183 protein-coding genes, 2 pseudogenes and 1 riboswitch (2 of these 186 running past the window's edge) are annotated in these 230686 nt (G+C 67.4%); of the genes and pseudogenes, 125 read left to right on the plus strand and 60 right to left on the minus strand.

The genetic code is table 11. The annotated features are described in order from the left end of the window. A protein-coding gene (locus tag TFU_RS03210) for a DUF3105 domain-containing protein (protein WP_011291087.1) crosses the window boundary here: on the plus strand, positions 1–506 show its 3' portion. It extends 175 nt beyond the left edge of the window; 506 of the gene's 681 nt are visible here — the last part of the coding sequence; the start codon falls outside the window, past its left edge; it ends in the stop codon at positions 504–506. Positions 507–564: 58 nt separating this feature from the next. Here the strand turns inward: TFU_RS03210 and TFU_RS03215 are convergent, their stop codons facing one another. Continuing rightward, positions 565–1035 carry a DUF3515 domain-containing protein gene (locus TFU_RS03215; protein WP_011291088.1) on the minus strand — a complete coding sequence of 157 codons (471 nt, stop codon included), beginning with the start codon at positions 1033–1035 and terminating at the stop codon, positions 565–567. A 24-nt stretch (positions 1036–1059) separates the two neighbouring features. Continuing rightward, a complete protein-coding gene (locus TFU_RS03220; RefSeq protein WP_011291089.1) occupies positions 1060–1299 on the minus strand; it encodes an Lrp/AsnC family transcriptional regulator in 240 nt (79 codons plus the stop codon). Between the two features lie 139 nt (positions 1300–1438). Here TFU_RS03220 and TFU_RS03225 point away from each other — a divergent pair, with 139 nt between their 5' ends. Next, a complete protein-coding gene (locus TFU_RS03225) occupies positions 1439–2428 on the plus strand; it encodes a thiamine-phosphate kinase (RefSeq protein ID WP_011291090.1) in 990 nt (329 codons plus the stop codon). A 135-nt stretch (positions 2429–2563) separates the two neighbouring features. Beyond that, the gene (locus tag TFU_RS03230) at positions 2564–3337 is read left to right on the plus strand and encodes a cellulose binding domain-containing protein (protein ID WP_104612521.1); all 774 of its coding nucleotides are present in this window, start codon (positions 2564–2566) and stop codon (positions 3335–3337) included. A 134-nt stretch (positions 3338–3471) separates the two neighbouring features. Here the strand turns inward: TFU_RS03230 and rpmB are convergent, their stop codons facing one another. Continuing rightward, positions 3472–3660: a 50S ribosomal protein L28 gene (rpmB, locus tag TFU_RS03235; RefSeq protein ID WP_011291092.1), complete on the minus strand. Its 189-nt coding sequence runs from the start codon at positions 3658–3660 to the stop codon at positions 3472–3474. A gap of 323 nt (positions 3661–3983) precedes the next feature. Here rpmB and recG point away from each other — a divergent pair, with 323 nt between their 5' ends. The 29 genes from recG to TFU_RS03370 all read left to right on the plus strand — a co-directional run bounded on the left by recG (position 3984) and on the right by TFU_RS03370 (position 34449). Then, a complete protein-coding gene (recG, locus tag TFU_RS03240; RefSeq protein ID WP_011291093.1) occupies positions 3984–6185 on the plus strand; it encodes an ATP-dependent DNA helicase RecG in 2202 nt (733 codons plus the stop codon). Between the two features lie 106 nt (positions 6186–6291). Then, entirely contained in the window at positions 6292–6873 is a 582-nt protein-coding gene (gene rsmD / locus TFU_RS03245; RefSeq protein ID WP_011291094.1) for a 16S rRNA (guanine(966)-N(2))-methyltransferase RsmD, read from the plus strand. Positions 6874–6939: 66 nt separating this feature from the next. After that, entirely contained in the window at positions 6940–7434 is a 495-nt protein-coding gene (gene coaD, locus TFU_RS03250) for a pantetheine-phosphate adenylyltransferase (RefSeq protein ID WP_011291095.1), read from the plus strand. Between the two features lie 215 nt (positions 7435–7649). After that, entirely contained in the window at positions 7650–8195 is a 546-nt protein-coding gene (locus TFU_RS03255; protein ID WP_041427685.1) for a YceD family protein, read from the plus strand. 152 nt (positions 8196–8347) lie between these two features. After that, positions 8348–8524, plus strand: coding sequence for a 50S ribosomal protein L32 (gene rpmF / locus TFU_RS15715; protein ID WP_011291097.1), 177 nt, complete (start codon positions 8348–8350; stop codon positions 8522–8524). Positions 8525–8798: 274 nt separating this feature from the next. Beyond that, positions 8799–9521, plus strand: coding sequence for a ribonuclease III (rnc, locus tag TFU_RS03260; protein ID WP_011291098.1), 723 nt, complete (start codon positions 8799–8801; stop codon positions 9519–9521). A 4-nt stretch (positions 9522–9525) separates the two neighbouring features. Next, complete coding sequence (gene mutM, locus TFU_RS03265) at positions 9526–10416, plus strand: bifunctional DNA-formamidopyrimidine glycosylase/DNA-(apurinic or apyrimidinic site) lyase (protein ID WP_011291099.1); 891 nt, start codon at positions 9526–9528, stop codon at positions 10414–10416. Between the two features lie 46 nt (positions 10417–10462). Further along, positions 10463–10738 (plus strand): acylphosphatase, encoded by a 276-nt coding sequence (locus TFU_RS15720; protein ID WP_011291100.1) that lies wholly within the window; start codon positions 10463–10465, stop codon positions 10736–10738. A gap of 340 nt (positions 10739–11078) precedes the next feature. Then, on the plus strand, positions 11079–11270 hold the full coding sequence (locus tag TFU_RS03270; protein WP_038043324.1) for a hypothetical protein: 192 nt from the start codon (positions 11079–11081) through the stop codon (positions 11268–11270). 519 nt (positions 11271–11789) lie between these two features. Next, positions 11790–15341 carry a chromosome segregation protein SMC gene (gene smc / locus TFU_RS03275; RefSeq protein WP_011291102.1) on the plus strand — a complete coding sequence of 1184 codons (3552 nt, stop codon included), beginning with the start codon at positions 11790–11792 and terminating at the stop codon, positions 15339–15341. A 142-nt stretch (positions 15342–15483) separates the two neighbouring features. Beyond that, a riboswitch (cobalamin riboswitch) is annotated at positions 15484–15624 on the plus strand. A gap of 76 nt (positions 15625–15700) precedes the next feature. Then, positions 15701–16627, plus strand: coding sequence for an ABC transporter substrate-binding protein (locus TFU_RS03280; RefSeq protein ID WP_011291103.1), 927 nt, complete (start codon positions 15701–15703; stop codon positions 16625–16627). A 41-nt stretch (positions 16628–16668) separates the two neighbouring features. Next, positions 16669–17709 carry a FecCD family ABC transporter permease gene (locus TFU_RS03285; RefSeq protein WP_011291104.1) on the plus strand — a complete coding sequence of 347 codons (1041 nt, stop codon included), beginning with the start codon at positions 16669–16671 and terminating at the stop codon, positions 17707–17709. 78 nt (positions 17710–17787) lie between these two features. Then, positions 17788–18969 carry a signal recognition particle-docking protein FtsY gene (gene ftsY / locus TFU_RS03290; protein WP_011291105.1) on the plus strand — a complete coding sequence of 394 codons (1182 nt, stop codon included), beginning with the start codon at positions 17788–17790 and terminating at the stop codon, positions 18967–18969. 368 nt (positions 18970–19337) lie between these two features. Continuing rightward, positions 19338–20657 (plus strand): ammonium transporter, encoded by a 1320-nt coding sequence (locus tag TFU_RS03295; RefSeq protein ID WP_011291106.1) that lies wholly within the window; start codon positions 19338–19340, stop codon positions 20655–20657. A 453-nt stretch (positions 20658–21110) separates the two neighbouring features. Beyond that, positions 21111–22202: a hypothetical protein gene (locus TFU_RS03300; RefSeq protein WP_152436221.1), complete on the plus strand. Its 1092-nt coding sequence runs from the start codon at positions 21111–21113 to the stop codon at positions 22200–22202. A 120-nt stretch (positions 22203–22322) separates the two neighbouring features. Further along, the gene (gene ffh, locus TFU_RS03305) at positions 22323–23930 is read left to right on the plus strand and encodes a signal recognition particle protein (protein ID WP_011291108.1); all 1608 of its coding nucleotides are present in this window, start codon (positions 22323–22325) and stop codon (positions 23928–23930) included. A 247-nt stretch (positions 23931–24177) separates the two neighbouring features. Then, positions 24178–24618 carry a 30S ribosomal protein S16 gene (gene rpsP, locus TFU_RS03310; RefSeq protein ID WP_011291109.1) on the plus strand — a complete coding sequence of 147 codons (441 nt, stop codon included), beginning with the start codon at positions 24178–24180 and terminating at the stop codon, positions 24616–24618. A 1-nt stretch (position 24619) separates the two neighbouring features. Next, positions 24620–24862: an RNA-binding protein gene (locus tag TFU_RS03315; RefSeq protein ID WP_011291110.1), complete on the plus strand. Its 243-nt coding sequence runs from the start codon at positions 24620–24622 to the stop codon at positions 24860–24862. 167 nt (positions 24863–25029) lie between these two features. Next, the gene (gene rimM, locus TFU_RS03320; RefSeq protein WP_011291111.1) at positions 25030–25542 is read left to right on the plus strand and encodes a ribosome maturation factor RimM; all 513 of its coding nucleotides are present in this window, start codon (positions 25030–25032) and stop codon (positions 25540–25542) included. A 174-nt stretch (positions 25543–25716) separates the two neighbouring features. After that, entirely contained in the window at positions 25717–26505 is a 789-nt protein-coding gene (gene trmD / locus TFU_RS03325) for a tRNA (guanosine(37)-N1)-methyltransferase TrmD (protein ID WP_011291112.1), read from the plus strand. A 163-nt stretch (positions 26506–26668) separates the two neighbouring features. Continuing rightward, entirely contained in the window at positions 26669–27013 is a 345-nt protein-coding gene (gene rplS / locus TFU_RS03330; protein ID WP_011291113.1) for a 50S ribosomal protein L19, read from the plus strand. Between the two features lie 284 nt (positions 27014–27297). Continuing rightward, a complete protein-coding gene (lepB, locus tag TFU_RS03335) occupies positions 27298–28128 on the plus strand; it encodes a signal peptidase I (RefSeq protein WP_370492426.1) in 831 nt (276 codons plus the stop codon). 145 nt (positions 28129–28273) lie between these two features. Continuing rightward, positions 28274–28597, plus strand: coding sequence for a DUF2469 domain-containing protein (locus TFU_RS03340; RefSeq protein WP_011291115.1), 324 nt, complete (start codon positions 28274–28276; stop codon positions 28595–28597). A 293-nt stretch (positions 28598–28890) separates the two neighbouring features. After that, a complete protein-coding gene (locus TFU_RS03345; RefSeq protein WP_011291116.1) occupies positions 28891–29265 on the plus strand; it encodes a YraN family protein in 375 nt (124 codons plus the stop codon). 2 nt (positions 29266–29267) lie between these two features. Next, positions 29268–30812 carry a YifB family Mg chelatase-like AAA ATPase gene (locus TFU_RS03350; protein WP_011291117.1) on the plus strand — a complete coding sequence of 515 codons (1545 nt, stop codon included), beginning with the start codon at positions 29268–29270 and terminating at the stop codon, positions 30810–30812. After that, positions 30809–31993, plus strand: coding sequence for a DNA-processing protein DprA (dprA, locus tag TFU_RS03355; protein WP_011291118.1), 1185 nt, complete (start codon positions 30809–30811; stop codon positions 31991–31993). The genes TFU_RS03350 and dprA overlap by 4 nt, the downstream gene beginning before the upstream one ends. Positions 31994–32151: 158 nt before the next feature. After that, on the plus strand, positions 32152–32865 hold the full coding sequence (locus TFU_RS03360; protein ID WP_011291119.1) for a hypothetical protein: 714 nt from the start codon (positions 32152–32154) through the stop codon (positions 32863–32865). 226 nt (positions 32866–33091) lie between these two features. Further along, positions 33092–33466 (plus strand): RidA family protein, encoded by a 375-nt coding sequence (locus tag TFU_RS03365; protein WP_011291120.1) that lies wholly within the window; start codon positions 33092–33094, stop codon positions 33464–33466. Positions 33467–33537: 71 nt separating this feature from the next. Next, a complete protein-coding gene (locus TFU_RS03370) occupies positions 33538–34449 on the plus strand; it encodes a tyrosine recombinase XerC (protein WP_011291121.1) in 912 nt (303 codons plus the stop codon). Between the two features lie 114 nt (positions 34450–34563). Here the strand turns inward: TFU_RS03370 and TFU_RS15725 are convergent. Beyond that, positions 34564–34953 (minus strand): annotated as a pseudogene (locus TFU_RS15725) (peptidoglycan DD-metalloendopeptidase family protein); the annotation flags it as partial. A 289-nt stretch (positions 34954–35242) separates the two neighbouring features. Between TFU_RS15725 and rpsB the strand changes: the two are divergent. The 5 genes from rpsB to TFU_RS03400 all read left to right on the plus strand — a co-directional run bounded on the left by rpsB (position 35243) and on the right by TFU_RS03400 (position 39479). Further along, on the plus strand, positions 35243–36121 hold the full coding sequence (gene rpsB / locus TFU_RS03380; protein ID WP_011291123.1) for a 30S ribosomal protein S2: 879 nt from the start codon (positions 35243–35245) through the stop codon (positions 36119–36121). Positions 36122–36174: 53 nt separating this feature from the next. Further along, positions 36175–37011, plus strand: a complete 837-nt coding sequence (gene tsf / locus TFU_RS03385; RefSeq protein WP_011291124.1) for a translation elongation factor Ts — start codon at positions 36175–36177, stop codon at positions 37009–37011. A 136-nt stretch (positions 37012–37147) separates the two neighbouring features. Further along, complete coding sequence (pyrH, locus tag TFU_RS03390; protein ID WP_011291125.1) at positions 37148–37906, plus strand: UMP kinase; 759 nt, start codon at positions 37148–37150, stop codon at positions 37904–37906. Positions 37907–37961: 55 nt separating this feature from the next. Continuing rightward, complete coding sequence (frr, locus tag TFU_RS03395) at positions 37962–38519, plus strand: ribosome recycling factor (RefSeq protein ID WP_011291126.1); 558 nt, start codon at positions 37962–37964, stop codon at positions 38517–38519. 33 nt (positions 38520–38552) lie between these two features. Further along, positions 38553–39479, plus strand: a complete 927-nt coding sequence (locus tag TFU_RS03400; RefSeq protein WP_011291127.1) for a phosphatidate cytidylyltransferase — start codon at positions 38553–38555, stop codon at positions 39477–39479. A 70-nt stretch (positions 39480–39549) separates the two neighbouring features. Here TFU_RS03400 and TFU_RS03405 read toward each other — a convergent pair whose 3' ends face one another. Next, positions 39550–39906 carry a hypothetical protein gene (locus tag TFU_RS03405; RefSeq protein ID WP_011291128.1) on the minus strand — a complete coding sequence of 119 codons (357 nt, stop codon included), beginning with the start codon at positions 39904–39906 and terminating at the stop codon, positions 39550–39552. Positions 39907–39960: 54 nt separating this feature from the next. Beyond that, a complete protein-coding gene (locus TFU_RS03410) occupies positions 39961–41034 on the minus strand; it encodes a suppressor of fused domain protein (RefSeq protein WP_011291129.1) in 1074 nt (357 codons plus the stop codon). Positions 41035–41227: 193 nt separating this feature from the next. Here TFU_RS03410 and rlmN point away from each other — a divergent pair, with 193 nt between their 5' ends. Then, the gene (gene rlmN / locus TFU_RS03415) at positions 41228–42325 is read left to right on the plus strand and encodes a 23S rRNA (adenine(2503)-C(2))-methyltransferase RlmN (RefSeq protein ID WP_011291130.1); all 1098 of its coding nucleotides are present in this window, start codon (positions 41228–41230) and stop codon (positions 42323–42325) included. A 462-nt stretch (positions 42326–42787) separates the two neighbouring features. Here the strand turns inward: rlmN and TFU_RS03420 are convergent, their stop codons facing one another. Continuing rightward, a complete protein-coding gene (locus TFU_RS03420) occupies positions 42788–43282 on the minus strand; it encodes an Lrp/AsnC family transcriptional regulator (protein ID WP_011291131.1) in 495 nt (164 codons plus the stop codon). A 114-nt stretch (positions 43283–43396) separates the two neighbouring features. Continuing rightward, entirely contained in the window at positions 43397–45037 is a 1641-nt protein-coding gene (locus tag TFU_RS03425; protein WP_011291132.1) for a PucR family transcriptional regulator, read from the minus strand. An 83-nt stretch (positions 45038–45120) separates the two neighbouring features. Between TFU_RS03425 and TFU_RS03430 the strand changes: the two genes are divergently transcribed. Both TFU_RS03430 and TFU_RS03435 read left to right on the plus strand, forming a co-directional pair. Continuing rightward, complete coding sequence (locus TFU_RS03430) at positions 45121–46410, plus strand: aspartate aminotransferase family protein (RefSeq protein WP_011291133.1); 1290 nt, start codon at positions 45121–45123, stop codon at positions 46408–46410. Positions 46411–46497: 87 nt separating this feature from the next. After that, positions 46498–48000, plus strand: a complete 1503-nt coding sequence (locus tag TFU_RS03435; protein ID WP_011291134.1) for a CoA-acylating methylmalonate-semialdehyde dehydrogenase — start codon at positions 46498–46500, stop codon at positions 47998–48000. A gap of 268 nt (positions 48001–48268) precedes the next feature. Here TFU_RS03435 and TFU_RS03440 read toward each other — a convergent pair whose 3' ends face one another. The 3 genes from TFU_RS03440 to gabT all read right to left on the minus strand — a co-directional run bounded on the left by TFU_RS03440 (position 48269) and on the right by gabT (position 51028). Then, a complete protein-coding gene (locus tag TFU_RS03440) occupies positions 48269–48511 on the minus strand; it encodes a hypothetical protein (protein WP_011291135.1) in 243 nt (80 codons plus the stop codon). 227 nt (positions 48512–48738) lie between these two features. Continuing rightward, positions 48739–49545, minus strand: coding sequence for a carbon-nitrogen hydrolase family protein (locus TFU_RS03445; RefSeq protein ID WP_011291136.1), 807 nt, complete (start codon positions 49543–49545; stop codon positions 48739–48741). A gap of 136 nt (positions 49546–49681) precedes the next feature. Then, a complete protein-coding gene (gabT, locus tag TFU_RS03450) occupies positions 49682–51028 on the minus strand; it encodes a 4-aminobutyrate--2-oxoglutarate transaminase (RefSeq protein ID WP_011291137.1) in 1347 nt (448 codons plus the stop codon). Between the two features lie 173 nt (positions 51029–51201). On the opposite strand from gabT, the gene TFU_RS03455 reads away from it, so the two are divergent. From TFU_RS03455 to TFU_RS03470, 4 genes are all read left to right on the plus strand, one after another. Further along, complete coding sequence (locus tag TFU_RS03455; protein ID WP_011291138.1) at positions 51202–52662, plus strand: PucR family transcriptional regulator; 1461 nt, start codon at positions 51202–51204, stop codon at positions 52660–52662. Positions 52663–52863: 201 nt separating this feature from the next. Then, the gene (locus TFU_RS03460) at positions 52864–53958 is read left to right on the plus strand and encodes a hypothetical protein (RefSeq protein ID WP_011291139.1); all 1095 of its coding nucleotides are present in this window, start codon (positions 52864–52866) and stop codon (positions 53956–53958) included. A gap of 844 nt (positions 53959–54802) precedes the next feature. Further along, entirely contained in the window at positions 54803–57607 is a 2805-nt protein-coding gene (locus TFU_RS03465) for a DEAD/DEAH box helicase (RefSeq protein WP_011291140.1), read from the plus strand. Positions 57608–57717: 110 nt separating this feature from the next. Beyond that, positions 57718–58596, plus strand: coding sequence for an Fpg/Nei family DNA glycosylase (locus TFU_RS03470; protein ID WP_011291141.1), 879 nt, complete (start codon positions 57718–57720; stop codon positions 58594–58596). A gap of 9 nt (positions 58597–58605) precedes the next feature. On the opposite strand, the gene TFU_RS03475 is transcribed toward TFU_RS03470, so the two are convergent. Beyond that, positions 58606–59073 (minus strand): hypothetical protein, encoded by a 468-nt coding sequence (locus TFU_RS03475; protein WP_011291142.1) that lies wholly within the window; start codon positions 59071–59073, stop codon positions 58606–58608. Between the two features lie 186 nt (positions 59074–59259). Next, complete coding sequence (gene pfkB, locus TFU_RS03480) at positions 59260–60246, minus strand: 1-phosphofructokinase (protein ID WP_011291143.1); 987 nt, start codon at positions 60244–60246, stop codon at positions 59260–59262. A gap of 405 nt (positions 60247–60651) precedes the next feature. Between pfkB and TFU_RS03485 the strand changes: the two genes are divergently transcribed. Continuing rightward, on the plus strand, positions 60652–61077 hold the full coding sequence (locus TFU_RS03485; protein ID WP_011291144.1) for an OsmC family protein: 426 nt from the start codon (positions 60652–60654) through the stop codon (positions 61075–61077). A 252-nt stretch (positions 61078–61329) separates the two neighbouring features. Here the strand turns inward: TFU_RS03485 and TFU_RS03490 are convergent, their stop codons facing one another. From TFU_RS03490 to TFU_RS15730, 3 genes are all read right to left on the minus strand, one after another. Continuing rightward, positions 61330–62076, minus strand: coding sequence for a hypothetical protein (locus tag TFU_RS03490; protein WP_011291145.1), 747 nt, complete (start codon positions 62074–62076; stop codon positions 61330–61332). Between the two features lie 247 nt (positions 62077–62323). Further along, a complete protein-coding gene (locus tag TFU_RS03495) occupies positions 62324–63244 on the minus strand; it encodes a helix-turn-helix transcriptional regulator (RefSeq protein WP_011291146.1) in 921 nt (306 codons plus the stop codon). 89 nt (positions 63245–63333) lie between these two features. Continuing rightward, on the minus strand, positions 63334–63615 hold the full coding sequence (locus tag TFU_RS15730) for a hypothetical protein (protein ID WP_081430390.1): 282 nt from the start codon (positions 63613–63615) through the stop codon (positions 63334–63336). A gap of 322 nt (positions 63616–63937) precedes the next feature. Here TFU_RS15730 and TFU_RS03500 point away from each other — a divergent pair, with 322 nt between their 5' ends. Together TFU_RS03500 and pglW are read left to right on the plus strand one after the other, a co-directional pair. Beyond that, positions 63938–65125, plus strand: coding sequence for a 3'-5' exonuclease (locus TFU_RS03500; RefSeq protein WP_016188295.1), 1188 nt, complete (start codon positions 63938–63940; stop codon positions 65123–65125). 256 nt (positions 65126–65381) lie between these two features. Beyond that, positions 65382–69647, plus strand: a complete 4266-nt coding sequence (gene pglW / locus TFU_RS03505) for a BREX system serine/threonine kinase PglW (protein WP_011291148.1) — start codon at positions 65382–65384, stop codon at positions 69645–69647. A gap of 181 nt (positions 69648–69828) precedes the next feature. Here pglW and TFU_RS16155 read toward each other — a convergent pair whose 3' ends face one another. Further along, complete coding sequence (locus TFU_RS16155; RefSeq protein WP_011291149.1) at positions 69829–69999, minus strand: hypothetical protein; 171 nt, start codon at positions 69997–69999, stop codon at positions 69829–69831. A gap of 283 nt (positions 70000–70282) precedes the next feature. Between TFU_RS16155 and TFU_RS03510 the strand changes: the two genes are divergently transcribed. Continuing rightward, positions 70283–71389, plus strand: coding sequence for an RNA-guided endonuclease InsQ/TnpB family protein (locus TFU_RS03510; RefSeq protein WP_011291150.1), 1107 nt, complete (start codon positions 70283–70285; stop codon positions 71387–71389). A 484-nt stretch (positions 71390–71873) separates the two neighbouring features. Here the strand turns inward: TFU_RS03510 and TFU_RS03515 are convergent, their stop codons facing one another. Both TFU_RS03515 and TFU_RS03520 read right to left on the minus strand, forming a co-directional pair. Next, a complete protein-coding gene (locus TFU_RS03515; protein ID WP_011291151.1) occupies positions 71874–72404 on the minus strand; it encodes an ATP-binding protein in 531 nt (176 codons plus the stop codon). After that, the gene (locus tag TFU_RS03520; RefSeq protein WP_049754919.1) at positions 72404–72751 is read right to left on the minus strand and encodes a hypothetical protein; all 348 of its coding nucleotides are present in this window, start codon (positions 72749–72751) and stop codon (positions 72404–72406) included. Before TFU_RS03520 ends, TFU_RS03515 begins: the two co-directional genes overlap by 1 nt. A 262-nt stretch (positions 72752–73013) precedes the next feature. Between TFU_RS03520 and TFU_RS16265 the strand changes: the two genes are divergently transcribed. From TFU_RS16265 to TFU_RS03550, 8 genes are all read left to right on the plus strand, one after another. Beyond that, the gene (locus TFU_RS16265; protein ID WP_370492646.1) at positions 73014–73337 is read left to right on the plus strand and encodes a helix-turn-helix domain-containing protein; all 324 of its coding nucleotides are present in this window, start codon (positions 73014–73016) and stop codon (positions 73335–73337) included. Further along, positions 73292–73783: a DUF5753 domain-containing protein gene (locus TFU_RS16270; RefSeq protein WP_370492647.1), complete on the plus strand. Its 492-nt coding sequence runs from the start codon at positions 73292–73294 to the stop codon at positions 73781–73783. The genes TFU_RS16265 and TFU_RS16270 overlap by 46 nt, the downstream gene beginning before the upstream one ends. Next, the gene (locus tag TFU_RS03530) at positions 73780–73974 is read left to right on the plus strand and encodes a DUF397 domain-containing protein (protein ID WP_011291155.1); all 195 of its coding nucleotides are present in this window, start codon (positions 73780–73782) and stop codon (positions 73972–73974) included. Before TFU_RS16270 ends, TFU_RS03530 begins: the two co-directional genes overlap by 4 nt. 368 nt (positions 73975–74342) lie before the next feature. Next, positions 74343–74537 (plus strand): DUF397 domain-containing protein, encoded by a 195-nt coding sequence (locus TFU_RS15735; protein WP_081430391.1) that lies wholly within the window; start codon positions 74343–74345, stop codon positions 74535–74537. Positions 74538–75662: 1125 nt separating this feature from the next. Then, positions 75663–79448 carry a hypothetical protein gene (locus TFU_RS03535; protein WP_011291156.1) on the plus strand — a complete coding sequence of 1262 codons (3786 nt, stop codon included), beginning with the start codon at positions 75663–75665 and terminating at the stop codon, positions 79446–79448. Then, complete coding sequence (gene pglZ, locus TFU_RS03540) at positions 79445–82189, plus strand: BREX-2 system phosphatase PglZ (RefSeq protein ID WP_011291157.1); 2745 nt, start codon at positions 79445–79447, stop codon at positions 82187–82189. The genes TFU_RS03535 and pglZ overlap by 4 nt, the downstream gene beginning before the upstream one ends. Next, positions 82190–83515, plus strand: a complete 1326-nt coding sequence (brxD, locus tag TFU_RS03545) for a BREX system ATP-binding protein BrxD (protein ID WP_011291158.1) — start codon at positions 82190–82192, stop codon at positions 83513–83515. Continuing rightward, positions 83512–85647 (plus strand): DEAD/DEAH box helicase, encoded by a 2136-nt coding sequence (locus TFU_RS03550; protein ID WP_011291159.1) that lies wholly within the window; start codon positions 83512–83514, stop codon positions 85645–85647. Before brxD ends, TFU_RS03550 begins: the two co-directional genes overlap by 4 nt. A gap of 152 nt (positions 85648–85799) precedes the next feature. Here the strand turns inward: TFU_RS03550 and TFU_RS03555 are convergent, their stop codons facing one another. Next, positions 85800–86393, minus strand: coding sequence for a hypothetical protein (locus TFU_RS03555; protein WP_152436222.1), 594 nt, complete (start codon positions 86391–86393; stop codon positions 85800–85802). A gap of 1245 nt (positions 86394–87638) precedes the next feature. Here TFU_RS03555 and TFU_RS03560 point away from each other — a divergent pair. The 8 genes from TFU_RS03560 (at position 87639) to TFU_RS15750 (ending at position 101461) form a co-directional block, all read left to right on the plus strand. Next, complete coding sequence (locus TFU_RS03560; protein ID WP_011291161.1) at positions 87639–89189, plus strand: exonuclease domain-containing protein; 1551 nt, start codon at positions 87639–87641, stop codon at positions 89187–89189. A gap of 271 nt (positions 89190–89460) precedes the next feature. Continuing rightward, positions 89461–90384 carry a DNA-processing protein DprA gene (locus TFU_RS03565; protein ID WP_016188304.1) on the plus strand — a complete coding sequence of 308 codons (924 nt, stop codon included), beginning with the start codon at positions 89461–89463 and terminating at the stop codon, positions 90382–90384. A 623-nt stretch (positions 90385–91007) separates the two neighbouring features. After that, complete coding sequence (locus tag TFU_RS03570) at positions 91008–91952, plus strand: ABC-three component system protein (protein ID WP_234351641.1); 945 nt, start codon at positions 91008–91010, stop codon at positions 91950–91952. Further along, complete coding sequence (locus TFU_RS03575; protein WP_011291164.1) at positions 91949–92209, plus strand: ABC-three component system middle component 6; 261 nt, start codon at positions 91949–91951, stop codon at positions 92207–92209. Before TFU_RS03570 ends, TFU_RS03575 begins: the two co-directional genes overlap by 4 nt. Continuing rightward, on the plus strand, positions 92199–93935 hold the full coding sequence (locus TFU_RS03580) for an ABC-three component system protein (RefSeq protein WP_011291165.1): 1737 nt from the start codon (positions 92199–92201) through the stop codon (positions 93933–93935). Before TFU_RS03575 ends, TFU_RS03580 begins: the two co-directional genes overlap by 11 nt. Positions 93936–94538: 603 nt before the next feature. Then, entirely contained in the window at positions 94539–99011 is a 4473-nt protein-coding gene (locus TFU_RS03590; RefSeq protein WP_011291167.1) for an AAA domain-containing protein, read from the plus strand. A gap of 973 nt (positions 99012–99984) precedes the next feature. Next, on the plus strand, positions 99985–100578 hold the full coding sequence (locus TFU_RS03595) for a DUF6879 family protein (RefSeq protein WP_011291169.1): 594 nt from the start codon (positions 99985–99987) through the stop codon (positions 100576–100578). A 481-nt stretch (positions 100579–101059) separates the two neighbouring features. After that, positions 101060–101461 carry an excalibur calcium-binding domain-containing protein gene (locus tag TFU_RS15750; RefSeq protein WP_370492440.1) on the plus strand — a complete coding sequence of 134 codons (402 nt, stop codon included), beginning with the start codon at positions 101060–101062 and terminating at the stop codon, positions 101459–101461. Positions 101462–101571: 110 nt separating this feature from the next. Here the strand turns inward: TFU_RS15750 and TFU_RS03605 are convergent, their stop codons facing one another. Together TFU_RS03605 and TFU_RS03610 are read right to left on the minus strand one after the other, a co-directional pair. Beyond that, on the minus strand, positions 101572–105528 hold the full coding sequence (locus TFU_RS03605) for an Eco57I restriction-modification methylase domain-containing protein (RefSeq protein WP_152436224.1): 3957 nt from the start codon (positions 105526–105528) through the stop codon (positions 101572–101574). Between the two features lie 5 nt (positions 105529–105533). After that, a complete protein-coding gene (locus TFU_RS03610; RefSeq protein WP_011291172.1) occupies positions 105534–108383 on the minus strand; it encodes a helicase-related protein in 2850 nt (949 codons plus the stop codon). Between the two features lie 569 nt (positions 108384–108952). Here TFU_RS03610 and TFU_RS03615 point away from each other — a divergent pair. Next, a complete protein-coding gene (locus TFU_RS03615) occupies positions 108953–109663 on the plus strand; it encodes a hypothetical protein (RefSeq protein WP_011291173.1) in 711 nt (236 codons plus the stop codon). A gap of 336 nt (positions 109664–109999) precedes the next feature. Here TFU_RS03615 and TFU_RS03620 read toward each other — a convergent pair whose 3' ends face one another. Beyond that, positions 110000–110593, minus strand: a complete 594-nt coding sequence (locus tag TFU_RS03620) for a protoglobin domain-containing protein (RefSeq protein ID WP_011291174.1) — start codon at positions 110591–110593, stop codon at positions 110000–110002. 1057 nt (positions 110594–111650) lie between these two features. Between TFU_RS03620 and TFU_RS03625 the strand changes: the two genes are divergently transcribed. From TFU_RS03625 to TFU_RS03635, 3 genes are read left to right on the plus strand one after another with little or no spacing between them, the layout of a single operon-like run. Beyond that, positions 111651–112418, plus strand: a complete 768-nt coding sequence (locus TFU_RS03625) for a toll/interleukin-1 receptor domain-containing protein (RefSeq protein ID WP_011291175.1) — start codon at positions 111651–111653, stop codon at positions 112416–112418. 2 nt (positions 112419–112420) lie between these two features. Then, complete coding sequence (locus TFU_RS03630; RefSeq protein WP_156482481.1) at positions 112421–114583, plus strand: hypothetical protein; 2163 nt, start codon at positions 112421–112423, stop codon at positions 114581–114583. Beyond that, positions 114580–115707 carry a hypothetical protein gene (locus tag TFU_RS03635; RefSeq protein ID WP_011291177.1) on the plus strand — a complete coding sequence of 376 codons (1128 nt, stop codon included), beginning with the start codon at positions 114580–114582 and terminating at the stop codon, positions 115705–115707. The genes TFU_RS03630 and TFU_RS03635 overlap by 4 nt, the downstream gene beginning before the upstream one ends. On the opposite strand, the gene TFU_RS03640 is transcribed toward TFU_RS03635, so the two are convergent. Beyond that, positions 115664–116920, minus strand: coding sequence for a helix-turn-helix domain-containing protein (locus TFU_RS03640; protein WP_011291178.1), 1257 nt, complete (start codon positions 116918–116920; stop codon positions 115664–115666). The genes TFU_RS03635 and TFU_RS03640 overlap by 44 nt on opposite strands. Positions 116921–117484: 564 nt before the next feature. On the opposite strand from TFU_RS03640, the gene TFU_RS16160 reads away from it, so the two are divergent. Further along, on the plus strand, positions 117485–117640 hold the full coding sequence (locus tag TFU_RS16160; RefSeq protein WP_016188313.1) for a hypothetical protein: 156 nt from the start codon (positions 117485–117487) through the stop codon (positions 117638–117640). Between the two features lie 114 nt (positions 117641–117754). After that, positions 117755–118140: pseudogene (locus tag TFU_RS16165) on the plus strand (lytic polysaccharide monooxygenase). Positions 118141–118290: 150 nt separating this feature from the next. Here TFU_RS16165 and TFU_RS03655 read toward each other — a convergent pair. Further along, positions 118291–118755 carry a MerR family transcriptional regulator gene (locus TFU_RS03655; protein WP_011291181.1) on the minus strand — a complete coding sequence of 155 codons (465 nt, stop codon included), beginning with the start codon at positions 118753–118755 and terminating at the stop codon, positions 118291–118293. Between the two features lie 65 nt (positions 118756–118820). Here TFU_RS03655 and TFU_RS03660 point away from each other — a divergent pair, with 65 nt between their 5' ends. The 6 genes from TFU_RS03660 to TFU_RS03685 all read left to right on the plus strand — a co-directional run bounded on the left by TFU_RS03660 (position 118821) and on the right by TFU_RS03685 (position 125666). Continuing rightward, positions 118821–119459 (plus strand): class I SAM-dependent methyltransferase, encoded by a 639-nt coding sequence (locus TFU_RS03660; RefSeq protein WP_011291182.1) that lies wholly within the window; start codon positions 118821–118823, stop codon positions 119457–119459. A 261-nt stretch (positions 119460–119720) separates the two neighbouring features. Then, complete coding sequence (locus tag TFU_RS03665) at positions 119721–120749, plus strand: STM4015 family protein (RefSeq protein ID WP_011291183.1); 1029 nt, start codon at positions 119721–119723, stop codon at positions 120747–120749. A 570-nt stretch (positions 120750–121319) separates the two neighbouring features. Continuing rightward, entirely contained in the window at positions 121320–122477 is a 1158-nt protein-coding gene (locus TFU_RS03670; protein ID WP_011291184.1) for an STM4014 family protein, read from the plus strand. 71 nt (positions 122478–122548) lie between these two features. Further along, positions 122549–123367 carry an STM4013/SEN3800 family hydrolase gene (locus tag TFU_RS03675; protein WP_011291185.1) on the plus strand — a complete coding sequence of 273 codons (819 nt, stop codon included), beginning with the start codon at positions 122549–122551 and terminating at the stop codon, positions 123365–123367. A gap of 50 nt (positions 123368–123417) precedes the next feature. Continuing rightward, the gene (locus TFU_RS03680) at positions 123418–124761 is read left to right on the plus strand and encodes an STM4012 family radical SAM protein (RefSeq protein WP_011291186.1); all 1344 of its coding nucleotides are present in this window, start codon (positions 123418–123420) and stop codon (positions 124759–124761) included. After that, positions 124758–125666 carry an STM4011 family radical SAM protein gene (locus tag TFU_RS03685; protein WP_011291187.1) on the plus strand — a complete coding sequence of 303 codons (909 nt, stop codon included), beginning with the start codon at positions 124758–124760 and terminating at the stop codon, positions 125664–125666. The genes TFU_RS03680 and TFU_RS03685 overlap by 4 nt, the downstream gene beginning before the upstream one ends. Positions 125667–126198: 532 nt before the next feature. On the opposite strand, the gene TFU_RS03690 is transcribed toward TFU_RS03685, so the two are convergent. Beyond that, entirely contained in the window at positions 126199–127131 is a 933-nt protein-coding gene (locus TFU_RS03690; protein ID WP_011291188.1) for a hypothetical protein, read from the minus strand. A 313-nt stretch (positions 127132–127444) separates the two neighbouring features. Between TFU_RS03690 and TFU_RS03695 the strand changes: the two genes are divergently transcribed. Continuing rightward, entirely contained in the window at positions 127445–128215 is a 771-nt protein-coding gene (locus TFU_RS03695) for an OmpA family protein (RefSeq protein ID WP_016188317.1), read from the plus strand. 178 nt (positions 128216–128393) lie between these two features. On the opposite strand, the gene TFU_RS03700 is transcribed toward TFU_RS03695, so the two are convergent. Then, positions 128394–130178, minus strand: a complete 1785-nt coding sequence (locus TFU_RS03700; RefSeq protein ID WP_011291190.1) for a hypothetical protein — start codon at positions 130176–130178, stop codon at positions 128394–128396. A gap of 297 nt (positions 130179–130475) precedes the next feature. On the opposite strand from TFU_RS03700, the gene TFU_RS03705 reads away from it, so the two are divergent. Further along, the gene (locus TFU_RS03705; protein WP_016188319.1) at positions 130476–131897 is read left to right on the plus strand and encodes an aldehyde dehydrogenase family protein; all 1422 of its coding nucleotides are present in this window, start codon (positions 130476–130478) and stop codon (positions 131895–131897) included. Positions 131898–132183: 286 nt separating this feature from the next. Here the strand turns inward: TFU_RS03705 and TFU_RS03710 are convergent, their stop codons facing one another. Both TFU_RS03710 and TFU_RS03715 read right to left on the minus strand, forming a co-directional pair. Further along, positions 132184–133179: a trypsin-like serine peptidase gene (locus TFU_RS03710; protein WP_041427714.1), complete on the minus strand. Its 996-nt coding sequence runs from the start codon at positions 133177–133179 to the stop codon at positions 132184–132186. A 134-nt stretch (positions 133180–133313) separates the two neighbouring features. After that, complete coding sequence (locus TFU_RS03715; RefSeq protein ID WP_011291193.1) at positions 133314–134912, minus strand: CocE/NonD family hydrolase; 1599 nt, start codon at positions 134910–134912, stop codon at positions 133314–133316. A gap of 347 nt (positions 134913–135259) precedes the next feature. On the opposite strand from TFU_RS03715, the gene dxr reads away from it, so the two are divergent. The 7 genes from dxr to TFU_RS03750 all read left to right on the plus strand — a co-directional run bounded on the left by dxr (position 135260) and on the right by TFU_RS03750 (position 145812). Then, the gene (gene dxr / locus TFU_RS03720) at positions 135260–136474 is read left to right on the plus strand and encodes a 1-deoxy-D-xylulose-5-phosphate reductoisomerase (protein WP_011291194.1); all 1215 of its coding nucleotides are present in this window, start codon (positions 135260–135262) and stop codon (positions 136472–136474) included. Between the two features lie 10 nt (positions 136475–136484). After that, positions 136485–137837, plus strand: a complete 1353-nt coding sequence (locus tag TFU_RS03725) for a M50 family metallopeptidase (RefSeq protein WP_011291195.1) — start codon at positions 136485–136487, stop codon at positions 137835–137837. A gap of 267 nt (positions 137838–138104) precedes the next feature. Beyond that, a complete protein-coding gene (gene ispG / locus TFU_RS03730) occupies positions 138105–139262 on the plus strand; it encodes a flavodoxin-dependent (E)-4-hydroxy-3-methylbut-2-enyl-diphosphate synthase (RefSeq protein ID WP_011291196.1) in 1158 nt (385 codons plus the stop codon). 177 nt (positions 139263–139439) lie between these two features. Beyond that, positions 139440–141005, plus strand: a complete 1566-nt coding sequence (locus TFU_RS03735) for an alpha/beta fold hydrolase (RefSeq protein WP_011291197.1) — start codon at positions 139440–139442, stop codon at positions 141003–141005. 144 nt (positions 141006–141149) lie between these two features. Continuing rightward, on the plus strand, positions 141150–141992 hold the full coding sequence (locus tag TFU_RS03740) for a GNAT family N-acetyltransferase (protein ID WP_011291198.1): 843 nt from the start codon (positions 141150–141152) through the stop codon (positions 141990–141992). Positions 141993–142402: 410 nt separating this feature from the next. Next, on the plus strand, positions 142403–144439 hold the full coding sequence (locus TFU_RS03745) for a vWA domain-containing protein (RefSeq protein WP_011291199.1): 2037 nt from the start codon (positions 142403–142405) through the stop codon (positions 144437–144439). 8 nt (positions 144440–144447) lie between these two features. Continuing rightward, positions 144448–145812, plus strand: coding sequence for an extracellular solute-binding protein (locus tag TFU_RS03750; protein ID WP_011291200.1), 1365 nt, complete (start codon positions 144448–144450; stop codon positions 145810–145812). On the opposite strand, the gene TFU_RS03755 is transcribed toward TFU_RS03750, so the two are convergent. Continuing rightward, on the minus strand, positions 145813–146787 hold the full coding sequence (locus tag TFU_RS03755) for an ATP-binding protein (protein ID WP_011291201.1): 975 nt from the start codon (positions 146785–146787) through the stop codon (positions 145813–145815). A 383-nt stretch (positions 146788–147170) separates the two neighbouring features. Between TFU_RS03755 and TFU_RS03760 the strand changes: the two genes are divergently transcribed. Further along, on the plus strand, positions 147171–147665 hold the full coding sequence (locus tag TFU_RS03760; RefSeq protein ID WP_011291202.1) for an ATP-binding protein: 495 nt from the start codon (positions 147171–147173) through the stop codon (positions 147663–147665). Positions 147666–147716: 51 nt separating this feature from the next. Here TFU_RS03760 and TFU_RS03765 read toward each other — a convergent pair whose 3' ends face one another. The 4 genes from TFU_RS03765 to hisS all read right to left on the minus strand — a co-directional run bounded on the left by TFU_RS03765 (position 147717) and on the right by hisS (position 155636). Beyond that, positions 147717–148577, minus strand: coding sequence for an AMP-binding protein (locus TFU_RS03765; protein ID WP_011291203.1), 861 nt, complete (start codon positions 148575–148577; stop codon positions 147717–147719). A gap of 492 nt (positions 148578–149069) precedes the next feature. Beyond that, positions 149070–151469, minus strand: coding sequence for a tetratricopeptide repeat protein (locus TFU_RS03770; protein ID WP_011291204.1), 2400 nt, complete (start codon positions 151467–151469; stop codon positions 149070–149072). A gap of 189 nt (positions 151470–151658) precedes the next feature. Continuing rightward, positions 151659–154142, minus strand: coding sequence for an ATP-binding protein (locus TFU_RS03775; protein WP_011291205.1), 2484 nt, complete (start codon positions 154140–154142; stop codon positions 151659–151661). Between the two features lie 177 nt (positions 154143–154319). Then, positions 154320–155636, minus strand: a complete 1317-nt coding sequence (gene hisS / locus TFU_RS03780) for a histidine--tRNA ligase (protein WP_011291206.1) — start codon at positions 155634–155636, stop codon at positions 154320–154322. Positions 155637–156595: 959 nt separating this feature from the next. On the opposite strand from hisS, the gene TFU_RS03785 reads away from it, so the two are divergent. The 5 genes from TFU_RS03785 (at position 156596) to TFU_RS03805 (ending at position 161725) form a co-directional block, all read left to right on the plus strand. Then, positions 156596–157186, plus strand: coding sequence for a GTP-binding protein (locus TFU_RS03785; RefSeq protein WP_011291207.1), 591 nt, complete (start codon positions 156596–156598; stop codon positions 157184–157186). A 209-nt stretch (positions 157187–157395) separates the two neighbouring features. Beyond that, complete coding sequence (secA2, locus tag TFU_RS03790; protein WP_038043394.1) at positions 157396–159696, plus strand: accessory Sec system translocase SecA2; 2301 nt, start codon at positions 157396–157398, stop codon at positions 159694–159696. A gap of 213 nt (positions 159697–159909) precedes the next feature. Then, a complete protein-coding gene (locus tag TFU_RS03795) occupies positions 159910–160173 on the plus strand; it encodes a DUF6406 domain-containing protein (protein WP_011291209.1) in 264 nt (87 codons plus the stop codon). A 53-nt stretch (positions 160174–160226) separates the two neighbouring features. After that, complete coding sequence (locus TFU_RS03800; protein WP_011291210.1) at positions 160227–160520, plus strand: Dabb family protein; 294 nt, start codon at positions 160227–160229, stop codon at positions 160518–160520. Between the two features lie 239 nt (positions 160521–160759). After that, the gene (locus tag TFU_RS03805; RefSeq protein ID WP_011291211.1) at positions 160760–161725 is read left to right on the plus strand and encodes an FkbM family methyltransferase; all 966 of its coding nucleotides are present in this window, start codon (positions 160760–160762) and stop codon (positions 161723–161725) included. Between the two features lie 371 nt (positions 161726–162096). Here the strand turns inward: TFU_RS03805 and TFU_RS03810 are convergent, their stop codons facing one another. The 5 genes from TFU_RS03810 to TFU_RS03830 form a co-directional block, all read right to left on the minus strand. Next, positions 162097–163002, minus strand: a complete 906-nt coding sequence (locus tag TFU_RS03810; RefSeq protein WP_370492453.1) for a cytochrome d ubiquinol oxidase subunit II — start codon at positions 163000–163002, stop codon at positions 162097–162099. Between the two features lie 39 nt (positions 163003–163041). Continuing rightward, positions 163042–164280, minus strand: coding sequence for a cytochrome ubiquinol oxidase subunit I (locus TFU_RS03815; RefSeq protein WP_011291213.1), 1239 nt, complete (start codon positions 164278–164280; stop codon positions 163042–163044). Between the two features lie 231 nt (positions 164281–164511). Then, positions 164512–165177, minus strand: coding sequence for a response regulator (locus TFU_RS03820; RefSeq protein ID WP_011291214.1), 666 nt, complete (start codon positions 165175–165177; stop codon positions 164512–164514). Positions 165178–165216: 39 nt separating this feature from the next. Next, positions 165217–166368, minus strand: a complete 1152-nt coding sequence (locus TFU_RS03825; protein WP_234351622.1) for a sensor histidine kinase — start codon at positions 166366–166368, stop codon at positions 165217–165219. Positions 166369–166465: 97 nt separating this feature from the next. Further along, entirely contained in the window at positions 166466–167386 is a 921-nt protein-coding gene (locus TFU_RS03830; RefSeq protein ID WP_011291216.1) for a DMT family transporter, read from the minus strand. A gap of 195 nt (positions 167387–167581) precedes the next feature. On the opposite strand from TFU_RS03830, the gene TFU_RS03835 reads away from it, so the two are divergent. Beyond that, complete coding sequence (locus tag TFU_RS03835) at positions 167582–168268, plus strand: hypothetical protein (RefSeq protein ID WP_016188336.1); 687 nt, start codon at positions 167582–167584, stop codon at positions 168266–168268. A 14-nt stretch (positions 168269–168282) separates the two neighbouring features. Here TFU_RS03835 and TFU_RS03840 read toward each other — a convergent pair whose 3' ends face one another. Beyond that, the gene (locus tag TFU_RS03840; protein WP_011291218.1) at positions 168283–169113 is read right to left on the minus strand and encodes a spermidine synthase; all 831 of its coding nucleotides are present in this window, start codon (positions 169111–169113) and stop codon (positions 168283–168285) included. Positions 169114–169348: 235 nt separating this feature from the next. Between TFU_RS03840 and TFU_RS03845 the strand changes: the two genes are divergently transcribed. Then, a complete protein-coding gene (locus TFU_RS03845; protein WP_011291219.1) occupies positions 169349–171097 on the plus strand; it encodes a proline--tRNA ligase in 1749 nt (582 codons plus the stop codon). 50 nt (positions 171098–171147) lie between these two features. Here the strand turns inward: TFU_RS03845 and TFU_RS03850 are convergent, their stop codons facing one another. Together TFU_RS03850 and TFU_RS03855 are read right to left on the minus strand one after the other, a co-directional pair. Continuing rightward, the gene (locus TFU_RS03850) at positions 171148–171603 is read right to left on the minus strand and encodes a ferritin-like domain-containing protein (RefSeq protein ID WP_011291220.1); all 456 of its coding nucleotides are present in this window, start codon (positions 171601–171603) and stop codon (positions 171148–171150) included. Continuing rightward, complete coding sequence (locus tag TFU_RS03855) at positions 171604–172092, minus strand: hypothetical protein (protein WP_011291221.1); 489 nt, start codon at positions 172090–172092, stop codon at positions 171604–171606. 272 nt (positions 172093–172364) lie between these two features. Between TFU_RS03855 and rimP the strand changes: the two genes are divergently transcribed. The 12 genes from rimP to dapB all read left to right on the plus strand — a co-directional run bounded on the left by rimP (position 172365) and on the right by dapB (position 185665). Next, positions 172365–172838 carry a ribosome maturation factor RimP gene (gene rimP, locus TFU_RS03860; RefSeq protein ID WP_011291222.1) on the plus strand — a complete coding sequence of 158 codons (474 nt, stop codon included), beginning with the start codon at positions 172365–172367 and terminating at the stop codon, positions 172836–172838. 24 nt (positions 172839–172862) lie between these two features. Then, positions 172863–173840, plus strand: coding sequence for a transcription termination factor NusA (gene nusA, locus TFU_RS03865; RefSeq protein WP_016188338.1), 978 nt, complete (start codon positions 172863–172865; stop codon positions 173838–173840). A gap of 48 nt (positions 173841–173888) precedes the next feature. Continuing rightward, a complete protein-coding gene (locus TFU_RS15755; RefSeq protein ID WP_227481007.1) occupies positions 173889–174152 on the plus strand; it encodes a YlxR family protein in 264 nt (87 codons plus the stop codon). A 249-nt stretch (positions 174153–174401) separates the two neighbouring features. Further along, positions 174402–177269: a translation initiation factor IF-2 gene (gene infB, locus TFU_RS03870; protein ID WP_011291225.1), complete on the plus strand. Its 2868-nt coding sequence runs from the start codon at positions 174402–174404 to the stop codon at positions 177267–177269. 120 nt (positions 177270–177389) lie between these two features. Further along, positions 177390–177683 (plus strand): DUF503 domain-containing protein, encoded by a 294-nt coding sequence (locus TFU_RS03875; RefSeq protein ID WP_011291226.1) that lies wholly within the window; start codon positions 177390–177392, stop codon positions 177681–177683. A gap of 4 nt (positions 177684–177687) precedes the next feature. After that, the gene (gene rbfA / locus TFU_RS03880; RefSeq protein WP_011291227.1) at positions 177688–178143 is read left to right on the plus strand and encodes a 30S ribosome-binding factor RbfA; all 456 of its coding nucleotides are present in this window, start codon (positions 177688–177690) and stop codon (positions 178141–178143) included. A 3-nt stretch (positions 178144–178146) separates the two neighbouring features. Continuing rightward, positions 178147–179028 (plus strand): tRNA pseudouridine(55) synthase TruB, encoded by an 882-nt coding sequence (gene truB / locus TFU_RS03885; RefSeq protein WP_011291228.1) that lies wholly within the window; start codon positions 178147–178149, stop codon positions 179026–179028. Between the two features lie 142 nt (positions 179029–179170). Continuing rightward, positions 179171–180118 carry a bifunctional riboflavin kinase/FMN adenylyltransferase gene (locus tag TFU_RS03890; RefSeq protein WP_041428207.1) on the plus strand — a complete coding sequence of 316 codons (948 nt, stop codon included), beginning with the start codon at positions 179171–179173 and terminating at the stop codon, positions 180116–180118. Positions 180119–180349: 231 nt separating this feature from the next. Beyond that, on the plus strand, positions 180350–180619 hold the full coding sequence (rpsO, locus tag TFU_RS03895) for a 30S ribosomal protein S15 (RefSeq protein WP_011291230.1): 270 nt from the start codon (positions 180350–180352) through the stop codon (positions 180617–180619). Positions 180620–181033: 414 nt separating this feature from the next. Continuing rightward, positions 181034–183337 carry a polyribonucleotide nucleotidyltransferase gene (locus TFU_RS03900; protein WP_011291231.1) on the plus strand — a complete coding sequence of 768 codons (2304 nt, stop codon included), beginning with the start codon at positions 181034–181036 and terminating at the stop codon, positions 183335–183337. Between the two features lie 142 nt (positions 183338–183479). Then, positions 183480–184817 carry a M16 family metallopeptidase gene (locus TFU_RS03905; RefSeq protein WP_016188344.1) on the plus strand — a complete coding sequence of 446 codons (1338 nt, stop codon included), beginning with the start codon at positions 183480–183482 and terminating at the stop codon, positions 184815–184817. Between the two features lie 107 nt (positions 184818–184924). Then, the gene (gene dapB / locus TFU_RS03910) at positions 184925–185665 is read left to right on the plus strand and encodes a 4-hydroxy-tetrahydrodipicolinate reductase (RefSeq protein WP_011291233.1); all 741 of its coding nucleotides are present in this window, start codon (positions 184925–184927) and stop codon (positions 185663–185665) included. Positions 185666–185927: 262 nt separating this feature from the next. Here dapB and glpK read toward each other — a convergent pair whose 3' ends face one another. The 3 genes from glpK to TFU_RS03925 all read right to left on the minus strand — a co-directional run bounded on the left by glpK (position 185928) and on the right by TFU_RS03925 (position 189059). Continuing rightward, positions 185928–187430 carry a glycerol kinase GlpK gene (gene glpK / locus TFU_RS03915; protein ID WP_011291234.1) on the minus strand — a complete coding sequence of 501 codons (1503 nt, stop codon included), beginning with the start codon at positions 187428–187430 and terminating at the stop codon, positions 185928–185930. 122 nt (positions 187431–187552) lie between these two features. Then, a complete protein-coding gene (locus tag TFU_RS03920) occupies positions 187553–188422 on the minus strand; it encodes a 1,4-dihydroxy-2-naphthoate polyprenyltransferase (RefSeq protein ID WP_011291235.1) in 870 nt (289 codons plus the stop codon). A 97-nt stretch (positions 188423–188519) separates the two neighbouring features. Beyond that, a complete protein-coding gene (locus tag TFU_RS03925; protein ID WP_016188347.1) occupies positions 188520–189059 on the minus strand; it encodes a GNAT family N-acetyltransferase in 540 nt (179 codons plus the stop codon). Between the two features lie 160 nt (positions 189060–189219). Here TFU_RS03925 and TFU_RS03930 point away from each other — a divergent pair, with 160 nt between their 5' ends. The 10 genes from TFU_RS03930 to TFU_RS03975 all read left to right on the plus strand — a co-directional run bounded on the left by TFU_RS03930 (position 189220) and on the right by TFU_RS03975 (position 199580). Continuing rightward, positions 189220–189597: a phage holin family protein gene (locus TFU_RS03930; protein WP_011291237.1), complete on the plus strand. Its 378-nt coding sequence runs from the start codon at positions 189220–189222 to the stop codon at positions 189595–189597. A gap of 94 nt (positions 189598–189691) precedes the next feature. Next, positions 189692–190669 carry a 4-hydroxy-tetrahydrodipicolinate synthase gene (gene dapA, locus TFU_RS03935; protein ID WP_011291238.1) on the plus strand — a complete coding sequence of 326 codons (978 nt, stop codon included), beginning with the start codon at positions 189692–189694 and terminating at the stop codon, positions 190667–190669. Further along, positions 190666–192351, plus strand: a complete 1686-nt coding sequence (locus TFU_RS03940; protein ID WP_011291239.1) for a ribonuclease J — start codon at positions 190666–190668, stop codon at positions 192349–192351. Before dapA ends, TFU_RS03940 begins: the two co-directional genes overlap by 4 nt. Before the next feature lie 74 nt (positions 192352–192425). After that, positions 192426–194927, plus strand: a complete 2502-nt coding sequence (locus TFU_RS03945; RefSeq protein WP_011291240.1) for a DNA translocase FtsK — start codon at positions 192426–192428, stop codon at positions 194925–194927. Positions 194928–195041: 114 nt separating this feature from the next. Further along, positions 195042–195782 carry a helix-turn-helix domain-containing protein gene (locus tag TFU_RS03950; RefSeq protein WP_011291241.1) on the plus strand — a complete coding sequence of 247 codons (741 nt, stop codon included), beginning with the start codon at positions 195042–195044 and terminating at the stop codon, positions 195780–195782. An 86-nt stretch (positions 195783–195868) separates the two neighbouring features. After that, entirely contained in the window at positions 195869–197320 is a 1452-nt protein-coding gene (gene rimO, locus TFU_RS03955) for a 30S ribosomal protein S12 methylthiotransferase RimO (protein ID WP_011291242.1), read from the plus strand. Next, positions 197317–197931 (plus strand): CDP-diacylglycerol--glycerol-3-phosphate 3-phosphatidyltransferase, encoded by a 615-nt coding sequence (gene pgsA / locus TFU_RS03960; protein ID WP_011291243.1) that lies wholly within the window; start codon positions 197317–197319, stop codon positions 197929–197931. The genes rimO and pgsA overlap by 4 nt, the downstream gene beginning before the upstream one ends. A gap of 3 nt (positions 197932–197934) precedes the next feature. Further along, positions 197935–198441 (plus strand): CinA family protein, encoded by a 507-nt coding sequence (locus tag TFU_RS03965; RefSeq protein WP_011291244.1) that lies wholly within the window; start codon positions 197935–197937, stop codon positions 198439–198441. A 158-nt stretch (positions 198442–198599) separates the two neighbouring features. Continuing rightward, entirely contained in the window at positions 198600–198959 is a 360-nt protein-coding gene (locus TFU_RS03970) for a helix-turn-helix domain-containing protein (protein ID WP_011291245.1), read from the plus strand. A gap of 153 nt (positions 198960–199112) precedes the next feature. Continuing rightward, the gene (locus TFU_RS03975) at positions 199113–199580 is read left to right on the plus strand and encodes a Dps family protein (protein WP_011291246.1); all 468 of its coding nucleotides are present in this window, start codon (positions 199113–199115) and stop codon (positions 199578–199580) included. Between the two features lie 64 nt (positions 199581–199644). On the opposite strand, the gene TFU_RS03980 is transcribed toward TFU_RS03975, so the two are convergent. Together TFU_RS03980 and TFU_RS03985 are read right to left on the minus strand one after the other, a co-directional pair. After that, positions 199645–200097, minus strand: a complete 453-nt coding sequence (locus tag TFU_RS03980) for an RrF2 family transcriptional regulator (protein WP_011291247.1) — start codon at positions 200095–200097, stop codon at positions 199645–199647. A gap of 186 nt (positions 200098–200283) precedes the next feature. Further along, on the minus strand, positions 200284–200799 hold the full coding sequence (locus TFU_RS03985) for a GNAT family N-acetyltransferase (protein WP_011291248.1): 516 nt from the start codon (positions 200797–200799) through the stop codon (positions 200284–200286). Positions 200800–201156: 357 nt separating this feature from the next. Here TFU_RS03985 and TFU_RS03990 point away from each other — a divergent pair, with 357 nt between their 5' ends. The 4 genes from TFU_RS03990 to rny all read left to right on the plus strand — a co-directional run bounded on the left by TFU_RS03990 (position 201157) and on the right by rny (position 207290). Further along, positions 201157–201351 carry a DUF3046 domain-containing protein gene (locus TFU_RS03990; protein WP_016188351.1) on the plus strand — a complete coding sequence of 65 codons (195 nt, stop codon included), beginning with the start codon at positions 201157–201159 and terminating at the stop codon, positions 201349–201351. A gap of 155 nt (positions 201352–201506) precedes the next feature. After that, positions 201507–205040, plus strand: coding sequence for an intein-containing recombinase RecA (recA, locus tag TFU_RS03995; protein WP_011291250.1), 3534 nt, complete (start codon positions 201507–201509; stop codon positions 205038–205040). Beyond that, a complete protein-coding gene (gene recX, locus TFU_RS04000) occupies positions 205033–205590 on the plus strand; it encodes a recombination regulator RecX (RefSeq protein ID WP_011291251.1) in 558 nt (185 codons plus the stop codon). Before recA ends, recX begins: the two co-directional genes overlap by 8 nt. A 194-nt stretch (positions 205591–205784) precedes the next feature. After that, entirely contained in the window at positions 205785–207290 is a 1506-nt protein-coding gene (gene rny, locus TFU_RS04005) for a ribonuclease Y (protein ID WP_011291252.1), read from the plus strand. 42 nt (positions 207291–207332) lie between these two features. Here rny and TFU_RS04010 read toward each other — a convergent pair whose 3' ends face one another. From TFU_RS04010 to TFU_RS04030, 5 genes are all read right to left on the minus strand, one after another. Next, positions 207333–209318, minus strand: coding sequence for a S9 family peptidase (locus tag TFU_RS04010; protein ID WP_011291253.1), 1986 nt, complete (start codon positions 209316–209318; stop codon positions 207333–207335). A gap of 133 nt (positions 209319–209451) precedes the next feature. Next, a complete protein-coding gene (locus TFU_RS04015) occupies positions 209452–210435 on the minus strand; it encodes an amino acid ABC transporter permease (protein ID WP_011291254.1) in 984 nt (327 codons plus the stop codon). Further along, entirely contained in the window at positions 210432–211106 is a 675-nt protein-coding gene (locus tag TFU_RS04020) for an amino acid ABC transporter permease (RefSeq protein WP_011291255.1), read from the minus strand. Before TFU_RS04020 ends, TFU_RS04015 begins: the two co-directional genes overlap by 4 nt. A gap of 66 nt (positions 211107–211172) precedes the next feature. Beyond that, complete coding sequence (locus TFU_RS04025) at positions 211173–212030, minus strand: glutamate ABC transporter substrate-binding protein (RefSeq protein WP_011291256.1); 858 nt, start codon at positions 212028–212030, stop codon at positions 211173–211175. A gap of 50 nt (positions 212031–212080) precedes the next feature. Beyond that, positions 212081–212824, minus strand: a complete 744-nt coding sequence (locus tag TFU_RS04030) for an amino acid ABC transporter ATP-binding protein (protein WP_011291257.1) — start codon at positions 212822–212824, stop codon at positions 212081–212083. 255 nt (positions 212825–213079) lie between these two features. On the opposite strand from TFU_RS04030, the gene miaB reads away from it, so the two are divergent. Beyond that, the gene (miaB, locus tag TFU_RS04035) at positions 213080–214540 is read left to right on the plus strand and encodes a tRNA (N6-isopentenyl adenosine(37)-C2)-methylthiotransferase MiaB (RefSeq protein WP_016188355.1); all 1461 of its coding nucleotides are present in this window, start codon (positions 213080–213082) and stop codon (positions 214538–214540) included. Positions 214541–214602: 62 nt separating this feature from the next. Here miaB and TFU_RS04040 read toward each other — a convergent pair whose 3' ends face one another. The 4 genes from TFU_RS04040 to miaA all read right to left on the minus strand — a co-directional run bounded on the left by TFU_RS04040 (position 214603) and on the right by miaA (position 219622). Next, on the minus strand, positions 214603–215232 hold the full coding sequence (locus tag TFU_RS04040; protein WP_011291259.1) for an ATP-binding cassette domain-containing protein: 630 nt from the start codon (positions 215230–215232) through the stop codon (positions 214603–214605). Between the two features lie 15 nt (positions 215233–215247). Continuing rightward, positions 215248–217338, minus strand: a complete 2091-nt coding sequence (locus TFU_RS04045; protein ID WP_011291260.1) for a bacteriocin-associated integral membrane family protein — start codon at positions 217336–217338, stop codon at positions 215248–215250. An 83-nt stretch (positions 217339–217421) separates the two neighbouring features. Continuing rightward, positions 217422–217712 carry a lactococcin 972 family bacteriocin gene (locus tag TFU_RS04050; protein WP_011291261.1) on the minus strand — a complete coding sequence of 97 codons (291 nt, stop codon included), beginning with the start codon at positions 217710–217712 and terminating at the stop codon, positions 217422–217424. A gap of 950 nt (positions 217713–218662) precedes the next feature. Further along, positions 218663–219622, minus strand: a complete 960-nt coding sequence (miaA, locus tag TFU_RS04055; protein ID WP_011291262.1) for a tRNA (adenosine(37)-N6)-dimethylallyltransferase MiaA — start codon at positions 219620–219622, stop codon at positions 218663–218665. Positions 219623–219712: 90 nt separating this feature from the next. Here miaA and dapF point away from each other — a divergent pair, with 90 nt between their 5' ends. The 3 genes from dapF (at position 219713) to TFU_RS04070 (ending at position 223414) form a co-directional block, all read left to right on the plus strand. Beyond that, positions 219713–220537, plus strand: coding sequence for a diaminopimelate epimerase (dapF, locus tag TFU_RS04060; RefSeq protein WP_011291263.1), 825 nt, complete (start codon positions 219713–219715; stop codon positions 220535–220537). Then, a complete protein-coding gene (locus tag TFU_RS04065) occupies positions 220534–221544 on the plus strand; it encodes an ABC transporter permease (protein ID WP_011291264.1) in 1011 nt (336 codons plus the stop codon). Before dapF ends, TFU_RS04065 begins: the two co-directional genes overlap by 4 nt. A gap of 205 nt (positions 221545–221749) precedes the next feature. Further along, positions 221750–223414, plus strand: coding sequence for an ABC transporter family substrate-binding protein (locus TFU_RS04070; protein WP_255266134.1), 1665 nt, complete (start codon positions 221750–221752; stop codon positions 223412–223414). Positions 223415–223474: 60 nt separating this feature from the next. Here the strand turns inward: TFU_RS04070 and aceB are convergent, their stop codons facing one another. Next, entirely contained in the window at positions 223475–225073 is a 1599-nt protein-coding gene (gene aceB / locus TFU_RS04075) for a malate synthase A (RefSeq protein ID WP_011291266.1), read from the minus strand. A gap of 303 nt (positions 225074–225376) precedes the next feature. Here aceB and hflX point away from each other — a divergent pair, with 303 nt between their 5' ends. Beyond that, the gene (gene hflX / locus TFU_RS04080; RefSeq protein ID WP_016188359.1) at positions 225377–226852 is read left to right on the plus strand and encodes a GTPase HflX; all 1476 of its coding nucleotides are present in this window, start codon (positions 225377–225379) and stop codon (positions 226850–226852) included. Between the two features lie 273 nt (positions 226853–227125). Further along, on the plus strand, positions 227126–228331 hold the full coding sequence (locus TFU_RS04085; protein WP_011291268.1) for an imidazolonepropionase: 1206 nt from the start codon (positions 227126–227128) through the stop codon (positions 228329–228331). Positions 228332–228376: 45 nt separating this feature from the next. Here the strand turns inward: TFU_RS04085 and TFU_RS04090 are convergent, their stop codons facing one another. The 3 genes from TFU_RS04090 to TFU_RS04100 all read right to left on the minus strand — a co-directional run. Continuing rightward, complete coding sequence (locus TFU_RS04090) at positions 228377–228922, minus strand: phosphotransferase (protein WP_199850770.1); 546 nt, start codon at positions 228920–228922, stop codon at positions 228377–228379. Between the two features lie 272 nt (positions 228923–229194). Continuing rightward, positions 229195–230163: a DNA polymerase III subunit delta gene (gene holA, locus TFU_RS04095; protein ID WP_038043404.1), complete on the minus strand. Its 969-nt coding sequence runs from the start codon at positions 230161–230163 to the stop codon at positions 229195–229197. 68 nt (positions 230164–230231) lie between these two features. Further along, on the minus strand, positions 230232–230686 hold the 3' portion of the coding sequence (locus TFU_RS04100) for an oxygenase MpaB family protein (RefSeq protein WP_011291271.1). It continues 391 nt past the right edge of the window; the window shows 455 of its 846 coding nt (coding positions 392–846); the start codon falls outside the window, past its right edge; its stop codon occupies positions 230232–230234.

Raw genomic sequence — 230686 nt, forward strand, 5'->3', positions numbered from 1 at the left:
TCGAAGGGCTCAAGGAGTACACCGGACTGACCCGGAAGCACGTCACCGAAGACGTCGACTACGAGCAGAGCCCGCCCGTGGGCGGCGACCACCACGCGGCCTGGCAGAACTGCGGCGTCTACGACGCCCCGCTGCGCGACCTCCACGCCGTCCACTCTCTGGAACACGGCGCGGTCTGGATCACCTACCGGCCCGACCTGCCCGAAGACGAAGTCAAGAAACTCGCGGAGTTCTACACCCCAGGCAGCTACGTCCTGGTCAGCCCGTACGAGGGCGACATGCCCGCGCCCATCGTGGCCTCCGCCTGGGGCCTGCAACTGGGCGTGGAGAGCGCCGACGACCCCCGACTGCCCCGCTTCCTGCGTGCCTACGAGCGCGGCCCCCAGACCCCGGAACCCGGGGCTGCCTGCCACGGCGCGGTCGGTCTGACCACCGCCGACTCGGACGAAGAGTGGGAAGCCCTGCTCGGAGAAGTCCAGACCATGGAGCAGAGCGAAGACCAGTAGCTCCCCAGCCGTGTCCCACGGTACGGCGGCGGTCAAGCGGGGCGCCAAGGCGCCCCGCTCACAGTTCTCCCGGGGGTAGGGCCGGAATCTCCTGGTCGATCAGTGCGCTGAGCGTCGTCAGCGCTTCGGCGGCAGGGGAGTATGTCGCCGGCAGGGTCAGCTCCACGTACGCTTCGCGGCCCACCGCAGTGAACAGGGTCGGCGCATCCGCGGGCTCGGGAAGCCACGCGATGTCGTTGACCGACAGCAGTTGCGAGTCGGGACGCAGCCCCGCGGGACGCTCCACCCCGCACCGCACCGCGATGGTCGGCGACCCCCAGGCCGCCACCAACTCGGAGTCAGGCTCGACTCGGATGCGTTCCTGCTCATAAAGCGTGTCGGGCAGCCGTGCCATCATCGATCGGCACAGTTTCGCGGTGTGCGCATCCGGAGTGGGGGGCTCCATCCGGACCACACCGCACCCGGTGGCCGCAGCCAACAGCACGACCAGCAGCGAAACGCCGCGGACCGCACGAGACGCAGGGTGCATCAGAGATCGACTCCACACACGGGACTAGGACTCCACATTCACAACCGGGCACGTCAAAGTGCGGGTGATGCCGTCGAGCCGCTGGATGCGCGCGATCACCAGGCGCCCCAGGGCATCGATGTCTTCGGCCTGTGCGCGCACGATCACATCGTAGGGTCCGGTGACGTCGTCCACCTGGGTGACTCCTTCTACCGTGGAGATCGCCGACGCTACCTGGGCTGCCCTGCCGACCTCGGTCTGGATCAAAATGTACGCCTGCACCATGGGTGAGCCTCCGCGACTCTGCGTTGGAGCGTCTGTCGTGTGGGGACCCGCACGGACCGCACCGCCGGCAATCCCGCGTCCGGAACGGGGCACGGGTCTAGACCACTGTGACCGGAAGGGTCACCGTACCCTGGAGACCGTGTCAAGCACTATCGGAAATCTCGGTGAATTCGGGTTGATTGCTCGGGTCACCGCCCGTTTCCCCGCCACCGAGAACGTTTTGCTCGGCCCCGGCGACGACGCAGCCGTCGTCCGGGCCGCTGACGGCCGCGTCGTTGCCACCACCGACCTGCTCGTGGAGGGAAGGCACTTCCGCCGGGACTGGTCCAGTGCGCGCGACGTCGGCCACAAAGCCGCCGCGCAGAACCTCGCCGACATCGCCGCCATGGGGGCCTACCCTACCGCGCTCCTCGTCGGCTTCGCAGCCCCCGCCGACCTCCCCACCGCCTGGGCCGACGAGTTCAGCGTCGGGCTGCGCGACGAGTGCGCCGCTGCCGGAGCCGCGGTCGTGGGAGGGGACGTCGTCAGCTCCGACACCCTCACCATCGCCATCACCGCGCTCGGCGACCTGCGCGGCGCTGCCCCCGTCCGCCGGGACGGGGCCCGGCCTGGCGACCTCGTCGCCGTCACCGGTAATCTCGGACTCGCCGCAGCAGGCCTCGCCCTTCTCCACGCCGGTCAGGCTGAAGGGCACCCTGACTGCCTGACCGCACACCGCCGCCCTGCACCCCCCTATCCAGCGGGGCCGGAAGCGGCGCGGCTGGGCGCCACCGCCATGATCGACATCAGCGATGGACTGCTCCAAGACCTCGGCCATATCGCTGCGGCCTCCGGGGTGGGAATCGCGGTACGCAGCGCTGACCTGCACCCGCCTGCCGGGCTGGTCGAGGCGGTTGAGACACTGATCCGCGGCGGAAACGCCGTACGCTCGCCGCTCGACTACATGCTCGCTGGCGGAGAGGACCACGCGCTCGCCGCCACCTTCCCTCCCCGCACGTCACTGCCCCGCCAGTGGACCGTGATCGGCACCGTGGTCGACGGCGACGGGGTCACGGTCGATGGGGCAATCCCGAAACTTTCCGGATGGGACCATTTCCGAAGAACGCCAGACAACAGTGATCGGTCATGAGTAAGTCACCCAGAGGCAAGATTCCGGTTTTGGGTGACTGGCCGCGCTAAGCTCTGGCGACCGACGGCTTGTCCGTTACCGGAAACGCCCAGGGCACGGATCCGGTCGACAGGAGTGCGGAAAGGCGCGGAAGCTATGCGGAGGCACGGACGGGGACGGGGGCGACGCGGCGCCCACCGCGCAGAGCCCACCGGCAGCGGCCCACTGGCCACAGTGGGCCATGTGCTGGGCAGCACCGTTCCCAAACGCGTATCCCCACCGCGGCCGCTGCGCGTCGCGGTGGTCTCCGGAGCGATCGTCGGCGCGTTGCTGTTCAGCTACAGCACCACCCAGATCTACCTGCGTTTTACCGAACCTGACCAGACGCCGCCGGCACCGAGCGTCACCACGTCGGCAGCCCCGCCGACGGACGGACACGGCAGCCCGCAGGCAGCGATCTCCACGCAAGTGGAGATCACCGTGGGGGCCGAGGAGAGCAGCGCCCCCTCCCCGTCACAGGACGCACCCGACGGAACGGAGCGCACGGCACCGGTTCCAGATCCCGGAGAAACGGCCCCGCCCGGCGGACACCAGTCTTTCCCCGTCCCGCAGAGCGCGCCCGGAACCCCGCGGGTTTCCTACCAGAAAATCGCCTACGACGAGACCCATTTCATGGGGCATGTGACGATCACCAATGCCAGCGATGCCGTGGTGGAGAACTGGGAACTGCGAGTGAAGTTCAGCGACGCCCGCATCGTCTCCGCCTGGGGCACCGAATGGGAACCGGTCCCCGGCGGGTTCATCGCCCGCCAGCCGCACTGGTCCAACGGTATTCCCCCGGGGCAGTCCATCACCATCAGCTTCACGGCGCGGGGCACCAGTCACACCCCGGAAAGCTGCTCGTTCAACGGCGTGCCCTGCTCCCTGTGAGCGGCAAGCCGTCTGTCTCCCGGCCCGGGGAACTCCCTTGCCGCACACTGCCCAGAAAAACGATCGAGCGCCACGACAGTTCGTCTGTGACGCTCGACGATGGTGCGCACGCGGAGTGCGCGCTGAAAGGGCATTCAGAAACGATCGACTTTGCCCGCCTTGATGCAGGAGGTGCACACGTTCAGCCGCTTCGGCGTACCCCCCACCCGGGTACGGACAGTCTGGATGTTCGGGTTCCAGCGGCGGCGGGTACGGCGGTGCGAGTGCGAGATACGGTTCCCGAACCCCGGTCCCTTGCTGCAGATGTCACAGACGGAAGCCACGGTAACTCCATTCACGCGCTCGGGCCGGCTGTGCTCGCACGCACGTCGATGACCCGAGAAAGGTCTGATGGGCAAGCAGGTCGACGCGGAACGCCAACCGTGGAAGCGTACCCGAAGACAGGACAAGACCCCACACCAGGGATCCATGTCTCCGGACGAGCGCCGGATCACCAACCGGAAGGGAGAATCCGGCTCAGGAAGTCCCCCGCTGAGGAGCCGTCCCAAGACACAACGCTTCCCCAAGTATAGCCCTGCGACGATCCGTAAGATGCCACAGTGGCGGGCCGCACGGCCAGGGAACGAGGCTGGGAAGGCGGGGGACCATGACCGACTTGACCGAGTCGCTGCGCGTCGTCGGGGACCGCACCGCGAAGGTCCTGGCTTCCGCACTGGGCTTGCACACCGTGGGAGACCTGCTGCGCCACTACCCCCGGCGCTACGACCGCCGCGGCGAGCTCACCGACCTGGACGGGCTGGTCGAAGGGGAACAGGTCACTGTCCTTGCCGAAGTCCTCACCTGCACGGTCCGCCCGATGCGCCAGCGGCGCGGCTCCATCCTCGAAGTCGTCGTCACCGACGGCCGCGGCCGGCTCTCCCTGCTCTTCTTCCACCGGGTCGGCTGGCACCGCGACCGGCTCCTGCCGGGCCGGCGCGGGCTGTTCGCCGGAAAAGTCTCCGTCTACCGGGGGCGCCGCCAACTCGCCCACCCCGAATACGAGCTGTTCGAGTCCGACGACGCGATCCAGGAACGGGCCCGCACCTACGCGGACACGCTCATCCCCATCTATCCGGCGACCGAAAAGATCACTTCGTGGAAGATCGCCAAAGCCGTGGCCACGGTCCTCGACATCCTGGGGGACCTCCCCGACCCGCTGCCCGCCGACCTCCGCGCCCGGCACGGCCTGGTGAGCCTGTCCGAGGCCTACCGGCTCATCCACACCCCGAAAGACTGGGATGATGTGCGCGCGGCACGGAAGCGGCTGAAATGGGACGAGGCGTTCGTCATCCAGGTGGCGCTCGCCCAGCGGCGGCGTACCGCCCAGCGGCAGCCCGCCCAGCCCCGCCCCCGCATCTCCGGCGGGATCCTCGACGCCTTCGACGCGAACCTGCCGTTCACGCTCACCGACGGACAGCGCGAGGTGGGCGAGGTGATCTCCGCCGACCTCGCTTCCGACCACCCCATGCACCGCCTGCTCCAAGGCGATGTCGGCGCAGGCAAGACCCTGGTCGCCCTGCGCGCCATGCTCCAAGTGGTGGATGCGGGCGGGCAGGCGGCTCTCCTCGCCCCCACCGAGGTGCTGGCCCAGCAGCACCACCGCTCGATCACTGAGATGCTCGGCCCCCTGGCCCGGGCTGGCCAGCTCGACGGCGCGGAACAGGCGACCCGCGTCGCCCTGCTCACCGGCTCGCTCGGCGCGGCCGCCCGCCGGGAAGCGCTGCTGGACGCAGCCTCCGGCCGGGCCGGCATCGTCATCGGCACCCACGCCCTGCTCCAAGAACAGGTCACGTTTGCCGACCTCGGCCTGGTCGTGATCGACGAGCAGCACCGTTTCGGCGTAGAACAGCGCGACGCGCTGCGCGACAAGTCCACCCGTGGCCGGCCGCACGTGCTCGTCATGACCGCGACCCCGATTCCGCGCACCGTGGCGATGACGGTCTACGGCGACCTCGACGTGGTGGCGCTCCGGCAGCTCCCCGCCGGGCGGTCCCCGATCGCTACCCACGTGGTCCCGTCCCGCGACAAACCGCACTACCTGGCCCGGGCCTGGGAGCGCATCCGCGAAGAAGTCGCGCAGGGCCGCCAGGCCTATATCGTCTGCCCCCGGATCGGCGGGGAAGCCGAAGACCCCGAGGAGAACGGACGGCTCTTCGCCGAACCGGACGGCGGGGAGACCGCGGGGCGGCGCGCCCCGCTCGCCGTTGTCGACCTGCTCGCCGAAGTCGAGCAGGGGCCGCTTGCAGGCCTGCGGCTGGCCGCGCTGCACGGCCGGCTGGCCCCTGACGAGAAGGACAAGGTCATGCGGGCCTTCGCCGCGGGCGAAATCGACGTGCTCGTGGCGACCACCGTGGTCGAAGTCGGCGTGAATGTGCCCAACGCCACTGTGATGATGATCATGGACGCGGACCGGTTCGGGGTCTCCCAACTGCACCAGTTGCGCGGCCGGGTCGGCCGGGGCAGCCTGCCCGGACTGTGTCTGCTGGTCACCGAGGCTGAAGAGGGCAGCCCGGCCCGGCGGCGCCTGGACGCGGTGGCGTCCACCACCGACGGGTTCGCCCTGTCCCGGCTGGACTTGGAGCAGCGCCGCGAAGGCGACATCCTCGGCGTGGCCCAGTCCGGCCGCAGCGGCACCCTGCGGCTGCTCACCATCACCCACGAGCAGGACGAGGAGCTGATCGGCCAGGCCCGTGCGGAGGCCACCGCCCTGGTGGACGCCGACCCGGAGCTGTCCGACCACCCCGTGCTGGCCCAGGCCCTCACCGAACTGCTCGGCGACGACCGCGCAGAGTACCTAGAGAAAGCCTGAGGGGAGCCGCCGCAGTGCGGCACCGCGCTGCGGCCCGTCCCGGCGCCTGCGGGACCCGGTCTAGGGTGGGCGGAAAACAGCGCACAGACGAGGGAGCACACCACCGATGACCCGCATCATCGCCGGTACTGCGGGAGGCCGTCGCCTGGCTGTCCCCCGAGGCCGGACCACCCGGCCCACCAGCGACCGGGTACGCGAAGCCCTGTTCGCCTCGGTGCTGTCGGAACTGGGCACGCTCGCGGGACTGCGGGTGCTCGACCTCTATGCGGGCTCCGGCGCAATCGGGCTGGAAGCGCTCTCCCGGGGAGCCGCGCACGCCCTGCTCGTGGAGGCCGACCGGCGCGCGGCCGCGGTCATTGACCGCAATATCGCCCAGCTCGGACTGCCCGGGGCGCGGCTGGTCGTCGACCGGGTGGAACGCGTCCTGTCCCGCGGCCCGGACGGCGGCCCCTACGACTTCGTGTTCGCTGACCCGCCCTACGCGATTGAAGACCGCGAGGTCACCGCGGTATTGGAGGCACTCCGCGACCACGGCTGGCTGACCGCGGGCACTCTCATCGTTGTGGAACGCTCATCTCGAAAGGAACCCATGGGATGGCCTGACGGTTACCAAAAAGGCAAGGTCCGTCAATACGGCGAAACGTCCCTTTGGTACGGTCACGCCGCGAGCCTCCCTGATCGGGACTGACCTGGTGGGCAGAATCCTGTGATACCGGCTCGCTGATCCGCAAACCAGTCAGAGAGGAGCGGTCCCGTGCGCCGTGTCGTCTGCCCTGGATCTTTCGATCCCGTCACCAATGGCCATATCGACATCATCCGCCGAGCGGCGAAACAGAACGAAGAAGTCATTGTCGCGGTGCTGGTGAACGTCAATAAACGTGGGCTTTTCACGGCGGACGAGAAGCTCGAGATGCTCCGGGAAGCGACCAAGGAGTTCGACAACGTCACCGTCGCCAAGTTCGACGGGCTGCTCGTCGACTTCTGCCGGGCCCACGACGTCTCCGCGATCGTGCGGAGCCTCCGCTCGGTCAGCGACTTCGACTACGAGCTGCAGATCGCCCAAATGAACTACCAGCTCTCGGGGATCGACACGCTGTTTTTGACCGCGAATCCCAAGTATTCGTTCCTCAGCTCCAGCCTGGTGCGGGAGATCGCCCAGTACAACGGGGACGTGAGCGCGCTGGTCCCGCCCTATGTGGAGGAGCGCCTGCGCGCCAAGTACGCCGAGCTGGCCAAGAAGAACGGCTAGGGCTAGAGTCCTCAGGTTCCGCGGTTTGGGACGGAAGGACCCCGCAGGTAGAATCGGTGACTGGCTGGTTCCGGGGCAAAGTGTGCCCGCGGGACAGCCATCCGGCGCCGGTCTCCGGCTGCCGGTCCGGTTAGTCCCTGTTCCCACCGCGTGTGGGACCCGTCTCAACCGAAAGCGCGATCACTCTGTCTCGTCTAGACTCCGAATCTCCGCTTGTGGTCGACACCCGACCGCTCGGCAGGCAGCCCGGTTCGATGCGGAAGGAAACCCGTGTCGTCCCCGCGCCTCCGCCGATGGCTGTCGGCATGGCCGAGGTGCCCGCGGGCAGCGACATCGAGCTGGATCTGCGGCTCGAAGCTGTCATGGAGGGCGTGCTCGTGACGGGTGAGGCGCGGACCCGGTACGCCGCCGAGTGCGCGCGCTGCCTGGATCCGCTGTCCAGGGAGCTGGAGGTCGACTTCCAGGAGCTGTTCCGCTATCCGCTCGACGACGACCACCCTCTCGTAGACGAGGTGGACGTCGTCGATGAGGATGAGGACTACTATCTTGAGGACGATCTGCTCGACCTCGAACCGGTGATCCGCGATGCGGTAGTGCTTGCACTGCCGCAGTCGCCGCTGTGTCGGGACGACTGCCCTGGCCTGTGCGTGGAGTGCGGCGTCAAACTAGCTGACGTTGGCCCGGAGCACAGCCACGGCGAGAGTTTCGACCCCCGGTGGGAGGCGTTGCGTCAACTGCGCGAGGAGTCCGGAGGGAGCTGAGCGTGCCACCGACGGGCGCCGGGCGGGTTGGCCGGCGAAGCCCGGTAACTCCGTGCTCTTCGTACCGGGACCTCTCCTGCGCCGCGGGCGGGCAGGTCATCGAGGAGCACACGCACCCCCGCGAAAGCGGGCCATGACCCAGGAGGATTGAAGTGGCCGTCCCGAAGCGGAAGATGTCGCGGAGCAACACGCGTGTCCGCCGTTCTCAGTGGAAGGCAGCGCGCCCGCTGCTGACCAGTTGCCCGCGCTGCCGTGACCCGAAGCTCCCGCACGTCGCCTGCCCTACGTGCGGTACCTACAGCAACCGCCAGGTCATCAACCCGGCGTGACAGCACGAAGGCGGGTCCGCAGATGGTCGGGCCCGCCGTTCCGTACCTCCGCCAGCGCGCTGCCGGTGCGTGCTGTCTTTTTCCGACATGGTTCGGGAATCCCCGAAGCCGTGGTGGTTGCCGTGCGCGCCCCACGACGTCCACCTCGTCTTCGAGCGTTCTCGACCGGATCGGAGTCTCCCGGTCCTGCAGCCGGTGCCAACGGTCAGTTCATCCTGCGGCGGTTCCTGCCTCAGGCGGGAGCTCCGCATGATCCGTAAGGATGTGAAGGTCGATGGGAACGCAGCTTTCCCCTGCCGAAGTCCGTGAGTTCCAGGAGACTGTCGGGGTCGAGATCGCTCCCGACATTCTCACCCGCGCCCTCACCCACCGCTCCTACGCCTACGAGAACGGCGGTCTTCCCACCAACGAGCGGTTGGAGTTCCTGGGCGACTCAGTGCTCGGCCTCGTGGTCACCGACACCCTCTACCGCACCCACCCGGACCTGTCCGAAGGGCAACTGGCCAAGCTGCGCGCCGCGGTGGTCAACATGCGGGCGCTGGCCGATGTGGCCCGCGAACTGGGGATCGGCCGCTATGTGCGACTGGGACGCGGCGAGGAGGCCACGGGCGGCCGCGACAAGTCGTCGATCCTCGCCGACACGTTGGAAGCCTTGATCGGGGCCGTCTACCTGGACCGCGGACTGGACGAGGCGTCTGAGCTGGTCCACCGGCTGTTCGACCCGCTGATCGCCCGGGCTTCCGGCTTGGGCGCGGGACTGGACTGGAAGACGTCCCTGCAGGAGCTCACCGCGGCTGAACTGCTCGGTGTTCCCGAATACGTGGTGGAAGAGAGCGGCCCGGACCACCAGAAGACGTTCCGCGCCACGGTGCGGGTCGCCGGGCAGACCTACGGCTCGGGAGAGGGCCGCAGCAAGAAGGAAGCAGAGCAGCAGGCCGCGGAATCCGCGTGGAAGGCGATCCGCGCCGCCACCGAGAAAGCCAAGCAGGAGAGCTGAGGGCATGCCGGAGCTGCCTGAAGTCGAGGTGGTGCGGCGCGGCCTGGAAAAGTGGGTGGTCGGCGCGTCGTTCGGCGAGGTCGAGGTCCTGCATCCGCGTGCGGTCCGGCGCCACGCGCCGGGTGCGGCGGATTTCGCCGCGCGCGTCAGCGGGTGCGGGGTCACGGAGGCGCGCCGCCGCGGCAAGTACCTCTGGTTGACCTTGGACTCCGGGGAGGCGCTCCTCGCCCACCTGGGGATGAGCGGCCAATTGCTGGTCCAGCCGCGCCATGCCGCAGCCGAACGGCATCTGCGGGTCCGCCTGCCCCTGACGGCGCGTCAAGGCCACGACCCGGAGGCCCCGCAAGAGCTGCGTTTCGTCGACCAGCGCACGTTCGGCCACCTGCTCGTGGACCGGCTGGTGGATGACGGCACCGGTACCGGGCTGCCTTCGGTGATCTCCCACATTGCGCGCGACCCCCTGGACCCTGCTTTCGACGAGGACGCGTTCGCCGCGGCGCTGTGCCGCAAACGCACTGAGCTGAAACGCGCCCTCCTCGACCAGTCCCTCATCAGCGGGATCGGCAACATCTACGCCGATGAAGCGCTGTGGATGTCCCAACTGCACTGGGCGACCCCTACCGAGGCCCTGTCGCGCTCCCAGGTCGCCACGCTGCTGGCCGCGGTCCGCGAGGTGATGGTCGCGGCCCTGGCCCAGGGCGGGACCTCGTTCGACAGCCTTTATGTGAACGTCAACGGGGAGAGCGGCTATTTTGCGCGCAGTCTCAACGCCTACGGCCGGAACGACCAGCCGTGTGCACGCTGCGGCACGCCGATCCAACGGGAGACGTTCATGAACCGCTCGTCGTACAGTTGTCCGCGGTGCCAGCCGAGACCGCGGCACGCGCGAGCGTGAGCGCTTGTTTTCCCGGGTAAGCGCACCGAGAGTCACCAGGGGAGTCATGGAGAAGGTTCGTCTGACCGCATGGGTGCGCGGGCACGTCCAGGGCGTAGGTTTCCGGTGGTGGACGCGAGCACGCGCATTGGAGCTCGGACTTACCGGAGCCGCGACCAATCTGGATGACGGCAGAGTGGAAGTGGTCGCGGAAGGGGATCGCACGGCCTGTGAACGGCTCCTCGAGTTGCTGCGCAGCGGCCAGACACCGGGGCGTGTGGATTCCGTCGTTGAGCGTTGGACAAACCATAGGGGTTCTTTCACCGGATTCGAGGAGCGGTGAGTATCCTGGATATGGGGACGCGATTCGTGTGAGAACCCGGAACGCGACACGGGACTGCTGAGAGGGCTCTCACCCCGCCCCGGGGATAGAGCACCACCCACCCGGGGGATCACCGACGAATCGCGTGACCTCGCATGCCCAATAACGGTGTACAGACACAGTTGTCGCCGGCTTTTTCGTCCAATTCTTGACCGACGGCGCGCACGGTGAGACGCTGGAAGGTACATAATGCGCTTATCCACCTTCACGCCAGGCTGACTCAGGCATTTCTCCTACCTGGCCGTGGCGTCATTTCCGTGTGCGATTCCCGTTGGTCACTCAGTGTGGAGGACCCGTAATCATGGCAAAAGCTCTGTTTGGTCACGTCGGAGGTCCGGACCCTCGTATGGTCCAGGAACTGCGGCGTTTGCAGAAGCGCGTACGCGACCTCGAAAACGAGGTCATGAGGCTCCAGGCCCAAAACGACCGGCTTTCCGAGACGATCACGGATCTCACCGTCTCCACCTCCGATCGCGAGCCGGCTCTGGCCTGATCCAACCCCACCAGCGCTGCGCGGATCCCAGTCGACGAAGGGCGCCTGCACCTCAAATCTCCTGGCGCCCTCGAAAACGCGGGAAACCGCAGAGCACTGTGAAGATCTTTCTTTCCCTTGGAATTAACCAGGTTTTACCCGGAAATCCTTTTCCGTAATCCTGAAAGATCATATTCCTCCCGACGTTGCCAACACACCAGGTCCGGGCAGCGCTCCGTATGATCCCAGTGGCGGCCATCCCGGTGTGTCGCAGCGGGAGAAGAGGCCGTTTCCGGTCGCCTCTTCGTCTTCCGACCCGGTTCTGACGCCCCGCACCGCGCCGCGTTATAGGGGCCAGAACAGACTTTCCGCCACGCAGGGTTCTCCGCTGTCGTGGGTCGACCGACATCCTGTCGCATACCGCGCCCTGCCCCATGAAAGGCAAGGCCACAGCGTCCCGAAAGCGTGCCATGCACTCGCCAAGGCATGGCACGCTTGACAGCGACAAAGTCGGGAGACCGCGGAGGTGAACGCGCAACCGTGTACTTGAAGACCCTCACCTTGCGCGGATTCAAATCCTTCGCGTCGGCCACCACACTCCGCTTCGAACCCGGGATCACCTGTGTGGTCGGACCTAACGGGTCGGGAAAGTCCAATGTGGTTGACGCCCTGGCGTGGGTCATGGGGGAACAGGGCGCGAAGACGCTGCGCGGCGGCAAGATGGAGGACGTGATCTTCGCGGGAACGTCGTCCCGCCCTCCGCTCGGCCGAGCCGAAGTCAGCCTCACTATCGACAACACCGACGGTGCGCTGCCCATCGACTACTCCGAAGTCACCATCAAGCGGACCATGTTCCGCAACGGCGGCTCAGAGTACGCCATCAACGGCGACCCCTGCCGCCTCCTCGACATCCAAGAACTGCTCAGCGACTCCGGTATCGGCCGGGAGATGCACGTCATCGTCGGCCAAGGGCAGCTCGACACGGTGCTGCACGCCGGACCGGAGGAGCGCCGTGCGCTCATTGAAGAAGCCGCGGGCATCCTCAAACACCGCAAACGCAAAGAGAAAGCGCTGCGGAAACTCTCCGCGATGCAGAGCAACCTCGACCGGGTGAGTGACCTGGTCGCGGAGCTGCGCCGCCAGCTCAAACCGCTCGGCCGCCAAGCGGAACTGGCCCGCCGCGCCACGGTCATCCAAGCGGAACTGCGGGACGCCCGGCTCCGGCTGCTCGCCGACGACATCGTCACCCTGCGGGAAGCCCTCGCCAAGGAGGAAGCCGACGAGGCCGAGGTCCGCGCCCGCCGCGCCGCTGTCGAAGCAGAGCTCACCCAAGCCCAGGAGCGCGAAAACCAGTTGGAGCAGGCCGCAGCCGAAGCCGCTCCGCTGCTCGCCCGCGCCCAAGAGGCCTACCACGCCCTGCAGCGGCTCAAAGAGCGGCTCAGCGCGGTCGCCAGCCTCGCCACGGAACGCCACCGCAACCTCAGCGCCGCCAGCAGGGAAGAGCACCGCGGCCGCGACCCGGAAGAGCTGGAAGCGGAAGCCGCGGAGATCCGCGCCGAGGAGGAAGAGCTCCGCGCCCAACTGGAAGAGGCGCGCCTCCGGCTGGAAGAGGTCGTCGTGGAGCGGGCCGAAGCCGAGGCGGCGCTGCGCGACGAAGAGCAGCGGGTGGCCGCGGCCGTGCGTGCCGCCGCCGACCGCCGGGAAGGCCTGGCCCGGCTCCACGAACGCGCCGCAGCGCTGCGCCGCACCCTGGAAGCGCAGGACGCTGAGATTGAACGCCTCACCCAGGCTGCCGCGGAAGCCCGGGAACGCGCCGCCCAAGCCCAAGAGGAGTTCGCGGACGCCCGCGCCGACGCGGAAAGCCTGGACCTCGGGGACAGCGAACTCGACGAAGCCTACGAGCAGGCCCGCGAAGAGCTCGCCGCCGCGGAGGCCCGCCTGGCTGAGCTGCGCGACGCAGAACGGAACGCGGAGCGGGAACGTGCCGCCTTGGAGGCCCGGCGGGACGCCCTGCAGATGGGGCTGGAGCGCCGGGACGGTGCTGCCGCCCTCCTCACCGCGGACGGGGACGCGCTCGGCCTGATCGGCGCCCTCACCTCCCTCATCGACGTGGCCGCGGGCGACGAGAGCGCGATCGCCGCGGCGTTGGGCGCGGCCGCGGACGCAGTGGTCGTCGGCACGCACGACGCCGCCCGCAGCGCCCTGGACCTCCTCAAACAGCGTGACGCCGGCCGAGCCGGGATCGTGGTCGCCGACAGCGCTGAGGTCCAGCCGCGGGAGCAGTGGCCCGACCCGCCCGCGGGCGCCCGCTACGCGGTGGACTCCGTCACCGTCCCCCCGCGGCTCCGCTCCGCCGTCACTGCGCTGCTCGCCGATACCGTGCTGGTCCCCGACATGGCGACGGCTGCCCGTGTCATCGCGGAACGTCCCGCCCTGCGCGCTGTCACCCCGGAAGGGGACGTGTTCACTTCCGCGTTTGTGCACGGCGGCGCCGCCACCGGGCCCAGTCAACTGGAAGTGCGCGCTGCCATCGACGAAACAGCCAGCCAGTTGGCCGCGGCCGAGGAGGTCTGCAAGCGGATCACCGAGGACCTCGGTGACGCCCAGCTCGAACGGGAGCGGGCGGCGGCAGCCGTGGACGCGATCACCGCCCGCCGCCGGGAGGCGGACCGGCGCCGCAGCGAGATTGCGCAGCGCGTGGGCCGTCTCGGCGCTCAAGTCCGCTCAGCCACCCAGGAAGCCGAACGGTACACCGCTGCCGTGGAGAAGGCCGTCCGTGAACGCGAAGCCACCCGGGCAGCCCTTGCGGAACTCGAGGAACGGGTCGCCCAGGCGGAGAGCGAACCCGTGGACGAAAGCGAGCCGGACACGGCCCGCCGTGACCAGTGGGCCGCGGAAGCCGCTCGGCTGCGGTCCGTGGAAATGGAGGCGCGCCTGGCCGTGCGCACCGCTGAAGAGCGGGTCCGCGCGATCACTGGGCGGGCAGAAGGGCTCCTGCGGGCCGCAGCCGCGGAACGCCGGGCCCGGGAGGAGGCGGCCCGTCGCCGACAGCGCCGCGCCGCCCAAGCCAAGGTCGCCCAGGCGGTCGCGGAAGGCGCCTCCCAGGCGCTGGCACGGATCACCGTCTCCCTCGCCGAAGCCGACGGGGAGCGTCGGCTCGCCGAGGAGCAGCGCGACGCCCGGGAAGCCGAACTCAAAACGGTTCGGGTGCGGATCCGGGAACTTTCCACGGAACTGGAGAAGCTGCGCTCCGCCGTGCACAGCGGGGAGATGGCCCGCGCCGAGCGCCGCCTGCGGCTGGAACAGTTGGAGACGCGCGCCCGTGAAGAGTGGGGCATGGAAGTGGAGACGCTCGTGGCCGAGTACGGCCCGCACGTGCCCGTGCCCCCGCCCCCCGGCACCCCGGAGGACGAGGCTGTCCCGGTGCCGTATGTGCGCGCAGTGCAGGAGAAGCGCGCGAAGACCGCGGAACGCCAGCTCAACCAGCTCGGCAAGATCAACCCGCTGGCGTTGGAAGAGTTCGCTGCCCTGGAGGAGCGGCACAACTTCCTCAACGCCCAGTTGGAGGACTTGAAGAAGACCCGCCGCGACCTGATGACCGTGGTCAAAGAGGTCGACGACCGGGTTCAGGAGATCTTCTCCGCCGCCTACGCCGACGTGGCACGGGAGTTCTCCCGCGTCTTCGCGCGCCTCTTCCCCGGAGGGGAGGGGCGGCTCGTCCTCACCGACCCCGACGACATGCTCACCACCGGGGTCGAAGTGGAGGCCCGCCCGCCCGGGAAGAAGGTGAAGCGCCTCTCCCTGCTCTCCGGTGGGGAGCGGTCACTGACCGCGGTCGCTTTCCTCGTCGCGATCTTCAAAGCCCGGCCGTCCCCGTTCTACGTGATGGACGAGGTGGAGGCCGCGCTGGACGACATCAACCTGCAGCGGCTGCTCGTGGTCTTCGAAGAGCTGCGGGCCACGTCCCAGCTCATCGTCATCACCCACCAGAAGCGCACCATGGAGATCGCTGACGCCCTGTACGGCGTGACGATGCAGGGCGACGGGATCTCCCAGGTGATCAGCCAGAAGCTGGAGCGGAAAGCGAGCTGACCTGGCCTGCATTGCTTCGGGGCGACAGCGAGGAGACCACGGCAGACCCCAGGGGAAAGCCCTTTTTGCCCTTTTGGTCCACCCTTCCTGGCGGACAAGATCAGCGGCGGCCTAAGATGGCCTGGTCGCGTCGTACTACGGCGGAAACGCACAGGTACGAGGCGATGGCACCACGTAAGCGAAGTCCGGTCTGAAACCGGCGCTGTCCCCGCAACTGTGACACTCCGCTCCCGCCCCGGCGGGAACGGAGTGGAGCCAGGTCGCCTTGCGTGGTCGCCGACGTTCACTGTTCTCGTGGGAAGAGCGGTCCGTCATTGCTGCGGGCTCTATTCCCCTGACGTGTGCCTAAGGAGCCCCAAGTGCGTGTTGCACGTCGCTTCACCGCGCTGTCGCTTCCTCTCCTGCTTGCCCTCGCCGCCTGCGGCTCCCCCGCTGAAGAACCCGCCGCGGACCAGTCGTCCAGCACAGGAGAGTTCCCCGTGACCGTCGCCGACGCGCGCGGTGACGTCACCATCGAAGAAAAGCCCACCCGCATCATCTCGCTGTCCCCGTCCCTGACCGAGATCCTGTTCGAGGTGGGAGCCGGCGACCAGGTCGTCGCCGTCGACGAATACTCCAACTACCCGCCGGAAGCCCCCACCACCGACCTGTCCGGGTTCACCCCCAACGTGGAGGCGATCGCCGACTACGAACCCGATTTGGTGGTGCTCTCCGACGACAGCAGCGACATCACCGAACAGTTGGAGAAGCTCCACATCCCGGTCCTGCTGCTGCCCGCCGCCGAGAAACTGGAAGACACCTTCGCCCAGATGGAACTGCTGGGCGAAGCCACCGGCAACGCCGACGAAGGCATCGACGCAGCCGAAGAACTGCGGGAACGCATGGACGCCATCGTCGCGGAGGTCGTCGACGACGGCGCAGCCGGGCTGAGCTACTACCACGAGATCGACGCCCAACTGTACTCGGTGACCTCCGACACCTTCATCGGGCAGATCTACGACCTGTTCGGCCTGGTCAACATCGCCGACGAAGCAGAAGACCCCGCGGGCGGCTACCCGCAACTGTCCGCGGAGTTCATCGTCGAACAAGACCCCGACCTCATCTTCGTCTCCTACCCGGGCGGCGTGGACGACGTCCTGGGCCGTCCCGCGTTCGCCACGGTGACCGCGGTGCAGCAGAAGAACGTGGTCGAAGTGGACGCCGACATCTCCTCCCGGTGGGGGCCGCGGGTCGCCGACTTCGTCGAGGAAGTGGCTGAGGCCATCGAAACGGCGCGCAGCGAATGATCAGTGAGCCCTTCCGAGCTGGCCCCCAGGCAGGGCTTCGGATGGGCGTCGGACGCCGGGACCTACTCGGCCCGCTCTGGCTCGGGGTGGGGCTGGTCGCCCTGTGCAGCGCGATGGTCCTGGGGATCAGCGCGGGCGCGGCCTCCCTCACCCCGGCCGAGATCGTCCGGGAGTTCCTGAGCCGCATCCCGTTCCTCGACGTGGAGTCCACGCTCAACGACCGGCAGCGGGCCGTGCTCGACCAACTGCGGGTGCCCCGGGTCGTCCTCGGTGCCCTGGTGGGCGGGCTGCTGGCCAGCGCCGGCGCCGCCTATCAGGGAGTGTTCCGTAACCCGCTGGCCGACCCCTACCTGCTGGGCGCGGCCAGCGGGGCCGGGCTAGGCGCGACCCTGGTCATCGTGGGCGGCGGATTCCTGCCGAGCGGGCCGCAGCTCATCCCGGTCGCCGCGTTCCTCGGGGCCCTGGTCGGGGTGATGTCCGCCTACCTGCTGGGACGCACGGCAGGGGGCGGAGGCACGGCATCCCTGCTGCTCGCCGGGGTCGCAGTGTCGTCCTTCCTCACCGCCACCCAGACGTTCATCCAGCAGGCGCGGATCGACGAGCTGCGGCGCGTCTACGCCTGGATGCTCGGCGGTCTGGGATACAGCGGCTGGGAAGGCCTGGGGCTGGTCGTGCCGTATGCGGCCGTGGCCATAGCGGTCCTGCTCGGCAGCGGATTCCTCCTCGACCTGCTCGCCCTCGGCGACGAGAAAGCCGTCAGCCTGGGAGTGCGGCCCGGCCTCGTCCGGATTGTCGTGATCTTCGCGGCGTCCCTGGCCACCGCCTCAGCCGTCGCGGTCAGCGGCCTGATCGGCTTCGTGGGCCTCGTCGTCCCGCACATCGTGCGCCGCCTGGCCGGCCCCGGCTACCGGCGCATCCTCCCAGTGTCGCTGCTGTTCGGCGGAGCCTTCCTCGTCGTCGCGGACATCGCGGCCCGTACCCTGCTCGCCCCGGCCGAGCTTCCCCTCGGCGTGGTGACCGCGTTCGTCGGCGCCCCCTTCTTCGTGCTCGTCCTGCGCGCCACCCGGTCGCGGGCCAGGTAGCTGCCCCGCAGCACCGCGAAGACGCCACGACGAGGGGATACCGGCACATGACCCGCGGTCTGGAAGACTGAAGGCGCTATGGACTACACGATTGTTGTCATCGCGATCGCCATCGTGGCACTGGTGGCGGTCGGGGGCGCGCTGCTGATCGTTCCGCGCCGCCGGGTGGGGAAAGCGGAGCAGAAACCCGAACTCGACCAGCCGGAAGGCCGTTCGGGTGCGGGGGCCACCGCGGTGCTCGAACCGGAAGAGACCGAGGGGGCCACCGCGGTCGCCGAACCCGAAGCCCCTCCGGTGCCGGCACCTCCCCCGGCACCGGAGATCGAACTCCCGCCGCCCTCGGCCGGGCGGATGGTGCGGCTGCGCGCCCGTCTCGCCAAGTCGCAGAACGTCTTCGGCCGCGGCCTGCTGAACCTGCTGGCCAGCGACAAACTGGACGAGGACACCTGGGAGGAGATCGAGGACACCCTCATCACCGCCGACGTCGGTGTCACCTCGGCCACGCAGATCACCGAAGGGCTGCGCACCCGGGTGCGTGTGCTCGGCACCCGCAGTGTCGACGAAGTCCGTGCCCTGCTGCGAGAAGAACTGCTCGCCCACATCAACCCGAAGCTGGACCGTACCGTCCGCACCAAAGGGCCGGGGGAGCGTCCCGCCGTGATCATGGTGGTGGGCGTGAACGGGGTCGGTAAGACCACCACCGCGGGCAAACTGGCTCGGGTCGTGATCGGCGACGGCGGCAGCGTCGTCCTGGGCGCTGCGGACACGTTCCGGGCAGCCGCCGCAGACCAGTTGCAGACCTGGGGAGAGCGCGTCGGCGCAACCGTGGTGCGCAAACACGAAGGCGCGGACCCGGCCAGCGTGGCCTTCGACGCGGTCTCTCAAGGCATCGAGCAGGGGGCCGACACCGTCATCATCGACACCGCGGGACGGTTGCACACCAAGACCGGCCTCATGGACGAGCTGGGCAAAGTCAAACGCGTCGTGGAGAAGAAAGCCCAGGTCGACGAGGTCCTGCTGGTGCTGGACGCCACCACTGGGCAGAACGGCCTGCGGCAGGCGCGCGTGTTCGCCGAGGTCGTCAACGTCACCGGCATCGTGCTGACCAAAATGGACGGCACGGCCAAGGGCGGCATCATCATCCAAGTGCAGCGGGAGCTCGGGGTGCCGGTCAAACTCGTCGGGCTCGGTGAAGGCCCCGACGACCTGGCGCCGTTCGACCCGGAAACCTTCGTCGACGCCATCTTGGAGACCTCCTGAACCACCGCGGCGCGGGGCGACCCGCGCCGCGCCGAACAGCCCCACGGGCACACCGCGGGCAGCCAGCAGACAGCAGACCGGTGGGAGCCGCATCCCGCACGGTCTTTTTCTTTATCCCGTCCCGCTCCCGCCCGTCCCCACCCCACACTGGCCGCAGCCGGCGGAAGCCCGGCAGGGTCCAGCACGTTTCACACGCCTGTAACGCACCGCTTCAGGTCTTCACGTGCGCGCAACAGTCCGCAGCACACCGTGTAACACGCCCGGCGGAAGCTTTCAGGGCAAGGGCGGAACGCGCTTGAGGGCACACCCGAGCGAAAACCCAAGCCCTGGACCCCAACCATCCCCGCGCGCACCATCATGGAGGCAACGTGCTCGATACCGGTACCACTGCCTGGCTGTTAATGAGCGCCGCACTCGTCATGCTCATGACCCCCGGCCTCGCCTTCTTCTACGGGGGCATGGCGCGGGCCAAGAGCGTCCTCAACATGATGCTGATGAGCTTCACCAGCATCGCCATCGTGAGCGTCCTGTGGGTGCTGGTCGGCTACTCGCTGACCTACAGCCCGGGCTACGGCCCGCTCACCCACCTCATCGGCGGTCTCGGTGACTTCGGCTCCAGCGGTTTCGTCAACGCTGTCGACGAGGAAGGCGGCTACCCGCTCCTGGTCGACGTCGGCTTCCAGATGATGTTCGCCATCATCACCGTCGCCCTGATCAGCGGTGCCATCGCCGACCGCGCCAAGTTCGGCGCCTGGCTCCTCTTCGTCCCGCTCTGGTCCCTGTTCGTGTACTTCCCTGTGGCCCGCTGGGTGTGGGGCGGCGGCTGGTTCGACCAGTTGGCTGACTGGTTCGGTGCCAGCGTCGTCGACTTCGCTGGCGGGACCGCGGTGCACATCAACGCGGGTGCTGCCGCGCTCGCCCTCACCTTCGTCCTCGGCCGCCGCAAAGGGTTCGGCTCCGAGTCCATGCGCCCGCACAACCTGCCGTTCGTTCTGCTCGGCGCGGCACTGCTGTGGTTTGGCTGGTTCGGATTCAACGCCGGATCCGCCTACGGCGCCAACGAGACCGCCAGCCTGGCCCTGGTCAACACCCAGGTGTGCACCGCCGCAGCGACCGCCGCGTGGATGCTGGTGGAACGCGTCCGCTACGGCAAGGTGACCGCGCTCGGATTCGCCTCGGGGGCCGTCGCCGGGCTGGTCGCGATCACCCCGGCCGCCGCCAACCTCACTCCTGTCTGGGCAGTGGTGCTGGGCCTGGTCGCCGGAGCGGTCTGCGCCTACGCGATCAGCTGGAAGTTCAAGTTCAAGTACGACGACGCCCTCGACGTGGTGGGCATCCACATGGTCGGCGGCATCATCGGTTCGCTGGCGCTGGGCGTGTTCGCCTCCGCCACCGTGGGGGAGGGCGCACCCGACGGCATCCTCTTCGGCGGCAGCCCGATGTTCCTCCTCGTGCAGTTCATCGCCGTGGCGGCCACGACCCTCTACTCTTTCGCGGTCACGTGGCTCATCGCCAAGGCCATCGACATGGCGATGGGCTTCCGCCTGCCGGAGCACGTGGAGACCAACGGGCTGGACACCGAGCTTCACGCTCAGTCCGCCTACGCCTTCGACGAACTCGACACCGTGGAACTCTCCTCGTCGCTGCCTCCGGGCGAGGAGAAGCCCTCAGCGCAGGTGCGGGTCTAGCGTCCCCAACGGAGAGGACGCAGCCTAAGCCGTAGGCGATGGGGACGGCAGGCCGGTGAGGAAAACCCTCACCGGCCTCGCTGTCGTCTGCGACCATAATTCTTCGGCCGGGACGCGACCGGGGGTCGTCCAACCGCTGCGAGAACCCTGGTGAGGTTGGATAGGCTCAGAACCCGACTCGACGCCGTGCCGGTCGGAACTTAGTCCCCGCGCGTGGTGGACGGGAGGCACACGGCACGATCGCGATCCTCCGGGTTTCTCGGTTCCCGCAGAACCAGAGCAGACCCCGGTACGTCCAAAAACTTCGAGTACACCCCCATCCCCCTTCAGTGAAGGCCAGGAGGCACTATGGCGCGGGCGATTCGCATGCCTTGGCGATCAGTGAGAACGACAATCCCCGTCGCGGGGGTCGCGGTGTTCGCACTCAGCACCACCGGATGTGGGTTGCTCGGCATGGGACCAGGAGAAGGGCCGGAGCCGTCGCCCTCCCCGACTCCGGTGAGCGCGGGGCCGCTCTTCGAAGAGGCGGTGGCCGCGTTAGAAGAAGCCGCCGCGATCCAGATCCAGGGACAGTTCTCCGACCCCGACGACACCAGTGACGTGGTGAGCACTTCGGTGACGGTCACCAACACCGGGGCGGCACTCGGCACTTTCCAGGCCCGTTCGGGCAGTGAAGCCGACTACTTCGAAGCCGACGGCAAGCTCTTCCTCAAAGCCGACTCCGACTACTGGCTGACCCACGACGTGTTCAACCCGGACGGGGACGCCTACCCCGACCACTGGGTGCGGGTCACCCAAGAACAGTTCGGGCTCGACCCGGGAGGCGTGCTGGCACCGCCGAAGCTCGCCGAGAGCCTGCGCGCCCAGGCCCCCAGCGACAACGCCGAAGCCGTCGAGGAGAAGCTGGACGGGGTTGTCGTCTACCGCGTCGACTTGGCGGGCGGCACGGCGTGGATCACCTCGGAAGCCCCGCACACGCTGGTCCGCATGCAGATCGAGGAGCTCGCCCCGGCAGACGGGGAAGGGGTGGCCAGCCGGATCGACGCGAGCTTCGCCGAGGTGGACACCGCCACCGTGGAACAGCTCTACGACGATCTCGTCGCCTACGCCGAAGAGGAGCTGGGATCTGCGCGGGATGCCCGTTTGGAGGTAGCCTGGGCAGAAGAGGAGCTCGGTGGTGACTGCCAGACCGGCGGCGCGTGCACCATGATCGGCAAGGTCAAGGAGATCAGCGGGGCAACCGAGGGCTCCATCCTGGTGCGCATGGACGGCTCCTTCACCAACGACGAGCTGGGAGAGAAGACGTGCAACACGACCGGCAGCCTGAAGGCCGGCGGCACGCTCGAACTCTCGTGCTCGATCGACTACGCGTTGGCGCCGAGCCCGGACCCGGTCACCTACCAGATCGAGTTCAAAGCCAAACTGTCCACCCGTGCACTCTCTGGGGATGCCCGCGAGGAGCTGGTCGCCGCGCTCAAGGAGCAGCGGGAGGCCACCCTGTCCGGTGACGCCGGGGAGGACGCGGACGAGGGGGAGGAAGCCTGACCCGGCACGGCTGGCGCCACTGCAAGGGCTTCTCACACCGTCACCACAGCCGGCGCGGCCCTCGCCCCCCGGCGGGTACCCTGAGGGTCTAACCCGAGAGACGAAGGACAGAGCTCACCCGTGTTCGAGACGCTTTCCGACCGCCTGACCACGGTCTTCTCCTCGCTGCGCGGCAAAGGCCGTCTCTCTGAGGAGGACATCAACACCACCGCACGCGAGATCCGTGTCGCCTTGCTGGAGGCCGACGTCGCGCTGCCCGTCGTGCGCGAGTTCATCGCACGGGTCAAGGAGCGGGCCCGCGGTGCGGAGGTTTCCAAGGCGCTGAACCCGGCCCAGCAGGTCATCAAGATCGTCCACGAGGAGCTCATCGAGGTCCTCGGCGGGGAGACGCGGACGATCCGGTTCGCGAAGACCCCGCCGACGGTCATCATGCTGGCGGGTCTGCAAGGTGCCGGTAAGACGACCTTGGCCGGCAAGCTCGCCAAGTGGCTGGCCGACCAGCGCAACACTCCGCTGCTGGTCGCAGCCGACTTGCAGCGCCCCAACGCGGTCACCCAGCTCCAGGTGCTGGGGGAGCGGGCGAATGTCGCGGTGTACGCGCCTGAACCGGGCAACGGCGTGGGCGACCCGGTCGAGGTGGCCCGTTCGTCGATCGACTATGCGCGGCGCAACAACTACAACGTCGTCATCATCGACACCGCGGGCCGCCTGGGCATCGACGAGGAGATGATGCAGCAGGCCGCCGACATCCGCGACGCGGTCTCCCCGGACGAGATCCTCTTCGTCGTCGACGCGATGATCGGTCAGGACGCGGTGACGACGGCGCAGGCGTTCCTGGAAGGTGTCGGCTACGACGCGGTCGCGCTGACCAAGTTGGACGGCGACGCGCGGGGCGGTGCCGCGCTGTCGATCCGGCACCTCACCGGTCGGCCGATCATGTTCGCGTCCACGGGGGAGAAGCTCGAGGACTTCGACCTTTTCCACCCCGACCGCATGGCGTCGCGCATCCTCGACATGGGTGACGTGCTCACCCTGATCGAGCAGGCGCAGCGGACGTTCGAGGAAGAAGAAGTCGCGAAGATGGCCAGCACGCTGGCCTCGGACGAGGACTTCACTCTGGAAGACTTCCTCGAGCAGATGATGATGATCCGCAAGCTCGGCCCCATCGGCAAACTGCTGCAGATGATGCCGGGGATGGGGCAGATGCGGGAGCAGATCGAGAACATCGACGAGCGCGAGCTGGACCGGGTGGCGGCCATCATCCGGTCGATGACCCCGGAAGAGCGAGCCAACCCCAAGATCATCAACGGCTCCCGCCGCCTGCGGATCGCCAAGGGTTCGGGAACCCAGGTCAGCGACGTCAGCGGCCTGGTCACGCGCTTCTTCGAAGCGCAGAAGATGCTCCGCCAGCTCAAGCAGGGCGGGCTCCCGGGCATGCCCGGGATGCCCGGCTTCCCCGGCATGCCCGGCATGGGGCCCGGCCGGAAGAAGGCGGCCAAGGCAGCGGGGAAGAAGGGCAAGAAGAACAAGCAGCGCAGCGGCAACCCGCTGAAAGCCCGGCAGCAGGAGGCCGAGCGCGCCGCACAGCGCGAACGGAAGCGGGCCGAGGAGCCCGCTCCCCCCACCCTGCCGCCGGGGCTGGGCGCCGGAATGCCCCAGTTGCCTCCCGCGTTCGGGGGCGGGCTTCCGGACCTGTCCGCTCTCAAACCGCCGAAGAAGAAAAAGTAGGACCGAACACCCTGGCTGCCGGAGTGGCAGCGTTGTGCCGCTCCGGGCCGCGGAAACGGCCGCGCCACGGTTTGGGAGCCTGCACAACCCGCGTCCGATTATCTGGCACAATTGGGTGGTGACTAACGGCGTGCGGAGTCAGCCCTCTATCTCACTCCTCACGCCCACGTCCCACCCGACGCGGCACCGCAGCCCCACGCGGTGTGTCGGCCAGGGTGTTTCCGCTTAACCGGGAGAGACCACACCAGTGGCTGTCAAGATCAAGCTCAAGCGTATGGGGAAGGTCCGTACGCCCCAGTACCGGATCGTCGTGGCCGACGCGCGTGCCAAGCGTGACGGGAAGGCGATCGAGGAGATCGGCAAGTACCACCCGAAAGAGGAGCCGAGCCTCATCGAGGTGAACTCCGAGCGGGTGCAGTACTGGTTGTCCGTGGGGGCTCAGCCCACCGACCCGGTGCGGCACATCCTCAAGCTCACCGGTGACTGGCAGAAGTTCAAAGGGCTGCCCGCACCGACCAAGCCGCTCAAGGTCGCCGAGCCCAAGGACAAGGAGGCTCAGGAGGCCGCCTTCCAGGCTGTGCTGAAGGAGCTCGTCCTGCCGGGCAGCGAGAACAAGGGCGGAAAGTCCAAGAAGGCCGAGGAGAAGTCGGCCGAGAAGACCGCGGAGAAGTCCGAGGGCGAGGCCTGACGTGCTGGAAGAGGCGCTTGAGCACCTCGTCAAGGGGATCGTAGAGAATCCCGACGACGTTCACGTGCGGTCCCGCAGGATTCGTAAGGGCAAGGTACTCGAAGTCCGGGTCCACCCTGACGATCTCGGGAAGGTCATTGGTCGCAACGGCCGTACCGCCAAGTCGCTGCGGACCGTTATTGGTTCTCTGGCAGGCAACCGGTACGTCCGGGTCGACCTGCTCGACCTGAACGAGGTGCACTGACTCGCGCCCACGACGCCGGAACGAGCGGCGTCCCCATACTTGTGATGCGAGCGCGAGGACAGGGGACTGCTCTGTCCGCGCGCTCGCTTTGCCGTCTGTTCCTCCACTGGCGTGTTCTGCGGCATCGGCTGTGACGCGCAACCACACGTTGCCCGGGAGACAAGAGAGTGCGTCTCGTCGTTGGACGAATCGGCCGCCCGCACGGGGTCAAAGGCGAAGTGACCGTTGAGGTGCGGACCGACTCACCCGAGGAACGCTTCGTGGTGGGCAAGGCACTGGAGACCGACCCCGCTGACGTCGGACCGTTGACGATCACCGCGCAGCGGTGGCACAAGGACCGGCTGCTGGTGCGTTTCGAGGAAGTTCCCGACCGCACCGCGGCTGAACAGTTGCGCGGCGTCTTCCTGGTCGTGGACTCTGCCGAGCTGCCCCCGTTGGACGACCCCGACGAGTTCCACGACCACGAGCTCATCGGCTTGCGGGTGGAGACGGTCGACGGCGAAGCGGTCGGAGAAGTCGTGGACGTCCTGCACCACGCCCAGGACATGCTGGTGGTCAGCGGGGAGAAAGGCTCGGAGGTCCTCGTGCCGTTCGTCCGCGAGCTGGTCCCCGACGTCGACACCGCGGCAGGCCGTGTCGTCATCGACCCGCCCCCCGGCCTGCTGGAACTCGGTCGCTGACCGTGCCCTGCGGGCCTTCCGCCGGGGAGCGTTGCTGTCTGCTGCCCGGGGAGCAGTGTCGGGACGCAGAGCCCGGCCGGGGGCGAGAGAGATTAGGATGCGGGCCTGGTCCGCGTGTGCTGCCGCAGCGCGCTACCGGATCGGCCCGGGAGCCGGAAAGGCCGCCCTGAGCCTATGCGCATCGATATCATCACGATCTTCCCCGACTACTTCACCCCGCTCGACCTGTCCCTGATCGGCAAGGCACGCCGTTCCGGGCTGATCGACGTGCGCCTCCACGACCTGCGGCGGTGGACCTACGACCGGCACCACACCGTGGACGACACCCCGTACGGGGGCGGGCCCGGCATGGTGATGAAACCGGAGCCGTGGGGGGAGGCGCTGGATGAGATCACCGCTGACGCGGACGCGGGGACTCCCCGGCTGATCCTGCCGACGCCGAGCGGACTGCCTTTCACCCAGCAGGACGCGGTCCGGTTGGCGAAGGAGCCTTGGCTGATTTTCGCGTGCGGGCGCTACGAGGGTATTGACGCGCGGGTGGCGGTGGATGCGGCCCAGCGCATGCCGGTCGAGGAGCTCAGCATCGGCGACTATGTGCTCAACGGGGGCGAGGTCGCGACGCTGGTGATCGTGGAGGCGATCTCCCGGCTGCTGCCCGGCGTCCTCGGCAATGTGGAGTCCATCACGCAGGACTCGTTCGCGCCGGGGACGATGGACAATCTGGTAGAGGGACCGGTCTACACTAAGCCTCCGGTCTGGCGCGGCCACGAGGTGCCGCCGATACTGCTGTCCGGGCACCACGCGGCGATCGACCGCTGGCGGCGCGACGAGGCCCTGCGTAAGACCGCCCGCAACCGTCCCGACCTGATCAGGCGCCTGGACCCGGAGAGCCTTGACAAGCGGGACCGCGAGGTCCTTGCAGAGGTGGGGTTACAGGAGACCTCGGAACCTGTGGCAGACTAGGAAGGGTTGTCCCTGACAGCCGATCTGTGTCGGCGTTCCGTGAGCCCTAGGGTTTCCTCACAGGGATCGGGCTCGGGTAGCAGGGGCGACATTTCCACCCAGCAATCCGCCCGCGCGAGCGCAACCCGTCGGCGCGGCGCGCTGTCGATGAGGAACCGCTGAGATGCACACCGCCATTCAGGAGCTTGAGAAAGCCCAGTTGCGCTCCGACGTGCCCGACTTCCGTCCGGGCGACACGCTGAACGTCCACGTTCGGGTCACTGAGGGCAACCGGACTCGGATCCAGGTCTTCAAGGGTGTGGTGATCCGGCGGCAGGGGTCGGGGATCCGCGAGACCTTTACCGTCCGCAAGATCAGCTACGCCGTGGGCGTGGAGCGGACGTTCCCGGTGCACAGCCCGGTGATTGAGAAGATCGAGGTTGTCTCCCGCGGCCGGGTCCGCCGTGCCAAGCTCTACTACCTGCGCAACCTGCGCGGTAAGGCCGCCCGGATCCGCGAGCGCCGCTAGTCGGTCCGTGCGGTGCCGCGACAGCGGCGGGGTGGTGCCCGCGAGTCACGGCATCGCTAGCGGCGGAAGTCGTTGCGCTCGGCTAGGCTTCAGATTCGATGAGCAACGACGAACGGTCTGGCCCAGCCAGGAACGACGACACAAACGACGCTGTCGGCCGTCCCGCTGCAGGTGATCCGGTCGACACCCCGGGCTCCCCCGTGCCTGCGCACGGGGGAGCCGACGTGCTTTCCGAAAGGGCAGCCGCAGGGCGCGACGACACCGCAAAGAATTCGGATGACACCATGAACGCGAAAAAGAAGGGCGAAGAGAACCAGGGATCCTTCTGGAAGGAACTCCCCATCTTGATCGTGATCGCCCTAGTGTTGGCGTTCGTCATCCAAAGGTGGGTAGTCCAGCCCTTCCACATCCCGTCCCGGTCGATGGAAGAGACGCTCATGGTGGGCGACCGGGTGCTGGTGAACAAGCTGGTCTACCAGTTCCGCGACATCGAGCGCGGCGACGTCATTGTCTTCAACGGCGGTGGAAGCTGGGACGAGGGCAGCGACGTTGTCGTTCCTTCAGGCGGCAACCCGATTTCGCGGTTCTTCACCTGGGTCGGCCAGCAGATGGGGGCCGCTCCCACCGGCAAGGACTACATCAAACGGGTGATCGGTCTGCCCGGCGACACCGTGGAATGCTGCGATGAGCAGAACCGGCTCATGGTCAACGGGGTGCCGCTGGACGAGGACTACCTCTACCCGGACAGTCTCGCTACGCACCAGGAGTTCGGCCCGGTCACGGTTCCGGAAGGCCACCTGTGGGTGATGGGCGACCACCGCGCCATCTCCTACGACTCCCGTATGCACCAGAGCGACAACGGGGGCGGCAGCATCCCCGAGGAGTCGGTGGTCGGCCACGCGTTCGTCATCGTCTGGCCGCCGGAGAACATCGGGCTGCTTTCGTCGCCGGACACGTTCGCTGAGCTCAACGAGAACAGCAAAGTCGCAGACCAGGCTGCAGCAGCGCTCCCCTTGGCACTGGGGCTCGCCGGTGCAGTCCCCGTGCACCTGCTGGGACGGGGTGTGATCCGCAGGTGGCGGAGCGGCGGAGCAGACGGGCATTGCCAGAACTAGCTGCGGGTAGTTGACATGTGCCTCACTATGGTGCTGTGGGTGTATTTCCGTTCACCGCAGTGATGAGGCATATGCGTCCCGCGGCGTGACCGATAAGGGGGTCGGGTCACCGTACCGGAACGGCACAACGAAAGCGAGCTGTGTGATGAGTTCTGAGGACCTGGAAAAATACGAAGCCGAGATGGAGCTCCAGCTCTACCGCGAGTACCGGGACGTCGTCGGACTGTTCAGCTACGTGGTGGAGACTGAGCGCCGCTTCTACCTGACCAACCACGTGGACCTGCAGCCGCGTTCCGCCGAGAACGGCGAAATGTACTTTGAGGTCACCATGCGGGACGCCTGGGTTTGGGACATGTATCGGCCGGCCAGGTTCGTCAAGAACGTCCGGGTGGTGACCTTCAAGGACGTCAACATCGAAGAGATCACCAAGACCGACTTGGAGATCCCGCCGCACCATCCCGGGGACTGAGCTGGCGTTCGCGGTTGCCCCCCCTCTTCCGCGAAACCGTGGACATGACCGCCGTCGTGCGGCCTCCTGGGCAGGCAGCAAGGACGCATCACCTCGGAATTGCTCCGATGATGGGAAGACCCCCTCACCAGGTCGGGAACGGCGACACCCCGTGAGGACCTGCAGCGGGGCTGTGCGGCGCACGGCACGCCTACCCCGCCTGGTCACTGGTACGTGACGGTTGTCCACAGCTGAAGAAAGCTCACGCTACGCCCCGTGCTCGTCCACCACCGTAGCTGGGGGAGGTGGTGCGGGTGCGCACACGAGCACGGTTGGCGGACCAACGCCGTACATTGGGCCAGCGCGGCGAGGAGCTTGCCGCGCGCTATCTGACCCGGCACGGGATGCGCGTCCTCCAGCGCAACTGGCGGTGCCGTGACGGCGAGATCGACATTCTCGCCCGCCAGGACCGCACTCTCGTGGTGGTGGAAGTGAAGACCCGGGCGGGGAGACGCTTCGGTACCCCGCTCGAAGCAGTGGACGAGACGAAACGCGCCCGGCTGCGCGCTCTGGGATACCGCTGGGCGCGGGACCACGGCTGCTCCGCCCGGATCCGGGTGGACGTGGTGGGGATCCTCGTACTCCCCGGCAACCAGTGGTTCCTCCGCCACCAGCGGGGGGTGGCGTAGCGATGGCGCTCGCCCGCACCCGTTCTGTAGCCCTGCTCGGGGTGGAAGGCTACGGCATCGACGTTGAAGCCCACATTGGGACCGGCAAACCCGGGCTGACACTCGTGGGCCTGCCGGATGCCGCGCTACGGGAGGCCCGCGACCGGATCAGGGCCGCGATCGTCAACAGCGGCGAGCACTGGCCGGAAACCCACATCACGGTCAGCCTGTCCCCCGCCAGCCTGCCGAAACGCGGCAGCGGCTTCGATTTGAGCATCGCGGTGGCGATCCTCGCGGCCAGCGGCGTCGTCCCCGCAGCAAAGGTCCAAAAGACCGTGTTCCTGGCGGAGTTGAGCCTGGACGGGCGGACCCGCCCTATCCACGGGATCCTCCCCATGGTGCTGGCCGAGACCGTGCACGGCTGCCGCACGTTCGTGGTGGCGCGGGCCAACGCAGCGGAGGCCCGGCTAGTAGGTGAAGCCGACGTCCACGCCCTGGGGTCGCTCGCCGAAGTCGTCCAGTGGCTCCGAGGCGAACCCGTCGAGGCCACCGAGCCAGCCGACACCGAGGAGCAGGCCAGTGCCCTACCAGAGTCCCGGGAGGGCACGGCCGGGCCGCGCCCCGACCTCGCCGACGTGCTAGGCCAGCCCGTGGCCCGCAAAGCAGCGGAGATCGCCGCGGCCGGGGGACACAACCTTTTCCTGCTGGGGCCGCCGGGCAGCGGCAAAAGCCTGCTCGCGGAACGCATTCCCACGATCATGCCCCGTTTGGAACGCGAGGAGGCGCTCGAAGTCACCGCGATCCACTCGGTAGCGGGCAGCCTGCCCCCGGACAAGCCGCTGATCACCCGGCCGCCGTTCTGCGCCCCGCACCACACGGCGACCCGCGCCGCCATCATCGGCGGCGGCAGCAGCATGCTGCGGCCGGGCGCGGTGAGCCTCGCCCATCGTGGACTGCTGTTCTTGGACGAGGCCCCCGAATTCGCCCGGGGAGTGTTGGACTGCCTGCGCCAGCCGTTGGAGAACGGGGAGGTGACGGTGGCGCGCGCCGCCGCCACCGCCCGGTTTCCCGCCCGTTTTCTGCTGGTCATGGCGGCGAATCCGTGCCCGTGCGGCACGTCGGGCCCCCGGTGCGTGTGCCCGTCGGCGGCCCGTCGCCGCTATCTCGGCCGCCTGTCGGGGCCGCTGCTGGACCGGGTCGATCTCAAAGTGGAGCTGCACCCGGTGTCCCGCGCCGAGCTGCTCGCCGACCAGGCGTTCGTGGAGTCTTCCGCCATGGTTGCCGAGCGGGTCGCCCAAGCCCGGGAGCGGGCAGCGTCCCGCCTGCAGGGAACCCCGTGGTCGTGCAACGCGGTAGTGCCGGGGACGGAACTGCGCCGCCGCTTCCCGCCGCAGCCGGAAGCGCTGCGCGTGCTCGGCGAAGCCATGGACCGGGGCACGTTGAGCGCCCGCGGCGCCGACCGGGTCCTCAAACTGGCGTGGACGATCGCCGACCTGGCAGACAAAGACCGGCCCACTGCCGAAGAGGTCGGGTATGCGCTCGCCTTGTGGACGGGGAGCGCCCAGTGACCCCGGCGGAACAGCCGCAAGCAGCATGCTCGGCGGGGGAGGCGGCAGCCCGGGCCGGGTGGAGCGCAGTCGCTGAACCGGGGGATCCGGTGCTTGACGCGCTGCTGCGCACGTATTCTGCCGCACAGGCATGGGAGGCGGTGTGTGCAGGAACACCGCTCCCGCTGCCCGGCACGGCGGTGAGCACGACGGCCTACCGCCGATGGGAACGGTGGCAGGCCTGCGCCCGTGACACCGACGTCGATGGGATGCTCACCCGCGCCGGGGAGCTCGGTATCCGCCTGGTCGTGCCGGGGGATCCCGAGTGGCCGAGCCAGCTCGACTTGCTCGCGGAACGCCGCCCGTACGCGCTGTGGGTTCGCGGTACGCACGACTTGCGGAACGCGTGCCTGCGCTCGGTGTCCATCGTAGGGTCGCGGGCCGCGTCCGCCTACGGGCTCCACGTGGCGGTGGAGATGGCTGCGACACTGGCCCACCACGGCTGGTGTGTGGTGTCGGGCGGAGCGTACGGCATTGACGGGGCAGCCCACCGGGGCGCGCTGAGCGGGGACGCGGCCACGGTGGCTGTCTTAGCGTGCGGGGTGGACCTGGCCTATCCGAAAGGGCACGAGCAGCTTTTCGCGGAGGTCGTCAACCACGGGGTGGTGGTGAGCGAGTATCCCCCGGGTACTGCGCCGACCCGTCACGCTTTCCTGGTGCGTAACCGGCTGATTGCCGCGCTCACCCCGGGAACGGTGGTGGTCGAGGCCGGGCAGCGCAGCGGGGCGATGAACACGGCCGCGCACGCCCAGGAGCTGGGCCGCACGCTGATGGCGGTGCCCGGACCGGTCACTTCGGCGCTGTCAGCGGGATGCCACCGCCTGCTCCGCGACTACCAGGCGGTGTGCGTGACCGGTGCCCGCGACGTCATGGAACAGCTCAGTCCGCTGGGCGCAGCGGAGGGCGACAGCAGCGGGGGAGTCCAGGTGAGTGCCGACCTGCTTGACGACACTGCACAACGCGTGCTGGGCGCGTTGCCGGAGCGGGGCAGCGCGGGCGTGGCGCGGATCGCGGCAGCCAGCGGGCTGGGCCCGGACGCGGCGCTGCGGCAGCTCGGCCTGCTCGCCGCCGCGGGGCATGTGGAACGTACCCCCACAGGGTGGCGGCGACGAATCCCCGGTGCACGTCGGCCCCGCGGATAGCGCACCGGGGCAGCCAGGAATCTCCGCGTACCTTTCTCCCCCTGGTGCTGCTCTCCTGTTGTTCCGCCATTCCGCAGCGGCCTGTCTTCGGGTTATTTCCTCAGCGGGAGGGGAGCCGGGTGAGTAAAAGCCGGGAAAGGTGAGGATATGCGCTCGGCATGCAGGTATTCTCTGGAGCTTTTGTTCTGCCCTATGGCAAAATTTCAGTCATGTCGTGGAAGCAGATCAGAAAACGCCAAGAGACCGAACGTCTCGGGCCGCTCAGAATCTACCGGGATGACCTGGAAGCTATCGCTAAGACATTGGATGAATTCGGTGACTTGGAGATCACCGTCAACGGAGAAGTGCGGTGCAGCGATCCCGGGGGATTCGCTGAACTCGGCAACCAGCTCCCCGAACGGCTCGAGAGCGTGGTGATGGAGGCCGCTGCAGGTGAGGCCATGGTCAGAGTCGAGCTGGGCCAAGGGGCAAAGATAGAGGTCATCGAGCCTGGGCTGGCAGCTCGAGGGGCGCAGGCAAGGATCAAGGAGATCTGTGCTCCTCGTGTTGTCCGGCGCGGGTGGAGGATTTTCCTCTATTTCTTGCTCTTCGTGGTATTCGCCTTGTTGAGTCCTCTGCTTAAAGAGCAGCTAAGCTCTTCTCAGTGGACCGTGCTGTTTTCTGTTGTTCTCGCTATTTTTGCGTTTTTCTCTCTGGCTGATATAGCCATCATGGAGAAGAACAAGCTTGAGGACGTCATCCTCAATGTGCCCAGATCGGAACGCCCTCCCTTCATAGAGCGGCTTTTCGCTGACCGCGGCGTGTCTGCTTTCTGGACGCTGGTCGGCGGGGTGATCGGCTACCTCGCCAATCAGATTCCGGGATGGGGATAGGGCACGCGACGGGTGTTCTTTCCCACGGCAGAATTCCCTCGCCTGACCGCGGCTGCTGTGCCGCGCACGTTGGCTTTCCACTGGCCCAGCCTGCGCAGCCACGGGCGGTTCTCCGGCTTTGCTGCCGCACCCTCTCCACGGTCGAGGCTTACTCCACCACCGAAGAACAGGCGCCCTGCTGACGGAATCCCCGGTTGGCGCCGTCCTCGTGGGTAGGGTGCTGAGCGTGAGCAGGTATTCCAGTCCCGTCCGGCTCGCCGAAGGACCGCTGATTTTCGTCTCCGGGCAGGTGCCCGAGGCTGCGGACGGCAGTGTGGCCGAAGGCGATGCGATCGCGCAGACCCGGCAAGTCTTCGCGAACCTCAAAGCCGCCTTGGCCCCGTACGGCGCGGACCTGCGCCACGTCGTCAAACTCACCTACTATCTGCGCCACATCGCCGACTTGCCCGCGCTGCACCTCGTTTTAGACGAAGAACTGGTCTACGAACCCCGCCCCGCGGGAACCCTGGTGGAGAGCAGCGGACTGGTGGATCCCCGCTACCTGGTGGAAATCGACGCGGTGGCGGTCCAACCGGCCCCGTCCACGGACACCGCGTCCTAACGCCCCTGGCCGCGCAACAGACCGGCGAAGACCCGGTTTCCTCCCGCAGTGCAGCCGGAAAGCTGGTGGTGATGACCGACTCTCCCACGACAGCGGACACCGCGCGCATCCTCGCCGAATTCGACCGGCATCTGCGCGTGGAACGCGGCTGTTCGCCACACACGGTGCGCGCCTATCTCACCGACGTGCGCAGCCTGCTGGACTATCTCGCGGACACGGGCGCAGGCGGCCTGGAGGACCTCGATCTGGCAACGCTCCGCGGCTGGCTAGGGACACTCCACGACGCGGGGGCGAGCCGGGCCACGATGGCGCGGCGCACCGCCGCGGCACGGGTCTTCACCGCCTACCTGCACCGCAGTGGACGGCTCGCCACCGACCCAGGGCTGCGGCTGGCCACGCCGCGGCGGCACCGCCGCCTGCCCGCCGTCCTCGACGAGGACCAAGCCGCCCGCGTGTGCGCAGCCGCCCGTGACGGGGAGGAATCACCGCTCGTGCTGCGCCGCAGCGCCGTGGTGGAAGTCCTCTACAGCACTGCGATCCGGGTTGCGGAACTGTGCGGGCTGGACCTTGACGACGTGGACTGGGAACGGCACACCCTGCGGGTGCTCGGCAAAGGCGGCCGGGAACGAGTGGTGCCCATCGGGGTTCCCGCGCTCGACGCTGTCGACCGGTGGCTGCGGGACGGCCGCCCCCAGTGGGCGACCGCGCACAGCGGTCGCGCCCTTTTTCTGGGGGCCCGCGGCGGCAGGCTGGGGGAGCGCACCGCCCGCCGCGACGTCTACGCCGCCACCGCGGCGGTGGCGCGCACCGGTCCGCACGGGCTGCGGCACAGCGCCGCCACCCATCTGCTCAACGGGGGTGCTGACCTGCGCAGCGTGCAGGAGATCCTCGGCCATGCGTCGCTGGCGAGCACCCAGATCTACACGCACGTCTCTATCGGGCGGCTGGCCAGCGTCTACCAGCAGGCCCATCCGCGGGCGTGATAGGTCGCCGGTGAGGGGGAGCAGCCGCACAGCCGCTTCCCCGAGCAGGGAGAGCGGGTCCATGTAGTCGCGGCCGAGCAGCAGCCCCCAGTGCAGGCAGGGCCGCGGAGCGCAGTGGCGGGGATGCTCGGCCAGGTGTCCGATCGGCTGCCCGGCGTGGACTTCCTCACCTTTGCGGACGAGTGGCGCCACCGGAAGATACGTGGTGCGCAGCGTGCCGTGGACGACGGTCACTACCGGGACCCCGCCCACGGTTCCGGCGAAACCCACCCGGCCCGCTCCCGCGGCGAGCACGGGATCCCCCGGCTCCGCGGCGAGGTCGACCCCGCGGTGGCCAGCAAGCCAGCGCTGCGCGGGCGGGTCGAAGGCTCGCAGCACTACGGGGGTGCCGGACAGCGGCCACGTCCACGGGCCGGTGTCGGCCGCGGCATGGCGAGCCGGGACGGCTGCGACCGCTAGAGGCAGCAGAACAGTGGGCACGAGCACGCGGAGCAGTACAGACATGGCTCCAGCGTGGGGGATCGTTTCGGGACGGCGAGCAGTGGACTGCGCGCCTGTGGACAGACGCGGAGGCGCGCCATGCAGCAACGCGCCCGGCCCGACGGAGGGCTAGAATCCGTTAAGTGGCCCGTTCACGGGCCGCCTATCACGCACGTCCTTTAACCTCCCCTAGGTGGAGGGATCGGACTTACGGTCCGTGTCCTACCTCAGGGTGGCGCGGCGGTCCGGTCGGGGCGTCAGGAGTAACCGGAGGCGGACGGCATGTCCGCCGCACAAGAAAGGGCCGAAGCTCATGGCCACAGTGGTGACCATTCGCCAGTTGCTGGAGAGCGGCGTTCACTTCGGGCACCAGACCCGGCGCTGGAACCCGAAGATGAAGCGCTTCATCTTCACTGAGCGCAACGGCATCTACATCATCGACCTGCAGAAGTCGCTGTCCTACATCGACCGCGCCTACGAGTTTGTCAAGGAGACGGTCGCGCACGGCGGCACCATCCTGTTCGTCGGTACCAAGAAGCAGGCTCAGGAAGCCATCTACGAGCAGGCGCGCCGCGTCGGCATGCCGTATGTGAACCAGCGCTGGCTGGGCGGCATGCTCACCAACTTCTCCACCGTGCACAAGCGCCTGCAGCGCCTCAAGGAGCTGGAGGAGATCGACTTCGACGACGTCGCTTCCTCCGGCCTGACGAAGAAGGAGCTCCTCGGGCTGCGCCGGGAGAAGGAGAAGCTGGAGCGCACCCTGGGCGGTATCCGCGACATGAACCGCGTGCCGAGCGCGGTGTGGATCGTGGACACCAAGAAGGAGCACATCGCGATCAGCGAGGCCCGCAAGCTCAACATCCCGGTGGTGGCGATCCTCGACACCAACTGCGACCCGGACGAGGTCGACTACCCGATTCCGGGCAACGACGACGCGATCCGCAGCGTCAGCCTGCTGACCCGCGTGGTCGCGGACGCTGTCGCCGAGGGTCTGATGATCCGCTCCGGCGGTGCCCCGGGTTCGGAGAAGGGCGCTGGGGAGCCGCTGGCCGAGTGGGAACGCGAGCTCCTGGAAGGCAAGACCGAGGCTGCGGGCGAGGAAGCGACTCCCGCCGCTGAGGCTCCGGCTAAGGAAGAGAAGGCCCAGGCCCCGGAGGAAAAAAAAGAAGCCGGGAGCGGCGAGGAAGCCTAGGATCCTCCACAGTCCTTTCCCGATCCACACCTAGCGGATAGAGAAACGAAGCTATGGCGAACTACACCGCCGCCGATGTGAAGAGGCTGCGCGAGCTGACTGGCGCTGGCATGATGGCCTGCAAGAAGGCCCTGGAGGAGTCCGGCGGCGACTTCGACAAGGCGATCGAGGCCCTGCGGATCAAGGGCGCCAAGGACGTCGGCAAGCGCGCCGAGCGTACTGCGGCCAACGGTCTGATCGCGCTGGCCCAGGACGGCGACACCTCCGCCGTGCTGCTGGAGCTGAACTGCGAGACCGACTTTGTCGCGAAGAACGACAAGTTCCAGGAACTCGCCGCCGAGCTGGCCGGGTTCGTGGCGCGCACCAGCCCGAGCGACGTGCCGTCGCTGCTCAGCGCCGACTACGCCGACGGCAAGACGGTCTCCCAGGTGATCGAGGAGCTCAGCGCGGTCATCGGGGAGAAGATCGAGCTCCGGCGCTTTGCCAAGGTCGAGGGCGCCTACGTGGCCAGCTACATGCACAAGTCCGACCCTGACCTGCCGCCCACGCTCGGTGTGCTGGTCGAGCTGGACAAGCCGAACGCCGAGGTCGCCAAGGACCTGGCGCAGCAGATCGCCGCGCTGGCGCCGAAGTACATCAGCCGGGACGACGTGCCGGCCGACGTCGTCGAGAACGAGCGCCGTATCGCCAAGGCCACCGCGCGCGAGGAGGGCAAGCCGGAGCAGGCACTGCCCAAGATCGTGGAGGGCCGGCTCAACGGCTTCTTCAAGGACGCGACGCTGCTCGGTCAGCCGTTCGTCAAGGACAACAAGAAGACAATCCAGCAGGTTGTCGACGAAGCGGGCGTAACCGTGCGCCGCTTTGTCCGCTTCAAGGTCGGTCAGGCCTAAAGCTTCTGCGATGATGGAGGTGCCGGGATGAATTTCTCCGGCACCTCCATCAAATCTGGACGGTGTGTGAGCCTCCTGGAAACCCAGCGGGTTCGCGCAGCACAACCACCGGGGAACCAGAAGGGGGCCGATCTCCGTGCCGGACAACGAGGGACAGCACAGTGTGGCCAGGCGCGACGGTGGATGGAAGCGCGTGGTGCTCAAGCTGTCGGGGGAGGCGTTCGCAGGCGAAGAACAACTGGGCATCTCTCCCAAGGTTGTCGGCTATATCGCCCAAGCGATCGCTGAAGCTGTCGCCAAGGGCATTCAGGTAGCTGTCGTCATCGGCGGCGGCAACATGTTCCGAGGTGCCGAACTGTCCCAGGGCGGTATGGAACGCAGCCGTGCCGACTACATGGGCATGCTGGGCACCGTGATCAACTGTCTCGCGCTCCAGGACTTCTTGGAGCGGCTGGGGATTGAGACTCGGGTCCAGACCGCGATCCACATGAGCCAGGTCGCCGAGGCTTACATCCCGCGTCGCGCGATCCGACACTTGGAGAAGGGCCGCGTCGTTATTTTCGGGGCGGGACTTGGAGCGCCCTTCTTCTCCACTGACACCGCCGCCGCACAGCGGGCGTTGGAGATTGGCGCGCAGGCCGTGCTCAAGGGCACCCAGGTCGACGGCGTCTACGACTCTGATCCGCGCAAGAACCCTGCGGCGGTCCGATTCGACCGTCTTGACTACAACGAAGTGCTCACCCGCGGATTGAAGGTCATGGATGCCACAGCGGTGAGTCTCTGCATGGACAACGGTCTGCCGATCGTGGTCTTTGACCTCATGGGCAAGGGCAATATCCTCCGCGCGGTGCAGGGGGAGAAGATCGGCACGATCGTGTGTCCCCCGGATGTCTGACAGGTCTGCCCAGTCCTCGTATTACTCCGGCAAAGCGACACACGGGAGTCCCGAAATGATCGAAGAAACACTCCTCGAAGCAGAGGAGAAAATGGAGAAGGCCGTCCTCGTCACCAAGGAAGACTTCGCCTCGATCCGTACCGGGCGTCCCAGCCCAGCCACGTTCAGCCGGATCACCGTGGAGTACTACGGGGCGATGACCCCGGTCAACCAGTTGGCGTCGTTCCAGGTGCCCGAGCCGCGCATGGTGATCATCTCCCCGTACGACAAAGCGGCGATGCCTGCGATCGAGAAGGCGATCCGGGAAAGCGACCTGGGGGTGAACCCCAGCAACGACGGCAACATCATCCGGGTGGTCTTCCCGGAGCTGTCGGAGGAGCGCCGCAAAGAGTACGTCAAGGTCGCGCGGAACAAGGCTGAGGACGGCAGGACGTCGGTCCGGAACGTGCGCAGGCAGGCCAAGGACGCCATCGACAAGGCGGTCAAGGCCGGCGAGATCGGCGAGGACGAGGGGCACCGCGCCCAGAAGGAGCTGGACGCGCTCACCCAGAAGTACGTCGGCGAGATCGACGAACTGTTGAAGCACAAGGAATCAGAGCTGCTCGAGGTCTGATCCTTGTCCGATTCTGATTCCTTCGAGGGTGCGATGCCGGCGCGGGGCGACTCCCAGGCGCTTCCGTCCCAGGAGGCCGGGACGGGAACGGACCACGCTGCTGACTCCCCGAAGCGTTTCACCCTGCACAAGCCCGGTGGCAAGCCCGTGCGCACCGGACGCAACCTGCCCGTAGCGATCGCGAGCGGGTTGGCGTTGGGCGCGCTCGCTTACGTCACGATCGTGCCGTACCCGCCCCTGTTCGTGATCGTCACCTCGCTCGCGGTGGTGCTGGGGGTGCGGGAGCTGCGGCGGGCGTTCGCTTCGCGGGGCGTGCACCTGGCCGTGGTCCCCCTCCTCGCCGGGGGCGTGGCCATGCAGGTGGCGGCGTTCTTCGGCGGGCCGCTGTGGCTGGTGGGAACGCTGGCAGTGGCAGCGATCCTCAGCCTGGTGTGGCGGCTGCGCGGCGGGGCTGAAGGGTATGTCCAGGATTCCACGGCAACCCTGTTCACACTGGTGTACCTCCCGCTGCTGCTGGGCACGTGGCTGCTGCTGCTCGCCCAGCCGGAAGGCCATCTGCGGATCATCGCGTTCATCGTGGTGACGATCAGCAGCGACATCGGCGGCTATTTCGCGGGCATCCTGTTCGGCCGCCACAAGATGGCACCGGTGATCAGCCCCAACAAGACATGGGAGGGGTTTGCCGGGTCCGTGCTGAGCTGCATGGTCGCCGGAGTGCTCACGGTCTCTCTCATGCTGGACGGCCCGTTGTGGGTCGGGGCGGTGCTCGGGGTTGCGGTGGTGCTTGCCGCAACCGTGGGCGATCTGATCGAGTCGCTGATCAAACGCGACTTCGGCCTCAAAGACATGGGGTCTTTCATGCCAGGTCACGGCGGTGTGCTGGACCGGGTCGATTCGCTGCTGATCGCGGGGCCGGTGGCCTGGATTGTGCTGAGTCTGCTCGTTCCGGTCACGGGCTGACCGTAGAGTTTTGGGGCCGCGGCGTCTCTTGTCGCGGCCCCGCGCATGGAGGCGGGCGCAAGCCCGCTTGTCACGTTTCCGGGGGAAGTTCGTCGAGGAGGCGCTGCCCGCAGATCCGGCAGCGCAGGGCGTGCTTGGGGTTGGGGGCCCGGCATGCGCTGCAGGACACGGTGCCGAGGCCTTCGTCGATAGCGCGGGCCACCGTGCCCAAAGGTTCGTCGGCGAGTGCTGCGTGGGCCGCGCAGAGCCCTTCGCAGAACGGGACGACCTGGTCGGGGGTGAGGGTGAGGGTGCGTCCCGCCCGAGTGGTGATCCGGTAGACGTCGCGTCCTTGATCCTCGTGGAAGGTCAGCAGCCCCTCCTGTTGGGCGAGCCGGAGCAGAGTGCTGAGGTAGGCGTGTGTGCCGCGTTCGAGCAAGGGAAACACCCGATCTTCCTTCCGTCCACGTAGGTCAGGCAGAGACCAGGCTAGACCGCGAGGTCAGCCGAGGATCCAGCTACGTCCCTCCGCGGCGAGTTTGGCGATGAGGGTTTCCGCGTCGTGTTCTTTAGCGAACAGGTGCTCGGGGCGGGTGATGGGGATGACCCAGAGCCAGTTCACCGGATCGCCGTGGAAGGTCAGTCCGGACAGGTCGGGCGGGGGCGGTCCGGCGAGGACACCGGGGTCGGAGACGAGCAGGACCGCGGTGTGGTTGCCGCGGAGCGGGGAGTCTTCGCCGTTGTCCAGCCATTTGACGCTGTGGCCGGGGCCGAACCAGGTGACGGCCCGCCAGGGGAACGTGCCCAGCCAGCGGAAGATCCGCGCCGCCAAGTGGGCGGGGGCCGTGGTGGCGAGGGCGAGTTCGATCCGCGCATAAGCGGACGTGTCCGCCATGTAGCGGTCGAGGGTGGGCATGCGCTGGCCGCACATGCCGACGGTGCTGAGGATCGTGTACGGCCTGGTCGGGGTGGGGGGCCGTTCGGAGACGCGGATGAGCGGGTCGTAGCCGTCGGAGACGTCCCAGTAGTGTCCGGCGGGGCCGAGCGTGCGGAGGTGGTTGAACACGGAACGCTGCACGCTGCGCCAGGCCCCGGGGGCGCACCGCCACGACCAGTATGCTTCGGCGTGGACGACGCGGGGCCACAGTTGGGCGGCGACGTCGTCGAGCGCCCACGCGTAGGCGCTGCGGCCGATCGCGTCACGCGAGTAGCCGGGCAGGCCGCGGTCGGCTTCGGCCCAGCCGGGGATGACGGCGAGCAGCCCTTCCTCGTCGAGCAAGGCTACGCCGTCGCCTTCTTCGAACCACACGGCCCGCAGGGTGGCGGGGTCGAACGGGGCGCGGCCCTGGGGGTGCTTGGTGTGGGCGGCGGGCATCAGCGGGGCTCGGCCTTCGTAGAGTCCCGAGGCGTCACTGGTTTCCGGGGCGATTTCGTGGTTGGCCAGCCACACGGGGACCCGTACTTGGCCGCGCGGGTCTAGGAGATAGGCAGCGGTGGTGCGGGTGTCGTACTCGACGATGACCCGGCGACTGCGGTAGGGACTGGTCTCGTCGAGGAGAACCTGGGTCGGGGCCACACACTCCTCCTCGTCTCTTGTTCACCGCGCGCGGGCCTCCCCGCGCCGCATAGTATGGACGACAGTGCCGGTTGGGGGAACACGCCACCTTTCCCGGGAAAGCGTTGTAGTCGGCTCCAAATTACCGCGCACTGCCCAACCTTCACCGTTGTCGCCGACGACAGACACCCTTTCTCGACTTGGACCTGAATCCATGCCTGCTGAGCTCACGTTTGTAGCGCCGCGCCGGACGCCGCCACCCCGCCACCTCGCTGACTTGGACCCTCAGGAGCGGCGGGACGCGGTTGCGGAACTGGGGGAGAAACCGTTCCGGGCCCGGCAGTTGGCCCAGCACTATTTCGGTCGTCTGGAGGCGGACACGGCCCGGATGACGGACCTGCCGGCCGCGTCCCGGGAACGGCTGGGCGAAGCGCTTCTGCCGCAACTGCTCACCCCGGTCAAGCACGTCACGTGCGACAACGGGATGACCCGCAAGACGCTGTGGCGGGCGTTCGACGGGGTGCTGGTGGAGTCGGTGCTGATGCGCTACCCGGACCGGGTCACCTTGTGCGTGTCCTCCCAAGCCGGGTGCGGTATGAACTGCCCGTTCTGCGCTACCGGCCAGGCGGGGCTGACCCGTAACCTGTCGACCGCGGAGATCGTCGACCAGGTGGTGTCCAGTGCCCGAGACCTGGCGCGCGGCACGGTCGCGGGCGGCCCGGGGCGGATCTCCAACATCGTGTTCATGGGCATGGGGGAGCCGCTGGCCAACTACAAGCGGGTGCTGGCGGCGATCCGACGGATCACCGACCCGGTGCCGGACGGGCTGGGGATTTCCCAGCGCGGGATCACCGTGTCCACGGTGGGCCTGGTTCCGGCGATTGAGAAGCTCACCGCGGAGCGGATGCAGGTGCGGCTCGCCGTGTCGTTGCACGCGCCCGACGACGAGCTGCGCGACGAGCTGGTGCCGGTCAACCACCGGTGGAAGGTTGCCGAGGTGCTGGACGCTGCCTGGCGGTACGCGGACACGACAGGGCGTCGAGTGTCGATCGAGTACGCCCTGATCCGGGACATCAACGACCAGGCGTGGCGGGCGGACCTGCTGGGCCGGCTGGTGGCGGGCCGGCTGGCGCACGTGAACCTGATCCCGTTGAACCCCACGCCGGGGTCCAAGTGGACGGCGTCGCGGCCCGAGGTGGAACGGGAGTTCGTGCGCCGGCTGCGGTCGCACGGGGTTTCTGTGACGGTCCGGGACACCCGGGGGCGGGAGATCGACGGGGCCTGCGGCCAGCTCGCCGCGTCAGGGGCGTAGCGGCGTGAACAGCCCCGGTAGGGAAGCGGTCCCGCCGGCGTCGCACTGGTGTCCGCGGTGCTGCCGTGCCGCACCTCCGAGGCCTCCTCGGCGAGGCGGGCCGCTGGGGTTGTCGCGGTGCGGGGCAGGCCCGGGGGAAGACCGCCTACTCTCCGGCGGGGACGTTCGCGGTTTCCCAGGTGCGGCGCGCCTCCGAGGGGCCAGGACACTGGCGGGCGCGGAGCCCGGGAGCACGACAGGGCCGAGGGGCATCCGGCGTGGCGAGCCGGACTGGTCGCGGTGAGGGCGTCGACCAGTGTTCCCCTGTTCCTGGCGGGCCCGGTGCGGGCGGGGACGGTCCGGATGCCCTTGGCCGTCTGCGTCGCGGTAACCATGGTGACCTGTACACCCGTGTCGCGGTGCTGGTGGGGGCTGCGACCGCGGTGACGGCTCTGCGGTGCGCGGCGGGCCTGACCGGGTCTGCTAGCGGGTGCCCCACGCGTAGGTCTGCTTGCGGAGCTTCAGGTAGAGGAAGATCTCGGTGGAGATGACCGTGGGCACCGAGCGGATCCGGGTGAGGATGTTGAGGAGCTGCTCGTCGTCGGCGGCGACGACTTCCGCCAGGATGTCCAGGGAGCCCGCGGTGATGACGACGTATTCGACGCCGTCGATGTCCGCGATCGCGTCGGCCGCTTCGTTGAGGTCGCCGTTGCAGCGGATCCCAATCATCGCTTGGCGTTTGAAGCCCAGCATCATGGGGTCGGTGACGCCCACGACTTGGACGACACCGTTTTCGAGGAGGCGTTGGACGCGTTGGCGTACCGCGGCTTCCGACAGGCCGACGGCTTTGCCGATCGCGGCATAGGAGCGTCGCCCGTCCTGTTGGAGCTGTTCGATGATCCGCTTGGCGGTGTCGTCGAGGACCACTCCGCCACTGTTGCGGCGCTGCGTGGGCGTGGACTCCGAACCCCCAGTCACCTGTCCCTCCGCTATCAGTGAGTTTTTCTCGTGAAATTTCACGAATTGGTTGTTAAGGATAGACCCTGCAACGGAATCAAAAGGTTCCGTCGGGATGGGAAAGCCGTGGAAACCTTACCGAGAGATTCGGTCGCGTACGGACTCCAGCGCTAAAAGCGCGACGTGGAGAGACAGACAGGTCTCGACCGAGTCCAGATCCGCGCCGAGGATACGGGCAATGCGGTGCAGGCGGCCGTAGAAAGCGGGACGGGACAGGTGGGCACGGGACGCGGCCAGCGCCTTGTTCCGCCCCGCGTCCAAATAGTGCCGCAGGATCGACGTGAGGTCTTCGCCGTGCTGGGCGTCGTAGGCGAGCAGCGGGCCCAGCTCCCGCTCCACATAGGTCTGCAGCCGCTCGTCGTCCCGCAGCAGGTGCAGCAGGCCGCGCAGCCGCAGGTCGAACAGCCGGTGGTAGGGGCGGTCCGCGGCCTGGTGCACGGCAACGTCCGCCACCTGCCGGGCTTCCAGGAACGAGGACCGCACCCGCCGGATGTCGTCAACCGGTGACCCCACGGCGACCACCACTCTGCTGCCGGCGTGCTCGTGGATGAGCGGGGCGAGCCGGTCCAGGCAGCGCTCCACCCGCTGGGTGGCGGGCAGCGCCAGCAGGACGCCTACGCGCAGGTCGTCAAGCGACCCCACCAGGGCGGACAGCCGCAGCTCCCGGCACACCCGGGCCACGTTCTCAGCTGCTTCGGCGAGCCGGGCCTGCGTGGCGAGCCCGGTACCCGCGTCGCGGAGCCGCAGCACCACGACCACCAGGGTGCGGCCGGCCAGCGGCACGCCCACAGCCCGGGCCCGGACCAGTGCTTCTTCCGGGTCCGAGTAGGAGCGGTCGATGATCCCCGCGATGATCGTGCGATGCGTTTGGCGTTCCAGGCTCTCCTGCTGCCGTTCCAGCAGACGGCCCAGCGCGAGCGTGGTCGCCGCCCGCTCCACCAGTGTGGTCTGCGACGGGGTGGGGGAGGCCCCGCAGACGAGGATGAGCCGCCCCCAGTCCTGGCCGCGCGCCCCCACCGTGGTGACCAGCCAGCCGGTCACCGGGTCGTGGAAGGTCCGCCGCGTGGAAGCCACCGACCTGGACCGGTTCTCCCAGGACGCGAGCACCACTCCCGGGTCTTCGCCGTTGAGGTCGTAGGCCAGCACCTGGTGGGCGAGGTTCTCCACCACCACGGGACAACCGGACAGCCGCGCCACCTCCCGCAGGACCCGGTCCCGGGGCGCCCCTTCCAGCGACAGCTCCGTGAACACGGTGTGCATCCGCTCGGAGGCGCGCAACTCCTCTAACTGCTCGGTGAGCACCCGGCTGTGCACGGCCTCGGTGATCTCCACGAACCGGGTCTCCCGTTCCAGACAGATCACGGGAACCCCCGCCCCCCGGGCCGCGTCCACGAGCGCATCCGGCAGCCTCCGCCGGTATTTGCGGCCCAGCTCGACGGCGATCCCGCTGACCCCGGCCTCGGCCAGGTCGGTGACGTACCGGCGCAGCGCTGCTGCGGCGTCGGGAAGCGCGATCCCCGTGGTCAGCACGAGTTCACCGCCGCGCAGCAGATGCGCCAGGTCGGTGACTTCGGCGACGTGCGCCCAGCGCACGGGCGTGTCGAGACGGTCCGCGCCCACCACGACCCGGGGCCGGGCCCGCCGCACCACGGGCAAGTCGAGGACATCAGCGAGGGAGAGCACCACGGCCTGAGTGTACGCCGCACTACCAGGCACGATTGACACCATGTCAAGCAAAGCAGCGAAAGGCGACCACTCTGTCGCTAGTCAAGGGGGCGGCGAGCGGTGAGACTAAAACCATGTCGGATCTGCTCGCCCGCCACCGCGCGGTCATGCCCGCGTGGATGCCCCTGTACTACGAGACGCCTATCGAGATCGTCAGCGGCAAAGGAAACCGGGTCGTCGACGCTGACGGCAACACCTACCTGGACTTTTTCGCTGGAATCGTCACCAACATGATCGGCTACGACGTGGCCGAAGTCCGGGAGGCCGTCGAAGCCCAGCTCGCCCGCGGAGTCGTCCACACCTCGACCCTCTACCTGCTGCGCGGCCAGGTGGAGCTGGCCGAGAAGATCGCCCGCCTCTCCGGGATCCCCGATGCCAAGGTGTTCTTCACCAACTCCGGCACCGAAGCCAACGAGACCGCGCTGCTGCTGGCCACCTATGCGCGCCGCAGCGACGAAGTGCTCGCGCTGCGCAACAGCTACCACGGCCGCTCCTACGGCACGATCGCGGTCACCGGCAACCGCGGGTGGAAGAACTCGTCGCTCTCCCCGCTCACCGTGCACTACCTGCACGGCACCGACCGCTCCCACCCGGCGTTCGCGCACCTGTCGGACCGCGAGTACATCGACGTGTGCGTGGCCGACCTGCGCGACGTGCTCAGCACCACCGCACCGAACGTGGCCTGCCTGATCGCGGAACCCATCCAAGGCGTCGGCGGGTTCGTGATGCCCCCGGACGGCCTGTTCGCCGCCTACAAGGAAGTCCTGGACGAGCAGGGCATCCTGTTCATCTCCGACGAAGTGCAGACCGGCTGGGGCCGTACCGGCACCAGCTTCTGGGGGATCGGCAACCACGGCGTCACCCCCGACATGATGACGTTCGCGAAAGGCCTGGGGAACGGGTTCGCGATCGGCGGGGTGGTGGCCCGCGGAGACCTGATGGACGCCCTCCCGGCCAACGGGGTCTCCACGTTCGGCGGCAATCCGATCTCCACTGCCGCGGCCAACGCCACCCTCGACTACGTCCTCGACCACGACCTGCAAGCCAACGCGGCACGCCTGGGCCCGCTGGTGCTGGAACGGCTTCAACCGTTGGAGCAGCTGCCCACGGTCAGCGCGGTACGCGGCCGGGGCCTCATGTTCGCGATCGACATGGCCGACCCGGCCACGGGCGCGCCCTCCGCGGAACTCGCAGTCGCTGTACTGGAGGAGACCCGCAAGCGCGGCCTCCTCATCGGCAAGGGCGGCTTGCACGGCCAGACCCTGCGCATGGCGCCGCCGCTCACCCTCACCGAGGAGGAAGCAGAAGAAGGGGCGGCCATCCTCGTCGACGCGGTCACCGCGGTCAACGACGCCGTCGCGTAACCAGTTGAACGGGCGCACCCTCACGCCGCACCCGGGGGTGCGCCCCCCACTTGCCCGCACACTCTCGTCACCCGAAGAGGTTGTCCGTTGTCTGTCACGCACGTTTCCCACTGGATCGATGGCAAGCCCTGGCAGGGCCCGGCCGAGCGCCGCGGCGACATCTACAACCCGGCCACCGGGCGCGTGTCGGGAACCGTCGACTTCGCCGGACCGGCTGAAGTCGACGCCGCAGTTGCCGCCGCGAAGCGGGCATTCCCCGCCTGGCGGGACACTTCCCTGTCCCGGCGCACCGAGATCCTGTTCGCGTTCCGGGAACTGGTCCGCGCCCACCGCGACGAACTGGCCCGCATCATCAGCGCCGAGCACGGCAAGGTGGTCTCCGATGCGCTCGGCGAAGTCTCCCGCGGACTGGAGGTCGTCGAGTTCGCCTGCGGGATCCCGCACCTGCTCAAAGGCGGCTATTCGGAGAACGTCTCCACCCGCGTGGACGCCTACTCCATCCTGCAGCCGCTGGGCGTGGTCACCGGGATCACCCCGTTCAACTTTCCCGCGATGGTGCCGATGTGGATGTTCCCCATCGCGATCGCCTGCGGGAACACGTTCGTGCTCAAACCGAGCGAGAAGGACCCGTCCGCCCCGATGCGTCTCGCCGAGCTGTGGGCCGAAGCCGGACTGCCTGACGGCGTGTTCAACGTGGTGCACGGCGGCAAGGAAGCGGTGGACGCGCTGCTCACCCACGAGGACGTCAAAGCGGTCAGTTTTGTCGGCTCCACTCCGATCGCCCGCTACGTCTACGCGACCGCGGCCGCCCACGGCAAACGCGTGCAGGCGCTGGGCGGCGCCAAGAACCACATGGTGGTGCTGCCCGATGCGGACCTGGACTTGGCTGCGGACGCCGCCGTCTCCGCGGGCTTCGGCTCGGCGGGGGAGCGGTGCATGGCGATTTCCGCGGTGGTGGCGGTGGGCGGCATCGCCGACGACCTGGTGGCGCGGATCAAGCAGCGGGTGGCGCAACTGCGTGTCGGCCCCGGCGATGACGAACGCAGCGAAATGGGGCCCTTGGTCACCCGGGAGCACCGCGATCGGGTCGCCTCCTACCTGGAGTCCGGGGTGCGCGAAGGCGCGACCCTGGTCGTGGACGGCCGGATCCACCCGGTGATCGGCGGGGAACGCGACGGTTTCTGGCTGGGTCCGTCGGTGCTCGACCACGTCACCCCCGACATGGCCTGCTACCGCGACGAGATTTTCGGCCCGGTGCTGTCGATCCTGCGCGTCGACACCTACGAGGAGGCGATCGACCTCATCAACGCCAACCCCTACGGCAACGGGACCGCGATTTTCACGAACGACGGCGGGGCGGCACGCCGCTTCCAGAACGAGGTGGAAGTGGGCATGGTCGGTATCAACGTGCCGATTCCGGTGCCGATGGCCTACTACTCGTTCGGCGGGTGGAAGAATTCCCTGTTCGGCGACTCGCACGCACACGGAACCGAAGGCGTGCATTTCTACACCCGCACGAAAGCGGTCACCGTGCGCTGGCAGGACCCCAGCCACGGCGGAGTCAACCTCGGTTTCCCCACCACGAAGTAAGGGCCGATTCCAACGAAACGGTTGTCTCGCGCACGAATTGACAGCGGATTGCCCTACTGATGATCAGTTGCCCACTGTGCGGAGTATCGTGGTTGCCGGTTCGCCACCTCGGGGATGCTGGCCGGTTCACACCCCCCGTCGACGGTGGAAACCGTGAGGATATGCGTCCAATTCCCCTCCCCCCTCCGGAATCGGGCGCACGGTGAAGGGGTACTCCGGACCGTCTCTCCCCCCAGTCCGGAGTACTCCCTACACCTACCCACCCCGCTCAGTGGGTGACCAGCAAGTCGAAATCCGCGGGGGCGCCCATGGCCAGTTGCGCGCACTCGGAGCAGCCGTAGAGACGGGTCCCGTCGGGGAGTACGCCCAGTTGGCGGCGTGGCCTCGGCCAGCGGGCATGGCAGACGACGCAGGCCTCCCCCATGACCTGGGCGTCGCTGAGTCCTTCCGGTGCGACGACGTAGTCGTCGTCATGGTCCGCGGGCGCCCCGCGTTCGCACATAGTGCTCATACCGCTCAACGTCCCTACTCCCCCCGTGGCACAGGACAGTCGCGGATTGATGCAGACAGACAGGTAGATGCCGGTGATTGGATTCAATCAGACCGGATGTGTTCGCTGAATAAAGCAGAATCAAAACTGTGACCTGGAGCTTAGTGTCGTTAACTCTGAGTAGTCAAAACCGGAATTGCATACCGCAATTTTTGGTGTGAAAAAGGGGAGCGCACCGGGAGGCGGGATCACACGGGGTATTTCGGCGCCACGGTGAAACGCCGAAGCTCCAGCACCGGGTTGAGTGCGCGGACTTCCGCGACCCGGGCCGGGTCCACTGCGGCGACCGCGACCCCCTCGTCGTCGGCGAGGGACGCCACCACCACTCCCATGGGGTCGGCCACCATGCTGTGCCCGGACCCCATCGGCGCGGTCTGCCCGGCGGCAGCAACGTAGAGGGTGTTCTCCACGGCCCGGGCGCGCACCAGCAGCTTCCAGTGCTCTTTCTTCTCCGGGCCCGGCACCCATTCCGCGCCGAGCACGACAGCGTGGGCGCCCGCGTCGGCCAGCCTGCGGGTGACTTCGGGGAACCGCAGGTCGTAACAGGTCTGCACGCCGAAGGTGAGCCCGTCGACGGTGAACACCGCAGGATCGGTGATCTCCCCGGGCCGGACCACCGCGGACTCGGTGAAGCCGAAAGCGTCGTACAAGTGCAGTTTGCGGTAGCAGACGAGGAGCGCCCCGTCCGGGCCTACAGCCACGGTCGTGTTGGCGAACCGTTCCGGATCGTCTACCGCCTCGTTGACCCCGGCCACGAGGTACACGCCGCAGTCGCGCGCCAGGTCCCGCAGCCCGGACACGTAGCGGCCGTCCAAGGGTTCCGCAGCGGCCACGAACCGGTGGTCGGTGGCGGGGGCGGTGAACATCGCATACTCGGGGAGCACGACGAGACGCGCCCCCTGGTCGACGGCGGCGCGGACCAGTTCGACAGCCCGGCGCAGGTTCGCCTGCTTGTCCATTCCCGGTGCGAACTGTGCGACGGCCACCCCGACCATGCCTGCTCCCCACTGGTGTGTGCTTCTGGGCTGCGCAGCGCTCCGGCTGCGGACGCACACCACAGTAAAGGGCCGGGACGGGACGAGACGATCCCCCCAGCGTCTGCCCGTACCCGGCCCGGCTTGGAAAGCTCCGCTACAGTTGCGCGAACGCTTCTTCGATGATGGTCAGGCCTTCGTCCAGCAGCGCGTCGCTGATGACGAGCGGCGGCAGCAGCCGGATCACGTTGCCGTAGGTGCCCGCGGTCAGCAGGATCAGGCCTTTGGCGTGGCAGTACTTGACGACGGAGGCGAGCGCTTCAGGGTTGGGGGTCTTGTCGCCCGCACCCGCCACCAGTTCCATGGCGACCATGGCGCCGCGTCCCCGCACGTCGCCGATGATGTCGTAGCGTTCCGCCAGCGCGCGCAGCCGGGACAGCAGCACGTCCCCGATAGCGCGGGCGCGCTCCACCAGGTTGTCCTGTTCGATCGTCTCCAAGGCGGCGAGCGCGGCCGCGCAGGCCACCGGGTTGCCGCCGTAGGTGCCGCCCAAGCCTCCGCCGTGCACGGCGTCCATGAGCTCGGCGCGGCCGGTCACTGCGGCCAGCGGCAGACCGCCGGCGATGCCCTTGGCCGTGGTGATGAGGTCCGGCACGATCCCTTCGTGCTCGCAAGCGAACAGGCGGCCGGTGCGCGCAAACCCGGTCTGGATCTCGTCGGCGATGAACACGATGCCGTGCTTGCGGCAGAACTCGACGAGCGCGGGCAGGAACCCTTCACCGGGCACGATGAAACCACCCTCGCCTTGGATCGGCTCGATGAGCACTGCGGCCACGTTCTCCGGGCCGATCTGGGTGGTGATCAGGTCGATGGCCTGGGCGGCGGCTTCCGGACCGCAGTTGTCCGGCCCGGTCGGCCAGCGGAAGGGGTAGGCCATCGGCATCCGGTACACCTCGCCGGCGAACGGGCCGAAGCCCTGCTTGTACGGCATGTTCCGGGCGGTGAGCGCCATCGTCAGGTTGGTGCGGCCGTGGTAGGCGTGGTCAAACACGACCACTGCCTGGCGTCCGGTGGCGTGCCGCGCGATCTTGACCGCGTTCTCCACCGCCTCAGCACCCGAGTTCACGAGGATGGAGCGTTTCTCGTGGTCGCCGGGGGTGATCCGGTTGAGCGCCTCGCACACGTCCACGTACCCCTCGTAGGGGTTGATCATGAAGCAGGTGTGGGTGAAGCGGGCGAGCTGTTCGCTGGCGCGGGCCACCACCCGGGGGTTGGCGTTACCCACGTTGGTGACGGCGATACCGGAACCGAAGTCGATGAGCCGGTTGCCGTCCACGTCTTCAACGATGCCGCCGCTGGCCCGCACCACGTAGACCGGCAGGGAGCTGCCTACTCCTTGAGCGACGGCCGCGGTCCGGCGCTCCTGCAGCGCACGCGACCGGGGACCGGGGATCTCGGTGACGAGCCGACGTTCCTGGGGGAGATCCGCGTGCTCGCTAGCCATGGTTCCCTGCCCTCCTCCGTGGGTGTGGTTGGCGATCCGTGGTTACCGGATCGACAGTAAGCGAATAACCTCCGAATTTCCTCGCCGGTATGGATAGGCTTTCGGAAGGTTCTTAGACTTTTTGTCGGAAACGTCGTGGTGTGGGCCTGGCCTGGAGCAAGCGAGGAGTGAGCGTGCCGCCTTCTCTCGGAGCAATCCTGCGCACTCCCCGGCTGCAGTTACGGCTGCTCCACGGCACCGACAAACTCGACACCCCGGTGCGCTGGGTGGCGGTCAGCGAACTCACCGACCCCACCCCCTACTTGGAGGGCGGAGAGCTCCTGCTGACCACGGGGATGCGGTGGACGCACGAGATGGTGGACGCCCGCGCCTACGTCCAACGCCTCGTGGACCGCGGGGTCGCGGGCCTGGGGTTCGGAATCGGGGTGGTCCACGAGCAGGTGCCGTCGACCCTGGTGGACGCGGTCGCCGAATACGGGCTGCCGCTGATCGCGGTGCCCCGCCCCACCCCGTTCATCGCCATCGGCAAAGAGGTCTCCCGCATGCTGGCGCGGGAAGAGTACGAAGGGCTGACGAAGGCGTTCGCCGCGCAGCGCCAGTTGACGCGGGCCGCTCTGCAGGGCGCAGAAGCGGTGGTGGACCGGCTCGGCGCGGAGCTGCCCGAAGGGTGGGTGCTGCTGTTGGCCCCGGACGGCTCCCCCCTGCACGCCCGGCCCGCGCAGGCCGCGTCCCATGCGGCCGGACTCGCCGGGGAGCTGCGCCGCCTGCAGGAGCTGCGCCAACCCGCCAGCGTCTCCCTGTCCGCGGATTCCCGGCACATCACTGTCCAACCGCTGGGCGTGGCGGGACGGGTCCGCGGGTTCCTGGCCGTGGGGGCGCCCCGCGCACTCGGCACTGAGGAGCGCACCCTGCTCAACGCGGCCAGCTCCCTGCTGTCGCTGGAATTGGAGCGCGGCGATTCCGCGGTCACCGACCGGCTGCGCGGCGGCCTGCTGCACGCGCTGGTGCGCGGGGCGGTGACCGTGACCGGGCCGGAGGCGGAGGCGTTGCGGGCGGCTCTGCCCGCCGAACCGGTGGTGGTCGTCGCCGCAGACCCGAGCCCGGCCGCCGTGTCGTGGGGGCGCGGCGCCGAGGAAGGCCTGGCCGCTGTGGTGGACGGCCGGTTCACGTTCCTGGGCAGTGCCCGCTCGGATCCGGCGGGCAGCCTGGCCGCGTTCACCGGGGGCCCGGTGGGCGTGAGCGAGGAGGTCGGCTACGACGCGCTTCCCGAAGCGCTGGCCCAGGCGGAGCGGGCCTTGGAGGTCGCGCAGCGCGACGCTGCCGCCCTGGTCCGCCACACCGACCTGCCAGGCGGTTTCCTGGGACTGTTGGACACCCCGGCCGGGACAGGCATGGCCCAGCGGCTGCTCGCCCCGCTGCGCGAGCACCGGGCTAGCGCGGACTTGCTGGCGTCACTGCGCGCCTATCTCGCCGCATCGGGCCGGTGGGATGCCGCAGCCGAGTCGCTGGGGGTCCACCGGCACACGCTGCGCTACCGGATCGCGCGGATCCGCGAACTGCTTCCTGGGGATTTGGACGACCCCGACTACCGGGCAGAGCTGTGGCTGGCGCTGCGGATGACGGAACGGGACTAGGCCGGTTCGGTGCGCCCCGCCGGTTGGTGGATCTTTTGCCGCATCCTGTGCCGAAACTAGCGGGTTCTTCAGGAACAGGCGGGTGGCCTCGTGTTGGGGTGGTGTTTCGACCCCGATGGCGGAATGTCGGATTCGGGGCGCGGGTGCGAGGCCACCCCAGGGCTGTGGGTGGGGACGCGAGGAGCCGAAGCCAGGGGAACGATGGTCAGGCGTGCGCTACGGGCAGTGGCGGCAGGGGTGGGCCTACTGGCGGTGCTGCTGGCGGGCGCCCCGGCGGGGGCGGCAGCGGTCCCGGCGGTGCCGTTGTCCGGTGGTGGCGACTGTTCCTGCCTTGAGGAGGTCCGCAGTGCCTGGGAGCAGTCGGATGTGTACGTCCACCACCGGATCACCGCCATGTTTCCCGAGGTCACTGCGGAAGCTGTGGCGGAGGCGTTGGGGGAGGAGACCGCGGCGCGGGTGGCGGTGGTCCTCCAGCCGCAGACCCCTCCGCCCGAACTTGCCTCCCAGCTTCACGTGGCGCAGGGACGGCAGCCGGTGGCCCTCTACACCTGGCAGGGGGACGCGTTCCGCGCCGATGTGGTGACGGGTGCGGAAGTCCCGCGGACCAAGCGGACTTTGGCGGGGCCGAGCCGCCGGGTCGCCCCCGACGACCTGCTCGTCCACGTGGCAGCCGTGGCGGTGATCCTGCGGGGGGAGGTGCTGTCTACGGCCGCGCAGCAGCTCGCGGAGACGTCGCTGTACGTGTCCCCGGGACTGTCCACGGATCTCACCGACCAGCGGATTCGCGACCTGGCGCAGCGGTTCGCTGGACTGCCGGAGCCGGTGCGGGTGGCGCTCCTGCCCCGGGACGCGGTCGAGTACGAGGGTGGGGTGGTGCGTCGCGGGGCGGGCAATATCGCGGAGCTGGTGCAGGGGCAGCGGGATGTGCCTGCCGTGGTCTACCTGGTGGACGAGAACGGGCGGGTGACCGCGGGGTCGGCGAGCAGCACGGCGGTGGGGCTGCGGTCCCAACTGGACCAGGGCAGCCTGTCCCAGATCGTGACGGGGGCCCGGGACAGCGACAGTGCCACGGCCACGCTCACCGCGCTGGCGGCGCGGCTGGAGGACGCGTCGGAGGGGAACAGTGCCGTCGAACGCCTTATCGACGTCCTGCTGTATGCGCTGCCTTTTCTCATCGTGCTGGGGGTGGGGGCACTGCTCATGATCCCGGTCCGCCAGGAGAAGGAGATCCCGTGGCCGGCCCCGCCGGTGGAGGACGGTGCCGATGCGGCGCAGCCGCACCCGCGGGGCGAGTAAACCGGATGCCATGGGCAGGAACATCATCCGGAAAACCTGTCCCCAGAGCGGGGGAAGGTCCGGCACGCTGGTGGCGGGATTCCTGGAGTGCGGGGCACGGAAATTCGAGAACCGGTGCCCCCGCAAAAATCCCATCAGGGAAATAAGGGAGAAAGTTCGCGATTTGTTCTGAGGTGTCCCCTGCAACGGAGCACAAGAGATTCCCCCGTCGATACCGGTGTAAAGGACGCTAAGTCCACGTCTTTCCTGAAGGAATAAAAACGGCATACCGTGCATTCCTGTCATGAGGTAAATTCGTCAAAGCGGCATACCGGTAATACTGGAAAATCTGACGGGCAGTGGATGTGGAGCACAAACCGCAGCGCACACCTTCCTGAACACGGTCAGACCCGATCTGACCAGGAAAGACGATCCAGAAATAAGGAAATCACCCCTGTGTCGGGGAGTACCGTGAAAGCCCGCGGAGAGGCGAGAATCAAAAGCAGCACACCGCACACTGGCACACCCAGGAGCGGAGACACGGTACGGTGTCGGACACACCCAGAATCGGAACACGGTATGAGATGACTCTGGCCCAGGCGGCGCGAATGCTCCCTACCCGGGATTACCGTTGTGCACGCGTGGTGGTACACCCCGGTTCGGAGAATCCGTCCGGATATTTTTCGCATACGTACCACACATGGGACTATCGATCGCGAGAATGCGATAAGTCGCTTTGAGTGACTCATTCGTCACCTGACAGTCCGGTTTTGGTCGGTCAGTGGGAACAGAGGTGTCACGTGCGGTTATTCCACACATTTCCTCCACCGTTCACGCCGGGGACGGGGCACGGAACGGGACGGCGATGAGGCCTCGGACACGCAGGGCGCTCCTCATCGCAGCCACCGCCCACGGCGACAGGCCCGGGTACGAGGCCACGATCCGGCTGGGCGTGGAAGCGCTGGGCTCGGCACTCACCGACATCGCGTTCGACGAAGTCCGCGCCTTGGACGACCCGGGACGCACCCGCATGGTGGAGGAGCTGCGCTCCTTCTTCTCGGCAGCGGAACCCACCGACGTGCTCCTGCTCTCGCTGCACGGCGTCGTGGTGCGGGACAGCGACGGCCGCCTGTGCTTCCCCGCCGCCCGGGGACGCCGGTTCGTCTCGGGGGCCGTGCTCTTGGACACGGTGAGCGAAGTGATCCAGACCGCCCCGGTCCGGAGCACAGTCATCCTGCTCGACTGCGGCTACAGTGGCTGGTTCGACGACGGGCCGGACGGTTTCACCGCGACAGTCCCCCAACTCGACCTGCGGCGAGCATTCCCCCGCGAAGGCTGCACCGTGCTCGCCGCCCCAGGAGTCGGCTATCCCACGGCCACACCGCTCAGCCTGCACGTGGCCCGCGCCCTGCGCGGGGCCGCACCCGACCGGGACGGCGACGGCTGGATCGACACCGGAGACCTGAGTGAATACCTGAACCGGGCGACGAGCGGGGACGCCCGGCCCGTGCTCATCACCGACGCACCCCCCGTGCCACTGGCCCGCCAGCCCGGCGGCCCGCCCACCCCGAGGCAACAACCCCACGCCAACGGCCAGCACCCCGACCCGCGGTCGCTGCTGACCGACCTGGCCGTGGTCGAAGGCTTGGACGTGGCCCGGTTCGGCGACACCGCGCTCGCCAGCCTCGCCCACGTCCCCGAACCGGGGAGAAGAGGGGACCCCGCGATCCCGATCAGCGCCGCCCCGGTCAGCGAATCCCACCACCGCGCCGTGGAGTCGGCGATGACCCGCCGCCTCACCGTGGTGGCGGCCCCGCCCGGCAACGGCGCACACACCCTGGCGACCGCGGTCGCGCACACCGCTGTCGCCTCCGGGCAGAGCGTGCTCTTCGTCGCCTCCGACACCGCGTCCGCTGACGCGTTCACCGTCGAAGTCCGCACCGAACTGGAAACAGCGCACCTGGTCGCGGGCGGACCAGCAGCGGTGCGCGGCCGCGGCTCGGGGCACGGCACCCTCCAAGAGTGCCGCACCCGTGCCGAGGAGGAGACGGAGGCGCGCACCGCCCTCTACCGAGACTGGGCCGCGGTGTGCGTGGCCCGCGCAGCTATCGATGCGATCGCTCGCATCGAACGCGACCTAGCTCTCCTCGCAGAAGCGCGCGGGCAGATCATCGCGGCCGGCTGGGATCCCAAGGCCTTGTTCCGCACCACCAGTCCACGCGAGTGGCTGCGCTGGGCGGAACAGGCCTCCCAGCGCTTCCCTTTCCGCTCCCGGCAGCGGACCGCGTCGCGGCGGATGGCGGCCGGAACCGATCCGGCCGTGCTCGCCCGGATCAGCCAGATCGCCCGCGTGGAACAGGAGTGGCGTGCCGCTTTGGACGCGCGCCGCCGCGCCACCGCTCTTGACGAGCTGTACGCGGACCTGGTCGCGGCCCTCGAAGCCCACCGCAGGTCCAGCGCCGCCTACCTCGCCGTGCACGCCCGGGCCCGCCACACCCGCAGCAGCAACGGCGCGGAACGGCCCGAGCCCACCACTCCGGTGTGGGCGGTCGCCGTGGGGCAGGACCACGAACTGCCGCCCCGCGCCGGCATGTTCGACCTGGTGATCGTGGACCGGGCGGAACGGTGCGGCATCCGCGAAGTGCTGCCGCTGCTGTACCGGGCCCGCCGCGCCCTCATCATCGGCGACCCGGCAGCAGCCGGGAGCACGCCCCTGCTCGGCAGGCGGGGCCCGGAAACCGTCTCCGCCTACCAGGCGCTGGCCCGCATCCGCACGGAAACCGGGGGCCGGGTGCTGTGGCTGGACGAGCACGACCGGGCCCAGCCTGCGATCGCTGCGCTCGCGGACCGGTGCTGCTACGGCGGCAAGTCCACGGTGCTTACCGACCCGTGGAGCCTGCCCGGGGACCCGGCCCGGCCCGTGCAGTGGCACGACGTGACCGGGGAGTATGAGACGGACGAGGACGGCTCGTATGTGAACCGCGCGGAGGCCCACCGGGTCGCAGCGGTCCTCACCGCGCTCGACCTCCGCCTCCCCGACGAAGCCACTCTCGGCGTGACCAGCCCGTTCGCGGGGCAGCGCGCGCTGCTGCGGCAGTTGACCGGCCGCCGCCGCTATTCGCGGGAGATCCGCGTGGACTCCCCGCAGGCGTTCGGCGCCCAGCCGTGCGACGCGCTCGTGGTCTCCCCCGTGCTGAGCCAGAACACCCCGCACCGCACGGTGGCGCGCACCCTCGCCACCGCCCAGTGGTGGCATCCCATCCTCACCGGCACGATCGCCCAGCTTGTCGTGGTCGGGGACCGCGCCCTGTGGGCAGCGGGCGGCGGAGTGCCCGCCGCAGTCGTGGAAGCCGCGGAGACCGGCACCGGGGAGGCCGCGGACAGCGAAGTGCCGCGCCCTCTGCTGCACGCGCTCAGCGACCTGGCCGCCCAAGTGGAGACGAATGTGGCTGTGGCCGGCTACCGCGTGGACTTGTGCGTGACCACCCCGCTCGGGCAGATGCTGATTCTCGTGGACCGCACCCGGGACGGCCGCGGCCTGCGCCGCCTGCTCGACCGGCAGCAGCGGCTGCGGGAGGTCACCGACCTGCCCGTGCTGCGCGTCCCCTTGTGGCGCTGCCTCCACAACCCCGTGGACTTGGCGAAGGAGATCCTGCTCGGCAAGGCCTGAACCTCCCCACCCCCGCACACCACGCGGATGCCGCACAACGGTCAAGTAGGGTGCAATCGCCAGCACAATCGCGTGAGGTGGCTGCGAGGAGTGGAGGAGGCGACACCACCGTGCCCGAAGGCCACACGCTGCACCGACTAGCGATCCACTTCACGAAGACGTTCGGGGGACAACGGGTACGCGCCGCCAGCCCGCAGGGGCGGTTCGCGGAAGGGGCGCAGCGGATCGACGGCCGGGTGCTGGGGGAGGCGGAAGCCCACGGCAAGCACCTGTTCTTAGGGTTTGACTCCGGCGAATGGGTGCGCGTGCACTTGGGCTTGTACGGGGCGTGGACGTTCGGGGACGCCACTGGGGAGCGCAGCCTGGGCGCGCCGCGCACCGAAGCGGGCACGGAACGGGCCTTGCAGCGGGACGCGGACGGGTTCGTGGTCCCGCCGCCCCCGACCGGGGCGGTGCGGCTGCGGCTGGTCAGCGCGGACGCGTGGGCGGACCTGCGCGGCCCGTCCGCGTGCGAGGTGATCGACCCGGCAGGCAAACAGGCGGTGCAGGCCAGGCTCGGCCCGGACCCGCTGCGCGCGGACGCCGACCCGGCCGCGGCGTGGCAGAAGATCCGCCGGTCCCGCACCGCGATCGCGGTGCTGCTCATGCGCCAGGACGTGATCGCCGGGGTAGGCAACATCTACCGGGCCGAGTCCCTGTTCCGCGCGGGCATCGACCCCTACCGACCGGGCCGCGACCTTACGGAACCCCAGTGGGAGGCGCTGTGGGCGGACCTGGTCCACCTGCTGCGCGACGGGGTGCGCGACGGCCGGATCATCACCACCCGCCCCGAGCACCGCACCCATCCCGGACCGGACATCCCCCGCGAAGAAGCCCACTATGTGGCCTACCGGACCGGGCAGCCGTGCCGGGTCTGCAGCACCCCGATCCGCTCCGCCGAGCTGGCGGGACGCTCCCTCTACTGGTGTCCGGGCTGCCAGACCGGGTGAGCAGACCGCTTAGTAGGGGGAGACTTCGCTGGTGATTTCCCAGGCGATCTCTTCGGCGAGCTCGTCGGTGAGTTCAGCGCCCGCGAGGCGTTCGGCGAGCTTCCGCGCGTGGTAGACGGTGCGCATGCCTTTGACGAGGGCTTCGCCCGCGCTCATCACCGCGTAGTCGTCCCACACGTCCGGGTCGATCGCCAGCACCGCGATGTCGTCGTTGTACGGGATCGCATCCATGTCGTGTGCCTCGTACAGTTCGCGGATGTGGTCGGCCTCCACCACGGGCACGTCCCGTTCCGCGAGGTAGACCTCGGATAACGCGTCGGCCTGCTCCGGTTCCAATGCGGCCGGGTTGTAGCCGAACTCTGCCGCGTACCGGGTCAGCCGTTGGGCGATCGCCACGGTTTGCCGTTTCACCGCTTCCGGGCTGGCCGGACCGTAGCTTGAGTTGCGGATGCGGGCTGCCAGGGTACGGACATCCACCGCTGTGCCCCTCCTTCGAAAGCCGTGCCACCAGGGGCGAAACAAGGCAGTCAGACGCTCATTATTCCTGGCTTCCGCCCGGGCGTTGCGCGTGCCGCCCGCTGCCGTACTGGGGCCCGCGGGGCCGGTCCCGGGCCGCCGCTCCCCGCAACGGGGGACGGCGGCCACGGCGCGGCCCACGGCTGTTCATGGCCTGCTGCGCGCGGCTTCCGAGCCGAGTTTCGCGGGCAGGTCGGTGATGGGCAGGGACAGGTCGGGTTCGGGGACGACCACGACCCCTTCGTCGTTTATGTCCGCGGGACCGGGGATGGTGGTGCCGGGCAGGGCCACTGCTGCGCTGCCCCACGACACGGCGCGCCGCAGCCGTTCTTCCGGGGCACCGTCGTCGAACAGGAAGCCCGCGAGCGTGCTGTCGCCCGCGCCCACGGTGCTGCGCGGCACGATCGGCGGTCCGCCCGCCCACCAGAAGCGGTCCGGTTCCACGAGCAGCGCCCCGTAGCTGCCCAGGGTGACGAGGGCCGCGTCGTTGCCCCAGGACAGCACTTCCCGGGTGGCGTCCACCACGTCGCCGAGGGTGGTGAGTTCCCGGTCGAGGAGTTCCGCGAGCTCGTGGTGGTTGGGTTTGAGCAGGTTGGCTGCCCCGGCCCGCGCAGTCACGGCGAGCGGCTCCCCGGAGGTGTCCACGGCGATCGGCACCCCGTAGCGGCGGGCCAGCACGGACAGCCGCACATAGAAGTCGGTGGGGGTGCCTTGCGGCAGGCTGCCGCCCGCCACGAGCCACTTGGGGTGGTGCCGCAACTGGGATTCGACGGCACGCAGCAGGGCCGCGACTTCGGCTTCGCTCAGCGATGCGCCGGGCACGTTGAGCTGGGTGGTGGTGCCGTCGGTTTCCGCGGTGGTGATGTTGCACCGGGTGACCGCGGCCACGGGAACAGTCACCGCGGCGATACCGTGCTCGCCGAGCAGGGCGGTGAGCTGGGCTCCTTCCGCACCGCCGACGGGAAGCACGGCAACCGTCTGGACACCGTGGTTGCGCAGGGCACGGGAGACGTTGACGCCTTTGCCTCCGGCGTGCGCCATCGCGTTGTGGATGCGAATGACCGCACCGCGCACGTAGGTGTCAATCTCCAGGGTGCGGTCGACACTGGGATTGGGAGTAACTGTGAGGATCATGCGCCCTCTCTTCAGGGTCGGCGGTGGTCGATCCCGGACGCCGCTCTCGCCCGGGAGTCGCGTGCTCCTCACACCTGGGAGCGCTCTCATCGTAGACAAAAAGGTCTAAACCAATCTGGGAGCGGGGATGAACGGTCGGTGCCGTCCCCCCTTTTCCTGCTGCAGGGGTGCGTCAACAGGGGCGCGGCAGGGTAGAGGCGCGCCCGGGGTTGCGTACCGTCACCGTACTGTTACCGGTGTGCGCGCGAAAGTGCGGGGGTGTTCTAGGCCCCTGCCGTACCGCAATCCCCAGAGGATCAGGAATGATCGTTTCCGGTGCATCCGCGGGTGCGCCGGGCCGGGAGTACCGCGCCCCCGGTCGAACAGCCACGTTGGAATACGACAACAGAGATTCAGGAGTCTGCCATGGCGCTCGTCTCTCACGCCCACACTGTGTGGGAGGGGACCCTGTTCGAGGGCAGCGGAACGGTCTTCTTCGACTCGTCCAACCTGCCCCAGCAGAAGGTCACCTGGAAGGCCCGTGCCGAGGAGCACGGCGGCCTCACCAGCCCCGAGGAGCTGATCGCGGCCGCCCACTCGTCCTGCTTCTCCATGGCGTTGAGCAACGCCCTGGCCAAGGCGGGCACCCCGGCGAAGTCGCTGCACACCGAAGCCCAGGTCACCTTCCAGCCGGGTGAGGGCATCAAGGGCATCCACATCGTGGTCCGCGGCGAGGTCCCGGGGATTTCCGCCGACGACTTCGTCAAGGCGGCCGAGGGCGCCAAGGAGAACTGCCCGGTGAGCAAGGCGCTGGCGGCCACTCCCATCACCTTGGACGCGGCCCTGAAGTAACCCGCTTCCCGTTGCGGGGCGGGTGGTCCTTGCCCGTCCCGCAACGCAGCCGCAGCGTTTCAGGCTAGGTGTCTCGGCCCGGTACTGCCCCCGCAGCCGGGCTGGCGCGGCACGGCATTCCGGCCGCGGGCACGAAAAAAGCGGCGCTGCCGCCGCACACACGGGATGGATACCGGCTCCGGCTGGCAGCGCCTGCCCGCGCTGCCGACCGGAGCCGTGTCGACGCCCTGCCCGGAATCGCGGGCAGCGGGGTCAGTTCAACAGCCGGGGCGGGATGACTTCTTTGCGGAGAGCGTGCAGCACGTCGTCCAAGTCCCCCAGGTGGCCGACGTGCTCAGTGCGGTTCCGCACCTCAGCGCGGATCGCTTCGAGCACGGTCGGGCTCTGCAGCGCCTCGGCGAGCGGCGCACCCAGCAGCGCCTTCCGCCATTTGAGCAGCGTGTCCAGCCGTCCGCTCACCACTCCGGCGCGGCTGATGTGGAACAGCGCGTCCACTTTGGCCTTGGGGTCGGCGTCGCCGAGCAGGTCCACCTCGAGGATCCGCATGGGGGAGTCCTCAGCGGTCTCCGCGTAGTAGACCTCCCAGTTGCGGCCGTTGGTGAGCACCAGCCATTGGACGCCTTCCTCCGCAGCGCTGAGCCGGGCGGGGCGCAGGCTGCGCGCGTTGAGGTCTTGGCCGCAGCGTTTCACTTCGACGAGGGCGAAGACGTCGTCCCCCACCTTCAGCCCGTAGTCGACGGACTCGTTCTTGGTGCGGTATTCGGTGGTGACCTCGTCGTACTTGTTGTAGCCCAGCCCGTCGCTGAAGAAGTCGGTGACCAGCAGCCGGGTGTCGCCTTCGTTGGCGTCCCGGTCGATGAGGTCCTGCAAGGGCCCGGTGAACCGCTCCAACGCTGCGTGGAGTTGGCCGCGGACGTCGGCTTCCCACTGCGGGAGAGGGGCTTCGGGGCTGGCGAATTCTCCGGTCCAGGTCAGTACCTGAGTCGCGTCCGGGTCCATTGACGTCTGAAATCCCATTCCGTGCGTTGTCGGGCAGAACGTTAACCGTCGGACCATTATCGGCCACCCCTGCCGCATTCCTCTGCGGGAACGGGGAACCGGGAACCTCACCGGTCACACCAGCCCCAAAGAGTGATGTACATCACAGTAAATGGGGGTGGTGGGGAACGCCATTACCGGAAACGCGCAGAAAAACACCGGGAAAGCAAGCTCGTGCCAGTGGTGCGGCCGACGAGCAGCGGAACGGTCACCGCGACGCGAATTCCAGCGGGTCGCTTTCCCCGATCGCACCCAGGTCGTCGGAGCCGACAGAGAACTCCCGGTCCGGGTACAAGGCGATGAGGCCGATCCAGTCCCGCACCGTCGCCCCCGGCGGCAGCTCCACCGGCGTGCTGCCGGGACGCCGGGACGCACTGATCACCTGGGCGAACACCCCCGTGGTGATAGTGGCGACCACGACGGGACGCCCATAGGCGCGCAACCGGGCGAACACGTCCGCGGCCAGGTGCTCCGGCGAGCACACCACGACCGTGGAGCGGCCGCGGGCATCCCGCACCTGGGGATGCCGCAGCAGGTATTCGATGAACCGGGGAGTCATGCGGGCGTGCTCCACCAGGAGCGCGGCGATGCGCTGCGTGTCCTCCCGCCCAGGCAGCACATCGAAGTCCACGTCGACGTTGACGTGTACCGGCGGCACCCCGTGCCGGAGCAGCCAGTTGATCTCGGTGGCCTCGTCCCGCGTGGGCCGGTCCTCCCCGTCGTCCAAGCCGATACCGCGCAGCCAGGCGTTGACGTCTGACCACAGCCACACCAGGGACCGGCCGACCGTGCCTTCCGGGGCGGGGAAGGGGACACCGTCGCGGCGCTGCCCGTGGATCCACTGGGTGACGTTCTGCCTGCTGCGGCCGGTGCGTTCCGCGATGTCGGACACGCCGACCAGGTCGGGGTCGAGCCGCAGGATCCGCATGCCGGGCACAAGGGCGCGCGCCCGCGCCACTACGGACCCGGCCGCAGTCACCGCGTCGGGCCCGCTGCCCGACACCGTCATGCGGTGCACGCCGTGCGAGCAGGACAGCACGGCGTCGAGTTCGTCAGTGAGAGCGTTGACGGCGGCGTGGTCGTCGAGAGTGATCCCGTCGACCACGAAAATGAATTCGTAGTCGGGCAACAGCGGTCCCTTTCCGAAGGGTGGGCGCAACGGGCGGGGGAAGGCAGACGCCCAGCCATGGTCCAGTCTCGCATCGCTGTTGACAAACGTCAACGCGACGAGGTGGGGGAGCTGTCCGACCGGGGCCGGAGCCGACGCGGATCGTCCTGCGGCAGCGGGCAGCGCCGCGCCTCCCGCAGGATGCGCCGGGCCGCCTGACCCGGATTGCGGGGCGTGCCCGGCACTTGGATAGCGGAACACCCGCACGGGCAGTGCAACCGCCCCCAGTGACCTTCCCCGCGGAGCGTCCACCCGTCCGCCACCAGGGCACGCAGCACGTTGCGGACCTCGCTCTTCTGGTGCGCGGAGGGGCTGAGCTCCTTACCGGTCACCTGTGGGACTCCCGACCTGTCGAAGGGGGTGCGGCCCAGCGGGCGCCGCACCGGTGCAGTTCCCCGTGAAACATCTCGGCCACGGACAGAGTACGGGGAAACCCAGTATTCCAGGAGAAACCCCCTAGAGCCGCACCTAGCGGCCGTACCCGGCAAACCGGCCCCGCATACCTCTAACGACCTGGGGTGACACCGCTGAATGGCTCCGAACCCCACCATTCCCGCCGACACATGGCAATGACCCGAAAATTCCGTTTTCGCTCTCATTAAGGGGGAGAAAGGCGTACGATCCTCGGGGCAGGCCATTCCCCGGAGGTTTTCTATGGTTTTCCACTACGGCCGTCTCACCAGGGACGGAGGAACGGATCCCCGCACACTGGTTTTCGCCTGCCTCGCCGTGCAGACCACCGGCTTGGACGTGACGTGGGGAGCACGACTGTGCGAGGTGGCCGTGGTGCGGATGCGCGGCGACGGCACCGTGCTCGACGAATACGCCACCCTCGTCAACCCGGGAACGCCGCTGGGAAACACGGAACTCCACGGCATCACCGACGCCTGGATGGCGGGCGTGCCCGGATTCGAGCAGATCGCCGGGGACCTGGTCCGCTACCTCAACGACGCGGTCGTCGTCGGCTACGACCTGCCCGCCATCGACAAATTCCTCGCCGCCGAGTTCGACCTGCTCGGCATCCCCGTCACCGGGCTCCCCGGCCTGTGCGCACTGCAGACGTGCCGCACCCACCTGGAACACGCCGACTACCGGTTCGACTCGCTGTGCCGGGCCTTGACCGGCCAGTGGCCGATCGCGGAACGCTACGCCCTCGAGGACGCCCGCCTGCTCGCCGCCATGGTGGCGAGACTCGTCGACACCGCCCCGGAACCGCTCGGCTGGGAAGGACCCGTGTCCGCGGTGCCGCCGATGCTGGCATGCGGGGGCGACATCGCGCCGCGCGCCGCAACTCCGCGCCGCGGCACCCTCGACCACGTGGACCTGCTCGTGGACCGCCTTCCCGCCATGCAGGACGCGCCGCCGCCCCGCGCCGACGGGCTCGCCAACTACCGCATGGCCGTGGAACGGTATGCCGCTCAAGGCACGGTCACCGCGGAAGACGCGGAACATTTAGCGATGCTGGCGGCCCGCGCCGGGCTCACCCAGCACACCGCCCGCGAAGTCCACCAGGAGCTCCGCCACCTGGTCCCCCAGCATGCCGGAGCGGCCGCGGGCATCCCCGCCAGCCCGGTCGCGGCATCACCCGGCAGCGGGCCGAGCGGGATCACGGTGCCGGAGACGCGCGACCTGTGGCGGCTGCGCGAACTCACCCCGGAGGAGTACCGCGCCCGCTACACCGACCTGCACGGGGACATCCCCGAGGACTTGGTCATCGAAGCGTCGGAAGCCGCCGTCCGCAAAAAAGAGGCGAAACCGCGGCGGGGGACGGCAACCGCCCTGTTCGTGGCCGTTCTCGTCGTGCTGGCCGTGGTCTGGCAGGTCATGGTGTGGTCGGTGTAACCGCACCCGCCCGGCGCGGGACGCACCGCACCCCTGCCCCGCCCCACTGTGCGCGGCAGGGCACCGAGGGCTTTGCCGCAGTCCCCGGCACGCATGCGGCCGCACAGCACGACACGACGGCCGTTGCCCCCAGGCTGTGGACGACCCCGAGGTGCCTGCCCACTTCTCTTCCCGGTTGTCCGCTTCGTCTGGGAAACCGTCTGTGCAGGTCGCTATCCTTCGCCAATAACTGGGTCCGTATCAGGGAAGGGCGTCGATGACCGACCGGTGGTGGGGGGAACGCTCCGAACATCCATGGGAGCAGGAAGCTCTCGAACACATCAAAGCGCTCATGCCGCAGCGCGACCCCTACCGGGCCTGGCAGTGCTTCTCGTTCACCGCCGCGTCCGGGCAGATCCGCGAATGCGACCTGTTCATCGTCACCCCAGCCGGGGCGTTCCTCGTCGAAATCAAAAGCCAGCCGGGACGGGCCATCAACCGCGGCAGCACGTGGACGTTCTACGGGGACCGGGTCCGCACCATCGACAACCCGCTCTACCTCACCGACAAGAAAGCCAAAGAGCTCAAAAGCCAACTGGAGTGGGCCGCTAAAAAGCTCGGCATCCGCGACTACCGGTTGCCGTACTTCACCCCCGCCGTCTTCCTCTCCGCCCCCGACCTGCGCTGCGACTTCGACGAAATCCAGCGGCAGCACGTCTACGGCCGCGAAGGACTGGACAAGCAGACCGGGCTGCCCGGGATTTGGAGCGGCCTGCTGAACCGGCGGACCCACCGCAGCCCCGACCCCGTGTTCTTCCGCTCCATCACCCGGCTCATGGAAACGATCGGGGCGAAAGCGATCCGCCGCGACCTGACGGCCGGCTCCTACACTCTCCAGCGCCGGGCGTTCGACAGCGGACCCACGTGGACCGACTACCTGGGCAAGCACACGGTTATCACCAACAAGCACTCCCGGGTGCGGATCTACCACTACCGTCCGGACGCCGACGAGCAGACGAAGAAATCAGTGCTGCGAGCCGCGGAACGCGAATACCGCTCCCTGGTCGGGGTCGCCCACGAAGGCATAGTCAAAGCCGAAGACTTCGTCGAAGTCGAGGGCTACCGTCCCGCGGTCGTGTTCGAACACCGCGAAAGCTGGCAGCGTCTCGACCACTTCATGCAGGAGAAAGGCGCCGACCTCGACGTCTACACCCGCGTGGAGATGGTCCGCCAGCTCGCCGAAGCAGTCAACCACGCCCACCGCAACCGGCTGTTCCACCGGGCGCTCGCGGCCCGCAGCGTCTGGGTGGAACTCGACGGCCACTATCCGCGGCTGCGGATCGCCGACTGGCAGACCGCGGCCCGGCAGGGGATCGGCAGCCTCGGACACACCCAGCACGTCGGGCAGACCACGGTGCACGCCCTCGTCGAACACATTGAGGCCGCCGCCCAGGCCTACCTCGCCCCCGAAGTCAACGCTCCCAACAGCGACCCGCGTGCCTTGGACATGTTCGGCCTGGGGGCGCTCACCTTCCTCATCCTGACAGGGCAGCCGCCGGGCAACGACCGCCGAGAGTTCAACGAACACATCCGGGAGCACGGCGAACTCTCCCCTGCCGCGGTGAGCGACGACATCCACCCGCTGATGGACACCCTGGTGCGGGAAGCGACCCGGCTCATCCCCACCGAACGCACCTCATCCCCCCGCGAGTTCCTGCGCCGTCTCGAAGAAATCGAGGAGCTGCTCACCCGGCCCGAGGTCGTCACCAGCCCGTTGGAGGCCACCAAAGGCCAGGAGATCATCGACGGCTGGAAGGTGGAGAGCGTCCTCGGCAAGGGCGCCACGTCCCGCGCCCTGCTCGTGTCCCGCAACGGCGAACAGCGGGTTTTCAAAGTGGCGGTGAACGACAGTGCCGCCGCCAAGCTCCGCCGGGAAGCGGAACAGCTCCGCAGGCTCCGCGACCGCCGTATTGTCGCGGTGATCGGCGACGACCCGGTCATGACGATCGGCGAGCACACCGTGCTGCAACTGGAACTGGCCGGGGAGGTCACGCTCGCCGACTACCTGCGCCAGGAAGGCAACCTCGGTATCGAGGAGCTGCGCCGATTCGGCATCGACCTGTTCGAGATCGCCGACTATTTGGAAGACCAGAAGGTTTTCCACCGCGACATCAAACCCGCCAACCTGGGCGTGCGGGAACGCACCAAGAAGAGCCGCGAACTGGTGCTGTTCGACTTCTCTCTCGCGGGCACCAGCACCCGGGAAACCCAGGCCGGCACCCCCGGATACCTGGACCCGTTCCTCGCAGAAGGCAACCGCAGCTACGACAGCGCCGCGGAACGCTACGCCATCGCCGTGACCTTGCACGAGATGGCGTCCGGCGACCTGCCGGTGTGGAACGAGGAGGGGGTCGAACCCCACCTGCTGCCGGACAGTGTCGAATACCCGCGACTCAGCGAAGAGGACTTCCCCGACCAGGTGCGCGCCTCACTCACCGAGTTCTTCCGGCGTGCCCTGCACCGCAGACCCGAGCAGCGGTTCGCCACGCTCGCCGACATGCGCGAAGCGTGGGAGCAGGCGTTCCAGAACATCGAAGCCTCCCCGGTCACCACCCCGGACAGCCTGGAGCTGGCTGAGGTGGACGACGAGGCCACGCGGCGGCGCAACGCAGAGAACGCCACCGCGGACACGCCGCTGGTCGTGGCCGGGCTGAGCCCGGACGCGCTGGACGCCGCAACCCGCCTGCTGCGCTGTGAAACCGTCGGCGACCTGTTGAAGAAACCGGTTGCGGAGATCCGCCGCCTGCGCGGCGTGCCGCTGCGGGCCCGCAACGAACTGGCCCGCCAAGCCAACCGGTGGCGCAGGAAGCTGGCGCACGCCGAACCGCTGCCGAAGGTCAGCGCAAAACTGTCCGTGGACGGTGCCAGCGAGGAAGAGAAGGAGCTCGCTCTCGAGAACGCGAGCCTCGACAAGATCATTCGCCAGTTCCTGCCGAAGACCACGGAACGGAACCGCGACTGGGTGCGCACTGTCCGGGAGCTGCTTGGCCTCCCCGAGGACGCTCTCGCCGAACCGGTGTGGCGCACCCAGAAAGAGGTGGCCAGGCGGCTCGGCTTGCAGCAGGCCACCGTGTCCCGGCATTTGGCGGAGGCCCGCCAGTACTGGGTGAAGAACACTCCTTCCCAGCTGCGTACCGCGGTCCGCGACGACATCGTGGAGATCCTGGAACGCCACGGCCGGGTCCGCGAGGTGCGGCAGATCGCAGACGAGCTGCTGAGTAAACGGGGGACGAGCGCAGAAATCCCGGAGACCCGGAAAGCGTATGCGCTGGCCGCGATCCGCGTGGTGACCGAATGCGAAGAGCGAAAGCAAAAAGAGTCGCCCGTGTTTGTGCTGCGCCGCCTCTACACGCACAGCGACACCCCGAAGGTGCTGGTCGCCCAGGTCATCGAGAACGACCCGACCGTTCCCGTCGAGGCCGACCTGCTCGACTATGCGGCGGCCTTGGGTCGGGAAGCCGACCGGATTGTCCGGTTCGACGATGACGCGCCGCTGCCTTCCCCCGCCGAGGTGCGGCAGCGGCTGCGCGGGGTGCCCACCAAACCGGGCATGGCCCCGCTGTCCGACGTGGACTTGGTGACGCTGGCCGCGGCAGCCTCGGAGAACGCGCAGGCCACCGCGCGCCTGGAGTTGTATCCGCGGTCGTTGAGCCTGAAACGGGTGCTGGACATCGTCCAGGTCGCCAGCTATCTCGGCGAGCCCGGCATCACCCCGCAGCAGATCGTCGACCGGGTGCGGGCCCGTTTCCCGCACATGGACCCGCCTGGCGTGCACGTGATCCGTCGGCAGCTGCGCGAAGACTTCCCCAACCTGGAGTCCCGGACGGCCTCGGACGGCACCGAGTACTGGTATCTGCCACGCACCGCGATCACCAGGTCCATCACCTATTCGGCGATCAGTGCGGGCGGCGGATACGAGCCGCCGAGCGAGCATGAGAGTGCCCGCCGCCGCCTCGACCAGGCGGTGGCCCGCGGCGGCTACCTTGCCGTGAAGACGTGGATGTCAGAGGCCGAACGGGTGGCAGAGCTGTTGGCTGCCCGGCCGGATGTGGCGGCGTTCGACGCGTCTGCGGAGTTCGTGCGGGTCGTCACCGAGATGATCAACCAGTACGGCGGCCCGCCATGGGATGTGGTGGTCGCCGCTGACGTGCCCGGCGGCCCGCCCGAGTTCGGGAACATGGTTGCCGAGGCGTGCATGATTCTCGGCGACCGGATCCGCGCCGCGGGACAGGACCGGCCTGTGTTCGTGTACGGGGCGACCCCGCTGGCCCGCTACCCGGCAGGCCGAGACTTGCTGCGCACGCTAGCCCAGCAGGCCCGGGAGAGCGGCACCGCCCCGTACGGCCTGTGGCTGCTGTGCCCGATGGGCAACCCGTACCGTCCGGCCCGGCTCGACGACGAACCGGCGGGCGCGATCACGGATGCGGAACAGTTGCGGCTGCCCCGCGGTTTCGGCGCAGAAGAACCGGTTTTGGTGGGGTGACAGCGGACGCACCCTGGCATGGGGGAGGCCACCGGATGCAGCCGGTGGCCTTTTCCCTGTCTCCGAAACGCGGGGGGAAGCACGGTACGCGGAGTTCCACGGTGTTGGAGCGGCTGTCCGCGCACCACCCTGTAAGCAGGATGCCCACCGGTGTGCCGGCTGGGCGTGGGGAGAGGCTGGTCTAGCGCGGTGTGCTGCGTGCCGAGGCCCACGGGGAGGGGAGCTGGGCGCGGCCCTTCAAGTGGTTGTCCAACGCTATGCACGCCTCCCGGAGCTCCGGCGGGTCCGCCAGGTGATCGCGCAGGCGCTCGACCATGCGGTCGTATATCAGGTCGATCTCCGGGGCGATCACGGTGTGGCTCCTTTCGAAAGCGATCAGGTAGGGGCGGATCAGCGCGGGCGGGTCAACGTTCAGCTCCGGTTCGCGATGCGTGGGAGCAGCGGGCTCGCGGCGCGGGTGAGCGGCTGGGTGTGGCGTGGCCTGGTTTGGGGGAGCGGATTTGGTGCTTCGGCGGGAAGCACAGCAGTTTTCATCGTTCTTCTGGCGCGGAGACCCCGGGCTTCAGCCCTGGGGAGGAAGCGCCATCCTCCCATCGCAGATCGTTCTTAACTGATCTTCTAGTAAAATGTGAGACATGGCGCAGATCGTGAAGCGGGCGTACAAGTACCGCTTCTACCCGACCCCCGAGCAGGCCGAAGAACTGCTCCGGACGTTCGGCTGCGTCCGCTTCGTCTACAACAAGGCGTTGGAGGAGCGGACACGCGCCTACACCCAAGAGGGCCGCCGGGTCTCCTACGTGGAGACCTCCGCGATGCTCACCCAGTGGAAGCGCACTGAGGAGCTGGCGTTCCTCAACGAGGTGTCCTCGGTTCCGCTCCAGCAAGCATTGCGGCACCTGCAAGCGGCGTTCGCGAACTTCTTCGCCAAGCGGGCCAAGTACCCCACGTTCAAGAGCAAGAAGAAGTCCCGGGCGTCGGCCGAATACACCCGCAGCGCGTTCCGCTGGAAGGACGGGCGGCTGTTCCTGGCGAAGATGCGCGAGCCTTTGCGCATCGTGTGGTCGCGGCCCCTTCCCGAGGGTGCGCAGCCGTCCACGGTCACCGTGAGCAGGGACGCGGCCGGGCGGTGGTTCGTGTCCATCCTCGTGGAGGAGAAGATCCGCCCGCTTCCCCCGGTGGAGTCCTCGGTAGGGGTGGACGCTGGTATCAGCGCTTTGGTGACCCTCTCCACCGGGGAGAAGATCACCAACCCCGGGCACGAACGCCGCGACCGGCGCAAGCTCGCCAAGGCGCAGCGAGCCCTGGCCCGCAAGCAGAAGGGCTCGAAAAACCGCGAAAAGGCCCGATTGAAGGTCGCCCGCATCTACGCCCGGATCACCGATCGCCGCCGCGACTTCCTGCACAAGCTGACCACTCGGCTCGTCCGTGAGAACCAAACGGTCGTGATCGAGGACCTGACCGTCCGCAACATGCTCCGCAACCACTCCCTGGCCCGCGCCATCTCGGACGCGAGCTGGCGGGAATTCCGCTCGATGCTGGAGTACAAGTGCGCCTGGTATGGCCGGGAACTGCTGGTCGTGGACCGCTGGTTCCCTTCCTCCAAGTTGTGCTCGGCGTGCGGCACCCTGCAAGAGAAGATGCCGCTGAACGTCCGTACCTGGCAGTGCGCCTGCGGCGCGGCCCATGACCGCGACGTGAACGCCGCACGCAATATCCTCGCCGCCGGGCTGGCGGAGAGGTAAAACGCCTGCGGAGGGCCGGTAAGACCGGCCCCGGAGTCTTCCGGGGAGGCGCGGCCCGATGAAACAGGAAGCCCGACCCAGTGACGGGTTGGAATCCCCCGGCTTCAGCCGTGGGGAGGAAGTCAACAGATATTCCTGGGCGGCGGCGGTAGATGCTCTTGCAGAGCGCTTCCGGGACGGCGCCGAGCCTGGCACCACTCGCGTTCGTTCGCGCGAGGTAAACAGCGCGGGGAGACACGGCTTCCGAGTGCCTGTGTTGCGCTGTTCTCCGCCTCCGTTGTCCTTTGATGAGACGCCCCTCCCACGTCTCTGTGCTGGAGTGCTTGTGGAACGTTGACGAGCATGGAAGCTCCCGTGGTGGGGTGGCTGGAAACAGTTTCGGGTGTGTGGGGCCACCGGCCACGGACCGGTGGCTTTGTTCTGTGCCGTGGTGTGGGCGAGGGGGCGGCACAGCAGCTTGAAGTCCTTGGGGTGGGGATCGGGATCAGAGGTTAGATCCGGGGAGGGGAGGATCGGGTAGTCGGGTGGCTCCCGGCGGGGCGAATAGCGCCCAGACGGTGTAGCCGCCGCTGTCGATGTTCCAATGGCCCCAGTCAGCGGCGAGAGCAGCTACCAGATGCAGCCCACGTCCCCCGAGGGAAAGAAGGCCGGTGTCGGTGCGGGTGTGCGGGATGCTCGGCAGGCGGGTGTGCGGGTCTGCTTTGGGCCCCTGGTCGGCGACGGTGACGAGCACGAGGCCAGTGCGGAGGGCGGAGAGCGTCACCGAGATTTTGCCGCCATCGCCGCTGACGCTGTGGTGGCAGGCGTTGGCGAACAGTTCAGCTACCACCAGTTCGGCGTCGTCAACCGCGTGCGGGTAGTCGGCGAGACTGCGGCGGATGCGGTGCCGCAGCTCGGGACAGAACGCAGGGTCTCCGGGCAGTTCCCAGAACTCCGAGACGGTGAGCCGGCCGGGACCAGAACCAGGTGCGGACAGGTCGGGTTCCTGGTCGTTGGGGTTGGGAGGAGTGTCCATCAAGCTGCCTCCCGCAACGCGGCGCGCCGCGCAGCAACCGGGTTCACCCGGGAACGGGTGACCGCTCGGTCGAGGCCGCACAGTGCGGCAGCGGCGTGGTTGACCTGGGAGACGTGCGCGGTACCGGTGCGGCCCCAGATGAACCACTGGTTACCGACAAGGTCCTCCACCACGACAACGGGGACCAGCCGCGTGCGTGTGCGGACGTAGAGCACCGGGTGACTTGTGGCCGACAGGGCGATGAGGGCAGTGACGCCGAGGGAGCGGATGGCGTCAGCGAGCCGGGAGAGGTGGGCGGTGCGGTCGCTGGTCTGCTCTGTTAAGGGGAAGTGGCCGATTTCAGACATGGGAGAGCTCTTCACGCAGTGGAAGACTCCTGATGCCTTCCGTGAACACAGAGCACTATAGAACCGTTTCGATTGGTGTTTCTTATGTTTCTAGAAACATTTCTTGAGTGGTTGACAGGTTGGGACGGGAGCAACCCGAGCGACTAGGCTCTGTCCCAGCCCTAGACATGAGGAGGTTGCCATGACAGTCAGGCGGCCCACCGTGGCAGGCCGCGACCTCGGAAGCGAGTTGCGTGAGATCCGAGAAGAACGCGGACTGTCCATGCGGGAGGTCGCCCGGCGGCTCGACTGGCCCGCCTCCAAGCTCTCCAAGATCGAAACAGGGAAACAAGGGACGAAACGGGAGGATGTGGCTTCCCTGTTAGCGATCTACGGGATCACCGGGCAGAGACGGGACTACCTGGTGAACAAGGCGGGAAAGGTAGATAAGCCCGGGCACTGGGAGAAATCCGGGCTTGATGGCGGCCTCTCCAGAAAACCAGAACCCTCATACGTCTGGAACGAGACGCAATCCAGATCCAGAGCGTCGAGCCGCTGCTCATACCAGGCCTGCTCCAGCTCCCCGAGTACACCCGCGCCCTTATGAAGGCATGCGGAGTACCGGAGCAAGATATCGAGGTTCGTGTTGCTGCTCGGCTAAGCAGACAGGCGATTCTGAGCCGGGAACCAGGCCCTGCCTTTCAGGCTTTCCTTGATGAGAGTGCCCTCCGACGTCCTGTACTCCCTCCCAAACTGATGGCGCGGCAGTTGCGCCACCTCGTGGAGACAGCCGAACGTCCCAACGTGACTCTTCGCGCTCTTCCATTCTCTTTAGGAGCACACAACGGCTTGGATGGCTCCTTCATGCTTCTCGACCTGCCCGAACAGAAATCCGTAGTGCTCCTGGAACATAAAATCTGTGCTCTCTTCCTGGAAGACGAGGAAGAAATCAAGTTCTTTAGAAAAGAAGTAGAGCGCTTGAACGAAGTAGCTCTCACCCACGTTGATTCCATCAACCTCATTGCACAGATCGCAAAGGAGCTGGAGGAATGAACACCGCAGGTAAGACGCTCGAGTGGCGTAAGAGCAGCTACAGCGGCCGGGACTACAACTGCGTCGAGGTCGCTGACCTCCCCGGTGCCACTGCTGTCCGCGACTCCAAGAACCCGGACGCCGCAGTGCTGGCTTTCCCCACAGCTGAATGGGTCGCGTTCCTGCAGGCAGCCCGGAGCAAGCACCTCTAGAACACCTGGTGAACAGGGTGGAGGAGGGCATGGAGACGCCCCGATCACAGCCCTGTTCGTCGGATAGCCGTTAGCTGCCTTTCCAGTGGTCTGCCGCAGGCCACGCCTACAAAGGCTTCCTGTGCTGAAACCTCAGGCATCCGGTTAGTAAGAGCTGTGATATCGAGGTTTTTCTTTGGAGTCGAAAGATTCATTGTAAACGAATCGGGGAAACCTACATCTAGCTCTCTGGGATGGATAAGTTTCTAGCTCTTTGAAGTAATATAGAGAGGTTTGAGTTTCACCTGTGGCTGTTGTGAAATAAGGAAAGAATCTCTCTTTGTGGGAATGTTTGACCGCGTCACACAGGATGTTCAAAGGTCTAGTGCATGGGCGCAACAGACAAGAAATTGAGGTGGCGTAAAAGCAGCTACAGTGGAATTAATGCGGATTGTGTTGAGGCCGCTGAGCTCCCTGGTGCTATTGCTGTCCGTGACTCTAAGCACCCTGAGGCTGGTGTGTTGTGCTTCTCTTCCGCTGAGTGGGTGGCGTTCCTCCGTATGGCGCAAGAAGAGCGTCACTGAAAGGCGGAATCTGGGCTTAGCAGCAGCCCTCTGAACCACATCGAGAGGTCCGGGTATATCTAGCTCCCGGTGTGGCTAGGAGGCTGGTGTTGCCAGACGTCGCTCAGGAGCCGCGGGACGTGGTGAGAGTCTCGAAGTGCTCTCGAGCAGCTGCTCTCTGAATCATTGACAGACTTCACCAATATGGATAACGCGAGAGAGCCATGGTCACCGACAACATCAGCGTGTCTGTTCAGGCCTGGCACATGTCGACCCTGATCTTGCGTTCAACGGCTTGACGAACACGGCTGGGCGACGATCGGGACAAAATGACTCCGCTGCTGGTCGGGCTGGCTGAACTGCGCCCCTGGGTGCACCAGTAGCACACCACCCCGGATGAGTACGGGCAAAGCCCTGCTGACTACCTGGATGAAGACCTCGCCGAGCTCAAAGACCGCACCGACATCACCGACAGCGACATGCAAGCATGGCGACCTAAAACCACCACCCGCAGCCGTAAGCGAAGAAGAAGTAACGTCCATTGAATGCGGCGTCGAGGGCTGGAGTTAGGCGCTAGCCCTCGACGCCGCTGCTGTTCACGGCCCCGATCTGGCAGACAGGGCGCCCCGTCCGGACTGTTTTCGAGGGCTGAACGTCCTTGGACTCATCTGGAAACGGCAGATGGGCTTTTGAAAAGGCATAAAGCACCGGAAAAGATGGTGTTTCCGCTCTAGGGTCTAGATGACAGTCCACGCAGGAACGGATGGTCTGGGAGACGACTGTTCACATAGTGGGATACTCGCGGGCTCCCACCGGGACAGAGCTCGCAGCTATTGCGTCTCTGGTCCCTGGGGGCAACTTCCGAATTGCCCAGAAGCCGCTGGGTCCGTGTCTCTTGCAGGTACCAGTGTTTGCCGGAACCTCGTGACCGGAGCACCGCCAACAGAGCTATTGATGAAATCGTCGTTAACACATAAACTGGGGTGCGTTTCCGCTTTCGGACTTGTTGACACGGCCACGACAGACCGCGGACACCGCCACCAGTGACAGTCGTACCCTTGAGAGAAGTGCTGAACGGGGTCGGCGGCTCCCACCGGTCACCTGCGGCATACATCCCCTGAAATGCGAGAAGGGTTTCATACGGCGATGACGACATCCCACCCTGCCGCCAGCGGCAAGCGGTTCATCGGCGACCTCATCGAAATCCCCGAAGCGATCCACGACGGCGACCTCGTCTTCAAGGTCTCCGAAGGGACCGGGGGGGTCGACGAGGAGAAACAAGCCCAAGCGATCCGCGACTACGTCGTCACCCCACAGCTCGCCCGCAACTTCGACGAAGCCCTCACCACCATCAAAGGTGCGCTCGCCAAAGGCCAGTCCCGCGCCACCTACCTCAACGGGTCCTTCGGCTCCGGTAAAAGCCACTTCATGGCGGTCCTCCACGCCATCCTCCGCCACGACCCTGTCGCCCGCGGCCTGCCGCGGATGCCCGACATCCTCGCCAAACACGACGACTGGCTGGCAGGCAAGAAATTCCTGCTCGTCGCCAGCCACCTCGTCGACGCCGAATCCATCGAAGCCGCCATCCTCGGCGGATACGTGCGCACCGTGCGCCGCCTCCACCCAGATGCCTCCGTCCCACCCGTCTACCGGGCCGACGGACTGCTCGCCGACGCACGGGAACTCCGCGCCCGACTCGGCGACGAAAAATTCATCGCAGACCTGCCGAACCCTAGAGGAGCCACGGCATCCAGTGGATGGGGCAACACGCCCTGGGCTGCTCACTCGTGGACTTCTGAAAAACTCGACGAAGCCTTCAACGTTCCCGCCGGAACCACCGACCCTGAACAGGCCCGGCTCCGCAACAACCTGATCAGCGCCCTCCTCGGCAGCCACTTCAAACGCTACGCCGACGTCGTCCACGGCAAAGGCGAAGCCTTCGTCACCCTCGACGAAGGCCTGTCCCTCATCAGCCGCCACGCTAAAGAAGAACTCGGCTACGACGCTGTCGTCCTCCTGCTTGACGAGCTGATCCTGCGCTTCACCCGATTCCTCGGCGGCGACGAGGCACGCATCAACGCCGAAGCGCAGAAAATGTCCAAGCTGGTGGAATCCTCCGAGTCCTACCGGCCCGCCCCCATCATCAGCTTCGTGCCCCGCCAGCGTGACCTGCGCGACCTCGTCGGCACCAACGTCACCGGCGCCACCGGCGGCCTGTTCGACACCCTCAAATACTGGGACGGCCGCTTCGGCCACATCAAACTCGACGACAGCAACCTCAGCGAAGTCGTACGGCACCGGCTGCTGCGCCCCAAGAACTCTGAGGCTGCCGCGGAAATCAGCGCCGCCTTCGAGCGCATGGTCAACACCCGCCCCGAAGTGCGCGACACCCTCCTCGACTCGTCCGGCGGGGAAGCCGACACCTGGGACGACTTCCGCGCCCTCTACCCGTTCAGCCCGGCACTGCTGCACGTCATGGTCGACCTGTCCGCGGCCCTGCAACGCCAGCGCAGCGCCCTCAAACTCATGCAGCAGCTGCTCATCGACCACCGCACCACCCTGCCCGTCGGCCAGCTCGTGCCGCTCGGCGCCATCCTCGACGTGCTCGTTGCGGGGGAAGACAAACCCTTCCACGACCGGCTCAGCGTCGAATACGAGAAAATCCGCAACTTCTACCGCGACAAGGTGCGGCCCTGGCTGCTCAGCCGCCACAAACTCACCGAAGAAACCGCAGCCAACCTCGACGTGCGCAACCCGTTCCGCGCCGAAGACCTGCTGGTCAAAACCATGCTGCTGGCGGCCCTCGTGCCCAACGTGCCCGCGCTCAAAGAAATCACCGTCAGCCGGATGATCGCCCTCAACCACGGCATCATCCCCGCGCGACGCACCGGACAAGACATCGCGCGGACCGCCGCGTTCTTCCGGGAACTCAGCGCCCAATTCGGTGAAGTCCGCGTCGGCCCCGGCGACAACCCCACCATCAGCCTCAACCTGCTGCGCGTCGACACCGAATCCCTCATGCGCAGCAGCTACCACGCCGCCAGCGACCAGGCCATGCGGCGGCTGTTCAAACGCCTCCTGTGGGAAGAACTGGGCCTCGAACCGGACGCCACCCGCACCCACATCCTGTGGCGCGGCACCCTGCGCACCGTGGAACTCGACTTCGGCAACGTCAGGTCCGAAGACTCCCTCATGCGTCAGCGGTTCGAACCGGAAGACCCCGCGGCGATCCGGATCGTCATCGACTACCCCTTCGACGAAGGCACCCACAGCCCGGCCGAAGACCGGCAGCGCGTCCAGGTGCTCCGCGAAGAATTCGACAACCCGCCCGCCACCCTCGTCTGGCTGCCGCACTTCCTCTCCGAAAGCCGGCAACAGGACGCGCGACGGCTCCTCATGATGGAATACCTGCTCCAAGACGGCGTTATTGAAGAAAAAGCGCCCGACTGGAGCTCCGACGACCGCCGCGAGGCCTACAACCAGATCGACAACCAGGCCACCCAGCTTCGGGAACGGCTCCGCGGCCTGCTGCGCAGCCTCTACGGGGCCACCGAACCCGACGACACCGAAGTCGGCGAACGGGTCACCCAACACGTTGAAGCGTTCCTGCCCAACGTGGACATCGCCATCGAAGCGGGTAGCCAGCTCCGCGACGCCCTCCAACGCCTCGCCGGGAAACTCCTCGACCACCTCTACCCCGAACACCCCGACTTCACTGCGACCAGCGGGGCCCGGCGGGAAGTGCGCCGCAGCGACCTCAACGCGGTCCTCCACGCTGTGGAGAAAGCCAAAGCCGACAGGTTGCAGCGCTACGAGCCGGAAAACAAAAACGAGATCCAGGCGCTGCGGCGCGTCGCGCAACCGCTGAACCTCGCCACAGTCAGCGAAGTATTCGTGCTCCGCGATACGTGGCTGACCGCGCTCGACGACGCGGCGCGCACCGAATACGCCGACATCACCGACATCAAAGTCCGCGACCTGAAGAAGTGGATCCGCGAACGCGGCGACGGCAAAGGACTCCCCGACGACATCGTCGACCTGCTCGTCCTCGTCTACGCGATCCAATCCGACCGGGCATGGATCCGTGCGGGCAGACGCTACACCCAGGTCGCGATCGGCAGCCTGGAAGGCGACATTGTGCTGCGCCGCCAGCCCTTGCCCTCGGAAGAGGACTTCGCGATCGCCAACCAGCGGGCCAAACTGCTGTTCGGCCTGGAACCCCAGCCTGTCCGCAACGCGCGGGCCGTGCAGCGGCTTGCTGAACAGCTCAAAGAAAAAAGCGTTGACTGGTTTGCCGCTACCGAGAGTCTGCTGAGCCAGCTCCAGCGGCACACCGAGATGCTCGAACTTGACGAAGAAGCCCCGCGGCTGCGCACCGCGAACATCACCTACGACCTGCTAGGACAGATCCGCGGCCAAACCGAAGACAGCACGCTGATCACCGCACTCGCCCGCGCCGACCTGCCCGGAGACGCTGCTGTCTACAAGGTCAGCATGGAAACCGCTGCCAACGTGGCGGCAGCACTCGACGGCGCGCACTGGAAGTTCCTTCGCACCCTGGAGAAAATCGCCAAAGGCGCAGGCGAGCACGCCCCGGAGGCTAGGAGACTACTGCAAGAGCTCAGAACAGTAGCGCGCCACAACGAGCAGCAAAAGAAGCTCGCCACCGCGCTCGACCAGATCACCGGCGAGGCGATCGCGCTTATCGAAAAAAGCGTTGACCCCTCCACTCCCGGCGGTGAAAAGAAGGACGACTTCTCTGGCCCCAGACCGGTCACGCCTCCTCCGCCGCCTTCCTACACCAACGCCGAAACCACCATCCGGGTGTCACCCGGCGAGGACCCGGCCGCGGCCGTCGCTAACCTGCGCAGCAGGCTCAACATCCCTGAAGACACCGAACTTGAGATCATCGTGCGGGTGGTGCGCCGATGACCACTGCCACGACAACCGTTCCGCCCGTCACCGTTGACGCGGTCCGCGGCGCGCTCCGGCGCGCCCTCAAACGCCAGCAGCGGCGCGCAGAACGCGACCCCGCCGCGGCCCACGCCCGCGCGGTCGCCCTGCGTGCCGCCCCCCAATGGGCGGGACCCGACGAAATCACCGTGGACCACGACGGGCGCCACGTGAACGCCCGCGTCGTCCCCGCACCCACCGTGCTGGCGCTGCTCGCCGAACTCAGCCGGCCCCGAGACGCCGAATACCTGGTGCTCCTCACCCCATGCACCACCCAAGAACTCGGCAACACCCTGCTCTCCCGGCTCGTCGGGCAAGAAGTCTTCACCGTCAACAACTGGGAACTAGTCCTCGACCAGCTCGACCTGCGCCACCTCGACCCGCGCCTCTACTCCCGGGAATGGGCGTGGCTCGCCAACGCCCTCTACGACATCAGCCTCGGAACCGAGTGGCGGAAAAGCAGCACCATCCTCAAACTCGACGACGCCCTCCACCGGGTCGCTGCGGCCCGCTTCGGCTACGAGGACGCTGACCGGCTTGACGCGGCCGCACTCCTCGACTGGACCCGCGACCCTGCCCGCATCACCCAATACACGTCCCTGCCCGAAGAAGAACGCGTCGGGCTCCGCCACGCCCTTGAACAGCACATCGGCGCGGTCGCCACCGTCGTCTTCCGCCTCCTCGACCGGCAGCAGATCTCCGACACGCTGCCGCTCGGACTCGTCTTCCGCGAACTCCTCGACCCCGCCAACAGCAGCCTGCCCGGTGTGACCGAGACACGCATCCGCATCGAAGAACGCTTCCTCGGCGCACCCCCGCCCAGCCTCGACGAACTGCGCCGATTCGCAGACAACTGCGAAGCCGCGCTGCTCCGCCTCATGGACGGTGCGGAACACGACACCGCCATCAGCGCCAGCAGGCGGGCCGAAGAAATCCTCGCCGCCGTCGGCGCGGACGCGGTCGCCAACAACAGCCAACTCCTCGCCAGCGGACTCCACGCCCGGCTCGCCACGCTCGGCGAACACATCAGCGAACTCCTCCACCCCGGCAAAGACGATCCGCAACCCCGCGACCTGGGGCACGTCGAAGAAGCATTCACCCGAGTCCGCGACCACCGGCGCTGCGACCCCACCGCCCCCGAATTCGTGGGCGCGCTCAACGCGGTCCGCCTGCTCCGCTGGCTCGCCACCGACCCAGCACCCCCCACCACCGTCGCCGACGGGGTCGCCTCCCACATGGCCGTCACCGCGTGGGTGGACCGTGCCGCCAGCGCCCTATACACCTCCGCCACCGACAACCCGGCGCTCAGCGAGGCCTACCAGCGGCTCTACACGCGCGTCCGGGAACGGCGCGCCCGCATCGACGAAGCATTCGCCCGCCGTGTCGCCGCGTGGACCGAAGTGTCCTCGCACACCGACGAACTGCTCCTCGCCGAAAACCTCCTCAAACGGATCGCTGTCCCCGTCGCGAAACAGCAAGCCCCGCTCATCATCCTGCTCGACGGGATGAGCGCCGAAGTCGCCGTGCAACTCGGGGAAGACATCGCCGCCAGCGGACAATTCATCGAAGTCGCCCGCAGCGACCGGGGACGGGAAGGAGCACTCGCCACCCTGCCGTCCATCACCACCTGCTCGCGGGCCTCCCTGCTGTGCGGCACCCTCACCACCGGCGGGCAGAGCGACGAACGCGCCGGATTCGCCGCCTTCTGGCGGAAAGCCGCCGCCGGAGCCCGCCCCAGCGCCCTCTTCTACCAGCGGGAACTCGCCACCGGCCCCGGGGACCGGCTGCCCGCCGACGTCGAGGCGGCCATCGACGACACCGAACAGGTCGTCGCCGTCGTCCTCAACATCGTCGACGACTCCCTCGCCACCGGCCGGGAAAGCGACACCGCGACCTGGCGGGTCCACCGCATCGGGAAACTCCGCACCCTCCTCGACACCGCGCACCGCGCCCACCGGCCCGTCATCCTCGTCTCCGACCACGGCCACGTGTGGGACCGCGACGAAAACCGCAAAACCAGTGACGGGGAAGCCGCCCGCTACCGCACCGGCACCCCCCACGACGGGGAAATCCTCGTCACCGGCGACCGAGTGCTCGCCGGAGGCGGCAGCATCGTCGTCCCCTGGGACGAACGCATCCGCTACACCTCCCGCCGGGCCGGATACCACGGCGGCATCTCCACCGCCGAAATGGTCATCCCCGTGCTCGTGTTCCTCCCCGACAAAGAACTCCTCCCCGACAGGTGGGAAACCCTGCGGCCCACCCAGCACGAACCCGCCTGGTGGAACCAGTCCATCGCCACCCGCCTTCCCGACGACACCACACCCACCCCGAGACGGGCTACACGCGCCCCCGCCGTCGACGACGACAACGCGCTCATCAGCCGCGCCGAAGTCGTGCGCAGCCTCGGCCAGCGGATCGTCGACACGGCCGTGTTCGCCGACGTCCACCAGCAAATCCCCAAGAGTCCGCCCAAGGAAGAAATCGCGGCCGTCATCGACACACTCGCCGAAGTCGGAGGCGACCGGCCCCGCCTGCCCGTCGAACGCGTCGCTGAAGCCGCTGGGAAAGAACCCTTCCGCGCGGCACGATTCCTGAAAATGGTGGCCAAAGTCCTCAACGTGGAAATGTTCCCGGTGCTCGTCCTCACCGACGCCGACCGAGCCGTGGAACTCAACATCCCGCTGCTTAAAGAACAATTCCCGGAAGGTGCCTCCTAGGTGAAAACCGTCAGCGCCGCCCGCCGCCGCGAAGTCCTCGACGCGCTCCGCCGCGGAACCGTGCCCCAAAACGGCCTCGACCTGTTCGCCGTCGGACTCGACCGGTACGAAACCGTGCTCGACGAGGAACTCGCCGCCGTAGGCGCGGGCAGCGCAAGCTTCAAAGCCGTCCGCGGCGAATACGGTTCCGGAAAAACCTTCTTCTCCCGCTGGCTCGCCGAACGCGCCAAACGCGCCGGCTTCGCCGTCACCGAAATCCAAATCTCCGAAACCGAAACCCCGCTGCACCGGCTCGAAACCGTCTACCGGCGGCTCACCGAACGCCTCGCCACCGCCACCCAGCCGCCCAGCGCCCTCCGAGAAATCGTCGACAACTGGGTCTACACCCTCGAAGAAGACGTCCTCGACCACGGCACTGTGCCCAGCGGCGACGAACACGCCCTCACCCAAGCCGTCGCGGAACTCCTCGAACAACGCCTCGCCGGAGTCGCCCGCAGCAGCCCCGCCGTGGCCCTTGCCCTCCGCGGCTACCACCGCGCCCAAGCCGAAGGGCAGCACGCCATCGCAGACGCGCTCGTCGCCTGGCTCGGCGGACAACCCAACGTGGCCGCCGCCGCGAAACGCTACGCCGGAATCAAAGGCGACCTCGACCACTCCGGGGCCCTCGCTGCCCTCCAAGGCCTCCTCACCCTGCTCCGCGACTGCGGCCACCCTGGGCTCCTCATCGTCCTCGACGAACTCGAAACCCTGCAACGCGCCCGCTCCGACACCCGCGACAAAGCCCTCAACGCGCTCCGCCAACTCATCGACGAAATCACCGCCGGCCGCTTCCCCGGCCTCTACCTCGTCATCACCGGCACCCCCGCCTTCTACGACGGGCCGCAAGGCGTGCAACGCCTCGCCCCCCTCGCCCAACGGCTCGCCACCGACTTCATGCCCGACCCGCGCCACGACAACCTGCGGGCCGTCCAAATCCGCCTCCCCAGCTTCGACCTCGACCGGCTCCACCAGCTCGGCACCACCGTCCGCGACCTGTACGCCAACGGAGCCGAAGCCCCCGACCGGATCCGCGCCCGCGTCGACAACACCTACATCCGCGACCTCGCCCAAGCCGTCGCCGGAGAACTCGGCGGCCGTGTCGGAGTAGCCCCCCGCCTCTTCCTCCGCAAACTCGTCGACGTCATCGACCGGGTCAACGACATCCCCGACTTCGACCCGCGCATCCACTACCAGCTGACCGTGCGCGCCAGCGACCTCACCGAAACCGAACGCAACACCTGGACCCCGCGCGCCGCATCCGCCGATGAGGTAGAACTCAGCCTGTGACCGCCCCCACCAGCTTCGACCTGCTCCACCCCACCCTCGCCTACCACGTCGCCAACACCCTCGGCTGGCCCACGCTGCGCCCCCTCCAGCGGGAAGCCCTCGCCCCCCTCATCAACGGCGACGACGCGGTCCTGCTCGCCCCCACCGCGGGCGGCAAAACCGAAGCCGCTGTGTTCCCCCTGCTCACCGCCATGGCCAACCAGCAGTGGGACCGCGTCTCCGTGCTCTACGTGTGCCCGCTCAAAGCCCTCCTCAACAACCTGCTGCCCCGCCTCCAGGGCTACACCGGCTGGCTCGGCCGCACCGCCGCCCTCTGGCACGGCGACGTCACCGCCGCGGCCCGGCAGCGCATCCTCCGCACCCCGCCCGACGTGCTGCTCACCACCCCCGAATCCATCGAAGCCATGCTGGTGAGCACCACCGTCGACCACCGCGCCCTCCTCGGCAACGTCCGCGCCGTCATCGTCGACGAAGTCCACGCATTCGCCTCCGACGACCGCGGCTGGCACCTGCTCGCCGTCCTCGAACGCCTCACCCGGCTGTCCCAACGGCCCCTGCAACGCGTCGGCCTCTCCGCCACCGTCGGCAACCCGCACGACCTCCTCACCTGGCTGCAAGGCAGCAACGCGGGCAACCGCCCCGGCCGCGTCATCGCCCCCGGTGTGCCCCGGGTCAGCCCAGCCGCAGCGAAAAACGGGCCACCACCCGGCGAAGTCGAACTCGACTACGTGGGCTCCCCCGAGAACGCCGCCACTGTCATCGCCGCCCTCCACCGCGGCGAAAAACGCCTCGTCTTCTGCGACTCGCGGCAACTCGTCGAACGCATCGGCGCGGCCCTCCGCGCCAAAGGCGTCACCGTGTTCCTCTCCCACGCCTCCCTGTCCGTCGACGAACGCCGCCGCGCCGAACAAGCCTTCGCGGAAGCCCGCGACTGCGTCATCGTCGCCACCAGCACCCTCGAACTCGGCATCGACGTCGGCGACCTCGACCGGGTCATCCAAATCAACGCGCCCGCCACCGTCGCATCCTTCCTGCAACGCATCGGCCGCACCGGGCGCCGCCCCGACACCACCCGCAACTGCCTGTTCCTCGCCCTCAACGACATGGGCTTGCTCGGCGCGGCCGGGCTCCTCCACCTGTGGGGACAGCATTGGGTGGAACCCGTGCACCCCACCCCCGAACCCCGGCACATCGTCGCCCAACAACTCCTCGCCCTCAGCCTCCAAGAACCCAAAGTCGGAGAACGGCTGTGGACGGAATGGTGGAACGGGCTCGCACCCTTCACTGAAGGGGAGCCGATCCTCGCCCACCTGCTCCGCGAAGGATTCCTCACCAGCGACAACGGCATGCTCATCGTCGGCCCCGAAGCGGAACGCCGCTTCGGGCACCGGCACTTCGCGGAACTCACCAGCGTGTTTACGGCCCCGCCCGAATTCACCGTGCTGCACGGCCGCACCGAAATCGGCCGCACCAACCCGGCGCTGCTGTCCGCAGCCGAACCCGGGGAAGGGCCGCGGCTGCTCCTGCTCGCCGGCCGCAGCTGGGCTGTGACCGGAGTCGACTGGAAACGGCGCCGCTGCTACGTGGAACCCGCAGACAGCGGGGAAGGACGAGCCCGCTGGGACTCTGGGACTGTGCTCGGCTGGTCGTTCGAACTAGCGCGGGCCGTGCGCGACGTGCTTCTCGGCACGGATCCACCCGTGAAACTGACCCGACGTGCCGTCGACGCTTTAACGCACGCCCGAGACCGGCACGCCGACCACGTGCACCCCGACGGCACCGTCATCACCCGCAGCAACGGGGAACTGCGCTGGTGGACGTGGGCGGGCACGCGCGCCAACCTCACCCTGCGCGCCACCCTCAGCGGGATTGTTGACCCGGGCCAGCAGGTCCGCGACACCCACCTGCGGTTGAGCGGGGACGTGGACCGGACCCGGTGGCGGGCCATCCGCACGGCTGCCGCCGAGCGCATCGTGCTGCCCGAAGTCGACGACAAAGCCCTGCACGGGCTGAAATTCACCGCAGCGCTCCCTCGCCACCTCGCCGAACGCACGCTGGCCGCCCGGCTCGCCGACGTTGCAGGGGCACGGACTGCGCTCACCGAACCCACTCGGTTCGTCGTGGGGGAGTAGGCCCTCAGGCTGTGCGATGGGTCCGTTCTTCGCCCGGCGCGACCAGGGGAGCGAGGGGCCTGCGGCTGTGCTCCTTTTCTCGAGCGTGGGTGGCTGCTGCGGAAGGCGAAGGCCGCAGCGAACCCCGCTGGTCTGGTACCGCGTTGGGGTGATCACTCTTCCTGAGTGAGAAGCTGCGCTGTTTCCGGAGGCCCGTAACGTCCCGTACCGGGATGGAAGACGACGTCGTCGCGGAAACAGTAGTAGAGCTGGTGCCAGTTTTCCAGCTCCCGAGCGTGCTTCTCCCTGTTCTTATGCAAATAGTTTTTTCTTAGCACTACAAAAGCTACGAGAGAGGCTCCTGCCAAGAAGGTGGTGACGCCGTAGAAGGATCCCGCGAAAAGGAACATGATGGCAAGGCCGGAGAGAATGCTGGAGATCCATCCTTTGAGGCTAAAGAGGCTCTTCAAGATGCCTCTTTCCCACTCTTTGGCCATAATAAATATGCATACAACAAGAACGACGGGTACCCCTGTCAAGAATCGGATGAAATCCGGTCCGAAAGCTGCGAGGGCGTAGATGGCCCCTATGAATATGAGGCATCCGGGGGGATCCCAGGGGTGCTCGTAAGAAAGCTGGGAAGCAAGACTGTTCTGAGAGAAATGCCTCACAGAATAGGAGCTGTCCCCCACCCACCCGGTGGTGTACCCCGTCGTGCTTCCTGACCCTACAATCGACGACACTTTTCTTATCTGGTCGTTGTTCAAGCAGACCGGGCATTGGATCACGGCGGTCCTCCGCTGATCACTGCAGGTTGACTCGCGCTCGCAGACTTCTCTCAGAGCACATGATTCACCGCGGGTTTACAGCACCCGGACTCTGCGGATCAGTCCGGAAGGCGAAATAGAACTGAGGGCGCGGAAAATCAAAGAATCAAGCCGCGTATGAGTACTGAGCACGCGTCGACCATGCGAGACCCCCTCATCGCCGAGAGCGGACTGTCCCCCTGTGTCCTGCTGTCGCAGTGCTACCTGCTTTTTACCACACCGAAGACAAGAAATGCACGAGGAGAAAGAGATTGTAGGCCTATGGAAAAGGAAGCTAATGCCAAGTTGCCAACTTTTCTTTTCTGCTTTTCGTGGTGATCGGTAGAGGCCCTCGTGCCGCTGCCGCTGTTCAGGTCAGGGAAATATCCGCTTCGACGGGTTGCGTTCTTTTGTTTCTGGAAAATCCTTTCCTGGCGGGCTGTATGGTGGACACAGAAGGAGCATCCGCTTCGGTGTGCGGCGGGACCGGTGGCGTCTTCCCGCAGCCAGCAGAAGTACGCAGACACTGTCCGCTACGCCACCGCGGGCCCGGCATCCCGCAGGGGCACTCCCAGAGCAGTCAAGCCCGCCTCGAGCGCCAGGAGGAGACGGCCACTTGGGGGAGCAGGCTCGAACAGCGGGCAGCCAGTCGAAGCCTCACGCCACAGACAGCGCAACCAGAAGAAGCGAGGATCGAGGGCGAGTGCACACAGGGGGAAAGGCCGCAAACCCGTCATGGAAACCGGTTAGTCACCCACGACCGCTGCGTTTGATCAACGACTCTCAACAGCGGTGGAAACCCCTGTTCGGAATATAAGAAAAAGCGCAACAACCGTTCCCTGATTCAGTGCGAATTCAGGCCCGAATGCTATCGGGCGCTGCAATCACCGTCCGAAGGCAGAACAGATAATCCGTCATTATTACGCGCCCAGGAAAACAGGAGAAGAACCCCCTATCCCAGGACCTTGCCTGAATCCACAGCCAGCACCCGCTCAAGACCTCGTCCAGCAAACAAGACGAACAGTATCCTGACCGACTCTGCTGCCAGTACTGAAAGCTCACGCTACTGCACGCAGCGCAAAAGGAACAGGCGTTCGGGAATCAAATGCCCGCTCCACAAAATTAGGGAATTTCCGGCACTTCTCTTCAAAAATTCTGCGGTGTGGGACATCGTAGCAAAGGCATACAGTTCTCCGGAGGTTCCCCATGGTGTTCCACTACGGGCGACTCACCCGACGCGGCGGACTCGACCCCCGCACGCTCACCTACGCGGTCCTCGACCTCGAAACCACCGGCCTCAACCCCAAGCGAGGAGCCCGCGTCTGCGAAATCGCCGTCGTACGCATGCGCGGCGACGGCACCGTCCTCGACGAATACTCCACCCTCGTTAACCCTGGATCCTCGATCCGCAACTCGGCATTCCACGGCATCACCGACACCTGGGTGAAAACCGCGCCCAGCTTCGACCAAGTCGCCGGCGACCTCCTCGCCTACCTCGACGGCGCCATCGTTGTCGGCCACAAACTCGACTTCGAAGAAAAATTCCTCGCCGCCGAATTCGCCCGCCTCGGTGTTCCCCTCACCGGCATCCCCGGACTCTGCACCCTCGTCGCCGCCCGCTACCAACTCGACCGCTATGGCTACCGCCTCGCCCACCTCCACCACCTCCTCACCGGCCGGTGGCCCACCGCGGAACACAGCGCACTCGGCGACGCCCGGTCCCTCGCCGCTGTCCTCACCGAACTCATCAACGCCGCTCCCCAACCCCTCCACTGGGACGGACCAACCCCCGCGCCCCTCCCGCAACTACCCCGCACCCGCATCATCGCCCCCCGCGCCGCCGCACTCCGCAAAGGCAGCGAAGGCTGGCTCGCCACCCTCACCGCACGGCTCCCCCTCATGGTCGACTCGCCTCCGCCCCGGTCCGAGGCTCTCGACGACTACCAGGCGATGCTCGCCCACGCCCTCTCCGACGGCCGCGTCGTCGGCGAAGAAGCCGAACAACTCGCCCTGCTCGCCTCCCGCGCCGGACTCACCCAAGAAACCGCGCGCGGCGTCCACGGAGAATTCCTGCTCCGCGCCCGCGACCGGGCTGAAGCCGACGGCGTCGTCACCGCAGCAGAACTCCGCGAACTCCAACGCGCCGCGAAAAACCTCGCAGTCAGCCACCTCATCAGCGACCTCGAAGAAGCCGCTGCAGCCGAAAAAGCACGCCGCAACGGGCCCCTGAAAGGCTGGCGGATCCTCCCCGTCGGCGAAGGCAAAGAACTCACCGACGTCATGGACTACGCGGTTGACCACGGCGCGAAAGTCGCCGCGAACGTCACCAAGACCGTCCGGCTCGTCATCGCCCCCGACGGCGTAGAAACCACCAAAACCGCGCAGGCCAGGGAACGAGGAGTCCCCATCCTCACCCCCAAAGAAGCCTGGACCCTGCTCAGCGCCGAAGTCGAACAGAAGCAGCGCGGGGCAGCACTCGTCGCCGACACGCGGGCTGGGGACGTGGCTGCGCGCATCGCCGCCGAGCAAGCCCACGAACAGGCCGGGGAAACCACCAACGAATGGCACCAGTTCTGGCGCCCCCGCGAACTGACCGACGCCGAATACCGGGTCAAGTTCGTCGACCGGTTCGCCGACGAAACAGCACCGGTCTTCACCTCGAGCAAAACCACGCAAAACGGAGGATGCGCCGGGGCGATCCTGCTCCTCGCAACCCTCGCCGGTGCTGCGGGCACGGTGCCGGGCCTGGTCGGTTGAGCCTGGCTTCACACGTCCTCGCTGGCCGCACGTGGACGGCGTATGCGGCCAGCGAGGACCGCATAGCCGGGGGAGTCAGCGGTTCCGCTCACCGGAACAGCAGCATCAACCAGGCTGCTGGCCCTCCCACAGTGAAGGGAAAACGGCATGTCTCTGGTGGGAGCTATGTTCTCGCTGACATGGCTAGGACCACATTGGCGGAGTAAGCGGATGGGAGGGCGGTTCCGTGCCAGTCTCCGATCCTCAACAGGAACGCTCCCATCGAACCGCTATGCAGCAACGTGAAGAACGGGCCGCCCTGTTCGCTCTGCTCCTCGCCAAGCGCACCGCGTGGTCGAAGATCGTGGAGGAGATCCTCGACGCGGACAGCGTACGGGCCGTCCTAGAGAAGACTTTCCGGACGCGGAACATGCCCTGCGGCACCGAAGACAGTCCACTTGAGCGTGCGATCGCCAAAGCCCGAGCTTTGCTGGACCAGTGTGCCTCGCACGGAGTCGGTGTCCACGCCTTTTGGGAGGACCACTATCCAGCGGCGCTCCGCGAAATCCACGAAATGCCTCCAGTGGTCTTCACCAAAGGCGCAGTCGCCCATGACCGTCGTGCCGTCGCCGTTGTCGGACCGCGCAGACCGTCCCCGCGAGGCCGAGCAATCGTGAGCGGCGTCGCCGAAGCGCTCGTCGAGCGGAACATCACAGTCGTCAGCGGACTGACAGCGGGGGTCGACACGGTGGCGCACACTGCTGTCCTCCGCCGAGGAGGCAGGACTGTGACTGTGCTTGGAACTGGGATCAACCACTACCGCCCGCGGGGCAGCCGGAAGCTCCAGCAGGAAACCGCTGAGCGGGGGATGGTACTCAGCCCATTCCTCCCCGACACCCCTGCCGCACGGGAAAACCTCACACTGCGAACCGCGGTGATGAGCGGTTACGCGGCCGCCACCATTGTTGTAGAGGCTGGAGAACACAGCAGTGCGCGCGCCCAAGCGCACATCGCACTCCGCCACGGGAGGCCGGTGATCTTCACCCAGGAACTCCTGGCCAACCAGTGGGCCCGGGAGCACAGCGAACGTCCCGGAGTGTACGTGGCATCGGGGATAGCGGAACTGGTCGAAGTCGTGGACAGCATCCTCGCAGAGGCCACGATGACCGCCGATGAATTCATCGCTGCGCTGGAGACGTCGACATTTGACTGGTGAAGCTCGGTAATTCCAGATCTCATATGCAACAGGCCAGTTAAAGAAATGTGCATCAGAGTGGATAGAACTCTCTGTAACCTGTTGTCAAAAATCATTTGGATGTTCGGAGCGGGCTACTCCGCTGATCCATGATGCTTGAGAGCACGTGGCAGACTGGAGGCCGTATTTTTGAAGAAGGACATCCTGGACTTGCAGGATCATTAGAGTGCAAGATTTATTCGAAAGTTCTGGGTCGCGAGGTGGCTTTCCAGTTCTTGTGCTCTGATTCAAATATCTGGAACTAGGCCTCTCTCCTGGCGTCATGAGCCGGGGCTCGGAATTAACGAGAGCGAGAACCTTGTTCGCTCTCCTTGTTCCCGAAGGAAAGCACATGACAAACGCCAGGAAGACTTCTGTGCTCCAGAACTTCCCCTTAATTGGTCAATTGTGAGAACCATTCCTCGGGTAACCATCAATAGTAATCATTGGATTGATTCTAGATGAAGGGAGATGGGCCAGTGTACTGGCTTGCCAGGGTGCCCTGCTTCTCCTAAATGCCAAATAGGGCAAACCTATGGCAGCGGTCATAGTGCGCTTGGTAAAAAGGAGCGACAAACTCAGCAAGGCAGAAGTAGAGGACAGCGGTGGAGTCTTGGCAACGGTTTCTCGTGAGACCGATGGTGCGAGCAAAACTCAGCGAACTGCACGGCCAAGAGTTCGAGTCCTTTTTCCATGACTTGATGCAGCTTCGCTATCCCGACTTCGTGCCGGTTCGTACCCAGGGCCGTCTGGGAGACCGCAGCGCAGACGGGCTCACCATCAACGATCGGAAGCTCTACGCGTGCTACGCGCCGGAGACCTACAACGCGTCCGAGATCAGCAGGAAGTTCACCAAGGACCTCACCGGTGCTTTAGAGAAGCGCAGGGACGAGTTCGACACTTTCGTTTTCGTCCACAATGACCTCCGCGGCGTCGGGCCGGTGATCAGCTCAGAGATCAGCAAAGCCCGGAAGGACCACCCTTACCTCAAGTTCGAAGTGTTTGGAGCATGCCGTTTCATCCAGGAGGTCTGCAAACTCGACGTTTCGGACGTAGAGGACTTGCTTGGGCAGAGCCTTCCGGCGAAAGAGGTAGTCGTCGGCGTCGAGATGGAAGACCTCGCCCCGCTTCTCGCTGAACTAGGAAAACGGCGGATACAAGCAAGGCCGTCAGATGTGATCCTTCCCCCGCCGCGCAACAAGCTCGAATACAACGGATTCTCTCCGGACCTGCGGGACGAATTGATAAGCCGGATGAAGTACGTCCCCCTCGTCGAGGCCTACTACCAGCAACGGAACGACCCGTTTGAACGAGACAACACCGCTGCCGCCTTCCACGCCGAGTACCAGCGGATAAGCCAGGAATACTCGGATCCCGACGAGATCCTCTACCAGATGCAACAGTATGTTCTCGGCAATAAAGCTCCGACAAGAGAGGGGTACGTCAACGCACAGGTCATCTTGATGTACTTCTTCGGAGAGTGTGAGATCTTCGAAATCCCGCCGGAGGACTGGCAGCCGTCGAACGAGTACGCGGAGGTAGCAGGGTGATCACCCCGACAAAGGGCATCGCACCACAACGCGCTCTGCTTGCAGTCGGCGCGCAGATCCTGCTAGCCACGGAACACCAGCCCGTCACCGTCACCCAGGCGTGGCGGCGGCTCAAGAAGTGGCGAGCCGAGAACCGGCACACCTCCCCCATTCCCTTCTGGTGGTTCGTCCTGGCCCTCGACGTCCTCTACGCGTTGGGAGTGGTCGAACTCCGCAACGACATCCTTGTGTTCCGGGAGCGCCCCCATGCTGCGTGAACTCGGATCGGACGATCCCCGCTTCCGTACAGTCCGCTTCCGACCAGGGCTCAACCTGATCGTCGCGGATCGGACAGCAACCTCCACCCCTGACCAGAGCCGCAACGCCGTCGGCAAGACGAGCGTGGTGGAACTGCTGCACTTCTTGCTGGGGGCAGACAAAACCGGGATCAAGCTGATGGACGACAAAACCATCAGCCAAGCAACCTTCCGGCTCGACATGGACTGGCCGGGACAGGAAGACCCGATCCGAATCAGGCGGAGCGGCCGCAGCCCGAACGAGATCCTGCTGAACCCGGACATCACACAGGAGTCACACACCCTCTTCGAGGACGAAAAGCCCGTCACACTCAAAGAGTGGCGTGCTGCCATTGAACGAGACCTGTTCGGCATACGTCCCGAGGACAAAGGACTCAGCGGACGCATCCTGCTCAACCTCTACATGCGCCGTGAGGAGAAAGGTGGGTTCAAAGACGCCCTCAAACCTGCAGAGCGGACCTCCGCTCACCTGGTCACCACTAACCTGTCCTACTTGCTCGGAATGGACTGGAGGTTGGCCCGGCGTTACGTTGACCTTTCCGAGCGGGAGGCAACCAGAAGGAAACTCGTCGCTGCGCAGAAAGACCCTGTATGGGGCAAGATTGTCGGTTCGTCAGCGGAGCTGCGAGGACAGATTCGTACAGTCCAGCAGCGGGTCAACGAGCTGGAACAGCAGATCAACGAATTCAAGGTGGTTCCCGAATACGAAGAAATCCAACGGGAAGCCGACGAGGTCAACAGACGCATCCGCAAGCTCCGCAACGAGGAAGCCGTCCACCGCCGCAACCTGGAAGAACTGGAACAGGCCGTCACCGATGTCTACGAACCTGATGATCGCTACCTGGAGAGGGCCTACGCCGAACTCAACGTCATCCTCGGTGACCAGGTACGGGCACGCTTCGACCAGGTTAGGGAATTCCACCAAGCGGTAGTGCGTAACCGTCGGCACTACCTGCAAGAGGAGATCACCCAGCTCCGGGAGCGAATCAGGGCCAGTGAACAGGAGCGCGAAGAATTAGGTCGGCGACAGGCTGAACTCATGAGAATCCTGAACGAGGGCGGTGCTCTGGACACGCTCACCGTTTTGCAGAACGCTCTCGGCCAGGAACGCGCACGTCTTGAAGCGCTGCAACACCGGCTCGCCGCGGCGCAGGCCCTCGAGCAGAGCAAACGAGAGATCGACCGAGAAAAAGACCGGCTCGAAGAGGAGATGCAGATTGACATCGAAGAACGAGCCGAGGTCGAACAGCAGGCCCACGCCCTGTTCAGCTCATTCGTCCAAGAGCTCTACGGGAACGACCGCACGCCCTATCTCGCTTTCAAAGCACGCAAGAGCTCGCTGGACATCATCCTCCAGCTCGACAGTGACAGCAGCAGCGGCATCTCCAACATGAAGACCTTCTGCTTCGACCTGACCTGTGCGATCATCGCGCACCGAGAAGGACGCGGCCCAGACTTCTTGGTCCACGACAGTAAGCTCTACGACGGAGTCGATGAACGCCAGGTGTACCGGGCGTTGACGCTAGCCGCACGACTCATGGAAGACGAAGGCATGCAGTACGTCGTCACCATCAACTCCGACGACCTTGCCAAGGCCGAGAACCTCGGATTTGATCCGGATCCCTACGTCATCAAACCTCGCCTCAATGACACGCCCAGCGGTGGCCTCTTCGGTTTCCGGTTCTAGGGGATCTCCAAGCGGTCGCGGACCTACGACGGAGATCGATACCGCGGTGCATACGGCTGCTCTCTGCCGGGCGGGGCGATCGGACCGGACTCACCTCTGCTATCCGGGGAGCTGGTGTGCGTATCCATGCACGCCCTGCCTTTTGACCACGGACAACCGGTGATCTTCACCCGGGGGTTCCTGGCCAACCAGCGGGTCCGCGACTACAGCAAACTTCCCGAAGTGTTGTGGCATCATCGTGGCCAGCATTCCTGCGGTCCGATGAACGCCGCCGAGTTCATCCTCGTGGGTCAAACCCCCTCAGCGAGCAAAGCGCAATTCCTGCAGCTCCGGGCTCAAACAGGCAGAGTGGTTGATTCCCTGGGTTAGCACTCGGCGAGTGCCGCAGCACAGAAAAACGGGTCGTTGATCTACCGTGCTGTTCTTCCCTGCCGGGGCGGGAGAGCGGCTTCCCGATGCTGTAGCCGATACGACACGCACCGAGTCCGAAAAGTCCCCAAAAGTGATGATTTTTCACCGTTTCTGCTTATTTGGGGCGGTGTCTCGTTACTCTCACCCGACGGAACACACCACGAAACAAACGTGACAGGGTGAGGAGTCTGCATGGGCGCGGAGACTGCGCGACAGGACACCGAAATCGCACGCCGCATCTTCCGTTTCCTCGCGGAAGCAGAACAGACACGGCTCCGTCCGATCAGGACGCTCAGCTCCGCCCATCGAAAACTCTGGTTCAGCGAACTTCCCACAGGCAGCGACTACGTGGCCTCTGGCCTGCTCGATCCAGACCAGAAGGCGTGGCTCCGCATCAAGAGGATCCACCAGCAAGAACCACCAGCAGTCCCTGAGGTGCTCGAACCCTGGATTACCCTCAGTGACCTGTACTGCTACCAGAACACCGAACCGCCGAAACTGCGGGAACGGATCACCGACATCGACCTCGTCGACGACATCGACGACATCGACCTCGAAGCGCCTCGAGAAATCTTCCTTGACGACCACGAGGACCGCGACCAGATCCGGAAAGCCTACGCCTCGTGGAGCGCCCAGTGGATGAAATGGGCGGAACGTGAACGCGAAACCGCGGAAGCCGTCCGGCACTACGAGACTCTCTACCGCATGCGCGAGGAGATGGAAGACCTCGGAGAGTCGTACGAACTCGTGCTCGGCTTCGGCTACCTGACCTGGAAGTCCGACGGGAAACCAGTCGGCCGCCACCTGGTGACCCGGAAAATGGTCATCACCCTCGACGACACCGGCGCCCTCACCCTCGCACCCGACCCGGAAACCCCCGGACTCGTCCTCGAAGAAGACATGCTCGACCCCGACCAGCGGGTCAGCGAAGAAGTCCGGGAAAGCATCACCGCAGAACTCGACCAGGGCGCCGCCTACGAAGGGGTGGAAGGCCTCGAACACCTCCACACCGCCCTCCAAAAATGGAGCATCGAAGCGGCAGCGGACGCCCACTACAGCGACAGCCTCACCCGCCACGCCGACCAAGGCACCGAAGCTCCGCGCATCAGCTTCGCACCCGCCCTCATCCTGCGGGAACGCCCCCGGGACAACCAGCTCAAAGCCCTGCGGGAAATCACCAAGCGCCTAGAAACGTGCGAAGACCTCACCCCGCTGCTGCGGTTCCTCACCGGAGCTGACGACGACCGCAGCAGCCACTCCCTCGCAGACGTCGACGACGAAGACAAGCGCGCTACCCCGGCCCGCGAACCCTACTTCGCGCTTCCCTCCAACCAGGAGCAGCGCTCCATCGCGGAACGACTCGACCAGAGCCACCTCGTCGTCGTCCAAGGACCGCCCGGCACCGGGAAGACCCACACCATCGCCAACCTGGTCACTGACCTGCTCGCCCAGGGAAAGAAAGTGCTGATCACCAGCCACACCGCCCGGGCCCTGCGCGTCCTCAAAGAAAAACTCCCCGAAGAAATCCAAGCCCTGTGCGTGAGCAGGACCGGTGACGGGGTCGAAGCCCAGGAAGAACTCGAAAAATCCGTTCGCGCCATCCTGGAGCGGCGCTCCGACTTCTCCCCGAAACAGTCGAAGAAAGAAATCCGCCGCCTCGAAGAACACTTGGACAAGACACGCCGCGAACGGGCAGAAGTACTGCGGCGGCTCCGCGAAATCCGGGAACAAGAGACCTACCACTTCTCCCCGGAAATCGGCGACTACCAGGGCTCACTCCAAGACATCGCGGAGCGTCTCGCCGCAGAAGAACCCCGATACCGGTGGATCGGCACCGTCAGCCAACCGCAGCCCGCCCTGACCGCCGCCGACGCCCTCGCCCTGCTGCGCGCCGCCCGCAACTACACCCCCGAACAGCGGAAGCGGGCTGCTGACGTGCCTGCAGCCGACCAGCTTCCCACCCCCACCGAATTCCGCGACGCCGTCCACAAGATCACCGAAGCGGAGAAGGCCGCTCAGGCTGCCGAAGGCCTGTGGGAAGGCGAAGCCGACGCCGCCATCCGCAGCCTGTCCCCGGAACGCTGCGCGGACATTACTGCGGCAGTGGAAGCCTTCGTAGCATCCCGCGACATCACGGCACGGCTCAGCGACCGCTGGCAGCAGGCCAGAAACGACGTGCTTGCCGGTCGGGACCGCAGAATCCGGGAACAGCACGCGCAGATCGAACAAGCGATTGCAGCCGCGGAACAGAAAACCGCGGAAGTCGGCGACGCACGCATCACCGGCCTCGACACCTTCCCCCTCGACAAAGCCGCAGAATATGCGGTCCGCCTCCACGACGGGCTCGCCGCAGGCGAGCAATTGCGCGGCCTGTTCGGCATGCGCACCCGGCTCGGCAAAGAAGTCCGGGAATTCGTGGAAACCGTGCGCGTCGACGGCAAAGAACCCACCACCGCTGACACAGCGGCCCTCGTCCGCGCCCGCGTCGAAGCCGAACAACTCCTGGCGGAAACCGAAGAAGAATGGTTGCCCCAGCAGGCGGCCGGCAACGCGTGGAAGAACCCCCGCTCCCGGATCGCGGCCCTCCGCGACGACCTCGACGGGCTCGCCCAGCTCGTGCACCTGGCAGACACCCGCGCACGCGTCGCCACCGAGACCGCGACCGTTCCCGGACTCGCTGTGCTCGACTGGGCTGATCCCACCGCAGTCGACACTGTGCGCCTGCTGCTCACCGCAGCCACCGCGGAACACGCCTCCAGCCCTGCCCGCCAGCTCGTCGACCGCGCCCTCACGGAAATCCAGCACTGGGAAGAACGCGGAGTGGTGTCCGACGACCTCCGGCAGGCCCAGCTCGCCTTGGAAAAACTCGACCCGGACGCCTACGAACACGCCTGCGCGTCCCTCGCCGAGACCCGCGCTGCGGCACAAGCCCGCCAGGCCTACCAGGATGCGTACGCGACCGTTGACGAAGCCCACCCCACGCTGGCACGGGCCATCGCCGAAACCTACGACGACACCGTCTGGGACGAACGGCTCCCCGAACTAGAGAAAGCGTGGGCGTGGTCGGCGTGGAACACACGGCTCGCTGAACTCACCGACCCGGAAGCGGAAGACCGCTGCCGCGCCAAACTCAGCGAAGCCGACAGCGAGATCCGCACCACCATGCGGAGGCTCGCCGCTGCTCTCGCCTGGGACTCGTGCCTGCGGCGCCTCACCCAAGGCCAAGAAGTCGCGCTCCGCTCCTACCAGCAGAGCGTCCGCAAAATCGGCAAAGGAACCGGGAAATACGCTCCCCGCTACCAGCGGCAAGCCCAAGAAAGCCTCCGCGAATGCCGCCCCGCTGTCCCGGCCTGGATCATGCCCATGTACCAGGTCGTCGCCACCATCCCCATGGACACGCCCCGCATCTTCGATGTGGTGATCATCGACGAGGCGAGCCAGTCCGGGCCGGAGGCGATGCTGCTCGCCTGGATCGCCGACCGGATCGTCGTCGTCGGTGACGACAAGCAGGTCAGCCCGGCCAATGTGGGACTCGACCGGGAACAGTTGTTCCGGCTGCAGGAACGGCTGCTCGCCGACTTGTCGCCCTCGCGGCGCAACCTGTTCTCCCCCGACCGGAGCTTCTTCGACATCACCTCCGGGCTTGCGGGCGGCCCCGGGCAGCTCATGCTCAAAGAGCACTTCCGCTGCATGCCCGAAATCATCGGCTTCTCCAACGAACTGTGCTACCAGGGCCAGTTGCAGCCGCTGCGGCAATACGGCGCGGACCGTCTCCCCCCGCTCAAAACCGTCTACGTGCCGGGCGTCGTGGAAGGAAGCGGGCAGCGCCAGATCAACCGGCTCGAAGCGGAACGCCTCGTGGGGCAGATCATCGCCTGCTGCAACGACCCCGCCTACGAGGGGCGCAGCATGGGCGTCATCACCCTGCTCGGTCACGCCCAGCAGACCCTGATCGAAGACCTGCTCGCCGAACGGCTCCCCTTCGACGAACGCAGTGAACGGCGTATCCGCGTCGGCAGCCCGGCCGCGTTCCAAGGCGACGAACGAGACGTGATCTTCATCAGCATGGTCGTCAGCCGGGAAGGCACCGACGGGCCGCGCCGCCTGAGCCACTTCAGCGCGGAAGGGAACAAGCAGGCCATTAACGTCGCGGCGTCGCGGGCCCGAGACCAAGTGTGGGTGTTCCACAGTGTTTCCATCTCCGACCTGGGACAGAACGACCTGCGCCGCGCCTACCTGGAATACCTGAACCGTCCGCTCCACCTGCACGACGGCACCGGGATCGGGGACGTGTCCCCCGACGTCCGCCAAGAACCGTTCGACAGCCTCTTCGAACAGCGCGTGTTCCTCGCCCTGCGCGACCGGGGCTACCGCGTTTACCCCCAATACCAGGTCGGCCGCTACCGCATCGACTTGGTCGTTGAAGGCGGCAGCCGCCGCCTCGCGGTGGAATGCGACGGGGACGCCTACCACAACGAAGAAAACGCGGCTGAAGACGCCGCCCGGCAGCGGGAACTCGAAAGAGTCGGCTGGACTTTCGTGCGGATCCGCGGCAGCCGGTTCTTCCGCGACCCTGAAGCCGCGCTGCAACCCCTGTGGCAGCGGTTGGCGGAACTGGACATCCGGCCCATGACCCTGCCCGCGGAGACAGGCAGCGGAATGTAGCGGCCAGCGATTCTCGAAGCGGAATGTTGGTGGGGGTCGTGGCAGCCGAACACTGCCCGATCCCCACCAAAGATCGTTTTCTGTGTGAAGGTTTTGGGCCGGCTGCTCATGCCAAGAGTGGCACCTAGGCTGCGTTCCGCGTTGATGCAGAAGTCGCTTCTGAGGAATTGAGCCCTCTAGGGCGGGGATAGGGGGCACAAGGTTGGCCCGGGATGTGCACCGGAGATCAATCCCCTTCCGAGAGGTTGTTGCTGCGGTTCCTGGAAGAAGAGCAGAAGAACACTTCTAGGAAAGAACAGATCAGATGCACCGCTGAAAGTTGACCACAGCAATCAGCACCCGCTGCCCAGGTCCCCTTGCCTAAGAGAGAGGACGAGAAATGGGAAAAGTCTGGCAGCAGCCTCTGTGGTCCTACTACCGCTGTCGTGGTCGCAGAATGGTGGCAAGCGGCGCAAGAGCATACTCCGAAGCGTAGTGGTGAGACCTCATAAAGGCGGCTACCTGCGGCGACGTCTCGGTTTGGTCTTGGTGGAGAGGACCAGAGCCCTCCACTCTCCAGGTCTTAATCCTGGTCGACAATGCACTTTCGAGTAAAGATCAGGAATTGGGGTTGAAGATGTAATGATGTATGAAAAGAGGATAGATGAAACTATCGAATTAGATATCTCTTTATATGGAATCTCCTATACTTTGAGTATTTGAAACCGTTGGTTGTGTGATAGGTGGTGATCAAGTGAAGGAAGTTCGGAGGTTGGGGAAACCCCCGAAAGAACTCGGCAACACCATTGGTGTGAGCGGTTCGCCAGATATCTTGGAGCTTGACGACGGGAGCTTTGCGGTTATCGGTGTGGATGTGACCGAGGAGCTCGGCGAAATACCGCTGCCTGACGCCAGGTGTGCGTCAAATGAGCGTATTGTCCGCATACCGCGTAACACCCTACTAGCGGCACGGAACGATATCCCGGAGGAATAGGTGCACCCACCCGGTTGGGCAGTGGACCACGGAGAACGACTCGACCTCGACGCTTTCGCCGCAGCGTTCTCTCAAGCATGGACTCGGCTAGAGAAGAGATTCCTCAGGGTCGAGTGCTGGCAGTCCTACCGGGAAAACGTCAACAGCGCCTCCCAACACGCCTACGAGCGGGGCGAATACGAGCAAACTGTGCGGCTCTTGCGCGAAGAAGCCGAAGCCGATCGCGCGCTGTACGAAGATGTGCGCTCGCGGGGAATCGACTTCGCGCGTATCCGGGTAGTGCGAGAGCCGTGGACCGACTATCTCCGCTACGAGCTCCTGGCCTACCAGATCCGCGCCGACATGGGGGAGACCATCGAAGTGGTCCAGGTTACGCGAGATACCCCGCTCCCCAGCAACGACTACTTCGATTTCCTGCTCTTCGACCGAACTATCGCCCTCGTCCACGACTACGGGTCGGGACCGGTTGGCGAGCAGACCGGTGGGTGGCTGGTCCGCGACGCCGAGCCCCTGCGCCGGTTGGAGGCCAAAGCCCTAGAGCTGCGCAGCAGAGCAGTATCTTTGCGTAGTTTCCTCGCAGAGGCGGGGTTTTGAGTAAGAACTGCAGATGCTATGAAGTTTTCAACGGGAAGTTCGGGTGAAGCGGGAATTTCCGCGAGCTGTCTCGTTGGGCGCCACTAGTCATTCTCCGGACTGCTGCAGAACAAGCAATTTCCGATCTTCCCCGGCTGGTCATCAGCATCAAGGCAAAACAGTTGCCTGAAAGGGATCCCTCTCAGGTTAGCGCGATGCCCTGTTTTTCAGAAGACAAGAGAGAAGGCTTATAGCTCTGCGTTACCGATGTTCATTATCACTGATAGTCAGGATGAGGGATGGGGATGAGGATCTTTTCTTGATCTCGGCGGAAAAGAACTGAGATCGTTACCTCCCCTGTCTAAAGTTCTCTTCGGTTTCCTTGGACTGGTATCCACTCTTTCTAAGGAATAGAAATATTCCAGGATAGAGAGGTCCATTTGTGTTGGGCGAGTTTCAAGGAATTCTTTGAAATATGACTTTGCAAGACAGGGGTTCTTCGGTGAATGAAAAGGTTGGATGTGCCGCTGCAGGATTAGTCTTCTTAGTCATCGTCGCTAGCTGCTTCCCATCGAAGGAAGACAAGGGGGAGCCCTGGGCGGAACCCACGCCTACCGTCACCGTTACCGCAACCGAAACCGTCGAGGTGGAGGCCACCGAGACCGTGGAGGTAGAAGTCACCGTAACCGCCACGGAGACAGTCCAGGAAACGGTCTCTTCAGGGTCAGGCTCCACCAACCGGGAACCTGCTCCGCCTGCGCCGCAGCCCGCACCAGCCGCCGAATACTACGAGAACTGCGCCGCTGCACGGGCCGCTGGAGCTACACCGATCTATGAAGGCCAGCCGGGCTATGGCCGCCACTTGGACCGCGACGGCGACGGTGTGGGATGCGAGTGGGGCTAACCCTCAGATAACTCCGAGAGCGCCGCGGCAATCCGTTCCCCGCGATCCCTGCCATGCTGCGGCGCTCCCACAACGATTCCACTGCGACAGCCAGGAGAGAGGCTGCCGGATCACGTGCAGTGGCGGGATCCTTTGCCCGGCGGCGGGTCGAGAACCGTCTGATAAGGATCATCGGCCTCGATGGCCTTCGCCATCGCGTCGTAAACCTCGAGGATCGTGTCCTTCGTGCGGTAAAAACCGTGCTGCTTGAGGTCCTTCCGCTTCACAAGAGGGAACATTTCCATGATGTAGGAAACGTCGTCGCGCGCGATCCCGTACAGGTGGAAGAAAGCGGCGTCGATCTCGCAGCGGAGGAGAAACCTGCGTTCCTCGTCCCAAACGAAAGGCGCTCCGAAGTCCCCGAGGTCACGCGCGAACAACTCCATGTCCCAGGTGGTGTAGCTGAGCTCCAGGACACGGGGGGTCAACCATTCATGCACGGTGAACCCGAAATCCCACGCTGCTTTCCTGCTGAAATCCTCCGGACTGATGACGGGGAGCTGTTCAAACTGGAAGAAGTTGAGGTTTGTTCCCCCGAGCTTCTGGCGCAGCGTGTAGTCGAGAATAAATGAAGTGATGTTCGCGTAGAGCGAAGACTTCTCTTCCTTGTCGGTGAGGAGGATGTTTCCTGAATCTGCCAGGGCGCGCAGCGGAAAAGCGAAAGAAACCAGCGTCCGCTCGTTGGTCACGTTGGAGATCTTTCGGAAGCCGATCAGCCAGCCGTTCTCCCGCCCTACCCGCTTCTCGACTTCCTGCCGGGGAACCCAGTACCGGGGAAGAGCGAACCCGTGGGGGTTGTTCTTCTCCTCCAGCGGGATGTCCCGGGCCGATCTGCCGGTTTTTCCGTACGTCGCCCACCTGTGGTCGTAGTGGTGCAGCATTTTCGCCTCGTACAAGGGGAGCATCTGCTCCTCCCCGCGGACGAAAATGTTGCCTTCCAGCCGCCAGCCGTCAGAAGCGAGCTCCGCATAGCTTCGGAAAAGCTGGGCGTCGTTCGACATGTCGAACATTCTCGTGAACGACACACCCCACGGATTCTCCGCTTCTTCGCCGTGGGTGACGAGGACAGGAGCCCTGTCGTAGATCTGCAGTGTGATCTCCGCGTCACGGCGGGAACGGAACACGGGGCAGGTCCCGGTGTTCGGGTTGAGTTTCAGGATCTCCTTCGTGCTCAACGTGAACACTTTGTCCGGCTCGTTCAGTTCAGCAGCGCTGTGCAGGAAGAAAGCGAACCTTGCGTGCTCGACAGTGTCCGCGTGGCCGGTCAACGTCACCAAAGAGAACTTGAGGCGGCTGTCAACGTCAGGAAACAGCCTTCTCCGGTTCTCGAAATCGAACACAGAGGCCAGCACCTGGCGTCCCACGACATCTTTGAAGAAATGCTGAGTCGTGGCGTCAGTGATGATGCCCGTCGGAACAATGACACCGAGCCTGCCGTGAGGATGCAGCAGGTCCTTCCCCTGCTCGGTGAACACGGAATACGTGTTGACGTCGCCGCGCCCGTTCAGCGGATACTTCCCTGACTCACGCAGGAAGAGGCTGAGCCCTTCCGACGTGTGCTTAGCCTCCTGGAACTCGCGCAGCAAGTGCGCGCCTTCTTCGCTCCCCGCCAACTCGCTGATCAGCGCCTTGCGTTGAGCTTTGTTCGCCGCTCCAGCGACTTCTGAATGCCGGGATTCGAAAAACTCCCTCTCTTGGAGCTTCACCCGCTCCCACGGCGGATTGCCGAGCACACACGTGAACCCGCCCCGCCAACCGGTCACCGGGTTGAAGTCCTCCGCTGGATCCCCGTCGCACCCGCGAAAAACCTCGGGAAACTCCACATGCCAATGGAAGAACCGGTACTTCCGGGCCAGCCGGTCGATCATCTCCTGCTGGTCTGGCGGCAGAGCCTGCCCCTGGCTGATGCGGAGAAGAGTGGCCGTCGTCACCCCGTCGGGAGCGCCGGGACGTTGCGGCCACACAAACGCGGCACACCACGCGTCAGCGGCACGCTTGCACCGCTGCTTGTCTAGGGGCGCGTCAAAAACCCGCACCTCCTGGGCTTGCCCGCGAACCTCTCTTCCCCTCTCCCGGTGGAGGGCCCGCACCTCCCGCCGGTTCCGGGCTCGCAGCCCCGCCGCGACCTTCCGGTCGTCACCTTTCAACGCTGTGAAAGCCCCGTCCGGGATCCCGGCCTCGAGCAGTCTCGGCGTGGCTCCGAACAGTGCGTTGCCCACTTTGATGTGGTCGTCGAGGAACGCCAGCGGCTTCCCCGGCTCCACAGACGCAAGCCACAGCGACACTTTGGTCAGCTCCACAGCCAGCGGGTTGAGGTCCACCCCGTAGATGCAGTGGCGCACCACCTTCGGCATCGCCCGGCTAATAGCGTCCGGAGTAGGCTCCTCGTCCCCGGCTTCCAAGACCGCGTAGGCGCGGGCGATACGACGGGCCGCAGCAACCAGGAAATGCCCGGAGCCGCACGCCGGATCGCACACCGTGATCTTCAACAGGTCGTCTGGGACCCCACGCTTGGCGTGCTCCTCGATAACCGGGTCGAGTGTGCTGTCCAACAGCGTCTCCACCAGAGAAGACGGTGTGTAATAGGAGCCGGTCGTCTTCCGGTCGTTCCCGGCAGCGCTCCGCAACTCGAAAACCCGGACAGCAGGGTCGGTGTAGGGCACCAAGTTCAGCAGCGACTCGTACACCAAACCCAACTCTTCGGCGTCAAGATGCTGGTAGTCGACCTGCTGCCAGCACCCGCCCTCGTCTTCGACCCGGGTGAGGTGACGCACCGCGGCCAGCAGACGCCGGTTGGACAAAGTGACGTCCCGGCCCCGCAACAGCCCCGGGTGCGAGCCGTCCCCTTCCACCGCGTTGGCCGGGACAAACAAGCCTCCTAAGGCAGGGAGCGCCAGCTCCGGGCAGCCCTCATCCGAGCCGAGCGCGTTGAGCACGATCAGCAGTGTCCGCCACAGGTCGTCGTGGCGGTCGCCTACCCGCTGCACAGCGATACGGCGCAGCCGCTGCGTAGAAAAATAGGTGCGGTACCGGTCCTGGGCAGCCTGGTCCGCATCCGGGGCGAGCAGCGCACCCTTGTCTTCGGCCACAAACAAGAACAGCAACTGGTAGGCCAGCCGGAGCAGCTCGTCACGGAATTCCCGGCGGGACACGTCCCCGCGGCGCAGCTTCTCCCTCAGCTCCGCGTTGCCTTCCAGAAACCCCGTGCCCAGTTCCTCTAGCGCCGCTTTCAACCCGTCGCGGAGCTTCGCGCGGAACCGGATTCCCGCACGGTCGCCCTCAACCCGCCAGCGTTCAATCCAACAGTTCGCCACGCTCGGCTGCTCCGCACTGTTCCCCGGCTTGTCGGAGGTCCGTGCCTCAAACCGGGAAGAATGGGCGAGCGCGAACAGCAGCACAAAGTCGGCGTACAGGGCGCCGTCGAACATCGACTCCAAGTCGAACTCGATGAACGCGGCCTCTGAGAGTGATGCGGCGTCACGCAGCAGGCGGAGCTTCTGCCCGTTGCTGAGCATCCCCCACACATGCTCGTCGCTCGAGTTCAAGAAGTCCTGGAGCATCGACTGGGGGGCACGTTCCCCGTTGGACCGCCGGTCGAGGTCGCGCCCCCACGCCACAAGGTGGATAGGCACATTGCGCCCCAGATGGCTGACCGGAAACGTGCGCCCGGCCACCGTCAACCCTTCGCGCTGGGGGTGGAGCCGACCGAAACCGAGCGCATCGAACAGCGGCAGCAGCCAGCGTTCCCGAGTGAGCGCTGCCCGCGACTCGCCAGAGCTGGCCTGGGTGAGTTGTTGCTGGAACTCCCGGTAGACGCCGAGCAGCTCCTCCCAGTGGCGGCTCGCAAACTCGCCTAGCCGCCGCCCCGGGGCAAGGCCGTAGTCTTCGGAGCGAAGCCCTGGCAACTGCGGGTCGCCGGAACCGATCCGGCCTATGAGGGCAGCGGTGAGCAGCGAGCCCGCTACGCGCACCGACGAGTAGCCGCGCGGGGCGGCAAAAACCGTCGACGATGCAGGTGGAGAAGACACGGCGGTCACGGGGCGTCCCCCAGCGGAAGGTAGACGTACACGCCAACCACGTCGGCACGGCCATGGGGGACGAGTGCCAGTCCTTGGCCACGGGACCCAGCAGACGCGCGGATGCCGTAGTGGGCGTGGCGGAGCTGTTCGGCGCGCACCACCCCCCACTCGGCGAGGTCGCCGCGGATTTCGTCAAGCTCCGCAACGGCGCGCCGAGCGTGGCACTGCACTAGTTCCGGTGGCAGATCAGCGTCAGGGGGAGTGTCTACGAGTGCCGCAGTCTCAGCGTCGGTAAGCCACTCGCGTCCGTGGGCCCCCGCCCGGTAGCCGCGAATACGAGCCTCCTCCACCACCACAGTGCGCGGCCCGTCCACCCCAGGCAGGGTGAGCAGAAACCGGTAGCGCACCAGCAGCAGCACGGTGCGGACAGTTACGCGGCCGGTCCACGTCACCCCGCAGCGTTGCACGACAGGACGCGTTCCCGGATCCGGTTCGAACGCGGTCTCCACCACGTAGCGGGCTAACGCGCGCACCGCTGGATCAGTGCGCACCAGCACGTGCTCGTGCGGCCCGGCAGGCAGGTCACGCCGGAACACCAGATCCTGGTGGGCGGTGTCAGCGACCCCCAGGGCAGCGCGCACCCCCGGCGGCAGCGACTGAGGGGGCACGGTGAGCTTCCCGGCATCGGCGTGGACTGGCACTCCCAGCCTCGTGAACACGCGTGCCACAAAGGAAGCGATATCGCGGGGACGGCCCAGTTCGTCGTCGATGGCGGGGATGAGACGCTCCAGATGTTCCACCACATCCGGGACGTCCCCGGTGGAGGGCGCGAACGTTGCGCCCTGGTGCGGTGCAGGCTCCGACACCAGTTCCCTTTCGCGGTGCAGCACAGCGCTGGCCTCAGCAAGACCGGGGGTGCGGCCGAGCTGGGGGTGTGGACCGCACAGCAGGAGGCTTTCCGCGAGCGCCTGCAGCACCGATTCGCTGGACGTCGGCACCGGGACCGCACCCCCCGCCTGCGCCGTGATTGTGCGGTGCTTCCGGAGCAGCACGTCCCGCACAGGGCCGTCGATACCGTTGTCAGCCCCGTAAAGCGTGACGACGCGCACCCGTTTCGCCCGCTGCCCGAACCGGTCTACCCGGCCTTCCCGCTGCTCGTGCCGGACCGGATTCCACGCCATGTCGTAGTGGACGACCGCGGGGAAAAGCTCGTGCAGGTTGACACCCTCGGACAGGCAGTCCGTGGCCACCAGCACGCGTCGGCGGTCCGTTGCCGCGAGGTGTGCGACACGGTCCTCCCGCTCGCGTGGGGGAAGCTCACTGGTGACCGCCTCCACTGCGCAGTTCTTCGGCAACGCCTGCCGCAACTCTTCAGCGACATAGTGGGCGGTGGGAATGTACCGGCAGAACACGACCGGGTCGCAGCCGTCGGCGAGCAGACCTTTGACCGTGGCGATCAGCGCCCGCAGCTTAGCGTCGTGCTCCACGCCCTGGAGTTTCTCGGCCCGTTCCGCTAGCGCGCGCAGGCGTCTCCGGGTGCTCTCCGGCAAGGTGTCGGGGTCGACTGCCGCGCCGGGGACCGCGTCCCCGCCCTCTGTGGCGGCACTGTCTGCGTCATACACCGACTCGCGGGCGAGCGCGTCGACGTCAGCCGCACTGCGCGCCGCCGAGAATGTTGTCGACCGGGTGCGGAGCGCTGCGGCTGCGGCCGCCGGGGACGAAACCACCGACCGGAGCAGCGCCAACGCCGACCACCAGCGCACCCGCTGCTGCAGCTTGGTGCCGCTGGGGTCAGCAGCCGCTTCCCGCGCATACGCCAGCACTTCGGCGTTGAACTCAGCGTAGGCCGGGCTCCACTCGTACTTTTCGTCCCGGAACTCGCGTCCTTGCGGGAAAACTGTCTCCTGGTCGAGGAACCGCTGGATGTCGCGGCGGTGACGCCGCACACAATGACGGGCCAGGAGTGCCCGCCCTCGCCGGCTTCGACAATCCGCCTCGGCGAGTTCTGGGGTGAGCATGCCCAGCAGGTCGTGGAACGCGTTCTCCCTCCCGCTGTGCGGGGTGGCGGTAACCAGGATCAGATGGCGGTCCTGCTGTGCGGCCACGTTCCGTAGCAGTTCCTGACGCTGCTGGCGCAGCCTCGTGGGCGAAGCATTCACCCACGTGTGCGCCTCGTCCACGATCACCAGGTCAGGGCAGTGGGTGAGGAACTGGGCGCGACGCTGCTCAGAGGTGATGAAGTCGGTGGAGACGATCGTGTACGGGTACGTCTTGAACACCGATTGGTCGGCGCGCAGCGGACGTTCCAGGCAGCGCACAGTCGAGGGGAGAACCAGTTCGGCTTCGATACCGAACTTGTCCCGCAACTCTGCCTGCCACTGTTCGGCCAGCGCCGGGGGACACACCACCGCCATACGCCGTGCCTCCCCCCGCTCCACTAGTTCTTTAGCGATCAGCGCGGCCTCAACCGTTTTCCCGGTCCCGACATCGTCCGCGATGAGCAGCCGAACCGTCTCCATGCGCAACGCCAACAGCAGCGGCACGAACTGGTAGCGGCGCGGCTGCACGCGGATCGACCCTAAACACCGGAGCGGAAGCGCGGGGGACGTGCACCCCACCCGCATCGCGGTGCGCAGCAGAGACGCGGAAACATGGTCCCCGATCTGGGACAGTTCCGTGGACGGGGCGGGAAACTCTGCGGGCGTCACCTCGTCTCGGTACAGCAGCGTGGTGAAAGCCTCGTCCCCGTTGAGGGGACGGACCAGCACAAAGTCCTCCTCGGTAGAGGGCAGCACCACCCATTCCCGTCCGCGTCCTGCCACGAGAGAACCGGGTGCAAAAGCCGCGGCAGCGGCAGGACTCATGCAGCACCACCTCGCAGGGCAGCAGACACACCACACCTCGCAGGGACGGGAACACCACGCCAGCTTAGAAAAATCAGGGCAGCAAGGAGCCGTCCTTGCCCGGCGGGCGGATGGAGCTGGAGCGGAAGGAACGCTAGCCTTCAGCAGCACTATCCACGTGGGAAACAGCAGCCCTGTCGGAACCGAACACTTTCGGGCGGTTCACGGATCCGGTCTCGGAGTTTCTCCTCCTCTTCCTGTTTTCAGAGAGTCCACGGTGGTGGAACACGGATGCGGCTAAACGAACTCGTGCACCCGCGGTGATGGTGGATGAGTCCGCAGTGCACAGAGGAGGCGCCCACCGCCTCAAACCTTGGTGAACCAGGCCGGAAGCCCGTTGTGACCTCGGACAATGTGGGGAAGCCCGGGGAAGCGCAACGGGACAGCAAAAAGAAAAACAGTGCGCAAGTGTTTGCAAAAGGAAAACGTTCGGACAGGGGTCAAGAATTGTTGGTCCGGGCAGTGCCGAGACAGTTGCTACTGTTTCCCGTGGCTGTTTCGGAGATCAGCGGGCGCAGGGAGCGAATTCCGTGTTGCGGGACAGGGAAGCACTCGAAGAGTTCAAAGACCTGAAGAAGCGGCTGAACATCGAATTCGCCGCTCTCGACCAGCGGCTCACCGAGATCTCCCAGCAGATCAGCGAGTATTCGACGCAGATCAGCGACGACCTGGACGACTTCCACTACCCCAGACTCAAACGGTGCATCGGCGGCCTCGCCACCACCGTTCACTGCCTCGACGAAGCTCCGCTGCGGGTCTATGCGGCCCTGTCCCGGGTCGCCAAAGACGTGCTGCTCGACGACCGGGGCACCGACTTTTGGGCAATCCCCGGAAAAATCGGCTACACCCCTAGCGGAGAAATCCCGCGGTGGCAGGAAGAAGGACAAGACCCGCTCACAGCCGAAGACGACCTGGACGACCCCGCGGTCGATGAAGAGGAGGCAGAGGAAGAGCACGCGGCGGAGCTCCTCGACCAGATCTCCCGTACCGCCGACTACATCCGGGCCCTGTGCAGCAGCCTCGCGGAGATCTGGACTGCGGCCCGCTCGGCGGCAGAAATCGGCGACGACTCCGCGCTCACTTTCGAACTCGCTAAACTCCGCGCACTTCCCGCAGCACTCGATTCGGCTCTCGACGAGTGGGCGTACCAAGTCGACCTGCTCTACGAGGTCTCCCCGGAAAGCCTCGGCTACGTCAGAGCTGTGGTGCCACTCACCCCGGGACAATTGGAGCTTTTCTGAGCCTGGCGGCACCCGCCAGCTCAGCAGCAAGCCCATGAGAATCACCGAATCGCCTCGGGGCCCGCTCCGGAGTGCAGGCCCCGAGGCATGTGCCTGGAAAGAGCCGCCCACGGCAATGCGACGGCCAGCAGCACTCGCCGTCTGCTTCCTCACCGGGGCATGGCCCAGCCTTTAAGGGCATGGAGAGCACGGACTATCGGCCCGCTGCGTCTTTCCCGGCCGCCGAAGCACGGCACGCCGACAAGCCTTCCCTGCTTGTCGGGCAGCCCTCGGCTTGGGGAAGCCGATCCGGGTCTCGCGCAGACCATGACCGGTGCGCGAGACCCGGACGCAGGATCACCAGTAGCCGTCGCGCGTGTACGGCTGGGACCACAGCGCGATCTGCATGGTGACCGACTTGAACCAGGCCTGGTACATGGCTTCCACCTGGTCGGCGCTGTGCCCCTTCTTCGCGAGGAAAGGCCGCAGCGTTGCTGTCACCGGATAGATGAACGCGATGACGTAGCGCAGCGGGATGTTGTCCACCGAGTTCGCGTTGTCGGTGACGTTCTTCTTCTCCGGCGTGTGGCGCAGCGCGATCTCCTGCTGGTAGTCGAGCCACTCCTGGTTGTAGGGGCGGCGGCAGGTGTCGAGGATCCACTGGCCGAACCGTTCCCGCACCCGGTCCAGGTACTCCTGGATCGGGTGCCCGTCGGGAGTGGAGAAGTAGGCCAGCAGGTGGGGATGGTCGGCCACGAACCCGTACCACACGTCGAGCACGTCCTCGACCTGGTCTTCAAGAACGTCCCCGGCCATCCGCAGCGCTTCCTCATCGGCGCTGGTGAACATCACCGTGGTTTTGAGCTTGTTCAGGTCTTCCAGCCCGATCGGTGACTTGGCGACCTGTTCGGTGCCGTACGTGTAGCCGGGAATCAGCGTCTTCGTCGCCATTCCTACCCTCCGTGCGGTTGAGGACTGCGCGAGCTGCACCGTACGACTGCCCGAAAAAGCCGGGAGAAGACATGCGCAAGGTCATTGAAAGGTCGATTTCTCCTGGTGGGAGGGGTAAGGACGGGGCTGGGTGCGCTCGGTCCGGGAACTCGTCAGGGCACTGCCTGGCCTCGTCTGCTTCCGTTCCGGTGGTTCGTCGAACGGTTGCGCCGCGGGGAGAGATCCCGCCGGAGGCTGGGGTTGAACGGGTGCCGGGGAAGCACAGTGCCGGGTCGGGAGACCTGGTTGTGCACGCCGCTGCTGGGCTGGTAGCAGCCCACGGGGGCGTACTCCCGGAGATGAAGGGGACAGCGGGCGGCCCAGCAGGGCAGCGAAGGACAGCCCGAGAGGACCGAGGCCGTCCACTAGCGGTGGCTGCGCACCGGTTGAACCTCTGGAATAGAAGCATGCCGTGGAGCGGTCTGCGCCTGGATGCTGCCCTGGAAAGGGAGGCTCGGCACTGTCCGGCAGAAGAAGCGGGAGTAAGGACGGGACCGGTGACACCATTACTAAAAACGTAATCAGTATTCCGGTTCGAAGTGTCGTTTCCTCTTGGTGCTAACAGCAAGCGGAAGGTCGAGCGCCGCAGACAAGGAAATCTGAACACCTTGAGTTTTTATTCGCCTTTGTGGTGTGCCGTGTCAAGAGTGCAAAGAGAATCCGGAAAACGCTCCGGGTAGCGGCACGAAGCATGAGAAACGGCGATGTGTGCAGGTCGCAGGGTGGTCTGTGCTCCCTGATCCCGTCGAGAGGGGATCGTGCAACTCCCATCCACTCAGCTCGGAGTGAAAAGGGAAACCATTGTCTTCTCGCTGGGAAGAAAAGCCGGAAAAGGGGATTTTTGGGACGTTTCCTGTTGTCTGTTGGGTGAGGCAAAGGGAAACTTTCTGGTTTCCGACCCCTTTGAGAGAAGTCTTCGGAAAAATGGCTCCTGTTCCAACTGCCCCTCGCAGAGACAAAAGACCCGGACAACCCGAGGCCGGGGGGTTTGGGTGTCCGGCGCTGGGAGGAGCCCTTCATGCCACTTGTCTTCGTCAACTACCGCAACAATGACGAAGAAGCCACAGCCACCCTGCTCGACCAGCATCTCTCCAAACGGTTCGGCAGCAACGCGGTCTTCAGAGCCAGCAAGTCCATCCAGCCTGGAGACGACTACCGCGAACGCCTGCTCAACGCGGTACGGCGCAGCGAAGTGCTGCTCGCCGTCATCGGCTCCCGCTGGCTGGACGCCACAGCCGAACGAGGCGGACGCAAACTCGACGACCCGCACGACTGGGTCCGCCAAGAGATTCTCGAAGCCCTCGCCTACCAGGTGCGGGTCATCCCCGTACTGGTCGGTGACGTGCGGCCCTTGTCTCCTGCGAGCTTGCCTCAGCCGTTGGAGCCCCTCGCCCACTGCCAGTACCTGAGGTTCAGTCACCGCAACGCGGACGCGGATCTGGCACGCGTTGCTGAGGAGGTCGCCAAAGTGACGGGAAATGCGGCGCAGGCTCAATGGGATTCCCGCTCGCATGGGGATCAGGTGAACAGCACGGTCAGAGACGTGCACCAAGGCAATGTCGTCCAAGGGCGTGACCGGTTCACGCACAACCCCGGCGGGGTGGGGGACGTCGTCGGCGGTGCAGGGACGGTCATCGGTACCGCGTACGGGCCGCTGCACACCGGAAGCGGAGCCCAGTACAACGCGCCCCAGTTCCACGGGGATGCCGTGAACTACGTCGCCGGAGACAACCACGGGAGCCAGCACCAGCGCCACGGCAGCGTTCCGCGGGAGGACGACTCGTGACTGTGGAACTTCCACTGGATGGGGGGAGAAGCGGGAGGAGCGAGTGGGACGAACCGCCCGCTCCTCCCGCGGTAGACGAGCCCGACGCAGTCCTCGACGAGCCTGCTGCCACGGGGGGAGACAGTGTGGACGGGGATTCAGCGGCCCCCGTCCACACCCCTCCCGCCGCTGACACTCCCCGTGAAGAAGACCGCGACCTTCCGGACACGCCCCGCTCCCACACGGAGCTGGGAACCGTTTACGGACTCATCCACACCGGGGACGGGGACCAGCACATCTACCTGTCCAGCGCCGCGTTCACGATCGACGACCGAGGCCGGCTCCACCACCGCGTCCCCCTTCTCGTCGGTGAAGACCAGGTAGCACACCTCCGGAAATGTTTCTTCGCCCCCGACGGCTACCGGGACGCCCTGCAAATGCTCGCCGAACGGCGGACGGTGATCATCACGGGGGAAGCAGGGAGCGGACGGACGACCGCGGCGAAAATCCTGCTCGCTACAGCCGGCGGTGGTGAGATCCGGCTACGGGAGCTTCCCGAGGACGACTATGACGTGGGGGACGGGCCGACCGGCATGCTCCTCCCGGAGCGGTTGAGCCGCGGGGAACAGCTCCTGCTCGACCTGTCCGGCCCCAACCGGGAGCTGCTCGCTCCAGCCCAGGCGGTGCTGGAGGGCTACCGGAACGCGGTACGCGCACACGACTCCTACCTGGTCGTCGTCATCGACCCGGACCAGCGGATCGAGCTGCGCGACGAGTTCCGGGACCTGATCGTCCCGCTCGGCCGCCCCGATGGGGAACAGGTGCTGCGGCGCCACCTCGCAGCACAAGGCATCGCCTGGGAAGGCGAGTTCCCCGACCAGATCAAAGCCTGGATCCCCAAGGCGCGGATGGGGGAGATCGCTGAGCTGGTCCGGATCGCTGGGGAGGGACGCCGCAGCGCCCCCGAGGCAGGACCAGCGGAATGGCTCGCCCAGGCATTGGACGCCCTCACCGCGTACGGGGCCGAGGTCGAAAAACAAGTCGAGGGACTGGACAGTTGGCAGCGGGCACTGCTGTTGACGGTCGCCATGTTCGAAGGGGCCCGCTCCAATGTGGTGGCTGCGGCCGCCGGGATGCTCGCGGAGCAGGTGAAGACACCGGAGCCCGAAGAGCCGCGGCTCCAACGTCCCACGTTCACCTCCCGTCTGAAGGACATTGAGGCACGGCTGGAGCCAGACCACAGTGTCCGGTTCGGACGGGTGGGCTACGCTGCCGCGGTCCGCAACTGGTTCTGGGACAACTATCCCGAGCTGGGCAGGGACCTGTGCGTCTGGATCGACCAGTGTGTGCGGCTGCGCGGGCTGACTGGCCGCGACCGGGACCAGGCTGTTGCGCACTTCACCCGCGAGATGCTGCGGGTCGGCCGGATTGAAGAGCTGTTCGTCTACATCACCCACTGGGCTCGGGGAAGACTCGATCTTTCCGCCCAGATCGCCTATGCCCTGAGCGAAGCCCTAGCCCACGATGGCTTTTCCCGCAAGGTGCGTCGCCAGGTTCTTCTCTGGGCGCGCAACCACAATCTGTCCCCTCGCCTTGCCCGAGTGCTCGTCACCGTGTCCGCCCAGGTCATCGCGGACGCCTGGCCGGATGAGGCGATGGTCCGCCTCCACCAGTTGACCCGTCACACCGCGAGGAAGGTGCAGGAAGAGGCGACGGAGGCGCTGCTTGCGCTGGTGGAGCAGCCGCAGTTGTGCCTCAGGCTGATGCTGCGGATCGCCGACGCGCTGAGCCAGCGGTACAGGGCCACCGATGTGGAGCTGTTGGAGCGGCTCGCCGCCACGGAACCCGGAGCGTCCCTTGTCGACGATCCGCAGGTGCGTCCCGTCCTAGTGCAGGCGTTGGCCACGGTTTGTGCGCAGGAGACCGTGCTCGTCCAGTACGCCTACCGTTGGGCGCTCGCCACGGGGGCGGCGTCATCCTTGGTGGATCTCCTTGTCGAGGCAGCGGAACGCGCCGGGCAGGGGGTGGTGCTCTACGCGGCGGCGCTGCGGTGGGCCATGGGCACGCAGCACGGCGGTTCCGCGGAGAGAGCGCGGCGGGTGCGCGCTGCCAGGTTGGTCACCCGACGGATCGATGAACTCCACGAAGCGTGGCGGCAGCGGCCGGGGCAGGAGGAAGAGGCGTGAAATTCTTCGAGGAGAAGAAAAAGGCCAAGGCCATCCTTGGCGCGGTTGGGGCGGGAACGTTCCTCTGGGTGCTGATTCTCTACCCCGGCCTGTGGTGGGTCCTCGTGCTGCTGGTAGGCGCAGCGCTGGGCCTGGGGTTTTTCCTGGGTGAGGGGTTCCTCCGCCGTGGACTCGCTGAAATCCCGCAGCCCAGCGTCCCAGAGCCCCCTGTCGCGCTGATCCAGAGCGCTGAAGTGGTAGGGGTGGAACTGCCCAGCGCGGAAGAAGGGTATTTGTTCCGTTTCTCCGCGAACGTGCGCTACCAGGGCACGCCGACCGGGCAGCACGGGAACCCCGCCCAGGTGGCGGCGCTCGCGCTCCTGGAACGTGCTCGGGAGCTCACTAGGGACTACCGTCCGGAAGAGCACACGATCGCCCAATACCGGCTCGCTGCTGTCCTCGGGGAACCCGTGGTTGACGCCGCCACAGGGTTGACCGTGTGGGCGAACAACGTCGTCTTGACACTGGTGGAAGAGGACATTCAGCGGCTGCAGCGGCTCTCCTCGTTCCGCAAGGACTTGCGGATATGGGAGCGGGAGCAGGAGGTGGAGCAGGTCCGGCGGGATGCTCTCGGGACGACGCTCTCCTCCCCCGCACAGGCCTTGCTGTGGTGGCTGGCCCGGGACAGCAAGGCACGTCCTCGACCAGAGGAACTGCGGGAGGCCGCCCGGCTGGTGGAGGCTTTCAGCCGCATGTCGGAGACGATCTCCGGACGTGAAGAGGCAGCGTTCTCCCCGTGGTGGATCGGCTCGGACTGGCAGGACCGTGCGGACCGGCCGGATGCGGTCACCGGATCGATCTCCTACCAGCAGGCGTGCGCGCTCGTCGACAGCCTGCCGGAAGGACGCCACGTGTTCGCGGACCGGCTCGCGAACCTGCTCGAATGGCAGGGGCACGAAGACACCGCGCGGTATTTGCGGGAGCGCTACCTTCTTCCGGAACAGGACTGGGACGAGCCGGTTGCCGAGAAAAGGGACGGCTCGGACCCCCAGGAAACGGTGAGCATGTCCGAGCCGTCTCGGCTCAACGGCGCCTCACCGTTCACACCGGGGCCCGACGCAGCGCCAGGACCAGCCGGGGGTTGAGGTTCCGGACTGCCGGGTCGTTGTGCCAGCGGGAGAGGGTGCGCGCGAGTTGGCGGACGTCGTGGGCGACGGTCGCGGAGTCCACGGCGGCGAACTTCTCCAACAGGCCGTGTGCGAGGGTGCAGGCGCGTTCCAGGTTGCCTGCGGCGGCGTGCGCGAGCGCACGCCGCATCCCGAACCGGACCCGGGCGCGCACCGCGGTGTGGGGGATCGCGGAAAGCTCCCGGTCAAGGATCTCGGCCGCCTCAGCAGGGCGGCCGAGATCGTACATGCACCATCCCGTGACGACAGCGAGCCGGTTCGGCACTGTCGAACTCCCCAGAAGGGGACGGTCTGACGGTTCCGCGGTCTCGTGCGCTGCTTCCTTCTCGGCCCGGTCCAGGGCACGGCGGCATTGGTCGTAGTCGCCGGTCAGGGCGTGTCCTTGGGCTTCGCGTTCGCTTGCCATAGCGCGGAGCCGGGGCGAGGGAGCGATCGCGTACGCCTGCTGGGCCAAGGCGACGGTGTGCAGGCCGTCGTGGGCGTACATGGCTACACAGGCCCGGCGGATCAGAGCCTGGGCCCGCATTTCCTGGTCCCCGGCCTGGGCAGCAAGGTCCACGGCGTGTTTGGTCCACCACAGGGCGCCGTGGCTGTTGCCTGCTTCTTGGGCAAGCCAGCCGCCGTATTCGGCGAACCGGGAAGCGAGGAGGAGCGCGGGAACCGCTAGTTTCGGTTTGGCGCCACGGGCCAGCCGGGTGAGTGCGTGGGCTTGCGCGGCCACGGTCGGCAGGACCAGGGTGGGGCCGGTGCGCTGGCCGAGGACCCGAGCCTGGTCGAACATCGAGCGGAACGCGGTGAGCACGTCCGCGGACCCCAGGAAAGCGGGCGGTTCTTTACCGGAAGGCCCTAAACCGAGCAGTGCCCCCGCTCCGAGGGCGAACGCGTGGGGCGGCGACAGGGGAGGGCCTGCGGCGGGCAGCGGCGGCCCCGAGGCACCGGATCGGGTGGTGGGCCGACGTCCGCGGACCAGCGCAGCAAGGCGGCCTTCGGCGCCGAGCGCGGTGTCGCAGGCACGGGCTAGGTCAGCGGAGGGGGATTTGCGGCCCGTCTCCACTTTGGACAGGTGGCTTTTGCTGTAGTGCACTGCTTCCGCGAGGTCCGCGAGGCTCCATCCGGCTTCCGTGCGCAGCCGGCGGAGTTCAGCCCCGAACGAAACGTTCTCCTCGCCCATTCCACTCCTTTTCTGTCAGGAGAACAGCGTTTTTCGGCGCGTCCGAAACAGGGAGTATTGCGTGGGAAATGGAAAGAATGCCCCCTAGTGCGTGAGAAGGGAAAGGGTGCGGGACGCTGCGCCTTCCGTGCCGGACACGGCGGATTCGGTGATCTGGTGAGAAGCCCGGCGCGGTCAGACATCGAGCACTGACCATAATTAATGGTTCGAAAAAACGCCATGGAACGGCTGTTGTCTCCTCGTTGCCTCTTGGGACTGACGTGGGTGAAAGGCTGGGGGAGGACTGTCGAGGAAAAATTTTCCCGACAGGGGAGTCCGTCCGGAGAGAACCGCAACACCCAGGAAAACACGTTTTCCCGGAGGACGGAACACTACGGGCCTAGGAAACGAGAACTCTGAAGAATCCCGTCCTGAACTGGGCGGATTTCGAGGAAACGGCGCGTTGGACCGAGAGAAGTGTGCGGAAAAGGATTTCCGTACCGTTATGTATTGATTGCTCAGAGTTTTCGGGCCTGCCATCCGACCGGGAGCACACCACCGAAACCCCACTTCGGAGGAGGTCCCGTGCGTTCCGCAGCACGTCGCCGTCTCGGGCAGTGCGCGCTCGTCGTAGCCGCAACAGCCGCACCGCTGCTCTCCACCCTCACGGTCGGCACCGCGTCCGCCCACGGCCCCACCATCAACCCGCTCTCCCGCCCCTACAGCTGCTGGGAACAGTGAAGACCCCGTGTGCTGGCAAGCATGGCAAGCCGACACCACCGCCAGGGGAACTGGAACGGGTGATACCGGGGAGCACCTCGCAGACAACCACCAGGCGGCAATCCCGACAGGCAACTGTGCAGCGCGGGCCGCACCGGAAACAGCCGCTACGCCGCCATGGACGTCCCCGGTGAAGGGCACGCCACCGAAGTCAACCACCACTCCACCGTCCACGACCGAGCCCACCACGGAGCCGACGACATCCGCATCGACGCCACCACACAGGACTACAACCCGGTCACCGACCCGCTCCGGTCCGACCTGGAACTCGTCGCCGACACCGGAGTCCTCACCGCCGGTGAAGACCGACCCGACAACCAGTACCCCCTCAACGGAGTGTCCATCGACATCGACGTGCACGCCCCGGACGCCCGGGACGCCACATCGTCTCCATGAACTGGAAGGCCAGCCACGACGACCGGACGTTCTACGCCTGCAGCGACGTGGTCTTCCCCGGCTGATCCAGCAGACCCCGCGCGGTTCCGTTCGGATCCCATCCCCATGGCGAATGGGACCGCGCGGCCTCCCACTCCACAACCATGGCGTCCCGAGCCACGACCATGCTGACAGCCCACGCGGCCGTCAGCGGCTAGCCCTTTGCAAGGCTGCACCTACGGTTCCTGCCTGGCCAGACAGGAAGGCCCGCTGCGCTGCGCTGGATCCGGCACCGCCAACGATTCCGCCACCAGCTCGTCGAGAAGCGCGTGCAGATCAGGGCAGGTGAGGAAGTCGTCAGCAGTGCACTTCAACGTGTGCTCCACCAAGGCCCGAGCCCGCTGCAACTGGGCGATCTTGGCGTCAAGCGCAGCCAAATGGTCGGTCAACAGTGCGCGCCGCGTCTCCCCGTCCGGCGCGACGAGCAAATCCCGCATCTGTTCCAAGCTGAACCCGGCGTCCTTGCCGCGCAAGATCAACGCGACCAGCCCTACATGCTCGGCGGTGTAGCGGCGGCGCCCGTTGACTCGGCGCGCGGGGCGCAGCAGCCCTATCGACTCCCAGTGGCGCAGCACGTGCGGGGCAAGCCCGAACCGAGCGGCGAGCTCCCCGATAGACAATTCCACGGAGCTTGACTTCATGTTGACATTAACTTTCACACTGGGGGCAGAGGTCAACTACGGGTCTACCAACCGCAGGGCGAACAATGAACACACAGATCAGCAGGGAACGCCAAGATCGCGCCGTCGCCCACACCCGACAGATCTGGGACCGCAGGGCCCCCAGATACGACGACGGGGCGTGGCTGGAACGGAAGATCCTCAAAGACACCCGGCAGCGGCTGTGCGCTCAAGCATCCGGCCGGGTCCTCGACGTGGCCGTAGGAACCGGCCGCAACCTTGCCCACTATTCCGCCGACGTGACCGAGGTGGTCGGCATCGACCTGAGCCCCGGCATGCTGAGCCAAGCCCGCACCGCAGCCAGCCGGGCCAGCTTCCCCGTCGAACTGCACGAAGGGGACGCCCGCCACCTGCCGTTCTCCGACGCCGACTTCGACACGGTCGTGTGCTTCCTCGCCTTGTGCGAAATCCCCGGGCAGGCCGCCGCACTCAACGAAATGCGCCGCGTCCTCCGCACCGGCGGCCGACTGCTCCTCCTCGACCACGTCGAATACACGCGCGCACCGATGCGCTGGATCGAACCGCTGCGAGCCCGACGGCGCGGCACCGCACCCCGCCGCCGCCCCGTAGACGTCGCCCGGGACCAAGGATTCGTGATCGACCAGCACCACTCGCTCGCCTGGGGATTCTTCGACGGGGCCGTCGCCCACCGGCCGCACTCTTGACCCACAGTCCCCTCTTCCCCCGCACAGCAGCCCAGAAGAAGGAGACGTCGTACGAAGCCCTTCGGTGCTCCTGCGATATCGCGCACTGCCCGAGCCTTTCACCCCGCACATTACGCCGCAGCCGAAACCGCACCACGCGCGCCCCGCACAGCCATGCACGCAGACAACTGCCGTGTTCGTGGGCGTGGCATCCCGCTATTCGTCGGTGTTCGCTGCTTCACTAAGGGCGGCCCTGGCCTGGTATCGACAGGAATACGATCTATGAGCTTCTACGAACACCTCACCGACTTTGCTGGGCTGCCCGTCGTGGAGTTCCTCTCTCCCGCGATCGAACAGCAGAAGCTCCTCGACGCCCAATGGCGCGCCCGCCGTGCCGAGCAGCCGGTCCCCGACCGCTGGGAGCCGGGGGACATCTACGCGGAGGCGCTCGCCCAGCCGGGCACCGCGGCGTGGCGGCTCCGCGTCGTCGCGGACTCAGACGAGACTTTCGAAGACCACTTCACCCGGTTTATTTCCAGCGTGGACACCACACAGGTCACCGCGCTGATCATCGGCTGCTGGGGTGAAAGCTACGAAATCGCGGGGGACATGCCCCGCGACCTGCTCACCGCCCACGCCGACCGGTTCCCCGCACTGCGCTCCCTGTTTTTCGGCGAATTCATCGTGGAGGAAGCGGAAATCTCCTGGATTGAGCAGACTGACCTGGCGCCGCTGCTCGCCGCCTTCCCCGGTATGGAGGAGCTCGTGGTGCGCGGCGGGAACGGCCTGAGGTTGTCCGCCACCCAACACCGGTCGCTGCGCAAACTCACCGCGCAGACGGGGGGACTGCCGCGGCAGGCCACCGCAGGGATTCTGGCTTCCGAGCTTCCCGCGCTGGAACACCTGGAACTGTGGTTCGGGGTGGAAGGCTACGGCGGCACCACCACCCTGGACGACCTGACCCCGCTGCTCGCTGGGGAACTGTTCCCCTCTTTGCGTTCCCTGGGATTGCGGAACTCAGAGTGGGGCGACGACTTGGTGCGTGCTCTCGCTGAGGCGCCCGTCCTGGAACGGGTGCGTGTCCTCAACCTGTCGGATCATGTGCTGACCGACGCGGGCGGCGAGGTGCTCGCCACCGCCCCCACGTTCCGGACTTTGGAGCGGCTGGTGATCCGCCACCACTTCCTCACCGAGGGGATGCAGGAGCGGGTGCGTGCAGCCCTGGCCGGGGTGGACCTCGAGCTGAGCGACGCCCGCAAACCCGAGGTGTACCAGGGGAAGACCTACTACTACCCGTCTGTCACCGAGTAGCCGTAACAGCAGAGACAGGCTCCCGGCCCCGGGCAGCTCACCTCCCCGGGGCCGCTATCGAAGATTCCTTGGGCGCTGATGCAGGGGGTCGTCCCCGCATGCGCGGGGAGTACGCAGCCTGTCTGTGACCCGAGGGACCACCCAGAGGACCATCCCCGCATACGCGGAAAGCACACTAAACGACCTGCGAGTTTACCAGCGGGTGGCGCTGATTTCATTCACTTCCCAAAAGCGGAAAAGGACTCGTGGGTGGGTCTGGTCCTCGTGTGGGCACTATCGGTGGCTGCCACGCTCTGCGTGGAGCGGATAGGGCAATGCCTCTGACCGGGGTATAGCGCATCCAGCTCTGCTGGGCCATTCTCTTCACCCGTGGTGAGCGCGACCGTTGATGCGACAGCGCTGTTGTGCTCGAGCGGGGAAGGGGAGTTTGCGACCTCTTCGTCTCATGCACAGCAAACTGCAAGGCTTCCCGTGGCCGCATGCCGCGGAGCTGTCTTGACGCGAGGTCGACCACTGTGCCGCCGAACCCGAGGCTGCATCGCGGTCACTGCCCGCTTGTAAGGTCGCCGAGTGGACGTCTCTCCTCTTGCTGTCGTCGCTGTCCCCGGCAGTCGCAGGCTGCACCTGTTCACCCAGGCGGCCCGCGCCGCCGGGCTTCCCGACCCGGTTGTCCTGCCCTGGGCGGAATTAGCTGCCGGGCGGGTGCGGGTGCCGCCCGGGGCCCTGGTCCGGGTTGACTCCCCCGGGGAAGACGCTGAGACAGCACGGCTGCTCCGCGGACTCAGCCGTGCTCCGGACCTCCACCGGGTGGAAGGCAGCGCGGCCTTCCACACGGGTTTGTGTTCTGCGCTAGAGCGGCTCGCCGCGGCTGTGGGCGCTGCTCCCGGGGCCCGGCTGCTCCAAGACCCCGCTGATCTTGTCGTCATGTGCGACAAACGGCGCTGCCATGCCCGCTTGAGTGCCGCCGGAGTCCCGGTTCCGCCTGCCTTGGACCGTCGAGTCACCAGTTACGCGGACCTGCGCGCGCAGCTAGCGGAGCGCGGCTGGGCTCGGGTGTTCGTCAAACCCGTGCACGGCTCCTCCGCGTCCGGGGTGGTGGCGTTGACCGTGCACCGCGACCGGGTCCACGCGGTCACCTCCGCTGACCTGGTGCACGCCAGCACCGGGGTCGCGCTCTACAACAGTCTGCGTATCCGCACCTACACCGATGAGGCCGAAGTGGCGGCCCTCATCGACACGCTGTGCGCTGACGGGGTGCACGTGGAACGCTGGCTGCCGAAAGCGGGACTCCACGGTCGCACTATCGACCTGCGGGTGCTGGTCGTGGCGGGCCGCGCCACCCACGTGGTGGTGCGCTCATCGACCTCGCCCATGACCAACCTGCATTTGGGGAACGCGCGCGGGGACCTGGCCGCGTTGCGCGCCCGGATGGGGGAAGCCGCCTGGCACACCGCGATGCAGACCGCGGAGGCCGCTGCCGCGTGTTTTCCCCGCACGCTGCACGCCGGTGTCGACCTGCTGCTGGCACCCGGCTGGCACCGCAGCGTCGTGTGCGAGGTCAACGCGTTCGGGGACCTCCTCCCCGGGGTCCTGCATGAAGGGCGCGACACCTACGCCGAACAGTTGCACGCTGTGCGCACCGGACGGTTCACCCCGCTGCCGCCCCGGACAGTGCGGGAGCAGTCCAGTGGAAGCGCGGGAAAGGAAACGGTGGTGGCCGCGGACTGAGCCGTGCCTGCGACCCGACACGCCCCAACCGAGACCGGACTTGCCTGGACCCCTCTCTAACGGAGCCGCCGATGGACACCCGCCCCAACATGAACGACGTGGTCGGCACCCACGACATCCTGCTGATCACCTTGGACACGCTGCGCTACGACGTGGCGGACCGTCTCGCCCGGGAGGGACGCACCCCGAACCTCGCTGCCGTGCTCCCCGACGGGAGGTGGGAGCGGCGGCACGCCCCCGCGAGTTTCACCTACGCCTCCCACCTGGCCATGCTCGCCGGGTTCCTGCCCACCCCCGCCGCGCCTGGCCCGCATCCCCGACTGTTTGCTGCCGCTTTTCCCGGGAGTGCCACCACAGACGAGTACACGTGGACTTTTACGGCCCCGGACCTGCCGACCGCGTTAGCTGAAGTCGGCTACCACACGGCGTGCGTGGGCGGCACAGGGTTCTTCAACCGGCGTTCCGCGCTCGGCTCAGTCCTGCCGGACCTGTTCGCGGAAAGCCGCTGGGAGCCGTCGTTCGGGGTGACCGAGCCTGCCTCTTTTGAACACCAGGTGGCGTGCGCGACCGGCATCATCGCGGCCACCCCGGCGCAGCAGCCCCTGTTTCTGCTGGTGAACGTGGCCGCGCTCCACCAGCCCAACTGGTTCTACCTGCCTGGGGCGACCCGAGAGGACGGGGACTCGCCTGCCAGCCACGCCGCCGCCCTTGAATACGTCGACCGGCACATTCCCGCGCTGTTCGAAGCGGCTGCGTCCCGGCGCCCGTGCTTCACCATCATCTGCTCCGACCACGGCACCGCCTACGGCGAGGACGGTTACACCGGGCACAGGATCGGCCACGAAACAGTGTGGACGGTCCCCTACGCCCACTTTGTCCTCGGCCACTGACTCGTGGCGGGCCTGCCCGTATCCGACACCGCAGAAAGACTGGCATCCCTGTGACCACACTGCACAGCTATCCCGTTGCCGCGCCCCCCGCGGACACGCCGTACCGCACCTACGTCTACGGCTATCCGCACAAGACCGCCTACCGTCCGCTCATCCCGGCCCCGCGGCTGGCCGACGTGTGGCGGGACGAGCCCACCGATGCCCTGTTCCTGTACTTCCACATTCCGTTCTGTGAAGTGCGCTGCGGGTTCTGCAACCTGTTCACCCGCGCGGTACCGCCTGCCGAGCAGGTCACTGCCTACCTGGATGCGCTTGCCCGGCAGGCTGAGGCGGTCGCGGACGCGCTCGGCGGCACAGCGCGGTTCGCCCGTGCTGCTTTCGGCGGCGGCACTCCCACCTATCTGACCGCTGACGAACTCCACCGGCTCTACGACCTGGCCGACCGGGTTCTTGGCGTGGATTTGGCGGCCATTCCCACGTCGGTGGAGACTTCTCCGGCAACCGCCACCCCGGAGCGTCTCGATGTGGTGGCGGCCCGCGGGGCCAGCCGGATCAGTATCGGGGTGCAGAGTTTCCTGGACGCCGAGGCGCACGCGGTGGGGCGGCCGCAGCGCCGCGCCGACGTGGACCGGGCGCTTGCCGCGATCCGCAGCCACGCCCCGCGCGCCCGGCTCAACATCGACCTCATCTACGGCATTGCCGGGCAGACCCCGGACAGTTGGCGCTATTCGCTGGACGCTGCCGTGGCGTACCGGCCGGAGGAGATCTACCTGTACCCGCTGTATGTGCGCCCGCTGACCGGGTTGGGGAAGCGCGGCCGGGCGTGGGACGACCAGCGCCGCACCCTCTACCAGCAGGGCCGCGACTATCTGCTGGAGCGCGGCTATCGGCAGGTGTCGATGCGCATGTTCGAGCGGGTTGATGCGCCGTCGGAGACGGGGCCCGCCTACTGCTGTCAGACTGACGGCATGGTCGGTTTGGGCTGCGGGGCCCGCTCCTACACCCGCGGGCTGCACTATTCCTTCGATTACGCGGTCGGTGTGCGTCAGGTGCGGGCGATCCTCGACGACTACATTTCCCGTGGTCCGGGCGGGTTCGACTGTGCCGAAGTGGGGTTCCGGCTTGACGAGGACGAGCGGCGGCGGCGCCACCTGCTGCAGTCGCTGCTGCAAGCCGACGGTCTCGACCTTGACTGGTACCGGTCGCGGTTCGCTTCTGATCCGCGCACCGACTTTCCCGCGGAGTTCGCGGTTTTGACCCAGCGTGGCTGGGTGACGGAAACCTCCCGGGTGGTGCGGCTCACCGACGAAGGGCTCGCCTACTCCGACACGGTGGGTCCGCTGTTCTTCTCACCCAGGGTGACCAGGCTGATGGCGGAGTACGACGCGCGATGACTCTTCCCCACGACATAACCATCTTGTATCGGGGGCCGCTGGCCAGTTGCGACTACGACTGCTCGTACTGTCCGTTCGCTAAGCGGCGCGACACCCCGGAGCAGTTGCGCGCCGACCGTGCCGCCGTGGAACGGTTCGTGGACTGGGTGGCCAGCCAGGCTACGCAAAGCCCGGGAAAACGTATCTCCGTCCTGTTCACCCCGTGGGGGGAAGGACTTGTCCGGTCGTGGTACCGCGCCGCGATGGTGCGGCTCAGCCACCTGCCGCATGTGGAGCGGGTCGCTATCCAGACCAATTTGAGCTGTCGTGTTGAATGGTTGGCCGAATGCGACCGGGAGACCGCGGCGTTGTGGGCGACTTTCCATCCCTCGCAGACCCGGTATGAGCGGTTCCTCGCCAAATGCTTCCGGTTGCGGGAGCTCGGGGTGCGGTTCAGTGTGGGCATTGTCGGGCTGCCGGAGCATTTGGCTGCGGCCTGCCGCCTCCGCGCTGACCTGCCGGACGACGTCTACCTGTGGGTGAATGCTGTGGGAGGCCGCTCGTACACGGATGCCGAGGCAGCACCCTGGCAGGAGATTGATCCGCTGTTCCCCTACAGCCGGGATCCGCATCCCAGTCGGGGGCGGCTGTGCCGGACAGGGAACACGGTGGTCTCCGTGTTCGGGGACGGCACGGTGCGCCGCTGCCATTTCCTGCCCACGGAACTCGGCAACTTGTACGACGGGTCTTTCGTGGCGCGGCTCCGTCCCCGCCCGTGCCCGGCAGCCAGTTGCGACTGCCATATCGGCTACGTCCACTTGGAGTCCCTCGACTTGTATGACGTGTTCCGCGGCGGCGTGCTGGAACGGATTCCCGCGGGTTGGGGGCGCGGGGAGCTCAGCCCGCAGTCGTCGCGGTGCCGGTGAGGCCGGTCGCACTCTGAAAAACGAAGGGGCGGGGACCCCGTGGGGTAGGTCCCCGCCGGTCGTGGAACCCTTCAGGTCAGAGCTTTCCGGCGCCGGTGCGCACGATGCTTGGAGTGCTGCTGGGGGTGTCGAGGGCGGAGGGGAGGGCGCCCACTGCCGTTGGGGCGCTCACTACCAGGGTGCGGACCGCGGTGGTCGCGGCGTCTGCCAGCGCTCCGGGGGTCGTCGAGCCGGAGCGGCCGCTGGGTGCGCTCGCATAGGCAGCCTTTCGTCGGGTGTGCTGCCGGCACCGATGGCGGCCGAGGGGCGGTCCGCCGTGGGGATATCGGTGACGACGGCAGGACGTGAAGGGAAGGCACGGCTTGGGCCGTGCCTTCGATCGGTGGAGGAGCCACCTTGACGGACACCGCGCTGTTAAGAAAGCGCTTTCCGTAAAGGAATTGTTACGGAGGGAATGCGATCGTGTCAATAGTTGACGTTGATTCACGGGTTTCCGCAGGACACGAAGGCTGCCCGTGGTCTGCGAGCAACGCTACGACGCGGCCGCAGGGGAACGCTCCACCCCCAGCATCGCGATCACAGCCAAAAGCCGGTCCCGCAGTACCTGCCCGCGTTCGCTGAACTCCCGCTGCGCCGCGGTGAACTCCGCCTTGCCCTCCGGGGTTTCAATGCACACCGGGGCATACCCGTGGTCGGACAGGTCGTAGGGGGAGGCGCGCATGTCCAGCTCCCGGATGTCCCGCGCCAACGCGAAGCAGTCCAACAGCAGCTCGCCGGGGACCGCGGGGGAGAGCTTGTACGCCCACTTGTAGCAGTCCATGGTGGCGTGCAGGCAGCCCGGCTGGTCGAGGGCGATCTGGCTTTCCCGGGTGGGCTGCAACTGGTTGAGCGGACGCGCCTCGGCCGTGAAGAACCGGAACGCGTCAAAATGCGAGCAGCGGATCCGATGCGACTCCACGACCCGGTCGGTGCCCTCGGCACCGAGCCGCAACGGCAGCGCATGCCGCCGCTCCTCAGGGGACTGCCGGTAGACCATCGCCCACTCGTGCAGGGCGAAACAGCTGAAGTTCGCGCTGCGCGCCCGAACCGCGGACAGCAGGTCGGCGATGAACCGCACCGCTTTGCCCCGGTCGGCGAGGAAAGCCGCGACGTCCAACTCCACACCCGTCACCGGGTCGCCGGAAGGCCCCGGGACCGTGGTCGTGCGGTACCAGCGGCGGAACACGTTCCGCGCGGACTCGCCGAGCAGCACCACTCCCGGTCCGGGATGCCAGCGACGCAATTGGGCGGGACGGTAGCTGTAGTAGGTGAACAGGAAGCTCTCCACCGGCCGCGCCTCCGGGCGCTGGGCGCTGCGGATGAACTCTTCGGCACGCGCGGCATGCCGGGCGGCGCGTTCCTGCCATTCCCGCTCGGTGAGAACGGTGCGGGGGTGAGCTGTCGCGAAAGGGGAAGAGCTGTCCATGACCACTCCAGGGTAGGACGTCGGGCAGGTCGGATGTATCCCGCTTCGTGGCGACGTTACCCGCCTCACAGGCAGAGTGATCTGCGTCACTTATTTCGCGGGAAGTTTTCAGCGGAGAAGTCGGACACGCCTGCCGCGCCCAACCGGGCAAATGGTGAGAAAACCGCGGCTCTGCATCCTGGGAAAGGCGTCGGGAAACCCTTTGCTGTCCTGCACTGAATCCCGTCCTGGACTGGGGTTTTCTACTCTCAGTCGCGTGACGGAACGACACTATGGGCAATGGCGGATCGCAGCGGTCCGGAACACGAGGACCGTGGGCTGGGCTCGAGAGCCACGGAAAGGACCGTGGTCCGGCTACGTCACCCTCCCCCTTGTCGGTGTCCTCGCCCTCGGCTTGTTCGCGTTCTCGGCCGTCCTGTTCCCGCCGGCAGCGCCTGAACAAGACACGATTGCTGTGGACACGCCAGAAGAGTCCGCGAACCCCGCAACGCCCCCGACCACCGCGGAGCCGCAGGAGCGGACCGCGGACGCCGACGTCTCCCCGCCCCAGGAAGACGCGGCACCCCTCCCCGAAGACCACCGGGCGCAGGCAGACGAGAACCACGAGCCCCAGGCAGACCCGCCCCGCACCATTACCGCGGTCGTCCACTTCTCCCACAACGGCACCGAACTCACCTACGAGGGGATCGTGGAACTGCAGCGCTTCGCGGAGGAAGCTGCCGCAGCCGACGCCTCCTGGGTGCGGATCGACGGGTACGGGGACGACACCGGCACCCCGGAAGCCAACCTGCAGGTGTCCTTGCAGCGCTCGGAAGAAGCCGCGGCATTCCTCCAAGAGATGATGCCGGTCGACGGGGTCGCCTTCATCACCGCCGGGCATGGCGCCGCCAACCCGATCGCCGACAACAGCACCGTGGAAGGCCGGGCCCGCAATCGGCGGATCGAGGCGGTCGCGGGCACCGACGCCGACTTCGCCCGCCTCTTCGATGCGGGCAGCACGCCCGCTATGCGGATGACCGAACCCGACAGCGACCCCGAACACGAGCCTGCGGCCGAACAGTCGCCGTTGCATCCAGGCCCCTAACCTGGTTTTCTCCGGGTGCGGCGGCCATGCCAGGCGCCGACAGCGGGCAGTAGAGTGCAGCGCGTGCCGATGCAGTCTTCGGGCCGCGGGCGTCGACCCGCCACGAGAGGCGGCAGCAAAAACAGGCACGGGCCACCGGCCTGTCCCGCGGCCCGAAGACCGGCCCGGCACGCTCCCGTCAATTCGTGCTGTGCACGGGCAGGTGACGGCCGAGATACCCGATGTAGATCCGGTTGGTCCGCCCGGGACCCAAGTCCGGGTAGTAGTACAGGCGCGGGCAGACCCCGTACTCGGTGTCCAGTTTGATGTGCGCGAACATGGGGACCACCCCGTCCGGGTGCACTTCGGTAGGCACCCGGAAGATGCGTTTGCCGCTGAACTTCGCCCGGTTCTGCACGGTGTCGCTCTCGTGGGCGGCCATCCGCTTCACCGGGATGGTGAAGAAGCCGTCAGGCTGGTCCCGCAGATAGTCGTGGAGCGGTTTGCTGTTCTCCGGGTGGGTCAACTGGTAGCGCACGTAGTCGTTGAGGGCCCGCAGCGCCTCCCACGCTTTCGTCACCCACAGCCGTTCTTTCTTGTGGCCGCTGAGCTCCCGCATGTCGTCGAGCGCGTCGTCGATCGTCACCCGCAGATAGGGGAAGGAGGTCTCATCGGTCATCCGCTCCCACAGTTCTTCGAAGTCCTCGGGCGGGACTTCGCTCGGCGGGATCGGAGGGTGGGTGGCAGCCGTCTCGTAGTGGCCGAAGTTGCGGAGCTGGTCGCGCAGCCACGTGTTCTCGTAGCGGGCTTTGCGTAACTGCTCCCGGTACTGGTTGCGTTCCCGCACCGTCTCCCTAAGTTCGGAGCGCAACTGCTCGTAGTCCCGTTCCAGCTCGGCGAGGCGCGCATTGCGCCGTTTCAGTTCGGCGGCCAACGCCAGGGTGCGTTCCCGTTCCGCGTCCGTGGGGTCGGGGGCGGGGGAGCGTGCCGCGGTCGCAGACTCGGTGCGGTAGACGACAGTCGCTTTGGAGACGCGCGGCGCCACAGGGGAGGCGGGAAGGTCCGCTTCCTCCTCGTCCAGCAGCGCGTCCACGTGGAGCAGCGCGTCAGGCAGCGCAAGGTTCAGTGCGGTGGTGTGCAGTGCGGGCATGAGTTTTCTGCCGACCCGGGCGCGGATCATCCTGCCGGTGCGGGACTCGTCCATGCTGCGCGCGCTGAGCATGGGGTGGCGCAGGTGGTCGGTGAGGTCGGTCAACTGCACCCCGGGCAGGAAGGTGCGGACCCCGCCCATGGGGATGCTGAAGTCTTTGGGGAGGCGGGCAGCCACCCGCTGCTGGGCTGCCCGGTCGAGCACATAGCCGGAGTACATGCCGCACGCGAGCTTGAGCACTTGCCCTATCGCGTTCTGCCAGGTGAGGACGGTGAGGTCTGCGGGGACCCCGGTGGCGACCAGCGCGAGCCTGCGGGAGCTGTCGCAGATCGCGGTCAGCAGCGCCTCGACGGCCTGCTCGTCGCGGCCGCGGACGATGACCGGGGTTTCGGTGAGCATGGCCGCGCCGTCGAAGCACCGTGCCGAGTTCAGAAACGACCGCACGAGTTTGGGCCGGACCACTTCGAAGACCCCTTCACCGCCCACACCGATCCTCTCCCGGGGGGATGTCGCGGTCATCTCGATCCAGACGGTGCGATCGGCTTCGCGCCCCGGGTCGGACACGGCAGTCAGCACGGTCTGCCAGACGGTTCCGCTGCGCTCGTGCAAGGACTCGGTTTTGAGCCGGACAAAACGCAGGTTTTCGTCGGGGTTGTCGTGCCGGATGACTTTCACGGTGTAGCGGTGGTCCACCACGTAGTGCCCGGACCGGCTCATGTCCGGGGTCCAGCCGTCGGACTTCTGCGCAAGCCAGGCCGAAAACGTGTCGAGGCTCAGGTCGACGACGTCGCACGGCGGTGGAACGGTGAAAAGAGTGCGGTAAACGAGTGGCAAGCGGTGATCTCCAAATAACGGTTCTCGTCGCGGTCTCCTTGATGCAAGGCTCGGGCAGAAGGATTCCTACCCTGAACACGCGGAACAGCGGGGGAGGACCGTCGCGCGCTCTGACACCAGAGTGGCTGACCGGCATCGGCTGCGCCACCGAATGGAGACAACTGTGCACAACACTCGCACAGGCCCGCGGGAAAGGCGCGGGAACAGTGCAGAAATCGCCAGGATGGAGTGAAGGCCTGCGTTGTTGGGCCCGAATGGATGAGGAAGACGACACTGCGAAGCAGTAGCGTCACGAACATGTCTCAACGTCCGTTCTGGCTGGCCGGGTCAGCAACTACCGGCGACAACGAACTCACTGTCACCAACCCCTACACGGGGCAGACCGTGGCAACGGTCGCCGTCCCCTCCCCGGAACAGGTCGACCAGGCTGTGGCTGCCGCGCACGGTGCCCTCGACGCCACCGCGGCGCTCCCCGCCCACGTGCGCGCTACGGCCCTCGCCCACGTGGCACGGCGGCTCCAGGAGCGCTCCGAAGAGATCGCCCAGCTCATCACTGCGGAGAGCGGGAAGCCGATCTTGTGGGCGCGTGCCGAGGTGGGGCGGGCTGTCTCCGTGTTCACCTGGGCTGCAGAAGAGGTCCGCCGCGACAGCGGGCGGGTGCAGCGCTTGGACACCGACAGTGCGGGGGAGGGTCGGATCGCGTTGATCCGCCGCGTCCCCAAGGGTGCAGTGCTGGCAATCTCCCCGTTCAATTTCCCCCTCAACTTGGTCGCGCACAAGGTCGCTCCGGCGATCGCGGTGGGCGCGCCTATCGTGGTTAAGCCCGCTCCCGCGACGCCTCTTTCTGCATTGGTGCTCGGCGAGATCCTCGCTGAAACCGATCTGCCGGCCGGGGCGTTCTCCGTGCTGCCGATGCCGAACGAACTGGCGCAGCCGCTCATCACCGACGAACGGCTGCCGGTTATCTCGTTCACCGGCGGCCAGTTCGGCTGGGAGCTGCGCAAGATGGCCCCGAACAAGCACGTCACCCTCGAACTGGGTGGGAATGCTGCGGCCGTGGTGCTGGCCGACGCCGACTTGGACTGGGCGGCCCGGCGGATCGCCCTGTTCGGCAACAACCAGGCCGGCCAGGTCTGTATCGGCGTGCAGCGGGTCATCGTGGAGGACGCCGTCTACGACGAGTTCGCCGCGAAGCTGGTCCAGCGGGTCGAAGAGCTGGTGACCGGGGACCCCGCCGACGAGGCCACCCAGGTGGGGCCGCTCATCAACGAGGCTGCCGCGGCCCGCGTCGAGCAGTGGGTGAACGAGGCGGTGGCGGGTGGGGCCACGGTTCTCACCGGCGGCACCCGGGACGGGGTGACCATGGCTCCGACCGTGCTGGCGGACGTCCCCGACGACGCGAAGGTGGTGTGCGAGGAGGTCTTCGGCCCGGTGATGGTGCTGCGCCGGGTCAGCGGCGTGGATGAGGCGTTCGCCGAGGTCAACAACAGCAAGTACGGCTTGCAGGCGGGGGTGTTCACCCGGGATCTGGCGACGGCGTTCCGGGCGCACCGCGAGCTGAAGGTGGGCGGGGTCATCATCGGTGACGTGCCCACGTACCGCGCCGACCAGATGCCCTACGGCGGCGTGAAGAAGTCCGGGGTCGGCAAGGAGGGGGTGCGTTCCGCGATGGACGACCTGACCGACGAACGGGTGATGGTGCTCACCGGGGTGCTGTAACCCGCATGCGAAGCGCGGCCTCGGAGCTGGTCTTCCGGTCCCGGCTCCGGGGCTGCGGGTGGTGCCGCCCGACGCGTGCCCGGGCGGCCGGGGCCGGGCTGGACGCCGCCTCCACGTTACTCGTCCGGCTCGGCCCTTCCCTTGTCTCTACGGGTGGTGGGTGCGGGGCTGTGCTGCGAGTGGGCGGCAGCCGCACGGTCTGCGGCATGCCTGTGTGCCCGGCGGACCCTGCGGGTGGGCCCGCCGGGCGGTGTGTGCAGCCGGCACTCGGGTGCCGGTGGTCCGGTTACAGGATCTGCGCGGCCTCGTAGACGCGCCGGGCTTCGTCGCCGAGCCGGGGACCGTATTGGACAGCGGCGTTGTCGGTGTACTTGAAGCTGGTCAGCGAGGTGATGGTTCCGGTTCCGGTGGTGGTGTCGAAGTCGGCGAACCACGGTCCGCCGCTGGAGCCTTGGGTCATGGCGCAGTCCATGCCAGAGCCTAGGGTGCCCTGCCGGTCGGCGTGGGTGGCGCCCGCGCAGTAGTACAGGTGGCGTCCCGAATAGGGCGGGGACGACGGGTAGCCGAAGGCGTGCACGTAGGGGGCGATGCGTCCGCTGAAGGAGACTTTCTGGGCCCCGGTGCGGTCGGCGACGTGCCGTCCCCGAAGGTCGGTGTTGAGGACGACGAAACCGAAGTCGTAGCTGTCGTCCCCTTGCCGGGACCACTTGGGGGAGACGAGCATGTCGCGGGCGGTGTACCGGCCGTAGGGGGCGCGACCGTCCGCGTAACCGGGGACGAAGATCCAGTTCTCCGCCCACGAGCCGGTCTTGTTCTTCAGGCAGTGCCCTGCGGTGAGGACAGTGTCGCGGTTCTGCGCGTTGATCACCGAGGCAGTGCAGGTGTAGTCCACGCCGTCCAAGGTGAGGTACACCCGTCCGGTGGTGGCGGCGACCAGGCCTCCCCCGGTCCAGCGGCGGACCGAGGAGTCGGACAGGCTAGTCGTGTCGGTGTCGGTGTCGGTGTCGGTGTCGGAGGCGCGGCGGCCGCCGAGGAGGGACAGGGAGACGGGCAGGTCGTCGAGGGCGGAGGGAAGGGGGAGGGCGGCAGCCATGCGGTCGGGGGTCCAGTAGGCCGCGACGGCGCGCTGCTGCTCGGGGGTGGTCGCCGCGGACTGGTGCACCACCTCTGGGGCCGGGTCCAGGGGGACCGGGTGGGAGGGTTCAACAGCCGAGGCGGGGGCTATCCCGGCTGCGACAAGCGTGAGTGAGGCGAGGAACGCATACATGATTGACCGGTTCATGTCCCCGAAGCATGCCACACTCTCCGTGTTCAAGTGACTTCTTTTAGTTATCTTTGCTGGCTGTGCGGGGACGAACCGCGGAAAAGGCACGGCCTCCCCGGCGCGGAGGGAGGCCGTGGTCCAGGGGTCAGCCGTTAGGCCGTGGGAATGCGCAGCCAGGACGGGTCGCCGGCGGGGGAGCTCACCGTGACGGTGCTGCCCACGCCGTTCTCGCTGCCGTAACGCAGGTCCTGGCCGTCGATGACGAGGGCGAGGCGGTGTCCGGAGGGGACGCGCCATACCACGGGTTCCAGGGCGATCTCCACGGTCTGCGCCTGGCCGGGGGTGGCTCCGCGCAGGGTGTAGGGCTTGTGCGTGATGAGCGCTCCCGTGCCCGAGGAGTTCACCGCGTACAGGTAGACGAACAGGCTGGCCTCAGACCGGTTGGGGGTGACCGTCAACCGCAGGCGCGGGGTGCCGCTGACGGTGACGTTGGTGAGGGCCGGACCGGTCCACACCCCCGCGTAGACCCGGCTGACCAGGGGCAGCGCCACCCCGGTGGGGATCTGGGCGAGCTGCTGGATTGCGCCGCTGAGCATGAGGGCTCCGCTGTTGGCGGTGGTGCCCAGCGCGGTGCGGATCTGGTAGTTCCAGCCGGTGGCGGGGTCGGGGGAGAGGCCGCCCGTGCTGAGCCAGTTGGTCCAACTGGCCGCGGGCTTGGTCAGGTGGTAGACGAGCTCCCCGGAGGAGACCGACTCCCAGTCGGGGTATCCGGTCCACGGTCCGCTGCCGCTGTTCGGCTTCACCTGGACGGGGGGTTCGGTGTTGATGCCGTTGTCGATGCCGCGCAGGTGGTGGTCGAACCAGCGGTTCAGCGACTCCCACGTCTCGTTGGGCAGGCCGAACGCGCCGAACGCCTCTTGGGTGGCGTGGTCGCCTGGGGCCAGCATCAGCCGCTTGGGGGTGGTCAGCGCGCTGTAGAAGTCGATGATCTGGCCGGGCGGGAAGATGCCGTCGTTCCAGGCGTGCGCGATCATGACCGCGGTGCCGTGCGCGTTGATGGCGTCGACTTTGGTCGCGGGGGAGCGCACGGGGGCGGCGTCCAGGGCGGGCTGCACGTCGCCTCGGCGGTAGCCCTGCTCCATCTCCTGGAGGGTGGTGCCGGGCCGCCCGGTCAGGTGGGCGGAGGAGAGCAGGAGTTCGACGGCCTGGGTGCTGAAGGTTTCGTTGGGGTAGATGGAGGCGGTGAGGTCAGCCCAGCCGCTCATGGCGCCGACGGCTTTGATCCGCGCGTCTTCGGCGGCGGTGAGCAGGCTGATGCCTGCGCCGTAGGAGATGCCGGCCATGCCGATACGGTCCGGGTCGGCGTCGGTGTTGGCGAGCGCCCAGTCGATGATGGCGCGGGCGTCGGCGACGTCCCGTGGTCCGGCGACTTCGATCCGGCCCCCGGATTCGTGGAAGCCGCGGGAGGTGTAGCTGATCACCTGGTAGCCGGATTCGCGGGCGAGTTTCCAGGCCGCGCCCACGTAGAGCAGTTTGTTCGTGGACCAGGCCGAAGGCATGACGAGGAGGGGGTGGGGGCCTTCGGTGCCGGTCGGGGTGATGACGAGTGCGCTGAGTTCCGTCCCGTCGTCGACGGGGATGCGGACTTTCTGGGTGGTGGACCCGACAGTAGCGTGAGCGGGGGGTGACAGTACTGCTGCGCTGAGTAGCGCAGCAAGGGTGACGCTGATGACTGCGGACAGTCGTTTCATAAGACCTCGTTCCGGAATGAGCGGGAGATACCGACGGCCGCGCCTGCCGTCGCATCCCGGGTGGGCCGTAGGGGGCCTTTGGGGAGGCCCCCGCTACTGTGAAGTAAGTTACTTCGTCGTTAAGTTAAAGCCGGGATAAGTCTTTTGTAAAGGCCTTCTTGTGAAGGCACTCACTCTTCCTGGTGGGGAAGGCCACTGGGCTGCGTGTCTCCTGGCTTCACCGGTACCGCGCCCTCGAAGCCGCCGATCCAGGACAAACGAAGCGGACGCTACGCCACAATGGGGGTGTGACCACTGCTGTTCCACCCCAAGAGGTGTTCGACCCGACCCCCGCACCGGCTGCCCGCATGCCACGCAGAGTCGTCATCCTCGGCTCCACCGGATCGATCGGCACCCAAGCCATCGAGGTGGTCCGGCAAGAACCCCACCGCTTCGACGTAGTCGGACTCGCCGCTGGCGGCGGACGCCTCGACCTGCTCGCCGACCAAGCCTGCGCCCTCGACGTCCAAGCCGTCGCGGTCGCCGACGCCGTCAAAGCCGCTGAACTGCGCGACAAGCTCTCCGCACGGGGCAGTGCCGCCAAAGTCCTAGCCGGACCCGAAGGAGTCGCGGAGCTCGCCGCCTGGGACTGCGACGTGGTGCTCAACGGCATCACCGGGGCGCTCGGCCTGGAATCCACCCTCGCTGCGCTGCGCGCCGGACGGCTGCTCGCCCTTGCCAACAAAGAATCGCTGATCATCGGCGGCCCGCTCGTCCGGGAGCTCGCCGTCCCCGGACAGATCGTGCCCGTGGACTCCGAGCACTACGCGATCGCCCAGTGCTTCCCCCGCCTGCCCGCCGACCAGCTCACCAGCCTGGCGCAAGGCAACCTCGCCGCCCGCCGCGACCACGTGCGCCGCCTCGTCATCACCGCCAGCGGCGGACCGTTCCGCGGCCGCTCCTCCGCCGAGCTCGCCGACGTCACCCCCGAGCAGGCGCTCGCCCACCCCACGTGGCGCATGGGCCCGGTCATCACCATCAACTCCGCGACCCTGGTCAACAAAGGGCTGGAAGTCATCGAAGCGCACCTGCTCTTCGACATCCCCTTCGAACAGATCGAGGTCGTCGTCCACCCGCAGTCGGTCATCCACTCGATGGTGGAGTACGTCGACGGCTCCACCATCGCCCAGGCGAGCCCGCCCAGCATGCGCATCCCCATCGCCTACGGCATCGCCTGGCCGGACCGGGTCCCGGAAGCCGCTCCCGCCATCGACTGGACCCGGGCCCACCAGTGGACCTTCGAACCCCTCGACCACGAGGCGTTCCCCGCCGTGCGGCTGGCCTGCGAAGTCGGATCTGTGGGCGGGACCGCGCCGGCCGTGTACAACGCCGCCAACGAGGAGGCCGTCGCCGCTTTCCTCGCCGGGCGTCTGGCATTTCCGGCGATCCTGGACACCGTGGCGCGGGTAGTCTCAGAACACCGGGGAGAGAGCCGAGGGACTGTGCCGCGGCTCGAAGACGTCTACGAAGCCGACGACTGGGCCCGACAACGGGCCAAGGAGCTCATCTCCCGGCAGGGATGAGGAGACGTACATGGTGGCGTTGCTGACCGTGCTGGGGATCGTCCTCATGATCCTCGGCCTGCTGTTCTCAATCGCCTGGCATGAGCTGGGACACCTGGTACCGGCCAAGCTGTTCGGTATCCGCTGCACCCAGTACATGGTCGGCTTCGGAAAAACGCTGTGGTCGGTCAAACGCGGCGACACCGAGTACGGCCTCAAAGCGATCCCGCTCGGCGGATACGTGCGCATGGTCGGGATGATCCCGCCCGCCGCGCCCGCCGACCCCGACAAGCCCATGTCGCGGTGGCGCGCCATGATCGAGGACGCGCGTGAAGCGTCCTACGTGGAAGTCGAACCCGGCGACGAAGACCGGCAGTTCTACCAGCGGCCGCCGTGGAAACGGCTCATCGTCATGTTCGGCGGGCCGTTCATGAACCTCGTCCTGGCCGTGGTCCTGTTCGCGGTCCTGCTCATGGGGATCGGCGTCTACCAGCCCACCACCGTGGTCGGCGCCGTCCACGAATGCGTGGTGCCCGCCACCGCGGCGACCAGCGAATGCCCGGAGGACGCCGACCCGTCCCCCGCTGCCGCGGCCGGGCTGCAAGTCGGCGACCGGATCGTCGCGGTCAACGGCCAGCCCACCCCCGACTGGGAGGCCGTGCAGTCCGCGATCCGCGCGCACATCGGTCCCGGCACGGTCGACGTGATCCGGGACGGCGAGAAGATCACCCTGCACGCCGACTTCATCGAAAACCAGGTGGTGAAACGGGACGAGGACGGCAACACGGTCGTCCGCCGGGACGCCGACGGCGATCCGATCCTCGACGAGGAAGGACGGCAGATCCCGGAGACGGTCACCGCCGGCTTCCTCGGTTTCGCGCCGCAAGAGCAGCGGCAGACGCTCAGCGCCGCAGAGACCGCTGCGTTCTTCGGTGACACCGTGGTCTCCGTCGGCAAGGCGATCATCACGCTGCCGTCGAAGATCCCCGACGTGTTCGCGGCGGCGTTCCTCGGCGCGGAACGCACCCCCGACTCCCCCGTCGGCGTGGTCGGCGCCTCCCGCATCAGCGGCGAGATCCTCGCGATGCCCGCCCCCGTCCTGGACCGGGTCGCGATGCTGATCAACCTGCTGGCCGGGATCAACCTGTTCCTCTTCGCCTTCAACATGCTGCCGATCCTGCCGCTGGACGGCGGGCATATCGTCGGCGCGCTGTGGGAGTCGGTCCGCCGCTGGACCGCCCGGATCTTCAAACGCCCCGACCCCGGACCTTTCGATGTGGCCCAGCTCATGCCCGTGGCCTACATCATGGTCGCCTGCTTCGTGGGCTTCAGTCTGATGCTGCTGGTCGCCGACATCGTCAACCCGGTCCGCCTGATCTACTAGCAGCCCGGGGAGTACCTTCGGTGATACGTCGGCAACACACAGGTGAACCAGCGGGAATGCCTGGGCGAAGTCCGAGGCGTTCCCAGCCCGACCATGGCAGGGAACGGTGCCCGATCCGGGTAGCCTTGTGACACATCGACTCACGGCGAGGTCTCCATCCCCCGTGCCCTGCCGCGACGCAGGTCTGCGCCGCGGCGACGTTCCCCGGTAACCAAGTAAGTCGAGCGATGCCGTCGGCCACCCCGGCGGCCAGCGAGGTGAAATCGCGTGTCCGTCGATCTCGGAATGCCCGTTGCTCCTCCGCAGCCGCTGGCGCCGCGCCGCAAAACGCGGCAGGTCATGGTCGGCAACGTCCCCGTGGGCGGCGACGCTCCTATCTCGGTGCAGTCGATGACCACCACGGTCACCGCGGACATCAACGCCACGCTGCAGCAGATCGCCGAGCTGACCGCGGCGGGGTGCCAGATCGTGCGGGTCGCGGTGCCGAGCGCCGACGACGCTGAAGCGCTGCCGATCATCGCGAAGAAATCGCAGATCCCGGTGATCGCCGACATCCACTTCCAGCCCAAGTACGTGTTCGCCGCGATCGACGCGGGCTGCGCGGCGGTACGCGTCAACCCGGGCAACATCAAGAAGTTCGACGACAAGGTCGGGGAGATCGCCAAGGCCGCCTCTGAAGCGGGGATCCCGATCCGGATCGGCGTCAACGCCGGGTCGCTGGACAAGCGGCTGCTCGCCAAGTACGGCAAGGCCACGGCCGAAGCGCTCGTGGAATCAGCCCTGTGGGAGTGCTCCCTGTTCGAAGAGCACGGCTTCCACGACATCAAGATCTCGGTCAAGCACCACGACCCGGTCGTCATGATCCGCGCCTACCGGATGCTCGCCGAACGCTGCGACTACCCGCTGCACCTGGGGGTCACCGAAGCGGGCCCGGCCTTCCAAGGCACGATCAAGTCCGCGGTGGCTTTCGGTGCACTGCTGGCCGAAGGTATCGGCGACACGATCCGGGTCTCCCTGTCGGCTCCCCCCGCGGAAGAGGTCAAGGTCGGCATCCAGATCCTGGAGTCGCTCGGGCTGCGGCAGCGCGGCCTGGAGATCGTCTCCTGCCCGAGCTGCGGACGGGCCCAAGTCGACGTCTACACCCTCGCCAACCGGGTCACCGCGGGCCTGGAAGGGCTGGACGTGCCGCTGCGCGTGGCGGTCATGGGATGCGTGGTCAACGGCCCCGGTGAGGCCCGTGAAGCGGACCTGGGCGTGGCCTCCGGCAACGGCAAGGGCCAGATCTTCGTCAAGGGCAAGGTCATCAAGACGGTGCCGGAGTCGCAGATCGTGGAAACCCTGATCGAGGAGGCTCTGCGGATCGCTGAGGAGATGCGCGCCGAAGGCGTGCCCTCGGGCCAGCCCAGCGTGGACGTGGCGGGCTAGACCGCACAGTCTTCGCGCGGGGGCCGGACCGGCCCCCCTTTTTTTGGTGGGACACCGGTCCTGAAACACCGGAGACCCCAGCCCTGCCCGCGGGGAGGGGAGTGTCGTTTCCTGACTCTGCGGCCCCGCCTCGGCAGAATGCCCCCGGAACTGCTGTCACTCACAGAGGCGGGATCAATGCGGTACGTGGTGGCGAAGCTGGTCGGGGCTGTGGTGGCGGGCGTGCTGGCCGCCTCCGGGACGGCTGTGCCCGCGGCAGCGGACGACATCCTGGACTGGTCTGAGTGCGCCGACCTGGAACCCCCCGACGACGAGATCCTGCTGGAGTGCGCGGAACTCAGCGTCCCCCTCGACCACGGGCGCGGCCCGTCCGCTGGCGAGACCGTGGTGCTCGCCCTCTCCCGGGTGCCGGCGAGCGGGCAGCGGCGCGGGGTGCTGGTCGTCAACCCGGGAGGCCCAGGCAGTCCCGGCCGTGCCTGGGCGGGCATTGTCGCTATGCGGCTCCCTGACGACCTGCGCGCCGCCTACGACGTCGTGGGCTTCGACCCGCGGGGGACAGGCGCGTCCCGGCCCGCTGTCGTCTGCGATCCCGCCTACTTCGCCCCGGTGCGCCCCGACACGGTTCCCGCGGACGAGCAGGCCGAGCAAGAGCTCGTGGACCGGGCCGCCGCCTATGCGCGCGCCTGCGCGGAGCATTCAGGGCCCCTCCTGCACCACATGACCACCGTGGACCACGCCACCGACCTGGACGCTCTCCGGCGGGCGCTCGGCGTGGCGCAGATCGACTACCTCGGCTACTCGTACGGCACCTACCTGGGCGCGGTCTATGCCACCCGCTACCCCGAGCGGGTGCGCCGCCTCGTGCTGGACAGCATCGTCCACCCTGGTCGGCCCTGGTATGAGGGGAACGTGGCGCAGAGCCGCTCCCTGGACGCCACTGCCCGCCACTTCTTCGCCTGGGCTGCCCGCCACCACGACACCTACGGGCTGGGAACCACGGGGGACCAGGTCGCCGACCGCTACTTTGCGCTGCGGGACGAACTGGCCCGGCAGCCGCTCGCCGGTCTCCTCGGCCCCACCGAGCTGGAGACCCTCGTCCTCTACGTCGCCTACACCAGCGCGGCCTGGCCGCCGATCGCCCAAGCCCTGTCCGCGCAGGTCGTCCACGACGACAGCACCCTGCTGCTGGACCTCCACGAGAGGTTGGGGGAAGACGCCGCCAGCCACCCCGAGTACGGGGCCTACCTGGCCACCGAGTGCACGGATGCGCCGTGGCCTGCCGACTGGGGGAGGTGGCGGGAGGACGCGGTGAAAACCCACCGCGACGCACCCTTCATCGCGTGGAACAACGTCTGGTACAACGCGCCGTGTCGATTCTGGTCCGCCCCGGCCCGTCCCTGGTTCGACGTGGACGGCACCGCGGTGGACAGCGCCCTGCTCCTGCACGCCACCGCGGACGGGCCGACCCCGGTGGACGGGGCCTATGCGATGCGGGCCCGGTTCCCGCACGGGCGGTTCGTCATCGAAGACGGGGGAGTGGACCACGGTATTTCGCTCAGCGGCAACCCGTGCATCGACGACACGCTCACCGCCTATCTGCGCGACGGTACCCTGCCCGCCGCGCAGGGCGGAGCTGACGGCGCCGACCTGACCTGCGCGGCCCGGCCCTTGCCGGAACCGTCCCCTGTACAGAAGGACAGTGAAGACGCCCGGACAGTCCTCCGATACGCCCAAGAAAGGTGATCTTGCGGTAAATCATGGTCGGCAAACCGTCAAACCGGTAAGAAAAGAGCGCAGCAGTGCGTTTCCCGTACCGGTACCGCGGCTACGATTGCCCTGAGGCGGAAGCCGATCCCGCCCTGGAAACGCGCAGGTGAGGTGATACGGATGCTACGGACCTCGCCGATCCGGGTGCTTGGGGAACGGGACTATCCCGAGGTGTGCGCGCTGCTTGACCGGGATCCGGTCGGGAACGTGTTCGTCGCCTCCCGGCTGCGCGTCGCGGGCCTGGATCCTGCGCGGCTCGGCGCGGAAGTGTGGGGGTACATCGAAGACGAAGCCATTACCGCGCTGTGCTACGCGGGTGCGAACCTGATCCCCGTCAACGCGGGTCCCGAAGCGATCCGACACTTCGCCAACCGCGCTCGCTGGCAGGGGCGGCGCTGCTCGTCGATCGTGGGGCCGATCCCGGCCGTGACCGACCTGTGGCGCAGGCTGCGGCCCTACTGGGGGCCTGCCCGGGCAATCCGGGCCCGGCAACCGGTGATGGCCACCTCCCAGGAGCCTGCGGTGCCCGCCGACCCGCTCGTGCGGCGGGTCCGGCTCGACGAGCTGGGCATCCTGCTGCCTGCCAGTATCGCCATGTTCACCGAAGAAGTCGGGCTGCCCCCGGATGTCGGGGACGGCGGCCTGCTGTATCGGGCCCGGGTGGAGGAACTGATCCGGATGGGCCGCGCATTCGCCCGGATCGAGGACGGCCGGGTGGTGTTCAAAGCGGAGATCGGCGCGGTCACCCCGCGGGCCTGCCAAATACAGGGGGTCTGGGTGCATCCGGAGCTGCGGGGCCGCGGCCACGCGGTGGCCGGGATGGCTGCCGTGGTGCGGTATGCGCTCGCGGAATTCGCCCCTGTCGTCACCCTCTACGTCAACGACTTCAACGCTCCGGCCCGCGCCGTCTACCGCAAAGTGGGTTTTGAAGAGATCGGCGAAGTCATGTCGATCCTGTTCTAGCCGGCCGCCGCCCCCTCGACCGGGGGGCTTTCTGCCACCGCGAATCTCCGTAGACCGGGGTGGAGGCGTGCCCGCGCTCCACTGGCAGGCTGCTGCACGGAATTCGTTCCGATCTGATGAGCGGAATGATTACGACCCATGGTGACGGAATAGCGGTTCTGTATTACGCATCGGAATTCCGTGAAAACAGAGCGTGGTCGAGTGTTTTGGTGGGTCGCGACGACGTTGGAAAATGTCGCGAAAGGTGAAGAGGGTTATGTATGGCCACGTCACGGGTAAAGTCTGACCAATTGGAGCAACCACACATAGGGTGGAAAATGTGATTGACGACGCATATCCTGGAGTGCCTAAAGGAGGTGGCGTAGGCGGTCCCGGCCAGTCACCTTTGTGGCTTTGGAGTCCGCCCTGACATGACCCAGACCGACCAGCGCGGTACGACAAAAAAGTCCAAATCTTTCATATTCGTCGCCGCCACAGTTCTCTCCTCGTTCTTCATCGCCCTGTGGCAGGAGTTCTTGGGGCAGACCCTCGGCGCGCTGCTGGGAGACCTCCTCTGGGTCGGCTCGCTCCTCCTCTTCTCCGGGTCCCTCATCTTGCTCCTCGCGCACGCACAGCGGGACAGCCCGCACGAAGGACTCCGCCTCGTCGCTAAAACGCTGCCTGACTCGCCCGTCACCGGATACGTCCTCACCGTGCTGGCCGGGATCGCCGCGGCCGCTTTCCTCGCCCCCTGGATCTGGCCGATACTGCGGCCCGCGTGCCCGATCCCCACCCAGATCGTCGTCGCCACCGCGACAGACAGTGAAGCGGTGCTGCGAGCCGCCGCCGACAAATACGAGATCATGCGCCGTGACGAAAACGGCGGATGCCGACCGGCAGACGTGGTGGTCTACTCGGCGGGAACGACAGAAGTCGTCCAGAAGACTTTGCAGAACAACTGGCAGCTTCCCACCACCGCGGAACCCGGATCCGGATCAACAGGGCCTAGTTATCTCATCGACCGCTCTTTAGGAGCCAAACCCCATTACTGGATTCCTGAATCCACTGTTGAATACCTCGATTTAGTGAACCCGGTTGATAAGCGGATCATCAAGAGCGCGGAACTCGACCACAACGAAGAGGCAGGAGGGCTCGAATACCTGGGGGCCACGCGGCTGACCCCGCTGGTCTGGGCGGTTCCCACGACATTTCCCCACGACGTGGAACCGGGAATTCCCTACGACGACCCGGACGTGAACTGGGCGCGCCCCGGACTGCGGTGGACCTCGGTGGGACGGCTGCACGGCGCCCACCAGACCCGCCTGCTGGTGGAAGACGACCGGATACTCGACGTGGAAGAAGCCGAGGCCCGTTTCGTTGGGGACGAGGGGGCGGACAGCAGCGCGGCGCTTCTATGCCGCCTCGGCACAGGGTCCGACACGGTCGCGCTGGTCAGTGAAGCGGCCCTGTACCGGGCCTACCACGCCAGCGACAGCGTCTCCCCTGACTGCCCGGAGGGGATCAGAACCGACCTGGTCCCCCGCTACAGTCCGGACCTTCCCTTCCTCGACCATCCGCTCATCCGGGTGAACTGGGAGACGGTAGAGCCCGACGACATCACCAAGGAACGCCGGAAGTTCGAAGACTTCCTCCTCGACCTCGCCGACGACGAGGAGGCGTACCGCAGCTCCGGCGTCTACGCCGGATACCGGTCGGTGACCGGGCAGGGTGCTGCGGCCGCCGAGCTGGCGGCCGGCCACGGCGTCTCGCGGGAAGGGGAAATCCCCCAGTGGGCGGCCCAGTTCGACGCCGTGGAATGGTTCTCCTGGGCGACCCGGGCGAAGACCGCGCACGAGAAAGCCGCCGAACCCGCGACCGTGCTGCTCGCCTTCGACCGTTCCACGTCGATGGCTTCGCTCCCGCAGCAGTTCGACGCTGCCCGCACCGCTGCGACCACGATCATCCGGGACCTGCGGGAACAGGACCGCTTCGGACTGTGGTCCTATCCGGCGGGCGACACCGGGGCAGCCGCGACCACCGCCGCCACCCTCGTGGACATGGTGCACCGCGACGAACTCCCTCAAGGGTTGATCTCCGCAGTGGAAGGGCTCACCCCCATCTACCGGCCCACCCCGCTGCGCGAAGTGATCCGCGACGGGGTGCTCGCCCTGGAAAAAGAGCAGGCCCCCCAAGCGGTCCTCGTGGTCATCACCGACGGGGTGCGCATCCAGGACGACCCCGGGCTGGGCCAGGAGGAACTGGAGCGGGTGCTCGACGAGAGCGACGTACGCGTGCGGATCATCGCGGTCGGCGGGGGAGCCCAGCAGGCCGAGGAGCAGAACGCGTGCGAGGTGGGACTCCTGCCCCAGCTCACCGAGCACCCGAATGTCGAATGCCGCGCCGCTGACGAGGGCAGGGCGGACGAGAGTGCGCGCGGCGTAGCCGAGGAAGCACGTGGCGGGAGGTAGTGCGGGAAGTGCGGAGGATAGCGGCCGCGGCGGCAGCGCTGGCCGTACTGGCGGCGGCCGCATGCGAGGTGGAGGAGGACCGGATCATCTACCTGGCGACCGGCCGGGACGTCAGCGGCAACAACCTCTACCTCAGTCTCATCCAGGAGTGGAACAGAGCCCACCAGAAGGAGGGCTACCGCGCCTACCTCGTGGAACTGCCGGGGAGCGCCGATGAGCAGTACGCGGAGATGGTCCGCGACGCCCAGAGCGGCAGCCCCGAGTACGACATCATCAACATTGACAACCAGTTCATCGCCATGTTCGCCGAGGCCGGGTGGATCAAAGAGATCGGCCCTGGCTGGGCAGAGGCCAACGGGTTCCCTGACGCGGACGGCACCGCCCTGCTGGAAGGGACGTTCCGGGAGAAGCTGATCCGGTCGGTGACCTACGAGGATGAGGCCTACGCGGTCCCCTTCACCGCGGACGTGGGCATGCTCTACTACCGCCGGGACCTGGTCGGCCAGGGGTCGCTGACCGCGGGGCGCACGTTCCACGAGATCCTCGCAGAGCTCGCGGACGCCGCGGAAGGCACCGACGTCGACCACCTCTACATCGGGCAGTTCGCCCAGTACGAGGGGTTCATGGTCAACACGATGGAGATCGTCGCCGGGGAGCAGGGGAGGCTCATCGTCCCCGGTGAGCAGCGCCTCGCCGACATCCACCGCAACGGGGCGGAACACCAGGCGCTCAACCTCATCGCAGCCAGTTTCGAGGACGGCACCTTCCACCCTGCCGCGTTGGACAGCAACGAAGAGGAGGCATACGTCCGCTTCCTCAGCGGGGAGACGGTGGCGATGCGCAACTGGCCGATCTGGTACCGCCGACTGCTCATCGCGTCCACGGAGAACGACTCCGGGCATGCCTCCGAGTACGCGGTGGAGGCCCTGCCCGGAGCGGTCCTAGGCGGGCAGAGTCTCGCGCTGGCAGCGGAAACCCCCCACGAGGAAGCCGCGCTCGACCTCATCCGCTTCCTCACCGGGGAGGAACAGCAGCAGCTTCTGTTCTACTGCGGCGGGTACGCCCCCACCCGCCAGGACATCTACGTGAACAAGCTGTCCCCGGAACAGGCCGCGCAGTTGTGCGCCTCCTACGAGATCACAGGGGAGGACGCCTGGCACAACCAGGCCAACCAGCTCTTGGACACGATCCGACTGGCGATCGACGACGCCCAGCTCCGGCCGGTCACCCCCTACTATTCGCAGTTCAGCGAGGAGGTCTTCTCCGGTCTGCACCCGATGTTCGCGGACGCGCTCCACGGCGCGGTCCCGCTCGATGCCAAGCGGTTGGCGCAGGTGTATACGGCGGCGGACAGGGCGCTTGACGGGAGCTGATCAGCACCACTGCCGGGACGCGGCCAGCGCCTCAGGCCCCATGGTGAACTCGGGGTCCACCTGGGCGGCCAGGTCGACCCCGGTTGCGGCGTTGGCCCATTTCTCAGCGTTGCGCAGGTGGAACTCGACGGTCTGGCGGGTGAACTTCTCCCAGTCCTGTTCGGCCGCGTCCACGAGGTCGCGCATGCGGGCGAGCGCTTTGAGGTTGTCCTCTTCCAGTTCGGCGAGGTCGAGGAACCGTCCTTTCTCCATGGCGCGCACGAAGCCGGAGTGGGTGAGGCAGACGGTGAGGGCGTCGCCGACGTGGTCGCGGAGGAACTCCACGTCGTCCGGTCCGTGCACTTTGTTGCCGATGACGTGCACGGTCACGTCGTAGTCGCGGGCGTAGTCGACGTACTGGCGGTAGACGCCGACTCCGCGCACCGTGGGCTCAGCGACGAGGAAGGTGACGTCGAAGCGGGTGAACAGGCCTGAGGCGAAGGAGTCCGCTCCGGCGGTCATGTCCACGACGACGTACTCGCCGGGGCCGTCCACCAGGTGGTTGAGGTACATCTCGACCGCGCCCACTTTGGAGTGGTAGCAGGAGACGCCCAGGTCGTCTTCGCTGAACGGTCCGGTGAGCATGAGGAGCACTCCGCCGATGTCGCGGCCGAAGCGCTGGTGCACCGGGTTGTCTGCGGAGAGGTCGAGGAGCCGGGAACCCCGCCCGGGCGGGGTGGTTTTCACCATCTGCTCCGCGGAGGCGATCCGCGGGTTGCGGCCGCGGAGGATCTCTTTGAGGTCGGTGAGGTGGCTGCCGAGCGGGGGGATCGTGCTGAGCTCGGCGGGTGAGGCGCCCAGCGCGGTGCCGAGGTGTTGGTTGATGTCGGCGTCGATCGCGACCACGGGGACGCCGCAGTGCGCGAGATAGCGGGAGAAGAGGGCGGACAGGGTGGTTTTCCCGCTGCCGCCTTTGCCGACGAATGCGATCTTCATGCGGACTCCCTCTGCTGGTCTTGAGATGGTGGCGTACCGGCCATCGGTGGTCACCGTGCGTGTCCACCATGCTATTGGAAACGATTATCGTTTTCTTTCCAGAGTAGAGAAAGGATTGAATAACGATTCAGTCGCTTATTGAATAAGGGGTGGTATCGAATCTGTGGAGGGGGTCGCTGTTGCCGGAACGTTGCCGCGCGAAAGGGATATCCATGCCCCTGACGTGGAATTCTTTGTGCTACCTCTGCGGGACACGTGACCGTGTTTTGCGGGGCTGCTGTATCCGGAAAACCGTTGGTGTGCTGTCCTGTTATTGAGTTCCGCCATGACGGCTTCGCGGGCGTGCGATCCTGGCGGTCCCACCGAAGAGCGATGGGAGTGACATGGGGACGACCGATTCACAGGAGGTGCGCACCTTCGCTTCCGCTGATACCTCCAGTGCGCCCGTGGTCGACCCCGTGGAGTACACCGGTTCGACCACTGACCACACGGTGTGGAGCTGCGTCGGCAACCTCACCGCGGTCCGCTCCATCCGATCCCGGGTCCGCGAGTTCCTCGGCCGCACCGGATGCGCTGAGCACGTCCGGGACGACGCCGAGCTCGCGGTCAGTGAACTGGCTACGAACGCCCTGCTGCACTCCCGGTCAGGTCAGATCGGCGGAGTGATGACCCTGTTCATCAGGGTCGATTCCCGGACCGTGCGCGTGGCAGTCGCCGACCAGGGCCGCAAAGACCCCCACGTGAGCGACGTGATCAGTCGGGAAGACCAGAACGAGTACGGGCGGGGCAAGCTCATCGTCGAGAACTGCTCCTCCCGCAGCGGCGAGTACTGGACTGAGGCCACCCATGTCGCCTGGTTCGAGATCGACCTGCGATGAGTGCGGGGACACGGCCGGGGCCGCGGCCAGCCCAACGCGGCCCCGGCCGTGTCATGCGGGGCGGAGGCTCATGCGAGACGGCAGCGGGACTCCCCGGACCACGGCCTGGTGAGCGCGGAGAGCCGTAGCTGCGACCGTCGCGTTCTCATCCGCCAAGGAAAGCACCGAGGCGCCGTTCCACAGCGCGACCGCAGCCAGGATGTACCGGTCGCACTCGGTCATCCCGTTCTCCAGCACCACGGTATCCCCCCGAGAAAGACGCAACCCGGTATTCAGACGCAGGAAGTGGGCGATCAGCTCCCAAGGGGAGTGGCAGACCGTGCGAGGAGAAGCGTCCGGAAGCACCGTGTAGTCCATGAGACCGCTGCCGTGCGGACCGGGCACGGTCCCAGAGCTGCTGTGCCGCGGACCCGGGCGGAGCAGGTCAGCGAAGGGTGTCGTCTCCGGGGCGCCGCCGAACGAGACCACCTGGCGCACCCGGGAGCAGTCCGCCAGCCTGACCGCCAGGGGAGCGAGTTCCCCCGTGGCCAGGATCATCCGGGCATCCGTGTCGACCAGCACCTTGATGAGAATGTCAACGTCTGAGGACGGCTGCAAGGGGAGGGCCACGCACCCCACCGCCAGGGCAGTGCAGACGGAGACGAGCCGGGCGGTGGACACCGGGGCGAGTACGGCAACCACATCTTCCGGGTGGAGCCCGCGACTGCGCAACCCCGCGGCAGCGCGGTAGACCACGCCGGCGAACTCGGCGCCGCTCATCCGCATCCCCTTGTGGTCGGCGACCATGCCGGAGTCCACGCAGTAGCGCAACCGGTCCAGCAGGCCGTGGATGAGCGACCCGTTCTGGAGTCCTCCGCGCGACGGGTGCACGGAGGACTCGCTGCCGGTGCAGGGCCGTCGCTCGACCCTCATGTGCCTCCCCCGGTTTCCCAGTGCTCCTCCCCGGTGGACGCGCCCCGGGTTCGCCACGCCCCCTCCACGTGGCGAACCCGGGGAGTCCCGCGGTCAATGCCGCGGGTCGCTTCCCCTCACAGCAACCCGCGGCGGTCGACGCCCTCAGTAGAGCCACGGCCGTCCTCCCACCGCGTGCCGTGGTCTCCGTAGCGTGCCCAAGGGCGTGATGAGGTGACCGGGGACACCGTGACGGGTGCGCCCCAACGGCGTGCGGGCCGACCGCGGTACTCTGCGCGTCACAACCGCACGGAAGAAAGACTACCCCCACAGAAATCGTCTGCACATGCATTTTCCCGTGCATATGCATATGTAGATTCCGGGTTTGGGGGTATGTAGACAGCTTTTCCGCAGTTCAAAGAAGGGGCCACCGGTGAAGGCATAGCGTACCCGCTGCAGCCGTGCCGCAAAAGAACGCACTCCCTCCGCAGGCCACTCTTCACAAAACGGACATCAACGGTTGATCCACGCAGCGATCTGGTTTCGGGAGGTGAACCCCAGTTTCGTGTTGATATTGGCCACGTGCCGGGCCACTGTTGCCGGACTGATGAACAGCCGTTCCGCAATCGACCGGTTGCTCATCCCCTGGCCAATCAGCTCGGCCACCTCGCGCTCCCGCGGGGTGAGCACCGCCTCGTCCGCGTCGAGCAGCGGAGCAGCATCCGACGCCGCCCCCGCTTCCGCCACCTGCACAGCGGCACAGACCGCCTCGTCAGAGTCCATGCGGCGGCCCTCCTCCCACCGCAGCGTGAACGTCCCGCCCTGCAGCGGCCACTTCTTCCGCGGGGCGGGATGCCCAGAACGCTCCCGGAGCGCATCCGCCGCCCCCGCCAACCGGGTGGCCTCGTCCGCACGCCCCTCGGCCAGCGCCACCTTGGCGATCGCAAGCAGTCCGCGGGCCGTCCCCAGCCGCTGCCCGGTGTTGTGGCAGAGCGTCAGACTCTCCTGCAGGCAGCGGTAGGCTTCCGCGACCTTGCCCTGACTGGCCAAGACCCGGCCCACCCCGGCCAGGCAGCGGGCCAGCTCCGGGGGACCGCCGATCATCCGCTGAATGTCCAAAGCCTCCCGGAAGCACCGCTCTGCCCCGCGGAGATCCCCGCTCGCTTCCGCGACCCGGCCCCGGCCGATGAGCGTGATCCCCACCCCCCACCAGTGGTCGATCGTGCGCAGCAGGGTCAGCGCCTCCTCGTAGCGGTCCCGGGCCTCCTCCCACCGGCCCTGCCGGGCCGCCAACGCCCCCTGGGTGCTGCGGGCAATCCCCTCGTTCCACGGGTCGTCGGTGGCGCGCGTCAACGTGACCGACTCGGCAAGCCGCTGCTCAGCCCGGTCAAACCGTCCCGCGCGGATATCGCTCATCGCCAGAATGTTCAACCCCAGCGCCACCGACCCGTGGTCCCCCGCCTGCTGGCAGAGCCGGAGCCCTTCCTCGCCGATCGTGACCGCGTGAGACGGGTCAGCGCGGTCCCACGCCAGTTCAGCCCGGCGCACCATCGCCTGCCCGCGCAGCGTCTCATCGGCGCAGTCCATGGCCAAGAAACGGTCGGTCCAATAGGCCCCCTCCGCGAGCAGACCGTTGACCATCCAATACGGGCGCAGCGCCACACACAGCCGCAGCCCTTCAACAACGTCCCCGCGCTCCGCCGACCAGGTGAGCGCGGTCCGCACATTGTCGCGCTCCGCGCACACCCGCTGGAACGCGGAGAACCGCTGCTCCCACGAGACGCCGTACCCGGCGACGGCATAGTGCGCCAGCTCTTCAGCGAGCGCCAGGACCTGCTCCCGGTGGCGCAGCCGCAGCCGCGTCTCCTCCCCGCTCTCCGCCAGCCGGGCTAACGCGTACTGCCGGATCGTGTCCAGCATCCGGTACCGCATCCGGCCCTGGACTTCCCCGACCACGGTGACTAAGGAACGGTCCACCAGCGAGACCATCAAGTCCAACAGGCAGTGCGCGGGCAGGCTCTCATCCGCGCAGACCCGTTCAGCCAAGTCCAGATCCCAGTCGGAGAACACGGACAGCCGGCGCAACAGCCGCCGCTCCGGCTCGTCCAGCATGTCGTAGCTCCAGTCGAGGACCGCACGCAGCGTCCGCTGGCGCACCGGAGCATTCCGGTCGCCGTACGTCAGCATGGTGAACCGGTCGCGGAGCCGTTCGGCGATCTGCGCGACCGACAGCAGCCGCACCCGGGCGGCAGCCAGTTCGATCCCCAAGGGGATGCCGTCGAGGCGGCGGCAGATCGTCGCGATCGCCTCCAACCGCTCGGGTGTCACGGTGAAATCGTGGGCATGCGCGCGGGCCCGGTCCACGAACAACTGGACGGATTCCGCTTCGAGCGGGTCCCCGTGGCCGGGGTCAGGCACGGTCAACGGCGGGACCCGCCACAGCGCCTCCCCTTCGATATGCAGCGGTTCCCGGCTGGTCACCAGGAAAGAGACGTTCGGGCAGCGGGGCAGCAGCTGCTCGATCACGGAAGCGACGTGCTGGACCGCGTGCTCGCAGTTGTCCAACACCAGCAGCAGGCGGCGGGAACGCAGCAGGTCGACGAGGACCTGGTCGGGAGCGCACTCGTGGTCGCTCCGCACCCCGAGGACGCACGCAATCCGCGCCGCCACCGCCTCGCGGGTCGTGGTCTCGGACATTTCGCACAGCCACACGCCGTCGGAGAACCGGTCCACTGCCTGCGCCGCGGCCCGCAGAGCCAGCCGAGTCTTTCCGATCCCTCCCATCCCGCACAGGGTGACGACCCGGTGGACCCCCAGCAGACGGAGGATGGCATCGAGGTCGCGGGCACGGCCGACGAAACTGTCGAGTTCCAGGGGAAGGTTCTGCTGCACCTGCGTCGTATTCGTTGCCATGGACTCCGGTGAGATCAGGCGGTGGGGAAACGCGACATTATGCTCAGTCGAGGACGGGTGGGGGGAATGACAGACTGAAACGGAAGAAACGAACGTCACATTCTGTCTTAGTGGTTATTGACTCCCAGTGCAACCAAAACAGATATTTTCACTGTTCGGAATGGTTGTTTTGACAATACGGGTGGAAGATCACGACCGGCACGGGGAAGTGTCCGCCGATTGCGGGTGTCCGTCTGTCTGAGTTTTCCGGAGTGCGGCAAGCCGAGCGGGCAATTCAGCGCGTTTGGAGATGTTCAGTTTGGCGAAGATGTTGGCGATATGCCGCGCCACGGTTGCCTGGCTGATCACCAGCCGGGCTGCGATCTCCCGGTTGGACAGTCCCGAACCCGCGAGTCGGGCGATCTGACGCTCCCGCGGGGTGAGTGTGCGCACATCTCCGAAATGGGGGGCGGCGAGCGCGGCATCCAGCGCTTCTTCGAGGGGCAGGGTGCGGGCCCGGGTCCAGGCTGCGGCTGCGGACGCGTCCCCCCACTGTCGGGCAACGTGCTCGCGCAACCGCTGACTGCCTGGGGAAGGGGCGTGGGCCCACTGGCGCAGCATTTCCGCCTGCGCGCCGAGGAGCACAACCCGGTCGGTCATGTTCTTTGAGGCCGCGAACCAGGCCAGGTCCTCCATTGCGCGGGCCAGAGTCAGCCGCCGCCCCGACAGCCTGCTGCGGCGGACAGCCCCGCTCAAGTGCTCCCAGGCGGTCTGCGACTGCCCGCGCTGCGCGGCGAGACGGCCCAGCGCTGAGAGGCACCGCGCAGCACCCAGCGCCGATCCCAGCTCGGAGAACAGGGTGAGGGCACGGTGCAGGTGCTCTTCAGCCTGCTGAGAGGCGCCTTCCCGGAGCGCCTGGGCGCTCAGCGACTCGTGGCAGTAGGCCAGGGCCCAGCCGCAGCCGGTCTGCTCGCTCAACGCCAAGGTCCGCGACAGCCACTGCTGGGCGTCGTCGACATCGCCTGCCGCCTCAGCCAGGCGGCTCCGCACCCCCATGACGTGGACTTCGAGGAGCCGGTCGCCGAGGCGTCGCGCCAACTCCAGGGATTCCGTGGCGTGGGCGATGCCCGTCGAGAACTCTTCCTGGCGGAGCGCGAGGACCGCCAGGGCAGCCAGGGCGTGGGCGCGGGCAGTGTCGTCGCCGAGCGACTCCGCCAAGCGGAGCCCGGTGGTGAGCCGTTCGTGGACGATCTGGTCGCCGTCGAGGTCCAAGGTCAGTTCGCCGTACAGGACCAGGGCGCGGGTCCGGAGCGGCGTGGGCAGCTGGTCGGGGGCCGCGGCCAGCAGGGCGGACAGGAAGGCGGCGCCTTCCGCGCACCGGTCGAATGCGAGCCAGTAGGACCGCAGGAGGACGCAGACCTGCAGTCCGGGCTCTACGAGGTCGCCAGTGGCGGCCCGGTGCAGGAAGGAGCGCATGTTGTCCAGGTTGCGCTCCACCCGGTTCAGGAGTTTCAGCCGCTCCTGCCAGGGCAGGTCTTCGCCCATCGCGGACGCGAACTCCCCGGCCCAGTGCACCCCCTGTTCGAGGGCGCGCCGCAGATAGTGCTCGGTTTCCCCCGCGGCCTGCAGTTTCTCGGCGGCGTAGACGCGGACGCTGTCGAGGATGCGGTAGTAGGCGATGCCCTCTACCTCGTCTTCCAGCACGATCAGCGACTTGTCCAGCAGCGAGGCGTGCAGTTGCAGCAGGTTGTCCCCGAAGTCGGCGGTAAAGAGGGCCTCCGCCATGTCGAGCGACCAGTTCGTGAAGATCGACAGGCGGCGGAGCAGGGCTTTCTCCGCGTCGGTGAGCAGGGCGTGGCTCCACTCCACCACGGCCCGCATGGTGCGCTGCCGTTCCGGGAGCTGCTGGTCCGTGCTGTTGAGCAGGGTGAAACGGTCGTCGAGGCGTTGCAGGATCTGTTCGACTGACAGCACCTGGACGCGGGCCGCGGCCAGTTCGATAGCGAGGGGCACCCCGTCGAGGATGCGGCAGATCTGCACGACTGTGTCGACGGTTTCGGGGGTGATGGTGAACCCCGGGCGTGCCTGGTGGGCACGCGCGGCGAACAAGCGGACCGCTGGGGAGCGCATCGCTTCGTGGACGCTCAACCGTCCCGGGGAAGGGGGGGACCAAGGGACGCTGACCGGTGCTTTTGGGGGAGCGGGGGGAAGGTCGAGCGGAGGAACCCGCCAGACGTTCTCCCCGGGGATGCGCAGCGGCTCCCGGCTGGTGGCGAGCAGCCGCAGCCGGGGGCAGGTGCGCAGGAGGCTGCGGCAGAGGTCAGCCAGCGGGGCCACGATGCGGTCGCAGGTGTCCAAGACCAGCAGCAGTTCACAGGAGCGGAGGGCCAGCAGCACGGCTTCGTGGAGTGACTGGCCGCGAGCGGTCTCGATGCCCAGAGCCTGGGCGATCGAGTACAGCACGTGGTCGCCGGCGGTGGCCGCACTCAGGTCGACGAAGAGCATTCCGTCGGCGAACCGGCTGCGCTCCTGTTCGGCGACGCGTAGCGCCAGGCGGGTCTTGCCGATACCGCCGGAGCCGGTGAGCGTCACCATGCGCACGGTGTGCAGCAGGCTGATCAGATCGGCGACGTCGCGTTCTCGGCCGATGAACGGGGTGCGGGGAGCGGGCAGGTGCTGTCGTGGCGCTGGCATGGTCTTGTCTCTGCAACCGTGGTGTCGCCCCCTTCCGTCTCCTTCCCCCGACGGATATGTGAGAGATCCGGCGATCCGGGAGAAAACGAGAGGTCGCGGCCTGAGACGCGGCCACCCGCACGGCGTGGGATTGCACCGAGGCCTGCCTTGGCCGGGGCAATCCCACGCCTCGGAGGCTCATCCGTTCCAGGAAGCGGGATCGGCTTCCACCTGCTCCCCAGTGGCCAGGTTCTTGACCTCATGGGGCCGACCGTCGTCGAAGGGCGGGAACCACACGAAGGGAATGTCCTTCTTCACGGCGTATTGGATCTGCTTACCGATTTTGGCTGCCTGGTGGTAGACCTCGGTGTTGAAGCCGCGTTCGCGCAGCTGCGCCGCGACGGCCAAGGCGGCGCTGCGCCGCTCGTCGCTGGGGAGGACGACGAGCACATCGGTGGGGCAGAAGCGGCCGCCGGTGATGCGGCCTTCGGACACGAGTTTGGCGAAGATCCGGGTCAGCCCGATGGAGATCCCCACGCCAGGCAGGGAGCGGCGGATGAACTGTCCGGCAAGGTTCTCGTAGCGGCCTCCCGCGCAGATGCTTCCGTAGCCGGGATCGTCGTTGAACGTCGCCTCGTAGACGGTTCCCGTGTAGTAGTCCAGGCCGCGCGCGATGGACAGGTCCGCGACGACGCTTCCGGAGGGCAGGTCCGACAGTTCGTCCAACACCTCGCCCAGTTCGTCCAGACCGGCGGTGAGCGTGGGGTGGGAGACACCCAGTTTGGCGACCGCGTCGACCACCGTGGTGTCGGAGCCGCGGATTTCCGCCAGCTCCAGGCAGGCCGCTGCCTGGTCGGAGCTGAGGCCGGCCTGGTCGATGAGGATCTCGCGGACCGCGTCAGCGCCGATCTTGTGCAGCTTGTCCACCGCGCGGATCACCGCGAGCGGGTCGGTGATGCCGAGGCCCTCGTAGAAGCCCTGGAGCACCTTGCGGTTGTTGATGTTGAGGGTCCACGCAGGGATGTCCAGGCCGGTGAGGACTTCGTGCACGATGCGCGGCAGTTCGGCGTCGAAGTGCAGCGGGATGCGGTCGACGTTGATGACGTCGATGTCGCACTGGGTGAACTCGCGGAACCGGCCTTCCTGGGGGCGCTCACCGCGCCAGACCCGCTGGATCTGGTAGCGCTTGAACGGGAAGACCAGGTCGTTGAAGTGCTGGGCCACATACCGGGCGAACGGCACGGTCAAGTCGAAGTGCAGGCCGAGCCGTGCGTCACTGCTGTCGTCGGCGTCCGCTTGGAGCCGCTGCAGCGTGTAGATCTCCTGGGAGGTCTCGCCCTTGGACAGCAGGACGTCGAGCACCTCCACCGACGGGGTCTCCACCGAGGAGAACCCGTACCGTTCGAAACCGCGGCGGATATGGTCCAGCCAGCGCAGCTCCACGGACCGGATGCGGGGCGTCCACTCGGGGAATCCGCTGATGGGCGTGGGTCGGATGATGCGCTGTTCGGACATGGGTGCGGTTGGCTCCTTAGCCAGGGACCGTTCGGGTACGGCCTAATCGTAGGCCCTGAAGCGGGGAAGGGCTCACACCTGGGCTCTCGCCGGCCCGGCCGGGCGGGCACGCTGCTGCTGTCCGGTCGGTTGCACGGGCAGCGGGGAGGTGGCCCGGTGCAGCGGTGGCCGTGGACCGGGAGCTGCCGGGTGCGAGCAGGAAAGAAGGAAGAAATACGGGGTGCGGACTGAATTCAGTGATGGATAAGGAGAATTCGGAAAAATCCCCCGCAGGATCGAGAGTTTTGGCATTTTCTTGACCTCGGGTGGTAGAAAGCCTAAGCTTGGTTTTGGAGATGACGAGAGGCGGTGACTGTCCCCCCTCGTGAGGTTTCTCTCCAAAACCCACGGTGTTACCGCCCTTGTCTTCCTGCCCCCGGAGCAGCCGTTCCGGGGGTTTCTTTGTGGCCAGTCCCCGACAGAAAAACGGCAGCGTTTTCTCTGGAGAAAACGCTTCGCATAAATTCTTGAGGAGGTGCCTGGAACGGTGGTGGCGGATCTGTTGCTGCCGATCCAGTCCGCCGTGGAGAAAGGACGAAAACCGCGACGGTTGCGCACTGCGCCGTGCCGAAACAAAGGACTTTCTTCCCTTGCAAACTGGACGGATGTGGGCTAGAAGCTGACCGGTGGCGGCCCGGCGCTGCCCCGGACGCGGAGAATACGCATCCGGGCCCTTCCAGGGAACAGCTCACTTGTCCGGCTGAGACCCCTATACCCCGCGATAGGCGGGCACCGCGGCACGCTACACGGAGCGCCCGCTCCGCCTTCGCCTGCAGAATCGGTGGAGAACGCCGCGGCTACCCCGAGACGGTGCTAGGTTCACCTGTGATGATCATGTCCGTCGGCCGCTCCCACCCCCAGCGGACCTTCCGGAGCGGGGCCGCGCACGCGCTCCCTCAGTGTCTCGAGGTAACGAACCCGTGAACGATTCCCCGAAACTCACCACGAAGATCATCGTCGCCGGGGGCTTCGGCGTCGGAAAGACCACGTTCATCGGCTCGATTTCCGAAATCCCTCCCGTGCGCACCGAGGCGGCGATCACGAATGCCAGTGCCGGGGTGGACGACCTGTCCATGACCCCGGAGAAGCGGAGCACCACGGTGGCCATGGACTTCGGCCGGATCTCCCTCCCCACCGACCTGGTGCTCTACCTGTTCGGCACCCCCGGCCAGCAGCGGTTCTGGTTCATGTGGGATGACCTGGTGCGAGGCGCCCTGGGTGCGGTCATCCTCGTGGACACCCGGCGGCTGGAGGACTGCTTTCCTGCCATCGAGTACTTCGAACAGCAGCACCCCATACCGTTCATCATCGCGGTGAACTCCTTTGAAACCGAGGAGGAGTACTACCACTACCCGGAGGACGAGCTGCGCGAGGCGCTCGCGCTCCCGCCCGACGTGCCGATCGTGACGACGGACGCCCGCAAGCGGGAAGCGGTGCGGGAGACACTGATCAGCCTGGTCAAGCACGCGATGGTGGTGGAGGAGCGGCGGAGCCGCCAGCTCGTCCACTAACCCCCATGGTCGGTACCGCAAGCAGCGGCGCAGCCCCGGCCTGCCGGAGGAACCGCGGTCCACAATCCGTGGTGGACGAGTAACAGCAGGTCAGAAGAGAGGTTCCGGTAGCAGGGTGCCGCGGAGCCGGTCCTACGGCGTGATCTCGCACTTTACGCAGGGAACTCGGACGGTGTGAACAGCGTTACTCTGCTGTGGTGTTCGCACGAATGGCAGAGGGCGTACGACGCCTCCTGGGGAAACCGGGATCGGTGTCACTCCAGCCCTACATCAAGCTGCTCAAGACGATTGAGGAACGCGAAGAGGCGCTGCGTAAGCTGAGCGACGCCGAGCTGACCGAGGTCGCGACCGAACTCGGGAACGCAGAACTGCCCTACGACCGCGACGACCTCGCCGAGCTGTGCGCGCTGGGCCGGGAAGCCGCCCGCCGTACGCTGGGGGAACGCCCCTTCGACACCCAGCTCATCGGCATGATGGCGCTGCTGGACGGGCACGTCGCGGAGATGGCTACAGGTGAGGGCAAGACCCTCACCGGTGCACTTGCCGCTGTCGGATTCGCCTTGCGCGGACAGCGGGTGCATGTGCTCAGCGTCAACGACTACCTGGCTCGACGCGACGCCGAGTGGATGCGGCCGCTGTACACGCTGCTCGGTGTCGAAGTCGGCTGGATCAGCCAGGAGTCCACGACGGAGGAACGGCGCGCCGCTTACGCCGCTGACATCACCTACGCTTCCGTGAGCGAGCTCGGTTTCGACGTGCTGCGGGACCGGCTCGCCACCGACGTGTCCGAACTGGTGGTTCCCGAACCGAACGTGGCGATCATCGACGAGGCCGACTCCGTGCTCGTCGATGAAGCCCGGGTCCCCCTCGTGCTGGCGGGAGCCGCCGAACCGGCCGAATCCGACGCGGCCATGGCCGAGCTGGTGCGCCGGCTGCGTCCCGGCATCGACTACAAGGTCGACGACGACGGGCGCAACGTCCACCTCACCGACACCGGGATCAACGTGGTGGAGAAGGCCCTGGGCGGGGTCGACCTGTTCTCCGCGGAGGACACGACGCTGCTCTCCCGGGTCAACCTGGCGCTCCACGCCCACGCCCTGCTCCACCGCGACGTGCACTACGTGGTGCGGGACGGCAAGGTGCGGCTCATCAACGAGTCGCGCGGCCGTATCGCGCTGCTCCAGCGCTGGCCCGACGGCCTGCAGGCCGCGGTGGAAGCCAAGGAGCACCTGACGCCCAGTGAGACCGGCGAGGTGCTGGACTCCATCACGGTGCAGTCGCTGGTGCTGCGCTATCCGATCCGCTGCGGGATGACCGGTACCGCGATGGCCGTCGCCGAACAGCTCCGCGAGTTCTACGAACTCGAGGTCGCGGTCATCGCGCCCAACAAGCCCAACATCCGCATCGATGAGGAGGACCGGCTCTACGCCACGGCAGAGGAGAAGGAAGAGGCCGTGGTGGAGAAGGTCAAGGAAGTGCACGCCACGGGTCGGCCGATCCTCATCGGCACGCAGGACGTTGCGGAGTCCGAGCGGCTCGCGAAGCGCCTCCGGCGGGCCGGGCTCGAGTGCGTCGTCCTCAACGCGAAGAACGACGCCGAAGAGGCCGCGGTGATCGCGGAGGCCGGAACCTACGGCCGGATCACCGTGTCCACCCAGATGGCGGGCCGGGGCACCGACATCCGCCTGGGCGGCAGCGACATGCGGGACCGGGACCGGGTGGTGAAGACCGGCGGCCTCTATGTCATCGGCTACGGCCGCTACCCCAGCAGCCGGCTCGACGACCAGTTGCGCGGCCGTGCCGGACGCCAAGGGGACCCCGGCGGCTCGGTGTTCTACGTCAGCGTGGAAGACGACCTGATCACCACCAACCTTCCCGAGGCGAAGGGCTACCGGGTCTCCTCGGCTGACGGGGAGATCACCGACCCGGCCTGGAAGGAGATGGTCAACCACGCGCAGCGCATCGCGGAAGGGCAGCTGCTGGAACTCCACCGCAACACCTGGCGGTACAACCAGATCATCGACGTCCAGCGTTCGGTGGTGCTCGAGCAGCGCCGGGCTGTGCTCCACGAGGACCTGGGCAGCCGCCAGCTCGCCGTGGACTGCCCCGAAACCTACCAGCGGCTGGTGGAAGAGGTAGGCGAGGAGGAGGTCGCCCGGGCGGCGCGCCTCGTCACCCTCTACCACCTGGACCGGGGGTGGGCTGACCACAACGCCTTCCTCGCCGACCTGCGTGAGGGCATCCACCTGCGCTTCCTGGGCCGCCGCGACCCGTTGGACGAGTTCAACCGCGACGCGGTCCCCGCGTTCAAGGGCTTCCTGGACGAGGCCCGGGCCCGTGCCGCGGAGATGTTCGAGAAGTTGGAGGTGGTGGACGGTCGGCTCGACGTGGCCGCAGCCGGGGTCAAACGGCCTTCCACCACGTGGACCTACATGGTGCAAGACCAGCCGTTCAGCACGGATTTGGAGAACATTGTCGGCCGGGTGAAGAACCTCATGGGCCGAGACTGACCGACTGGAGCATTCCAGTATCCCCTCCGTGGGCCCGGTGATCTCCCTCACCGGGCCCACCTATTTTTCCGGAATGACGGTTAAAGGGCTTTACGCCTCATGTGGGAACTCTGAGAAGCGAGATAAGGTCACGGAGAATCCCCGCTCACAGCGTGAAAACCGTTGTCGCGTGTGCTATCCGAAAAAGTTTCGCATCAGAGAGGACGTACTACCGTGCCCCACGAAGTCGGCGCTCAAGAGAAGATCACCTACGGCCGCAACGACCGTTTCGCCGGAGGTCCTGTCGGGGGAGGCGCGTTCTGGATTGACGACGAGGGAAGACCCGTAGCCAAACTCGGCGGCCCAGCACAATGGGGAGGGCTCCTCGAAGTCCGGGTCGGAGAAACGTTCACCGTCGACGACCAGGTGTGGCGGGTCGACGAGATCGTCAACCCGGAAACCCCGGACGCCTACCTGCTCGCCACCCGTATCGGCTGACCCCTGCTTCCCCCGGGAGCAACGAGCCCGCACCGGGCACTAGGTTGCTCCGTATGGGAATTCGGCATATCGCACTGTTCCGCTGGAACGACACTGTCACCCCTGACCAGGTCGAGCAGGTCATAACGGCCCTGAGCAAGCTGCCCGCGGCAATCCCGGAGCTGAAAAACTACGCCTTCGGTGCAGACCTCGGGCTTGCAGCAGGGAACTACGACTTCGCAGTCGTCGCCGACCTCGACGGGGAAGACGGCTTCCGGGCCTACCAGGACCATCCTGACCACCGGGCGGCGCTGGCGATCATCGCTCCGATGCTGGCAGACCGCGTCGCGGTGCAGTTCGCCCTCTGACCCGGTTCAGCACGCGCGCTGCCTTACGGAAACGCGGCCCGCCCCGCGAAGCCCGCACGGGGCGGGCCTGCCGCGGCACAGCGATCCCACCCTCATGTGTCAAGAGTGATTCTCTGGTTACATAGGGTAGTGTTTCGTTGATCTGGCGAGACACATCGTCGGCGCAACCTCCCCGCACGGCAGGGCGGACGAGGGCCGGGTGCGCACGCCGAGCAGGGACCACCAGTCGGGACAGTGACATGGCGCGAACACACTCTTCGGTGACCGACTACCGCCGCAGCGCCGCCAGCCGACGACAACGCTGGTACGGGACGAAGAAGCACATCAAAAAAGTGCTGGGCTGGCGGCTGCCCCACGTGGCGATGCGTGCCGCCGTGCGGGTCCTCGCCCCGCAGATCCGCGCCACGGGACGGCTGCCCGCCCCCGCTGCCCTCCCCGAAGTCGTCGGCCGAGTAGACGGCGTCGAATACGTGATGCGGGACCCGGCCCGCTGCGTGATCGCCAAAGAACTGTACTGGGGTGGAGGCCGCCGCCCGCAGCCCGCAGACGACCTCGCGGTCCGCGTCTTCGCCGCCGCGGCCCGCCAGGCCACCACCCTGTTCGACATCGGGGCCTACACCGGCCTGTTCACCCTGGTCGGCACCGCGGTCAACCCGATGCTCCGGGCCCACGCCTTCGAAATCGTGCCCGACGTCTACCAGGCCCTCGTGGACAACTGCGTGCGCAACCGCGTCCTGCACCGCGTCACCCTCCACCACACCGGGGTCGGCGACCCGGCGGCCACCGTCATGATGCCCGCACGCACGGCAGACTCCGCCCTCCCCTGCTTCTACTCCAGCAGGCTCGGCTTCCCCGACGGGGTGCCGGTGGAGATCGTCGCCTTGGACACGTTCACCGACCAGATCCCGCCGAATAGCTCCGTGCTGCTCAAAGTCGACGTGGAAGGCACCGAAACCGCGGTCTTCGAACACGGCCAGAAATTCCTGGCCGCCCACCGCCCCGACATCCTGTGCGAAGTGCTGGCCGACGCCGACACAGAACGACTGGCGGACCTGCTCGACCCGCACGGCTACCGCTACCACCTGGTCGGGGAGCAGGCTCTTGCACCCGCGTCCCGGCTCGTCGCCCATCCGCGGTTCCGGGACTGGTTCTTCACCACCCGCAGCCCCGCGGAACTCGCCGCGCTCGGCATCCCCGTGGGCTAGCAGCGCCGGGACGGCCGTGCATGCCTCCGCGCAGCACAGACTGCGGGCCGCCCCGGTCCGGGACGGCCCGCAGTGGAGAGTGGCGACCACTCCGCGAGAGGAGAAGAACAGGTCAGCAGCTACCGCCGCACGAGCAAGGGCCCCCGTTTTGGCAGCCGCAGCCGCAATTGGGACCGCAACTGCAGCCTCCCCTGGCCTCGGTCCTGAGATCACCCATGGGATCCCTCCTCCGTTTGGCTCGGTGTCCCGGTATCGGGATGTCTTCCGGCAACCACTCTTCCCGGGAAGCCCTGCAGCTCAACCCGTGTGGCCAGTTTCGGCAAATCCCCGCCCAGCAGGTTTAAAAACCGGCAACCGGTGCCATTCCCCTGTTACGCGAAAAATCCCGAACCGACTATCGGGCGGCGCGAAATTCGGTACAGCCACACCTGGCCCGCAACCATGACCGGAACCAGCGGGCCCGCCGCCGCGACCAGCAGCAGCAAAGAGTTCCGCTCGACAGCGGGCGCGGGAAGTTCGGCTCCGACCGCGAGCACCACCGGCAGCACGGCCATGCCCAGCGCCGACAGCACGCGCGCCCACCCTCGACCCGCGTCCACCGCGGCTGCGGCAAGCACCACCTCGGCTCCGGCCACCACGACCGCCGGCGCCGCCCCCGCCGACACCCAGAGCACGCCGGCGGCCACCGGAACCACCACCAGCCCGGCCCGCACGAGCACCCGGAAGGCCCGGGCCGCCCGCTCTCCCGGCTCAGCACCCCCGACACCTTCCGCGGCAGCGAGCCGCTCCGCCCCGAACGCGGCCCCCCGTACCGCAAACAAGAGCACGACCAGTGCCACGCACACGAGGGTGACCCCGGGCCGCAGCGTTCCCCCGCCCAACAGGGCAGCGACGACGAATCCCCACGCCACCGCGAGCAGCCAGCTGCCTGCCGCCACTGCCCCGTCCCACACGGCACGCCACCTCGCGGCGGGCAGCCGCCCGCGCAGCCACAGCCCCGCATCGCGTCCCAGCCACGCGGCGAGCAGGAGCACGAAGACCGGCCACTGCGCGGTCACCACCGCGGCCTCCCACACCGGGACCAGGCCCGCCACCACACCGATGGTGGCCACCAGCCACACTTCGCTCCCCAGAAAGTAGGGGGCGATCACGGCGATGAGACGGCGGCGCTCCGCCGGGGAACGCGCCGCATACGGCAGCAGCATGCCCAGCCCGATGTCGCTGCCCGCGAAGACGAAATAGCCTCCCAGCAGGACGAGCAGCAAGACGACAGCCACGGATTCCACAACGACTCCCTCACCTGGAAACGCCGACAGCTAGTAGGTGTGGACGGGGACGGCGGGCGCGTCGTCCCCCGACGGGGCAGGGGCCAGCGGACCCCCGTGCGGGCCGCGGCGCGCATAGCGGACCAGCAGCCACCATGTGATCCCCGCCAGCACTGCGAACGCCCCGGTGAACACCACGAACGAGGCCACTGCGTGCGGTACTGACAGCGGAGTGATCGCCTCCGCGGTCGTCATGTGGTGCCAAACCGCCCACGGTTGGCGTCCCAGCTCCCGGTAGAGCCAGCCAGCGACCCCGGCGAGCAGCGCCAGCACCGGCATCACCGAGAGCAGCCAATGCAGCCAGCGCCAGCGGTCCAACCTGCGCACCAGCCAGGCCAGCAAGGCCACGGGGAGAACGAGGAAGAACACCGTCCAGCACAGGGTCATCACGCCGTTGCCTACCTCGGCAAGCACCATGGTGGACTCCGGCCGCGCCGCTTCGATCTCTGCGATCTCGGCTGAGCTGAGCGTCAGCCCGCTCGTCGGGGGCGCGCCCGCCAAGGAGTATTGGGCACCCCCGGCCGCCGGGGTCGGGAACAAGGCGAGCGACGCCACCACCACCCCGCGCCGCACCCCGCGGCGGAACATCCCGTCCGGATCGTTGCCGCGGCGCAGGTGGTAGGCGCTCACCCCGGCCATCACCAGGCCGCCCACCAGCAGCGCGCTCGTGGCCACGTGCGCGAAAGCCAGCAGCGCCGCCGGATTGGTGACCAGGGCCACAGGGTCGGTGAGCACGGCCACACCGTCGCGCAGCGCAAAACCCACCGGGTTCTTCAGGAAGCCGTTCGCGACCAGCACCCAGAACGCCGACAGGTAGGCGGTCAAAGTCACCACGCCGAAGCACGCCAAGTGCAGCCAGCGGTTCATGCGGTCCCAGCCGAAGATCCACAGCCCCAAGAACGTGGACTCGGTGAAGAACGCGGCGACCGTCTCCACCGCGAGCGGAGCGCTGAACACGTGGCCGAACACGTCGTTCAACCCGCTCCAGTTCAGCGCCAACTGCAGCTCCATCACCAGGCCGGACAGCACTCCCATGCCGTAGTTCACGACGTAGAGGCCGCCCCAGAACCGCACCGCGGCCAGCCGCGCCTCGTCCCGGCGCAGCAGCGCGCTGCCCTGGGCGACGAGGATGAGCGGCGCCATGCCCAAGGTGAAGGCCACGAACATGTAGTGGACACCTGAGGTCAGCGCGAACTGCAGCCGTGCCCACAGCAACGGATCAGTGAACATGGGAAGGCGAGCTCCTCGACCGGATCGTCCTCGGAACACTCTGATGCTCTCCGGTTGCCAGGGCACGCCACATCCCCCACAGGGAGGCAGTTGCGCTACGCCGTAGCGTGCGGATCAGCGCGGTCAGCCACCACCCCAGGACTACGGGGGTCGTCTGCGGGGAGTACAGGACAACCCTGAGCCGCCGTCGGGGGAAAACCCTTACCCGAAAAGCGGGGCCCTATCCGCCCGTCACTGCATCCACCCCGGAGCCACCAGGCCGGTCTCGTAGGCGACCACCACCAGTTGGGCCCGGTCACGGACCCGCAGTTTGGCCATGGCCCGGCTGACATGGGTTTTCACCGTGGCTGGGCTCAGCACCAGGCGGGCAGCGATCTCCTCGTTGGACAGCCCTTCCCCCACCAGGGCCACCACTTCGCGTTCCCGGTCGGTCAGGTCGCGCAGCCGCCGGTCCGGGGCGGGGCGGCGCGGCCGTCCCGCGTACTCGGCGATGACGCGGCGGGTGACGCTCGGAGACAGCAGCGCCTCGCCCCGGGCCACGACCCGCACCCCGTTGATCAAGTCCTCCGGCTCGGTGTCTTTGACAAGGAATCCGCTCGCCCCCAGGCGGAGCGCCTCAAAGATGTACTCGTCGAGGTCGAACGTGGTGAGGATGACCACCCGGGTCGACGACAGCCGGGGGTCGGCGAGGATGCGTTCCGCGGCAGCCAACCCGTCCAGCTCCGGCATGCGGATGTCCAGCAGGGCGATATCGGGGCGCTCCGCCACGGCCAACCGGACTGCTTCGGCCCCCGTCGCAGCCTCAGCTACCACGCTGATGTCCGGGGCACTGTCGAGCAGGGCCCGGAACCCTGCCCGCACGAGCGCCTGGTCGTCGGCGAGGAGTACGCGGATCACAGATCCTCCCAAGAAGTCGCACCTGAACGGGACGGCCGGTCAGCCGGGCAGCCACGCCTCCACCGTGAACCCGCCCTCCGGATCGGGCCCTGCCCGTAGTTCGCCGCCCAGCGCGGCAGCGCGGTCCCGCATGCCGGCAATTCCGTGCCCGGCTGCCCAATCCGCAGCGGCGCCCTGGCCGTCGTCCGACACCCGGAGGGACACCCCGTCGGGGGTGTATCTGACAGACACGGTGACCGTATCCGCCTGCGCGTGCCGTACCACGTTCGTCAGCGACTCCTGCACGATCCGGTAAGCGGCCGAGTCCACGGCGGCCGACAGGGGACGGGGGCGTCCGGCGACGTCGACGTGCACGTCGACCCCCGAGGACCGCACCCCGGCGACCAGTTCGTCCAAGCGGTCCAGCCCGGGGGCGGGAGAGCGGGGCGCTGTCTCGTCGACCGCGCGGAGCACCCCGAGGATCGCCCGCAGCTCCTGCAGGGTCTCCCGGCTGGCCTGCTTGATCGCGGCAAGCGCCTCGGCGGCCCGCTCCGGTTGGGTGTCGATGAGGTAGAGGGCACTCCCCGCCTGCACGTTAATCAACGAAATATTGTGGGCGATCACATCGTGCACTTCGCGAGCGAACTTCAACCGCTCCTCGGAGATCCGGCGGCGAGTCTCCTCCTCCCGGGTGCGTTCCGCCTCCGCGGAATGCTTGCGCGCCATGTCCAGGTACGCGCGATGCTTGCGTACCACCTCTCCGCTGATGAACACCACGAGCACCCAGGCGAGCATGCCCAGCGCATACACCGTGCGTGGTGCCCCGAAGTACAGCGTCTCCGCGACGTGGACGACAAGGTACTGGGAGAACCCGAGCAGCCAGCCGGTCAGCCGGAACCCGCGGGCGACCAGGGTGAACAGTGCTACCGCACCCGCCAGGATGACGAAGTTGTCGGGATAGCCCAGCGGATAGTAGGCGGTGGTGGCCAGCACGGTCACCACGGCCACGGGAATGGGGAACGCGCTCAGCCACAGCAGCGGCACCACCGCCACCACCAGCAGCGCCAGCCCCCACGGCAGCAGCACCTGCAGGGAGGCGAGGCCGCCAGGGGAGTCCACTGCGGGAAGCACCGTGGACACCGCGGTGATCCCCGCCACGGCCAAGGTAATTCCCGCGTCGAGGAAAGTGATCCGCCACAGCCGTTCTCTCACAGGTCGACCGTACGGCGCAACGACGTCCAGCTCCATAAGCCGCAGGGAGGATCTCTTCGGTCGCGCCTCCACCGTACGGAGCAGGCGAGGGCCCTGGTCACCGGCGGGGCGGGCGGACGTATTCCAGCAGGATCGCCCCGAACAGTAGGACCGCTCCCACCGTTCCCGTCGGGGTGAGCACCTCCCCGAGGAGGAGCAGCGACAGCACGGTCGCAGTCAACGGTTCCAAGATCACGGCGAGGGCCGCGACCGGAGCCGGGGTGGTGCGCATCCCCCCGAAATAGGCCAGGTAGGCCAAGGCTGTGGGCGCCAGACCCAGGTACAGCAGCACCCCCACCGCGGGAAGCGTCGGCGTGAACGTCATCCCCGTGGCCGCGGCGAGTGGCACGAGCAGGGTGCCGCCGAGCAGGCACCCCAAAGCAGTCACCCGCAGCGGGTCCAGGCCCGGAACGGGACGGCGGTTGACCAGCGTCAGCGCAGCGAACGCCGCGCCCGCCCCCAGGGCACAGCCCACGCCGAGCGCCACCCGCCCCGGCGGCACGTCCCCGCCCGGGTCGCCGCTGAGCAGCACCAGGCCCAGCACCCCGCAGCAGACCGCGGCCAGCAGCGTAGGCCGGGGCAGCCGCCGCTCCAGCACCGCCGCGGCGCATGTGACGAACACGGGAACACTGCCGATCGCGATCAGGGTGGCGAGGCTCACCGACGAGACCGCGATCGCCGCAAAATAGCAGGCTTGGAACGCGGCCAGCAGCACCCCCGCCGCTGCGACCCGCCGCAGGACCGCCGGACTGCGGGGCAGCCCGCGCAGCTGCCCGCTGACCCCCAGCGCCACGATCGCCAGTACCCCGCCTGCGAGCAGCCGGTAGCAGGCGGTGGCGATGGGGTGGATTCCTGTCAACTGCTGCAGGAAAGCGCCGGCGAACCCTCCGGTTCCCCACAGCACTCCCGCCAGGGCGAGCAGCAGCGGCCCCCGCCAGCGGGGCAGGGCAGACGGAGGGGAAGAACGGGGCAGAGACACGGTGGAACTCCACACACGGGCAGGGGGCACGCCAGGGGAGCGGAGAACAGGCGTCCGCTGTCCCCTGTATGGGAGGAATCTAGCCCAGCGGCACGGCGGGGCAGCCGCCGCGGGCTGTCAGCGGCCAGCGATACCGTACAGAAGCAGCAGAGACCCGTAGACCGTGGACAAGACCACAAGGAAATACCAGACCCCATGCACTTTCCCCACCCCGGACGCTACTCCACCCCCCAGGACAACCTGCACGAAGAGCTGCTGCGCGTCCCCTTCGACGTGGCGGCCCCGTGGCTGCGCGTCCTGATGATCGGGGACCCTGCCGCGGCAGGTCCCTACGACAAGCTCGCCTACTCCATCAACCCTGAGCTGACGGCGCTCCTGGTGTACCGGACCGACCCCGGCAACTACAGCGGCGTAGTCCTCGACAAACGCCACACCCAGGCCTGGGGGCGCACCAAACAGGACCTGTGGTTCACCGCCTTGGGCAACATGGCCTACGACCAGTACCAGGAGTACACGGTGTCGTCCGGGGGCGACACCGACGTGCACGTGGTGCAGGGGATCGGCTGGGCCGGGTCCGCCCACGTGATGCGGCTCTCCGACGTCATGCAGCAGCCCGCCCCCTACGGCGCCCTGGTGATGCTCCCCGACACCAACGTCCTGGCCTATACGGTGCTGCGGAGCCGCCGCTCCCTCCCGGCGATCTCCACCCTCTACTCCGTGTTCCAGCAGCTCAACGAAGGGAACGCGGTCACCGACCAGATGCTGTGGTGGCGGGACGGCCGCCTCCAGGGCATGGCCACCCGGCCTGCCGGCAACGGCGGAGTTCAGGTCAGGCACTCCCCGGAGTTCGACGCGGTGATCGACCGGGAACTTCCCGCCTGACACCGCGGGACGGGTTAAAACAGGCTCTCCGGCGGTGCGGGGGAGTCCTGCGCTTCGGCGTCGTGCACCACGGCCGCACCCGCAGCCCACCGGCGGAGCTCGTCCCCGGCCAGGACCCGCGCCATCGCCGGATCCCGGTGGGCCCGCCTGGCCAGCTCGTCCACGGGCAGTGCCTCGTGCCCAGCCACCAGCACCAGGTTCCCGAACCGCCGCCCGCGCAGCACTCCCGGCTCCGCGACCAGCGCCACATGCTGGAAGACCTGGGCCACCGTCGCAACCTGGGAGCGGGTGTAGCGCAGCCCGCGGCCGTCGCTCACATTCACCGCGTACATGCCGCTGAGCCGCACCACCCGGGCCGCCTCCGCGGCGAACTCCACGGACGTGAGATGGGCAGGTGTGCGCGCCCCCACGAAAACGTCGCAGATGACGAGGTCGGCACTGGCTGCGCGGCGCGCCGCCAGCCAGGCCCGGGCATCCCCGGTAGCGACCCGCAGATCCGCCCGACGGTCCCAGGGGAGCTGCTGGCGGACCAGCGCCACCAGGTCCGGGTCGATGTCCACGGCCCGCTGCCGGGACCGGGGCCGGGTCGCCGCCACGTAGCGGGCCAGGGTGAGCGCCCCCGCCCCCAGGTGGTAGGCGTCGATCGGGGCGCGCTCCGGTGCGACCAGGTCCACGACGTGGCCGAGGCGGCGCACATATTCGAAGTCGAGATAGGTGGGGTCGGCGAGGTCCACGTGCGACTGCGGGATGCCGTCGACCAGCAGCATCCACGAGTCGGGACGGTCCGCGTCCCGCAGCAGCTCCATCCGCTCCCGTTTCGCCGTCGTCGCCCCGCGCCTGCCCATCCGTCCTCATCTCCTCACGTCACGGTCGTGCCGGTCCTACGGTAGGCGCCCGGAGCCGGGACGGCACACCGCGCCTGGGGTGGAAACCGGGAAGCAGCGCTGTGCAGGAGTCCACGGCGCCCGCCCAATACCGCTAGCCTGGAAACCCCTTCCGGGCGAGGCCACCGACCCGCCCAGTCCAGTGTCCAAAAGTCCCAGCGGAATACCTCCGCGCTCTCACCGAGGAGTGGTGGTCGTGCTACTGCGGATGTCGAACCTGTTCCTGCGCACCCTGCGTGAGGACCCGGCGGACGCCGAGGTACCGAGTCACAAGCTTCTGGTGCGCGGCGGGTTCGTACGCCGTACCGCGCCCGGCGTCTACTCCTGGTTGCCCCTCGGCAAGATCGTGTTAGAGAACGTCGCCGCGGTGGTCCGCGAGGAGATGAACCGCATCGGCGCGCAGGAAGTGCTGCTGCCCGCGCTGCTGCCCCGCGAATACTACGAGGCCACCGGGCGGTGGACCGAGTACGGCGACACCCTGTTCCGACTCAAGGACCGTAAGGGCGCCGACTATCTGCTGGGCCCCACCCACGAAGAACTGTTCACCCTGCTCGTCAAGGGCGAGTACACCTCGTACAAGGACTACCCGGTCATCCTCTACCAGATCCAGGAGAAGTTCCGCGACGAGGCGCGGCCGCGCGCCGGGATCCTGCGGGGCCGGGAGTTCCACATGAAGGACTCCTACTCCTTCGACCTCGACGACGAAGGGCTGCAGCGCTCCTATGAGGCGCACCGCCAGGCCTACATCCGCATCTTCGACCGGCTCGGCCTGGAGTACGTGATCGTCAAGGCCACGTCCGGCGCGATGGGCGGCTCCGCTTCCGAAGAGTTCCTGGCGATCGCCCCCACCGGGGAAGACACGTTCGTGCGCAGCACCGGCTCCGACTACGCCGCCAACGTGGAAGCCGTGGTCACCCCGGCGCCGCCCGAGCGGCCCATCGACGGCCTGCCGGAGGCGCGGGTGCACCACACCCCGAACACCCCCACCATCGAGTCCTTGGTGGAGTTCCTCAACAACGCAGGCCTGGGCCGTACGTTCACCGCCGCCGACACCCTCAAGAACGTCATGGTCAAGACGCGGGCCCCGGGTGAAAAGGAGTGGGAGCTCCTCGGGATCGGCGTTCCCGGCGACCGCGAAGTGGACATGAAGCGCCTGGAAGCCTCGCTGGCCCCGGCGGAAGTGGCCCTGCTGGACGAGGAGGACTTCGCCAAGCACCCCTTCCTGGTGCGGGGCTACATCGGCCCGGGCGCGCTGCAGGCCAACAAGGTCCGCTACCTGGTCGATCCCCGCGTCGTGACTGGCACCGCCTGGGTCACCGGTGCGGACAAGGCCGACCACCACGTGGTGGACCTCGTCTGCGGTCGTGACTTCACCCCCGACGGCACAATCGAGGCCGCGGAGGTCCGCGACGGAGACCCCGCCCCCGACGGCAAGGGCACCCTCTACACGGCGCGCGGTATCGAGATCGGGCACGTCTTCCAGCTCGGCCGCAAGTACACGGACGCGTTCTCCCTGGACGCGCTCGGCCCCGACGGCAAGCCGGTGCGCATCACCATGGGCTCCTACGGCATCGGGGTGTCCCGCGTGGTCGCCGCGATCGTCGAGCAGTCGCACGACGAGCGGGGCATCATCTGGCCGCGGGAAGTCGCCCCCGCGGACGTGCACGTGGTCGGCACCGGCAAGGGCGACCAGGTCGAGGTGGCGCTGCGGATCAGCCAGGAGCTGGTGGACCGCGGGGTGCGGGTGCTCGTGGACGACCGCAAAGGGGTCTCCCCGGGCGTGAAGTTCACCGACGCGGAACTGCTCGGCGTGCCCACCGTGCTCATCGTGGGCCGTGGCCTGGCCAACGGGGTCGTGGAGTTGCGCGACCGTGCCAGCGGGGACCGCAGCGAAGTCTCCGTGGACACCGTGGTCGACACGATCGTCAACCTGGTGCGGGGCTAGTGCCACCCGGTAGGGGCGTTCCGTACGGAATGCCCCTACCGGTTTCGGTGCTAGAGCTCTCCGCCGGGGAAGCCGGGGAACGCGCTCAACTGGCCGCCCAGCGCCAGCATCCGCAGGGTGGCCTCGCCCAGGGCACGGCCCGCCAGGTCGCGCAGCCCCGCATCGGGGACGGCAGCCAACTCCAGGTAGGCCTGCGCGGTAGTCTCCTCAAGCCCTGCGGCGAAGCTCCGCAGCTCTTCAGGCCCGGTGTGCTCCGGCAGCTGGTAGGCGTCCTCCCCGCCCGGCGGCACCGCGTCCCGGGCCACGAGCGCGCTGTGCAGCGTGTCCCGCCACGCGCGGTGCTTTTCCAGATGGGACAGGCACAGGCTGCGCAGGTCCGCGTCAGTGTGGGCAGCGGCGAAACTGTACCCGTACACGGCCGCATGCTCGGCCAGCAGCGCGTCCCGCAGCGCGGCGGTTGCGGCTCCTGCCTCCCCGCTGGGGGTGGGGTCAAGAGTCCCGGTCAACTATGCCTCCGAAAGTAGGTGGACGTGTCCCGCCTCACAGGCGCCGACGCTGGCGAGGAGCTGGGCCAGCGCCGGGTCGGTGACCTCGCTGAGCTGGCGGAGCCGGTTGGCGACGGCCCCTTCCTCCGCCATCCGGAGCCCTGCCCGGTCGGTGGCCGCGGGGGGAGGCGTCTCAGGGAGGGCGGAGACCTCCGGTTCTGGGCCGTCCCGTTCCGGAAGCCGGTCCCGCAGCACCGCCAGGTGGCGTTCGTGGTGGCCGCGCAGCTCCTCGTAGAGCCCGGGGTCGTCGGCGGTGCCGCTGTTGAGCGTCGCCGTGTAGCGCGCCACCAGCCGCTCCTTTTCCGCGATGACCGAGCGCAGCAGATACTCGTCGGGGGTGACTTCGCTGGGGTACCAGTCGGACCCCCGGCAGCCGCTCAGCCCCATCACGGCCGCAGCCAGCGCGCCGCCCGCCAAGACCGCGCGGCGGGAGGGAGCGTGGTGGCGCAACGGTACCTCCTGAAAACGTGACGGAAGGGGAACCGAACGCGCCCTATCTTCGCACGCCGCAGCCGGTCTGCAGAGCCTGGTGCTGCCCGCGTTGACGGGCGGGGAGTAGCGTGCTGCTGGCGCACGCAATGGTCAAACGATGCCGGAGAGGCACAGACTGCGGATACCCTTGAACCTGAAATGGTCGCCGTAAAGGCGATCAGTAACCGAGTGGACAACTGGACCGCCCCGCGACCGTCGGACCGGGACGGGAATCGCCGAGGAGGATCATGATGGGCGCGCAGGCCCGCCGCGAGCGTCTCGCGCAGCTAGTGGCCCCCATTCTGGCCGAGGCGGGACTCGACTTGGAGGGACTGGACATCACCCCGGTGGGGAAGCGCCGTCTGGTCCGGGTGGTGGTGGACTCCGATGACGGTGTCGACCTGGAGCGGATCGGCGAGGTCAGCCAGAAGATTTCCACCGCGCTTGACGAGGTCGACGTCATGGGGCAGTCTCCGTACGTACTGGAGGTGACCTCGCCTGGCGTGGACCGGCCACTCACCGAGCCACGGCACTGGAGGCGCGCCCGGGGACGCCTGGTGCACGCGCCGCTGGTCGCCGGCGGCCAGGTGAAGGGGCGTGTCATTGACGCTGACGAGACGGGCGTCACCTTTGATGTTGACGGTCAAAGCCAGGTGTACGCCTTCTCCGACCTGGGACGAGGCAAGGTCCAGGTGGAATTCCGCCACGACGACGCGGCGGATTAGAGGGGGAGCCCCGTGGATATCGACATGAGTGTCCTGCGCAGTCTGGAACGCGAGAAGGACATCTCGGTGGACCTCGTCGTCAAAGCCATCGAGGACGCGCTCCTGATTGCGTACCGCCGCCAGGAGGGGCCCGACACCAACGCCAGGGTGGAATTGGACCGCGCTACGGGACACGTCACGGTGTGGGCCGAAGAGCGCGACGAAGAGGGGCGGCTGATCCGGGAATACGACGCCACCCCCTCCGGGTTCGGGCGGATCGCCGCGTCCACGGCGAAGCAGGTCATCCTGCAGCGGCTGCGGGACGCCGAGGACGAGATCACCCTGGGCGAGTTCGCCGGGCGGGAGTCCCAGATCGTCTCCGGTGTCGTCCAGCAGGGCAAGGACCCGCGCAACGTGCTGGTCGACCTGGGACGGGTCGAGGCGATCCTGCCGCCGCAAGAGCAGGTACCCACCGAGACCTACACCCACGGTGAGCGGCTGCGGGCCTATGTCGTGCAGGTCCGCCGGGGGCACCGCGGCCCTTCGATCACCCTGTCGCGCACCCATCCCAACTTGGTGCGCAAGCTCTTCGAGCTCGAGGTTCCCGAGATCGCCGACGGCACGGTCGAGATCGCAGCGATCGCGCGGGAAGCGGGCCACCGCACCAAGATGGCGGTCAAGTCCAACAAGCCCGGCGTCAACGCGAAGGGCGCGTGCATCGGACCGCTTGGCAGCCGTGTCCGCAATGTGATGAACGAGCTGCGCGGGGAGAAGATCGACATTGTCGACTACTCGGACGACCCGGCGCAGTTCGTCGCGAACGCCCTGTCGCCGGCCCAGGTGACGCACGTGGAAGTGCTTGACGCTGCGGCGCGGGTGGCGCGGGTCATCGTGCCCGACTACCAGCAGTCGCTGGCGATCGGCAAAGAGGGGCAGAACGCGCGGCTGGCTGCCCGCCTGACCGGGTGGCGCATCGACATCCGCTCGGACACGGAGATGGCCGAACAGCACGGCGAGGAATAGCACGAGCGGAAGAACGGTTCGCATAGGTCGATGAGCCCACGGGGTAGAATGGGTGACAACTCAGCGGCTCCCGTGCGCACGTGCGTGGGCTGCAAGTCAAAAGCAGCCCAGTCAGACCTCATTAGGCTGGCGCTGGACGGAGATGCGGTCGTTTGCGACCACGCCCGGCGGCTGCCGGGGCGGGGAGCCTATCTCCACCCCGACCGACGGTGTTGGGAGGCCGCGCAGCGGCGCCAGGTCTGGCCGCGGGTGTTCCGCGTCAAGCGGGCCCTCGATATCTCACCCGCTGCCGAGTGGTTTGCCGCGGTCTGATTTCGAGTTGGCCGAGGTTCTGGATTAGGGTTGGAATGATCACGCCGCCCGCTCGGTTGTACTAACCGGGTACGCGGCGGGTCTTGTCATGCCGGAAGATCCGGCGTCACCCACCCATTGTTGTGTAGCAAACGAGTCGGAAGCGGGTCGAGATTGCGATGAGCGCTCGATGAGTACGCAGCGATGAGTACGTCAAGCTAGCGACGGTCCGGCACAGGCTCATGTCCCGGACCGAGATAAAGGAGAGCAGTGGCGAAGGTCCGGGTATACGAGCTCGCTAAAGAGTTTGGTGTGGAGAGCAAGGCTGTCCTGGCCAAACTCCAGGAGATGGGCGAATTCGTACGTTCGGCGTCCTCGACGGTAGAGGCGCCTGTGGTACGTCGACTCAAGGAAGCTTTCAGCCAGAGCAGCGAGAGCACTGAGGGCGCGAAGGGCGGACAGGAGAAGAAGAAGCCCAGCCCCAAACCGCAGCCCAGCCCGCAGCAGCAGACTAAGGCCTCGGCCCCGTCGGCCGGTGGTGAGACGCCACGTCCGGCGGTGCCTAAGCCCGGCCCCGGCCTCAAGCCGGGACCGCGTCCGGTGCCCAAGCCGGGACCGCGCCCCGGTCCCCGGCCTGAGGGCGGTGCGGGCAAGGCCGGTCAGCAGCCTTCCGGTGCCCAAGGTCCCGCACGTCCTGAATCTGGGAAGACGCCGCGTCCGGTGCCCAAGCCGGGACCGCGTCCGGGCAACAACCCCTTCAGTTCGACCGCCAGCGGTATGGGCACGCGGCCTACGCCGCGTCCGCCGGCGTCCGGCGGTACGGGTGCGCCTCGTCCGGGGCCGCGTCCGCACCCCGGCATGATGCCGCCCCGCCCCGGTGCGAGTGCAGGCGGGCCGCCGCGTCCCCAGGCACCGCGCCCCCAGGCGCCGCGTCCTGGTCCTGGCACGGCTGGCGGACGTCCCGGCTCGAGCGCAGGCGGGCCGCCGCGCCCTGTCCCGCGTCCCGGTCCGCGGCCCAGCCCGATGAACATGCCTGCGTCGCGGCCCACCCCGCCTGGTGGGGCCCGTCCGAGCACGTCGAGCCGTAGCGGCGGCGGTCGCGGCCGCGGTGGTGGCGGCGGCGCTGGACCGCGCGGTGGCGGAGCGGGCGGCGGCGCGCCGCGCACCGGTTTCGGCGGCCGCCCCGGTGGTGGTCGCGGTCGCGGCGGAACCGCTGGAGCGTTCGGCCGTCCCGGTGGCCGTCCGAGCCGTTCCCGCAAGTCGAAGAAGCAGCGGCGTCAAGAACTCAAGGACATGCAGGCGCCGTCGTTCGGCGGTGTCAAGATCCCCAGCGGTAACGGCAAGGTGATCCGGCTGTCCCGTGGGGCGTCGCTGGCCGACTTCGGTGAGCGCATCGACGTCAACCCGGCCTCGCTGGTGCAGGTCGTCATGACGCAACTGGGCGAGATGGTCACGGCCACCCAGTCGCTGCCGGACGAGACCCTGCAACTGCTGGGCGAGGAGCTCAACTACACGGTTGAGGTCGTCAGCCCCGAGGACGAGGACCGCGAGCTGCTGGAGTCGTTCTCCATCGAGTTCGGTGAGGACATCGGCAGCGAGGAGGACCTCAAGCCGCGTGCGCCCGTGGTGACCGTCATGGGTCACGTCGACCACGGTAAGACCCGGCTGCTTGACGCGATCCGCAACACCAACGTGGCCAGCGGTGAGGCCGGCGGCATCACCCAGCACATCGGCGCCTACCAGGTCACCACCACGGTGGACGGGGAAGAGCGCAAGATCACCTTCATTGACACCCCGGGTCACGAGGCGTTCACCGCGATGCGTGCCCGCGGTGCGCAGGCCACCGACATCGCGGTGCTGGTGGTCGCGGCCGACGACGGTGTCAAGCCGCAGACGGCGGAGGCGATCGACCACGCCAAGGCGGCCGACGTGCCGATCGTGGTGGCGGTCAACAAGATCGACCTGCCTACCGCTGACCCGCAGAAGGTGCGCGCCCAGCTCACCGAGTACGGCCTGGTGGCTGAGGAGTACGGCGGTAACGTCCAGTTCGTGGACATCTCCGCGAAGGAGAACCTCAACATCGACCAGCTCCTCGAGGCCATCATCCTGACGGCGGACGCCGAGCTGGACCTGAAGGCCAACCCGGACATGCCGGCCCAGGGCCTGGCGATCGAGGCCTACCTGGACCGCGGTCGGGGCTCCATGGCCACCGTGCTGGTCCAGCGCGGCACGCTGCGCGTCGGCGACTCGATCGTCTGCGGTGACGCCTACGGCCGGGTCCGCGCGATGCTTGACGAGAACGGCAACCGGGTCAAGGAAGCCGAGCCGTCCCGTCCGGTCCAGGTGCTGGGTCTCACCAACGTGCCCAGCGCGGGCGACAGCTTCCTGGTGGTCAAGGACGACCGGGTGGCGCGCCAGATCGCGCAGCAGCGCGAGGCCCGCGAGCGGTTCGCCCAGCAGGCCAAGGCCAGCCGCCGGGTCACCCTCGACAACTGGCAGAAGACCCTGGAGGAGGGCCAGCGCGAAGAGCTGCTCCTCATCATCAAGGGCGACATGTCTGGTTCTGTCGAGGCGCTTGAGGAGTCCCTCCTCAAGATCGACCCGGGCACCGATGAGGTCGCGATTCGGGTGATCGGCCGCGGTGTCGGTGCGATCACGCAGAACGACATCAACCTGGCTGCCTCGTCCGGCGCGGTCATCATCGGCTTCAACGTCCGGCCCGAGGGCAAGAACAGCGAGCTGGCCGAGCGCATGGGCGTGGACATCCGCTACTACTCGGTCATCTACCAGGCCATCGAAGAGGTCGAGGCTGCCCTCAAGGGCATGCTCAAGCCCGAGTACGAGGAAGTCCAGCTCGGTACCGCGGAGATCCGCGAGATCTTCAAGGTGCCGCGGGTCGGCAACGTCGCCGGTGCGGTGGTCCGCAGCGGTGTCATCAAGCGGAACGCCAAGGCCCGGCTTATCCGCGACGGGGTGGTCGTCTCCGACAACCTCACCGTCGAGTCGCTGCGCCGGTTCAAGGACGACGTCACCGAGGTCCGCGAGGGCTTCGAGTGCGGTATCGGAATCGGCTACAACGACATCCGCGTCGAGGACATCATCGAGACGTTCGAGATGCGGGAGAAGCCGCGCGACTGACCTTCCAGGGCTGCTTTCGGGCCCCGACGCCCTCCGTCGGGGCCCGAAGCCCGGTGGCCACGGTGGGTCGCACCGGGAAATCGGCACCCATAACTCCAAATCCTTCCCCGGGGTGAGTGCGTGTACGTCGGAGCCCTGACGCTGGACCTGCTGTTGGGCGACGTCCGTTCATTGAAGCAGAAGCGTTCCGTTATTCGACCCATCGTGGCCGAACTCCAGCGCAAATACAGCGTCTCGGTTGCGGAGACCGGCAACCACGACCTGTACCGGCGGTGCGAGATCGGAATCGCGGTGGCCGCGTCCACGGCAGCGCACTGCACCGCGTTGATGAACTCCTGTGAACGCCTAGTCGCCGACCGCCCCGAAGTCGAGCTGCTGTCTGCCCGGCAGCGGCTCTTCAACGATGAGGAATAGACCGATGGTTGACGCCGCACGTGCGAGCAAACTCGCCGACCGCATCCAGCGGATCGTGGCCGAGATGCTGGAACGCCGGATCAAGGATCCGCGCCTGGGTTTTGTGACCGTCACCGATGCGCGGCTCACCAATGACCTGCGTGACGCCACCGTCTACTACACGGTGTTCGGCAGTGATGCGGAGAAAGCCGCGACGGCGGCTGCGTTGGAGAGCGCGAAAGGCTTGATCCGCTCCGAGGTCGGCCGCCGCACCGGGCTCCGGCACACTCCCACCATCACGTTCGTCATCGACGAGGTTCCCGACAACGCCCGGCACATCGAAGAGCTGCTCGCCAAAGCCAAGCAGGCCGACGCGGAGGTGGCTCGGGCCGCGGCCAACGCCCGTCCGGCCGGGGACCCCGACCCTTACCGGGAGCCGCGTCCGGCCGATGACGACGACGAGGACGACGAGGACGAGTGATTCATGGCCGACGGCGTTGTCATCGTCGACAAGCCCGCAGGCTGGACTTCCCACGACGTGGTGGCCCGGGTGCGGCGCCTTGCCGGCACTCGTCGGGTCGGCCACGCCGGCACCCTTGACCCGATGGCGACGGGGGTGCTGGTCGTCGGAGTCGGCAAAGCGACCCGGCTGCTGGGGTATCTCGCGTTGACGGAGAAGGTCTACGAGGCGACAATCCGCCTCGGCCAGTCCACCACCACCGACGACGCGGAGGGAGAGCTGCTGGAGCGCCGCCCCGCCGACCACATCGACGAGGCCGCGGTCCACGCGGGGACCCGCGCGCTCACCGGCGTGATCCACCAGGTTCCGCCGCAGGTCAGTGCGGTCAAAGTGCGGGGGCAGCGCGCCTACCGCCGTGCCCGGGCAGGCGAGACGGTGGAACTGAAAGCGCGCGAGGTGACCGTGCACGAGTTCACCGTCACCGGGTTCCGCCGCGTCGACAGCCCGGACGGCGCCTTCGTCGACGTTGACGCCCGCGTGACCTGCTCCAGCGGCACCTACATCCGTTCCCTGGCACGCGACCTGGGGGCGGACCTCGGCGTGGGCGGGCACCTGACCGCGCTGCGCCGCACCCGGGTAGGGCCCTACACCGTGGAGCAGGCCGCCACCCTGGACGAGCTGGCCGCCGAGTTCACCGTGATGCCGCTGGCGGAAGCGGTGGCTGCGGCGTTCCCGGTCCGTCGGCTCAGCGCGGGCGAAGCCCGCCGTGTGGTCCACGGCCACCGGATCTCCCCGAGCGGGCATTCCGGTCCGGTGGGGTTGTTCGCCCCCGACGGCCGGGTGCTGGCCCTGGCGGAGAACCGGTCGGGCAGCAGCCAGCCCGTGGTGGTCTTCGCGGGAAGCTGAGGCGGGCGGGCTCCGCGGCGTGCTGCAGAGGGCTGCGGACCGTCCTTCCCGGAAGCGGAACCGCGGCGAGTACCATGACGCGGGGCGGCCGCTCGGCTGCCGTCCCGTGCTGGTGAGCATGGCGGATGGGAGAACGGTGAGCGTGCGGCTTTGGCGCGGACTCGGCGAGGTACCCGCGGACTGTAAGCGTTCCGCGGTGATAGTCGGCACTTTCGACGGGGTCCACCGCGGCCACCAGAGGCTCCTCCACCAGGCACGGGAGCACGCTGACCGGCTTGGCCTGCCTCTCGTGGCCGTCACCTTCGACCCGCCCCTCGGTCTGGTGGCGGGCACGCTCGACCCCCCTGTGGTGCTCACCGGTGCGGAGTACCGGGCCGGACTGCTCGCCCAGCACGGGGTGGACGCGGTGTGCGTCCTCGAAGCCACCCCGGACCTTGCCGCCCTGCCCAGCCGGGACCTCGCCCACCGCATCCTGGTCGACGGGGTGCCTGCGGCGGTAGCGCTCCTTGCTGAGGAGGACGACGACGGCGTGGTTTTCGACCTCGCGGCCGTGCACGCCCTCGGCAAAGAGCACGACTTCTCCGTGGTGGGCCTGGCTGCGGGCAGCGGCCCCGAGGCGGTGACCGCAGCGCAGGTGCGTTCCCTGGTGCTGGCCGGGGATGTCGCCGGCGCGCACACGGCACTGGGCCGCCCGCACCGGGTCGAAGGGGTCGTGGTCCACGGCGCGGCGCGGGGACGGGAACTGCTGGGTTTTCCCACCGCGAACCTGGACTGCCCGCCGCGCAGCGCGGTGCCCGCCGACGGGGTGTATGCGGGCTGGCTGCTCCGGCTCGACACCCCGCCAGAAGGGACGGAGGCCCGTTGGCCGGCTGCGGTGTCCGTAGGCACCAATCCGACGTTCGACGGCCAGGTGCGCACGGTGGAGGCCTACGCGCTCGACCGGGACGACCTCGAACTCTACGGGCTGCCGATGGCGGTGGAGTTCACCCACCACATCCGACCCATGCTGCGTTTCGACAGCATCGACGAGCTGATCGAGGCGATGCAGCGCGACGTCGACCGGTGCCGGGAACTGCTGGCAGGCCGCTGACCGGGGCGGCTCTGGTCCTGGACGGTGCGCATCGGTAGTAAGCTTTGTTTTCTGGGAGCCGTTCGTGTCTGCTCTGCTGCGCTAGTGATTCCGCGACACGTCCGGCTGGGTATTCCCCTCCGACGACTGTGGGCGCGCACGGTTGTCGGCTTTCGACGGCCCGCTCGGGCCACTGTCTTCGAAAGAATCCCGCAGTACGGTTCGCGCGCCACGTATGGGAAAAGGAGCGTCGTGCCGATCGACACCGCTACCAAGCAGAAGATCATTGCCGAGTACGCCACGAAGGAAGGCGACACCGGTTCTCCCGAGGTGCAGGTCGCGCTGCTGACGCACCGCATCAACCAGCTCACGGAGCACCTCAAGGAGCACAAGCACGACCACCACAGCCGTCGTGGTCTGCTGCTGCTGGTCGGTCGTCGGCGCCGTCTTCTGCAGTACGTCGCGAAGAAGGACATCAACCGCTACCGTCGGCTGATCGAACGCCTCGGTCTGCGGCGCTAGCGGCGTGCTCGAAAAAGGGAGTGGCCTCCGCCGCTCCCTTTTTCTTAGTAGTGTGGACTCGTTACCGGCCGCCGAGACAGGGTAGATACTCTGCCGCGGTGTGTCGGATGACAACTGAACAGTCAGGCATTCCCGCGCTCCCACCCTCGGCCGTCTCTAGCCACGGTGGCATCTTCCGGTAGGCGAGGAGAACACCCTCGCCACGGTGTCGAGAAAGGCCGGTCTTCGGTAGTGGTTCTCCGACACGCCCGCACCAGGGGTCTCGGGGAACTTCGATCGATGGCCGGCCGTCGGGGCCATCGCGGTACGGCTGCGGCGGTCCGCCCGGCCTACCGCGGAGTCCTCACGACTCTCGAGACGGACACCTACGGGGCACGGACGCGGGATCTTCGTTATCCGTGTAGGAGGTCGCCCATGGAGGGCGTGTATTCTGCCGAGGCCGTCATCGACAACGGCCGTTTCGGCACCCGTACGATCCGCTTCGAGACCGGTCGCCTGGCCCGCCAGGCCACAGGGTCGGCTACGGCCTACCTTGACGACGAGACGATGGTCCTGTCGGCGACGACCGTGTCGAAGCGCCCCAAGGAGGCCCTGGACTTCTTCCCGCTCACGGTCGACGTTGAAGAACGCATGTACGCCGCGGGGCGCATCCCCGGCTCGTTCTTCCGCAGGGAGGGGCGTCCCTCGGAGGACGCGATCCTCACCTGCCGGCTCATCGACCGGCCGCTGCGTCCGTCCTTCCAGAAAGGGCTGCGCAACGAGATCCAAATCGTTGCGACCGTGCTGGCCCTGCACCCGGACCATCTCTACGACGTCATCGCGATCAACGCCGCGTCGATGTCCACCCAGCTTGCCGGACTGCCGTTCTCCGGCCCGATCGGCGGCGTGCGGGTGGCCCTGGTCGAAGGCCAGTGGGTGGCGTTTCCCACGCACTCGGAGCTGGCCAACGCCACGTTCGACATGGTCGTGGCCGGCCGGGTGCTGGACAACGGCGACGTCGCGATCATGATGGTGGAGGCCGAGTCCACCCCGCACACCCTGCGACTGGTGGCGGAGGGAGCGATCGGCCCCAACGAGCAGACCGTCGCGGAAGGCTTGGAAGCCGCCAAGCCGTTCATCAAGGTGCTGTGCCGCGCCCAGCAGACCGTGGCTGAGGCCGCGGGCAAGCCGCCCGGCGAGTACCCGATCTTCATCGACTACCAGGACGACGCGTACGCCGCCGTCGAGGAAGCGATCCATGACGAGCTCGCCGCGGCGCTCACGATCGCGGACAAGCAGGAGCGGGAAGCCGAACTCGACCGGGTCAAGGCGCTGGTCGCCGAGAAGCTCGCCGAGGACTTCGAAGGCCGCGAAAAGGAGCTGGCCGCAGCGTTCCGCGCGCTCACCCGGAAGCTGGTGCGGGAGCGGATCGTCAAGGACGGGGTCCGTATCGACGGCCGCGGTGTGAAGGACATCCGGTCTCTCACCGCCGAAGTCAACGTCATTCCGCGCGTGCACGGGTCGGCCTTGTTCGAGCGCGGGGAAACCCAGATCCTGGGGATCACCACGCTGAACATGCTCCGCATGGAGCAGACCATCGACACGCTCAACCCGGAGCGCACCAAGCGCTACATGCACAACTACAACTTCCCGCCGTACTCCACGGGGGAGACCGGGCGGGTCGGCGCGCCGAAGCGCCGCGAGATCGGGCACGGGGCGCTCGCCGAACGCGCTCTCGTCCCGGTGCTGCCGTCGCGGGAAGAGTTCCCCTACGCGATCCGGCAGGTGTCGGAGGCGATCGGCTCCAACGGCTCCACGTCGATGGGGTCGGTGTGCGCCTCCACCATGTCGCTGATGGCGGCGGGTGTGCCGCTCAAGGACATGGTGGCCGGTATCGCCATGGGCTTGATCTACGAGGACGGCAAGTACGTCACCCTTACCGACATCCTCGGTGCGGAAGACGCCTACGGTGACATGGACTTCAAGGTCGCGGGCACGCGCGACCTCATCACCGCGCTGCAGTTGGACACCAAGCTCGACGGGATCCCCGCCGAGGTGCTGGCGTCCGCGCTGCAGCAGGCCCGCGGGGCGCGGCTGGCCATCCTCGACGTCATGTCGGAGGCCATCAACCGGCCCGCTGAGATCAGTCCGCACGCGCCGCGTATCCTTACGGTCAAGGTGCCGATCGACAAGATCGGCGAGGTCATCGGCCCCAAGGGCAAGATGATCAACTCGATCCAGGACGAGACCGGCGCCGAAATCACCATCGAGGACGACGGCACCATCTACATCGGCGCCACCGACGGGCCGTCCGCGGAGGCCGCCCGCGACGCCATCAACAGCATCGCCAACCCGACCATGCCCGAGGTCGGGGAACGCTACCTCGGCACGGTCGTGAAGACCACCGCGTTCGGGGCCTTCGTGTCGCTGCTGCCCGGCAAGGACGGGCTGCTGCACATCTCGCAGATCCGCAAGATGCACGGCGGCCAGCGGATTGAGAACGTCGAAGATGTCATCAGCATCGGGGAGAAAATCCACGTCGAAGTCCGGGACATCGACGAACGGGGCAAGCTCTCCCTGGTGCCCGTCGAAGTCATCGAAGCTGAAGCTGTTGCCGCCCCCAACGGCGGGGAGAGCCCGAACGGGGCGAAGAAGACCGACGCCAGCGGCAACGGCGCCAAGCAGCCGCGCCGCCGTCGCCGCACCCGGTCGTCCAGCCGTTCCAGTGAGAACACCTGACCGGCTCTCCCACCCCGTCTGAGGGCTCCTCGGGAGGGGTGAGAAAACCGTCGGGCGGCCGTACCGTGAAGGGACGGCCGCCCTCCGTTATGTGCTGGGGGGAGGACCCGCAATCGTTTTCGCTTTCGCTGAAGAAGGACCCATGACGACAGTTCCGATCGCGGCCGAGCAGGAAGTCGGCACCACTGTCACCCTCCTCGAACCCGGGGACGGCACTGGCCTGGTGCGCCGTACCGTACTGCCGGGTGGTCTGCGGGTAGTGACCGAGACCATGCAGGGGGTGCGTTCCGTAGCTTTTGGGATTTCGGCGACCACCGGGTCCCGCGATGAGGACGCGGAGCACGCGGGGGCCGCGCACTTCCTGGAACACCTGCTGTTCAAGGGGACGGAACGGCGGAGCGCTCTGGACATCTCCGCGCTGCTCGACGGGGTGGGCGCCGACTACAACGCCTACACCACCAAGGAGCAGACCACGTACTATGCCAAGGTCCTCGACCGCGACCTGCCGTTGGCGATCGACGTCATCAGCGACATGGTCGCCAATTCGGTCCTCGACCCTGCCGAAGTGGAAACTGAGCGCGGGGTGATCCTCGAAGAGATCGCCATGTATGAGGACGAGCCTGCCGACGTGGTCGACGACGTGTTCGCCGCGCACTTTTTCAAAGGCTCGCCCCTGGGCCGCCCCATCCTGGGCACCAACGACACGATCCGCGCGTTGACCCGCGAGCGGATCCTCGAACAGTACCGGAGCGCCTACGTGCCCTCCGAGCTCATCGTCGCCGCCGCGGGCAACCTGGACCATGACACGGTGGTGCGCCAGGTCGCGGAAGCGTTCCGGGACAAGCTCGACGCGGCCGGGGACGCCCGCCCTGCTGCGCCGCGGATCGGCACCGAGCCTCCCGCCACCAATCCGGGAACGGTCCTCGTCAGCCGGGACAGTGAGCAGGCCCACCTGATCCTGGGGCGTGAAGGGGTCAAACGCACCGACCCGCGCTGGTATGCGCTGCGGGTGCTCAGCGCCATCCTCGGCGGGGGCATGTCGTCCCGCCTCTTCCAGGAGGTGCGGGAGAAACGCGGGCTGGCTTACGCCGTCCACGGCTACACGTGCAGCTATTCCGACACGGGACTGTTCCAGGTGTACGTGGGCTGCCTGCCCGACAAGATCGACGAAGTCCTCGACGTCTGCCGCACCGAACTGGAGCGGGCAGCGGCTCACGGGGTGGACGCTGCGGAACTGGCCCGAGCCAAGGGGCAGATCCGCGGCTCCTGGGTGCTGGGTACCGAGGGGACCAATGCGCGGATGAGCCGGCTGACCAGCCACGAACTCGGCTACCGCCGCCACCTGTCACTGAGCGAGGACCTCGCCCTCTTCGACGCGGTCACTTCTGAGGACGTCAGCGAGGTCGCCGCGGAGATCCTCACCCGCCCTGAAGCGCTGGCGGTGGTCGGCCCGTACGAGGAGGGGCGTTCGTTCGTCTGAGCTGTTGAACCAGCCCGGCGTGCTGCGGGGAGGGCCGGCCGGACGCGCCGGTCTCCCGCAGCCGCCGCGCCCTCGGGTGCCGCACGCTTTCCGGTACGGTGAGACCCGTGATTAAGGTAGGAGTGTTCGGCGCTCTCGGGCGCATGGGATCAGAAGTCGTCAAGGCCGTGGAAGCGGCCGACGACACCGAACTGGTAGCCGGAATCGACGTCGGGGACGACCGCGGCAAGGTGCTCGGCGCCGACGTGGTCGTCGATTTCACCCACCCCGATGCGGTGATGGACAACCTGCGCTGGCTCATCGAGCACGGGATCCACGCCGTGGTGGGCACCACCGGGTTCGACGACGCCAGACTCGCCGAAGTCCGCCGCATGCTGGACGCGAAGCCGGGCGTCAACGTGCTCATCGCCCCCAACTTCGGGATCGCCGCCGTACTCATGATGCACTTTGCGGCGAAGGCGGCCCCCTACTTCGAGTCGGCGGAGATCATCGAACTGCACCACCCGAACAAGGCTGACGCGCCCAGCGGAACCGCCTACCGCACCGCCGAACTGATCGGCGCGGCCCGCGCCCACGCTGGTTTGGGCGACGCCCCGGACGCCACCACGTCGGAGCTGCCTGGTGCGCGCGGCGCCCAGGTGGACGGGGTGCGGGTCCACGCGCTGCGGATCACCGGCATGATCGCCCACCAGGAGGTCGTGTTCGGCACCCACGGGGAGACGCTGCGGATCCGCCACGATTCGATGAACCGCGAATCGTTCATGCCGGGCGTGCTCTTGGGGGTCCGCAAGGTCGCGTCCCTGCCGGATCGGCTCACCGTGGGTTTGGAGTCCCTGCTCGGCCTGTAGGAAGGCAGCGGTCGCTGTCCCGCTGCGGCGTACGTGGCGGGAGCCCCGGGCCGAGGAACGCCGGAAGGCCGCGGACGCTGCCGGATGTGCAGCGGGGAGCCGCCCGCGGCCTGTCGGCCAGCCCGCGTCAGGGCCCCGGCCCGGTCCACCGGTCCAGGGCAGGCTGCCGCCGGGGAGGGCCGGGCCCAAGGCAACCGGAAGCCGCAGAAGCGCCGTACCCGCGGCACCGGCTGCGCTCCCGGCGGCCATGCCGGGGCACGCGTCAGGACGCGTCCTCCTCGGATTCCACCCAGCCGAAGGTGCGGCGTACCGCTTTCGTCCAGTTGCGGTATTCGCGGTCCCGCACCTGCGCGTCGATCTGCGGCGTCCACGTGGCGTCGTGCTGCCAGTTGGCGCGCAGACTGTCCAAGTCCGGCCAGTAGCCCACGGCGAGGCCCGCCGCGTAGGCAGCCCCGAGGCAGGTCGTCTCCGCCACTTTGGGCCGCACCACTTCCACGTCCAGCACGTCGGCGAGGATCTGGTTCAGTAGCCGGTTGGCGACCATGCCGCCGTCCACTTTCAGCGAGGCTAGCGGGATCCCTGAGTCGCTGTTCATCGCGTCCACCACTTCGCGGGTCTGCCACGCTGTCGCTTCCAGCACTGCGCGGGCCAGGTGCGCTTTGGTCACATAGGAGGTCAGGCCGGCGATGATGCCGCGGGCGTCGCTCCGCCAGTGCGGCGCGAACAGCCCGGAGAACGCGGGCACGATGTAGCAGCCGCCGTTGTCTGCGACCTGCGAAGCGAGTTCTTCGATCTCCGCGGCGTGCGTGATCATCCCCAGGTTGTCGCGGAGCCACTGCACGAGCGAGCCCGCCATCGCGATCGACCCTTCGAGCGCGTACACCGCGGGCTGGCCGCCGATCTGGTAGCCCACCGTGGTGAGCAGCCCGTTGGTGGAGACGACCGGCTCGGTACCCGTGTTGAGCACCAGGAACGCCCCCGTCCCGTAGGTGCCTTTCACATCGCCGGGGTCGAAGCAGGTCTGCCCGAACAAGGCGGCATGCTGGTCGCCCAGAGCTGCGGCCACGGGCACTCCCGCCAAGGGGCCGGTGGCTGTGCCGTACACCTCCGCACTGGACCGGATCTCCGGGAGCATCGCTGCGGGGATCCCCATCGCGTCCAGGGTTTCGGCATCCCAGTCCAGGGTGCGCAGGTTCATCAGCATGGTACGGCTGGCATTGGTGACGTCGGTGACGTGCCGCCCGGTGAGCTGCCACACCAGCCAGGTGTCCATGGTGCCGAACAGCACTTCGCCGCGCTGCGCCCGCTCCCGCAGCCCGGGGATTTCGTCGAGCAGCCAGCGCAGTTTCGGCCCGGAGAAGTAGGTGGCGAGCGGGAGTCCGCACCGCTGCCGGAACCGGTCCTGGCCTTCCGTCCCGCCCAGGACTCGCAGCAGGCGGTCGGTGCGGGTGTCCTGCCACACGATCGCGTGGTGGACGGGTTGACCGGTCTGCCGGTCCCACACCACGGTCGTCTCCCGCTGGTTGGTGATCCCGACCGCGGCCAACTGGTGGCGGCGCAGCCCGCCCGCGGCGAGCGCCTCCTCCACGACGGCGACGACGTTCGCCCAGATCTCTTCCGCGTCGTGCTCGACCCAGCCCGGGCGGGGGAAGATCTGGCGGTGCTCCCGCTGCCCGAGGGCGACCACGTCGCCGTGGCGGTTGAAGATGATGCAGCGACTCGACGTGGTGCCCTGGTCAATTGCCGCTACGTACTGTTCGGTCACCGGCCCTGCTCCTCTTCGTGTGCCGCGTCTACCGATTTTTCCTGACGTTAGCGGCCCATCCCCCTGTCGTGGGGAGAACAGGAAACCGGTGCCTCCCGCCCCGCCCCGGCGTCTGAAGGCGATTATCCCAGGGCCAGGCCCGCGGTGAACAGGATCCCGAACGCCAACTGCAGCTGCCCGGTCTCCGCCAGTCCGCGGATCAGGCCGGGACCGGTGTCGCCGCCCAGCACCCGGCGGCAGGGGCGCACCGCAAGCGGCGCGGCCAGCAGCACGAGCAGCACCCACCACGACCACGCCACGGCCGCCAGGGCGGCCACGAACGCGCCCGCCACACATCCGGTGAACAGCAGCCGCGCCCCCCGGTCGCCGAGCACCACGGCCAGCGTCCGCTTCCCACTCGCCGCATCAGTGGGCAGGTCGCGCAGATTGTTGATGACCAGCATCGAACACGACAGCAGCCCCACGGCCACGGCTGCCGCCCACCCCTGCCACGGCACCGAACCGGCTTGGACGAACACGGTGCCGGCCACCGCCACCAGGCCGAAGAACACGAACACCGACACTTCGCCGAGCGCCCGGTAGCCGTACGGGTTCTTCCCCCCGGTGTAGAACCAGGCGGCGGCGATCGCCGCCGCACCCACGAGCAGCAGCCACCACGAGGACGTCGCTACCAGCACGAGACCGACGAGCGCAGCCGCCGCAAAGCACACCCACGCGGCGGTGAACACCTGCCGGGGCGCGGCCAACCGGGTCGCGGTCAACCGCACCGGCCCCACCCGGTTGTCGTCGGTGCCGCGGATCCCGTCGCTGTAGTCGTTGGCGTAGTTCACTCCCACCTGCAGCGCTACCGCCACGAGTAGCGCAAGCAGTGCCTTCCACCACACGGCGGCGCCCAGGCCGAAGGCGAGCCCGGTGCCTACCGCCACTGGAACCACCGAATTCGGCAGGGTCCGCGGCCGGGCCCCCGCCACCCACTGGCTCACCGTGGCCACGTGTCGGCCTCACTTCCTCCGTCCCGCCTGCGCGGGCGGGACACGCCTGTCCGGATTCTCCGCTTTTCCACGGTAGCGCTGTCTGCGACCAGCACGGTCAGCGGATCGCTGCGTGCAGCCGCACCATGGGCACGACAGTGCCCGGGTCCAGTTCCCGGCGCGCCCCGTCCGGGGCCCACCCTGCCTGTTCCAGGAACGAGCGCACCGGGTTCGCCTGCTCCAGCGTCCACACGTACACGGCGTGGAAACCGTCGTCGACGAGGTGGTCGACGACGGCGTGCAGGAGGCGGCTGCCGTGCCCCCGCCGGGTCAGCCCTGGGGCGATGTGGAACGCGAAGATCTCCGCGTCCGTGCCGGGCCACCGGTCCGGGTCCTGGGCCGGGCCGAACGCCGCGAACCCTGCCACTGCCCCCTCGTCCACGGCGACCAGCAGCCGGTGCCGGGATGTGGGCGGGGAGGACACCGCGGAACGCCACTGGGCGGTGAACGCTGCCCGGGCCTCAGCGCCCGCCATTTCCGCCAGCACGGGCTCCGGGAGGAGCGCGTGGTACATCTCCTGCCACGCCGCGACTTGCACGTCCACGATCGCTTCGACGTCCTCGGCCCGGGCAGGACGGACAAAACGCTGTGTCGACACGGCAGGGCCCCTCACTCGTTCACCGGCTCCAGATACCGTGCCCATCGTCCCAGGAACACCCGGGCACCGGGAAACCGCGGGTGCGGCCGAACCCCGAAAAACCCCTGAATCGTCCATTGGGGACTGCAAAGAGACCGCTGCGGCGTGGGAGTATCAAGGTGTGAGCATCATTCTGAGAGTCATCGTCAACGCTATCGCGCTCTGGGCCGCGGTGCTCCTCGTTGACGGGATCGAGGTGTCCGCCGACACCACGGTCTCCACGATCGCCACCTACCTCGGTATCGGAGCACTGTTCGGTATCGTCAACGCTGTCATCAAACCGATCGTCAAGACGGTCGGCTGCATCTTCTACTACGTCACCCTGGGGCTTGTCGCTCTCGTCGTCAACGCTCTTCTGCTGTGGCTCACCGCCTGGCTGGCTGGGGTGCTGGGCATCCCCTTCGAGATCGACGGCTTCTGGGCGGCGTTCTGGGGAGCCATCATCGTGGCGATCGTGAGCTGGCTCCTGAGCCTGTTCGTCGGCAAGGACGACGACTGACCGACCGTCCTCGTGCGGATCGGAGCGCGCCACAGACCTTCCCAAACGGGGAGGTTGGCGCGCTCTGTCCAGCTTTCGCGGTACCGTTTGCAACATGGTAGGCAGTACGACGCCGAACGCGCCCTTCGGCCAGATGTTGACCGCGATGATCACCCCCATGCTCGACAATGGGGAGGTGGACTACGACGGGGTGGCCCGCCTCGCGACCTACCTCGTCGATGAGCAGCGCAACGACGGCCTCATCGTCAACGGAACCACCGGAGAGTCCGCCACCACCAGCGATGAGGAGAAGGAGCGCATCCTCCGCACCGTGATCGACGCGGTCGGCGACCGCGCCACCATCGTTGCCGGAGCGGGCAGCAACGACACCAGGCACAGTATTGAACTCGCGCGGACCGCGGAACGCGCCGGAGCAGACGGCCTGCTGCTCGTCACCCCCTACTACAACCGGCCGCCCCAAGAAGGCCTGCTGCGGCACTTCACGGCCATTGCCGACGCCACAGGGCTGCCGATCATGCTCTACGACATTCCTGGCCGCACAGGCACGCCGATCGACTCCGAAACCCTGGTCCGGCTCGCCGAGCACCCCCGCATCGTCGCCAACAAGGACGCCAAAGACGACCTCGGCGCCAGCTCGTGGGTGATGTCCCGCACCGACCTCGCCTACTACAGCGGCAGCGACATGCTCAACCTGCCGCTGCTGTCCATCGGCGCCGCGGGCTTCGTCAGCGTGGTCGGCCATGTCGTCGGCTCCGAACTGCACGACATGATCGACGCCTACCGGGCCGGGGACGTGGCCCGGGCTTTGGACATCCACCGCCGCCTGATCCCCGTCTACCGGGGCATGTTCCGCACCCAGGGAGTCATCACCACTAAGGCGGTGCTCGCCATGTTCGGGCTGCCCGCCGGAGTGGTCCGCGCCCCCCTGCTCGACGCGTCCCCCGAACTCAAAGAGCTGCTCCGCGAAGACCTCGCCATGGCCGGGGTGAAGGGCCCCACTGGCCTTGCCTCCGCTCACGAGGACGCGGCCAGCGGGAGGGAAGCGGAACGACTCACGGAGGGGACCGCATGAGCCACCCGCACCCCGAGCTCGGGCCCCCGCCGCCACTGCCCCGCAACACCCTGCGGATCATCCCCTTGGGCGGGCTGGGTGAGATCGGCCGCAACATGGCCGTCCTCGAATACGAGGGGAAAATGCTCATCATCGACTGCGGTGTGCTCTTTCCCGCGGAAGAGCAGCCCGGAGTCGACCTGATCCTCCCCGACTTCGAATACCTGCGGGGGCGCCTCGACGACGTCGAGGCGATCGTGCTCACGCACGGCCACGAAGACCACATTGGCGGCGTCCCCTTCCTGCTGCGGGAACGCACCGATATCCCGCTGGTAGGCTCCCGCCTCACCCTGGCCCTGCTCACCGCCAAACTCGGGGAACACCGCATCAAACCGACCCTGATCCAGGTCGCCGAAGGCGAACAGCACACCTTCGGCTCCTTCAACCTCGAGTTCTTCGCGGTCAACCACTCCATCCCGGATGCGCTCGCGGTCGGTGTGCGCACCCCGGCCGGCAACGTGCTGCACACCGGCGACTTCAAAATGGACCAGTTGCCGCTGGACAACCGCATCACCGACCTCGGCGGGTTCGCGCGGTTCGGCGCGGAAGGCGTCGACCTGCTGATGTCGGACTCCACCAACGCGGAAGTCCCCGGCTTCGTCACCAGCGAACGCGACATCGCCGGCGTCCTCGACACGGTCTTCGCGAAAGCCGAGAAGCGCATCATCGTCGCCTGTTTTGCGTCCCACATCCACCGGGTCCAGCAGGTCCTCGACGCGTCCCAGGCCCACGGCCGCAAAGTCGCCTTCGTGGGCCGCACCATGATCCGCAACATGAACATCGCCCGGGAGCTCGGCTACCTCAAAGTCCCCGGCGACCTGCTCGTGGACGCGCGCGACCTCGAGGCGCTGCCCTCCGACGAAGTCGTCCTGGTGTGCACCGGCTCCCAGGGCGAGCCCATGGCCGCCCTGAGCCGCATGGCCAACCGGGACCACCAGATCCACATCGAACCCGGGGACACGGTCATCCTGGCTTCCTCGCTCATCCCCGGAAACGAGAACTCCGTCAACCGGGTCATCAACGGCCTGACCCGCTGGGGCGCCAAAGTCGTCCACAAGGGCAACGCCCTGGTCCACGTCTCCGGGCACGCACCCGCGGGAGAGCTGCTGTACGTGCTCAACATGGTGCGGCCGCGGAACTTCATGCCGATCCACGGGGAATGGCGGCACCTGCGCGCCCATGCCCAGCTCGCCATGCTCAGCGGGATCCCCGAGGACCGGGTCGTCATCGCCGAGGACGGCGTCGTCGTCGACCTCCACGACGGCAAGGCCCGCATCAGCGGCGTGGTCCAGGCCGGCTACGTGTACGTGGACGGCACCTCGGTCGGCGACGTCACCGAGGCCGCGCTCAAGGACCGCCGCATCCTCGGGGAGGAAGGCTTCATCTCCGTGGTCATCGTGGTGGAGTCCACCACCGGCAAACTCATCGGGGAACCGCAGATCCACACCCGGGGCGCGGGGATCGACCTGGAAGCCTACGACGACGTCATCCCCAAGATCCAAGAAGTCTTGGAGCAGGCCGCAGCCGAGGGTGTCAACGACCCGGCGCAACTCCGGCAACTGGTCCGGCGCAGCATCGGCCGGTGGGTCAACGAAAGCTACCGGCGACGGCCCATGCTGGTCCCCGTCGTCATCGAGATCTGACCGCACAGGCACCGACCGCGACACACCCGGCCGGTGCCTGAAACCGTTCCGCCACCCTTAGTAGGCTGCTGGGCATGGCCACCCGTGCGCCCAAGTCCTCCCAGCGTTCGGGCGGTGGAACCGGCAGGAAGTCCCCGGCCCGCCGTCCTACCTCTGCGCAGTCTCGCCCCCGCCGCCCCACCGCGAAGCGGAGTCCTCGGCCGCACACTGCTTCCGAAGGGCCGATCGCACTGCTGTTCGTGTGGCTCGGACGCGCGCTGCTGCTGGTGTGGCGGCTGCTCGCGCACACGGTAGGGTTCCTGGTCCGCGCGGCCGGCCGCAGCGCACGCGACCTCGACCCGGACCTGCGCCGCGACGGGTTGGGCATGATCCTGCTCGCCGTGGGCCTCCTCATCGCCGCGGCCGTGTGGTGGGACAGTGAAGGCCCGCTGCTGGACCTCACCCGTACCGTCGTCGTCGGCGCTGTGGGCACCTTCTCCCCGGTCATCCCCCTGCTGTGCCTACCGTTCGCGTGGCGGCTCATGCGTACTCCCGCGGACCGGCCCACCGACAACGGCCGGATCGTCATCGGTTCGGCCGCGCTGCTGACCGGGCTTCTCGGCCTTATCCACATCAGCCACGGCATCCCCTGGCCGGCCGAGGGGATGGAGAAGGTCCAGAAAGCCGGCGGACTCGTCGGGTTCGCCGCTTCCGGTCCGCTCAGCCTGCTCATCACCCCCTGGCTCACCGGGGTCCTGCTGTTCCTCCTCATGGTGTTCGGCCTGCTCGTTGTCACCGCGACCCCGATCAGCCGCATCCCCGACCGGCTCCGGCAGCTCTGGGACAACGTCGTGGTCTCCGAGAACAGCCCGTCGGTCGGCCTCGACATCCTCGACCAGGCCGAGGAGAAGACCCCCCGCCCCAAGCGGCGCACCACCAAGCCCAAACCCAAGCCTGCCCCCGAACCCGAGCCCAAGACCACCCACGCAGGAGACCACGAACGCCCCTACGACACGCCGGTCGTGGACGCTGCGCCGCCGCCCGCAGCAGTCGAACCGGAGCCGGAGCCCGCTCCCGAGCCGGCCCCCACCCTCACCGTGGAGCAGTTGTCCATCCCCACTCGCGTGGTCGACGGCGACTACGAGCTGCCGCCTCCCACCCTCCTCAAACCCGGCACCCCGCCCAAGCAGCGCACCAAAGCCAACGAGGAAGTGGTGCAGGCGCTCACCGGCGTCCTCGACCAGTTCTCCGTGGACGCCCGGGTCACCGGGTTCACCCGCGGGCCCACAGTCACCCGCTACGAGATCGAACTCGGCCCTGCCGTCAAAGTGGAGAAGGTCACCGCACTGACCAAGAACATCTCCCTGGCCGTGAAAAGCGCCGACGTGCGCATCCTTTCGCCGATCCCCGGCAAGTCCGCGATCGGCGTGGAGATCCCTAACACGGACAAAGACCTGGTCAGCCTCGGTGACGTGCTGCGCTCCCCGGCCGCCACCTCAGACGACCACCCCATGCTGGTCGGCCTCGGCAAGGATGTGGAGGGGAACGACGTCGTCGCCAACCTCGCCCGCATGCCGCACGTCCTCATCGCCGGAGCCACCGGCGCGGGCAAGTCCACCTGCATCAACGGGCTCATCACGTCGATCATGATGCGGGCCCTGCCCGACGAGGTCCGCCTCATCCTCATCGACCCGAAACGGGTCGAGCTCACCATGTACGAGGGCATCCCGCACCTCATCACCCCCATCATCACCGACCCCAAGAAGGCCGCGGACGCCCTGCAGTGGGTCGTGGGGGAGATGGACCGCCGGTACGACGACCTGGCCGCCTCCGGGTTCCGGCACATTGACGACTTCAACGCTGCAGTGCGGTCCGGGGAGCTCACCGCGCCCCCGGGCAGCGACCGCAGCTACGAGCCCTACCCCTACCTGCTCGTCGTCGTCGACGAGCTCGCCGACCTCATGATGGTCGCTCCCCGCGACGTGGAGGACGCTATCGTCCGCATCACCCAACTGGCCCGCGCCGCCGGGATCCACCTGGTGCTGGCGACCCAGCGTCCCAGCGTGGACGTGGTCACCGGCCTCATCAAAGCCAACGTGCCCTCCCGGCTCGCTTTCGCCACGTCCAGCCTCTCCGACAGCCGGGTCATCCTCGACCAGCCCGGGGCGGAGAAACTGGTCGGCAAAGGGGACGCCCTGTTCCTGCCCATGGGCTCTTCCAAGCCCATCCGCCTGCAGAACGCGTGGGTGTCGGAGAAGGAGATCCGCGCCGTCGTCGACCACTGCAAGAAGCAGGCCAAGCCCGCCTACCGGGACGACGTGGGGGTGGCGGAAACCAAGAAGAAGCAGATCGACGAGGAGATCGGCGACGACCTCGACCTGCTCCTGCAAGCCGTCGAGCTCGTGGTCACCACCCAGTTCGGCTCCACGTCCATGCTGCAACGCAAGCTCCGCGTCGGCTTCGCTAAGGCGGGGCGTCTCATGGACCTCATGGAAAGTCGCGGCATCGTCGGGCCCAGCGAAGGCTCGAAAGCCCGCGAAGTCCTTGTCAAACCCGACGAGCTGCCCGAGGTCCTTGCCGCGCTGCGTGCCGCGTGAACCATGCCGGACACCCCCTTAAGAGGGCGAGCCACCGTTTTCTGACCTTTTCTTGACACCGGCACAGGCGCGTCTCCGCCCGGTGCGGGGCGCGGCAAGGTCACAGTAGGCAGAGTGCGACAGGAATGCTCCAACGAGGAACAGGACCAGTCGGCGGCCCCCGTCGGGCGGGAGCTCGCGGCCGCCCGGGCCCGCCGCGGTTACACCCTGCGCCAGCTCAGCGAGCTCACCCGCATCCCCGAAAGCGTGCTGCATGCCTGGGAGCACGGCGACACCGCGTGCGGACCTGCCGAGCGGTACCGGGCCCAGGTGCGGACCCTCTGCGCGGTGCTGGACCTCGACCCGGCCGCTCTGCTGTGCCGTGGAGACCCCGGTCAGGCCCCTGTACGGAGGAGAACCGCCCCCAGCCGTGGGGGACAGTGGGGGTGGGCGGCCGTGGTGATCGCTGCCGCCCTCACCCTGGCCGTCCTCGCGTGGCCGGGACGCCCGTTCACCCCCGACCATCCGGAAGCATTTCCCGCCGCCGGGCAGAGCCCTGCTGGCTCACCGAGTGCGCCCGACCCCGCCTCGTCCGCCGCCCCGGCCGTCCCGCCCACGGCCGGGCAGGTCACGCTCCGCGTCACCGCGCACCGCCCCACCTGGGTGAGTGTGACCGACGGCACGGACATGCTCTTCACCGGGGTCCTCGCCGCGGGCCAGACCCGTGATTGGACCGCTGACGAGGTGATCCACCTGCGGCTCGCCGACGCCGGCGGCGTCCACCTGTGGGTCAACGGCCACGCGTACGGCGTCCCCGGAGCAGACGGAGAAGTGACTCATCTCACCTACACTGCGCAGAGCGGTTCTCCGCGCTGACCCGATGCCCGGGCCACCCCGGAGACGACCTACTCTGGGAGCGGACGAAACCACCGCACTCACAAATTCCCCTAACCTTGGAAGCTATGTCACCGCGCCGTACTGTCTCGCTGATCACCCTCGGGTGTGCGCGTAACGAGGTCGACTCCGAAGAGCTCGCCGGACGGCTCGCCGCCGACGGCTGGACCCTCGTCGACGCAGACGACGGAGAGAAAGCCGACGTCGTCATCGTCAACACGTGCGGCTTCATCCAAGCAGCCAAAGAGGACTCCATCGAGACCCTGCTGAACGCGGCCGAGGGCGGCGCCAGAGTGGTCGCTGCGGGCTGCCTCGCGGAACGGTACGGGGCGGAACTGGCCGAGGCTATGCCGGAAGCCCAGGTCATCAGCTTCGACGACTATGCGCACATCAGCGAGCGTCTCGAGGATGTTCTCGCGGGACGCCCCCTCACCCCGCACACCCCGCGGGACCGTCGCACCCTGCTGCCCATCACCCCGGTCGACCGCTCCCAAGCGGCCAAGAACCACGTGCCCGGACACCTCACCTTCGGGGAGGAGATCACCCCGCTGCCGGACGGGGTCGCCCCCGCTTCCGGGCCCACGATTCCGCGCCTGCGGCTCACCGGCGGTCCCGTCGCCAACCTCAAAATCGCCTCGGGGTGCGACCGCCGCTGCTCGTTCTGCGCCATCCCCTCCTTCCGGGGCGCCTACCTCTCCCGCAAGCCTGAGGACGTCCTCCGCGAAGCCGAATGGCTCGCTGGACAGGGCGTCCGCGAACTCTTCCTGGTCAGCGAAAACTCCACCTCCTACGGCAAGGACCTGGGTGATGTGCGGGCATTGGAGAAGCTCCTGCCCCGGCTCGCCGCAATCCCCGGGATCGAACGGGTCCGTGTCAGCTACCTGCAGCCCGCGGAAGTCCGCCCCGGACTCATCGACGTCCTCACCGGCACCCCCGGCGTGGTGCCCTACTTCGACTTGTCCTTCCAGCACGCCAGCGGCCCCCTGCTGCGCCGCATGCGCCGCTTCGGCGACCGCGAACGCTTCCTGGAGCTCGTGGCACGCATCCGCGCCAAAGCCCCCGAAGCGGGCATCCGTTCGAACTTCATCGTGGGATTCCCCGGCGAGACCGACGAGGACTTCGCGGAACTCGTCGCCTTCCTCGAACAGGCCCGCCTGGATGCCATCGGGATCTTCGGCTACTCCGACGAGGACGGCACCGAAGCCGCCGGATTCGATGGCAAACTCCCTGAAGAGACCATCAAGGAGCGGGTTGACCAGCTCAACCAGCTCGCCGAGGAGCTGATGGCCCAGCGGGCCGAAGAGCGCATCGGATCCACGATCGACGTCCTCGTCGAAGACGTGCTGGACGACGGCGCCTACGAAGGACGCGCCGCACACCAGGCTCCCGAAGTGGACGGCAGCACCATCCTCTACGCCGACACCGCGCTGCACGTGGGCGACATTGTGCCCGCTACGGTGCTGACTGCCATGGGAGTCGACCTCGTCGCCGAACACCAGGAAGACGCTGATACCACGTGAGCACCCCGGATCCTGCCGCACCCACCGGTTCCGTTCCGGTGCTGAACATCGCCAACATCCTGACGGTCAGCCGGATCGTCATGGTGCCCCTCTTCATCGTCCTGCTCCTCCAGGACGGCTTCTGGTGGCGCCTGGCGGCCTTCGCGGTCTTTGTCGGCGCCGCAATCACCGACCGGGTCGACGGGGAGCTGGCCCGCCGCCACAACCTCGTCACCGACTTCGGTAAGATCGCGGACCCTATCGCCGACAAGGCCCTGACCGGTGCTGCCCTCATCCTGCTGTCGTGGATCGGGGAACTGTGGTGGTGGGTCACCGCAGTCATCCTCATCCGCGAATGGGGGGTCACCGCGCTGCGGTTCGCCGTCATCAAGTACGGCGTGATCCCCGCCAGCCCGGGCGGCAAACTCAAAACCGCGTTGCAGATCGTGGCCATCTGCGTCTACCTGTTCCCGCTGCCGAGCGAGTGGTATCTGCAACTGCCCGCGCACACCATCATGGCGGCCGCGGTCGCCGTCACCCTGTGGACCGGGGTCGACTACGTGTTCAAAGCGTTCCGGCTCTACCAGCGGGCCCGGCACAAGCAGCCCAGCCGCGAAGGGGGGAGGGACTAGCGCGTGCCCAGTACTGCTGAGCTGGTAGCCCGCGTCCACGCGCTGCTCGCGGAGCGCGGTGCGACGCTCGCTGTGGCCGAGTCCCTCACCGGCGGCATGATCGGTGCTGCTTTCACCGCGCTGCCCGGGGCTTCCGCGGTTTTCCGCGGGGGAGCTGTCGCCTACGCCACAGAGACCAAAAACACGGTTCTGGGCGTTCCCCAGTCCCTGCTCGCCGAGCACGGGGCCGTCCATCCGGAAGTCGCCGTGGCGATGGCCCGCGGCGCCCGCCGGATTTTTGCGGCCACTTTCGGTCTCGCGGTCACCGGGGTCGCCGGACCCCGGCCGCAGGACGGACAGCCCGTCGGAACCGTCTACGCCGCTGTGTCCTGCCCGGAAAACCGTGATAACCTGCGAAAACTTCAGCTCGCGGGGGATCGGGCAGCGATTAGGGAGCAGACTGTCGCCGCGGCGGCGGCCCTCCTGCGCGATACCCTCGTAGACGACGTGGCACAAAACACCGTGAAATAACGTCCGAGGACCCGTTCAAGACCCCGGAGTCGGGGAACAAAACCTCACCAAGATCGTGTTATCCCTCCAGCGAACAAGGAAGCTATGAGGTGCGACGATCGGGCTTCGGGCGGGTACGGTGTTTTTATGAAGGTCGCTACCGGTAGGAGGGAGCGCGAATGATGGTCCTGCTTCGTCACCTGCTCGGTGACGTGCTACGGCAGCTTCGTCAGCGGCAGGGCCGCACTCTCCGCGAGGTGTCGGCCGATGCCCGAGTGTCGTTGGGGTACCTGTCAGAGGTCGAACGCGGACAGAAGGAGGCTTCCTCTGAACTGCTCGCCTCGATCTGTGGCGCGCTGGGAGTCCCCCTCTCCCAGGTTCTTCGAGAGGTTTCCGACCAGCTCGCTCTCGCTGAACTCCAGGAGGCGGCGCTCAGCGGTTCGGTCCCGGCGGATTCCGCTGCCGGTCCCGACAGGCTCGGCATCGACTCCACCATCCCCGATCGCGTTCCGGAGGTTGTCGACATGGTGGGGGTGTAGGCCCGCCCCCGCGAAGCCGAACGGGTCGACCGCGGTGCACACGGTCGACCCGTTCGCGCTCCCTCCCCGGAGTGCTTTTCCTGGGTTTTCCCCGGCAGGTCTGGGGTAGTGGACTCCCCGTTGTCACTGCTATCGCACATCGGGGGTTGAACCATGGCCAAGATCCACAGCGCGCTGAGCGAAGAAGCCCGCAAGTCTGTCGGACAGACGCTCCAAGCCGCGATCGTCGATCTGATCGACCTCACGCTGCTGGGCAAGCAGGCGCACTGGAACGTGATCGGCCGCAACTTCCGTTCCATCCACCTGCAGCTCGACGAGCTCGTGGAAGCGGCACGCAAGCACACGGACACTCTCGCGGAGCGCGCCATCGCGCTCGGGGTGAACCCGGACGGGCGGGTGAGCCGGATCGCCCAGGACACCCGTCTTCCCCAGCTCGACCCCGGCTACATCCAGGACGACAAGGTGGTCGCGTTCGTGGTGGAAGCGCTCAGCGGCGCAGTCGACCGCTTCCGGGAGCACGTCAAAGCCACGGAGGAAACCGACCCGATCACGCAGGACCTGCTCATCGCGGCAGCCCAGGACCTTGAACAGCAGCACTGGATGTTCCAGGCCATGAGCTAGCCCTGGTCGGGCGGCGCTGACTTCCTGTGCTGCAGGGGCCGCAGCGCGGCCGGGGGATGAGGGGTCAGCTCGTCCAGGCCTCGGGGTTCTCGGCCAGTGAGCGGACGGATTCCGGAAGCTGCGAGGTGGCCACGTGCTCGAGGGTCACCGATTCGAGGATGGCCCGCTCACTGGCCCGCAGGGCGATCCACACCTGTTGCAGGCTGCGCGCCGCACCGTCGTATTCGAGGTGCTCGGGGCGTTCTCCACGCACGTTTGCCAGCGGGCCGTCCACGGCGCGGATGATGTCGGCCAGCGAGATCTCCGAGGCCGGGCGTGCCAGCCAGTATCCGCCGACCGGCCCACGCTGACTGCGCACCAGGCCGGCACGGCGCAGTTGCGTCAGGATGTTCTCCAGGAACTTGCCAGGAATGGCTTGGGCACGTGCGAGCTGCTCGGCCGTGACGGGACCGCCACCGACGGCCGCAAGTTCGGCAGCGGCACGGAGTGCGTAATCAACCCGGGCGGAAAGGCGCATGCTGCGATTATGCCTTGGAATCCGAAGAGGTCCGGCCAGTGGGGCGGCCGAGGAGCAGTCGAGGAATGCTGCCGTAGTGTCTCATCCGCTGGTTCTCCTCCAGGGACTGTCCGGTGGGCGCGCCTGCTCCCCGCTGCCGGGAAGTCCCGGCGGGCAAGGCCGCACGTCACACTTGTCCCTTCCAGGCTACCTACCGGTCGCGGTGGTGCGGTCCGGAGTGAGACGGCGCCGCATCACGACGCGGGGGAGGACCGCGATTCCGGCTGCAATCTCTTCGCGCCACTGCCGGGCTAACTGCGGTCCCCACTCCGGTTCCGGGAGCACCGTGAAACCGTGCCGTGCGTACCAGGGCGCGTTCCAGGGCAGGTCGCGGAAGGTCGTCAGGGTAATCCACGGGGAGCCGTGCTCTTGCGCGTACGCGCAGGCTGCCGTGAGCAGGGCGGTTCCGATGCCGCGGCGCCCGTAGTCGGGGTGGACGGAGAGCTGCTCCAGATGGGCGGCGCCGTCGAGGACGGTCAGCGCGGCGAAGCCTACGGGCGGCCTGCCGGCCACGAGCACGGCAGCAGCCTGGTCGAAGAGGTCGTCCGGGTCGTCGTCCGGCAGGTGCACTCCGGCGCGGGCGAACAGTGTGTCGGCGGCCCGGCTCACTTCGACGAGTCGCGGCCGGTCCGCTGCGGTCATGGGGCGTATCGTGTGGTCCATTGCTGTGGATGGGCGCGGTTCTCAGACGGGACGCCGGATGCGGCAGGTGTTCCGGGGCCGTGCGCCAACCTATCCGTTTCAGAAGCGTCGGTGTGCCCGGGGCAGTATCGGCTGGACGGTCTGGAGGATTGTGCAGCGCACCCGTCAGCATTGAATGTGATCTAGTTCATAGAAGCCGGGTGGTGGGGTGGATTCTTCCGGTACCGGGCGGGCGCCCCTGCCAGCACACTCCGCGGCCGTGCGGGGAGCGTTCGCCAGCGGGGCGCGCAGACCGCCCCGCGCCTCCCCGGAGCGCTGGGGGACATGCCGCGGCATGCCGGAGTGGCAGAGCGGAACGGGGCCGATACTGGAGGAGAGATGAGACTGTCCCACTTCTGGCAACGCATGGAAGAACACTTCGGCGCCGCCTACGCCGAAAGCCTCTCCCGCGACTACGTGTTCGAAGAACTCGGCTCCCGGACCATCCGCCAGGCCCTCGACGACGGGTTCGACGCCAAAGAGGTCTGGCACGCCGTCTGTCAGGCTTTCGACCTGCCCGCACACGTCTACTGAGGCGGGCCGCGAGCACCAGTCAATCGAACAAAGGTTCGGGTAGGATGGGGCGCGCCTGAGCCTAGAGTGGCTTCAGAGTGGCCCGCCTTTGGGCGCCGCAGCCGACCGGGGGACGGCCCGGAGGTTGTCCACAGCGGGGGAGCACACGTCGCGGGATGTCACTGGCGCGGCGTAGCGTCACCCCCATCATGAAGAAGAAGGCATCGACCCAACAGGGGTTTCCCGTGGCAGCTTCTGATCGAGACAAGGCTCTTGAAACCGCACTCGCGCAGATCGAGCGCCAGTTCGGCAAGGGCACCATCATGCGCCTCGGCGACGACAACCGCCCGCCCATCGAGTCGATCCCCACCGGGTCTATCTCCCTGGACGTGGCGTTGGGAATCGGGGGCATCCCACGCGGCCGGATCGTCGAGATCTACGGTCCGGAGTCGTCAGGGAAGTGCCTTACCGCAGACACCTACGTCTGGACCGACCGCGGTCTGGAGACGGTGGCCGAGGTCTTCGGCCGAGCCGGGCTGCCGCTCTCCAGCACCAGCCGTGTCACCGACGTCCGGGACCGGGACATCCGGGTCGTCAACGAGAAAGGCGAGCTCGAACAGGTCGCCGCGCTCACCCACAACGGCCGCCAGCCGGTGGTGCGGATCACGGTTGCTTCGGGACGCCAGGTCACGGTCACCCGCAACCACCCGCTGCGCGTCATGAACGACGACGGGTTCATCGTCTGGCGCGAAGCGGGACAGCTCCGCGAAGGAGACGTGCTCGTCTCTGCGGCGTTCGGCGCGGTGCAGGCCGCCAGTGGTGGGGGCCTCAGCGAGGATGAGGCCGTCCTCCTCGGCTACCTGACTGCGGCGGGCTCCCTCGACCCTGCGGGGCACGTCTGCTTCACCACCACCGACATCGAGACCGGTGCGGAGTTCGCTGCTCTCGCCGAATGGCTGCTCGACACCACGGTCACCGCTGTCCCCGGCGACGGCCAGGTTGCCTACGTGCTGTCCGACCCGGCGGCCCGGCACACCCTCGCCGAACGGTACGGCGTCGACTACGCCGCTGCCGCCCGGATCCCGCAGTGCGTGCGGACCGCGGGCGACAAGATGCAGCGTGCATTCCTCGCCGCCCTCTACACGGCCGCTGGCTGGACCGACACCTCGGCGGCTGTCGGACTGCGCACTGCCTCCGCGCCACTGGCCCGTGAAGTCCAGTACCTGCTCTACGGTTTGGGAATCCCCGCCGATCTCGACCGCAGCCACGGGAATGGGCAGCACCCGTGGGCCGTCACCATCAGCCCTGCCGCAGCACCCCGCTTCCACACCGAGGTCGGTTTCCGCACCGCCCAGCAGAGCCCCCAGACTGGGCTGCACGAGCCCACCCCGCAGGTGGAAGCCATCCCGAACCTCACCGGGCTGATCCACGCGCTGCGGGACAGCATCGGCGACCGCGCGGAGAGCACCGACGACCCGTTCCCCGCGGCCAGCGGCGGAGCCTACGACCGGGACCAGGTGCGCCGCGTCATCGACTGGGCGAAGCGCCGCACAGACGAGGCCCCGGCGACTGCCAACGCGATCCTCGGCTACCTCACACAACTGACGGACGCCCGCTACACCTACGAGCCGATCACCGCCGTCGAGGACGCGGGGCAGCAGCCCACCTTCGACCTCATGGTGCCGCGCACCCACAGCTTCCTCGCCAACGGCATCCTGTCGCACAACACCACGGTCGCCCTGCACGCCGTCGCCAACGCGCAGCGGGCCGGCGGGATCGCCGCCTTCATCGACGCCGAACACGCGCTCGACCCCTCGTATGCGGAGAAGATCGGCGTCAACATCGACGACTTGCTGCTGTCCCAGCCGGACACGGGAGAACAGGCGCTGGAGATCGTCGACATGCTCGTCCGCTCCGGCGCGATCTCCATCATCGTCATCGACTCGGTGGCCGCCCTCGTGCCGCGCGCCGAGATCGAAGGCGAGATGGGCGACAGCCACGTCGGCCTGCAGGCCCGCCTCATGTCCCAGGCCCTGCGCAAGATCGCCGGAGCCCTCAACCAGACGAAGACCACCGCGATCTTCATCAACCAGCTCCGCGAGAAGGTCGGCGTGATGTTCGGCTGCATGCACTACGACACCCTGGTCACACTGGCCGACGGTACACAGGAGAAGATCGGCACTATCGTCGACCGCAAACTGGACGTCGAAGTCCTCTCCTACGACCCGGAGACGGACCGGATCGTCCCCCGGCGGGTCGTCAACTGGTTCGACAACGGGGCCGCCGACCACTTCCTGCAGTTCACGGTCGGCCGATCCGGCAAGCCCGGCGGGGCGCAGTTCACGGCCACCCCCAACCACCTGATCCGCACCCCGGGAGGCTGGCGGGAAGCCGGTGAGCTGATCGCCGGGGACCGGGTCCTCGTGCACGAACCGCACTACCTGAACGAGCAGCAGCGCCAGGTTGTCTACGGCTCCCTGATGGGTCGCGGCACCCTCGTGCCGGACCGGCACGGCGGCCCTGGCGTGCACTTCTGCATGGCGCACACCGCCGAGCAGGCGGCCTACCTCGACTGGAAGGTCTCCCTGCTGGGGAACATCGCCCACTCCCGGACCGCCGAGGCGTCGGCCACGGTGGGCGTCGAGTTCACCCCGATGCCGGAACTGAGCGAACTGCACCGGGTCGTCGACTTCGGCGACGGGCACACCCACCTCACCTGGGAGTTCCTCAAGCAGCTCACCCCGCTGGCGCTGGCCGTGTGGTACCTGGACGCCGGCACTCTCACCATCCCGCAGTCCGGGACGGACGACGACGCCCGGGTCCAGATCGACGTTGAGACGCTCAGCCCCGGCTCCCGGCAGCGGCTGGTGGAGTACCTGCGCGACACCCACGAACTGGACGCTGCGGTGGTCCAGCAGGGCGCGGACGCGCGGAGCCTCCTCGAGTTCACGCCTGCGGCCACGGTGCGATTCCTGGAATTGGTCGCCCCCTACGTGCCCGAGTCCATGAGCAGCATGCTGCTCGCCCAGTTCCGCGGACGCTGCTCCGTCACCCCGGAGTACAGCGACCCGGTGCAGCGTCTCGTGGCCGCCCCGGTGCTGGACATCCAGGTCAAGCCCGGAAGCACGCGCAAGTTCGACATCGAAGTCGAGGGGAACCACAACTACTTTGTGGACGGGGTCATGGTGCACAACAGCCCGGAGACTACGTCGGGTGGCCGGGCGTTGAAGTTCTACGCCTCCGTCCGCATGGACGTGCGCCGGATCGAGACCTTGAAGGACGGCACGGAAGCCGTCGGAAACCGGACCCGGGTCAAGGTCGTCAAGAACAAGCTGGCTCCGCCGTTCAAGCAGGCCGAGTTCGACATCCTCTACGGGGTCGGCATCTCTCGGGAAGGCGGCCTGCTCGACCTCGGCGTGGAGCACGGGATCGTGCGCAAGTCGGGAGCCTGGTACACCTACGAAGGCACCCAGCTCGGCCAAGGCAAGGAGAACGCCCGGAACTTCCTGCGGGCCAACCCGGACATGGCCGACGAGATCGAAAAGCGCATCAAGCAGAAGCTGGGCATCCCCACGGGCGACGACAGCGCCCCCGCCGAGGAGGCTGCCAAGGACGAGGCGAAGGCCGCGTCCACGACCAAGCGCACCACCCGCAAGACCACGGCGTCGACCTCCGCGTCGAAGTCGGCGGCGCCGAGCACGGATGCCTGACCGCGCCGCAGACGGCAGGGACGGTCCTCCGGGCGGCTCCGCCGCCCCGGAGGACCTCTACGCCCGGGCCCGTGCCATCTGCTTGCGGCTGCTCACCCGTGCCCCGCGCACCCGGGCGCAGCTCACCGACGCGCTGCGGCGGCGGGAGATCCCCGACGAGGTCATCGAAGCGGTGCTGGACCGGTTCGGGGAAGTCGGGATCGTCGACGACGCGGTTTTCGCTGAAGCGTGGGTGGACTCCCGGCACGCGGGACGCGGGCTGGCGCGTCGGGCGCTCGCCGCGGAGCTCCGGCAGCGCGGCGTGGACGAGGACACGGTGCGCGCGGCGGTCGATGGGCTCAGCCCGGCACAGGAGGAGGCCACGGCACGCCAGTTGGTGCGCCGCAGACTCGCCGCGACCCGGGGGAAACCCACTGAGGTGCGGGTGCGGCGGCTCATGGGCATGCTGGCGCGCCGCGGATACTCCGCTGGTCTGGCCTATCGGCTCGTCCGCGAAGAGCTGGAAGCGGAAGGCGTCGAAGTGGACTTCCCGTCCCCTGAGGAGGGATGAGCCCGCTGCGACGCGTATCGGTGTGATGTCCCCAGGGTCACTGTTCTCTTTAATCTCGTTTGAGCAAGCATTAACCCGAGAGTCCGCGGGGTAACCCCTATCCCGACAGAGGACGCGCACGAGCGCGCGGCAGAACCGTCCAGCCAGCCACGCACAGTGGTCGGACCAGGGCGGAGTGCGGTGGGGGGAGCTCCATGGACGGAGTGGCCGACCTTGTGGTCATCGCACTTCTCGGAGCGTTGACGCTGCTGACCGCGGGTCATGTGCTTGCGCTCCGCTCGCGCAGCCGAGCCGTCGCCGCGCAGGCGCAGCAGTGGGCCGACCGCATCCGGGCCGACGCGGAGAACGCCGCCCGCAGCCACCAGGACCGCCTGCTCGCGGAAGCCGCCGCATACCGGGCAGAACTCGACCGGCGGGAGCAGCGGATCGCCGCCCAGGAGCAGCGCATCGAGAGGGAGCTGCGCCGGTTGGATGCGGCGCGCCGCCAGCTTGACGAGCGGACCGCCCAGCTCGACCAGCGCGCAGCCGAACTGGCCCGCCTAGCAGAAGAACGGCGGGCTGTTTTAGAGCAGGCTGCGGCGCTCACCGCGGAGGAGGCGAAAGCCGCGCTCGTTGCAGACATCGTGGACCAGGCGAAACGGGAAGCCGCTGTCCTCGTCCGCGCGATCGAGCGGGACGCCCGCACGAACGGGGAGGCCCGGGCCCGCAGAATCATCTCCCTGGCGATCCAGCGGCTGGCGGGCGAGCAGACCAGTGAATCGGTGGTCCGCGCCGTGCCCCTGCCCGAGGAGGCGATGAAGGGGCGAATCATCGGCAGGGAAGGGCGGAATATCCGGGCGTTCGAAACAGTGACGGGGGTCGATCTCATCGTCGACGACACCCCGGGGGTGGTGCTGCTGTCGTGCTTTCACCCGCTGCGGCGGGAAACAGCGCGGCTCACCTTGGAGAAACTCGTGGCCGACGGCCGGATCAACCCCCACCGGATCGAAGAAGCCTACGAAGCCAGCCGGCGCGAAGTGGAGCAGCAGTGCGTGCGCGCCGGAGAAGACGCCCTCCTTGAAGTGGGGATCTCCGACATGCACCCGGAGTTGGTGGCGCTGCTCGGACAGTTGCGGTACCGCACCTCGTATGGGCAGAACGTGCTCGCCCACCTTGTGGAAAGCGCCCACTTGGCGGGGATGATGGCCGCTGAACTGGGCGCGGACGTGCCTCTCGCGAAACGGTGCGCGCTCCTCCACGACATCGGCAAGGCGCTCACCCACGAAGTGGAGGGCAGCCACGCGGTGATCGGCGCGCAGCTCGCCCGCCGCTACGGGGAGTGCGAGGAAGTGGCGCACGCGATCGAAGCCCACCACAACGAGGTGGAAGCGCGCACGGTCGAAGCGGTGCTGACCCAGGCCGCGGACGCAATCAGCGGGGGACGGCCGGGGGCGCGGCGCGCCTCCATGGAGTCGTATGTGAAACGGCTGCAGCGGATGGAGGAGATCGCCTACGCCGTCAGTGACGGGGTGGAGAAGGTGTTCGTGATGCAGGCGGGGCGGGAGATCCGGGTGATGGTTCAACCGGAGGCGGTGGACGACGTGCAGGCCCAGGTGATCGCCCGGGACATCGCGAAACGGGTGGAGGAGGAGCTCACCTATCCGGGACAGGTCCGGGTGACGGTGATTCGGGAGTCCCGCGCGGTGGAAACCGCCCGCTGAACGAGGGCGGCCCCGGCCGTCGACCGGCCGGGGCCCGAGAGGCTATTCGGTGGGGGCGGACAGGTCGAGGTCGATCGGGGGCACCCCCGGCGGTGTGAACCCGAAGAACACTTTGCAGTAGAAGGCAAGCTCCTTCTCCAACGCGGTGGCGACAGTGTCGGGCTTGCGGAAACCGTGGCTTTCGTTCTCGAACTCCACGAGGACGTGGGGGACACCGCGTTCCTTGAGGACAGCGGCGAATTCCCGGGCCTGCTCCGGTGGGACGACAGGGTCGTCCGCGCCTTGCAGGAGCAGCACGGGAACGTTGATCTCCGCGACCCGGTTGATCGGGGAGCGCTCCTGGTAGGTGGCGCTGTAACCGGAGAGGACACCGATGAGGGTGTCGAGGTAGCGGGATTCGAAGTCGTGGGTTTCCTGCACGAGCCGAAGCAGGTCGGTGACGCCGTAGTAGGAGACGCCGCAGGCGAACACGTCTTGGGTGAGTGCGAGCAGAGTGGTGAACCCTCCTGCGCTTCCCCCGCGGATCGCCAGCCGGTCGGGGTCGGCGAGGCCCTGGTCGACGAGGCTCTGGGCTGCGGCGACCACGTCTTCCACGTCGACGACCCCCCACTGGCCGTCGAGGCGTTCCCGGTAGGCGCGGCCGTACCCGGTGGATCCGCCGTAGTTGACGTCGATGATGCCGATCCCGCGGCTGGTGAAGTAGGCCTTGTGCAGGTCGAGCCCGGTGGTGGCAGCTCCGGTGGGGCCGCCGTGCACCCAGACGACGTAGGGGGCGGGCCCTTCCCCTTCCATTTCGGGGTTGGTGGGCGGGTAGACGTTGGCGTGCACGGTGGTGCCGTAGCGGCCGGACAGGGACGTGGTACGGGGTTTGGGCAGGTACCCGATGGTGGGGGTTTCGGTGAGCGAGCGGCGGAGCACGGTCGTCGCCCCGTTCTCCGGGTTGAGCCGCACGAGACTGGTCGGCTCGGTGGGGGAGGCGGCGATACCGACCACGGTTTTCCCGTCACTGGCCAGGGTGTGCCAGCTTGTGAACGACGAAGCGAGCGGGGTGAGGTCGGCGGTGTGGGGATCGTAGCGGCCGACCCCCAGGTCCGCGTGGCCGTAGAGCGTGATGAGCTGCCCGTCGTCGAGCACGCAGTAGGGGGTGATCCCCAACTGCCATGGCGGCGGCGTGAACTCGGCTTCGTCCGGGAAGAGCGCCATCGCCTGCCCGTAGAGCCGCGTCTCGTACAGGTTCCACCAGCCGGACCAGTCGGACACGAAGCAGAGGGTCTCGTTGTCCCGCCACTGCGGGTGCAGCACGGACTCTTTCAACCCGCCGCGCAGCGGATGCGAAGTAGTGATCGGCCCGGTCTCCGGAATGTCGGCGACCCGCAACTGGGTGCCCTGCCACGGCATGCGTGGGTGGCTCCAGGAGATCCAGGCGAGTTTGGTCCCGTCCGGTGACGGCACCGGGGAGGCGAAGAAGTCGGCCCCGGTCACCAGGACGCGGACCGCCGACGGGTTGGTGGCGGCCCGCCCCGACAGGGGCACGGAGACGATGGCGCGGGTGACGGTGGTGCCGTCGTGGCTTTCCCGCACACAGATGAGGTGCTTGCGGTCGGGGGAGAGCACGAAGTCGGCGTAGCGGAGCGCACCCGGGCTCTCCGGTTCCGGGGTGAGCGGGCGGGGCTCGCGGGAGCCTTTCTCCAACAGGTAGAGGCGCTGGTCGGAGAAGTTGGCGAAGACGATGCCCCAGCGGGTGATCGCCTTGTCGTCGCGGCGGGGCACAGGCAGGTAGGAGCGGCCTCCATACTCGTGGACCCGGGTCCGCGCATTCCACGGGGCGGGCAGGAGTTCGGTAACGGTGCCGTCAGCAGCGCGGTGCATGACGGTGGTGCGGCCGCCTTCCTCGGGTCGGGATTCCTCCCACCACATCTCATCGGCGACGACAGAGGGGAAACCGAGACGGAGAGCACCTTTGGCGATGTCGGCCGCGGTGATGGGTGAGGACCAGCTCCCGTAGGGCAGGATCACGCGTTCGTTCATAATGCGCTTTCCCTGGCATTGAGTGGGGTGGTGAGGATCAAGAGAGACATTAGCCGCTGGTGAGACGGAATGGGGGAGCCTCACCGCCTGTGCCGGAAGGTGAGGCTCCCCCAGGGGAGTCATGCCAGGTGGGTTACGTGGTTGATCCGGGTGCCCCGAACGTGCCGGAGGCGGCCGTGGTGGGAAGGGCCGTGCCTTTGGTGCCGCCCTTGCTGCTGCGGGCGTTGCGCTTCTCCAGCCAGATCGCCAGACGGCTCAGGGAGATGTTGATGGCGATGTAGATGACCGCGCAGATGAGGGCCGCGGGAATGACGTTGCCGTAGCGGGTGCCGATCAGGGAGAAGCTGCGGAGCAGCTCGGGGAAGGCGATGATGTAGCCGAGCGCGGTGTCCTTGAGCAGGATCACGAGCTGGGCGACGATCGCGGGCATCATGGACCGGACCGCCTGGGGGATGAGGATCCACCACATGACCTGGACCTTGTTCATACCCAGCGAGTAGGCGGCTTCGGACTGGCCTTTGGGCACGGCGTTGATCCCGGCACGGAACACTTCAGCCAGCACCGAGCCGTTGTAGAGGGTGAGCCCGATGACAACGGCGGCGAGCGCGGAGACTTGGAAAGTGCCGGGCTGCAGCGGGGGCAGGCCGAGGAGCGGGCGCACCTGGTTGACGGCCAGCGGCAGCGCCATCGCGAAGAAGATCAGCATGAGCAGCGGGATGCCGCGGAAGAACTCGACGACTGCTCCCGCCGGGATGCGGATCCACGCGTGGTCGGAGAGCCGGGCGATCCCGAACACCAGGCCGAACACGAGGGCGAGCACGGCAGCCCACAGCGCTGCGGTCAGCGTGTTGAGCAGACCCGGGATGACGTAGTCGGTCCACGTGGCCGGGTCGATGAACGGCTGCCAGCGGACTGCCGCCCACTGGCCGTTGGGGTTGACCGCCCACGCCTCAGCGCTGAACAGGGGCGGCGCGCCCTCGCCGAGCGACCGGTTGAACCCCAGGTAGATGATGGCCAGGACGACGAAGAAGCCCACGAGGGTGAGCACAGTGTAGACGGCGTGGCGGATCCGGGCTTTGGGCCCGGGAATGTCGAAGAGAACCTGCTGTGCGCTCACCGGACCACCGCCATTCGCTTGCTCAGCCAGCTAAAGAAGTACCCCACCGGCAGGGTCAGGACGAGGAAACCGATCGCGAAGCCGACGAAGGTCGGCAGGACGGGAGCGATCCCCTGGTCGAACATGAGCTTCATCTGCCGGGATGCTTCTTGGACGCCGAGCCCGGCGACCGACGCGACCGTGGTGTTCTTGATCAGGGCGATGAGGACGCTGCCGAGCGGGCCGATGACGGTGCGCAGTGCCTGCGGGATGATGATGAGGCGCAGGATCTGGGTGAAGGTGAGTCCTAGGGAGCGGGCCGCTTCGGCCTGGCCGACGGGGATGGTGTTGATCCCGGAGCGCAGGGTTTCGGAGACGAAGCACGCCGTGTAGGCGGACAGGCCGATCACCGCCCACCAGAACACGTCCCAGGCCACGCTGTCCGCAAGGCTCAACCCGAGGGCGCTGTTGAGGCCCAGGCCGCAGAAGAGCAGTACCAGGGTGAGGGGGGAGTTGCGGACCGTCTCCACGTAGACGGTGGACACGCCGCGTAGCAGGCCGATGGGGGAGACCCGCATCGCGGTGAGGATGACGCCCAGGATGAAGGAGAACAGGGCGCTGAACAAGGCGAGCCGGACGGTCCAGGAGAAACCGTCGATGACCTTGTCGATGTTGGTGAAGAAGGCTTCCATCAGTCCCAGTCGATAGGAGTGGCCGACGGGGCGGGGCGCCCCGCCGGCCTTGGACGGGTAGCGGGGCTACGCGCAGCCTTCGAGCGGCGGCTGCTCCGTGGCGTACTCAAATCCGGTCTCACCGAAGGCCGCTTCGAGGAATTCGAGGGCCTTGCCCTCCTCCCACATCTTGGTGATGGCCTCGTTGACCTTCTCGCACATCTCCGTGGAGCCCTTCGGCAGGCCGACGCCGTACTTCTCTTCCCCGAAGGGGTTGTTCACCATCCGGTAGGCGTCGGGGTTCTGTGCGGCGAACCCGGCGAGGATGGTGTTGTCGGTGGTGACAGCGTCCACCGTGCCGTTGGCGAGCAGCTCCATGCATTCGGAGTAGTTGCCGGCTTCCCGGAGCTCCGCGCCGATGCCCAGGCCGCCGTTTTCTTCGCTGTCGACGATGTTGTTGGCGGAACGCGACCCGGAAGCAGAGCAGAGCACCTTGCCTTCGAGGTCTTCCGGACCTTGGATGTCCGTGTTGTCGGCGGAGACGATGATGTCCTGCTGGGCGATGTAGTAGGGGCCGGCGAAGTCGACGACGTTCTTGCGTTCGTCGGTGATGGAGTAGGTGGCGACGATCATGTCGACGGTGCCCTGCTGGAGGAACGTCTCCCGGTTGGCGGAGGCGGCTTCCGTCCACTCGATCTGGTCAGGCGAGTAGCCGAGTTCGCCGGCGATGTAGGTGGCGACGTCCACGTCGAAGCCGACCGGCTTGTTGCCTTCGAGGAGGCCGAGGCCGGGCTGGTCGTATTTGACCCCGATGGTGATGGTGTCACCGTTGCCGCTGTCCCCTCCGTTGCCTCCGCCGCCGACTTCGGCGGTACCGCAGGAGGCGAGAGTCAGGGCGAGTGCGGACGCCCCGGCCAGGGCGGCGCTGGTACGGCGGATGCGCATAGTAGTCAACCTTGTCCTCTCTCGTGGTGCGGAGAATCTGGGATGGTGGGTTAGTGGGTGAGGATCTTGGAGAGGAAGTCGCGGGCGCGGTCGGTGCGGGGGTTGGTGAAGAACTCGTTCGGGGTGTTCTCCTCGACGATCTGGCCGTCAGCCATGAACACGACCCTGTCGGCGGCGCGCCGCGCGAAGCCCATCTCGTGGGTGACCACGATCATGGTCATTCCCTCGCGCGCCAGGTCGGTCATGACGTCGAGGACTTCCTGCACCATCTCGGGGTCGAGGGCAGAGGTGGGCTCGTCGAAGAGGAGGACTTTGGGGTTCATCGCCAGGGCACGGGCGATGGCAACCCGCTGCTGCTGACCGCCGGAAAGCTGGGCCGGGTACTTGTGGGCCTGGTCGGCGATGCGGACGCGTTCCAGGAGTTCCAGGCCGCGCAGGGTGGCTTGGGCCCGCGGGATTTTGAGGACTTTGGTGGGCCCGAGCGTGATGTTCTCCAGCACGGTCATGTGGGAGAACAGGTTGAACGACTGGAACACCATGCCGACGTCGCTCCGCAGCCGGGCCAGGGCACGCCCTTCCGCGGGCAAGGGCTGGCCGTTGACCAGGATGCGGCCGCTGTCGATGGTCTCCAGCCGGTTGATCGTGCGGCACAGGGTGGATTTTCCCGATCCCGAGGGGCCGATGATGACGACCACCTCGCCGGCGTTGACGGAGAGGTTGATGTCGCGGAGGACGTGAAGCTCCCCGAAGTGCTTGTTGACGTTCTCCAGGACGACGAGTGGAGTGGCGGTCATGGGATCGGAAACTAGCTTGTGCCGGGGCGTTTGTCACCAGGGGTAGTGCCGTGAATCAGGCAAAGTGGCAGACTTGTTATTCCTAGATTTGTAGAATTGTTAAGTTTGAACCGGAAAAACTAGTCGCTCTGTCTCGTTGAGCGGGGGGTCGACCACCGAAGATGGCCGATTCTGGCCGTTGAGGGGAGAACCGCGGTTCAGAAGGGTAAGAGAAACGTTTAGCCTGGATGGGTGAGCCAGAGTCGTACCTACCAAGTGCGGACCTACGGCTGCCAGATGAACGTCCACGACTCCGAACGGCTCTCCGGACTGCTGGAGGCCGCGGGGTACCAGCGGGCAGCCGAAGGCACCACGCCGGATGTCGTTGTTTTCAACACCTGTGCGGTGCGTGAGAACGCGGATAACCGCCTCTACGGCAACCTAGGCCAGTTGCGGCCGGTCAAGGATGCCAACCCGGACATGCAGATCGCGGTGGGCGGGTGCCTGGCGCAGAAGGACCGCGGGGAGATCATTCGCCGCGCCCCCTGGGTCGACGTGGTCTTCGGGACGCACAACATCGGCTCGCTGCCCGCATTGCTGGAACGCGCCCGCGTGCAGCGGGAAGCCCAAGTGGAGATCGTCGAGTCGTTGGAGCGGTTCCCCTCCACGCTGCCCACCCGGCGCGAGTCGGTGTACGCGGCGTGGGTGGCGATCTCGGTGGGCTGCAACAACACGTGCACGTTCTGTATCGTTCCGGCGCTGCGCGGCAAGGAGAAGGACCGCCGCCCCGGCGACATTTTGGCGGAGATCCGCGCGGTCGTGGCCGAAGGGGCGATCGAGGTCACCCTGCTGGGGCAGAACGTCAACGCCTACGGTTCGGAGTTCGGCGACCGGCAGGCGTTCTCCAAACTGCTGCGGGCCTGCGGTGAGATCGAAGGATTGGAGCGGGTGCGGTTCACCTCCCCCCACCCGCGTGATTTCACCGACGACGTGATTGCAGCGATGGCGGAGACCCCCAATGTGATGCCGCAGTTGCACATGCCGCTGCAGTCGGGTTCTGACCGGATTCTGCGGGCGATGCGCCGCTCCTACCGGGCCGAGCGGTTCCTGCGGATCGTGGAGAAGGTGCGGGAAGCGATCCCGGACGCGGCGATCACCACCGACGTGATCGTCGGGTTCCCCGGGGAGACCGAGGAGGACTTCGCCGAGACCTTGCGGGTGATGGAGGAGGTGCGGTTCGCGCACGCCTTCACCTTCCAGTACTCCAAGCGCCCGGGCACTCCGGCGGCGTCGATGGACAACCAGGTGCCCCGAGAAGTGGTGAAAGAGCGCTACCAGCGGCTCTTGGAGCTGCAGGAGCGTATCTCCGAGGAGGAGAACGCCAAGTTCGTGGGCCGCGAAGTGGAGGTTCTGGTCGCCGAGGGCGAGGGCCGCAAGGACGATGTGCACCGTCGCATGTCGGGCCGGGCCCGTGACAACCGCCTCGTGCATTTCGCGGTGGACGAGGGTGTGACGGTACGCCCCGGCGACATGGTCACGGTGGAGGTGACGTACGCGGCGCCCCACCACCTGGTGGCGGATTCGGGGATTCGGAACCTGCGGCGCACCCGCGCCGGCGACGCGTGGGAGGCGCGCAACGCCCCAGAGCGGCGGCCTACCGGGGTGCTGCTGGGCATGCCGAAGGTGGGGGCGCCGGAGCCGCAGCCGAGCGTGGTGGGCGGCTGCTGCGATTCTTGACGCGGATTCGTTGTGTTGCGGGGACGGGCCCGGTGACGCCGGACCGTCCCCGTCTGCTTCGGTCACAGTTCCCGCTGTTCGTGGACGTCGAAGACGAGGTCGCAGGCGTCGCGCACACCGTCGTTGTGGGTGGCGATGACGACCGCGCAGCCTTGTTCGCTCATCTCACGGAGCACGTTCACCACCATTGCGCTGTTGGCGCTGTCTAGGGCCCCGGTGGGTTCGTCGGCTAGCACCAGGGTGGGCTGTTTGACCATGAGTCGGGCGAGAGCGACGCGCTGCTGTTCTCCACCGGATAGGTAGTGCACTTTCTCGTTTTCGCGTCCTGCGAGGCCGACGCGTTCGAGGATGCGCGCGTAGTCGGGGCGGGTGCCGCGTCTGCGAGCAACATCAAGGTTGGCTTTGACGGTGGCGTTGTCGATGAGCGCGTAGTCCTGGAAGAGGTAGCCGAGTTTGTCGCGGCGGAATCGGCGTCGTCCGCCGGGGCCGAGCCGGGTCAGGTCGGTGTTGTCGAACAGGATGTGGCCGCTGCTCGGCCGTTCGAGGAGGCCGATGCAGTTGAGCAGCGTGGTTTTTCCTGACCCGCTGGCGCCGACGAGGGCGAGCATCCGTCCTGCGGGGACGGTGAGGTTGAGGTTGCGCCAGAGGGTGCGTGTGCCGAAGGACTTGGTGAGGTTTTTGACGGTGATCATGGGCTTTCTGGGTGGTTAGGCCTGTGAGGCGCCTTCGCGGACGATTCGGCGGTGGAAAAGGGCCAGCGCTGCGACGGTGATGGCCAGGGAGGCGGCGGCGATCCCGAGAGCGTAGAACGGTTCGATGCCGCTGACCTCTGTTCTTCCCAGGGTTCCGAGAAGAGGATCGTTTTGGGCAGCCAATTGCATCTGCAAGGTGTCAAGGGTGTCCCAGGTGATCCAGCCGACGAACCCTGCGGCGATGGCGAGTTCGGCGGCGAGGAGGCGCCGGTGGGTGGCGAGGAAGGTCCAGCCGCTGATGTGGCGGGCGAAGATGGTTTGGGCCCGGGCTCGCGCATAGACCACGCAGGCGGCCACCGCGGTCAGTAGGAGCACAGCGCTCACACCGGCAAGGTTGAAGAGCTGACTGCGGAGAGCGATCAAGGTAGTTGCGTGGTCCTGTGCGGCATTCGCGGTAAGGGTTTCGACCATGGAGATATACCGCGCAGCTTCTGGATTGGTCTCGCGGAACGCGGTGACGACGTCCGGGTCAGGGAAGATCGTCGACCCTCTGGTCATGTAGGTGACATAGGCCCTTTCCGACAGGACTTTCCCGTTGGGGAGCACAACGACGATCGGCTCATACACCAAGGGGAGGTAGGAGGGGGCCGCAGAGTTCTGGACGCCGTAGGTGAACAGGGTCTGGCCATTGGCAGCAGGAAGCACTTCGACCGTCCCCTCCGCCTCGGGCGTCTGATGGGGTGCGAGCCACCGCTCCAATCCCGCGACGAGCCGGTCGGTGGAGATGCCGGAGGATTCCGGAACGATCACGCGAATGGTTTCATTCGGACCGTAGCGTTCCCCGCTGGGGGAGAGGAGTTCCTGCTCAGCGAGATAGGTGTCGTTGACGAGCAGGACGGAAGCGTCCTCAGCGGGCTGATCAGTGCCGGTGGACGGGTCGAAGAGGAGTTGGGAGAGAGGGATGTGGATTGTCAGCACCATGGAGCCTTCGGCATCCATCTGCTGCAGCCATGGACCGAGGAGGCTGTCGACGGCCTGTTCGTCTTCCTCTGTTGCCCAGCCGTAGTCGGAGCTCAACGAGATCAGTGAGGTATCGCCCTGCTGTTCGTACAACTGCAGGCCTACCTGCTGGTCCCGGGCCTCCTGGGCGTGGAGCACCACCGCGCTAAGGATCACGAAGGCCATCGCTAGGACGGGGATACGCACCAGGTAGATAGCGACAGTGGTGCTGCGCACCGGCAGCCGGCCTTTGAGTGCGGGCAGGATCTCGGTGGTGTGGACGAGGCCGAGGACCGCGGCGTGGGCGATGAGGCAGGAAAGCGCGAGGACCGCCAGGAATGTCAGTGCGAAGAGCGTGTAGTGGCCGAGCTGGTTCCACCCGTTGTAGAAGCCGAGGAACGCCAGGGTGACGCCAGCCACCGAGGGGAGGGCAATAGCCCAAAGCCGGACGACTTTGCCGAGGTCGCTGAGGAGGATGCGGGTATAGGAGTGCCCTTGCAGGCGCATGACGGCGTAGTCACGCGCGGACAGCAGGACCCCGGCACCGACCGCGGTGACGGTGGCGAGCAGGGAAACAGCGAGGAGATTGAAGAGGTGGCCCCCCAGGAAGTAGTGCCAGATCTGAGAAACCTGCATCCCGGAGGATTCGTGCAGGCCGTGGTCGGCGAGCGCCTCGAGGAGAGCAGGACGGGCTTCCGGGGCGCCGAAGATGTGGTAAGAGCCGTTGGGGCCGACATCCCGGAATTCGGTGATGGGATGGGTTTCCAGGGTGTAATTGCGGCTGAAGGCAGGGTACCCGTCGGCTAACCAGCGGGCGTAGCGGGAATCTGGGTCAGAGACCGCCAGGTACATGTGGGCCCGTGTCCCGGGCTCGTGCACGTCGGGGACGGTGTAGCCGATCGCGGCATCGTAGTCGTCGGCAACCTGCTGCACCGTACGCGCGACTTCGTCAATGTCATGGATCCCCTCATTCTCGGTGATCCATACCAGTTCGAAGCTTTCGAGGGTGATAAAAGTCCGTTCGGCTGTGACCGCGAGGAGAAAAGCGATGAGCGCGGCAAGAGCAGCGCACGCGGTGTAGGCGAAGGAGAGTGTTCGGTTCGGCACCTGGTGGTCCTGTCAACAATGGCTGCGGCGGGCCCGCCGATGCAGGGTGTTCCGGCGGGCCCGCACGATGAAGAGAAGAGAGGTCAGCAGGTGGTCCGCCAGTACGCCTGGTTGTTGGCGATGGCGCGCGGAGCGTCCGCCAGAGACCAGTAGCCGGCAGGGGCGGAAGCGCGGACCGTCTTCGTGCCGACGGCGGTGGAGCCGTGGCAGACGGAGCCGTGGTAGTAGTCCGAGTAGACGATGCTGCTGGTGAGACCGTGGTCCCAGATGCCGCCCCCGACGTACTCCACTGCCGCCGCAGCGACGCCGACGGCTCCTGCGGTGAGACCAGCGGAGATGAGGAGGGTGGCGCAGGTGCGCTTGAGTGCGTTCATGGAAACTCCTCGTGACCGGAAATTGCGCGGTAGTGAATGGAAAGTCCATGGACCATGAGGTCCGTTCGGCGGCTATTTCCCTGATGCTCTGTACTAGGGATGCGGCATTTCGGGGAGATGCCGATGGTGCACGTGTCCCCAGGGGTGAAACCGTGGTGGAGGTTGTGCGGCTGCCGTCCGAGTGGCCGCGGACACTCGGAATCCCTCGATTCCGCCGGCCGCCGATCGTTCGATCACAACGGAAACGGTTTCTGCGGTCCGAATGTGAAACCAGAGGTGATCATTGAGGGAGTTTTAGTGTGGTTTCCCTATCCGATAATCCGTCCTCCTTGAAGGGGTTTTGGAAAGATTTCTTTGGATTGTGCGGCCACACAGTAGGCGAGACTAACAGCCCAGGTTTGGGGATTTCAATGGTTTTCTCTTGGTGATTTTTCGAATCTCATCCCCCTTGTGGATGGTTCCTGAGCTGGGGTTTCCCTGTGTGTGTCCGCGGTGTCGGTAAAAGTGTGCAGCTCAGAGCCGTGGATGCGCAATAAAGAAGGAATAGAGTGTGATGGATGACACATTTCGTGTGATGGGATAGTTCCTGTAGGGGAGAGTGTGAAGACTGAAACTGTGCTCATATTTTTAATTGACTGAAAGGTTGGCAATGTGTGGATTTGTCCCTAAAGTGGCAAATGGATGAAAGTTGAATTTTGTCGAAATAATGTGAAGGATAATTCTCTGTATTTCAGAAAAGAAGGCGTCCTGCTGTAGCGTCCGGGGCAGCGGTTCTCCGCCGATGCGGGAAGCAGGCGCCGCAGCTCAAGTCGCGGAGTGCAAGCGGCGGGTCGCGGGAATCCACGCCAGGCGTGCCCCGCGGGCCTGGTACGGGATCGCCTAGCCGCCGCCCGCCGAGGCCCGGCCACACTTGCGAGCGTGGAGAAAACGCGGGTGCCGGGAAGCTCGTCTCAGGACTGCTCGTCGCGCGTGGCTGACCGGAAGCAGAGGTCAGAGTGCTCGCAGACCAGCGCGAACGCCCGATCCACCAGGTCGGGGGCGTCGTAGGGCAGCCAGTGCACCCGCGGATCACGGCGGAACCACGATTCCTGGCGGCGGGCGAACCGCCGGGTAGCCCGTACGGTCTCCTCCTTGGCCTCCTCTTCCGTGCACTCCCCGGCCAGGAAGCGGAGAATCTGGGCGTAGCCCAGGGCCCGGGAGGCGGTGAACCCGTCGCGCAGCCCCGCCTTCTCCAGGGCACGCACCTCGTCCACCAGGCCCGCCTCCCACATGCGGTCCACGCGGAGTGCGATCCGCTCGTCCAGTTCCGGGCGGGGCGCAGTCAACCCGATCTGCACGCACGGGTAGCGGGAGACGTGGTCGGGCAAGGTCGCGGTGAACGGTCCCCCGGTGATCTCGATGACTTCCAGGGCGCGCACGATACGCCGTCCGTTGGTGGGCAGGATCGCCCGGGCCGCCTCAGGGTCGAGGCGCGCCAGCCGGGCATGCAGGGCGAGCGGCCCCTGTTCGGCGAGTTCAGCCTCCAAACGGGCCCGGACCTTCGGGTCGGTGCCGGGGAAGTCGAGTTCGTCCAAGGCGGCCCGCACGTACAGTCCAGAGCCGCCCACGAGGACGGGCACCCGGCCTGCGGCGTGGAGGTCGTCGATGACCGCGCGGGCCATGCGCTGGTAGTCGGCCACGTTCGCGGTCTGGGTCACCTCCCAGACGTCGAGCAAGTGGTGGGGGACGCCGCGCCGTTCCTCCGGGGTGAGCTTGGCCGTGCCGATGTCCATGCCCTGGTAGAGCTGCATGGAGTCGGCGTTGATGATTTCGGCGGGGAGGCCGTGCTCGGTCAGGCGCAGCGCCAGGGCGACGCTGAGGTCAGACTTGCCCACTGCGGTCGGTCCGACGACCGCGATCACTGTGCTCATGCCTTAAGTGTGGCAGTGGACGGCGTGTGGCGGGCGGGTTCGCAGCGGGAAACGCGGACGCGGCGTGAGCCAGGAATCTAGGATGAACCCATGCGTTTCGCCAAGGGCCACGGCACAGAGAACGATTTCGTCATTCTTCCCGACCCGGACGGGGAGCTCGACCTCGATGCAGCGACGGTTGCCGCACTGTGCGACCGGCGCGCCGGTCTGGGAGCGGACGGGGTGCTGCGAGTGGTCCGGACCAAAGCATTGGACGAGCCGTTGACGGGGGAGGCGGCGACCGCGCAGCGCTGCGAGTGGTTCATGGACTACCGCAACGCTGACGGCAGTGTGGCGGAGATGTGCGGCAACGGGGTGCGGGTGTTCGCCCGCTATCTTCAGGAGGCCGGCCTGGTCGGCGCCGCAGCCTTCGAAGTGGGCACGCGGGCCGGGGCACGCCACGTGGTGCTGGAGCCCGACGGGAACATCACCGTCGACATGGGGCCGGTGCGGATCCTGGGGCCGGGGAGTGCCCGGTTGGCCGACGGCCCGGTGCACGGGACGCGGATCTCGGTGGGGAACCCGCATTTGGCGTGCCGGGTGGCGCGGCCTGTCGCCGAAGTCGACTTGAGCGCTCCTCCGCTGCTGCGGGCTGAGGAGTTCCCGCAGGGCGCCAACGTGGAAGTGTTCCGCGAAGTCGCCTCGGGCGTATTGGAGATGCGCGTCTACGAGCGCGGGGCCGCTGAGACCCGGTCCTGCGGTACGGGGATTGTGGCTGCCGCGGCCGCCGCGACTCCCCCGGGCGAGGATGCCCGGTGGACGGTGCGGGTGCCGGGCGGGGAGTGCACGGTGGTGCTCGAGTCTGGAGCAGCTCGGCTGAGCGGCCCCGCGGTGATCGTCGCCGAGGGGGACGTCCGGCTGTCTGCGCTCCGGTGAGCGGTAGCGCGGTGGGCCGCCGGGTCGTGGTCCCGCTGCTGCGGCGGGTGGTGCGGCGGGCGGTGCTGCTGTTCACCGCGGTGAGCTGTGTCTACCTTCTGGCGGCCGCCACGCTGCATCCCCGGGAGAACTTCGAGGCGCAGCGGCCGCCCCCGCCTCCTGCCGCGGTGGATGCCGCTTTGGACGCCGCTAATCTCAACGACCGCACGCCCCTGTTCCAGCGGTATGCGGTGTGGATTTCGGGGATAGCGGTCGGCGACTTCGGACGCACGTGGGACGGGGCTTCGGTCAACGAGGAGCTGTCCCGGCGGATCGGGGTGAGTGTGCGGCTGCTGGCGGCCGGGGCCGTGCTCGGCTGTATCGGCGGGGTGGCGCTGGGCACGTGGACGGGCAGCCGGGTGCGGGGGAGCGCAGACCGGGCCGTGACTGCGCTGTCGCTGCTGGTGATCTCCGTGCCGGTAGTGGTGCTCGCCGTGGCGCTCCAGCACGTGGGGGTGTGGGCCAACCAGGTGGCGGGGATGGATCTGGTGCGGGTCACCGGGGAGGCTACGCCCGGGTTCTCCGGCGGGGTGGGGGAGCAGGCGCTCGACCGGCTGCGCCACCTGGTACTGCCGACACTGGCGGTGGCGCTCCCGCAGATCGCCTTGTACAGCCGGTACCAGCGTTCGCTGATCGCCGATCAGGTGGGCGCCGAGTATCTGCGCACGGCGCGGGCTAAGGGGATGACCCGGTCGCAGGCGGTGGTGCGGCACGCGCTGCGGGTCACGCTGATTCCGGCGGCCGCGTATTTCAGCTATTCCCTGGCTGTGCTACTGACCAGTACGGTTTTCACCGAGCAAGTGTTCGGATGGCACGGGGTCGGCGAGTACCTGTTCGAAGCGGTAGGGCAGGGGGATGTGAACGCGGTTGCGGCGGTCTGCTGTTTCGGGGCGGTGTGCGTGACCGCGGCAGGAGTGGTCTCTGATCTGGTGCGTGCGGTGGTGGATCCGCGGAGCCAGGCGGGATAACGCCTGGGAAATACCGGGTTCCCCGTTCCCAAGCGGAGTACTATTTTCCCCAATTGTTCCATTGGTGCCTTTTGTCAAGGCGATCATGGCGCGTCGGCCCGGCGGAGCACCGGAGTCTGCCCCGGACTCCGCAGCGGAACGGCCCAGGGCATTTGGGGGACAAGTGCGAACAGGGAAACGGCGTGCGATTTCGGTGGGAGCATTCGTGCTCACCCTGACCGCCGCGCTGGCAGGCTGCCAGGCGGAAGTGGACCACAGGCAGGCAGCCCCGGAACCCGCAACAGCCGCAATCAACGCCGTAGACCGCGCGCTCGTAGCCGACGGCGGCACCTTGACCTGGGGGATCAACGAGTTCCCCACCCAGTGGAACCCCCACCATCAGGCCGGAAACCTCGCCGCCGTGCACACGGTCCTCGAAGCGCTGCTGCCCATCCCGTTCCGGGTCGATGAACGGGGTGAAGCCCACCCCAACCCCGACTATGTGATCGACGTGTCGGTCACCACCGAACCCGAACAGGTCGTCACCCTCACCCTCAACCCGGAGGCTGCCTGGTCCACCGGGGACCCCATCACCTGGCGCGACTACGCGGCCATGGCCGAAGCCTTGTCGGGAAGCAACCCGGAGTATCAGGCGCTCGGCACTGTCGGCTACGACCGGATCGCTGAAGTACGCAAGGGGAAGAACAAGTACCAGGTCGTCATCGTCTTCGAACAGCCGTTCTCCGAGTATCCGGCGCTGTTCTCGCCCCTGCTCCCCGAGGAGTACACCGCGGACCCGGAATCCTTCAACACCGGATACCTCGAGCAGATCCCGGTCACCGCGGGACCGTTCGACGTGGCGGAGCTCGACCTCGTCGCCCAGACCATCACCCTGGAGCGCAACGCGGACTGGTGGGGTGACCCGGCCCGGCTCGAGGCGATCATCTTCCGCACGCTGGCCCCCGACGCGCTGGACGCGGCCTTCCTCGACGGCAGCATCGACCTGTACGCGCTCTCCCTCGACTCCGGGTCCTATGAGCGGATCCGCTCCGCACCGGGCACGGAGATCCGGGCTGCACTGGGCGCCGACTACCGGCACATCACCCTCAACGGGCAGACCCCGATCCTCAAGGACGTGGACGTCCGCCACGCGATCTTCCTGGGGATCAACCGCGAAGTGCTCGCCACAGCGGCGCTGGGCACCCTGGGATGGGAGCCGCGGGTGCTCAACAACCGGTTCCTCATGCCCGAACAGCCCGGCTATGCCGACAACAGCGGCGAGTGGGGGAAGTACGACCCCGACCGGGCCGCGCAACTGCTGGAGGAAGCAGGCTGGACCGCGGCCCAGCCCGGCGAGGTGCGCACTCGTGACGGCAAGCCGCTGACGCTGCGGTTCATCGTCCCGCAGGGGTATGCGCCGGCGTGGGAGGAAGCCGAACTGGTGCAGTCGATGCTCGCCGAGATCGGGGTGGACATCAAGATCACGAGTGTGCCGGGCAACCAGTTGTTCAGCAAATACGTCCAGCCCGGCAACTACGACCTGGTCGCTTTCGTCAACAGCGGCAGGGGGTTCCCGGTCTTCGACTCGCTGCACCAGTGGCTCGACGCGGTCGACGACGCCGACGGGAAGCCGCAGTGGCGGACCAATGTCGGCCGGATCGGCTCCCCCGAGGTGGACCAGGCCCTGTACGGCGCGCTCGAGGCCCTCGACCGCGGCACCGCAATCGAACAGCTCAACAAAGCCGACCGGCTGCTGTGGGAGCTCGGCCACACCCTGCCCCTCTACCAGCGGCCGCAGATCTACGCGGTCCGCGACACCCTGGCCAATGTGGGGGCTCCCGGGCTGGGCACGCTGGACTACGCCGACATCGGCTACGTGGTGCAGGAATGAGCAGGCGCCCCTGCACCGCGGCCGAGCCGGGTGGGGGCGCCGAGGCGATGCGGCCGAGTGTTACGGCATCCGCTCGTAGGCCGGAAGCGTGAGGAACTCCGCGTAGTCCTCGGCCAGGGCGACCTCCTTGAACAGCGCAGTGGCGCGGTCCAGCAGGTCGGCGTCGAGGGACGTGGTCTCGCGGATCGTCGCCAGCTCCTCGGAGATGAGGCGCTCCACGAGCTCGGTGGTGACCTTGGCGCCGTCGTCCAAGGTGACGTCGTTGTGGAGCCACTGCCAGATCTGGGAGCGGGAGATCTCCGCGGTCGCGGCGTCCTCCATCAGGTTGTGGATGGCCACCGCGCCGCTGCCGCCCAGCCACGCGGCCAGGTACTGGATGGCGACGTTGATGTTGTTGCGCAGGCCCGCCTCGGTGATGCCGCCTTCGGCGCTGGAGATGTCCAGCAGGTCAGCGGCGGTCACCGACACGTCGTCGCGCTGCCGGTCGATCTGGTTGGGGCGGTCGCCCAGCACACCGTCGAAGACCTCCATAGCGACGGGGACCAGGTCGGGGTGGGCCACCCACGAGCCGTCGAAGCCGTCGTTGGCTTCGCGGGTCTTGTCGTCACGGACCTTGGCCAACGCCACCTTGTTGATCTCGGGGTCGCGCCGGTTGGGGATGAACGCGGACATGCCGCCGATAGCATGCGCGCCGCGCTTGTGGCAGGTCTTGACCAGCAGCTCGGTGTAGGCGCGCATGAACGGCGCGGTCATGGTCACCGCGTTGCGCTCAGGCATGAGGAACTGGCGGCCGCGCGTGCGGTGCGTCTTGATGATGCTGAACAGGTAGTCCCACCGGCCGGCATTGAGCCCTGCGGAGTGCTCCCGCAGCTCGTAGAGGATCTCCTCCATTTCGAAGGCGGCGGGGATGGTCTCGATGAGCACGGTGGCGCGGATGGTGCCCCGTTCGATGCCCAGCGCCTCCTGGGCCCGGATGAAGATGTCGTTCCACAGCCGGGCTTCCAGGTGGCTCTGCATCTTCGGCAGGTAGAAGTAGGGGCCTTTGCCCTTGGCGATCTGGCGGCGGGCGCAGTGGAAGAAGTACAGCGCGAAGTCGACGATGCCGCCGGAGGTGCGCTGTCCGTCGACGAGGATGTGCTTCTCGTCCAGGTGCCAGCCGCGCGGGCGGACCACGATGGTGGCCAGCTCGGAGTCGTCCTTGAGCGCGTAGCGCTTGCCTTCCGGGCTGGTGAAGTCGATGGTGCGGTCGAGGGCGTCCCGCAGGTTGAGCTGGCCTTCGATCATGTTCTCCCATAGGGGGGTGTTGGCGTCTTCAAAGTCGGCCAGCCACACTTTCGCACCCGAGTTGAGCGCGTTGATGGTCATCTTGCGGTCGGTGGGGCCAGTGATCTCGACACGGCGGTCGACCAGCCCCGGGGCAGGCGGGGCGACGCGCCAGTCCGGATCTTCGCGGATGGCCTTGGTCTCCGGCAGGAAGTCCAGGTTGGCGCCCGCGGAGATCTCTTCCTGACGGCGCTTGCGTGCGGCAAGGAGCTCCTGACGGCGCGGCTCGAACCGGCGGTGCAGGTCAGCGAGGAATTCGAGCGCTTCCGTGGTCAGGATCTCGTCGTACCTGTCCTTCATCGGACCGGTGATCTCGACTCCGTGGGGAGTACCCATGGCACCAAACCTTCCGCATGGCGAAACTTGCTTTTGTTATGTGGAATTGACGCTACTCTGCCCGTCCTGGCAGGTCAACGCAGTCTCCGTGCTACGAGGCGCAAATTTTTCGCTCATGCGGAAATATTGAAGTTTTTTCTGGGTTAAACATGGGTAAAGAACACCTGTTCTTTGCTTAAGGGGGATGTTCTGGGGCTGCTGGGACGGCGGAGCGCCTCAAAAACCACCTGACTTCTGGCGGTACCCGTGGGACGATCGGGGAAGGAACCACGGTGACGCCGTGTTAGCACTCACCAGATGGATATGACGCGTACTTCTCTCAACCTCAACGACCACACACTCCGCACCGGATCAAGCGTCGACACGGAAGACTCTGTGCCAGCCCATTTCGACGGAATCGACACGACCACCCCGGGAGAGGCCGAGCTGCAGGACCGCCTCGCGCTGCGCCGGGTCAACGGACTGTCCACCGAACTCCACGACATCACCGAAGTCGAGTACCGGTCGCTGCGGTTGGAGCGCGTGGTACTCATCGGCGTGTGGACCAGCGGCACTCAGGAGGATGCCGACAACTCCCTGTTCGAACTCAAACAGCTTGCGGAAACCGCGGGCGCCGTGGTTCTCGCCGGACTCACCCAGCGCCGGTCCAAACCGGACCCGGCTACCTACATCGGCAGCGGCAAGGCCGCTGAACTCCGCGACATCGTGGAGGCCACCGGAGCTGACACCGTCATCTGCGACGGGGAGCTCACCCCCGGCCAGCTGCGCCAACTGGAAGAAGCGGTCAAGGTCAAGGTGATCGACCGGACCGCGCTCATCCTCGACATCTTCGCCCAGCACGCCCGCAGCCGCGAAGGTAAAGCCCAAGTGGAACTGGCGCAGCTCACCTACCTGCTGCCGCGGCTCCGCGGATGGGGTGAGGCCCTGTCCCGCCAGACGGGCACGTCCGGCGGCGGCAACGGCGGAGTGGGGCTGCGCGGTCCCGGTGAGACCAAGCTGGAAACCGACCGGCGCCGCATCCACCGGCGGATGGCCAAGCTCCGTCGCGAACTGGCGCACATGGCGGTGGCCCGCGAAGTGAAACGCGACCGGCGCCGCAGCCGCAAAGTGCCTGCCGTCGCCATCGCCGGGTACACCAACGCGGGCAAGTCCAGCCTGCTCAACCGGATCACCGGTGCCGGGGTCCTCGTGGAGGACGCGCTGTTCGCCACCCTGGACCCGACCGTGCGCCGGGCACGCACCCCGGACGGTCGCCTCTTCACCCTGAGCGACACCGTCGGATTCGTGCGGCACCTGCCGCACCAGCTCGTGGAAGCGTTCCGCTCCACCTTGGAGGAGGTCACCGAAGCCGACCTCATCCTCCACGTCGTGGACGGCTCCCACCCTGACCCCGAGCAGCAGATCGCCTCGGTACGGCAGGTTTTCGCGGAGATCGACGCCACGGACATCCCCGAGCTGATCGTCATCAACAAGATCGACGCCGCCGACGAGACACAGCTCAGGCAGTTGCGCACCAAGTACCCCGGCATGGTCGAAGTCTCCGCACGCACCGGGGAAGGCATCGGCGAGCTGCTCCAAGCGATCGCCGAAGCCCTGCCCGAATCGGAGCACGAGGTCACCGTGCTGCTGCCCTACGAGCGGGGCGACCTGGTCTCCCGCATCCACCAGGAAGGCCGGATCCTTAGCGAGGAGCACACCGCCTCCGGCACGGTCCTCCACGCCTGGGTGTCCCCGGAACTCGCCGGTCAACTGGACCGATACGCCACCGTGGCCTCATAGCTAGAGCCTAACCGAACAAAAACGGCGGAACCTCTTGTGAGGTTCCGCCGTTTACTGTTCAGCCGCAAAGGTGTACATCTCAGCGCTCTATGAACTACGGTTGCCTTCACCCGAAGTTGACGGATGCTGCTGCCCGGCCTCGTTCCGGCCGCGTTGACCCCCAGCTACGGCAAGGCATCGATATGAAGTCGTGTGAAGACTGTTCGTGTGACGTGGTCGTCTTCCGGGTCCGGGGGACGGCCGTGGCAGCGCGGACGGGCGAGCGGTGAAACAATGACGGTACGGCTGTTGACGAACATCGGACGACTATGGACCGGCGTCGAACTGATCAGCAACGCCGCCATCGTCATGCGCGATGGGATCATTGCCTGGGTTGGCCCAGCCGCCAGCCTGCCCCAGAGCATTCCCGGAGTGATTGACCACATCGCCGACGCCCAGATCGACAACGCGGGCGGCGCGCTCGTCACCCCCGGGCTCATCGACGCCCACGCCCACCCCGTCTACGCGGGGAACCGGTACGCCGAAATCTCCGCGCGCAGCGAGGGAGCCTCCCAGAGCGACATCGTCGCCGCGGGCGGCGGTGTCTCCTCCACCGTCACCGTGACCCGGGGCACCGACCCGTGGACCCTCTGCAACGACGTGCGAGACCGGCTCCGCCACTGGCTGCTGTGGGGCACCACCACCGTAGAAGCGAAAACCGGCTACCACCTGACCCGCGACGGGGAGCTCGCCGATGTGCGCCTGCTGCGCTCCCTCGAAGAAGAACCCGGAATGCCGCGGCTGCACGTCACCTTCTTCGCTGCGCACGCGATACCGCCCGAATACTTCGGCCGCCACCGCGACTACGTGCAGGCGGTCGGCTCCTGGCTGGGGGACGCCGCCCAGGCCGGGGCGGACGGGGTCGACGTCTACTGCGACAACCGCCAGTTCACCACAGAAGACGCGCGCTGGATCCTCACCCTAGGGCGCGCTGCCGGCCTCAAAACACGGATCCACGCCTGCTCCAAACCCCGGCACGGCGCGGTGCGCATGGCCGCGGAAATGCAGTGCAACTCGGTGGACCTGCTCCACGAGACCGACGAGGAAGACCTGGTGGCGCTCGCCCGGACGAAGACACCGGTCGTGGTCTGCCCCACCGCGTCCCTCAACGAGTGCCGCACCCCGCCGGTCCGCGCCCTCCTCGACCACGGAGTCCCTGTAGCACTGGGCACCGACCACAACCCGGCGCACTGCGGTACCACCATGATGTCGCTGGTCGTGTGCATGGCGATCGGGCTGTACGGGCTCAGCGTGCAAGAAGCCCTGCGCGCCGCCACCGTCGGCGGGGCCCAGGCACTGGGCACGCTGGACCGCGGCGTGATCGCCGTGGGGAAGGTCGCGGACGTCGTCCAGTGGGACGCCGAGCACGAAGGCGCTTTCGCCTGGTCCTACGGGCTCAAAGCGATGCGGGTGTGGCGCGGCGGAGAGCCCCTCCGCTGACCCTGCGGCACACGCCACGGTGCGGGCCGGAGCCGATGCCCACGATCAGCCCCGAAGCGCCGCGGCATGGGCGCGCAGGTAGGCGAGGTCCGTGCGGTAGATGGCGTCGTGCCCCTCGGCACAATGCCGGGCGAACGCTGCATCCCCTGCCGCTGCCCGCTCCCTCATGAACTCCACCAAGGCCACCAAGCGTTCCTGAGCGACTGCGAGGAGCATCGCACGGTCCGCCGCGCTCGTGAGCCCGTAGGCGGCCGTGAACAGTTCCAACCGCCGTGCCTGCTCCGCCACAGGCACGTCCTCACCGATCGTGCCGGGCGCGCTCAACGGCACGAACCGGTAGGCGGCCAACGCGAGATCCCAGAGACGCGGCCCCGGATGCGCCGCGTCGAAGTCGATGAACGCCACCGGCAGCCCGGTGCGGAACACGGTGTTGTAGGGCGCCACGTCACCGTGGCAGATCACCTCGCGGGGAGCGCGTTCCGGCAACTGCCACACCGCGTCGCGCGGCGGAACGAACCCCACGGTCGCGTCGTGGTAGCGTCGCAGCAGCCAGCCGCCCCGCAGCGGCCAGGGCCGCATCCCGGCGCGCATACGCGGGCACCGGATCGGTGGCCACTGCCCCCGCCACAAAGTCGAGAATCTCCCGCCCCTGATCGTCGACACCGTGCACGCGGGGCGCCCCGGAAAACCCTGCCGCCGCCACATGCCGCAGCAGTGCGTGCACCGCAGGAGTCCACGGGCCGGTAGGGCGGAGTACGACGGCCCCGACCCGGACCACCTGGTTGACCCCGCCGCGGAATACCTCGCTGTCCACAGGACGACGACCCTAAGCCACCCGCGGCACGGCCGCCGCTCCGGACCGTCTACCGCCGGCCACGGGCCGCCACGATTTCGATCACCGCCCGCTCCAGGGCATAGGCCGGGTCCCGGCCCGCGCCTTTCACGAGGGCGTCGGTTTCCGCCACCACCCGCATCGCCTGCGCCACCCCCCGCGGAGTCCAGCCGCGCGCCTGCTGGCGAAGCGTACGCAGCTTCCACGGCGGCACCTTGGCCTGTTTCGCGAGTTCCGACTCGGACAGGCCGCGCGAGGACTGCACCACCACCGCGAGACCGCGCACCGCGCTCGCCAACGCGCTGGTGATCAGCACCGGTGCCATGCCCACCGCCAACGACCAGCGCAACTGCTCCAACGCTTCAGCGAGCCGCCCCTCCACGGCACGGTCCGCCACGGTGAACCCGGACGCTTCCGCCTTCCCCCGGTGGTAGCGGGCCACCGCCTCGGCGTCGACCCGACCCTCGGTGTCGGCGATGAGCTGGGTGCAGGCCGCCGCGATCTCCCGCAGGTCCGTGCCGACCGCGTCCAAGAGCGCCTGCGCGGCGTCCGCGGTGATCTTCCGTCCCGCGCGGTCGAACTCGCCTTTGATGAACGCGATCCGCTCCGACGCCTTCGTTGGCTTGGCGCAGTCGATCCGGTGGGCTCCGGCCTGCAGCGCAGCCTGCAGCAGCGCCTTGCCTTTCGCGCCGCCCGCATGGACGAGCACCAGCACCACGTCGTCGACGGGATCTTTCACGTAGTCGGTGATCACCCCGGCGGGCTCCTTGGTGAGGTCCTGCGCTGAGCGCAACACCACCACCCGGCGGTCCCCGAACAGCGACGGCGAGGTGACTTCGACCAATTTCCCGGCGCTCACCTGGGACGGCATCAGGTCGTGCACGTCGACTTCCGGATCGGTGGCGCGCACCGCGGCCACCACTTCAGCGACGGCGCGGTCGACGAGCAGCTCCTCGTCGCCGACGATGACGGTCAGCGGCGGAACGGAGGTGGAGTCCATGGACGTCAGCATGCCATGCTGCGGTGACCTCCGGGCCTCCCCTGCGGGTGGGCCCGGAGGGGAGGCCGTCAAGAACGCTGCCGGGCCCGCGCCGCGGCGGCAGGCCGCCGCCCGCGGGGACGGTGGTACAACCGGTTCTGCGCCGCCCGGCGGCGGATATCCCACAGGAAACCGTCCCGCACCGCGGTGCGGAGCCGGAGCGGAAGCCGCGGATACACCGCCCGCACCACCGTGCACAACCGGTGGAAGCGGCGGTGGCGGCGCGCATCCCAGGCCAGGCCGAACTCGTCGCGCAGTCGGGACGGCAGCAGCCCGGCAGCCACAAACCCTTGGAAGCGGGCCGCGGGACGCAGCAGACGAGCAGAAGGGTGCAGCAGGTCGCGGGCCACGGCCCGGGCTGCTGGGGTGACCCGCAGCGTAGCGAGCGTCTCCTCCCAGTAGCGGGCGAACTCGGCGCGGGAGGCCGGCCAGTACTCCTCCGGACATCCCAAGGCCGTGGCGAACACTGCCGAACGCGCATACA

Source organism: Thermobifida fusca YX, from assembly GCF_000012405.1.
GTDB classification, from domain to species: domain Bacteria; phylum Actinomycetota; class Actinomycetes; order Streptosporangiales; family Streptosporangiaceae; genus Thermobifida; species Thermobifida fusca.

Excerpts from the sequence above, each read along its gene's own strand:
- TFU_RS03215 (WP_011291088.1), bottom strand. The coding sequence starts at position 1,035 with ATGCACCCTGCGTCTCGTGCGGTCCGCGGCGTTTCGCTGCTGGTCGTG.
- TFU_RS03220 (WP_011291089.1), bottom strand. The coding sequence starts at position 1,299 with ATGGTGCAGGCGTACATTTTGATCCAGACCGAGGTCGGCAGGGCAGCC.
- TFU_RS03230 (WP_104612521.1), top strand. The coding sequence starts at position 2,564 with ATGCGGAGGCACGGACGGGGACGGGGGCGACGCGGCGCCCACCGCGCA.
- recG (WP_011291093.1), top strand. The coding sequence starts at position 3,984 with ATGACCGACTTGACCGAGTCGCTGCGCGTCGTCGGGGACCGCACCGCG.
- rsmD (WP_011291094.1), top strand. The coding sequence starts at position 6,292 with ATGACCCGCATCATCGCCGGTACTGCGGGAGGCCGTCGCCTGGCTGTC.
- rnc (WP_011291098.1), top strand. The coding sequence starts at position 8,799 with ATGGGAACGCAGCTTTCCCCTGCCGAAGTCCGTGAGTTCCAGGAGACT.
- mutM (WP_011291099.1), top strand. The coding sequence starts at position 9,526 with ATGCCGGAGCTGCCTGAAGTCGAGGTGGTGCGGCGCGGCCTGGAAAAG.
- TFU_RS15720 (WP_011291100.1), top strand. The coding sequence starts at position 10,463 with ATGGAGAAGGTTCGTCTGACCGCATGGGTGCGCGGGCACGTCCAGGGC.
- TFU_RS03270 (WP_038043324.1), top strand. The coding sequence starts at position 11,079 with ATGGCAAAAGCTCTGTTTGGTCACGTCGGAGGTCCGGACCCTCGTATG.
- TFU_RS03285 (WP_011291104.1), top strand. The coding sequence starts at position 16,669 with ATGGGCGTCGGACGCCGGGACCTACTCGGCCCGCTCTGGCTCGGGGTG.
- ftsY (WP_011291105.1), top strand. The coding sequence starts at position 17,788 with ATGGACTACACGATTGTTGTCATCGCGATCGCCATCGTGGCACTGGTG.
- TFU_RS03300 (WP_152436221.1), top strand. The coding sequence starts at position 21,111 with ATGGGACCAGGAGAAGGGCCGGAGCCGTCGCCCTCCCCGACTCCGGTG.
- trmD (WP_011291112.1), top strand. The coding sequence starts at position 25,717 with ATGCGCATCGATATCATCACGATCTTCCCCGACTACTTCACCCCGCTC.
- rplS (WP_011291113.1), top strand. The coding sequence starts at position 26,669 with ATGCACACCGCCATTCAGGAGCTTGAGAAAGCCCAGTTGCGCTCCGAC.
- lepB (WP_370492426.1), top strand. The coding sequence starts at position 27,298 with ATGAACGCGAAAAAGAAGGGCGAAGAGAACCAGGGATCCTTCTGGAAG.
- TFU_RS03340 (WP_011291115.1), top strand. The coding sequence starts at position 28,274 with ATGAGTTCTGAGGACCTGGAAAAATACGAAGCCGAGATGGAGCTCCAG.
- TFU_RS03350 (WP_011291117.1), top strand. The coding sequence starts at position 29,268 with ATGGCGCTCGCCCGCACCCGTTCTGTAGCCCTGCTCGGGGTGGAAGGC.
- TFU_RS03360 (WP_011291119.1), top strand. The coding sequence starts at position 32,152 with ATGCAGGTATTCTCTGGAGCTTTTGTTCTGCCCTATGGCAAAATTTCA.
- TFU_RS03370 (WP_011291121.1), top strand. The coding sequence starts at position 33,538 with ATGACCGACTCTCCCACGACAGCGGACACCGCGCGCATCCTCGCCGAA.
- rpsB (WP_011291123.1), top strand. The coding sequence starts at position 35,243 with ATGGCCACAGTGGTGACCATTCGCCAGTTGCTGGAGAGCGGCGTTCAC.
- tsf (WP_011291124.1), top strand. The coding sequence starts at position 36,175 with ATGGCGAACTACACCGCCGCCGATGTGAAGAGGCTGCGCGAGCTGACT.
- frr (WP_011291126.1), top strand. The coding sequence starts at position 37,962 with ATGATCGAAGAAACACTCCTCGAAGCAGAGGAGAAAATGGAGAAGGCC.
- TFU_RS03400 (WP_011291127.1), top strand. The coding sequence starts at position 38,553 with ATGCCGGCGCGGGGCGACTCCCAGGCGCTTCCGTCCCAGGAGGCCGGG.
- rlmN (WP_011291130.1), top strand. The coding sequence starts at position 41,228 with ATGCCTGCTGAGCTCACGTTTGTAGCGCCGCGCCGGACGCCGCCACCC.
- TFU_RS03430 (WP_011291133.1), top strand. The coding sequence starts at position 45,121 with ATGTCGGATCTGCTCGCCCGCCACCGCGCGGTCATGCCCGCGTGGATG.
- TFU_RS03440 (WP_011291135.1), bottom strand. The coding sequence starts at position 48,511 with ATGAGCACTATGTGCGAACGCGGGGCGCCCGCGGACCATGACGACGAC.
- TFU_RS03445 (WP_011291136.1), bottom strand. The coding sequence starts at position 49,545 with ATGGTCGGGGTGGCCGTCGCACAGTTCGCACCGGGAATGGACAAGCAG.
- gabT (WP_011291137.1), bottom strand. The coding sequence starts at position 51,028 with ATGGCTAGCGAGCACGCGGATCTCCCCCAGGAACGTCGGCTCGTCACC.
- TFU_RS03460 (WP_011291139.1), top strand. The coding sequence starts at position 52,864 with ATGGTCAGGCGTGCGCTACGGGCAGTGGCGGCAGGGGTGGGCCTACTG.
- TFU_RS03465 (WP_011291140.1), top strand. The coding sequence starts at position 54,803 with ATGAGGCCTCGGACACGCAGGGCGCTCCTCATCGCAGCCACCGCCCAC.
- pfkB (WP_011291143.1), bottom strand. The coding sequence starts at position 60,246 with ATGATCCTCACAGTTACTCCCAATCCCAGTGTCGACCGCACCCTGGAG.
- TFU_RS03485 (WP_011291144.1), top strand. The coding sequence starts at position 60,652 with ATGGCGCTCGTCTCTCACGCCCACACTGTGTGGGAGGGGACCCTGTTC.
- TFU_RS03490 (WP_011291145.1), bottom strand. The coding sequence starts at position 62,076 with ATGGACCCGGACGCGACTCAGGTACTGACCTGGACCGGAGAATTCGCC.
- TFU_RS03500 (WP_016188295.1), top strand. The coding sequence starts at position 63,938 with ATGGTTTTCCACTACGGCCGTCTCACCAGGGACGGAGGAACGGATCCC.
- pglW (WP_011291148.1), top strand. The coding sequence starts at position 65,382 with ATGACCGACCGGTGGTGGGGGGAACGCTCCGAACATCCATGGGAGCAG.
- TFU_RS03510 (WP_011291150.1), top strand. The coding sequence starts at position 70,283 with ATGGCGCAGATCGTGAAGCGGGCGTACAAGTACCGCTTCTACCCGACC.
- TFU_RS03515 (WP_011291151.1), bottom strand. The coding sequence starts at position 72,404 with ATGGACACTCCTCCCAACCCCAACGACCAGGAACCCGACCTGTCCGCA.
- TFU_RS03520 (WP_049754919.1), bottom strand. The coding sequence starts at position 72,751 with ATGTCTGAAATCGGCCACTTCCCCTTAACAGAGCAGACCAGCGACCGC.
- TFU_RS16265 (WP_370492646.1), top strand. The coding sequence starts at position 73,014 with ATGCGGGAGGTCGCCCGGCGGCTCGACTGGCCCGCCTCCAAGCTCTCC.
- TFU_RS03530 (WP_011291155.1), top strand. The coding sequence starts at position 73,780 with ATGAACACCGCAGGTAAGACGCTCGAGTGGCGTAAGAGCAGCTACAGC.
- TFU_RS15735 (WP_081430391.1), top strand. The coding sequence starts at position 74,343 with ATGGGCGCAACAGACAAGAAATTGAGGTGGCGTAAAAGCAGCTACAGT.
- TFU_RS03535 (WP_011291156.1), top strand. The coding sequence starts at position 75,663 with ATGACGACATCCCACCCTGCCGCCAGCGGCAAGCGGTTCATCGGCGAC.
- pglZ (WP_011291157.1), top strand. The coding sequence starts at position 79,445 with ATGACCACTGCCACGACAACCGTTCCGCCCGTCACCGTTGACGCGGTC.
- TFU_RS03560 (WP_011291161.1), top strand. The coding sequence starts at position 87,639 with ATGGTGTTCCACTACGGGCGACTCACCCGACGCGGCGGACTCGACCCC.
- TFU_RS03565 (WP_016188304.1), top strand. The coding sequence starts at position 89,461 with ATGCAGCAACGTGAAGAACGGGCCGCCCTGTTCGCTCTGCTCCTCGCC.
- TFU_RS03580 (WP_011291165.1), top strand. The coding sequence starts at position 92,199 with ATGCTGCGTGAACTCGGATCGGACGATCCCCGCTTCCGTACAGTCCGC.
- TFU_RS03590 (WP_011291167.1), top strand. The coding sequence starts at position 94,539 with ATGGGCGCGGAGACTGCGCGACAGGACACCGAAATCGCACGCCGCATC.
- TFU_RS03610 (WP_011291172.1), bottom strand. The coding sequence starts at position 108,383 with ATGAGTCCTGCCGCTGCCGCGGCTTTTGCACCCGGTTCTCTCGTGGCA.
- TFU_RS03620 (WP_011291174.1), bottom strand. The coding sequence starts at position 110,593 with ATGGCGACGAAGACGCTGATTCCCGGCTACACGTACGGCACCGAACAG.
- TFU_RS03625 (WP_011291175.1), top strand. The coding sequence starts at position 111,651 with ATGCCACTTGTCTTCGTCAACTACCGCAACAATGACGAAGAAGCCACA.
- TFU_RS03640 (WP_011291178.1), bottom strand. The coding sequence starts at position 116,920 with ATGGGCGAGGAGAACGTTTCGTTCGGGGCTGAACTCCGCCGGCTGCGC.
- TFU_RS03655 (WP_011291181.1), bottom strand. The coding sequence starts at position 118,755 with ATGAAGTCAAGCTCCGTGGAATTGTCTATCGGGGAGCTCGCCGCTCGG.
- TFU_RS03660 (WP_011291182.1), top strand. The coding sequence starts at position 118,821 with ATGAACACACAGATCAGCAGGGAACGCCAAGATCGCGCCGTCGCCCAC.
- TFU_RS03665 (WP_011291183.1), top strand. The coding sequence starts at position 119,721 with ATGAGCTTCTACGAACACCTCACCGACTTTGCTGGGCTGCCCGTCGTG.
- TFU_RS03675 (WP_011291185.1), top strand. The coding sequence starts at position 122,549 with ATGGACACCCGCCCCAACATGAACGACGTGGTCGGCACCCACGACATC.
- TFU_RS03685 (WP_011291187.1), top strand. The coding sequence starts at position 124,758 with ATGACTCTTCCCCACGACATAACCATCTTGTATCGGGGGCCGCTGGCC.
- TFU_RS03690 (WP_011291188.1), bottom strand. The coding sequence starts at position 127,131 with ATGGACAGCTCTTCCCCTTTCGCGACAGCTCACCCCCGCACCGTTCTC.
- TFU_RS03705 (WP_016188319.1), top strand. The coding sequence starts at position 130,476 with ATGTCTCAACGTCCGTTCTGGCTGGCCGGGTCAGCAACTACCGGCGAC.
- TFU_RS03710 (WP_041427714.1), bottom strand. The coding sequence starts at position 133,179 with ATGAACCGGTCAATCATGTATGCGTTCCTCGCCTCACTCACGCTTGTC.
- TFU_RS03715 (WP_011291193.1), bottom strand. The coding sequence starts at position 134,912 with ATGAAACGACTGTCCGCAGTCATCAGCGTCACCCTTGCTGCGCTACTC.
- dxr (WP_011291194.1), top strand. The coding sequence starts at position 135,260 with ATGCCACGCAGAGTCGTCATCCTCGGCTCCACCGGATCGATCGGCACC.
- TFU_RS03725 (WP_011291195.1), top strand. The coding sequence starts at position 136,485 with ATGGTGGCGTTGCTGACCGTGCTGGGGATCGTCCTCATGATCCTCGGC.
- TFU_RS03735 (WP_011291197.1), top strand. The coding sequence starts at position 139,440 with ATGCGGTACGTGGTGGCGAAGCTGGTCGGGGCTGTGGTGGCGGGCGTG.
- TFU_RS03740 (WP_011291198.1), top strand. The coding sequence starts at position 141,150 with ATGCTACGGACCTCGCCGATCCGGGTGCTTGGGGAACGGGACTATCCC.
- TFU_RS03745 (WP_011291199.1), top strand. The coding sequence starts at position 142,403 with ATGACCCAGACCGACCAGCGCGGTACGACAAAAAAGTCCAAATCTTTC.
- TFU_RS03755 (WP_011291201.1), bottom strand. The coding sequence starts at position 146,787 with ATGAAGATCGCATTCGTCGGCAAAGGCGGCAGCGGGAAAACCACCCTG.
- TFU_RS03760 (WP_011291202.1), top strand. The coding sequence starts at position 147,171 with ATGGGGACGACCGATTCACAGGAGGTGCGCACCTTCGCTTCCGCTGAT.
- TFU_RS03765 (WP_011291203.1), bottom strand. The coding sequence starts at position 148,577 with ATGAGGGTCGAGCGACGGCCCTGCACCGGCAGCGAGTCCTCCGTGCAC.
- TFU_RS03770 (WP_011291204.1), bottom strand. The coding sequence starts at position 151,469 with ATGGCAACGAATACGACGCAGGTGCAGCAGAACCTTCCCCTGGAACTC.
- TFU_RS03775 (WP_011291205.1), bottom strand. The coding sequence starts at position 154,142 with ATGCCAGCGCCACGACAGCACCTGCCCGCTCCCCGCACCCCGTTCATC.
- hisS (WP_011291206.1), bottom strand. The coding sequence starts at position 155,636 with ATGTCCGAACAGCGCATCATCCGACCCACGCCCATCAGCGGATTCCCC.
- secA2 (WP_038043394.1), top strand. The coding sequence starts at position 157,396 with ATGGCAGAGGGCGTACGACGCCTCCTGGGGAAACCGGGATCGGTGTCA.
- TFU_RS03800 (WP_011291210.1), top strand. The coding sequence starts at position 160,227 with ATGGGAATTCGGCATATCGCACTGTTCCGCTGGAACGACACTGTCACC.
- TFU_RS03805 (WP_011291211.1), top strand. The coding sequence starts at position 160,760 with ATGGCGCGAACACACTCTTCGGTGACCGACTACCGCCGCAGCGCCGCC.
- TFU_RS03815 (WP_011291213.1), bottom strand. The coding sequence starts at position 164,280 with ATGTTCACTGATCCGTTGCTGTGGGCACGGCTGCAGTTCGCGCTGACC.
- TFU_RS03835 (WP_016188336.1), top strand. The coding sequence starts at position 167,582 with ATGCACTTTCCCCACCCCGGACGCTACTCCACCCCCCAGGACAACCTG.
- TFU_RS03840 (WP_011291218.1), bottom strand. The coding sequence starts at position 169,113 with ATGGGCAGGCGCGGGGCGACGACGGCGAAACGGGAGCGGATGGAGCTG.
- rimP (WP_011291222.1), top strand. The coding sequence starts at position 172,365 with ATGGGCGCGCAGGCCCGCCGCGAGCGTCTCGCGCAGCTAGTGGCCCCC.
- nusA (WP_016188338.1), top strand. The coding sequence starts at position 172,863 with ATGAGTGTCCTGCGCAGTCTGGAACGCGAGAAGGACATCTCGGTGGAC.
- TFU_RS15755 (WP_227481007.1), top strand. The coding sequence starts at position 173,889 with ATGGGTGACAACTCAGCGGCTCCCGTGCGCACGTGCGTGGGCTGCAAG.
- rbfA (WP_011291227.1), top strand. The coding sequence starts at position 177,688 with ATGGTTGACGCCGCACGTGCGAGCAAACTCGCCGACCGCATCCAGCGG.
- truB (WP_011291228.1), top strand. The coding sequence starts at position 178,147 with ATGGCCGACGGCGTTGTCATCGTCGACAAGCCCGCAGGCTGGACTTCC.
- TFU_RS03900 (WP_011291231.1), top strand. The coding sequence starts at position 181,034 with ATGGAGGGCGTGTATTCTGCCGAGGCCGTCATCGACAACGGCCGTTTC.
- TFU_RS03905 (WP_016188344.1), top strand. The coding sequence starts at position 183,480 with ATGACGACAGTTCCGATCGCGGCCGAGCAGGAAGTCGGCACCACTGTC.
- dapA (WP_011291238.1), top strand. The coding sequence starts at position 189,692 with ATGGTAGGCAGTACGACGCCGAACGCGCCCTTCGGCCAGATGTTGACC.
- TFU_RS03940 (WP_011291239.1), top strand. The coding sequence starts at position 190,666 with ATGAGCCACCCGCACCCCGAGCTCGGGCCCCCGCCGCCACTGCCCCGC.
- TFU_RS03945 (WP_011291240.1), top strand. The coding sequence starts at position 192,426 with ATGGCCACCCGTGCGCCCAAGTCCTCCCAGCGTTCGGGCGGTGGAACC.
- rimO (WP_011291242.1), top strand. The coding sequence starts at position 195,869 with ATGTCACCGCGCCGTACTGTCTCGCTGATCACCCTCGGGTGTGCGCGT.
- TFU_RS03970 (WP_011291245.1), top strand. The coding sequence starts at position 198,600 with ATGATGGTCCTGCTTCGTCACCTGCTCGGTGACGTGCTACGGCAGCTT.
- TFU_RS03975 (WP_011291246.1), top strand. The coding sequence starts at position 199,113 with ATGGCCAAGATCCACAGCGCGCTGAGCGAAGAAGCCCGCAAGTCTGTC.
- TFU_RS03980 (WP_011291247.1), bottom strand. The coding sequence starts at position 200,097 with ATGCGCCTTTCCGCCCGGGTTGATTACGCACTCCGTGCCGCTGCCGAA.
- TFU_RS03985 (WP_011291248.1), bottom strand. The coding sequence starts at position 200,799 with ATGGACCACACGATACGCCCCATGACCGCAGCGGACCGGCCGCGACTC.
- TFU_RS03990 (WP_016188351.1), top strand. The coding sequence starts at position 201,157 with ATGAGACTGTCCCACTTCTGGCAACGCATGGAAGAACACTTCGGCGCC.
- recA (WP_011291250.1), top strand. The coding sequence starts at position 201,507 with ATGTCACTGGCGCGGCGTAGCGTCACCCCCATCATGAAGAAGAAGGCA.
- recX (WP_011291251.1), top strand. The coding sequence starts at position 205,033 with ATGCCTGACCGCGCCGCAGACGGCAGGGACGGTCCTCCGGGCGGCTCC.
- rny (WP_011291252.1), top strand. The coding sequence starts at position 205,785 with ATGGACGGAGTGGCCGACCTTGTGGTCATCGCACTTCTCGGAGCGTTG.
- TFU_RS04010 (WP_011291253.1), bottom strand. The coding sequence starts at position 209,318 with ATGAACGAACGCGTGATCCTGCCCTACGGGAGCTGGTCCTCACCCATC.
- TFU_RS04020 (WP_011291255.1), bottom strand. The coding sequence starts at position 211,106 with ATGGAAGCCTTCTTCACCAACATCGACAAGGTCATCGACGGTTTCTCC.
- TFU_RS04025 (WP_011291256.1), bottom strand. The coding sequence starts at position 212,030 with ATGCGCATCCGCCGTACCAGCGCCGCCCTGGCCGGGGCGTCCGCACTC.
- TFU_RS04030 (WP_011291257.1), bottom strand. The coding sequence starts at position 212,824 with ATGACCGCCACTCCACTCGTCGTCCTGGAGAACGTCAACAAGCACTTC.
- TFU_RS04040 (WP_011291259.1), bottom strand. The coding sequence starts at position 215,232 with ATGATCACCGTCAAAAACCTCACCAAGTCCTTCGGCACACGCACCCTC.
- TFU_RS04050 (WP_011291261.1), bottom strand. The coding sequence starts at position 217,712 with ATGAACGCACTCAAGCGCACCTGCGCCACCCTCCTCATCTCCGCTGGT.
- miaA (WP_011291262.1), bottom strand. The coding sequence starts at position 219,622 with ATGAGCACAGTGATCGCGGTCGTCGGACCGACCGCAGTGGGCAAGTCT.
- dapF (WP_011291263.1), top strand. The coding sequence starts at position 219,713 with ATGCGTTTCGCCAAGGGCCACGGCACAGAGAACGATTTCGTCATTCTT.
- aceB (WP_011291266.1), bottom strand. The coding sequence starts at position 225,073 with ATGGGTACTCCCCACGGAGTCGAGATCACCGGTCCGATGAAGGACAGG.
- hflX (WP_016188359.1), top strand. The coding sequence starts at position 225,377 with ATGACGCGTACTTCTCTCAACCTCAACGACCACACACTCCGCACCGGA.
- TFU_RS04085 (WP_011291268.1), top strand. The coding sequence starts at position 227,126 with ATGACGGTACGGCTGTTGACGAACATCGGACGACTATGGACCGGCGTC.
- TFU_RS04090 (WP_199850770.1), bottom strand. The coding sequence starts at position 228,922 with ATGCGCGCCGGGATGCGGCCCTGGCCGCTGCGGGGCGGCTGGCTGCTG.
- holA (WP_038043404.1), bottom strand. The coding sequence starts at position 230,163 with ATGGACTCCACCTCCGTTCCGCCGCTGACCGTCATCGTCGGCGACGAG.